This window comes from Pseudoalteromonas sp. SR45-6, assembly GCF_014163545.1.
Classification (GTDB): Bacteria; Pseudomonadota; Gammaproteobacteria; order Enterobacterales; family Alteromonadaceae; genus Pseudoalteromonas; species Pseudoalteromonas rhizosphaerae.
In genome coordinates this window covers 1-201,315 of sequence record NZ_JACJDM010000003.1, presented here as the reverse complement: position 1 = coordinate 201,315, position 201,315 = coordinate 1, and the positions used below count along the sequence as shown (strand labels likewise).

162 protein-coding genes, 5 tRNA genes and 1 pseudogene are annotated in these 201,315 nt (G+C 40.2%); 83 read left to right on the top strand and 85 right to left on the bottom strand.

Annotation, left to right across the window (positions count from 1 at the left end; all coding sequences use genetic code 11):
* Positions 1-436 precede the first annotated feature (436 nt).
* From H5158_RS02920 to H5158_RS02900, 5 genes are all read right to left on the bottom strand, one after another.
* Positions 437-1,474, bottom strand: coding sequence for an IS110 family transposase (locus H5158_RS02920; RefSeq protein WP_182739423.1), 1,038 nt, complete (start codon positions 1,472-1,474; stop codon positions 437-439).
* A gap of 449 nt (positions 1,475-1,923) precedes the next feature.
* Positions 1,924-2,304: a hypothetical protein gene (locus tag H5158_RS02915; protein WP_149980924.1), complete on the bottom strand. Its 381-nt coding sequence runs from the start codon at positions 2,302-2,304 to the stop codon at positions 1,924-1,926.
* Positions 2,301-2,669: a hypothetical protein gene (locus H5158_RS02910; RefSeq protein ID WP_179959150.1), complete on the bottom strand. Its 369-nt coding sequence runs from the start codon at positions 2,667-2,669 to the stop codon at positions 2,301-2,303. Before H5158_RS02910 ends, H5158_RS02915 begins: the two co-directional genes overlap by 4 nt.
* Before the next feature lie 132 nt (positions 2,670-2,801).
* Positions 2,802-3,692: a dienelactone hydrolase family protein gene (locus tag H5158_RS02905; RefSeq protein WP_182739422.1), complete on the bottom strand. Its 891-nt coding sequence runs from the start codon at positions 3,690-3,692 to the stop codon at positions 2,802-2,804.
* 84 nt (positions 3,693-3,776) lie between these two features.
* Positions 3,777-3,995, bottom strand: coding sequence for a hypothetical protein (locus H5158_RS02900; RefSeq protein WP_145237669.1), 219 nt, complete (start codon positions 3,993-3,995; stop codon positions 3,777-3,779).
* Between the two features lie 211 nt (positions 3,996-4,206).
* Here H5158_RS02900 and H5158_RS02895 point away from each other — a divergent pair, with 211 nt between their 5' ends.
* The 4 genes from H5158_RS02895 to H5158_RS02880 all read left to right on the top strand — a co-directional run bounded on the left by H5158_RS02895 (position 4,207) and on the right by H5158_RS02880 (position 7,360).
* On the top strand, positions 4,207-5,070 hold the full coding sequence (locus tag H5158_RS02895) for a PA4780 family RIO1-like protein kinase (RefSeq protein ID WP_182739421.1): 864 nt from the start codon (positions 4,207-4,209) through the stop codon (positions 5,068-5,070).
* A gap of 118 nt (positions 5,071-5,188) precedes the next feature.
* Positions 5,189-5,521 (top strand): PBPRA1643 family SWIM/SEC-C metal-binding motif protein, encoded by a 333-nt coding sequence (locus H5158_RS02890; protein WP_145237663.1) that lies wholly within the window; start codon positions 5,189-5,191, stop codon positions 5,519-5,521.
* Between the two features lie 161 nt (positions 5,522-5,682).
* Positions 5,683-6,576 (top strand): GGDEF domain-containing protein, encoded by an 894-nt coding sequence (locus tag H5158_RS23275; RefSeq protein WP_259398212.1) that lies wholly within the window; start codon positions 5,683-5,685, stop codon positions 6,574-6,576.
* Between the two features lie 199 nt (positions 6,577-6,775).
* Positions 6,776-7,360: a YqaA family protein gene (locus tag H5158_RS02880; protein ID WP_145237660.1), complete on the top strand. Its 585-nt coding sequence runs from the start codon at positions 6,776-6,778 to the stop codon at positions 7,358-7,360.
* A 29-nt stretch (positions 7,361-7,389) separates the two neighbouring features.
* On the opposite strand, the gene H5158_RS02875 is transcribed toward H5158_RS02880, so the two are convergent.
* The gene (locus H5158_RS02875) at positions 7,390-9,366 is read right to left on the bottom strand and encodes a phytase (protein WP_182739420.1); all 1,977 of its coding nucleotides are present in this window, start codon (positions 9,364-9,366) and stop codon (positions 7,390-7,392) included.
* Between the two features lie 240 nt (positions 9,367-9,606).
* Complete coding sequence (locus H5158_RS02870) at positions 9,607-10,773, bottom strand: hypothetical protein (RefSeq protein ID WP_182739419.1); 1,167 nt, start codon at positions 10,771-10,773, stop codon at positions 9,607-9,609.
* 131 nt (positions 10,774-10,904) lie between these two features.
* On the opposite strand from H5158_RS02870, the gene H5158_RS02865 reads away from it, so the two are divergent.
* Positions 10,905-11,369: a MarR family winged helix-turn-helix transcriptional regulator gene (locus H5158_RS02865; RefSeq protein WP_149980919.1), complete on the top strand. Its 465-nt coding sequence runs from the start codon at positions 10,905-10,907 to the stop codon at positions 11,367-11,369.
* An 87-nt stretch (positions 11,370-11,456) separates the two neighbouring features.
* Positions 11,457-12,194, top strand: a complete 738-nt coding sequence (locus tag H5158_RS02860) for an RIO1 family regulatory kinase/ATPase (RefSeq protein ID WP_182739418.1) — start codon at positions 11,457-11,459, stop codon at positions 12,192-12,194.
* A gap of 44 nt (positions 12,195-12,238) precedes the next feature.
* Here H5158_RS02860 and H5158_RS02855 read toward each other — a convergent pair whose 3' ends face one another.
* From H5158_RS02855 to H5158_RS02845, 3 genes are all read right to left on the bottom strand, one after another.
* Positions 12,239-13,651, bottom strand: a complete 1,413-nt coding sequence (locus tag H5158_RS02855) for a family 43 glycosylhydrolase (protein WP_182739417.1) — start codon at positions 13,649-13,651, stop codon at positions 12,239-12,241.
* Between the two features lie 201 nt (positions 13,652-13,852).
* Positions 13,853-14,320: a hypothetical protein gene (locus H5158_RS02850; RefSeq protein WP_149980916.1), complete on the bottom strand. Its 468-nt coding sequence runs from the start codon at positions 14,318-14,320 to the stop codon at positions 13,853-13,855.
* On the bottom strand, positions 14,320-15,462 hold the full coding sequence (locus tag H5158_RS02845) for a PepSY domain-containing protein (RefSeq protein WP_182716994.1): 1,143 nt from the start codon (positions 15,460-15,462) through the stop codon (positions 14,320-14,322). Before H5158_RS02845 ends, H5158_RS02850 begins: the two co-directional genes overlap by 1 nt.
* Before the next feature lie 101 nt (positions 15,463-15,563).
* Between H5158_RS02845 and H5158_RS02840 the strand changes: the two genes are divergently transcribed.
* Entirely contained in the window at positions 15,564-17,726 is a 2,163-nt protein-coding gene (locus H5158_RS02840) for a TonB-dependent siderophore receptor (RefSeq protein ID WP_182739416.1), read from the top strand.
* Between the two features lie 63 nt (positions 17,727-17,789).
* On the opposite strand, the gene H5158_RS02835 is transcribed toward H5158_RS02840, so the two are convergent.
* The 4 genes from H5158_RS02835 to H5158_RS02820 form a co-directional block, all read right to left on the bottom strand.
* Positions 17,790-18,626 carry a mechanosensitive ion channel family protein gene (locus H5158_RS02835; RefSeq protein ID WP_182739415.1) on the bottom strand — a complete coding sequence of 279 codons (837 nt, stop codon included), beginning with the start codon at positions 18,624-18,626 and terminating at the stop codon, positions 17,790-17,792.
* 35 nt (positions 18,627-18,661) lie between these two features.
* Positions 18,662-19,369 (bottom strand): LrgB family protein, encoded by a 708-nt coding sequence (locus H5158_RS02830; RefSeq protein ID WP_149980912.1) that lies wholly within the window; start codon positions 19,367-19,369, stop codon positions 18,662-18,664.
* Positions 19,362-19,748 carry a CidA/LrgA family protein gene (locus H5158_RS02825; RefSeq protein WP_182739414.1) on the bottom strand — a complete coding sequence of 129 codons (387 nt, stop codon included), beginning with the start codon at positions 19,746-19,748 and terminating at the stop codon, positions 19,362-19,364. Before H5158_RS02825 ends, H5158_RS02830 begins: the two co-directional genes overlap by 8 nt.
* A gap of 97 nt (positions 19,749-19,845) precedes the next feature.
* Positions 19,846-20,637: a crotonase/enoyl-CoA hydratase family protein gene (locus H5158_RS02820; RefSeq protein ID WP_182739413.1), complete on the bottom strand. Its 792-nt coding sequence runs from the start codon at positions 20,635-20,637 to the stop codon at positions 19,846-19,848.
* A gap of 303 nt (positions 20,638-20,940) precedes the next feature.
* Between H5158_RS02820 and H5158_RS02815 the strand changes: the two genes are divergently transcribed.
* The 5 genes from H5158_RS02815 (at position 20,941) to H5158_RS02795 (ending at position 27,009) form a co-directional block, all read left to right on the top strand.
* Entirely contained in the window at positions 20,941-22,107 is a 1,167-nt protein-coding gene (locus tag H5158_RS02815) for an efflux RND transporter periplasmic adaptor subunit (protein WP_149980909.1), read from the top strand.
* 11 nt (positions 22,108-22,118) lie between these two features.
* Entirely contained in the window at positions 22,119-25,235 is a 3,117-nt protein-coding gene (locus H5158_RS02810; protein WP_182716999.1) for an efflux RND transporter permease subunit, read from the top strand.
* 107 nt (positions 25,236-25,342) lie between these two features.
* Complete coding sequence (locus tag H5158_RS02805; RefSeq protein ID WP_145237630.1) at positions 25,343-25,663, top strand: HI1450 family dsDNA-mimic protein; 321 nt, start codon at positions 25,343-25,345, stop codon at positions 25,661-25,663.
* Positions 25,664-25,724: 61 nt separating this feature from the next.
* Positions 25,725-26,540: a DUF481 domain-containing protein gene (locus H5158_RS02800; protein ID WP_149980906.1), complete on the top strand. Its 816-nt coding sequence runs from the start codon at positions 25,725-25,727 to the stop codon at positions 26,538-26,540.
* 16 nt (positions 26,541-26,556) lie between these two features.
* Positions 26,557-27,009: a hypothetical protein gene (locus H5158_RS02795; RefSeq protein ID WP_182717000.1), complete on the top strand. Its 453-nt coding sequence runs from the start codon at positions 26,557-26,559 to the stop codon at positions 27,007-27,009.
* A gap of 69 nt (positions 27,010-27,078) precedes the next feature.
* Here the strand turns inward: H5158_RS02795 and H5158_RS02790 are convergent, their stop codons facing one another.
* Both H5158_RS02790 and ygfZ read right to left on the bottom strand, forming a co-directional pair.
* Positions 27,079-27,564 (bottom strand): peptidylprolyl isomerase, encoded by a 486-nt coding sequence (locus H5158_RS02790; protein WP_182717001.1) that lies wholly within the window; start codon positions 27,562-27,564, stop codon positions 27,079-27,081.
* A 12-nt stretch (positions 27,565-27,576) separates the two neighbouring features.
* Positions 27,577-28,488: a tRNA-modifying protein YgfZ gene (gene ygfZ, locus H5158_RS02785; protein ID WP_182739412.1), complete on the bottom strand. Its 912-nt coding sequence runs from the start codon at positions 28,486-28,488 to the stop codon at positions 27,577-27,579.
* Positions 28,489-28,618: 130 nt separating this feature from the next.
* Between ygfZ and H5158_RS02780 the strand changes: the two genes are divergently transcribed.
* Both H5158_RS02780 and H5158_RS02775 read left to right on the top strand, forming a co-directional pair.
* Complete coding sequence (locus H5158_RS02780) at positions 28,619-28,870, top strand: succinate dehydrogenase assembly factor 2 (protein WP_054205400.1); 252 nt, start codon at positions 28,619-28,621, stop codon at positions 28,868-28,870.
* Positions 28,871-28,910: 40 nt separating this feature from the next.
* Positions 28,911-29,282, top strand: a complete 372-nt coding sequence (locus H5158_RS02775) for a hypothetical protein (protein WP_310736225.1) — start codon at positions 28,911-28,913, stop codon at positions 29,280-29,282.
* Here H5158_RS02775 and nadB read toward each other — a convergent pair.
* Entirely contained in the window at positions 29,242-30,867 is a 1,626-nt protein-coding gene (gene nadB, locus H5158_RS02770) for an L-aspartate oxidase (RefSeq protein WP_182717003.1), read from the bottom strand. The two genes, H5158_RS02775 and nadB, sit on opposite strands and share 41 nt — an antisense overlap.
* Positions 30,868-31,130: 263 nt before the next feature.
* Here nadB and rpoE point away from each other — a divergent pair, with 263 nt between their 5' ends.
* The 10 genes from rpoE (at position 31,131) to pdxJ (ending at position 39,683) form a co-directional block, all read left to right on the top strand.
* Positions 31,131-31,712 (top strand): RNA polymerase sigma factor RpoE, encoded by a 582-nt coding sequence (rpoE, locus tag H5158_RS02765; protein WP_064666393.1) that lies wholly within the window; start codon positions 31,131-31,133, stop codon positions 31,710-31,712.
* A 1-nt stretch (position 31,713) separates the two neighbouring features.
* Positions 31,714-32,325, top strand: a complete 612-nt coding sequence (locus H5158_RS02760; protein WP_145237606.1) for a sigma-E factor negative regulatory protein — start codon at positions 31,714-31,716, stop codon at positions 32,323-32,325.
* A gap of 4 nt (positions 32,326-32,329) precedes the next feature.
* Positions 32,330-33,286: a MucB/RseB C-terminal domain-containing protein gene (locus tag H5158_RS02755; RefSeq protein WP_149980900.1), complete on the top strand. Its 957-nt coding sequence runs from the start codon at positions 32,330-32,332 to the stop codon at positions 33,284-33,286.
* A gap of 12 nt (positions 33,287-33,298) precedes the next feature.
* Positions 33,299-33,748 carry a SoxR reducing system RseC family protein gene (locus tag H5158_RS02750; RefSeq protein WP_182739411.1) on the top strand — a complete coding sequence of 150 codons (450 nt, stop codon included), beginning with the start codon at positions 33,299-33,301 and terminating at the stop codon, positions 33,746-33,748.
* 69 nt (positions 33,749-33,817) lie between these two features.
* The gene (gene lepA / locus H5158_RS02745; RefSeq protein ID WP_182717004.1) at positions 33,818-35,605 is read left to right on the top strand and encodes a translation elongation factor 4; all 1,788 of its coding nucleotides are present in this window, start codon (positions 33,818-33,820) and stop codon (positions 35,603-35,605) included.
* A 39-nt stretch (positions 35,606-35,644) separates the two neighbouring features.
* Complete coding sequence (lepB, locus tag H5158_RS02740) at positions 35,645-36,580, top strand: signal peptidase I (protein ID WP_149980897.1); 936 nt, start codon at positions 35,645-35,647, stop codon at positions 36,578-36,580.
* A 2-nt stretch (positions 36,581-36,582) separates the two neighbouring features.
* Positions 36,583-37,260, top strand: a complete 678-nt coding sequence (gene rnc / locus H5158_RS02735) for a ribonuclease III (RefSeq protein WP_145237595.1) — start codon at positions 36,583-36,585, stop codon at positions 37,258-37,260.
* Positions 37,250-38,182 carry a GTPase Era gene (gene era / locus H5158_RS02730; protein ID WP_145237593.1) on the top strand — a complete coding sequence of 311 codons (933 nt, stop codon included), beginning with the start codon at positions 37,250-37,252 and terminating at the stop codon, positions 38,180-38,182. Before rnc ends, era begins: the two co-directional genes overlap by 11 nt.
* Before the next feature lie 17 nt (positions 38,183-38,199).
* On the top strand, positions 38,200-38,889 hold the full coding sequence (recO, locus tag H5158_RS02725; RefSeq protein ID WP_182739410.1) for a DNA repair protein RecO: 690 nt from the start codon (positions 38,200-38,202) through the stop codon (positions 38,887-38,889).
* Positions 38,890-38,951: 62 nt separating this feature from the next.
* Positions 38,952-39,683, top strand: a complete 732-nt coding sequence (gene pdxJ, locus H5158_RS02720) for a pyridoxine 5'-phosphate synthase (RefSeq protein WP_182739409.1) — start codon at positions 38,952-38,954, stop codon at positions 39,681-39,683.
* Between the two features lie 70 nt (positions 39,684-39,753).
* On the opposite strand, the gene H5158_RS02715 is transcribed toward pdxJ, so the two are convergent.
* The 3 genes from H5158_RS02715 to H5158_RS02705 form a co-directional block, all read right to left on the bottom strand.
* Complete coding sequence (locus H5158_RS02715; RefSeq protein WP_182717006.1) at positions 39,754-42,717, bottom strand: TonB-dependent receptor domain-containing protein; 2,964 nt, start codon at positions 42,715-42,717, stop codon at positions 39,754-39,756.
* 257 nt (positions 42,718-42,974) lie between these two features.
* A complete protein-coding gene (locus tag H5158_RS02710) occupies positions 42,975-43,166 on the bottom strand; it encodes a hypothetical protein (protein WP_149980895.1) in 192 nt (63 codons plus the stop codon).
* A gap of 54 nt (positions 43,167-43,220) precedes the next feature.
* Positions 43,221-43,394 carry a DUF1328 family protein gene (locus H5158_RS02705; protein WP_145237585.1) on the bottom strand — a complete coding sequence of 58 codons (174 nt, stop codon included), beginning with the start codon at positions 43,392-43,394 and terminating at the stop codon, positions 43,221-43,223.
* Positions 43,395-43,911: 517 nt separating this feature from the next.
* On the opposite strand from H5158_RS02705, the gene H5158_RS02700 reads away from it, so the two are divergent.
* The 4 genes from H5158_RS02700 to H5158_RS02685 all read left to right on the top strand — a co-directional run bounded on the left by H5158_RS02700 (position 43,912) and on the right by H5158_RS02685 (position 47,686).
* The gene (locus H5158_RS02700; RefSeq protein WP_182731879.1) at positions 43,912-44,157 is read left to right on the top strand and encodes an OadG family protein; all 246 of its coding nucleotides are present in this window, start codon (positions 43,912-43,914) and stop codon (positions 44,155-44,157) included.
* Positions 44,158-44,167: 10 nt separating this feature from the next.
* Positions 44,168-45,967: a sodium-extruding oxaloacetate decarboxylase subunit alpha gene (gene oadA / locus H5158_RS02695; RefSeq protein WP_182739408.1), complete on the top strand. Its 1,800-nt coding sequence runs from the start codon at positions 44,168-44,170 to the stop codon at positions 45,965-45,967.
* 11 nt (positions 45,968-45,978) lie between these two features.
* A complete protein-coding gene (locus H5158_RS02690) occupies positions 45,979-47,109 on the top strand; it encodes a sodium ion-translocating decarboxylase subunit beta (RefSeq protein WP_145237582.1) in 1,131 nt (376 codons plus the stop codon).
* 400 nt (positions 47,110-47,509) lie between these two features.
* Positions 47,510-47,686 (top strand): hypothetical protein, encoded by a 177-nt coding sequence (locus H5158_RS02685; RefSeq protein ID WP_167542971.1) that lies wholly within the window; start codon positions 47,510-47,512, stop codon positions 47,684-47,686.
* 271 nt (positions 47,687-47,957) lie between these two features.
* On the opposite strand, the gene H5158_RS02680 is transcribed toward H5158_RS02685, so the two are convergent.
* Together H5158_RS02680 and H5158_RS02675 are read right to left on the bottom strand one after the other, a co-directional pair.
* Entirely contained in the window at positions 47,958-48,452 is a 495-nt protein-coding gene (locus H5158_RS02680) for a tetratricopeptide repeat protein (protein ID WP_182717009.1), read from the bottom strand.
* A gap of 208 nt (positions 48,453-48,660) precedes the next feature.
* Positions 48,661-49,974: a peptidoglycan DD-metalloendopeptidase family protein gene (locus tag H5158_RS02675; RefSeq protein WP_182739407.1), complete on the bottom strand. Its 1,314-nt coding sequence runs from the start codon at positions 49,972-49,974 to the stop codon at positions 48,661-48,663.
* A gap of 150 nt (positions 49,975-50,124) precedes the next feature.
* Between H5158_RS02675 and tyrS the strand changes: the two genes are divergently transcribed.
* Positions 50,125-51,324: a tyrosine--tRNA ligase gene (gene tyrS / locus H5158_RS02670; protein WP_145237578.1), complete on the top strand. Its 1,200-nt coding sequence runs from the start codon at positions 50,125-50,127 to the stop codon at positions 51,322-51,324.
* Between the two features lie 63 nt (positions 51,325-51,387).
* Here tyrS and H5158_RS02665 read toward each other — a convergent pair whose 3' ends face one another.
* From H5158_RS02665 to folE2, 4 genes are all read right to left on the bottom strand, one after another.
* Positions 51,388-52,335 (bottom strand): cobalamin biosynthesis protein, encoded by a 948-nt coding sequence (locus H5158_RS02665; protein ID WP_182717011.1) that lies wholly within the window; start codon positions 52,333-52,335, stop codon positions 51,388-51,390.
* A 1-nt stretch (position 52,336) separates the two neighbouring features.
* Positions 52,337-53,044, bottom strand: a complete 708-nt coding sequence (mtnN, locus tag H5158_RS02660) for a 5'-methylthioadenosine/S-adenosylhomocysteine nucleosidase (protein ID WP_182717012.1) — start codon at positions 53,042-53,044, stop codon at positions 52,337-52,339.
* A gap of 102 nt (positions 53,045-53,146) precedes the next feature.
* Positions 53,147-53,740: a DUF2726 domain-containing protein gene (locus H5158_RS02655; RefSeq protein WP_145237569.1), complete on the bottom strand. Its 594-nt coding sequence runs from the start codon at positions 53,738-53,740 to the stop codon at positions 53,147-53,149.
* Positions 53,741-53,831: 91 nt separating this feature from the next.
* The gene (gene folE2 / locus H5158_RS02650; protein WP_145237566.1) at positions 53,832-54,752 is read right to left on the bottom strand and encodes a GTP cyclohydrolase FolE2; all 921 of its coding nucleotides are present in this window, start codon (positions 54,750-54,752) and stop codon (positions 53,832-53,834) included.
* Positions 54,753-54,965: 213 nt separating this feature from the next.
* Between folE2 and arcB the strand changes: the two genes are divergently transcribed.
* The gene (gene arcB / locus H5158_RS02645; RefSeq protein ID WP_182739406.1) at positions 54,966-57,290 is read left to right on the top strand and encodes an aerobic respiration two-component sensor histidine kinase ArcB; all 2,325 of its coding nucleotides are present in this window, start codon (positions 54,966-54,968) and stop codon (positions 57,288-57,290) included.
* Positions 57,291-57,317: 27 nt separating this feature from the next.
* Here arcB and arcA read toward each other — a convergent pair whose 3' ends face one another.
* The 5 genes from arcA to trmB all read right to left on the bottom strand — a co-directional run bounded on the left by arcA (position 57,318) and on the right by trmB (position 62,222).
* Entirely contained in the window at positions 57,318-58,034 is a 717-nt protein-coding gene (gene arcA, locus H5158_RS02640) for a two-component system response regulator ArcA (RefSeq protein ID WP_016709833.1), read from the bottom strand.
* A gap of 108 nt (positions 58,035-58,142) precedes the next feature.
* Positions 58,143-58,667 (bottom strand): YfiR family protein, encoded by a 525-nt coding sequence (locus H5158_RS02635; protein WP_149980884.1) that lies wholly within the window; start codon positions 58,665-58,667, stop codon positions 58,143-58,145.
* On the bottom strand, positions 58,664-60,289 hold the full coding sequence (locus H5158_RS02630) for a sensor histidine kinase (protein ID WP_182739405.1): 1,626 nt from the start codon (positions 60,287-60,289) through the stop codon (positions 58,664-58,666). The genes H5158_RS02635 and H5158_RS02630 overlap by 4 nt, the downstream gene beginning before the upstream one ends.
* Positions 60,290-60,436: 147 nt before the next feature.
* Positions 60,437-61,462: a 16S rRNA (guanine(1207)-N(2))-methyltransferase RsmC gene (gene rsmC / locus H5158_RS02625; protein ID WP_149980882.1), complete on the bottom strand. Its 1,026-nt coding sequence runs from the start codon at positions 61,460-61,462 to the stop codon at positions 60,437-60,439.
* A gap of 34 nt (positions 61,463-61,496) precedes the next feature.
* Positions 61,497-62,222 (bottom strand): tRNA (guanosine(46)-N7)-methyltransferase TrmB, encoded by a 726-nt coding sequence (trmB, locus tag H5158_RS02620; RefSeq protein WP_145237549.1) that lies wholly within the window; start codon positions 62,220-62,222, stop codon positions 61,497-61,499.
* A gap of 166 nt (positions 62,223-62,388) precedes the next feature.
* Between trmB and mutY the strand changes: the two genes are divergently transcribed.
* Together mutY and H5158_RS02610 are read left to right on the top strand one after the other, a co-directional pair.
* Positions 62,389-63,456: an A/G-specific adenine glycosylase gene (gene mutY, locus H5158_RS02615; protein WP_220491211.1), complete on the top strand. Its 1,068-nt coding sequence runs from the start codon at positions 62,389-62,391 to the stop codon at positions 63,454-63,456.
* 30 nt (positions 63,457-63,486) lie between these two features.
* Complete coding sequence (locus H5158_RS02610) at positions 63,487-63,759, top strand: oxidative damage protection protein (RefSeq protein WP_145237543.1); 273 nt, start codon at positions 63,487-63,489, stop codon at positions 63,757-63,759.
* Positions 63,760-63,808: 49 nt separating this feature from the next.
* On the opposite strand, the gene H5158_RS02605 is transcribed toward H5158_RS02610, so the two are convergent.
* On the bottom strand, positions 63,809-66,580 hold the full coding sequence (locus tag H5158_RS02605) for a hybrid sensor histidine kinase/response regulator (protein ID WP_182739404.1): 2,772 nt from the start codon (positions 66,578-66,580) through the stop codon (positions 63,809-63,811).
* A gap of 589 nt (positions 66,581-67,169) precedes the next feature.
* On the opposite strand from H5158_RS02605, the gene H5158_RS02600 reads away from it, so the two are divergent.
* The 10 genes from H5158_RS02600 (at position 67,170) to H5158_RS02555 (ending at position 76,917) form a co-directional block, all read left to right on the top strand.
* A tRNA-Phe gene (locus H5158_RS02600) sits at positions 67,170-67,245 on the top strand.
* 72 nt (positions 67,246-67,317) lie between these two features.
* A tRNA-Thr gene (locus tag H5158_RS02595) sits at positions 67,318-67,393 on the top strand.
* A 49-nt stretch (positions 67,394-67,442) separates the two neighbouring features.
* A tRNA-Phe gene (locus H5158_RS02590) sits at positions 67,443-67,518 on the top strand.
* 58 nt (positions 67,519-67,576) lie between these two features.
* A tRNA-Thr gene (locus tag H5158_RS02585) sits at positions 67,577-67,652 on the top strand.
* Positions 67,653-67,701: 49 nt separating this feature from the next.
* Positions 67,702-67,777: transfer RNA gene (locus H5158_RS02580), tRNA-Phe, on the top strand.
* Positions 67,778-68,190: 413 nt separating this feature from the next.
* A complete protein-coding gene (locus tag H5158_RS02575) occupies positions 68,191-69,591 on the top strand; it encodes a TolC family protein (protein ID WP_182717019.1) in 1,401 nt (466 codons plus the stop codon).
* A 2-nt stretch (positions 69,592-69,593) separates the two neighbouring features.
* Positions 69,594-70,895 (top strand): efflux RND transporter periplasmic adaptor subunit, encoded by a 1,302-nt coding sequence (locus H5158_RS02570; protein WP_182717020.1) that lies wholly within the window; start codon positions 69,594-69,596, stop codon positions 70,893-70,895.
* Complete coding sequence (locus tag H5158_RS02565; RefSeq protein WP_182739403.1) at positions 70,892-73,975, top strand: efflux RND transporter permease subunit; 3,084 nt, start codon at positions 70,892-70,894, stop codon at positions 73,973-73,975. Before H5158_RS02570 ends, H5158_RS02565 begins: the two co-directional genes overlap by 4 nt.
* A 121-nt stretch (positions 73,976-74,096) precedes the next feature.
* A complete protein-coding gene (locus tag H5158_RS02560; RefSeq protein ID WP_149980876.1) occupies positions 74,097-75,449 on the top strand; it encodes a magnesium transporter in 1,353 nt (450 codons plus the stop codon).
* Positions 75,450-75,999: 550 nt separating this feature from the next.
* Positions 76,000-76,917: a lipopolysaccharide assembly protein LapB gene (locus tag H5158_RS02555; RefSeq protein WP_182739402.1), complete on the top strand. Its 918-nt coding sequence runs from the start codon at positions 76,000-76,002 to the stop codon at positions 76,915-76,917.
* Between the two features lie 65 nt (positions 76,918-76,982).
* Here the strand turns inward: H5158_RS02555 and H5158_RS02550 are convergent, their stop codons facing one another.
* The 4 genes from H5158_RS02550 to H5158_RS02535 form a co-directional block, all read right to left on the bottom strand.
* Positions 76,983-79,505, bottom strand: coding sequence for a TonB-dependent siderophore receptor (locus H5158_RS02550; RefSeq protein ID WP_182739401.1), 2,523 nt, complete (start codon positions 79,503-79,505; stop codon positions 76,983-76,985).
* Between the two features lie 225 nt (positions 79,506-79,730).
* Entirely contained in the window at positions 79,731-80,726 is a 996-nt protein-coding gene (locus tag H5158_RS02545; protein WP_182739400.1) for a GGDEF domain-containing protein, read from the bottom strand.
* A 177-nt stretch (positions 80,727-80,903) separates the two neighbouring features.
* Entirely contained in the window at positions 80,904-81,299 is a 396-nt protein-coding gene (locus tag H5158_RS02540; RefSeq protein WP_182739399.1) for a DP-EP family protein, read from the bottom strand.
* A gap of 19 nt (positions 81,300-81,318) precedes the next feature.
* Positions 81,319-84,567 (bottom strand): winged helix-turn-helix domain-containing protein, encoded by a 3,249-nt coding sequence (locus tag H5158_RS02535; RefSeq protein ID WP_182739398.1) that lies wholly within the window; start codon positions 84,565-84,567, stop codon positions 81,319-81,321.
* 232 nt (positions 84,568-84,799) lie between these two features.
* On the opposite strand from H5158_RS02535, the gene H5158_RS02530 reads away from it, so the two are divergent.
* Both H5158_RS02530 and H5158_RS02525 read left to right on the top strand, forming a co-directional pair.
* Complete coding sequence (locus H5158_RS02530; protein WP_182739397.1) at positions 84,800-85,234, top strand: hypothetical protein; 435 nt, start codon at positions 84,800-84,802, stop codon at positions 85,232-85,234.
* Positions 85,231-85,428, top strand: a complete 198-nt coding sequence (locus H5158_RS02525) for a helix-turn-helix transcriptional regulator (protein WP_145237509.1) — start codon at positions 85,231-85,233, stop codon at positions 85,426-85,428. The genes H5158_RS02530 and H5158_RS02525 overlap by 4 nt, the downstream gene beginning before the upstream one ends.
* Positions 85,429-85,472: 44 nt before the next feature.
* On the opposite strand, the gene H5158_RS02520 is transcribed toward H5158_RS02525, so the two are convergent.
* Entirely contained in the window at positions 85,473-86,675 is a 1,203-nt protein-coding gene (locus tag H5158_RS02520; protein WP_149980869.1) for an MFS transporter, read from the bottom strand.
* Positions 86,676-87,122: 447 nt separating this feature from the next.
* Here H5158_RS02520 and H5158_RS02515 point away from each other — a divergent pair, with 447 nt between their 5' ends.
* Positions 87,123-89,273 (top strand): TonB-dependent receptor, encoded by a 2,151-nt coding sequence (locus H5158_RS02515; protein ID WP_182739396.1) that lies wholly within the window; start codon positions 87,123-87,125, stop codon positions 89,271-89,273.
* Positions 89,274-89,315: 42 nt separating this feature from the next.
* On the opposite strand, the gene H5158_RS02510 is transcribed toward H5158_RS02515, so the two are convergent.
* Positions 89,316-90,194, bottom strand: coding sequence for a LysR family transcriptional regulator (locus H5158_RS02510; RefSeq protein WP_182717031.1), 879 nt, complete (start codon positions 90,192-90,194; stop codon positions 89,316-89,318).
* A gap of 111 nt (positions 90,195-90,305) precedes the next feature.
* Here H5158_RS02510 and H5158_RS02505 point away from each other — a divergent pair, with 111 nt between their 5' ends.
* Positions 90,306-91,286 carry a TDT family transporter gene (locus H5158_RS02505; RefSeq protein WP_182739395.1) on the top strand — a complete coding sequence of 327 codons (981 nt, stop codon included), beginning with the start codon at positions 90,306-90,308 and terminating at the stop codon, positions 91,284-91,286.
* 77 nt (positions 91,287-91,363) lie between these two features.
* Here H5158_RS02505 and H5158_RS02500 read toward each other — a convergent pair whose 3' ends face one another.
* Together H5158_RS02500 and H5158_RS02495 are read right to left on the bottom strand one after the other, a co-directional pair.
* The gene (locus H5158_RS02500) at positions 91,364-92,764 is read right to left on the bottom strand and encodes a pre-peptidase C-terminal domain-containing protein (RefSeq protein ID WP_182739394.1); all 1,401 of its coding nucleotides are present in this window, start codon (positions 92,762-92,764) and stop codon (positions 91,364-91,366) included.
* A gap of 296 nt (positions 92,765-93,060) precedes the next feature.
* On the bottom strand, positions 93,061-93,231 hold the full coding sequence (locus tag H5158_RS02495; RefSeq protein ID WP_169020566.1) for a DUF2986 domain-containing protein: 171 nt from the start codon (positions 93,229-93,231) through the stop codon (positions 93,061-93,063).
* Between the two features lie 471 nt (positions 93,232-93,702).
* Here H5158_RS02495 and H5158_RS23650 point away from each other — a divergent pair.
* From H5158_RS23650 to H5158_RS02465, 6 genes and pseudogenes are all read left to right on the top strand, one after another.
* Positions 93,703-94,932, top strand: a pseudogene (locus H5158_RS23650) (methyl-accepting chemotaxis protein); the annotation flags it as partial.
* Between the two features lie 144 nt (positions 94,933-95,076).
* Positions 95,077-96,567 (top strand): dipeptidase, encoded by a 1,491-nt coding sequence (locus tag H5158_RS02485; protein WP_182739393.1) that lies wholly within the window; start codon positions 95,077-95,079, stop codon positions 96,565-96,567.
* Between the two features lie 217 nt (positions 96,568-96,784).
* A complete protein-coding gene (locus H5158_RS02480; RefSeq protein WP_257325469.1) occupies positions 96,785-97,408 on the top strand; it encodes a YqiJ family protein in 624 nt (207 codons plus the stop codon).
* Between the two features lie 62 nt (positions 97,409-97,470).
* Positions 97,471-99,573, top strand: a complete 2,103-nt coding sequence (locus H5158_RS02475; protein ID WP_145237480.1) for a flotillin family protein — start codon at positions 97,471-97,473, stop codon at positions 99,571-99,573.
* Between the two features lie 81 nt (positions 99,574-99,654).
* On the top strand, positions 99,655-104,976 hold the full coding sequence (locus H5158_RS02470; protein WP_182739392.1) for a DNA repair ATPase: 5,322 nt from the start codon (positions 99,655-99,657) through the stop codon (positions 104,974-104,976).
* A gap of 28 nt (positions 104,977-105,004) precedes the next feature.
* Entirely contained in the window at positions 105,005-105,268 is a 264-nt protein-coding gene (locus H5158_RS02465; RefSeq protein WP_149980857.1) for a biotin/lipoyl-containing protein, read from the top strand.
* A gap of 62 nt (positions 105,269-105,330) precedes the next feature.
* Here the strand turns inward: H5158_RS02465 and H5158_RS02460 are convergent, their stop codons facing one another.
* The 6 genes from H5158_RS02460 to H5158_RS02435 all read right to left on the bottom strand — a co-directional run bounded on the left by H5158_RS02460 (position 105,331) and on the right by H5158_RS02435 (position 111,919).
* Positions 105,331-106,473 carry a N(5)-(carboxyethyl)ornithine synthase gene (locus tag H5158_RS02460; RefSeq protein WP_182739391.1) on the bottom strand — a complete coding sequence of 381 codons (1,143 nt, stop codon included), beginning with the start codon at positions 106,471-106,473 and terminating at the stop codon, positions 105,331-105,333.
* Between the two features lie 376 nt (positions 106,474-106,849).
* Positions 106,850-107,404: a zf-TFIIB domain-containing protein gene (locus H5158_RS02455; RefSeq protein WP_182717039.1), complete on the bottom strand. Its 555-nt coding sequence runs from the start codon at positions 107,402-107,404 to the stop codon at positions 106,850-106,852.
* A 103-nt stretch (positions 107,405-107,507) separates the two neighbouring features.
* Entirely contained in the window at positions 107,508-107,660 is a 153-nt protein-coding gene (locus H5158_RS02450) for a DUF2256 domain-containing protein (RefSeq protein WP_145237463.1), read from the bottom strand.
* Entirely contained in the window at positions 107,650-109,164 is a 1,515-nt protein-coding gene (locus H5158_RS02445; protein WP_182717040.1) for a cryptochrome/deoxyribodipyrimidine photo-lyase family protein, read from the bottom strand. The genes H5158_RS02450 and H5158_RS02445 overlap by 11 nt, the downstream gene beginning before the upstream one ends.
* A 169-nt stretch (positions 109,165-109,333) precedes the next feature.
* Positions 109,334-110,299, bottom strand: a complete 966-nt coding sequence (locus tag H5158_RS02440) for a carbohydrate kinase (protein WP_182717041.1) — start codon at positions 110,297-110,299, stop codon at positions 109,334-109,336.
* A gap of 462 nt (positions 110,300-110,761) precedes the next feature.
* Entirely contained in the window at positions 110,762-111,919 is a 1,158-nt protein-coding gene (locus H5158_RS02435; protein ID WP_220491209.1) for an ROK family transcriptional regulator, read from the bottom strand.
* Between the two features lie 288 nt (positions 111,920-112,207).
* Between H5158_RS02435 and fucP the strand changes: the two genes are divergently transcribed.
* Complete coding sequence (gene fucP, locus H5158_RS02430; RefSeq protein ID WP_145237450.1) at positions 112,208-113,515, top strand: L-fucose:H+ symporter permease; 1,308 nt, start codon at positions 112,208-112,210, stop codon at positions 113,513-113,515.
* An 80-nt stretch (positions 113,516-113,595) separates the two neighbouring features.
* On the opposite strand, the gene H5158_RS02425 is transcribed toward fucP, so the two are convergent.
* The gene (locus H5158_RS02425; protein ID WP_182739390.1) at positions 113,596-114,909 is read right to left on the bottom strand and encodes a DASH family cryptochrome; all 1,314 of its coding nucleotides are present in this window, start codon (positions 114,907-114,909) and stop codon (positions 113,596-113,598) included.
* A 94-nt stretch (positions 114,910-115,003) separates the two neighbouring features.
* Here H5158_RS02425 and H5158_RS02420 point away from each other — a divergent pair, with 94 nt between their 5' ends.
* Entirely contained in the window at positions 115,004-115,615 is a 612-nt protein-coding gene (locus H5158_RS02420) for a flavin reductase family protein (RefSeq protein WP_182739425.1), read from the top strand.
* Between the two features lie 107 nt (positions 115,616-115,722).
* Here H5158_RS02420 and H5158_RS02415 read toward each other — a convergent pair whose 3' ends face one another.
* The gene (locus H5158_RS02415) at positions 115,723-116,151 is read right to left on the bottom strand and encodes an OsmC family protein (protein ID WP_145237444.1); all 429 of its coding nucleotides are present in this window, start codon (positions 116,149-116,151) and stop codon (positions 115,723-115,725) included.
* A 219-nt stretch (positions 116,152-116,370) separates the two neighbouring features.
* The gene (locus H5158_RS02410) at positions 116,371-116,970 is read right to left on the bottom strand and encodes an FMN-dependent NADH-azoreductase (protein WP_182739389.1); all 600 of its coding nucleotides are present in this window, start codon (positions 116,968-116,970) and stop codon (positions 116,371-116,373) included.
* A gap of 361 nt (positions 116,971-117,331) precedes the next feature.
* On the opposite strand from H5158_RS02410, the gene H5158_RS02405 reads away from it, so the two are divergent.
* Entirely contained in the window at positions 117,332-117,835 is a 504-nt protein-coding gene (locus tag H5158_RS02405) for a DUF6622 family protein (RefSeq protein ID WP_182731071.1), read from the top strand.
* A gap of 44 nt (positions 117,836-117,879) precedes the next feature.
* Here H5158_RS02405 and yghU read toward each other — a convergent pair whose 3' ends face one another.
* From yghU to H5158_RS02385, 4 genes are all read right to left on the bottom strand, one after another.
* Entirely contained in the window at positions 117,880-118,719 is an 840-nt protein-coding gene (gene yghU / locus H5158_RS02400; RefSeq protein WP_182739388.1) for a glutathione-dependent disulfide-bond oxidoreductase, read from the bottom strand.
* A gap of 512 nt (positions 118,720-119,231) precedes the next feature.
* Positions 119,232-122,558, bottom strand: a complete 3,327-nt coding sequence (locus tag H5158_RS02395) for a two-component regulator propeller domain-containing protein (protein WP_182739387.1) — start codon at positions 122,556-122,558, stop codon at positions 119,232-119,234.
* A gap of 761 nt (positions 122,559-123,319) precedes the next feature.
* Complete coding sequence (locus tag H5158_RS02390) at positions 123,320-123,916, bottom strand: rhomboid family intramembrane serine protease (RefSeq protein WP_145237407.1); 597 nt, start codon at positions 123,914-123,916, stop codon at positions 123,320-123,322.
* Between the two features lie 104 nt (positions 123,917-124,020).
* Positions 124,021-124,704 (bottom strand): type 1 glutamine amidotransferase domain-containing protein, encoded by a 684-nt coding sequence (locus tag H5158_RS02385; protein WP_149980845.1) that lies wholly within the window; start codon positions 124,702-124,704, stop codon positions 124,021-124,023.
* Between the two features lie 144 nt (positions 124,705-124,848).
* Here H5158_RS02385 and H5158_RS02380 point away from each other — a divergent pair, with 144 nt between their 5' ends.
* Positions 124,849-125,772 (top strand): LysR family transcriptional regulator, encoded by a 924-nt coding sequence (locus H5158_RS02380; RefSeq protein WP_182739386.1) that lies wholly within the window; start codon positions 124,849-124,851, stop codon positions 125,770-125,772.
* A gap of 8 nt (positions 125,773-125,780) precedes the next feature.
* Here H5158_RS02380 and H5158_RS02375 read toward each other — a convergent pair whose 3' ends face one another.
* From H5158_RS02375 to H5158_RS02350, 6 genes are all read right to left on the bottom strand, one after another.
* Complete coding sequence (locus H5158_RS02375; protein ID WP_149980843.1) at positions 125,781-126,515, bottom strand: dienelactone hydrolase family protein; 735 nt, start codon at positions 126,513-126,515, stop codon at positions 125,781-125,783.
* Between the two features lie 69 nt (positions 126,516-126,584).
* On the bottom strand, positions 126,585-127,910 hold the full coding sequence (locus H5158_RS02370; protein WP_182739385.1) for a glycerophosphodiester phosphodiesterase family protein: 1,326 nt from the start codon (positions 127,908-127,910) through the stop codon (positions 126,585-126,587).
* Positions 127,911-127,979: 69 nt separating this feature from the next.
* A complete protein-coding gene (locus H5158_RS02365; protein WP_182739384.1) occupies positions 127,980-128,825 on the bottom strand; it encodes a DMT family transporter in 846 nt (281 codons plus the stop codon).
* Between the two features lie 91 nt (positions 128,826-128,916).
* Positions 128,917-130,344 (bottom strand): amidohydrolase family protein, encoded by a 1,428-nt coding sequence (locus H5158_RS02360; protein ID WP_182739383.1) that lies wholly within the window; start codon positions 130,342-130,344, stop codon positions 128,917-128,919.
* 143 nt (positions 130,345-130,487) lie between these two features.
* The gene (locus H5158_RS02355) at positions 130,488-132,620 is read right to left on the bottom strand and encodes a M3 family metallopeptidase (protein WP_182739382.1); all 2,133 of its coding nucleotides are present in this window, start codon (positions 132,618-132,620) and stop codon (positions 130,488-130,490) included.
* A 252-nt stretch (positions 132,621-132,872) separates the two neighbouring features.
* Positions 132,873-133,082, bottom strand: coding sequence for a hypothetical protein (locus H5158_RS02350; protein WP_145237750.1), 210 nt, complete (start codon positions 133,080-133,082; stop codon positions 132,873-132,875).
* Between the two features lie 180 nt (positions 133,083-133,262).
* Between H5158_RS02350 and H5158_RS02345 the strand changes: the two genes are divergently transcribed.
* Complete coding sequence (locus H5158_RS02345; RefSeq protein WP_182739381.1) at positions 133,263-134,135, top strand: mechanosensitive ion channel family protein; 873 nt, start codon at positions 133,263-133,265, stop codon at positions 134,133-134,135.
* 77 nt (positions 134,136-134,212) lie between these two features.
* On the opposite strand, the gene H5158_RS02340 is transcribed toward H5158_RS02345, so the two are convergent.
* The gene (locus tag H5158_RS02340) at positions 134,213-134,761 is read right to left on the bottom strand and encodes an HdeD family acid-resistance protein (protein WP_182717055.1); all 549 of its coding nucleotides are present in this window, start codon (positions 134,759-134,761) and stop codon (positions 134,213-134,215) included.
* Between the two features lie 497 nt (positions 134,762-135,258).
* On the opposite strand from H5158_RS02340, the gene H5158_RS02335 reads away from it, so the two are divergent.
* The 5 genes from H5158_RS02335 to yegD all read left to right on the top strand — a co-directional run bounded on the left by H5158_RS02335 (position 135,259) and on the right by yegD (position 140,989).
* Positions 135,259-137,541, top strand: coding sequence for a TonB-dependent receptor (locus H5158_RS02335; RefSeq protein ID WP_145237377.1), 2,283 nt, complete (start codon positions 135,259-135,261; stop codon positions 137,539-137,541).
* Between the two features lie 115 nt (positions 137,542-137,656).
* Positions 137,657-137,956, top strand: coding sequence for a hypothetical protein (locus tag H5158_RS02330; protein ID WP_145237374.1), 300 nt, complete (start codon positions 137,657-137,659; stop codon positions 137,954-137,956).
* 61 nt (positions 137,957-138,017) lie between these two features.
* Positions 138,018-138,674, top strand: a complete 657-nt coding sequence (locus H5158_RS02325; RefSeq protein WP_149980836.1) for an HAD family phosphatase — start codon at positions 138,018-138,020, stop codon at positions 138,672-138,674.
* A gap of 34 nt (positions 138,675-138,708) precedes the next feature.
* Positions 138,709-139,557 carry a DNA ligase gene (locus H5158_RS02320; RefSeq protein ID WP_182739380.1) on the top strand — a complete coding sequence of 283 codons (849 nt, stop codon included), beginning with the start codon at positions 138,709-138,711 and terminating at the stop codon, positions 139,555-139,557.
* A gap of 64 nt (positions 139,558-139,621) precedes the next feature.
* Positions 139,622-140,989 carry a molecular chaperone gene (gene yegD, locus H5158_RS02315; RefSeq protein WP_182739379.1) on the top strand — a complete coding sequence of 456 codons (1,368 nt, stop codon included), beginning with the start codon at positions 139,622-139,624 and terminating at the stop codon, positions 140,987-140,989.
* 7 nt (positions 140,990-140,996) lie between these two features.
* On the opposite strand, the gene H5158_RS02310 is transcribed toward yegD, so the two are convergent.
* From H5158_RS02310 to H5158_RS02300, 3 genes are read right to left on the bottom strand one after another with little or no spacing between them, the layout of a single operon-like run.
* A complete protein-coding gene (locus tag H5158_RS02310) occupies positions 140,997-141,461 on the bottom strand; it encodes a methylglyoxal synthase (RefSeq protein WP_145237363.1) in 465 nt (154 codons plus the stop codon).
* Positions 141,462-141,475: 14 nt separating this feature from the next.
* Entirely contained in the window at positions 141,476-142,111 is a 636-nt protein-coding gene (locus H5158_RS02305) for a LysE family translocator (RefSeq protein WP_149980833.1), read from the bottom strand.
* Positions 142,112-142,116: 5 nt separating this feature from the next.
* The gene (locus tag H5158_RS02300; RefSeq protein ID WP_182739378.1) at positions 142,117-143,310 is read right to left on the bottom strand and encodes a multidrug effflux MFS transporter; all 1,194 of its coding nucleotides are present in this window, start codon (positions 143,308-143,310) and stop codon (positions 142,117-142,119) included.
* A gap of 164 nt (positions 143,311-143,474) precedes the next feature.
* On the opposite strand from H5158_RS02300, the gene H5158_RS02295 reads away from it, so the two are divergent.
* Positions 143,475-143,948: a hotdog fold domain-containing protein gene (locus H5158_RS02295; protein ID WP_145237355.1), complete on the top strand. Its 474-nt coding sequence runs from the start codon at positions 143,475-143,477 to the stop codon at positions 143,946-143,948.
* A 10-nt stretch (positions 143,949-143,958) separates the two neighbouring features.
* On the opposite strand, the gene H5158_RS02290 is transcribed toward H5158_RS02295, so the two are convergent.
* The 13 genes from H5158_RS02290 to H5158_RS02230 all read right to left on the bottom strand — a co-directional run bounded on the left by H5158_RS02290 (position 143,959) and on the right by H5158_RS02230 (position 171,058).
* Positions 143,959-144,450, bottom strand: coding sequence for a polymer-forming cytoskeletal protein (locus H5158_RS02290; protein ID WP_145237352.1), 492 nt, complete (start codon positions 144,448-144,450; stop codon positions 143,959-143,961).
* Positions 144,440-145,597 carry a M23 family metallopeptidase gene (locus tag H5158_RS02285; protein WP_182717061.1) on the bottom strand — a complete coding sequence of 386 codons (1,158 nt, stop codon included), beginning with the start codon at positions 145,595-145,597 and terminating at the stop codon, positions 144,440-144,442. Before H5158_RS02285 ends, H5158_RS02290 begins: the two co-directional genes overlap by 11 nt.
* A 142-nt stretch (positions 145,598-145,739) precedes the next feature.
* Entirely contained in the window at positions 145,740-147,053 is a 1,314-nt protein-coding gene (gene fahA, locus H5158_RS02280; protein WP_182717062.1) for a fumarylacetoacetase, read from the bottom strand.
* A gap of 153 nt (positions 147,054-147,206) precedes the next feature.
* A complete protein-coding gene (gene hppD / locus H5158_RS02275) occupies positions 147,207-148,253 on the bottom strand; it encodes a 4-hydroxyphenylpyruvate dioxygenase (RefSeq protein ID WP_182739377.1) in 1,047 nt (348 codons plus the stop codon).
* Between the two features lie 624 nt (positions 148,254-148,877).
* Complete coding sequence (locus H5158_RS02270; protein WP_149980828.1) at positions 148,878-150,308, bottom strand: peptide MFS transporter; 1,431 nt, start codon at positions 150,306-150,308, stop codon at positions 148,878-148,880.
* Positions 150,309-150,725: 417 nt separating this feature from the next.
* Positions 150,726-151,940, bottom strand: coding sequence for a hemolysin-type calcium-binding protein (locus tag H5158_RS02265; RefSeq protein WP_182717063.1), 1,215 nt, complete (start codon positions 151,938-151,940; stop codon positions 150,726-150,728).
* A gap of 313 nt (positions 151,941-152,253) precedes the next feature.
* Positions 152,254-156,366, bottom strand: coding sequence for a poly-gamma-glutamate synthase PgsB (locus H5158_RS02260; protein ID WP_182739376.1), 4,113 nt, complete (start codon positions 156,364-156,366; stop codon positions 152,254-152,256).
* A gap of 1 nt (position 156,367) precedes the next feature.
* The gene (locus H5158_RS02255) at positions 156,368-160,615 is read right to left on the bottom strand and encodes an autotransporter outer membrane beta-barrel domain-containing protein (protein ID WP_220491208.1); all 4,248 of its coding nucleotides are present in this window, start codon (positions 160,613-160,615) and stop codon (positions 156,368-156,370) included.
* Between the two features lie 77 nt (positions 160,616-160,692).
* The gene (locus H5158_RS02250) at positions 160,693-161,463 is read right to left on the bottom strand and encodes a hypothetical protein (protein ID WP_182717066.1); all 771 of its coding nucleotides are present in this window, start codon (positions 161,461-161,463) and stop codon (positions 160,693-160,695) included.
* A complete protein-coding gene (locus tag H5158_RS02245; protein WP_182739374.1) occupies positions 161,447-163,720 on the bottom strand; it encodes a hypothetical protein in 2,274 nt (757 codons plus the stop codon). Before H5158_RS02245 ends, H5158_RS02250 begins: the two co-directional genes overlap by 17 nt.
* Complete coding sequence (locus H5158_RS02240; RefSeq protein WP_182739373.1) at positions 163,707-166,823, bottom strand: poly-gamma-glutamate biosynthesis protein PgsC/CapC; 3,117 nt, start codon at positions 166,821-166,823, stop codon at positions 163,707-163,709. Before H5158_RS02240 ends, H5158_RS02245 begins: the two co-directional genes overlap by 14 nt.
* Positions 166,816-168,807: a hypothetical protein gene (locus H5158_RS02235; RefSeq protein ID WP_145237321.1), complete on the bottom strand. Its 1,992-nt coding sequence runs from the start codon at positions 168,805-168,807 to the stop codon at positions 166,816-166,818. Before H5158_RS02235 ends, H5158_RS02240 begins: the two co-directional genes overlap by 8 nt.
* A 25-nt stretch (positions 168,808-168,832) precedes the next feature.
* On the bottom strand, positions 168,833-171,058 hold the full coding sequence (locus tag H5158_RS02230; protein WP_220491207.1) for a CapA family protein: 2,226 nt from the start codon (positions 171,056-171,058) through the stop codon (positions 168,833-168,835).
* Positions 171,059-171,310: 252 nt separating this feature from the next.
* On the opposite strand from H5158_RS02230, the gene tyrR reads away from it, so the two are divergent.
* Positions 171,311-172,867 carry a transcriptional regulator TyrR gene (gene tyrR / locus H5158_RS02225; RefSeq protein ID WP_145237318.1) on the top strand — a complete coding sequence of 519 codons (1,557 nt, stop codon included), beginning with the start codon at positions 171,311-171,313 and terminating at the stop codon, positions 172,865-172,867.
* Positions 172,868-172,894: 27 nt separating this feature from the next.
* Here tyrR and H5158_RS02220 read toward each other — a convergent pair whose 3' ends face one another.
* The gene (locus tag H5158_RS02220) at positions 172,895-173,386 is read right to left on the bottom strand and encodes a hypothetical protein (RefSeq protein ID WP_404674458.1); all 492 of its coding nucleotides are present in this window, start codon (positions 173,384-173,386) and stop codon (positions 172,895-172,897) included.
* Between the two features lie 108 nt (positions 173,387-173,494).
* Between H5158_RS02220 and H5158_RS02215 the strand changes: the two genes are divergently transcribed.
* Positions 173,495-174,031, top strand: coding sequence for a thioesterase family protein (locus tag H5158_RS02215; protein WP_182717070.1), 537 nt, complete (start codon positions 173,495-173,497; stop codon positions 174,029-174,031).
* A 47-nt stretch (positions 174,032-174,078) separates the two neighbouring features.
* On the opposite strand, the gene H5158_RS02210 is transcribed toward H5158_RS02215, so the two are convergent.
* Positions 174,079-174,732: an OmpW family protein gene (locus H5158_RS02210; RefSeq protein ID WP_149980817.1), complete on the bottom strand. Its 654-nt coding sequence runs from the start codon at positions 174,730-174,732 to the stop codon at positions 174,079-174,081.
* Positions 174,733-174,970: 238 nt separating this feature from the next.
* Here H5158_RS02210 and H5158_RS02205 point away from each other — a divergent pair, with 238 nt between their 5' ends.
* From H5158_RS02205 to H5158_RS02195, 3 genes are all read left to right on the top strand, one after another.
* Positions 174,971-176,389: an MATE family efflux transporter gene (locus H5158_RS02205; protein WP_182717071.1), complete on the top strand. Its 1,419-nt coding sequence runs from the start codon at positions 174,971-174,973 to the stop codon at positions 176,387-176,389.
* Between the two features lie 281 nt (positions 176,390-176,670).
* Positions 176,671-177,858, top strand: coding sequence for a succinyl-diaminopimelate desuccinylase (gene dapE, locus H5158_RS02200; RefSeq protein WP_182717072.1), 1,188 nt, complete (start codon positions 176,671-176,673; stop codon positions 177,856-177,858).
* A 227-nt stretch (positions 177,859-178,085) separates the two neighbouring features.
* A complete protein-coding gene (locus tag H5158_RS02195) occupies positions 178,086-178,757 on the top strand; it encodes a hypothetical protein (protein ID WP_182739372.1) in 672 nt (223 codons plus the stop codon).
* 123 nt (positions 178,758-178,880) lie between these two features.
* On the opposite strand, the gene H5158_RS02190 is transcribed toward H5158_RS02195, so the two are convergent.
* The 3 genes from H5158_RS02190 to H5158_RS02180 all read right to left on the bottom strand — a co-directional run bounded on the left by H5158_RS02190 (position 178,881) and on the right by H5158_RS02180 (position 183,097).
* Positions 178,881-179,588, bottom strand: a complete 708-nt coding sequence (locus H5158_RS02190) for a response regulator transcription factor (RefSeq protein ID WP_182739371.1) — start codon at positions 179,586-179,588, stop codon at positions 178,881-178,883.
* A gap of 19 nt (positions 179,589-179,607) precedes the next feature.
* Positions 179,608-181,221, bottom strand: a complete 1,614-nt coding sequence (locus H5158_RS02185; RefSeq protein ID WP_182739370.1) for an ATP-binding protein — start codon at positions 181,219-181,221, stop codon at positions 179,608-179,610.
* A gap of 163 nt (positions 181,222-181,384) precedes the next feature.
* Positions 181,385-183,097 carry a lysophospholipid acyltransferase family protein gene (locus H5158_RS02180; RefSeq protein ID WP_182717076.1) on the bottom strand — a complete coding sequence of 571 codons (1,713 nt, stop codon included), beginning with the start codon at positions 183,095-183,097 and terminating at the stop codon, positions 181,385-181,387.
* Positions 183,098-183,266: 169 nt separating this feature from the next.
* Between H5158_RS02180 and H5158_RS02175 the strand changes: the two genes are divergently transcribed.
* Positions 183,267-184,187, top strand: a complete 921-nt coding sequence (locus H5158_RS02175; RefSeq protein ID WP_182739369.1) for a glyoxylate/hydroxypyruvate reductase A — start codon at positions 183,267-183,269, stop codon at positions 184,185-184,187.
* A gap of 98 nt (positions 184,188-184,285) precedes the next feature.
* On the top strand, positions 184,286-184,417 hold the full coding sequence (locus H5158_RS23260; RefSeq protein WP_259399407.1) for a hypothetical protein: 132 nt from the start codon (positions 184,286-184,288) through the stop codon (positions 184,415-184,417).
* Between the two features lie 30 nt (positions 184,418-184,447).
* Here the strand turns inward: H5158_RS23260 and smrA are convergent, their stop codons facing one another.
* The 3 genes from smrA to H5158_RS02160 form a co-directional block, all read right to left on the bottom strand.
* The gene (smrA, locus tag H5158_RS02170) at positions 184,448-185,026 is read right to left on the bottom strand and encodes a DNA endonuclease SmrA (protein ID WP_145237288.1); all 579 of its coding nucleotides are present in this window, start codon (positions 185,024-185,026) and stop codon (positions 184,448-184,450) included.
* A 134-nt stretch (positions 185,027-185,160) separates the two neighbouring features.
* Entirely contained in the window at positions 185,161-185,406 is a 246-nt protein-coding gene (locus H5158_RS02165) for a hypothetical protein (RefSeq protein ID WP_145237284.1), read from the bottom strand.
* A 99-nt stretch (positions 185,407-185,505) separates the two neighbouring features.
* The gene (locus tag H5158_RS02160; RefSeq protein WP_149980809.1) at positions 185,506-185,955 is read right to left on the bottom strand and encodes a hypothetical protein; all 450 of its coding nucleotides are present in this window, start codon (positions 185,953-185,955) and stop codon (positions 185,506-185,508) included.
* Between the two features lie 109 nt (positions 185,956-186,064).
* On the opposite strand from H5158_RS02160, the gene H5158_RS02155 reads away from it, so the two are divergent.
* Positions 186,065-186,448, top strand: coding sequence for a response regulator (locus H5158_RS02155; RefSeq protein WP_145237278.1), 384 nt, complete (start codon positions 186,065-186,067; stop codon positions 186,446-186,448).
* 92 nt (positions 186,449-186,540) lie between these two features.
* Here H5158_RS02155 and rpsT read toward each other — a convergent pair whose 3' ends face one another.
* Positions 186,541-186,801 carry a 30S ribosomal protein S20 gene (gene rpsT / locus H5158_RS02150; protein ID WP_145237275.1) on the bottom strand — a complete coding sequence of 87 codons (261 nt, stop codon included), beginning with the start codon at positions 186,799-186,801 and terminating at the stop codon, positions 186,541-186,543.
* A gap of 297 nt (positions 186,802-187,098) precedes the next feature.
* Here rpsT and murJ point away from each other — a divergent pair, with 297 nt between their 5' ends.
* The 12 genes from murJ to H5158_RS02090 all read left to right on the top strand — a co-directional run.
* Positions 187,099-188,637: a murein biosynthesis integral membrane protein MurJ gene (gene murJ / locus H5158_RS02145; protein WP_404687435.1), complete on the top strand. Its 1,539-nt coding sequence runs from the start codon at positions 187,099-187,101 to the stop codon at positions 188,635-188,637.
* A gap of 109 nt (positions 188,638-188,746) precedes the next feature.
* The gene (gene ribF / locus H5158_RS02140; RefSeq protein WP_182717080.1) at positions 188,747-189,673 is read left to right on the top strand and encodes a bifunctional riboflavin kinase/FAD synthetase; all 927 of its coding nucleotides are present in this window, start codon (positions 188,747-188,749) and stop codon (positions 189,671-189,673) included.
* A 25-nt stretch (positions 189,674-189,698) separates the two neighbouring features.
* The gene (ileS, locus tag H5158_RS02135) at positions 189,699-192,527 is read left to right on the top strand and encodes an isoleucine--tRNA ligase (protein WP_182739368.1); all 2,829 of its coding nucleotides are present in this window, start codon (positions 189,699-189,701) and stop codon (positions 192,525-192,527) included.
* 9 nt (positions 192,528-192,536) lie between these two features.
* A complete protein-coding gene (gene lspA, locus H5158_RS02130; RefSeq protein WP_145237265.1) occupies positions 192,537-193,037 on the top strand; it encodes a signal peptidase II in 501 nt (166 codons plus the stop codon).
* Positions 193,034-193,492: an FKBP-type peptidyl-prolyl cis-trans isomerase gene (fkpB, locus tag H5158_RS02125; protein WP_182739367.1), complete on the top strand. Its 459-nt coding sequence runs from the start codon at positions 193,034-193,036 to the stop codon at positions 193,490-193,492. Before lspA ends, fkpB begins: the two co-directional genes overlap by 4 nt.
* Positions 193,492-194,421 carry a 4-hydroxy-3-methylbut-2-enyl diphosphate reductase gene (ispH, locus tag H5158_RS02120; protein WP_182717083.1) on the top strand — a complete coding sequence of 310 codons (930 nt, stop codon included), beginning with the start codon at positions 193,492-193,494 and terminating at the stop codon, positions 194,419-194,421. The genes fkpB and ispH overlap by 1 nt, the downstream gene beginning before the upstream one ends.
* A gap of 38 nt (positions 194,422-194,459) precedes the next feature.
* The gene (locus H5158_RS02115; protein WP_182739366.1) at positions 194,460-195,500 is read left to right on the top strand and encodes a sensor histidine kinase; all 1,041 of its coding nucleotides are present in this window, start codon (positions 194,460-194,462) and stop codon (positions 195,498-195,500) included.
* Positions 195,497-196,198: a LytTR family DNA-binding domain-containing protein gene (locus tag H5158_RS02110; protein WP_182717085.1), complete on the top strand. Its 702-nt coding sequence runs from the start codon at positions 195,497-195,499 to the stop codon at positions 196,196-196,198. The genes H5158_RS02115 and H5158_RS02110 overlap by 4 nt, the downstream gene beginning before the upstream one ends.
* 108 nt (positions 196,199-196,306) lie before the next feature.
* Complete coding sequence (pilV, locus tag H5158_RS02105) at positions 196,307-196,870, top strand: type IV pilus modification protein PilV (RefSeq protein ID WP_182717086.1); 564 nt, start codon at positions 196,307-196,309, stop codon at positions 196,868-196,870.
* A 1-nt stretch (position 196,871) separates the two neighbouring features.
* Positions 196,872-197,867, top strand: coding sequence for a PilW family protein (locus H5158_RS02100; RefSeq protein ID WP_182717087.1), 996 nt, complete (start codon positions 196,872-196,874; stop codon positions 197,865-197,867).
* Positions 197,855-198,337 carry a pilus assembly protein PilX gene (locus H5158_RS02095; protein WP_182717088.1) on the top strand — a complete coding sequence of 161 codons (483 nt, stop codon included), beginning with the start codon at positions 197,855-197,857 and terminating at the stop codon, positions 198,335-198,337. The genes H5158_RS02100 and H5158_RS02095 overlap by 13 nt, the downstream gene beginning before the upstream one ends.
* 12 nt (positions 198,338-198,349) lie before the next feature.
* A partial coding sequence (locus tag H5158_RS02090) for a pilus assembly protein (protein ID WP_182739365.1) occupies positions 198,350-201,315 on the top strand: 2,966 nt, incomplete at its 3' end.

Here is a 201,315-nt window from a genome sequence, read left to right as displayed (position 1 = left end):
CGGTCAAGCAGGCAGCTGTGTTTTCTTGATCTTTTTATTCAAAAAACCAAGTGTTGTTACTTTTTAAACTCACTTTAAATTTGGCTATACACCTAGTCATGACGTCGATTGGTGTGAATATGCACTGTGGCTTGAATAAAGAACGCCATATAAATTTAGGCGGTTTAATTAAGCATCATGGATGATTAATTAGGCCCTTGGCTTTCGCCTCAGTCATCGTTTAGTGCCAATGTCAGTCCAGTTTTGGCAGCATTCTCACGCTGCTCAATAACAAATCTGTGGTTTATGTTTTTTACATAACCAACCCTGTGTGGCTCAGACAGTGGGCATACCCAACATTTAAATATGAGCGGTTAACGTGCAGGCTCAATCAAATCTAATGGTTTTACCAACCCTATTATTAACTCAACACGTTAACCTAATTTGTTTATGGTCGTTAAGAAAAAGCCTTGTGTTCATCAAATGGGACGTTGTCTTTCAGCACGTGGTAACACGCTTTTGCCAGTTTATGCGCAACTGTTTTAATCGCGATAACTTGGTTTGTTTTAGCTAACTTGCGTTGATAATACTTTTTAATTGTTGGGTTATACCGAATGGCAAAGTTAGCGGCCTCAGTAAATGCCCACGCTAAGTAACGATTACCATTCTTTTGATTTGTAGTGCCTTTCTTCTTCCCATTGCTGTATTTTGCACCTTTAACGCAGCGGCAATAGGAGGAGAAATTACCTGGACTATCAAAACGTTTAATTGTGCCTGTCTCTAACATAATGGTCAGTGCTAACGTATTACCAATCCCATCTATACTGGTTAGGTTTATAAATTCAGGAGTGAGTGATGTTTGCTGTAAAATAGCGCTCTCTATTGCATTTATCTGCTGTTGAGCACAGCGTATCAATGTGAGGTTAGAAATGACCGACAGTGCTGTATTCATTGAGTTGAAATCGGTGTGTACTTGCTCAACATTGACGCCTTTTCGGATAGCGGCCATTTGTTTGATTTTGTTGCTGCTGAGCTTATATCCAAGATGACGCATGTAACAACTTTGCACTGATAATAAGTTTTTAGTGGACTGTTGAACAATGTCCATTCGTTTACGCATTAAGTCGCGAACAGCCCTGAGCTCTCGAGGATAAATATAGCCCTCAGGTAGAATGTTTAAACGTAGCATTTCAGCTAACCAACACGCATCACTGTGATCGTCTGCATATTTTAAGCCTGAGTATTGTTGAATTGCCGCAGGGTTCGCTAAGTGAAGTGTAAACCCTTCATCCATTAAAGCATCGACTAACCAATACCAATTAAATGTTGATTCGACAACAAGCCTTATCAACTTATCTTTATAAGGACTTAGAAAAGATAAAATGACAGACATGTCATTATTTAAACGCTTAACGGTAAGTGTTTCACCATGTTCATTAATGATAGCAATAACACAATTATTTGAATGCAAGTCAATTCCACTACATAGTTTCATACCAAGCTCCTCGAAATACAGTTTATGTTTTGGTCAACACAACTGTACCGAAAAACTCGAGGAGCTTTCTATATGATTATCAAATCTTGACTTCAGACATCAAAGGTCGAGATTTATAGTTTACTACTCATTGAGTGAATTACTATGTCTAGGCCGCTGCGAATAGAGTATGAAAATGCGTTTTATCATGTAATGAATCGAGGGAGAGGACGCGAAAATACCTTTTTGAGTGATGACGACTTTAAGTATTTTTTACATTGCATTGAGCAAGCAAGTTTTCGCTTTAATATTGAAGTGCATTCATATTGTTTATTCAATAGTGGTAATAAGGATTTTTCGCGTCTTAAGTCCTTTAACTCACGTTCTAATTGGCGTTGCTGTGTACTTAACTCTTTACGCTGCGTTTGGGTGGTGTTATTGCTGTTTAATTGCTACAAAGCGCATCTCAACTAGTGGCGTTTTTTACTGCGAGGAGCGCCTAGTACAATCGCTATTTGGCAGACACATATCGACAAAAATCCACTTATGCCCAAAGCTCCGCCAAAATTACTAAGGTAAGGCACTAAATTATCAAACAAAATCGAAAAAATAACACTGGCAGAAAACAGCGTGTAAATACCAAAGCGTTTTGGTGCGCTCATGCCTATAAATGTTCCACCAAAAAAAATGCTGCTATATAGCTCTGCGTTGAACTCGGTGGTAAGTAAAATAAGGTAAGCGATAATAGCTAAAATTGCTGATGCTCTAATCGCATCTAGACGGTTATGCTTAGCTAAATAAAAGGTCAAAAACGCGCCAAGTAAAGCAAGTGTTACCGATGATAAACTCATGCCGCGAGCCCTTTAGCTAATACAAACAAAGCAACACTAATAAAGGCAATACTTCCTAATTTACCACCAAAGCCAGTAAACACTTTAGTCGTCAGTACGTATAAAATAGCCCCAATCAATGAAATAATTGCTAATTCCCAATAGGTATTAATCAACCCCTGAGAGCACATTCCAGCAAAACTACCAGCATAAACAGCTGCGTAAGGATGATTTGCATACTGTTTTGGAAAAGGAATAAAGCTGCCAATAAGTCCGGTTAGGCAAGATGCAATAACCGCAGGCACTGCAAATTGCGTATGAAGGGTAAAACAAGCGACACATCCACTAAAAAAAGCGATGTATTTTAGGAGAAAAAATTTAGTCATAGAGTCGGTGATTTTTCTTAACTGAAGTACTTAATTCTGAATGAAGTTAGTGCTAGCTTACTATGCTTGGCACTAACCATTATGCAATTAATCAAGGTGCAATTAAACTAGATGCAATTAAACAAGATATAATTAAACAAGGTGTTGCTCAAAAAATGCTAAAGTTCGTTGCCATGCAAGTTCTGCATTCGGTTTATCGTAACGGCCCGTTGAGTCATTATGAAAACCGTGATTGGCATCTTTATACATATACATTTTGTAATCTACATTGAGACTTTTTAAATCGCGCTCATAGTCAGGCCATGTTGCATTTACGCGCTCATCAAGCTCGGCTAATTGGATCATTAACGGGGCTTTAATATTTTTGCGCAGAGCTTCGCTGGCGGGCGTGCCGTAAAATGGTACTCCAGCGCTTAATAATGATGAATCAACCGCAGCTAGGTAATTGACAATATAACCGCCAAAACAAAATCCAACGGCACCAAGTTTACCATTACTGAGTGGGTGTGATTTTAAATAGTGGGCTGCTGCAACAAAATCATTTTGAATTTTCTCTTTATCCATTGAGCTTTGTATGGCTCGCCCTTCGTCATCATTACCCGGATAACCACCTAGCGGAAATAGCGCATCGGGTGCAAAAGCGACAAAACCCGCTTTGGCTAAACGACGGGCCACATCTTTTACATAAGGGTTTAAGCCTCGGTTTTCATGCACCACTAAGACTACCGGGCGCTTGCCCTTTAATTGTGTTGGCACTACTAAATAACCTTGTCCTTTGCTATGACCATTGGGAGAAACAAAACTTTGGTAAGTTGCTTTAATTGATTCATCATTAAACGAAACTTGTTCGGCTAAGGCATAATTTGGTAATAACGCTGACGTGAGCACTGTCATTGAATAACCAAGGGCGACTAAGCCACCAAGTTTTTTCATAAACGTGCGTCTATCCATTTTGCCATGAGCGTATTCATCGTACCAATCAAAGGCTTCTTGAGGAATGTGATCTGAATGTGGGTTATTCATTGCAGTGCCTATATGTTATTGATTTAAGATTTAATAACATAGCTGAGAGAACTCAAAATGTATATTGCTGTATGCTTAATATACTTAGCTAACTTCTTCACCGGCATGTTTTGCGGCTAATTCATCAAGTTCTGCGCAAGTGTAATCAAACCCCGCGCCATCGAATTGATAATTTACTTTAACGTCAAAACCACCATTAAGAAGTTTTGTTTTTACTCGGGCGACAGGCCAATGCTTTAATTCGTTTAAAAAACGATTAGCGATTTGACCAGATTGGAAGCGATAGCGTATTTCTGAATTCATATAAAGTAAGTATAATTTGGGCTGTTAACTTCGCAGTTTGTGGATTTAGCCGATTTAGTCAAGTTTTTTGTTCTTTAACATGCTTGATAAGGTCAATTGTGCGCTTATTAGCATTGGTTTTCGTCTGCTTTTGCTTTAACGTAAGGGTCTGTCAGATAAAATAGTTTGCGAGAAGATTACAAGGTATGCCTAAGTACGGTATAAGAGTGTCATGAAAACGCCAAAACAGATTTTACCGTTAATAGAAGACGGTATCGTTGATGAAGTCATCAGCCAATTAATGAGTGGAAAAGAAGCCTCGGTTTATGTGGTTCGCTGTGGCGAGCATATTCGCTGTGCGAAAGTGTACAAAGATGTACAACACCGAAGTTTTAAACAAGCAGTAAAATACCAAGAAGGACGTAAAGTAAGGAATAGCCGCCGCGGTCGTGCGATGGAAAAAGGCTCTAAGTTTGGTCGTAAAGAACAAGAAAACGTGTGGCAAAATGCGGAAGTAGATGCGCTTTTCACGCTTTCTCGGGTTGGCGTAAAAGTACCACAACCTCATGGTTGTTACGATGGTGTACTGATCATGGATTTAGTCACCGATAATGATGGTGATGTTGCGCCGCGTTTAAATGATGTGAGTTTAACTGCTGAGCAGGCAATTGAAGATCACGCTACTATGGTTCATTACATTCGCTTAATGCTATGTGCGGGTATTGTGCATGGTGATTTGTCTGAATTTAATGTGTTAGTAGATAGCTACGGTCCGGTGGTGATTGATTTACCGCAGGCAGTAAATGCGGCGGCGAATAACAATGCGCAAGAAATGTTTTTACGTGATGTACGCAATATGCGCTTGTATTACGGGCAGTACGCACCAGAAATACTCGATACGCGTTTTGGTGAAGAAATGTGGGCTTTGTATCAAGCGGGTGAATTAACAGCAGAAACTGTTCTTTACGGTGAGGTTGCAGATAACCATGCTGAGGCTGATGTTGATTCAGTGCTTGATGAAATCAAAGCTGCATTTGAGCAAATGCAAGAAAACCAAGAGCGAATAAAAGCAGGACAAGCACCTGAAGACGACTAAAGTTTATTAGCTTCATTATCGATTTTAAAGATGCGCGCTAACAGCATTAAATTCTGTTAGACTGCGCAGCCTTTAGCTACTCGCGGTGAGTTGCTTTAAATGACAGTTAGGAACGCAGGTGTCAAAATTTTTCTATCGTGGTAAGCCCGATATTATGGGTAAAAATAATCAAGGTACTTATCAGCCTAAACCGAAAGTAAAACCTGGTAGCGAAGAAAATCCGCTCGTTTTACAGGTGCAAAGCGCTGCACGTGAGCTTGAAATAAACGCTATTTTGATAGCTAATGATTTATTTGCAGATATTCGTGTTGATAGTACGCTTGCTGAAGATATTACTCCTTTAGATATTGTACTTAATAAACCTGTTACTCAAGTTTTTGAAAAAACACCACAACGTAATGATCCATGTTCGTGTGGCAGTAATAAAAAATACAAAAAATGCTGTGGTTAAAATACCTTGTTTAGGTGTGTAAACTCAGGTTGGTGCTGGTGTTAGGAACTTAAAAAATCAGCTCCAGTGATATAAAACGGCAGTTGTATTTAAAAGCTATATATTCATTAGCTTGTGATAGCGTTATTTAATATAGCGCTCACTTAATCAGCGAAACGTGTATGAAATACAGTGATAATAAACTTCAACAACAAACTGCAAAAAACACCTTACAACCCGTGTTTTCAGCTGTATTTGTAGTTACTCTGTTTTTAATAGTTACCTCGTATATTTATTTCTATCCTGAATTAGATAACAGTATTTTTTTTAATGGTGTACTTACCGACGCAATTAACCTATTAATTGTGGTGGCTATTTTTATCATTGTCCAAAGGGCCAACTTATCAGTTTTTGCTTATGTTAATTTAAGCATCGGTTTATTATTGTGGTCAGCGGGTTTAACCTTTGATCTACTTGATGAAGTGCTGATCCAGCCTTTGTTTATTGGTATTTATGTTGAGGATGTTTTACGTACTGCAGGCATGTTGTTTACTTGTTATGGTTTAAAGTTAACTATAGGCGATTTAACAAGTGTGCAGCAGCAGTTATCAAAAGAGCTGATCACTGATTACTTAACCCAAATAGCGAACCGCCAATTTTTTTATCAATATATGCAAAAAAATCAATCAGCCCCGTATACAATTTTGCTTATTGATATCGATTTTTTTAAAGTGATTAATGATCAGTTTGGTCACGATAGGGGGGATCAAGTACTGATCGAATTATCATCTTTATATGCCAAAGCTTTACCTAATAATAGTGTCTTTGCACGTTTAGGTGGTGAAGAGTTTGCAATATACCTGCCCGGCGATGACCGACCAAAAGCCTGCGATTTAAGTGAGCAATTACTATCACTTGCACATACCATTGAACTTGCTGCTAATCGAACGGTAAGTGTAAGTATTGGTGTGTCATTTAAGGCCCCAGAAGAAGCGTTTAATGAGGTAGTTAAACGTGCTGATCAAGCCTTGTACAAAGCGAAAAATAGTGGCCGTAGCCAATATTACATTGCTTAATCCCTAAGCGATTGATTACAGTAAAATTTACAATTTTAATTGGGGGTTTTTACACTATCAGTTAAATTTATTTGCCTGTTCCTGTTAAATTGTATTAAAAAATGCTTATAAAACAATGTACTTATTAATTATGCAAGGCTGGTATTGAGCTTGCAATATGCTTATAAATATAACTTATAAGCACTACCAAGGTGATACTATGGCTGTTATGCAGCGCTTAAAGCAAAAAACACGACAATTTATTGATTCAAAGCATATGTTAACCAGCATAACGGCGGCTTCATTTTTAGAGTCAACGATAGTTCCTATCCCTCTTGAAGCAGTATTGGTGCCGTTGATGCAAGCGCGGCGTGAAAAGCTTTGGCTGATAGCCTTAATGGCGACTTTAGGCTGTATTATTGGGGCTTTGTTTGGTTACGCGCTTGGCTATTACTTGTTTGATGCGGTTGGCGATTGGGTGATCAATACCTTTTCAAATCCAGAGCAGTTTGAACACGTAGAACAACAAATGCAGCAGCAAGGTTTTTGGTTTGTAATAATGTTGGGGATAGTGCCAATCCCTTTTCAAATAGCTATGCTCGCAGCGGGTGCGACCAAATATTCATTAATAATGTTTTTAATTGCGACGACTATTGCCCGTTCAATTCGGTATTTTGGTCTGGCGCTGGTGGTGTATTATGCTGGCAATCAAGCGGAGCGAATTATTACAAAACATAAAACCAAAGCAATGCTTGGTTTGACTGTGTTGGTGTTAGTTATTTGGTGGTTAACAACGGTAATATAGCCGCCAAGTGACGGCTATATTTGTTTAGTTTACTTAACATCGCCATGGATAAGTGAATGTACTTGGCGCCAATCCACCAGTTTAAAATTTTGTGGTTGCTGTGGCATACGATTGTAGCCATCTTGCACTATTAATACGCCAAGAGGGTAGCCAGGCAGCGGTTTGGCTGTAACGGTTAAGCCATCGGTTTCTGACACGCCATCAATACCGTTATTTAAGTTTGCAAGAATATTAAACTTACTGACAAACTCAAGGGTAGGGTGTTTTTCACCTTTATTTATGCGATACACGACATAACTATTGTCACCTTGGCTAGATACCACTAATAAGCGCTCGTCTTTACCATGATAAATCTCCATACCTTCTACATCATCAACTAGCATTTCATTCACGGATTGCAATAAAATAGGCGCTTGCTGTGAATCAGGCTCTGCTTGGATAAACCAAATACCAGCGTCTTCCTCACCGGCAAAAAGTTCCCCATTTTTATCGTCACTACTACAGCCTTCTGGTTGGCTAGGTAGATTAAATTCGCGCACCAGTTTGCCCGAGACTTGTTGCTGTTGGCTGGTTATTTTATATTGCTGATATAACCCTGATTTATCATTCACAAATACATAGTCACCTGATTTCGATGAATACATGCATAAGCCATAAATCTCACTCAAATTGGTAGCCACGCTACCTAAGTGGTGTACGCTGTTTTGTATGTCGACAGTGAACAAACTAATGCTATTTTCACTACGGTTACTGGCTGCAATTAGCGTGTGAGTTGGGTTGTTGATATTACTACTTTGACGAACGTCAACATTGTTAACTCTACCTACGTCAAGGCTTTGAATTTGCTCTCCAGCTAAGTTATAGATCATCAGTCCGCGACGTTTATCGGTGCCAATGATCAAGCTTTTAGCGGCGTCGGTTGGATGCACCCAGATGGCTGGATCGTCTGCGGCATCACCAAATGCTGCAACTGGTGTCGTTTGCACGTTTGCATACACATGTGCTGTTTTTGCAGTGGTGGTGTTGGTTTTTGTCGTACTGGTGATTGGGTCTAAAATTAACTGGCTGCTGCGGTACGCGCCACTTTCATCGTCATACATAATGGCTTGAGCAGTAGTGGCGTTATTATCAATTACCACAGAACCAATACTGAGATCTCCAGAGACACGCCACTTTTGTTGTATACCTTGCTCTGGATTATATCGGTATAGGGTGTTATTGCTGCTGCTAGTAAACCAGAGGCTGCCATCAGTGCTGGTGGTTAATGCGCCAATACCGCTGGCCAGTTCACCAAAGGGAGCAACCATGGTAAGGGGTTGTTTACTCGCTGAAGATTCTGCATTGGCGTTCATTTGCCAAATGCCAAGTTCTTCTTCACTGATAAATAATTGTTGGCTTACATCATTAACCGCACAACCCGCAGCTTCATTTACACCGGCAAATTCTCGGACCGCAATGTTAGTGGTTTGCTCTGTGGCAAAGTTATAAATTAAGGTTTCGCGCATTAAGCCGCGAACATCAGCAACAAAAGCAGAAATACTCCCCGTATTGTGATTGTTAAATAGGCAGACCGCTTCAGGTTTTGCTTGCGGTGCAACAATCGGTGTGTGCTCCGTTAGCTGCCAGTTGCCGTTACTTTTAGTTAGGGTGAAAACGGCAACCAGATCACGTTCGTTATCAATACTGGTCACTAAAAAGCGATTATCGCCAATAGTACGCACTGACAGAGTTTCAAAGTTACCCGCGTTAAGTACTTCGCTATGTTGTTTATTTTGCTCTACTACAATTAAGCCTTGGCTTTCACTGGCTAGTAACCATGCATCATCAAAAAGCCAAGCAGCTTGCGAACCTTGAACATTATTTTGTTGCCAAAATGGTGCGCTGTTAAGCTTTAGTGTAGTTTGGCTTGGTTGAGTGGAATTAACATCTTGGCTGCTGCAAGCGCCTAATGTTGCTGTGAGTGTTAATATGCTCAGTGCATAAGCAAGTGGTTTAAGTGTTGGCACGAGTAAAGTCCTAAGTTAGCCATGTATGCGATGCAAGCTAAATAACTTTTATGACAAAACCGTGACAAAAGAAAGACTTCTGCAGTGAGAGTAAAGCTATTTAGGTTTCCTTTCATTCAATGCTTTTTATTTTATCTATCTGTTTTTATTGGTTTTAATTTTTAATTGTTAGTTTTAAAATGACCCATTAGGGCATCGCTTTCATGCTGAGCTGATGTGACCCTAAGCATAATATAGCGGTTATTTTTCTGTGATGGTGGTGTGTATTTCTGTTTTCATTTGCGCTAATGCTTGCAGCACGGAACGTTGCCAAATAGCTTTAAATGCCTTACTAAATAAATATAAGAAGAGCAAAGGCATGATAAATAATTTGATGATTAGTAACGACACTAAGTTTAAAAATTCAATAAATAAGCCCTCTAAAGAATTAGCCATATCTGTAATGCCAGTGGTAACGGTATCAACGACTTTGCTAATTAAATTGCCAGAATTACCTGCTAGTTGGTCGTTATAATCATGCAGCTGTTGTTGCAGCTGAGCTTTCTGTTGATATAACGCGGCGAACTGATTGTTGATAGATGCTTGTTGTTGCTTTAACTCGCGCTGTTTTTGCAGTAATGGTTTAGCCTCGGGAAGCTCTGTTAAGGTGAGTTTTTCGGCTAAACTGCGGGTCGTTTGAATGGCATCAATTTGCTTATTTAATTGCTCAAGCTGCTGTTGGTTATCTGTAATAATTGCTTTTAATTGCTGTTGCTGAACGGCAATAAGTTCGAGTTCATCGAGGGTTGTTTGCTTGTCACTATTAATTTTTGCGCTCAGTTGTGCTGATAATGTGGAGGTCGCATTAGCCTGTACGCTAAGTGTGTCAACGGTCTTTTCAACATATTGATTTTGATAATTAATTTCTTCATCTAGAAAGGCTTGGCTGGCAAGCCCAGTTGCAAGTACTACAAATGGAATTAAAAACCGCACTAAAATCAGGCTGGCTAGTAACTTTCCTTTAAGCTGTTTTAAATACCCAAAATAATCACAGACTAAATAACTAATGACGCCGGCGGTAAACAAGGCGCTAAAAAATCCCCCTGATGAAATAGTAAATAAAATCCGCTGGATAAACAGTGAGCCTAATGATATGCGCATCGCATCGGCAATGTATTCGGCTAAATCGTTCACCGGATCAAGCAATTGCGCAGGCGCTATGCTTGCTATACCAATACCGACTTCAGCCGACTGTAATAAAGAAATAATGCCGTTAACACTGCGTGCAGAAGCATAAACTAATGATGACTGCACTAAGGTTTGGTCAAGAAAATCCATGATGTAGCTGTTAAATTGCTTTGACCAGCAAAGTAGTAGCAGTATAAGTATGGCAATATACTTGATAACATCTCGTTGTTTACTTTGCATGTATTCCTCAATAACATTAGTTAGCTTGTTCGACGCTACACTAATTAGGTGTCACTACGCAATTATGTTTGATTGAATTATTATAGCTATTAACGGTCAATGAGTGACCTTCACGCAGTTTTTGAGAATTTATGAAAGAATCCGCTTCACTTGTACAATGTTGTATTGATGATCTTGATCCCGTTCAAGATCTGGGTCGGTTAGTTGCTTATTTACGGTCAAATTTAGTAACTCATCTAGATGCTGGCCTTACGCCAATGGATTTAACTTCGGCGCAATATATTGTTGTGGTGCTATTAGCTCGAGGCAAAGTGCATACTTTGGCAGAGCTATGTGAGCATATGGTTTATGATCGTGGCGCGATGAGCCGTTTGTTGTCTCGTTTAGAAGAAAAAGGCTTAGTTGCAAAACAACAATCCGCAGAAGATCGCCGCTCTACGCTATTATGCCTTACTGAAAAAGGCCAACAGCTTTACCCTGAAATACTCCCTATTGTGAATAATATTTACCGCACAGCACTAATCGACTTTTCTGATGATGAAAAAAAACTGTTGGCAAAGTTGTTATTTAGAGCAATTCATAATTTGAAATCGTAAATCTAGCTAAGGGTTATATTGCTGTGAGTGCAGAGATTTGATAATATAGTTGCCTAGGCATTTATATTTAACAAATCGCAGGGTGTTATGATCGAAGCTACTTTATTAATGCAGTTACAGCAGCAATTTCCAGAACATCAGTTTGCAGCCGAAAATTTAAATGTTGTTCATACTGGACGTTTTGCAAATGCTATTGTCTATCGTTATACCGATCAGCAACTCGATTTAGTAATTAAAGATTTTCAACATAGCCCTTGGTGGATCAGAAAAACCTTTGCGCCTTTGTCGGTGAATCAAGAGTATAAAGGGCTGGCTCGTTTAGCTGGCATAACTGGAGTGAGTGGGCGATTTTTACGATTATCGCCGATTGCTGTTGCCTATGACTATATTACAGGCACACCACTTAAACAGTTAGTACAACAAAAAGAAGTGCTACCCGTTAGTTTTTTTAAAGATTTTGAACGACTGGTTGCATTAATGCATCGCCGAGGGGTTGTACATTTAGATTTGCGCAATTTGGGTAATGTGCTTTGTAGTGATGATGGTAAACCGTATATCATCGATTTTCAGTCGACGATACGATACGCTCGATTTCCTCGTTGGTTACAGCAATTTATGCGTGGTGCAGATATGTCGGGTGTTTATAAAGCATGGGCAAAGCTTGCTGATCAACCTCTGCCAGATGCCAAAGCTGATTATTTAAGTAATTTTAATCATGTTAGAAAGCGTTGGATTTTTAGAGGTTACCCGATCCAACGTGCATATATGTGGGGATGTGGAATAGCTACGCAAATTGCCGCTGCCATCATGGAGCGTTTTTTATAAAGCGCGTTATTACACGCTTTATAAATGTTGTTAAGTTGGCTGGTTTAAAATCTTGGCCAACCATTTGAGTCCCAATTTAGTGTGCTGATCAATAGTTTTGGCACACCGTTGTCACCTTTATCATAAGCATGGCGAACCATTACATCGGTATTAAGAATATCTTGGCCGCCAGGTCCGGCCCACTGGCTGTTACCAGCATCTAAAATACTGCCACCACCAGAGAGCATATTGTTGCCATTCTTGTCTAAGTAAGGACCACGAATATCCGTTGCACGCCCATATGCGATACGATAGGTGCTATCGGTTCCTGCGCAACATTTACCAACAGATACAAATAGGTAGTAGTATCCTTGGCGATAGATGATCGTTGGTGCTTCAATGCCACCTGAGCGGCTAGCAAGGGAATAGAGCTCACCAAATGGTTTCATCGTTATTGGGTTGATCCGCATTAACTTGATACCTGAATTCCACGAACCGAATGTTAACCATGGCGCACCATCTTTGGCGACGACTAAATCTGGGTCAATCGCATTGTAGCTATTGCTGTTGGTGGTGTTTATCACTAAACCATCATCACGCCAATTACCGGCAGAGACACTACTTGCTGAGGTTAAACCAATTGCCGAAACACGCGAGCCAAAGGTTGATATTGCATAATAAAGCCAGCTGCGGCCATTGTAACTTTTAAGTTCAGGCGCCCAAACATCAATGCCATCGTGTTCAGGCACATAGTTAGACCACCAATTTAAGCCATTGGGAAAAATCGCTGCGGCATCATTCCAAGCAACGCCATTATTTGACCACTTTCCAGCGATACCAGGCCCAGTTTGAAATATCCACCACGTGCCATTTTCGTAACTGATGGTTGGATCGTGAGTGACTAAACTACCGGTTAATGGCCAATGATCCGTTGCGCCATTGGTAGTTGAAGGATCAAAGGGAGCGGATTCTACGTTGGCCAGTTTATTGAGCTGCCAAAGCTGTGCATCACTGCCATTGTATGCCCATTGGCTGATATTAGCCCCGTCATTGCCGTCAAAGTCATACAGAGCGAGCGCTTTTGGGCTATTGGCATTGATAAAGCTCACATAGCCGTTGCCTTCGCTATTAATTTGCCAATGCTGCGTTGCACCAGCGCTATAGTCATATTGGACTACGTTTGCGCCATCACTAGTTGACCACTCAAAGACCTCCATTGCTTTACCGCTGTTAAGGTTTATTACAGAGTAGTTATTATTTTCAACCTGAGTAATGAGCCAACGTTGGGTATCGTGATTAGTATTAGCCCATTGGCTAATATTCGCGCCATCCGCAGTTGATGCATTGGCGACTTCGACAAATTTGGCGCTATATTTTGATTTTATGGTATAGACACCATTATCGATAGCGAATGCATTATTAAAAAATGGGCTGGCGGCTAAACTAAGCCAGCAAAGTAATTGTGTGGAAAATTTCATTTTATCTCCAAAGTACTGTGTGTGTATGATCCGATAGCTCAAGCAAATTTAGCATTCGATGAGCAGCTCAACGATTAATCTTTAAAAGGTTAATTATAATACTTTATTATATTATTACTTTTGTAAAGATAAATGGTGATTTAAGTTAAATAAAAGTTGGGTTTGGGTGGGCGTGGGAGCATGTTTTGCTCCCCATTGTTGTTAGTTAATAAACTGGCTTGGAATTTCCCAGCTTTGAACTAGCAATTCACCTTGCCACGTTTGGAGTGTGATCCATGCCTTATCTTTGCTGGTTATTAATTTTGGTGCAATAGCGTGCACATGTTGACCATGACGCGTGCCATGTAAAATACCTTCATCGGCTTTTGATAACTGACTAAGTGGTAATGGGGTGGGGCCAATATTCATGTAACCTTGGCGTACATCTGCTATTTTTCCTTTATTAAACATTACCATAAAATCTTTAACGTATTCACCATGGTGGCTATAGGGGGGTGCCATATTAAGTGGCATGGGTGCAAGGGTAAACTCTCCCATTGTTTGCTCGCCCCATGAGTCAGGAAATATGAGAATCATTGATTGATATAAAAACCAAAATGGTAAAATTAAAATACTAGCATGTAGTAGATACTTATAGCGTTGCCACCAAGTACTTTTAAGTCGCGCCATTATTGTGCCTCCTGAATATAGTCAGTTGTTAGCAGCTGCGCCTTTGTTGTCTTAGCTAACTTACTACGCCACATCATAAAGCCTGTAATAGACATACCGCTTAAGATCACGCCAAAAATAAACCAAACTAGCTTGGTCCAGATCCCGCCAATTGTGCCGTAATGCAAAGGGTCTGCAATATGAGAAATAGTTTGTAGAGCGTTCATTGATTCGGGGCTTTTAGTCTGTGCTAATTCGCCTGTCCAAGGATTTATCGTCGTTGAGAACGCATAGTCATCATAGAAAATAGTGTTGTTCGAGCCGCTGATACTGTACATGCCTCGGCTATGTTCTGGGAACATGATGTAATGAGGTTCAAAGTCAGTAAACTGCTGCTTAGTGAGCTGTAGAGCCTGACTTAGACTGATGGCCGGTACCGTTTTAGAAGTGGGCAAATCAGCTACGCTAACCAGCGGCGGATGCTCTTCAATATCAATCTCGTTATGCCACATAATTGCTTGAGTTAAATACCAAAACCCCGTTAAGCTCATAATGAGTAAAAACCACATAGACCAGACGCCAGCTAAGCTATGTAAATCTTTTAATAAGGTTTTTTTACCTTGATTGAAGCGCAATTTAGGCTGAGTAAAAGCACGCCAGAAATTTTTATAAATAATCAGCCCGGTGGCTAATGCGCCAAACATGACTATTGCCATTGCAGATACAAGATAATAACCGACGCTATAACCAGATTGCCATGGAAACAACAGCCAACCATGTAACGCGCGCATAAAACCAATAAAGGTGATGCCTTGATTAACTGCTTGTATTTGCCCTGTGTATTGATTTACGTAGGCAATTGCTTGGGGTTTATTGTGATCTGTAAATATAATAGCGTTTACTAAATACGGTTCATACACCAATACTGATGTGATATCAGCAGTTGGATGTTGTTGTTCTACTGCTGCTATTAATTCATCGATTGGTTTTGCAGGCAAATTGTTAGGATTACTTGCTCGAGCTGCAGGGTTGGTTAACCAGGTAAGCTCATGACTCACTACAGAGAGAGTGCCTGTAATACAAATAAAACAGAATAAAACCCATACAGGCAATGAGAACCAGCCATGTAATTGAAACCAAAATCGCTTGCTTACTTTAGCCATAGTGAAACCTATTGTTAATGATATTTGTTATCATTCATATTGCATTTCAATAATTGTACTATTAAACTGCCTGCAATTTCAATTTGTCCTAAGGAATACTAATGCAGTTAAGTGGAATAAATACACCGTTAAGTATTTTATCTTTGACTCTTCTTTCACTGTTAAATCCCTCAAATGCTGTTGCCGAACAGCAAGCTGTGAGTGAAGATCACGATTTAGAAGTTATTACGGTAAAAAGTCAACGAGGTTTGATTTCATACATGAGTGCATCTGGTGCAAAATCAGACGTGCCAATCATTGAAACTCCGTTATCTGTTTCTGTTTTAACGCAAGAGCGAATTGAAGACCTAGGCGCATTAACTATTCAAGATGCAATTGGTTATGTGTCTGGTTTATATAACGGTCCATACGGTGTTGATACCCGTGGCGATTGGTCGGTTATTCGTGGTGTGTCGCCCGTACAATACTTAGATGGCTTAAAATCGTTGTATGGTAGTTATAATAATGTTCGTACTAACCCTTATGGATTGTCGCAAATTGAAATACTAAAAGGGCCGAGCTCAGTGCTATATGGGCAAGGTTCAATTGGTGGAATTGTTAACTTAGTCAGTAAAAAACCAGAAGCTGAAACATCAGGGCAGCTTTGGGGGCAAGTTGGTAACTATTCGCGTAAACAAGTTGCGGGAGATATTACTGGTGCTTTAAATGATGATGCGTCATTACAAGGGCGAGTAATTGGTTTATGGCGAGAGAGTGATACGCAAACCGATTATGTGCCAGATAACAGTATTGTGTTTTCTCCATCATTAACCTGGTATGCCACTGATGATACAAAAATAACGCTATTAACTAATTGGCAAAAGAATGAATCAGGCACGAGTACCTCGTTCTTACCTCACTCAGGCACTATTTTAGAAAACGAAAACGGCAAAATTCCATCAAACCGTTTTGTTTCTGAGCCGGGTTTTGATCGTTATGATACTGAGCAAGCGTCAATCACTGCGATTTTAGAGCAAAATATTAATGCTGATTGGCAGTTTAAACTTGCTGCGCGTTACACCGATAGTCATGCTGATTATCATACGATTTATGGTTGGCCACCTAAATTTTTAGAAGATGGGCGCAGCGTCAAGCGAGTGTCTTATCTTAGCTCCGCTGATTCGCGGGCTATTGCCAGTGATGCCCAGTTTCATGGCAATATAATAACCGGTAATATTGAGCACACAATAGTGATGGGGCTTGATTATCAAAATGCTTATACCGATAACGACTCTGTTTCTGGACTCGCTGGCACGCTAGACTTATTTAACCCGAAATATGGCCAAGTCGCTAATTTACCAACGGTAGATGATATCGTTGATTATGACTCGTCAAAGGTTTATCAAACTGGCTTATATATTCAAGACAGTATGAAAATTGCTGATAAGTGGATAGTCTCAACAGCATTACGTCGCGATAAAGCAACAACAAACCCTGAAAACGGCAAAAGTGAGTCACAGTATGCGACCACCGGTCGTTTAGGCTTGATGTATTTATTTGACTCAGGGGTTTCACCGTATGCAAGTTATAGTGAATCATTTGAACCATTAATAGGTCAAGATGCTTACGGTAAAGCATTCGAACCAAAAACGGGTGAGCAAGTTGAAGCGGGTTTAAAATATCAACCAGCAGGTACAGAGCATCTACTTACGGCCGCCGTATATCATATTGTAGAGCAAAATCGCACCACCAGCTTACCAGCTGAACAGGTGGGTAATACAAATCTTATTGACCCTAATGGACAAGTTCAGCAAGGTGAGGTAACTGTTAAAGGTATTGAATTAGAAGCACAGCTAGCGTGGGATACAGTCGATGTTTACGCATCTTATGCATACACTGACGGCTATGTTAGTCAAAGTAATACTCTTGGTGAAGATGGTGCAAAGTTAAGTGCCTTGCCAGATCAGCAAGCATCTATTTGGAGTACTTGGCGACCTGAGTCATTGAACGGCTTTAAAATGGGTTTTGGAGCACGATACGTTGGTGAAACATCAGATGGAAGTGCCTATGTTGAAATGAATAATATAGTTTTAAATGATCCTATTAAAACGGATAACTATACTTTATTTGACGCTATGATTGGTTATGATTTTGATGACTATAGTTTTAGTTTACAAGCGCAAAATTTAACGGATAAAACAGTGATTACATCATGTTTAGCGCGTGGAGATTGCTTCTATGGTCAACGCAGAACTGTAACTGCGAATGTGCGCTATAAGTTTTAATGAAGTTAAGATGTAGTATAAATAAAGGGAGCAATTAGCTCCCTTGTTTGCAGTATTGCTAGCTTAGCTATCAATACTTTGTTGGTTAATTGTGACAATTCGTTGTGGGAATGGAATTTCAATATCCGCACCTTGAATCGCACTATATACGCCACCGTTTACGGCCAGCTTGGTTTCAATTATTTTCGTCGTCGGCACCCAGTAGCGGTAACTAATTGTTACTCCACTTTCAGCAAACCGTTCAATGCCAACTTGTGATAGCGGTTCACTTGCGACTAACTCATGGTCTTTCAATACGTTTTCTATAAGCTCTATAGCATGCTCAGCACTGGCATTATAGGCAATATCAATTTCACCTTTTACTAATGAATAATTAAACGAGTTATGCAGTATTTCGCCAACGATGTGTTTGTTAGGAATAGTAATTTCGACTTTTTCTTCGTTGATCAAAATGGTGTAACCTAGCTCAATGGTTTTTACTTGACCGCTGACATTTTTAACTTCAATCGTGTCACCAACAATAAAGGGGCGGGTGGCAATAATAGCCAAGCCTGCGCCATAATTTGATAACATCCCTTGCAATGCTAAACCAGCACCAAGAGAAGCGGCACCAATTGCAGCAACAAAAGGTGTGACACTTATGCCAATTTTACCCAGCGCAATAATAATGAACATAACGATAAACAATACTTTCACTACATTACTGACAAAATTAGTGAGAGTAATATCAATATTATTACGCGCCATTAAAGCGGCAATCATCTTAGATATTTTTTGTGCCACCCACAAACCAAAAATCAAGATCAACAATGCGCCAACTAATTGCATGCTGTACTTAACGAGGTACTCAGTGATCATGGTGTAGTATTTTTCAACTTGTTGGATTTCTGTACTGATCATCTATTATCCATAAATAAAGTGGTTAAACTATTTCATCATAGCAGAGCTTGACTCAAAAAAGGATAAAGTAATGGTACGATTAAAGCGGTAAGTAATGCGCTCAATGCCATTGCCACTGAAGCAAATGCACCAATACGCGGATGCTCAACAAGTGCGGCGGCGGTGCCTATTGCATGAAATGCAGTACCAATCGCAACGCCTTGTGCCTGATGGTTATAAATGCCCACCTGACGAAGAATAAGTAGCGCGAACAAAGCACCTAATAAGCCGATAAAAATCACCATCGCAGCTGCCAGCGAAGCGATGCCTCCGAGTGAATCAGTGACTAGCAGAGTAATGGGAGTAGTGACCGATAAAGCGGCAACAGATGCTGCTAATTGTGTAGGCACATTAAATGCAGCACTGAGTAAGGTTGCAACCACAGTGGCATTGATTATGCCCAGACTACAGCAGCCAACAATCAGCAAGAGATTTCTTCGTATATGCACAAATTGTTGATATAGCGGTAATGCAAGCGCAACAATGGCAGGCTCCAGTAAATAGCTTAATAGCTGGCTATGGCTAGCAAATTGCGAATAAGGCAGTGAAAAACTCACTAGTAATATGGCTATAAGCGTAATAGTGATAAAAACGGGATTAGTCAGCGCTTTTAATAAAGGATTGTTAATGGTTGTATTGAGCTTCCTTAACCCTAAAAACAGCGTGATAATTACAGGAATACTTAACCACCATAGATCAATCATGTTCAATCCTGCCTTTAAATATACTGATCACCGTTGCGATAAGCAGTAAGCTGGTCAATGGCACCAAAATGAAAACTGCACTGAGAAATTGCCATTGCAGGGCGATGATTTCAAGGTGTTCGATAAAACCAACCCCTGCAGGGATGAAAAAAAGCGGCATGACATTTAATAATGGCTTAGCACAGGGAGTTAAGTGATGCTCTTTAACTACGTTTGTTAAAAGTAACGTAAGTAGCATTAGCATCGCTAATAGGGGGGCTGGAAAGCTACCTTGCAGCCAGTGCATGATTATTTTTGCTATCGCCAAGCAACCCAAAATCAAACAGCTGCTGAGTAAATAAGGAAAGATTTTTTTAAGCACTGGTGTTTGGTGATCCATTGATTATTTACTCACTACAGGTCGTATTATACTTCATCACATTTGCTTGTTGAAAACTATGCGACTTATTGCTTAGCGTTGATATTAAGTGAATTTGTTACCAACGTTTACTATTTTGATACTCAATGTTGTCGACGCCTTTGGCTTTTGCAATGGCCTTTTTTGTATTGCTGTTAATAAGCAGACGAATTTGGCTAATGGTTTCTTTTGCTAAAATTTGTCTTCTTGGAGTATTAAAACTTTGTTGGGTAACGCGTTTGATTGCCGCTAAAGTATCCGGTGAGCGAGCTAATAAGGTATTGATCATTGCTAAACAGCGTTGCTTTGGATCCGCATTTACTTCGGTTATTAACCCTAATTGCAGCGCTTTATCAGCACTAATAGGATCTGCATGACTGGCAAGCCACATGGCATCGTCACGTTTTAGTAAGCTAGGTAGTACAACATTTGCACCCATATCAGGGCATAGTCCCCAGCGCGCTTCCATAATGGCTAATTTAGCATCTGGGTGCACAATCCGATAATCAGCCCCAAGAGCTATTTGCAGGCCACCACCAAAGCAATTACCTTGGACGACTGCGAATACCGGCACACTTAGTGATTGCCAACCCAGCACAACTTGCTGCGCTAAATTACAGTTACCCGGTAACCATTTAAATAGCAACTTGGCAATATTTATGGGACTTTTCATAACGGCAGCAACATCCAGTCCAGCACAAAAATGCTCACCATCACCTTGAATAACGACAGCGCGGATAGTCGGGTCTTTTTTAATTTTTTTAATGATACTTGTCAGCTGTTTGAACATGACAAAATTCAACGCATTTTGTTTATCTTTTCGGGATAATGTAACGAAGGCGATTGCCTGTTGTGTTTCAAAATTAATCATGTCAACTCCTCTGACCTGTTTAAGTTTAGCTTACGAGCTAATTGAATTGATGTAAAGCGTGGCTTTCTTGTTTGAAAAGCAAGCTATTTTATAGCCTGTTATTGTGAACCTCAGATACAAATGATTACAAAGTGGTCTATATTTTTAATCGGGTGGCTTGTTATATGATCGACCCATAATAGCCTCTGAACGTAACTTGGCGTTTAAACACAATTTAAAATAAACATATAAAGGTAGTGCGCGCAGCTACTAAGGAGATAAACCATGCTAAAAAGGTTCACGCCTAGCATTTTAGGAACTTACATGTCATTAGCGATCAAAGGGGTTGTTGGTACAACATTAATCGCTTTTTTAGCTGGTTGCTCAGATGATAATGCTACCAAACAAGTCGCTCCGCCTCCTGCGGTTTCAGTATTTAATGTTGTTACCCAAGAGGTGGGGAATTATCGAGAGTTTGTTGCTCGCACGGAAGCTCATCAGGAAGTGAAAATTCGCGCTCGTGTTGAGGGTGAATTAATAGAACGTCATTTTGATGAAGGCTCATTTGTTGAAAAAGGACAGCTACTACTGAGAATCGATCCAAGTGAATATCAATCTTCTGTTGCTGAAATTGAAGCGGACTTAAAAAGTAAGCTTGCTGGCGAAGATGGCGCATCTCGCGATTTAAAACGCGGTAAAGAAGTTGCTGCACAAGGGTTTATCTCACAATCTGATTTGGATAAATTAACCACTAAGTATGAGCAAGCTGCTGCGGCTGTTATCTCAGCAAGGGCAAGCCTTGAAAAAGCAAAATTAAATTTAAGTTACACCGAAATTAAAGCGCCGTTTGCAGGGCGTATTGGTAAGGTTAATTACGATGTAGGCAATATTGTGAGTCCTTCCTCAAATGAACTAGCGGAATTGACCGATGTGGATCCAATTTATGTTAACTTCCAGGTCGAAGAAGGTGATTACATTAGTTATCGTCAAAAACATCAAGACAGTGCTAATAACCCTCAAAATGTACCAATCGATTTATCCCTGCGTTTGCCAAATAACTCGGACTTGGGGGCTAAAGGGCAGTTAGATTTTGCCGATACGAAAATTGATCGCAGTACTGGCACAGTTGAATTAAGAGCGACATTTGCCAATCCACAAAACATTATAATGCCAGGCTTGTTTGTCACCTTAATTGTTGAAAGTAAAGATAAGCAATTACAAGCACTTATTCCTCAAGCAGCAGTACAAGAAAATCAACAAGGTAAATTTGTACTCGTGGTGGGTGAAGATAACAAAGTTGCTACGCGCATTGTGCAACTAGGACGGCGCATTAATGCGATGTGGGTCGTTCAATCGGGCCTTGAAGAAGGTGAGCAAGTGATTGTTGAAGGTTTACAAAAAGTACGTCAAGGGGTCGAAGTTAAACCAGTTGAAAAAAAGGTCGATCACACCACCGGTACAATTTCTAGTCAATCAGACGCTGCAAACTAAAGGAAACGCACATGATAAGTAAAACGTTTATCGCGCGGCCTAAATTTGCCCTAGTCATTTCGATAGTGATTACGCTAGCGGGTTTGATTTCCATGGGTTTGCTGCCAGTTAATATGTATCCCGAGATTACTCCACCGCAAATACAGATCACCGCAGTTTACCCAGGTGCCAGTGCGCAAATAGTGGAAGAGTCTGTGGTCAGACCCATTGAAGAGCAAGTTAATGGTGTAAAAGATATGATGTATATCGAGTCCAGCTCCAGCAATAACGGCACTGCTACGATAACTGCATACTTTAAGGTGGGCACGGATACTGATATTGCTCAAGTCAATGTACAAAACCGTGTCGCGTTAGCTGAGCCGGGGTTACCCAGCGAAGTAACACGCCAAGGTGTATCGGTTAAGAAAAAATCCAGTTCAATGTTATTGGGTATTAACTTGTATTCTAGCCAAGCAAACATTGATGCTATTTTTTTAAGTAACTATGCAACAAATTACTTAACGGAACCGCTGGGACGAATTAAAGGCGTGGCATCGGCTGAGGTTATGGGTGAGAAAACCTATTCAATGCGATTGTGGTTACGTCCAGATAAAATGGCGGCGTTAGGGCTGACAGTAGGCGAAGTTAGAGCAGCATTACAAGAGCAGAATACCATAGTGGCAGCTGGTAAATTAGGTGCTGCACCGAGTTTACCAAGTCAGCAGTTTGAATATTCAATTCAAGCTAAAGGGCGTTTAAAAACTCCAGAAGAGTTTGGCCAAACAATTATTCGTGCTAATCAAGATGGTAACTTTGTACGTTTAACTGATATTGCCCGCATCGAACTTGGCTCAGCTGATTACAGTATTAACGCTAAGTTAAATCAGCAAGATACCGCTTTTATAGTTATTTACCAATTAACCGATGCCAATGCAACGCAAGTGGCAAGTGATGTTAAAGCCACCATGGCAGAGCTTGCTAAGCAATTACCAGATGGTGTTGAATACTCAATACCATACGATACGACAGAGTTTATCAATCGCTCAATCGAAGAAGTGATTGTTACATTATTTCAAGCTGTTGGCCTGGTTGTTTTAGTGGTGTTTTTGTTTTTACAAAATTGGCGCGCGACACTTATTCCAACTATTGCCATTCCAGTATCGTTGGTGGGCACGTTTGCTTTTATGATGGCTATGGGTTACTCAATTAACTTAATTACCTTATTTGGTTTAGTGCTGGCGATTGGTATTGTGGTAGATGATGCAATTATTGTAATTGAGAATGTTGAGCGGATCCTCAAAGAAGAAAAGTTGCCGATTAAGGAGGCGGTCACTAAAGCGATGGAGCAAGTAACCGGGCCTATTATTGCGACCACGTTGGTGTTATTAGCCGTATTTGTGCCTGTAGGCTTTATGCCTGGTATTACCGGGGAGCTTTATAAGCAGTTTTCTGTAACGATTTCGTTTGCGGTATTAATTTCATCGGTTAACGCATTAACCCTAAGTCCAGCTTTATGTGCGCTATTGTTAACAGAAAAGTCAATGAAACCGATAAAATGGCTGGCGCCAGTCGAGCAAGGCATTGTTAAATCAACTTCCATCTATTCTAAAATCATCCACTTTGTTTTAAAACGCTCGGCACGAGTGGGTATTTTTGCCTTAGTTATTTTTGTGGTGGCAGGCTGGCTGGCTAAAAGCGTTCCAACAGGATTTGTGCCAGCCGAAGATCAAGGTTTTGTGTTTGTAGATGTGCAATTACCAGATGCGGCGGCTTCTGGTCGCACTGCTGATGTGATGCATAAAATAGGTGACATTATTAAACAAGAACCTGCAGCAACTGATTTTATTGCGGTATCCGGTTTTTCTTTGATTGGCGGGGCGGGCTCAAATAATGCTTTAGGTATTGTTATTTTAAAAGACTGGGAAGAACGCACTAGTGCTGAACTAGGCTTAAAGTCAGTGATTGGTCGTTTGATGGGAAAAATGTGGGCCATGCCAGATGCGCAGATAATGGTATTTAACCCGCCGCCAATTCCTGGTTTAGGTAATAGCGCTGGTTTTGAGTTTCGCCTACAAGACAGTGAAGGTCGGGATCCGACTGAATTGGCGCAAGTACTTAATGGTCTGGTATATGAAGCGAACCAACATCCAAGCTTGAGTAATGTGTACAGTACTTTTAGAGCAAATGTACCGCAGTACTTTTTAGAGATAGATCGCAATAAAGCAAAGGCTCAAGGGGTTGCATTAAGTGACATATTCTTAACGCTCCAAGCCCAGCTCGGCTCATTATATATTAACGATTTCAATCAGTTTAGTCGTACTTATAAAGTAATCATGCAAGCTGAGAGTGAGTTCCGTAAAAATCCTTCCGACTTACAGCATTATTTTGTGCGTAATAATGAAGGCGACATGGTGCCATTAACGACACTTGCTAAACTTGAACCAATTCTTGGGCCAACAACCCTTAAGCACTTTAATTTATATCGTAGTGCGAGTATCAGTGGTCAAGCAGCTGCGGGGTTCTCAAGTGGTGATGCAATAGCTGCCATGGAAGAGCTAGCTAAGCAGTTACCTAATGGCTATGTATTTGAATGGGCAGGGCAATCTAAACAAGAAATTGAAGCTGGCAATATGGCACCGTTGCTATTTGCTTTGGCCGTTATCTTTGTTTACTTGTTCTTGGTTGCACAATATGAAAGTTGGACGATCCCTTTTTCAGTTATAGCCGCAATTCCACTGGCGATGTTTGGCGCAATGTTAGCGTTATACGTACTGGGTATGGAAAATAATATTTATGCACAAGTGGGGTTAGTACTGCTTATAGGTATGTCGACCAAAACTGCAATCTTGATTGTAGAGTTTGCGATGGAAGAACGGCTTGCCGGCAAGAGTATTTTTGATGCGGCTCTTAGTGCAGCCAAAATGAGGTTTCGTGCGGTATTAATGACTGCTCTTTCATTTGTATTAGGTGTATTACCGTTAGTATTTGCAACTGGCGCGGGTGCTGGAAGCCGCGTATCGCTTGGTGTCACTGTGCTAGCCGGCATGTTAGCCGCGACTATATTGGGTACTTTGCTGGTGCCATTATTTTATAGTTTGGTGCAGTCAATGCGCGAAAAAGTAAAGGGCACAGCGACAACGCAAACGTAAAATAAGCCCTGTATAAAAAAAGTCAGGGAAACCTGGCTTTTTTTTGTCAAAAATTTGCTGAGGTTTGATACTATATCTGGCATTAGCATCATGAAAGGTTTATGGCAATGACAGGACCCCGTTTATACAGTGAAGAAGAAGTAACGCATCAAGCTTACGATATCTTTTTAGAGTTAGCCCCAGATAACCTTAGTGAGCAAGATGTTGATGATTTTAACCAGCATCGTGAAGAGCTTGGCTTTATTGAAGAAGGTGAGCCTGATGACCAATGGCAAGATTTTGTCGCATTAGAAATAGAGCCAGAATTATTTATTCAGGTGTTAGTGGGACTTGAATTCGATAATCAAGATATTTTATTTGCTAAAATTTTGATTAGCCGTGATAAAGACGCGCCGTTTTGTCATATATTATGGAAAGATAGCGAATAATCTCGATGCAGTATCTTAGTGAAAACAGCCTTGTTTTAAATATCAACACAGTGAGCGAACAGTGATTAGGTTACTGCTGTTGTTGGGCTGTCTGCTTAGCTTTAGAGTCTGGGCGGTTGATCCTTTTGAAGACTTTCATGAGTATGGTCAACTCTCAGATGAAGAGATCCATAAAATCCATCAAGGCGAACTATTATACGGCGATACTGAATTTGGATTTATTGTTAGTCGCGGTAATACTAATTCGACCAGTTTTAAGTTCAAAGGTAACTTATATCAAGATCTTGAGAATTGGCGTAATCAATTCAAAATAGATAGTTTATATAAACGTGATCGTAACGACACCACTGGCAATGATGAAGTCTCGGCAAACCGTATATTTTTCTCTGCGCAGGGCAACTATAAAGTTGGGGTAAAAAATGCCTCATTCTTTATGTATGGTGATTATGAAGAAGATGAATTCAGTGGTCTTGAGTTTAAAAGCACACTTGCGGCAGGTTATGGTAATCGTTTATATCAAGGGGTAAAAAACCAAGTTGATTTTGATATAGGGCCTGGTTTATACCGCTCGGTAGCACAAGATGATGCTGAGCTTGAAGATGAGCAAGACAAAACCAAAACCGGTTATTTATTACGTTTAGCACTGCAGTGGGAGCGTACGGTCTCGACTCGAACACGTTTCAATCAAGATTTAAGTATTGAACAGTCATTGTCAGGATTGAACTCACGATTAAAGTCAGAAACATCACTGATCAGCCAACTAATGGGCGCTGTATCATTAAAGTTTACTTATTTATATCGTTATAATTCTAAGCCGGAAGACGATAAGTTAAAGTTTGATTCAGAACTAAGTGCGACATTAGTTTATAGTTTTTAATATTTTAGAGAGTGTTATGTATCAGCATAAGCAATTTGCACTGTTCATTTTTGTTATTCTAAGTTGGATTGCCAGCTTTGTTGGTTTAGCTTGGTATTTAATTGGTGCTGATATGCCGTTAATGGTATTTGCAGCGATTTTAGTGCTGGTGGGTTTTTTGTTCCATGGTTTAACCATTAAAGTTGACGACAGCCAAATTAGCTGGGGTTTTGGTCCTGGTGTGTTTGGTGATAAGTTACAGTTAGTGGATATTATTGAAGCTAAAGCGGTAGAAAACTCTTTTCGTCATGGTATTGGCTTACGTATTACCCATGATGGTTGGGTATACACAGTGTCAGGATTTAGCGCGGTACAGCTAACTTTAAAAGATGGCAGCCAATATCGCTTGGGAACTAACGACCAAGATGGTTTACTGGCAGCGTTGGCGGGTAAGATAAGTGAGCCAATAGCAGAGCCTACACCCGTTTGATTAAATTATAGATATAAAAAAAGCGCAGTAGCGCTTTTTTTATTGTCGGTTTAGTCCACTAAGTCGATATTAGTGGTCGTGACCACAGCCACCATCACCATGGACATGGCCATGCTCTAGCTCGTCTGCTGTTGCATCACGCACTTCAAGTATTTCTACATCAAAGTTTAAAGTGATGCCAGCGAGTGGATTATTACCATCAACAATTACATCGTCTTCTTGAATATCAATGATCATTACAGATTGATCGCCGTCATCTGTTGAGGCACGAAATTGCATACCAACTTCAATTTCCATGCCTTCAAACATCGACTTAGGTACTGCTTGCATCAGATCATCATGGCGTTCGCCATAACCTTGCTCTGGTGGCACAGTAACGCTGAGTGTGTCGCCCGCTTTTTTACCTTGCAGGGCATCTTCTAGGCCTTGAATTAAGTAACCGGTACCAACGATAAAGATCAGTGGCTCACCATCAAATGAGTTATCGATAGAGTTTTTGTCATTATCCATGACTGAATAATGCATTTTTACCACTTTATTTGTTGCAACGATCATAGTCACTCCTATTTATTCGTCTTCGAGAGAGTAGGGTAGAGGAAGGATTGATAGCTCTACCGTTGGGGCATGTTTTGCACGCAGTAACTGACTAGGTTCACTGTCGTTTGGCAACACAACAAGGCCAAATAAGGTTTTACTTTGTTGATTGTAGGCTTGGCTTATTAATTTGCCAGCACGACGCCAGTTTTCACCCATTTGGGTTTCAAGCTCTGGTTCAGCTAATTCTCCATCGCTGTGCCCTGATACGATATACATAGCGCGTTTATTTTTACCAAGGTATTTCATGCGGGCAACGGTTTCTTGGCCTGTGTAACAGCCTTTACGAAAGCTTACTCCACCGATAGCTTGCAGGTTAACCATTTGTGGTACGTATTCACCGAGTGCCGCTTCATTGAGCTCAGGCTCACCCGCTAAAATACTATGTTGCTGCCACAGCGCGTCGTTTTCAAGGGCGATAACCTCATCAGGCAGTGAAAATTCGTCATTAACCATCAGTAAAATGCGGTTTTTTGCTAATTTTAGTGCTTTACCATGACTAAAATCGCAAGCGCTATCTTGCTCATTAAAATGAATGTTCAACGCATTTAAGGTTGCAGCTAGATCATCACCGATTAAACCAATTAACTTGCTGGTAGCAGCGTGTATTTCAACTTTTGAAAACACCGCATACTTTTTTAATTCAGTTAAAGATTGAGCGGTTTCAACCGCTGATGCTGCTAAATAGTAACTATCTTGATAAGCAAAGAGCTTGGCTACACTCCATAATTTACCTTTGGCATTACAGTGCCCAGCCCATAAGAAGTTGGTTTGGTTGAGCTTATTAATATCTTGGGTAATTTGGCCATGAAGGTAGGCGAGTTTATCAACACCGCTAATGCGGATCAGCTGATGTGATAAAGGGCATGCGTGTACTGTTGACATAAAAACCTGCGTTACAAGAAATGTAGGCGCGTATAATACCGTAGTTAGCGCTGCTGGTATAGATGCATAAATAGCTGTTTATTCAGGTGCAATTTGTTAAACTGCTAAGCAACTTAGTACGAGGTAAAAAATGACTGAAATTCACAATAAAGCGCGTATCCGCTGGGCTTGTCGCCGCGGCATGTTAGAACTAGATGTGTTATTTATGCCATTTGTAGATGAGGCATTTGATTCGTTATCTGTACAGCAGCAAGCTGTTCTTCAACGTTTGCTTGAAGCGGATGATCCCGATCTATTTGCGTGGTTTATGGGCCATCAAGAATGTAAAGATCCTGAGCTTAAACAGATGGTACAACTGATTTTAGACCGAGTTCGTGTATAGGTTTAGGGTTACTAATAATGTTCCAGACCACAGACCTTTTGTGGTCTACTTTAGCTTGTTCGCAGTGTGTTATAGCTTATTTTTAACTAGCGTATTAGCGCAATTTATTTGTGTCGCCAGTAGTACTATTTTTGGCTATGTAAGTTGGCACTGGTATAAAAAATCCCATCCTCAGCAAGGCGTTTTTATATTAGATTCTACGCAATGTCGTTTTGAAAATAATACGCTAAAAATAAATGGCCATATCAGCAACAAAAGCCGTGTTTATCAAAGCAGTGTTTGGTTATATATTAATGGCTTTGCAAGCTCCCACTGGCTGATTATTAATGCCAGCGGGGTTGATGAACTGAGTTTTGTGCGCTTGAAACGTCTTACTTTGGCTGCTCGTCATGAGCAAGCGGAGTTAAAATAGTGGGCGTTGGATTATCATTTAACTGCGGGTAGTCAATGGTATAATGCAAGCCTCTGCTTTCTTTTCGCTCCATTGCACTGCGAATTATAAGCTCTGCTACTTGCACTAAATTACGCAGTTCAAGCAAGTTATTCGAAACGCGGAAGTTTGCATAATAATCACGAATTTCTTGCTGTAGTAATTCAACTCGGTGTAACGCACGTTCTAGGCGTTTAGTTGAACGCACAATGCCAACATAGTCCCACATAAATAGTCGTAGTTCATGCCAATTATGGGTGATCACCACTTCTTCATCTGAGTTAGTTACGCGGCTTTCATCCCACATCGGCAGCACTTTTAATGCTGGACTATGCTGTATTTTTGCTAAAATATCTTTTGCTGCGGCGTGCGCGAACACAATGCACTCTAGTAATGAATTACTGGCCATGCGATTAGCGCCATGTAGCCCCGTATAAGCGACTTCGCCTACCGCATATAAGTTATCTAGATCGGTCTTGCCGTTAAAGTCAGTCATTACTCCACCACAGGTATAATGTGCCGCAGGAACCACTGGAATTGGATCTTTAGTGATATCGAGCCCGACACTTAAGCATTTTGCATAAATGGTCGGGAAATGCTCAATAATAAAGTCTTTATCTTTATGACTGATATCTAAATACACACAGTTAGCACCTAAGCGCTTCATCTCAAAATCGATAGCGCGGGCAACAATATCGCGTGGTGCAAGCTCTTCACGCTCGTCAAAGTCTTTCATGAATCGTGTGCCGTCAGGGCGCTTTAAATAAGCACCTTCACCGCGCATCGCTTCGGTGATCAGAAAGTTTTGTAGCTCTGGGTGATATAAACTGGTCGGGTGGAATTGGTTAAATTCCATATTGGCTACTCTACAACCTGCCCGCCAAGCCATGGCGATACCATCACCACTGGATACATCAGGGTTGGATGTGTAAAGGTATACTTTACTGGCACCACCGGTTGCTAAGGCTACAAACTTAGCTGAAATTGTTTCAACTTTCTTCGCCGCTCGGTTCCACATATATACGCCATGAATATGTTTACCGTTTTGGCCTAATTTTTTATCACCAATTAAATCTATCGCGTTGTATTGTTCTAATAAGGTAATTTCTGGGTGCGCTTGTACTTGGCTTATTAGCGTTGTTTGCACTGCTCGGCCGGTGGCATCTGCAGCGTGTAAAATTCGGCGATGGCTATGGCCGCCTTCACGGGTTAAATGAAAGCGCTCTTTGCCTTTGCTATCAAACTCCATATCAAAAGGCACGCCTTGCTCGATTAGCCATTGCAAGCAGTCATGGGCATTACTTGCGGTGTATTGCACGGCGGTTTTATCACATAAACCACCACCGGCATCTAAGGTGTCTTGTACGTGAGATTCAATGCTGTCATTCTTTTTATCAAACACGGCAGCAATGCCGCCTTGTGCATAAAGTGTGGAACCTTCCGTCAATTCACCTTTGCTGATCACGGTAACTTTACAGTGATTAGCTAAAGATAATGCTAATGAGAGGCCAGCTGCGCCGCTGCCAATAATTGCGACATCCGTGATATGGTGTTTATTTTGGTTCATGTCCGTGGTCTTTGCGGTTACAATGCTCAGATACTAATGTATAAACAGTAATGAGCAAATAATAATATTATGATAGGCGTATATGTATCATATTTGGCGCGACACTATTAGTGATTTTCAACTTTCGCCAACATATTTATATGCTATTTTATAAAAAAATAATATTAAACAGAACTTTTCATTCATGCAGCAGTCAGAGTATTTGTAAACAATGGCAGGATATGAATGACAAGCAATAATCAGACAGAGGAGTACCGGCTCGAATGAGCGAGCAGGATTTGGATTTAGCGCTAGTAAAAAGGGTCCAGCAGGGCGATAAAAATGCCTTCAATCTTTTAGTAAAGAAGTATCAGAACAAAATAGCCGGTTTGATTTCACGTTATGTATCAAATCAAGGCGATATTGCTGATGTTGCTCAAGAAGCTTTTATTAAAGCATACCGCGCACTTCCAAACTTTAGAGGGGACAGTGCCTTTTATACTTGGTTATACCGTATCGCCGTTAATTGTGCTAAAAATTACTTAGTGGCTCAGGGCCGCAAACCGCCAGCAAATGATATAGATGCTGACGATGCAGAGTTTTATGATGGTGCTGATGCAATGCGTTCAAATGCATCCCCTGAGAACTTGTTATTAAGCGAAGAAGTTCGCGCAGTGATTTTTAACACCATTGATAGTTTGCCTGAAGATCTTAAAACCGCGATCACTCTACGAGAAATCGAAGGGATGAGCTATGAAGAAATAGCCGTGGTGATGGATTGCCCAGTCGGGACGGTGCGTTCGCGTATTTTCCGTGCCCGTGAAGCAATAGATAACAAATTAAACCCATTAATAGGCGAGTCTTAATATGACAAAAGCACACGTTAACAAGTTGGATAATCAGCATTTATCCGCATTACTTGACGGCGAACAATCATTAACTGATGAGGTTATTGCCCAGCAAGATGCGGCAACCTTAGGACGTTATGCGCTAATAGGTGACGTAATGCGTGCTGAGTCAGAAGATGCGTTCGTCTTTGATATAAGCGATAGTGTTGCGCAAGCGCTGGAAAGTGAGCCAGTTTATGCTGATTTCACACAATCAGCGTCACAACCTGCACCATTGGCTGCCACGGGCACCGATAACGTAGTGGCGTTTAACTGGCGCAAACCAGTTGCACAACTTGCAATTGCAGCAAGTGTTGCCATGTTTGCAATTGTTGGTGTACAAACATTGCCACAAGGTGAAAACTCACCAAGCAATGAAATTCCGATGCTACAAACAACACCTGTAACAGGAATGGCATCACCAGTTAGCTATTCGTCAGAACCCGCTTTACAAAATGCAGAGCAAGGTTTACGTGAGTTACAGCAACAGCGTATTGGCGCGTTAGTATTAGAACATCAACGCCAAGCACGAGTTGCATATTCATTAGAAAAAGCTCACACTGAGGCGCAAGCCGAAGAGGAAAAAAACTAATTAAATGAAAGTAATTACTTTTATTTTGTCGTTGGTATTAATGGCTCCAGCCTTTGCTGACGACGAAAACCCCGCAAAAGAGCTACTGCTCAAAATGGCTGACGCCGTTCATAATCGTAACTTTGACGCATCATTTGTGGTCGTTAAAGGAAAGTCAATGGAACCATATCGTTGGTTGCATGCAAAACAAGGTAATACAGAACTCGAACATTTGAGCTTACTCAATGGCGCAGGCCTTGAGATGGTTCGTATCGATGACCAAGTTACTTATTTTGAGCCACAGTCTGAGCCTTATTCAATAGATACTGATTCTATAGCAGGCCCAATCCCAGAAGTGTTATTCAAAGATGTTGAGCGCTTAAGTCAGCATTACGATTTTGTACTCGGTGGTAAAGGCCGTATTGCAGGGCGTGCTGCGCAGCTTGTGCGCATCGAATCAAAAGACGAGTATAAGTTTAATTATTGGCTGTGGCTTGATGCAGAGTCATCACTATTACTAAAATCTGCTTATGTTAATCATGCCGGTGAGATGTTAGAACAACTACAGTTAACCCATATTAGTGTAACCGAAGAGCCCGCTGCGTTATTACTTGAAATGCTTAATCGTAAATTTCCAACGCCACTACCGGCAGCGGCAATTACCAAAAATGAAGCAAATACAGGAAGTAATAATTGGCAAATAGGTTGGTTACCGGAGGGGTTTAGTTTACTAAAATCAGACCGTCATAAGCTTGATTTGAACAATGAACTGACGGATTATTATTTATACTCAGATGGTTTTGTCGAAATTTCAGTGTTCGTACAAAGACCATTACCAGGTCGCAGACCAAGCGGTGCATTGTCATCCGGTGCCACGACAGTATATGTGCATAATAGCGGTAGTTTTGATGTGTCAGTGGTGGGGAATATTCCAGCAATGACTGCAAAAGCAATTGCTGAATCGGTTGCAAGACCCTTGTAATATAAGCTGATAATGATAGAACAAACTCTTACAGTGGTGTCGATTCAAGGCGCCACTGCGCATTTAGAAGCCCAGCAAAAGCAAGCCTGTGAAGGGTGTAATGGCCGTTGTGGTTCACAAATTTTTAGTAAGCTATTTGGCACTGTTAAAAAAACCTTCCCCTATCGATTTGAAATCCCTGTTGTGGTTGGGCAAAAAGTAACCCTAGCACTGGATGATAGCCACATGGTAAAGCATGCTTTTGCAGTGTATATGTTGCCTTTGGTGTTAAGTCTGGTATTTGCGTTAGTGGCTGCTGAGGTTTTTTCTGTGCCTGAATGGTTGCAAATCATTGCCGCTATAGCTGGTGGTTTTACTGGCTTTGGCATCGCTAAAAGCCGAGTGAAAAGCCTAAAGCATGATGTTAAAGTAATAAAAATTCACCCTATTAGCCTTCCTTTAACTCAAATAGATGGTGATTGAAGCCAATTAAATGTAAAATTGCGGCTTTATACACTCAGTCCATTAAAATAGAAGTTTAGAATCCAGTTTATGAAGCATATCCGTAATTTTTCGATCATCGCCCATATTGACCACGGTAAATCGACCCTTTCAGATCGTTTGATCCAAGTTTGTGGTGGTTTAACAGACCGCGAAATGCAAAAGCAAGTATTGGATTCAATGGATATTGAGCGCGAGCGTGGTATCACCATTAAAGCGCAAAGTGTAACTCTAAATTATAAAGCCAACGATGGTGAGACTTACCAACTTAACTTTATCGACACACCTGGACACGTTGACTTTACTTATGAAGTATCGCGTTCACTAGCAGCGTGTGAAGGTGCATTATTAGTTGTTGATGCCGGTCAAGGTGTTGAAGCGCAAACTCTAGCGAATTGTTACACCGCCATCGAAATGAATTTAGAAGTAATTCCGGTATTAAATAAAATCGATTTACCACAAGCTGATCCACTACGGGTAGCCGAAGAAATTGAAGATATTATTGGTATCGATGCCCTAGATGCCGTGCAATGTAGCGCTAAAACAGGTGTGGGTATTGCCGAAGTTCTTGAAATGATTGTTAAGGACGTACCGCCACCAGAGGGTGATAAAGACAAGCCGCTACAGGCGCTTATCATCGACTCATGGTTTGACCCGTATCAAGGTGTAGTATCGCTGGTGCGTATTAAGCACGGTGAATTAAGAACGGGCGACAAGATAAAAATTATGTCGAACGAGCATATACACACTGCAGATCAGGTTGGTGTTTTTACACCAAAGCAAACCAACACCGGTATTTTAAGAACTGGTGAAGTAGGTTTTGTTATTGCGGGTATTAAAGAAATACATGGTGCGCCAGTAGGTGACACTATTACCCATCAAAAAAATGCAGCACCTGAGCGCTTACCGGGCTTTCAAAAAATTAAACCACAAGTTTATGCCGGTATGTTTCCAATTGCCTCGGATGAGTATGAATCATTCCGTGATGCGCTTAATAAACTAAGCTTAAATGATGCGTCGTTATTCTTCGAACCAGAAAATTCAACAGCACTTGGCTTTGGCTTTCGCTGTGGCTTCTTGGGCATGTTGCACATGGAAATCATTCAAGAGCGTTTAGAGCGTGAATACGATATTGACTTAATTACCACCGCACCAACGGTAATTTACGAAGTTGTAACTAAGGAAGGTACGATTCAGATTGATAACCCATCTGATTTACCTGCTGTAAATGATATTTTAGAAATTCGTGAGCCCGTTGTTGAAGCTAATATTCTTGTACCACAAGAGTATTTAGGCAGTGTTATTACGCTTTGTATTGAAAAGCGTGGTATGCAAACCAAGATGAACTATCACGGTAAACAAGTCGCAGTTACTTATGAACTGCCAATGGCTGAAGTGGTGATGGACTTTTTCGATAAGTTAAAGTCAACCAGTCGTGGCTTTGCCTCGCTTGATTATAACTTTAAGCACTTTCAAACATCAGACATGGTACGTGTTGATATTTTGATCAATGGTGAGCGTGTTGATGCACTTGCGATTATTGTTCACAGAGACAGTGCGCAATCGCGTGGTCGTCAACTAGCTGATGCATTGAAAGAGCTTATTCCTCGTCAAATGTTTGATATTGCGATTCAAGCGGCAATAGGTGCACACGTTATTGCCCGTACCACTGTTAAACAGTTACGTAAAAACGTAATCGCGAAGTGTTATGGTGGCGACGTGAGTCGTAAGAAAAAGCTACTTCAAAAGCAAAAAGATGGTAAAAAACGTATGAAGCAACTAGGTAATGTTGAAGTGCCTCAAGAAGCATTTTTAGCTATTCTTAAAGTTGGTAAGTAAGTTTTTTAACCAAATTACGTAAGATAAAGGATTTAATGCATGGCAGGTTATTTTTCAATATTTTTAGTGTTGTTAACTTTAGGCTCAGGCTTAATTTGGTTAATTGACCATTTTATGTTTGCACCAAAAAGGCAGCAACGCTTAGCTCTTGCGCAAAGTTCTGCTGGCGGCGAGCTAGATGAAGAAACTGCAGCACTAATTGCGCCAGAACCGACGATTACTGAAACGGCAAAATCAATTTTTCCGATGATTGCGGCTATTACGATTTTTAGGTCGTTTATATTCGAGCCGTTTCAAATACCATCAGGTTCAATGATGCCGACACTATTAGTTGGCGATTTTATCTTAGTACAGAAATATTCGTATGGCGTGAAAGACCCTGTTTGGCGTACTCAATTAGTTGATGTGGCAGAGCCAGAACGTGGTGATATTGTGGTATTTAAATACCCATTAGATGAAAGTATCGATTATATTAAACGTGCGATTGGTTTACCGGGTGATAAAATCGTTTACCGTGATAAGCGTTTATACATTCAGCCAAATTGCGAACAAGGACAAACACAACAAGGTGACTTATTGTGTAATGAATTTAATAAAATTGACATGGAGATCATTAATCGCGATGAATTTAAGCAAGGCTCTATGGATTTAGTTCGGTTAGATGAAAATTTGACTACGCTAAAACATAATATTTTAATTAACCCTGAAGCGCTGGAAATGAAAGGGCGTTACTATCAACAACCGGGTACACGTTCTGATGAATGGGTAGTGCCGGCTGATCATTATTTTATGATGGGTGATAACCGCGATAACAGCCAAGATAGTCGCGTATGGGGCTTTGTGCCAAAAGAAAACTTGGTGGGTAAAGCTGTCTTTATATGGATGAGTTTTGAATTTGAGAATGGCCCAGATGACATTTTACCAGGCTGGGTTCCAACTGGTGTTCGTTTTGAACGCCTAGGTAATATTCAGTAACAATGAAAAAAAATGTAACAGAGTTATATAGCAAAATAGGGTATACCTTTATTGATCAAGTATTACTTGAGCAGGCGATGACCCATCGCAGCCATAAAGGACAACACAATGAACGCTTAGAGTTTTTGGGCGATTCCATTTTAAGCTTTGTCATTGCCAATGCTTTATATAGTAAGTTCCCCAAAGCGCGTGAAGGCGATCTTAGCCGCATGCGTTCAACGCTTGTGCGTGGACAAACCTTAGCTGAATTTGGTTTAGAGTTTGGCCTAGGTGATTACTTACGCTTAGGGCCGGGTGAACTTAAAAGTGGTGGTTTTAGACGTGAATCAACTTTAGCTGATGCGGTTGAAGCAATTATTGGTGCGGTATTTTTAGATGCTGGCATTGATGTTTGTGGAGACTTGATTTTGGCGTGGTACGAATCTCGCCTTGATGCCATTTCGCCAGGTTTAAACCAAAAAGATCCTAAAACATTACTACAAGAATACTTACAAGCCCGCAAATTACCTTTGCCAGGCTATACTGTAGTAGATACTAAAGGTCAGGCACACAATCAAACGTTCACGGTTGAATGTATTGTTGAAGGTATGGATAGCATCATCTCAGTTGGCAGTTCTCGTCGTAAAGCTGAACAAAAAGCCGCTGAAAAAGCGTTGAAGATACTTAAAAATGAATCTTGATACATTGATCCAACCGCACACGCGTGATTTAGATACTTTTTGTGGCATGGTCGCTATTGTTGGCCGCCCAAACGTTGGTAAATCTACCTTGCTTAATGAAATTATTGAGCAGAAAGTAAGTATTACCTCGCGTAAACCGCAAACCACACGCCACCGTATTATGGGTATTCATACTGTAGGTAAGCACCAAGCCGTTTATGTTGATACACCAGGCCTGCATGTTGAAGAAAAGCGTGCCATTAACCGTTTAATGAACCGTGCTGCTTCAAGTTCATTAGGTGATGTTGAGCTAGTTATTTTTGTTGTTGAAGGTACTCACTGGAATGCTGACGATGAAATGGTGCTTAACAAAGTAAAGCAAAATGGCAAACCAGTATTACTTGTGATGAACAAAATTGATCAAGTAAAAGACCGTGACCTTGTGCTACCGCATATGAAGTGGTTAGGCGAAAAGTTTGATTTTGTTGGCATTATGCCAGTATCTGCGACTCAAGGTAAAAATATCAACCTGATCAAAGATGAAGTAACTAAGCGTTTACCACCGTGTGAATTTTACTTCCCTGAAGATTACGTAACAGATCGTTCAATGCGCTTTATGGCAGCCGAAGTGATCCGTGAAAAGTTGATGCGCTTTATGGGTGAGGAGCTTCCTTACTCAGTTACCGTTGAAATTGAGCAGTTTAAATGGCAAGAAAATGGCATTTGGCATATCAATGGCTTGATTTTAGTTGAGCGTGAAACGCAAAAACGTATGGTTATTGGTAATAAAGGCGAAAAGCTTAAAGTGATTGGCCGCGAAGCCCGTAAAGATCTCGAAGAAATGCTTGATAATAAAGTGTTTTTAGAACTTTGGGTGAAGGTTAAATCAGGTTGGGCTGACGACGAGAGAGCACTTCGCAGTTTAGGCTATGGTGAAGATTAATAGCCTAAGCGATATTTATGGATAGCGACTTCTACACGGCATATTTATTACACCGACGTCCTTTTAGTGACTCACAAGTAATGCTTGATATGTTAGTAGAAGGCGTTGGCCAGTTGCGCATGCTGGCGCGAATTAGCGGTCGCCAAGCAACAAAATACAAAGCTCAGTTACAACCCTTCCAAGCCTTACTGGTAAATTATACCGGTAAACACGACCTGAAATATATCCAACGATTTGAACTACATGGCACGCAATCCACACTAGTTGGGGATCAGCTTTATTGTGGGTTTTACCTCAATGAACTAACCAATCGCATTGTACCAATTAATGAACCAATTGATCATGCCTATCAATTGTATAAAACTCACCTACAACAGCTTAACCAGCCCCCTAACTTACAAGCTGTATTACGTTCTTATGAATTTCAACTATTAGAATTATTAGGCTATGGCGTTGACTTTAGTTTTGATGCCGCAGGCGATCCAATTTCGGCAGAGCAAACGTATAGTTACTTTGCTGAATACGGCTTTGTTGCCCAAGAAAATCAAGGCAGTGGCTTTTCTGGCGCGCAGTTAAATGCAATTGCAGCTCATGACTTTAGTGCGCCGGATGTGTTATATATGGCAAAACAATTAAGTCGTCATTTAATGAAGCCTTTATTAGGCAAAAAACCATTAAAAAGTCGCGAGCTGTTTATATCCAAATAGTTTGGGTATTCACCAACAATCTTAATACGGTATTTTTAACCGTTATTTTTACAGGTAAAAAAATGAAAGATATTCTTTTGGGTATAAACGTTGATCATATTGCTACCTTACGCCAAGCTCGGGGTACAAATTACCCAGATCCAGCACATGCTGCGAGTGTTGCTGAGCATGCTGGCGCTGATGGGATCACTATTCATTTACGTGAAGACCGTCGTCACATTCAAGATCGTGACGTGTATGTGATGGCTAAAACAATCCAAACACGAATGAACCTTGAAATAGCGGTTACAGATGAAATGATTGATATTGCTTTAGATGTTAAGCCAGCTTATGTTTGCTTAGTACCAGAAAAACGCGAAGAGTTGACCACCGAAGGCGGTTTAGACGTTGTTGGTAATCTAGATAAGATTAAAGCCGCGACAGCAAAATTAACTGACGCCGGTATTAAAGTATCGTTATTTATTGATGCAGACAAAGCACAACTAGATGCAGCTAAAGCCTGTAATGCCCCTTATGTTGAAATTCATACTGGCGCTTATGCGGATGCGCAAACTGATGCTGAGATACAAAAACAACTTGAGCATATTCATCAAGGCGTAAAGTATGCAGCAAGTTTGGGTTTGATAGTAAACGCCGGCCACGGTCTTCATTATCATAACGTGAAACCGATTGCTGCTATGAAAGAAATTTACGAATTAAACATTGGTCACGCAATTATAGCGCGCGCAGCCATTGATGGATTAGATAAAGCAGTACGTGACATGAAGCGACTAATGCTAGAAGCGAGAGCATAGCCATTGTAATAAATTATAAACATGCACCGCATAAAGTGCGGTGCATGTTAATGCAACTGAAAGGATTTATTTAAAATTGGACTTTAATGCCCATTTTAAATTTTCGGCCAAGTACATCATAGTTACTTGGGAATGTATTACCTGAGTTAGAGCTGGTATCGCCAGCTTCACCACCAACGACAGGTGGTTCTTTTTCAAAAATATTATCTATACCGAAATTAACTACAATGTTTTCTGTTGCGTAATAACTAGCAAATAAATCAAAGTAGTCGTAGCTGTCAATGCTTCTAAAATCTTCAAAAACATTCGGGGCTTCAATCGGCTCTACTTCAACGCCATCTATATGACGCCATTGTAATGACATTGTTAAATCTTCCCATACCCAGCTAGTACGTTGCACCCAACGAAGCTCTGATACAGGGTCACAACTGGTACTGAAGTAACCTTTACAATCGATTATTCTAGCTGTGTCTGAGCTTTGTGACTCCTGTGTTAGATATTTATTGATATTACCTGAAAATTGCAATTCGCCCATTTCGTCCATTAGTACAGCAAAGTTAAAACCAAGTTCGATACCTTCAGCACGTTGGCTTTTCAAGTTAGTGGTGAACTGTTCTATACCAGCTCCAGCAATTGTTAAATCACCACCAATTCTATTTATTTTTGCACACTCATTGGTATCGCCAAGTACATAACAAGCATCAAGAATTTCTTGAGCAGAAAAGTTGCCAATAATATTACTAATATCAATATCATAGTAATCTAATGTGATTGTAAAGTTTTCAAGCGCATCAAACTCAGGCGTCCACACAATACCTGCTGTAAATGTGTCTGCTTCTTCGGCCCCCGGAGGATTCAGAGGATCACTACCGCTAATAACTTGTACTTGCCCTGAAATAACATTTTGCACATTACCAACTTGCGCTTCAGTCATTCCAGTTGATATACAAAGCTGTTTTAATGTTTCATCAATATTACCTGCATTAGCTACTGAACACGGGTCACTTTGAGCATTATCTAATCCTGTGACTACAGGGGATGCAATCTCACCAACATTAGGTGCACGAGTAGCTTGTTGTTGCATGACGCGGACTAAAATATCGCTGACTGGACGCCAATTAAAGCCTAACTTCCAGGTTTCATTGCTACCAACTGTATCATAATCAGCCCAACGAAAACCAAACTCAACATCAAGCGTTTCAGCACCTGGTAACCCATCTAATACCGGCAAGTAGCCTTCCATAAATAACTCATCAACGGAGAAACCGCCAGAGATTGGAAGTTGATTACCGCCAGCACCACCTTGGCAGCTTGCTGGAGCAAGCTTTAAACATTCGTCAGGCTCAAATAAGCCTTTTTCTTTACGCTTTTCATAGCCAAAACTCATTGCCAGTGGTGCGCCAGCGCCCGGAATTTCAATAAAGTCGAATGAGCCATTTACACTAGCAGTGAAAACTTCTTGGCTGTATTTTTGTTGTTGCAATGCAATTGCTTGTGCATAACCTGCCATTTCTTCGGTGATTGAACCAAAACCACCAAATAAGTTTATAGGAACACAACTAGAATCACCATTTTTACAAGTAACGCCATCTGTAGTATCAAGCGCGTTTTGAATGTTAGTTAAGTTGGTGTAACCACCACGAACAGTTGTTCGGTTAGATTCACCATATTGATAGCTTGCATCATATTGCCAATCATCTAAAAAGTAACCTGTAACCCCAGTCACCATTTGAAATTGAGTGCTGTCAAATCGTTCTGTTCGAGCGCCAAGCTCTAATGTACGTCTTCTAAGTTGAACTGACAGGTAGTCAGCTTCATCAACAATACCATTGCCATTTATGTCTTGCCAATTAGATGTATCTAAACTTCCTTCACCTAAAGCAGCCGTAGCGCCATCGATCATAAATTGCCTTGCTTGATCGCCTATTAATGGATTGGCTAATGGTAAATTGAACACAGATCCAAAAGTACCAGAAGGAGCTACTTGGGTATCAACACTGGTATTAGTAAAGTTCACAGATGAATAAACTTGGTGATCATCTGTCAGGTAGTAATTACCAATAGCTGTTGCTGAATAGCGTTCAGATGGTGTTTGATAGAAGTTGTATGGGTTGAAGTTGAATACACTACACTCAGTAGCGGCTAATGTGCCATCATTTCTGAATTGGCCACTACCATTACCGCCAGCACCAACAATTGTAAATCGAGTAGGAAAAGCGGTGGTAGATCCACCACTTTCGACGGAGTTTGGACCACTACATGCATCAGGAGCTGGGATTGGCGGCTCGCCATTTAAGAATTGTTCATAGTTAGCACCCGTTTTAGTTTCAATTCCTAGCAGGCCTAATGGTCTATCACCTAATAAAATTTGATCTCGTTGTGTCCAACCTAGCGATAACACTACATTACCTTTGTCATCTTCAAGATTAGAACCCAGAGTAATACTGAAGCTGTCTTTATCACCGTCACCATCGCCAGTTTCTGAATGTTTGGCGTCAAAAACCACCCCTTGGAAATCATCTTTTAGCACTATGTTGACAGCGCCCGCTATTGCATCAGAACCATAAACGGCAGATGCTCCACCGGTAACAATATCAATTCGTTCAATTAATGCACTGGGGATGGTTGAACTATCTACGGCACCATTATAGTTATATGGGATCATACGACGGCCATTCATTAATACTAATGAGCGTTGAGCACCAAGACCGCGTAAGTTTATTGTAGCTGCACCGCCAGAACCATTATTAACGTTACTACCATCACCAGGTACTGTTGCTGGTAAGTTTCTTAATATTTGTTCAACTTCAGGTTCTTGTTGAAAACCAAGTTCTTTTTCTCCAATGGAAATGATAGGACTAGCGGAAACAGCTCCTGGTTGGCGAATACGGCTACCTGTAACAGAAATAACTTCGACGTCTTTGTCGACTTCAGTTTCTTGTGCTGTGGAAAGTGGTGAATAGATGAGTGCGGTTGAGACAACCCCTGCACTAAGTGCATATTTCACTGCAGATGAAATTCTACTTTTTAACATTGTAATCTCCCAAATATTTATAATAATTAGGCTAAATACAACAGGAAGCACATTGCAGATGCTTCCTCTTAGCTTTTTAAAGATAGTCATTAAGTTGGGACATACAAATAATTTAAAGCGTCAAAATATAAAATTTTGAAAAGTTTGAAATGTAAAACGAATGAAATACGGCAGGGTAGATAAAAAGATTGTTTTTAAACAGTAGCTTAAATAAAAAAGCGGCTTCAGAAGCCGCTTTTTAATCTTGAATATATTTATTAACAGTTAGTCTCTTTAGCGTTAACGCCTTCTTTTACTTCTTCACAGGCGTCTTCTACTTTGTTTTGTACGTCGGTAACAGCTTCATCGATGCGCTCACCGGCCTCTTCTGCATGATTGTCTTCACAACCCATGATAAAAAAACTAGCGAATAAAGCGATCACAGCGGTTTTAATAGTTGTCGATTTCATAATGTAATTCCTTGTAAAAATAATAAATGTGTTGTTATTTAAAATAAATTGTTATCACTTAGGGACATTGCCGCGCAATGCACCTGAAACGAGTGAAATAACTAACAATACAATAAAGATAAAAAAGATAATCTTAGCAATTCCTGCTGCGGCACCTGCGATACCACCAAAACCTAACACTGCAGCAATAAGTGCAATAACTAGAAATGTAATTGTCCAGCGTAACATTGTCGTCTCCTTGGTTTGTAAATTTGTTCAGAGTAAATAATGCTAGTTACATGCCATGTATTTAAATCCTTTTTTATCAATGATATAGGGGGTTATTTCATTTCTCTTCATAAATTAGGTGGGAATTATTTACAGCTTTATCTGTAACTTATACTCGACGCTCTAAAAATCAATATTTAAGTCGTTTTTTGGTAAGACCAATTTCATTTTTGAGCCATTTGTATTTAATCAAGCGGTTGTTCAGTCGTTCAGTCGGTAGGTTTTCCAGCTGCGGATAAGCTTTTACTTATAAGTTATAGCTATACTCAGTATTTTTATCATCTATATCCTATGAAATTATAGCAAAATGTAGAGTGTTAACTTTGCTGAGCATATGTTAGCTTTGTATTAATTGGTTTTACCAATTTACAAAGTGTTGGACTTGGTCTTTTTCTTTGTTATGATTGTTGCATAATTATTTAAATAAAGTGATTTTTTACCTAGCGTGGCTGGGTGGAAATAATCAGGGGGGGGCAGAATGGATATAGGTCAATTACTTGCTACTGCAGCAAACTTAATGCTCACTGGGATGGTGGGAGTTTTCGTTTTTCTTTCGTTGTTGATTGCAGCAATTACCGCTATGTCTAAATTAGCGAGCCGCTTTGAACAGCCGGTTGTAATGCCAACGCGCACACCATCGATCAAAGCACCCGGTGTACCAAGTGAACACATCGCTGCGATAAGTGCTGCCATAGCTCAGTACAAAAATAAACAAAAACTATAAGGGATGACTTGTGGCTAAATTAAAATTAACAGAATTAGTACTTAGAGACGCGCATCAATCATTATTAGCAACGCGTATGCGTTTGGATGACATGCTACCGATTGCACAAAAATTAGATGATGCAGGTTACTGGTCGATCGAATCATGGGGTGGGGCTACTTTTGATTCATGCATTCGTTATTTGGGTGAAGATCCTTGGGAGCGTATTCGTGCTCTTAAAAAAGCTATGCCAAATACTAAACAGCAAATGTTATTACGTGGTCAAAACCTTTTAGGCTATCGTCATTATGCAGATGATGTTGTTGAAAAATTTGTAGAGCGAGCGCACAAAAATGGTGTTGATGTGTTTCGTATTTTTGATGCGATGAACGATGTTCGTAATCTTGAAACGGCTATTAAAGCTGCGATTAAAGTTGGCGCACATGCACAAGGTACAATTTCGTACACAGTAAGCCCGGTTCATACACTTGATATGTGGTTAACGCTTGCCAAGCAGCTTGAAGAGTTAGGCTGTCATTCAATTTGTATTAAAGATATGGCTGGTTTGCTTAAACCATACGATGCAGAAGAGTTAATCAAAGCGTTAAAAGAAACAGTCTCTATCCCAATTGCAATGCAGTGTCATGCCACAACAGGTTTAAGTACTGCTACTTACCAAAAAGCGATTGATGCAGGTATTGATATGCTTGATACCGCAATTTCATCAATGAGTATGACTTACGGACACAGCGCAACTGAAACGATTGTATCGATTGTTGAAGGTACTGAACGTGATACTGAGCTGGATTTAAATCAACTCGAAGAGATTGCTGCTTATTTCCGCGATGTTCGTAAAAAATATGCCGCGTTTGAAGGCAGCTTAAAAGGTGTTGATGGCCGTATTTTATTAGCGCAAGTGCCTGGTGGCATGTTAACTAATATGGAAAACCAGCTTAAAGAGCAAGGTGCTGCGGATAAATTGAATGAAGTATTACTTGAGATCCCACGTGTACGTGAAGACTTAGGTTATTTACCGTTAGTTACACCAACATCACAAATTGTTGGTACACAAGCAGTATTAAATGTATTGACGGGCGAGCGTTATAAAACTATCACCAAAGAAACTGCCGGAGTGCTAAAAGGTGAGTATGGCGTAACTCCTGCGCCGATGAATAAAGAATTACAAGAGCGCGTACTTAATGGCGCAGAAGTCATTACTTGCCGCCCAGCTGATTTATTGCAACCAGAACTAGAAATACTCCAAGCTGAGTTATTAAAAGAAGCAAAAGAGCAAGGCTTAAGCTTAGCGGATGAGCAGATTGATGACGTGTTAACGTATGCATTATTCCCACAAATTGGGTTGAAATTCATTAAAAATCGTAATAACCCAGATGCTTTCGAAGCTGTACCAAGTGCTGAATCTGCTAATAAAGAACAACCAGTTAGCAATAAAAAAAGTAACAGCAACACAGTAAAAGCAGAGCAGTACAGCGTAAAAGTAGATGGTAAAGTTTATGATGTAGTGGTTGCACAAGGCGGTGAGCTTAAAGAAGTAACACTTAAAGAAGTAACACTTAAAGATAGTGAACATATTCCACAATCGGCGTCAGTTGCTTCCGGCGAAACACTTAACGCTCCACTTGCTGGTAACATCTTTAAAATCAAGGTGAAAGCGGGCCAAACGGTAAATGAAGGCGATGTAGTGATCATCATGGAAGCGATGAAAATGGAAACTGAAATTCGTGCAACCCACACCGGTACTATTGCTGAAATTCTTGTTGCTGAAGGTGATTCAGTGGCAACGGGTGACGCTATGATAGCACTAGCTTAGGAGCTCAGAGGATGGAAGCATTATTAAACCTCTGGCAAGCAACAGGTATTGCTAATTTTACATTTCCTGCGCTTATTATGATCGCAGTAGGGTGTTTATTGTTGTATCTGGCAATTGCGCGCAACTTTGAGCCGTTATTATTATTACCAATTGGCTTTGGGGCAATATTAACAAATATCCCCGTAGCGGGCTTATCAGACCCCGGTGGTTTGCTGTATTACGTTTATCATATTGGGATTGATACCGGTGTATTCCCATTATTAATATTTATGGGTGTTGGTGCACTCACTGATTTTAGTGCCTTGATAGCTAATCCTCGTATGTTATTGCTAGGTGCTGCAGCTCAGTTTGGTATTTTTGCAACCTTGTTTGGCGCAATTTTACTAAACTATGTACCAGGTTTTGAGTTTTCTTTACAAGACGCGTCAGCAATTGCGATTATAGGTGGTGCAGATGGCCCGACGGCAATCTTCTTAGCCTCAAAACTTGCTCCTGATTTATTGGGTGCTATCGCCGTAGCTGCATACTCATATATGGCGTTGGTGCCAATTATTCAGCCGCCAATTATGCGGGCTTTAACCACACCAGAAGAACGTAAAATTCAAATGCCACAGTTACGCACCGTATCAAAAAAGGAAAAAATTATTTTTCCGTTAATGGTATTGAGTTTAACGATTTTGTTTTTACCTGCAGCAACGCCACTGGTAGGCATGTTCTGTTTAGGAAACTTGATGCGAGAGTCTGGTGTGGTTGACCGTTTAAGTAATAGTGCACAAAACGAGATCATAAATATCACCACTATTTTCCTTGGTTTAGCTGTAGGCTCTAAGCTTGCTGCAGATAAGTTTTTAACCGTAGAAACAATTGGTATTTTGGTACTCGGCGCCTTGGCTTTTGCAATTGGTACAGCTTCAGGTGTATTTATGGCAAAAGGTATGAACAAGTTCTCTAAATCACCAATCAATCCACTCATCGGCGCGGCTGGTGTATCAGCTGTGCCAATGGCTGCACGCGTAGTTAATAAAGTGGGTCTGGAGAATAATCCGCATAATTTCTTATTAATGCATGCAATGGGACCAAATGTTGCGGGAGTACTGGGTAGTGCTGTGGCTGCAGGTATCTTGTTAGCACTGGTAGGTTAAATAAATCATTAAACTATACCCAGCGAGCTGAGTATGGTGAGGTAACTTTTACTTCCAACCGACTGCGCAGTATTTACTGCGCTTTTTTTTGCGCTTAGGGTCTGTTGACCTTTCAGGGTTAAAATTTGTTCAAACTAGGGGCGATTTAATCACGGCGCGAGATTTGTAACCTAGTGGGCTAAGTAAAAATCGAGCAACAAAGAGTTAATCGCCCCTCGGCAGAACCCTTCGGGCAGCGCGTGTTTGGCATTTATGCCGCGTTATCTCCTATTTATGGGGAATAACCACACTACATAGGCTCTGCCTTGCCTAAAAACCAAACGCGCAGCTGCAAATTTAACCTCGAAAGATAAACAGACCCTAGGTATACTCGATAGATATTTTATTAAATAGGAATGGTATGAATATCTTCGTGATTTTAATTTCACTGTTTGTTGCATTAATCATTCTTGTGCCACTACTTGAAAAGTATCAGTCTAAAATGGGCCTAGATGGTGCGACTAAATACGCCAAATACATTTGGCCATTAGTGATGATTTCATTGGTTGTGCAATTGATTTATGTGTTGGTGAGGTAGAGCGTAGCTGCCAGTTTTAAGGTCTAGGAGCGGTAAGCTTTAAGTTGTAAGTGATAAGCTCGTGTTTAAATGGACTGTGTAGGTTGGGTTGAGCACCGCGAAACACAACGAAAAAATTGTAACGGTAGATATCAATCTTTGAATATTTATCTATGCTCGTTACTCTGCGATCCCACAACAGTCACGCAGCTTTGGGTTTCCCGTGAAGGCCACATGGTCTGAACGATGTTTAAACGCTTTGTATGGATAATAAACCCATCTTGTTAAGTTATTAGTGCCCCATTGGATCAAAGTAAGCCTCCCAGGTTAGAGCACAAGCTTGTTTTGATTTTGCTTTTTTCATGTAGAACATTGCATTTTCGTCAGTTGAACAATTCATAAGCGCTACACCTAAATTGTAAAATGCATGTTTGTTATTACTGCCTTGATCTATTGCTTTTTTAAAATATTCAGCCGCTTCTTGATGTTTTCCCATATCACATAGAACAGTTCCATAGTTTATGAGAGTTAGCTCATCATCAGTATGGTTATGTAAGACTTGCTCAAGAATGCTTTTTGCCTCATCAAAGTTTTGATGCCACTTGGAGTTATCTTTCCAAGTTTCATCTATTAATGATTTGGCTTTTTTGTTTATATCTTCAATGCTCATTCTGAAACGTAACAATCTATTTGTCCCATTTTGGTGGTTTTTTAGCACACCAAAACGGCGGTCACTAATGTTATCGGAGAAAATTGCGATATTAATAATCGCATGGCTAAATTTCAATCAATAAAATATTCAATTTTCGCTCATAGCCGTTTATCAGGTGACGTTTGCTTAACTTTCAAAACTATAAAAGTAGATATGAGGCAGCACATGCAAGTTCTATTGCAACATTAATTTGCGAATACAACCGGAGCGCATCACATCAAACAGTTCAACAAAAAGCCGTTGCTATTTACATAACAACGGCTTATATTTTTCGCTGACCGCTTTACTTAAGCGCTAACTGTAGCTCTCGGTTGCGCTCTAGCTGCGCTAAGAAGTTATCTGCGATTGGTTTAAACCTAGCAAGCTCGTCGCGAGGCAGTGGCTCTGACTTCGGTAACTTAACCGTTTTAGGGTTACGGTGAACGCCGTTAACCAAAAACTCGTAGTGTAAGTGTGCGCCTGTTACACGACCGGTGGAGCCGACAGTACCAATTTGTTGGCCTTGCTTAACTTTTTGACCAGTTTTAACTAGTTTCTTGTTAAGGTGTAGGTATTTAGTGACGTACTGTGTGCCGTGACTAATAAATATATAGTTACCATTATACTTACTGTATCCGGCTTTAATTACTTTACCATTACCCGAGGCAACTACTGGCGTTCCAGTACGAGCTGCGTAGTCAATCCCACGGTGTGCTCTTACTTGTCCTGTTACAGGGTGTAAGCGACGCGGATTAAAGCTTGAGCTTATATATTTAAAGTTAACCGGTGCACGTAAAAATGCTTTTTTCATACTACGCCCTTCAGGCGTGTAAAAAGTACCATCGCTGTGACGAATAGCCGCGTAACGTTGACCTTGGTTAATAAACTCAGCAGCAATAATTTTACCTGTGCCAATAAACTCGCCATCAACATAATGCGATTCATAGATTAAACCAAATTGATCGCCTTTACGGATATCATTGGCAAAATCCACATCCCAACCGAATATGTCAGCAAAGTTCATTATTTGCCGTTCACTTAAACCAGCAGCAATACCTGAGGTCCAAAAGCTGTTGGTAATTTCTCCGCCTGTTGATTTAGTTAATGTTTCAATTTCTTTACTATCAATAGACGTATCGTAGTTACCTTCTTCATTTAATGTAACGAATAGGGTATCTGTTTTTGAAATCACATAACGTAACTGTGCCAAAGAACCATCTTCGGCGGTAGCAAAGCTTAATGTTTCACCAGGGTGAATTTTACTAAGTTTACGTGTTTCTGCATTGGTATTAAGCAGTTTATGAACGGTTTGCGCTGAAAAGCCGGCGCGTTTGAAAATAAGTGCTAAATTGTCACCGTTCTTTACTTCAAAATCGACTAGATTGTATTCTGGGAATTTTGCTGCATCTTCTTGCGAATTTAATTCAGTTAATTTTTCGTTATCATCAACTTTAATTTGTAATTCGTAGCGCTTGCCAATTTCTAGCGCATCAGCGCTATTGTCTTTAGAGGCGGTGGCTTTTTCTGAAGGAATGAGTGTTAAAGCAGCAATAGCAGAAACCAAGCCTAGAATAAGCAATTTGTGTTTTTTTGGGAGAGTGTGCACAACGCGAACCATAACGTGCCTTTTCCTGCTGTCAAGATAATTAATCACTAATATTGCAGGATATACTTAATAAAGCGTTAATACCAGTGTTTTGTAGATTTAAACTGGCGCGGATTTACGCTAGAATCACCAGATTGACTGAATTTTTTGGAGTAATACATAGTGGACTTACAAACCGCTCTAGCAGAGATAAAACGCGGTGCTGAAGAAATATTAATTGAAGACGAGTTAGTCGAAAAGCTAAAGTCTGGTAAAAAGCTAAAGATCAAAGCTGGTTTTGATCCAACAGCACCTGACTTACACTTAGGTCACACTGTGCTAATTAATAAAATGAAAACCTTCCAAGACTTAGGTCATGAAGTGATTTTCTTAATTGGTGATTTCACCGGTATGATTGGTGACCCAACGGGTAAAAATGTAACTCGTAAGCCACTAACCCGTGAAGATGTATTGGCAAATGCTGAAACATATAAAGAACAAGTATTTAAAATTCTGGATCCGGCTAAAACCACGGTTGCTTTTAATTCAACTTGGATGGAGAATTTAGGCGCTGCAGGGATGATCAAGCTAGCAGCACGTCAAACTGTTGCTCGTATGCTAGAACGTGATGATTTTAAAAAGCGTTATGCTGGCGGACAATCAATTGCGATTCATGAGTTTTTGTATCCATTAGTGCAAGGTTGGGATTCAGTGGCACTTGAAGCTGATGTTGAGCTCGGTGGTACTGATCAACGCTTTAATCTATTAATGGGTCGTGAGCTACAAAAAGACGAAGGGCAAAAACCACAAACCGTATTAATGATGCCTTTACTTGAGGGCACCGACGGTGTGCAAAAAATGTCTAAGTCATTAGGTAACTACATTGGTATTACTGATGCCCCTAACGATATGTTTGGTAAAATCATGTCTATTAGTGATGAGCTGATGTGGCGTTATTATGATTTGCTAAGTAGCTTATCAATTGACGAAATTGCTGCGCTCAAAGAAAAGGTTGCACAAGGTACTAATCCGCGTGATATTAAAATCGATTTAGCAAAAGAAATGATTGCTCGTTTTCACAGCGATGCAGCAGCTGTTGGTGCGCATGAAGATTTTATTAAACGTTTTCAAAAAAATGCGTTACCGGATGATATCCCAGATATGACAGTAACGATTGATGAAGATACCGTATTTATTACTAATTTGCTTAAAGAAGCAGGCTTAGTTGCGAGTACGTCAGAAGCTATGCGAATGATCAAACAAGGCGCAGTTAAAATCAATGGCGAAGAAAAGGTCACTGATACTAAGCTTGAAATTGCAAAAGGCAGCACAGCTATTTATCAAGTTGGCAAACGTAAGTTTGCAAATATTACCTGTGCTTAATAGGTAAAGAATGAAAATTCAGTTTTAAAAACCAGCTTCGGCTGGTTTTTTACTCTTTGTGATCTACAACATTGTTTTAATGATTTCGATGCCAAATATAACCAGTAACCAAAAGCCACGCGCTTGATTTAGCCGATTGATCAATACCGCAATATCATCAGCCTGTGGTAAACGCTCAGTACCAATACGCATTTTATCAAATCGAGTATCTTGGTATATGGCAGGGCCACCGAGTTGCACACCAACAGAGGCCGAACAACAACTTAATAACCAGCCACTATTTGTTTGATAAAAATGCCGTCCATAATGCTTAATATAATGAACGCTCAATTTACTGGCTTTACTTGCTGCAACAGTCAGCGCCAATATCCGCGTAGGTAACCACTCAAGAATATATAATAGCCAACTGAGTGATTTTAAAAATGGGCTATTAGGCAAAATATCTTTGCGCCAAGCTTGGTGGATCAAAGTCAGTAAGCGATAAGCCAGTGCAGCCATAGGGCCTAATAGTAAATAAAAGAAAATAACGCTAAAGTAATGACGAGCCACTCTTAAGATCAGCGTTTCCATAATGGCTTTGCAAAGACCAGGGCCTGATAATTTATCAACCTGGCGAGCAAGTAGTGGTTTTAATAACTCTCGGGCTGTAGACTTTTGATTTTGTTTAACGAGTCGTGCAATACGCAGCGCTTTACTTTCTACACTTCGCCACTCTAGGCTGAGGTATAAAATTAACCCAGCTAATAGTTCAGGGTAATATGCAAATTCAAGCAGTAAGATTACCAAGGTCATGATCACTAAAATGACTAAGGTGAAACATAACGAAGAGGACAAATATTGGTAACTTGCAGGTTCACTCTTTCGAAAAACGCGTTTCCCAAGTGCTCTAAATACCGCAATTAAAAATGTATTTGGGTGATACCAGCTTACCAAAGGTAAAAAGCGCTCAGCAAGGAGCGCTAATATAAATACAATAAAGTCCAAATGTTGCTGAACTAAATTGAGTAACACCTTATAGCGTTACCGTAGTCAGCTTTTCTAGTAATGCGACCACCATTTTTGATGAGTTTATTGAAGCGGTTTCTAGGTATTCTTCAAATGACTGTGGTGACTCTTTACCTGCAATATCAGACATTGAACGGATCACTACAAACGGTGTAGCTAAAGAAAAGCATACTTGTGCAATGGCAGCGCCTTCCATTTCTACAGCTAACATAGTAGGGAAGTCCGCGCGGGCTTTATCAATACGCACCGGATCACACATAAATGAATCGCCAGTACAAATTAAGCCGATCAGGGTCTTCACGTCACTGATGCTTTCAACACTTTGTTGTGCAGCCTCGATTAATTTAGGGTGAGCGGCAAAACCAGCAGGCATCTGTGGTACTTGGCCAATTTCATAACCAAAAGCGGTTACATCAACATCATGATGACGTACCTCAGATGAAATTACCACGTCGCCAACACTCAGAGATGGATCAAAACCACCGGCAGAGCCTGTGTTGATCACACAGTCTGGTTGAAAATTATCAATCAATAACGTTGTTGCAATACTAGAGGCGACTTTACCAATACCTGATTGCACTAAAGTCACAGTGTTACCAGCTAATTCACCTGTATAAAAAGTGAAACCTGCTTTAGTTAGAATTTGTGGATTTTGCATTGCTTCACGCAAAATTTTAACTTCTGGCTCCATCGCGCCAATAATACCGACATTCATAATTTTAAATTCCTCTAATTAGATGTTTAGATTATACGTGAAGTTAGCGATAAAAAACAAAAATGCGAGCTTAAAAGCTCGCATTTTATCGTTTAAGAAAACTTATATTTCAGCTAAAGCTGTGGAATGGGCTTTAGCTTGCGAAGGAGATAGTACCGCCGGCTTAGTAACACGGTTGCGTGTCGGGCGACTACTTTGTGCTGTCGGCTTGCCAAGCTTAAACATAATTGCTTCGCGTACTTCTGATGGCCGATAGCCAGATTTAACTTTCATACGGATATGTGGAATGCCAGCAGCTTCAAGTGCACCATTAACAAACCAGTCTCGTTGTGCTTTATGACCATCTTTATTGGCGTTGTTTACTAAGTCAACCGCTGCCACAATCGTCATCTTTTCTTTATCAATCAGCACATAATCCAGTTGTTTGTTTTTTGCTTTAGCGATTGCAGCACGTTTAGCTTTAGCAGATAAACCTTTTTTACAATCAATGATATCGATTAATTTTACACGGCTAACAATTTTATATTGATCGCCTACAGCACGTTCTAAAAGGTTTAAAAATGAGCTTTCAACTTGCGTAAATACACTGGTTTTACGCGTGAATGGGTAAGGGTTTCCGCCATCATCGGTAAACTTTGACGCAACAACAGATGCCCCTACGACTAATACTAAAATTGATAATAAAGCGAATTCCATACGGTAACTCCACAACAACAAATTGACACTATAAATTACTTAGCAATTTACGTGCCCAGTTGTAATGAAGTTACACTTTATAACAGCTAAGTTATGGCTGGTATCCGCCAGCAATTCCTTTTACTGCAATCGCTACAGCATCATGGGCATGCAGAGATTCATAATGGTTTATTTGTAACCAGTAATCGGCGTATTGTGCATCTTCTAACACGGCTTTGATTTTACGCGCAGCATCTTCACAAAACATCAGATTTTGACCATTTAAACGGGCGAATTCTTGCTCATCTTCACGCTTAACTGCCGCTTGTACAGGGGTTTTAAGCTCATCTTCAAGAGTATTGATCAAGCTCAAAATATCAAACTCACGGATGCTGCTATCTAGTTTGACTTTTACATTGGCAATAGAGCGTTGAGAATGCGGTGTGGCGATTATGCCATCGGTACTGCCAAGCCAGTTGACCACTTCTTCATGGCTAAGAGTATGCTGCTGAAACTTTTCAACAAAGGCTTGTTGAATAAGTTGGCGAGCTAATGCCGCTGAGCATGGGCAAGTTGATGAGTAAGTTACATCAAGGCTTAATTCAAAACTAAGTACACCGCGGTCAATTTTTGCCACTATGGTCAACGGGTAGCTTTTCCAACCCGCTTTGCCGCTAAGGAGTGATTTTCTGCGCAGCGGTAGTTCAAACTTAAATTCAATTTTAGCTTGGTCGCTTAATCCTGTGTGACTAGAGATAAAGCTATCGAGCGCTTGTGCAATAGTTTGCGGGTTAACGTGTTGCTCAGTTGACAGGGTATCGAGCGCTAAAAATAACCGCGACATATGAATACCTTTTGCGTCTTCTTTGTGAAGATTAACAAAAGCACGAGCTTTAGCGTTGACATTAATAGGCGCAAGTTCACGAGATTCAAATAAAAAAGGCAGTTCAATATCAGCCATACCAACCCAGTCTAATTTACCTGTTTGTAAGGCGGGAGCCGTATCTGCTATATCGGGCATGTTGCTTTGCATGGAAAATCTCGTTATTGGCAATTGTAAAACGCAATATTTTACACGAAATAAATAAAAAATACGTGGTAGATGAAAATTTTCTGTTTTCGTCGCGGAACATGAAAATAGTTAATGCAAAAATGCTAACATATTAGCACTAGTGGTTTTTTTGTAGCTGTGTAGTCAGCTGATTTTTTATATACTTATATGTATAGTTAAGAGACAGATTTATATATGATCGATTCCTCTTTGAGTCCATGGGCTCGAACACTTTCCAGTTTAATTACTCGATTCGGTGAATTCAAAACCGCAACTATCTGTTATGCATTACTATTAGTCTTGGCATTAATATTGTCGTGTATGTTTTATTATGTTGCAGTGGGCGAGGTGATGCTCGTTGATGTGCTTGCCGTAATGTTTTTTACTGCAGTAGTGTCGCCCATTATTATCAGTGTGTTGATCAATTCAATTCGCCAGTTAGATGCTTCCTATGCGTATTTAGATAGTGCCACCAAGCAAGAAAAATTATTAAATCAAACTTTAAAAGATAATATCAATCGCTTAAATGTAGAGATAGATGAACGTAAAATGGCATTTCATGCCAAACACCGTGCAATCGAAGAACTCAGGCGAGAAATAGTTGAACGTAAAAAAACCCAGCAAGAGCTTGCTCAACAAGGCATGTTACTGCGCTCTATTGTTGATTCATCGCCTGATTTATTTTATTACCGTGATAACAATGGTGTTTTTGCCGGTTGTAATAAAATGTTTGAAGAGGTGATGGGTAAATCAAGTGACGAGTTAATAGGTAAAACTGCAGAGGAAATTTACCCAACGCAATTCTTACCGGAAGTATTACTAACTGATAACAAAGTCGAAAAAACTCACGCCGCATTAACGCTTGATGTTGAATACCCTGTAGGCAATGAAAACCGTTGGTTTGAAATGCGCAAGCTCCCATTTATTAATGATGACGGTGACTACATTGGTTTATTAGCGTTTGGCCGCGACATCACCAGCCGCAAAGAAGCAGCTCAAGCACTTGAAACCGCTTATAAAGACAAAGGGAAATTTATTGCCACCCTAAGTCATGAATTACGAACTCCACTCAATGGTATTGTGGGTTTAACCCGTATGTTACTAGACACCGACTTGGATAAGCAGCAACGTAGTTGGTGTAACACCGTATTTTCTAGTGCTGAAACATTAGGAAATATTTTTAATGATATTATAGATTTAGATAAGATAGATCGCGAACAACTCGATATTGTTACCGACTCAATAAACGTCTCTGATTTTATTAATGATGTGGTTAACTTTGCAGGATTGATCGCTGAGCAAAAAGACTTAGAGTTTGAAATTAAGCGCAAAGGTATGCTGGATATTTATGCGCAGCTAGATCCGACCCGATTACGCCAAGTGGTATGGAACTTAATAAATAATGCGGTTAAATTTACCCAAAAAGGTAAAGTTCAATTAGCGTGTGCTCGGGAAAATCGTGCGGATGGCGCGTGGTTAGTCATGAAAGTAACAGATACCGGGCAAGGTATTCCACAAGAGCAATTACATCGTATTTTTGATATGTATTATAAAGCGCCGGATTTAAATGGTACTAATGCGATAGGATCAGGTATTGGTTTAGCGGTCACCAAGGCTTTGGTTACAGCAATGAAAGGACAATTACATGTAAGCAGTACCGAAGGAGAGGGCAGCTGTTTTGTGGTTGAAATACCGCTGGCGCTTTGTATCGCTCCGGCTGAACAAAGTTATGTTGGCCGTAGTTTGAATATCTTGCTAGTTGAAGATGTGCCGCTTAATGCTGAAATCGCCACTAACTTACTTGAGCAACGTGGTCATGAAGTTATCTGGGCTGAAACCGGTGAAGATGCATTGTCGTTTGTTGAAACTGAGGATGATCTGGATTTAGTACTGCTAGATATGCAACTGCCAGATATTAATGGCGATGAAGTAGCAAGACAGATCCGTGCCGATAGCCATTTTGATAAGTTACCTATTGTCGCGCTTACGGCTAATGTGCGTAGCGCCGAAGAAGAGTTACAAGGGATCTCAATTCAAGGCGCATTAGCTAAACCTATCAATACCACGAAGCTTGATAAAATGCTGGCTGAACTATTTGATATTAAACATCTACAACAGTCTGATGAAACACGCCTGACGGTTAGCAAAGAAGCCAGTGAAAATATCAATGTAGAGTTACTTGATGTTGAAACCATTGAAGATTTTGTTAATTCGATGGGCATAGTAACATTTAAGCGCAGCAGCAGTTTATTTGAAAAGCTAAATCCACAGTATCAGCAAGAGTTAGCAACGTCATTAGCAGCTGGTGACCGTGAAGAGTATAAGTCCGTCGCACATAAGCTTAAAGGTGCTGCAGGTTCAGTTGGTTTAAATGATGTACAGTTACACGCTAAGATCATGGAACATGGTGCGATTGAAGAAAGTGATGAAGTATTAAATACTTGGCTAACAATATTGGCAGATAAAATAAATGAAGGGCAACATGCCCTTCATTTATTCTTACAGCAATTAGAACGTTAATGCTGTCATTACTTGGTAGAACGGATATTAACTATCGATTTTACCAATGAAACGATAACCTTCACCATGGATGGTGCTGATAAGCTCAGATGTGCTGTTATCACTTTCAAAATGCTTTCTGATACGACGGATCGTTACATCAACAGTACGGTCATTTGCACGTAACTCACGACCAGTCATATGCTTGATTAGCTGCTCACGGCTAAAAATACGGCCTGGAGAGTCAAGCATTAAACGTAGTGCTCTGTATTCACCTTTAGGTAAACGTTTGGCATCACCATTTGGTGATGTTAAACAGCGGCTATTTTCGTCAAGTTCCCAGCCATTGAAAGTGATCACACCATTTGTTTCAAGGCTTGATTCTTCACCGCCAAGGGCAGTACGTGAAAGCAAGTTACGAGCACGAATAGTTAATTCACGAGGATTGAACGGCTTAGTAATATAGTCGTCCGCGCCAATTTCTAGGCCTAAAATACGGTCTACATCATTATCACGACCGGTTAGGAAAATAAGTCCAACGTTACGCTTTTGACGTAATTCACGCGCTAATATTAGCCCGTTTTTGCCTGGCAGGTTGATGTCCATAACTACAAGGTTCACATCATCATTATTTGTAAGCTTGTCATGCATGTCATCGCCATCAATGGCTTCAATAACTTTGTAACCTTCAGCTTCAAATAAACTAACGAGGTTTAGTCGAGTTACGTCTTCATCCTCTACAATCAGAATGACTGGCGTTTGCATTATTAATTAACCTTTTTCGGAATATTTTATTTACAATTAATTCGGTATTGTATTATAAAACCGAATACTAGTGATTATAGGAGTATATCCAATTGTTAACAAGTAAAATCAATTCGGATGAAATTTAGAAACAGCTAATAACCGAGATTGCACTTTAAAACTGCTGCGCAACAACTGCTGTTTATTGATATACAGTCGGATTTTATTCCCTTCTTGGACCAAAGAGACAACGCCCCCTTTTTCTAAAAAATTGATACTCTCACCAACTGTTAAGGTATTTAATGAAATGGTATCGATCCAAAGTGGAATTATATCATCTTCCATTGTTTCATCAATGTATGTGATATCACAAAAGCGAGAAAGTTCAGAAATTTGCTGTTTTTTATCAATTAACACTGTTTCAATCGGTATATCGTTAATTTTAAGATTCGAATTATCCTTTAATAACTCACCAATTCCATGTTCAACGTCATAAAAACAAAAAGTCACAGCCTGTTTATTGTTAACTTTGGGGAACTCGACGAATTTTGCAATCTGAAATAGAAATGCCGATTTGACTTGTTCAGGTGATTTAGCCTGTAAAAATGCTGGAAACAACAGCATCAGAGCCAGTAATAAACCCGTTAGTTTCATAATTTGCTTGCCTCAGTTAAGGGCAAGGTAATTATAAAGCGTGTGCCTTCTATATTTTGATCATCAAAATAAACATTGCCACCTAAGGCTTGTGTGACTAAGTTGTAAACTAGATGCATACCTAAACCACTGCCACCTTCGCCGCGTTTAGTGGTAACAAAGGGATCAAAAATGCGTTTTTTAACGCTTTTATCAACCCCGATACCATTATCATAATAGTTAATGCTCAGGCTACTTTCGTTGCGTTCCACTGTAATTTCGATTTCGTTATTTTGATTATCTTTAAAGCCGTGGATCACCGAGTTACTTAACAATTGCTGCAATATCTGCTGAAGCGGGCCTGCTTTACTTTCGATCATCAATTGTTCAGAACAATGAATAACGATTTTAGGAGCTTTGCTCTCTAATTCAGTACGCATTGAAAGCATCACGTTGGTGATAAGCTCATGCATATTGACCAGCGAATTAATCTCTCCATCTTGGTTCACCGCTACTTTTTTAAAGCTGGATACCAGTTCCGCAGCGCGATTTAAATTCCGATAGATAAGATCTAAGTTTTCTATACCATTGTCGATAAAACGTTTCAATTGACTTGAGGTTAAGGTTTTTTGCTCAAACCCTAGGCTTATTTCTGCCAGTTTATCGCGTAGCAGGGTAGAGCCAGTGATCCCTAAACCAATAGGTGTATTTACTTCATGTGCAACACCTGCAACCATTTGCCCTAAAGAGGCCATCTTTTCACTTTCAACAATCTGATTTTGGTATTGATGCATCCGTTCAAGGGTTGTTAGCAACTCTTGATTTGCTTCTCTGAGCGCGATTGTACGTTGGTTTACTTTTTCTTCTAAGCTTTGGTTTAATTGTTTAATTTCTTGCTTATCGTTTTTATGGCGCTCTATTTGATTTTGCGTGCGAGTCAGCATGATGTTTAAACTGTTCGAAAGCATGTTGATTTCGGTAATATTAGTTTTTGGGGCTCGGGCGTTGTAATTATGATTTTTCGAGACATCTTGCAGTAATCTGCTTAAGTGGTCTATAGGGTCGGCAATACGTTTTTGAATTCGTTTTGCTACAAAATAAACCAGTATTAAAACGAATAACGTTAAAAGAATATCAATAAGAATTTTTTGGTTGATATACTCGTTGAGGCGCTCTAGGCCGCCACGAATATACACATAACCCTTAATATCACCTTCGTACGTGATTGGCTTGATTAGTTCTACGTAGTCTTCAGTGATCCTAGGCTGTTGGAGTTGTTCAATACTATCAACCCGAAGCGGCACTGGTGGCGTTTTTCGTGCATTAAAGCTGGTAAAAAATACCGCTTTATTTGAAATTTCGTCAATTGCGTAAATATGTATATTTTTAACGAGTGGAATTTTTTCGAAAGATTTAAGACGTTGTTCTTCGGTTTTTCTATCATCAAATAGTACGGTTACTTGGGCATTAAAGGCGATAATTTCTGCAAGGATATTGAGCTTATTGATGATTAACTGTTTTTGCTCTTTGACATCAAGGTAGGTCGAAATAGAAATAGATAACGATAAACACAAAGCAGTAACAAGCATGACTGCACTGATCAGGGCTTTGCGAATACTTGTTGGCGATGTTGATAAAGGCATTATTGTAATGAAGGCCCAGTTATATAATTTTTATTGAGTTGCTGTAAGTCTAGCAAAGACCTATCAAAGTGACTAAAAAATATAATAACTTTGTTGAAAAGCTGCCATTTATATTATTTGGCAGCGTTTGTGAGGCAATAGTTGTAATTAACTGCTATACACTGAAAATTTATTGGTTTTGTGTACTACTTGATAAGTACCGAACTGAGTTTCTAGAATTGGCGGGTATTTTAAGAAGCAGTTTGCAACAATAGTTAACTTGCCTTGCTTAGTTAAGTGCTGTTTAGCACCACTTAAAAACTGTTCAGCAACAGTATAATCAGTGGCAATACCGGTATGAAATGGTGGATTTGAAATAATAAGCTCAAATTTTCCAGTTACATTTGCTAATCCATCACTTAGTAAAGCGCTACCGTTTACACCGTTAAGTGCCAATGTTTGCGTGGTTGCATAAGCTGCAAGAGCACTAACATCCGTACAGGTAAAACTCAAAGCTGGATTTTTCAAACCTAAGAAGGTCGCAATAAGACCCGCGCCACAGCCAAAATCCAGCACATTGCCAGATTTAATTTCAGGTGCATTCTCTAACAGTATTTTAGTACCGCCATCAAGTTCACCGTGATTAAATACGCCAGGTACGCTAATGGCATTAAAACTAACGCCAGCCACATCAACATTAAATTGTTTGTGGTAACGAGTAATAACAAACTCAGCTAAGGTTTTTATCTCGGTGAATAAATACAAAGCACAATGGCGGGCACTGTCGATTTTATTGCTGTATTCACAGTGGCTACTAAATTGCTTTTCGATCGATTTCACACCACTTTTATTTTCACCAACCACCAGTAACTCAGCGTCTGGGTTGATAACCGCGCGAATATTGTCCAACGTCATCAATGCTTCAGGTTTTGCTTTTGGGTAGTAATAAATAACGAGGTCAAAGTGTTGACCGGCTATCTCATGGCTAACACAAACATCAATAGTGTTGATATTTTTAGCAAATTCGCCATTAGCATGGTTGTAGCTAAAAGCGCTGATCTTGCTGTTTGGATTTAACTGGCGCAGTTGTGACAAAAAGCCATCTTGCACAAAATTAACTACTAAAATAGAGTCCGCCGTTAGGTTTGCACTATTGCGTAGTAAAAGTGAACTTGGATTAGTTAATGCGCTCATATATGGCTTTGCCTTTAAAGTTGTTTTGATTAATTTAGCTAATACGCTCGAACATTAAATCCCAAACGCCATGACCTAAACGATGGCCGCGTTGCTCAAATTTCGTCAAGGGACGTAAATCAGGACGTGGCACATAATCGTTAGTCTCTGATTGGTTTTTAAAATGCTCCGCTGCTTGCATTACTTCAAGCATATGTTCTGCGTAGTTTTCCCAATCAGTTGCCATATGGAAGACACCGCCAATTTTTAATTTGCTACGCAAGCTCTCTACAAATGCAGGTTGTACAATACGACGCTTATGGTGACGTTTTTTATGCCATGGATCAGGGAAGAATAGTTGCACCGTTGTAATGCTGCCCTCAGCAATACAATCAGCAAATACTTCAACAGCGTCATGCTCAAAAATACGTAAGTTTGTAATGCCTGCTTCATCAGCATCCATTAAACATGCGCCAACACCAGGGCGGTGTACTTCAATACCAATAAAGTTAAGGTGTGGTGCGCTCTTGGCCATTTCGACCAATGATTTACCCATACCAAAACCAATTTCTAAAACAACGTCGTTGTCATTGCCAAATACTTGGGCTAGATCAAGCATGCCTTGTTGATGTTCAAGCCCCATGGTTGGCCAGCATTTTTCAATTGCCGCAGCTTGTCCTTTGGTTAAACGACCTTCGCGCTTAACAAAACTGCGAATGGTACGAATATATTTACCTTCTTGCATCGCTTGCTCAAGGTTATCGTTACTTGAATCACTCATATATTTTGGCCTGATGAAAACAACATGTCTTAAAATGGTGGCGTATTATCCCTGACCACGGCGTTGATCACAAGGCCTTATCTTTTGTGTATGTTTATAACTTGATATTTTAACTCACTGCAATAGACTGAGCGCCATTAAGGGTCGGGTTTTAAAAGTAGTTATTTTGAAGTTAAACAACAGTGAAGCAAGCTGGTTTTCTCAGCAAGTAGTCGATTGGTATGAATTACATGGGCGTAAAACTTTACCTTGGCAATTAAATAAAACACCTTACAAGGTGTGGATATCTGAGGTGATGTTGCAACAAACTCAGGTAATCACAGTTATTCCTTACTTTGAAAAGTTTATGCAAAGTTTTCCAGATATTATCGCTTTAGCAAATGCAGATGAAGATCACGTGCTGCATCACTGGACAGGATTGGGCTATTACGCTCGAGCTCGCAATTTACATAAAACCGCAAAGATAATCCGAGATCAATACAAAGGCGAGTTTCCAACAACGTTAGACGAGGTTGTTGCTTTGCCTGGAATTGGGCGCTCGACTGCAGGAGCTGTTTTATCGCTTTCTCTTGGCCAACATCATCCTATATTAGATGGTAATGTAAAACGTGTGCTTGCCAGATTTTTTATGATTGAAGGTTGGTACGGAGTTAAAAAAGTTGAAAACCAATTATGGCAACTATCAGAGCAGTTAACTCCAGCAAAACAAGTGACTGAGTTTAACCAAGCAATGATGGATTTAGGAGCAAGCCTCTGCTCACGTAGCAAGTTTGATTGCCAACCTTGCCCGTTGCGCTCGCGTTGTGCAGCGTATAAGACTGAGCAGGTAAAACAGTTCCCTCATTCAAAACCTAAAAAAGCAGTGCCAAAGAAAGTGTGTCATCAATTAATTATTCAATGTAATGATCAAGTATTGATGGAAAAAAGGCCTAACTCAGGAATATGGGGCGGCTTATTTAGTTTTTTTGAGTTTGAGCAAAAATCTCAGTTAGATACTTTTTTAGCACAGCAAGGGCTTGCCGTTACAACTGTGCCAATTGAGCCTTTTACGCATATATTTTCGCACTTTGAATTAACTATTAATCCGCATGTACTCACTTTGCATAAAGTGTCTGATGTGGTGAATGAGCGACAACTAGTTTGGTACCCATTGGACCAGTCCATAGAGGTTGGTTTAGCCGCTCCAACTAAAAAGCTAGTTAAACAAATTGCTACAATAGTTTACACTAACTGATATCGTTTCTAAGAGCACAAGAGAGCAATCATGGCACGCACTGTATTTTGTCAAAAGTTACAAAAAGAAGCCGAAGGGCTTGGTTTCCAACTTTACCCTGGTGAGTTGGGTGAAAGGATTTTTAATAATATTTCTAAAGAAGCATTTGCACAGTGGCAGCACAAGCAAACAATGCTGATCAATGAAAAGCATTTAAATATGATGGATCCAGAGCATCGTACTTTTTTAGAAGAGCAAATGGTTGGCTTTTTGTTTGAAGATAAAGATGTAGAAATCGAAGGCTACCGTCCGCCAGAAAAATGATTTTCACATGCGAATAAAAAGGGCAATAAGCCCTTTTTTAACGCTTGAATTAAATCAGATCATCTTGCTCTTGAGCATTACTAACTTGCTCTTTTAAAAACTGCGCAACACGGGAGTACTCAATCTCTAAATTGTCACGCAGTTCAATTAGTTGATCACTGGTTAAGTCTTGTTCTTTACAGTTATCTTCAAAGTCAGCTGCCAGTTCAGCTACTTTTTCTGCGCCAATTGTTTTCGATATAGATCTAAGTTGATGGCAAGCTGCAATTATTATTTCTTTATCACCGGTCATTACCCCCGTATTAATGTCTTTAGCTAACGTATGGCTTTGCTCTAAGTACATTTTAAAGAACCGTAACTGCTTTGCGTCATCATTGTTTATGTATTTAGCGAGCATTTCAAAGTTAATTGGTGCTGACGGCTTATTAGGAGAAGCTGTAATCGACTCTTGTTTGCTTTCACTCCAACTATTAAGTGTTGCCTCTAGTGTATTTAATTCCACAGGTTTAGTAATGAAATCGTTAATACCGGCATTTAAACAGCGTTCTTTTTCACCCTTTAAGGCATTTGCCGTTACTGCAATAACATAAGGCTGAGCGTTGATGTCTTCAAGTTGCGCGGCTTCGTCGCGAATTTTTTCAACCATGTCATAACCTGACATTTTAGGCATATGTAAGTCAGTTAAAATTAATGGGTAACGACCGCTTTGCCACATTTTTAAACCTTGTTCGCCGTTTTCAGCAACCTCAACGCCAAACCCAAGTAAATGTAGTTGATCGGTAAGCACTTGTTGATTCAAAATATTGTCTTCAACAAGTAGCACGAGTTTGTTTTCTTCGCGTGCTTGTTCAATATTTAAATAATTATTAAGGGTTTTAACTGGTTTAACTTGTCTTGGTGTATGCAGCCCCGCAGCAACCAATAGCGACATCATAAAGTTTGACTTACATAATGGCGACGCATTAAGGTAAAAGATGTTTTTGTGATTTATTGCGGCTTCATCCAATTTACTAAGTACGATCACCTGTTGGTTATTATCTTCAAGGGTGTACAGTAAACGGCGTAGTAAGTAATTAATGCTATCCATTGAATCGATACCATCAAGCACCCAAATAACACCGGGGTTGTCTTGATACTGTTCAATTTCTTGCACCGCTTGCACTGTAATTGTTTTTGCTCCCATAAATGATAAATAACGAGAAAGCGTTTGTTGTCTGCTTTGATGCTCAGTGACGAGTATCACCGAATGATCTTTCAAGGCGCCTTTATGGGCATACTTTATGGTGTTTTCAGTACTGAATGGCAATTCCACCACAAAGTCACTACCAATACCTATATCGCTGGTAACACTAATCGACCCTAACATTAACTCGGTTAAACTTTTACAAATAGATAAACCTAGGCCAGTGCCACCGTACTCACGGGTAATTGATCCTTCGGCTTGAATAAATGGATTGAATATTTCACGCAGCTGAGCTTGGCTCATACCTTTACCATTGTCGCTGACGCTAAAACGCAGAGTAAAATGGTCAGCAGTATTTTGTGCCACTTCTACAGCAATGCGTACCTGACCTAGGCGATTTTCATCGGTGCTTGTAAATTTAATCGCATTACTACATAAGTTATAAAGTACTTGGCGAACGCGAACAGTATCACCAATTAAATTAATTGGTACATCAGGGGCTATGGCAAGCTCTAAATCAAGCTGGCGTTTTTTTGCAACCGATGACAATACTCTGGCAACTTCTTCAATAGTATCCGAGACCGAAAAAGGAGTTGGATCGATATTTAGTTTGCCCGCTTCAATCTTTGAGAAATCTAAAATATCATCCAGAATACCCAGTAGTGAAAAGGCTGATTCACGAATAATTGTGCTTAGACGATGCTGAGCGCCATTAAGATCTGTTTGCCTTAGTAAATCAATGGTGCCAATAACGCCATTCATTGGAGTGCGTATCTCATGGCTCATAGTTGCTAAAAACGTGGTTTTGGCTTCGCTTGCTTGTTCAGCTCTATGGCTCGCTTTTTCAAGCGCTAAAGTGCGGTTTTGCACTTCAGTTTCCAGACTGCTTTGCAGCTTATGCAAATCTTTTTGGGCTATGTCATTACTATTGATGGCATCTTGTACTTGCTGTAATAATTGATTGATATTTTTAGCTACAACGCCAAGGCCAATATCTAATTGTTCGTCGATATGTGTATTGTAACTACCAGATTTAGTGATGCTCTCTAATTTATGCGCAAGAGTGTCACTACTTTTGCGGATCCGCGTATTAAGATAAACGTTAAAAAACAGCGCCAGTAAAAATAAACTTACTCCAGCAATTCCTGCAATAGCCAATGCAAGTCCGATGGAATAATTTGGCAGTAGAGGGGTTACAGCTATTTTTTGTTTAATGATCAATTCACCAACGGGTTGATCATTTAAATTTAATTGATAGTGAATAATACCTTGCTCAACTGAATATTGATCAAGTTTTAGCGGTGCAATTGCCGGTTTATTACTAGCAAAAACCAATTGTGTTTGTGCAGTAGGTGTATATCTATATAAGTAGTAATCAAATTGATTATTAAGCGCAGCACTTAAATTTAGTAGTTGTGTGGCATTATCTTGTCCTGTTCGAGTTAATGCATTTACTAAAGGAGTGTCTAATTGCTCAGCTAATGTCATTAAACTTAGTGAGCTTGGTGGTGCTTTTGAGTCTTCAGTGTGGCTAGGGTAAAAAGAATAAGCAACCACAGCGAGTGCTGTTACGGCTAAGTTTATTAGTATAAAAAGAGGTAATAGTCCTTTTACAGGAGAAGAAAATTTACTCAGCATTTATTATCCAACTTATCTATTATCAACCGCAATCTAAACAGTCGCTTGTGTACTGGAAATCAATCCTATCATTTACCAGAAATAATTCACTACGTTTTTAGGACTGTTGTACACAAAGCAGTTAAAATACCTATCCAATACATAAATTAAAGAGTTATTGCTGTAAAAAACAGCGTACTTTACATTTATTAGTCGCTTTGTTGAAAAACTGTGCAAACAGTTATGAAGAATAAAAAAAAAGTTGACTTGAAAGGGCAAAACCAGTTTAATACGCCGCACACGCAGATAGCTCAGTCAGTAGAGCTAAGCTGAAGTTATATTAAAAATCCTTTGTGATTTTTTATTAATACTGAAATTGCCCAGATAGCTCAGTCAGTAGAGCTAAGTGGGAATTGAATTGAAAATCCTTTGTGATTTTTATTAATACTGAAATTGCCCAGATAGCTCAGTCAGTAGAGCTAAGTGGGAATTATATTTAAAATCCTTTGTGATTTTTATTAATACTGAAATTGCCCAGATAGCTCAGTCAGTAGAGCTAAGTGGGAATTATATTTAAAATCCTTTGTGATTTTTTATTAATACTGAAATTGCCCAGATAGCTCAGTCGGTAGAGCAGAGGATTGAAAATCCTCGTGTCGGTGGTTCGATTCCGCCTCTGGGCACCATTATTTAAATAATGGTGTTTAAATCAAATGATTAAAACATTATTATGCGTGCCTTAGCACACAGTTTAGTGTGCCGACTTAGCTCAGCTGGTAGAGCAACTGACTTGTAATCAGTAGGTCAACCGTTCGACTCGGTTAGTCGGCACCATTTATTTAAATTAAATGTTTTAAAAACATTTAATTAGCACTGTTTAAGTGCCTCGATAGCTCAGTCGGTAGAGCAGAGGATTGAAAATCCTCGTGTCCGTGGTTCGATTCCGCGTCGAGGCACCATTTATTAAAAGTTATCAATCTTTAAAATTGAAACGTGCCTTAGCACACAGTTTAGTGTGCCGACTTAGCTCAGCTGGTAGAGCAACTGACTTGTAATCAGTAGGTCAACCGTTCGACTCGGTTAGTCGGCACCATTTATTTAGATTTATTGTTAGGTTAACAATAAATCAGCACAGTTGATGTGCCTCGATAGCTCAGTCGGTAGAGCAGAGGATTGAAAATCCTCGTGTCCGTGGTTCGATTCCGCGTCGAGGCACCATTTATACTAAAGCACTGCATGAAAATGCGGGGCTTTTTTGTTTTTATTTAAGTTAAAACATAAGCGGCCTCGAACTACGTTCGATTACAAAATGCTTCCCTGTATTTTGCCCTACGGGCCATCCTTCGGACGTTAAAAATTGTTCCAGACAATTTTTTGCCGCCTCAGTGCACCATTTATATTAAAGCCCTGCATGAAAATGCGGGGCTTTTTTTTTAGAGAAAATTAGCACAAGTAAAGTTTGCCAAGTACTCGGTTGAGTTTTCTAATTCACCTTTCACCTTTAATCCCACAAAACCTGCGCTTCACCGCTGTTTCCTTTAAGCATGTGTAATGTTATGTAAAGTCAGTTGAGCTATTGCTGCACTGGTGCTTGAATTACACTCATAAATAGCAGTAATTCAGGTTTTTATATGATTTGGCAACTTAAGCCGAGTTTAGTGGCGGTGAGTGTGTTGCTGCTCAGTGCATGCAGCAATCAGCTCAATCCTACTGAACGTGCGCAAGATATCGCAAATACCCCAGAGCTTTGGCAACAAGCGACTACGTCTGCATTAAAGGTTGAAGATAATTGGCTGCAGCAGCTAGAAAACCCACAAGTTTTTTTTCTAGTTGAACAGGCATTAGCAAATAACCAGCAAATTTTGCAGTCCGGTTATGATGTTGCTATTAAACAGCAGCAGCTAATTGCCACAGGCGCCGCGTTGTGGCCGAGCTTGGATTTATCTTCGCGGACGAATCGCAGCAAAGATAATCGCCCTGTTAGCTACAATAATGCCAGTTCGGCAAATTTAACCCTCAGCTACGAAATTGATCTATGGGGCAAGCTATCTGATGCGCAGCGTCAAGCTAACCTTGAATTTTTAGCAGAGCAAGCCAATTTTGAGCAAAGTAAGCAGCGCTTAGTAGGCGATGTAGTCAGCGGCTGGTTTAATGTCATCAGTGCGCAAAAGCTATTGGCACTGTATCAACAGCGTGAAAAAAACGCTGAGCAAAATTTGGCAATTATTGAATCGGGTTATCGCCAAGGTTTAAATGATGCGTTAGATGTGTATTTAACGCGTAATGAACTAAATACTGAACGCTCGCGAATTGCCGGGCAAAAAGCGACATTAAATCAAGCTATTCGAACACTTGAACGGCTAACTGGAGATTATCCAAAAGGCGCCTTAACTGTCGAGGCCGAGCTACCATTATTAGATAAACCTATTCCATTAGGTTTACCGTCAGAATTGATCACCCGTAAACCAAGTTTAATGGCCAGTTGGTATCAACTGTTAAGTACCGATGCTAATTTGGCCTATGCCCATAAACAACGTTTTCCCAGCTTAGATTTATCAGCAACGTTAGGTGATAGCACAGACCGAGTAAGCGACTTGTTTTCTCCGTCGAGCCTGGCATGGTCGTTGGTTGGTAGCATTTCTATGCCGCTGTTTGATGCAGGTAGACTAAAAGCAAACGAGGAAGCTGCGCGGTTAGCAGTGCTAAGCCAAGAGCAAAATTATTTAGCGAGTTTGTATGATGCATTTAATGATGTTGAACAAGCTATTTCGCAAGAGCAGTCATTACAACAGCGCTACCAGGCTACGCTTAAAGCGCAAGAAAATGCTATTGCAGCAGAGCAATTATCATTTGAGCAATATCAAAGTGGTTTAGTCACTTACACCACCGTATTAGATGCACAAGACCGCTCTTTTGATGCACAAAGCTCAGTCATCGAAATTAAAAACCAACTTATTATTAACCGTATAAATCTTCATATTGCCCTTGGTGGCGATTTTTCACAGCCAACCAACGCATCAACAGAGCAATAACTATGAACTTAAAAACCAGAAAAATATTGATCCCAGCCGTAGTGATTGCAGCAACCGCAGCAATCGTTATGTTCATTCAAGGTAACCCGCCGCAAGCTAATCGTTTTGCAGCGCCACCTAAAGCACAAATTAGTGTGGCAGTGCAGTTACTAACACCGCAATCATACCAAGTGATGATTGATAGTTTTGGCACCGTAAAACCACGTACGCAAAGTGGCTTAGTTGCTCAAGCATCGGGGCAAATCATTGCGGTTAGTGAGCAGTTTCGCGAAGGGGGCTTTTTTGAAAAAGGGGATGTGTTACTGCAACTTGATGATAGGGATCACCGCGCTGAAGTAAAAGCCGCACAAGCAAACTTATTAACTGCGCAACAGGGCTTACAAGAAGAGCAAGCGCGTGGACGTCAAGCTTTGGTTGACTGGCAGCGTTTAGGTAATGGTGCACAAGCGAGTAACTTAGTGTTGCGCGAACCACAATTAGCCGCAGCGCAAGCACAAGTGTTGTCAGCTCAAGCGCAACTTGAAAAAGCTGAACTTGATTTAGAGCGTACTAAAATTACAGCTCCTTATGCCGGTCGTGTACTCAGTCGCAGTGTTGATCTAGGCCAAGTGGTGTCTAATAATACTCAGCTTGCAACGATTTATGCCATTGATAGTGTGGAAATTCGTCTGCCAATCAAAAATAAAGATTTGCCATTTATAAACTTACCAGAGCAATATCGTGATGGGCAAAAAAATGCACTTGGATCAGCGGTGCATTTCACTTCAGACTTAGTCGGCAAGCAAAGTTGGCTTGGGCAAATTTCGCGTACCGAAGGAGCTATTGATGAAAGCGCCCAACAACTGTACGTGGTGGCACAAATTAATGATCCATACAAAGCAACAGCGCAAAACCAATACCCAATTAAGATAGGGCAATATATTAAAGCGCAGATCAGCGGTAAACAGGTAAACGATGTATTGGTTATTCCTAACAGCACCATTTATCAAGGCAGCTATGTGTATGTTGTTGAGCAAGGCGTACTTAAGCGTAAAGAGATTAGCTTAGCATGGCAAAACGCCACGCAAGGAATTATTGCCAGTGGTTTAACGGCTGGTGAACAGTTGGTACTCACACCGCTTGGTCAGGTGAGCTCGGGTACGCGAGTTAAAGTAATGGGTGAACCCGCAACCTCGACAGAACCTGTGAAAAAACAGCGCCCAAGTCGTGAGCAGCTAGAAGAGATGGCTAAGAAACAGGGTATTACTGTTGAGCAGTTAGTTGAAAAACGCCGCGCAGCAAGATCGCAAGGAGATAAACCATGATAGCTTGGTTTACCAAAAATCATGTTGCAGCTAATTTATTGCTGATCAGCATTGTATTTGCGGGTCTATTTAGTTTAACTACGCAAATACCGCTTGAAGTATTTCCTTCATTTGAAACCGATCGCATTAGCGTTAGCGTATCATTACGTGGCTCAACGCCAGAAGATGTAGAGCAAGGGGTGACGATTCGAATTGAAGAGTCAGTGCAAGATTTAGAAGGGATCAAGCAGATCTCAAGTCGCTCCTCAGAAGGCTCTGCCTCGGTTAGCATCGAAGTTGAAAGCGGTTATGATCCGCGGGAGTTATTAGCCGATATAAAAAGCCGGGTTGATGCGATCAATACCTTTCCTGTTGATGCCGAAAAGCCCGTTGTAGCTCTTGCAGAGCGCAAGCGCGAAGTCATTGCAGTCACCGTTGCCAGCGATTACGGCGAAAAAGAAACCCGCGAATACGCCGAGCAAGTACGAGATCAATTACTACGTTTACCGAGCGTGACGCAGGTTGAACTAAGTGGCGTGCGCGATTACGAGTTAGCCATTGAAGTCAGTCAAGATACATTACGCCAATATAGTTTAAGTTTAAGTGATATTTCACGGGCCATTAGCAATTCGAGCTCAGACATTTCTGCGGGGAATTTAAAAACCGAAGGCGGCGACGTACTCATTCGCTCTAAAGGCCAAGCTTACCGTAAAGACGAATTTGCCCAAGTTGTAGTAAAACACCAAAGCGATGGCACCATAATTCGCCTTGGAGATATTGCTAAAATTAGCGATGACTTTGAAGAAACCCCAGTGCGCACCCGCTTTAATGGTAAACAAGCCGCGTTTATTGATGTGTACCGAATCGGCCCGCAAAGTGCTATTACCGTGGCGGATGAGGTTAAAGAATTCATTGAAAACCAGCAAACAAATCTGCCGATGGGGTTTGAGCTGAGTTACTGGGATGATGATTCAGAACTGGTTAAAAGTCGTATTGCCACGCTTACCACTAATGCCTTACAAGGCGGCATTTTAGTGTTGGCTTTACTGACGTTATTTTTACGACCGGCCATCGCATTCTGGGTGTTCATTGGTATTCCAGTATCGTTTATGGGGGCTTTTTTAGCGATGCCATTGTTTGGTGTAACACTGAACATTATGAGCTTATTTGGTTTTATTTTAGTACTGGGAATTGTTGTTGATGATGCCATTGTTACTGGTGAAAATGTTTATACTCATTTAAAAACGGCTGAATCAGGTGAACAAGCGGCTATTCGTGGTACCCAAGAAGTGGCAACGCCGGTAACGTTTGGGGTTTTAACCACAGTCGCGGCCTTTTTACCTTTGGCGTTTATTGAAGGTGGCCGTGGCGCGTTATTTGCGCAAATTCCAGTGGTGGTGATCCCCGTGCTATTATTCTCGTTAATTGAGTCTAAGTTCGTGTTACCAGCGCATTTAAAGTACATCAAATTACGTCATCAAAAAGGCGAGCCCTCAAAATTTGATAAGTTCCAACAACGTTTTGCTGATGGTTTTGAGCATGCAATCTTAAAATACTATCAGCCCATTTTAAACCTCGCTTTACGGCATAAACTAGCAACGGTGAGCTTGTTTGTTGGTATTTTCTTGATCATTTTAACCATGATCACCAGTGGTTGGACTAAGTTTATTTTCTTCCCACGTATTCCAAGTGAAACGGTTCGAGTTAACTTAACCTTGCCAACGGGCACACCGTTTGAAGTGACTAATAAATATGTCATTGATATGTCGGATAAAGCACGCCAATTACAAGATAAGTACCGCGATGAAGATACAGGTGAAAGTGTTATTTTAAATATACTCGCCACCACAGGCGGGCGCGGTGGTGCGTCTAATTCCGGCAGTGTTCGTTTTGAAATAACACCCGCTGAAAGCCGCGACTCTGATATTGGCTCGCGCGAGCTTGCCAGTGAATGGCGCGATTTAATTGGTATAATACCGGGTGCAGAGAGCTTAACCTTTAGAGCCGAAATTGGCCGCAGTTCAGATCCGATTGACGTACAACTGAGTGCAACCTCACTCACCACATTGCAAGAAGTGGCTGATCATGTCAAAGCGCGGTTAGCGACATACCCAACGGTATTTGATATTGCTGATAGTATGTCCGATGGCAAAGAAGAGCTACAAATAGAGCTAACAGAGCAAGGCCTAGCACTGGGGTTGAATCGTGTTGATGTATCGCAACAAGTGCGTAATTCATTTTTTGGTGCACAAGCACAGCGCATTCAACGTGGTCGCGATGATGTGCGAGTAATGGTGCGTTTACCAATTGAAGAACGCCGCTCAGTGGCGGATCTAAAAGATATTTTAATTAATCTACCCGATGGCGGCACAGTGCCTTTATCGCATGTAGCTAAGCTGGTGCCGGGACAAAGCCCTTCGTCGATTAATCGCATTGATCGCTACCGTACTTTAAATGTGACTGCTGATATTGAAAAACAAAACACCAATATGACGGTGCTACAAGCTGATTTAAAAGAGTATTTAGATGAACTTGTACAGCAATACCCAGGAGTAAGCCACTCACTTGAGGGTGAAGCTAAAGAGCAGCGGGAATCATTTGGTTCACTCGCGTGGGCATTGGTCTTTGTGTTTTTCATTATTTATGGCTTATTAGCAATTCCATTTAAATCTTACTTGCAGCCATTAATCGTTATGAGTGTGATCCCATTTGGCATGATAGGCGCAGTTATTGGACATTGGATCATGGGCATGGAACTGACCATTATGAGCTTACTCGGCATGCTAGCGCTGATTGGCGTAGTGGTGAATGATTCACTGGTATTGGTTGATTTTATAAATAAAAAACGCAGTGAAGGTGGTGATTTACTGGAGGCGGTAAAAATGGCGGGCGCATCACGTTTTCGCCCTGTAATGCTAACCAGCTTAACCACCTTTATAGGCTTAATGCCGCTGCTGTTTGAGAAGGCGACACAAGCGCAATTTTTGATCCCGATGGCGGTGAGCCTTGGCTTTGGGATTATTTTTGCAACCTTTATCACCTTGTTGTTGGTGCCAGTGAATTACTTGTTGATGGAACGCTTGCAAGGCTGGTTTAAATAAACAACTTTCCCCACAGCTAATTAGGCTGTGGGGAATACGAAATACGATGCAAAATTTCTCAAACTATTTTTTCAAGCTGAGGTAAACTAAACACAAAGTAGTTAAATTCAAAGGCTTCAACATGATTGAATACCCGATTGATCAACTCCCACAGCTTATTGATGAGCTTTTACAATGTGATACTACAGAGCGTAAAAATAAGCTGTTAGCTGACGCCAAAGAAATACTCTCGACAGAACATTTATCGTTATTATTTGAAGCCTTACCAAAAGATCAGCGTATTGATATTTGGCAATTATTAGATGAAGACACCCAGCACGAAATATTCATTAATTTAGGCGCCGATAGCTGTCGTTGGCTATTACAAACACTCGATGAAGATGACGGTTTTAAATTACTTGATGAAGTAAGCGTTGCTGAGTTACTTGAACTTGAAGAAGTGATCCCTGAGCGCTTTGTTGAATACGCTCGCCGTCAACTTGATGAAGTACAAACCAAGCAATATGAATTAGCGCAGCAATATAACCCTGAGCAATTGGGTCATTGGCTTGATTTTGATTCACTTAAGGTTTCAGACAAACTAACGGTCGGTGGCGCACGAAAAATCCTGCAAAAAGGCTTACCGCAATATACCGAGGTTATTTATTTAGTAAGCCGCAAAGGTACGCTAATTGGTGAGGTATCGGTTAACACGTTATTTAAAGCTAAGGATTCAGATACCTTATTAAGTTTTGCTGATCACGATATCACCTCACTGCATGCTGACGATGATTTATACGAAGCCGCGGAAGTGGTGATCCACAGTGAAAAAATGGCAATGCCCGTTGTCAATGTCGATAACAAGTTACTGGGGCGATTAAAAGTTACCTCAGCTTATGAATTACGCCAAGAGGTCACCGATGAAGCGGCGGCAAAAGCGGGTGGTTTACGTGAAGATGAAGATCTATTTGCCAGCGTACGAAAAAGTGCGAAAAACCGTGGTATTTGGTTAGGCATTAATTTAGCAACCGCATTTTTAGCATCCTGGTTTATTGGATTATTTGGCGCAACCATTGAGCAAGTAGTTGCATTGGCAGTATTAATGCCGGTAGTTGCATCAATGGGCGGTATTGCCGGTAGTCAAACACTTACCGTAATCGTGCGCGGTTTAGCGCTTGGTCAGGTAACCGACTCAAACCGTAAGGCGTTACTTAAAAAAGAGCTTAGGGTAGGGGCTGTAAATGGCTGTGTGTGGGCTATGGTAATTGGTGTGCTTACCTATTTCTGGTTTAGTGATGTGATGCTCAGTATCACTATTACAGTGGCTATTTTGCTTAATTTAATTGCAGCCTCTTTGTCTGGCGTGGTGATCCCTTCGATTTTAGATAAAATGAAAATCGACCCAGCACTGTCAGGTTCAGTAATCTTGACAACAGTGACCGATATCGTTGGCTTTGTCACTTTCTTAGGGTTAGGTAGTTTATTACTACTTTAGTATTTTAGTGTACGCAGTATGATAACTTTTACAGGTATTTGATTAATTTCAGTTTTATTTCTGTTGTGTGAACCTTTAGTGAAGAACTGGTTGGCGCGTATCATCTGGTTCTTTTTTATCATAAAGTACAACTCTCGCAGTTGCGAGCTACATAATTAAAAAGGAAATACTCAATTTCAAAGAAACCAGCTAAAGCAATCAGTAAAGAAGTAAAATCGATTAAAAAAGAAATCAGCGCTCGTAAAGATAAAGTCGCAAAACAAAAAGCCAAAATAGGTAAGCTTAAAAAAGCGCTGAAAAAAGCAGCTTAATTTAGCATACAAAAACACTGCTGTGCGGCTAGTTATTTAGTGCCATCAGTAAAGGTATATAAATATACTTTTCAAATACTTAGGCAATTATAAAATATTTTTGTAATTGCCAAGCCAGTTTTTTATCCCACTTTTTGTTCATCATGCTCTGCTAGTGCGTAATATTTGTTAATAATTTTATGCAAATATGTTTTAATCTATGTATATCCTTTACAGCATTAAGCGTTTGCTTAAATTTTATGATAAAAAATCACTTAATAATCGCTATTTTTATCTTTATTTTCTCTACGCTAGCTAATGCGTCTGAACACTTTAGTGATCACGAACAATTCTGCTTACAGCAGACAGAGAAAGACTGCTTAGTTTATATCAATGAACGTATAGAGCAATCAGAGCTACATTCAACTCGGTGGTATAAAGCCAAGTCTTACTTATTTGATTATTATTACGATAAAAGTGATTATGAAACCTTAAAAACCATTGTAGAGCCATTCGCAGAACGAGATGATCTACCTGAAGTATTTAAAGTCCAAGCTTACTTTTATTACGCCAAAGCCTTACGTTATTATGGGGATATTGAGCGTGCAAAAATATATGCTAATAAGGCTCTTACAGATATACAGTTGATGTACGACGCATTTGCAGATCCAATGCGAATGCTTGAGTTAGCTAATTTGCAGTATGTTTTTGGTAATAAAGAATCCGCTTTTCAAATGCTGCTCAAAACCGAACGAAAGTTTGGCAAGAGTAAAGACCCAATTTTTAATTTTGAATTACATTCCAATAAAGCAAATATTTATCATGCTTTTGGCGATTTAGAAAATGCTAGAGATAGTAGAAAAAAAGCACTCGATTGGATACTTCCAACTCAGCATCAAGGCAAAATTATTGTTGCACAAGGGAATTTAGCGCGTACATATCAATTGCTCGGACAGTATGACCTTGCCATTAAGTATTATGTTGACTCGTTAAGTTATATGGTCGATGGCAGCGATGATATTACCAAAGCTTCGCATACATTAAGGCTGGCAGAAATATGCTGGCAAGCAAAAGATAATCAGCAGGCCATTAAGTGGTTTAAAGCGGTTAAAGTGAGTGACTTAAATCGTAACCATAAAATAGTCTATGAACAATTAGCTAAAGCCTTAACTTTGTAGCGATTGTAACTATGCACCCTCGATAAGACGGCCCATATTTATATGGGCCGTAGTTATTTGTTTAATTAAAAGCTAAACGCTACATTCGCATAAACAAAGCGGCCATCTAAACTATATGGCGTGAACCCGCTGTAAGTGAAAATTTGGTTAAAATCACTATAACCAATATTACTTACCGTATCTTGCGGGTACTGATCAAATAGATTATTAGCACCTAAAGCAAGTTTCCATTGCTCAGTTGGACGATACGCTACTTCAATATCGGTGAGCCACTTTGCTTTGAGAAGTTCATCACCCTCAGCACTACTTGAGGTATCAACTACTTCACCATAGCGTGTTGCACGAAGCGTGGTTTGAATATTTTCATAATCCCATGTTGCAGACAGGTTCCATTTATCTGCTGGTGTGCCTTTTTCGAATCGAGAAATTTCACGTCGTGCAAAGTATTGATATTCATCACCTAACGCTTCCAGTTCCGGTGGATTGTCTTTCACATGAGTAACTTCTGTATCGTTAAAGTTTACAGCGGCACTTAAGCGTAAGTCACCATAGTCAGCTAAACCAAGTAAATAGGTGGCAACAATATCTACCCCTTGAGTACGCGAATCGATAGCATTGGTAAAGTAGCGCACACTTTGGGTATTAAGCTCAGCGGCTTGTTGTAAAATAGCTTCAACAGCAGGGCCTTCTAAGTTTTCAGAAAGCACAATGCGATCATCAATATCGATACGATAAGCATCAAGCGTGAAGCTAAAATTACCTTCTGTGAAGATAAAACCAGCGGTCATATTGACAGACTCTTCAGCGTCTAAATCTTTTGCGCCAAGCGCTTTGGCAGCAGGCTCACTACTTGGAAATAATCCGACTTCTCTAGGTACGCCATTTTCAAATACAGTGCTGACTGATTTATAAGACGTTTGTGCAAGAGACGGTGCTCTAAAACCACTACTGATAGCTCCACGTAACGATAATGAAGGAGTAATGCTATAGCGGCTGGCAAGTTTCGCTGTAAAAGTACTGCCAAAGTCACTATAGTCTTCAAATCGACCTGCTAGCACAGCATTCCAATTTTCAGTGAGGTAGGTATCAAATTCAGCAAATAGAGCAATGTTATGGCGGCTTTTATCAGTTGCACTATCCGGTGAAAAACCTGATAAAACTTGTGCACCACCGGCGGCAACAGGTACGCCTTGTGCATCAAGTACCGTTAAATAAGAAGCTTGTTCACCGGCTTTGATTTGGTAGTTTTCATGGCGATATTCAGTACCAATGGTAACAAACACGTCATCAGGTAAGCCTAAGTCAAAGCTATTGCTGGCATCCATGTTAACAAGGAATTGTTCATACACTAATGCGCCATTATCAAACTCTGTCGGACTGTTAGCACCCATAGAGGTATTGATGCTATTGCTAACACCTAAGGCAAAATCATTGCGACCATAATTAGTGCTGATATCCCATGTCCAATCATTACTAACCCCATTTAAACCGATAGCAAACGAATAGTCGTCAACATCAGTGTCAATGTTTGGTAAAAACCCATCTGGATAAACGCTTGGCAAATTACGGTTGTCTTTGGCACGACGATAGAAACCGCCTGAGTTACCTTTACGATTTGAATAACTGGCAAAAGAGTAAAGTGATAAGTCATCACTAAAGTCGTAGCCAAGATTATAAAATAGCGCGATATCTTCAACATCGGCTTTACCAAAGCGGTGATTATAACGGTCAAACGTCAGCTCTTTTGGATCAAGCGCGCCGTTTTCATCACGATTATATTGTTCTCGCTCATCAATACCTGAGCGGTTAGTTGGCTCGTTGTTACGGGTTTCAATTGAGATATTGATAAAGCCATTCTCGCTAAGCGAAAAGCCCGCATTGGCACTTGCAGTTCGGGTAATACCATCGTTAACGCGGCGGTCATCACCTTTAACAAAACCAAGCTTACCTTGCGAGTCGATGATTGTTTCTTTTAACTGTGCAGAGCCTGCCATTTGCGAATCATATTGACCGTAAGTGTAGCTTACACTACCGCCTTCATCGGCATCTTTGAGTACAATATTGATCACACCAGCAATGGCATCTGAGCCATATTGAGCCGCTGCACCATCACGCAGTACTTCGACGCGCTTAATCGCAGAGGTTGGAATATTATTTAAATCAACAGCCGAAGAGCCGCGGCCAACTGTGCCACCTAAATTCAATAAAGCACCTGAGTGACGGCGTTTACCATTGACAAGTACTAAGGTGTGATCGGGAGCTAGGCCTCTTAATACTGCAGGTTTTGCATGGTCAGTACCATCAGCGAGGGTTGCACTTGGGTAGTTAAAGCTAGGTAATTGGGCTGCAAGCACTTGGCTTATTTCTAGTTGGCCTGTGGTTGCCAGATCACGACTGGTTAGCAAGTCTACAGGAACTGTACTTTCCGACAGGCTGCGTAAACTACGACGTGTGCCGGTGACCGAAATAACTTCAATATCTTTTACTTCGTTTTCGCTAGTTGGTTGCTCTGCTGCAATGGCACTTACTTGAAAAGCAAATGTACTGCATATTGCTAAATGTAGGGGCAGTTTTTTTAAGTTAGCCATATAGTAATCCCTTGAGTATGTTGATTTTAACCAACAACATTTTACTAATAAAATGTTTACTCAACAAAGAATAGATCAGAATACCATAGTAGCAATGCACCTTAATTGTTAATATTTTGCGTCTTATGTAACTGTTAGTGTGTTTTATTTACAAGTTGCAGTTCTGTCTGCAAAAAGTAATAGCGAGCTGTAACTGATAGACAAATGATTTACCGTTATAGCGTATTAAGCACTAATACTAATTTTATTTCTGCCGTCAGATTTTGCTCTATATAAAGCCGTATCAGCGGCACATATTAGCGCTTCGCAGGTGCGGTATTGGTTATCAAATTCGCAGGCAATACCTTGGCTCACACTTACTTTAACTTCTGGCGGTAGGCCAATATCAGTAAATGACATCGCATTAATCTGTTGTTGTATATGTCTGGCAACAACAGTGGCACTATCACGGTTACAACGTGGCAGAATAACCGCAAATTCTTCACCACCATAGCGAGCGGCTAAACAATCTCTTGATGGTATACATTGCAAAATCACTTTTGCAATTTTTTGCAAACATTTATCACCTTTTATATGGCCATAGTTGTCATTAAACTTTTTAAAATAATCAACATCAATCAGTATTGTGCTCAAAGGCTGGTGGCTTTGAATACTCTCTGCCCAAAATTTATTTAATGACTCATCAAGCATAAAACGGTTAGCAAGGCCGGTTAAGTGATCAGTCGATGCTTGTATTTTTAATTGATTAAATACTGCTTTGTGTGCACTTAAATCATGTAATACACAAACGTATAGCTTTTGTGCACAGGCAATGCTTTGTGGCATGTTAGAAATAGATAAATCGGCTTCAATTATACTGCCATCTAATTTATTTATTTTAACTTCATTTGGGCCAAAGTTAAGGCGGGTGTCTTTTATATCAAGCCAGTTTAATAACGTGTACATGTATTTGTCACGATCTGTTTCGTGCAAAAACGGCAGTAAGCTTTGGCCAATTAACGATTGTTGTGAGTCACCTAAAAGTTGCGCCGCCATCGGATTAACAAACTCAAACGTGCCTTGTTCATCGATAACAAAAATACCTTCGGCAGTGCCATTAAATAGTTCTATTAATGCGCCAAACTGTATGTGTGACAGGCAGGTCGACAATGTTTTACCCGCAGCTTTTGATTGCTGTGTTGTATTAAGTGCTTGGTTATTATTATTTGTTTGCTTAGACACGTTTGATCCTTACGCTTTGCTATACGTTTTTGGTGTCTATAAATTTACTTAAAAAAGTGCAAATAAACCTTCTGGTAATCTTCTGGTTTTAAGGTGTTGATTTTTATTGTCTTATTTTTTAATTTGCACAGGTTTTTAACTAACCTATGCAAAGTATTCAGGCGTTATTAGCCTGTTTTAGTTAGGTTCTTTCTTATTTTCAATTTGTGGATCCGGGCTTTTGTAAGTTTTACCGCCGCGTTCTACTACAAAACGCATGCAAGTACGGCCGGTATTTTCATTTGAATCATAAACACAAATGGCTCTACCCCCTTTTATTAATGCGCCTGCAAAGTCTTCTTTAGGGCAAGGCTCTACAGAGCCTTCTACCTCAGAGAACTCAACATCAACGAATGTGATGCCGTCATTGGTCGTGTTATCTCTAATGATATAAAGGCCAATTGAATTGGCATCTACAACGCTGCCACCACCGCTAACTACTTTGTCATTTTCATAGTAAGTTATGATCGCTTCGTCATTGTCGTTTATAGTAATGTCCACGTTAAATATAAATGGAGTTAAGGTTGGAAGCATGTTTTTTCCTTTTTGATTGTTATAGTTCAAAGTTACTGATGCCCAATTTAATTAGGCTGTTTTTTAAGCCTGTAATCTCGGCTTCTCTATTTAAGCAAGTATGCGCTTTAATGAGTGGGAAGGTATAGTATATACTTTTGCTTTTTTTATTATCTAAAGTGATAAGTATATTTTGGCAATATTGTTTTCTTTTTTCTTCGTTTGGAGTGAGTTTTGCATTAATTAAATATAATTTTACTAAAATAGAGGTAAAGCTAGTTTCGTCAAATCGAGTTAGTTGTTCTTTATAATCATCACTTTGTTCAAGTGCTGTTAAAAGTGCTCTAGCTTTAGGCTCAAAACCTCGTTGTAAAAAATATTCAATCAAGCTTATTTGGGTATTAATTACTTCTGTACTCCTAAAACCCTCTTGCGCTATAAAGCTTAGTATGTCATCCACCTTGCTATTAACCTTTTTATCATCAGATAACATTAATTGCAAAGCTAAAAATCTATAATAATAGCGCTGAATTTGATTATTATCAGGGTCTTGTATACGAGCTTGGTTGATGGAGTCAGTCGCAAGCTTAGCTTTTTCATACGCTGCGCTTTTATCAGTAAAGTAACTTAATAAATAGCTTTGCTGTATATATTGATAAGCAAGAGCACTGTGCAAACTGGCATCGTTTGGGTATTGTAACAATAGAGTCCCTAGCTCGTTAGCAGCGCTATTAAGCATGCCCAATGCTTCATTAAAGTTACCTAATTTCTCATCAGTACTGGCAAGCCAACTAATGGTATCGGCTCTATCGCGCAGTAAATCTTTATTATTAGGTTTTAGCTCAAGTGCTTTGTTTTTAAGGATTAGCGACTGTGTAAAGTTTTGCTTTGCGGCTTGGTAGGTAAATTGGTTCAAATACAAAGAACCCAATGAATTATGTGAATACGACAACTCCATAATGGAGTTAAAGTCATTGGGTGCTAGGGAGTACATTGTTTCACTATAGGCTTGGTATTTTTTAAACATTGGCTCTGTGGCAGCGTAATCACTTTTATCATAATGAAGCTGCCCTAACCAAAAGGCATTGGCACCCGCAAGCGTAAGTAACTCTAAGTTGCTAGGTTGGGTTTTTAATAATGCCTCAAGTCGGGTGCGGGCGCTCTCAAACGCGGTAAATGCTTCGTCGGTTTTACCGCGGGAATAGGCCACTTCTCCCATTGCCTCAAGGGTTTGTGCATATTGAAAGCGGTTGTTAAATTCGGTTTTTTGGTCTGTAAAGCTAAAGAGAGAGTTGTCCTCATCAGCTTGATTAGTAAAATACTCCAGCGCTTTATTGCTAATACCATCGAGCAAATCCATACGTTTAACGCTACGCAGTTTATCGGCAAATTCACCCACCATAAAGCCAAGTAGGCTTTCGGCTTCTAAGCGTTTTTGCTGCGCGACTTGCTCGGCGTGGTAACTGCGTACGCTCATAAAGGTGGCTATAAAACTGAGTAAAATAAGTGCAACCGCGGTGGCTTGTAACACTGTTTTTTTGCGTTTTGCTCTGCGGTTTGATGCTTTAATTAAACTCAGTTCAGCAGCGCTGAGGGTAAACATAGCGTTATTTATAAGGCTTTGTGCTTCTTGTAACGGCTTGCCCTGCGCTAATAAAAAGTCGGCATGTTTATGCTCGTTTAACCAACGCTCGGTGGAAATTTGTAAGCGACTTTTAATGGCTAAGCTTTGTTGGTGGTGGTTTATCCAGTCTATGGCACGTTGCCACTGACGTAGTAGTGCTTCATGCGCCAAACTAAAACAGGCTTGCTCGTTTTTAAGGTGCGATACAAATAAGCGGCTATCGACCATCGCTTGTGCAAGTTGTGTTTGTGCCGGGGTGGTGAGTTCATCCCAACGGGCTGCGCGGCTGGTGAGGGTTTCGCCATCAGCGTGCAGGGTAATTAGTTTTGATAATACCAAGCTCAGCTGGGATTGTTGTTGCTTGGGCAGTTGTGTAAAAACGTGCTCAGCTTTTTGGCCAATCGCGCCTTCAATACCGCCCAATGCTTGGTATTGTGAGACTAATAGCTCATCGTTTTCGCTGCGCTGTAAGTACAGTTGTTGCAAAGTGTATTGCAGCATTGGCAGGGCGTCGGGGTTATTGGCGGTTTCGTTACAGAGTATTTCATCCAGTGGGGTTTGGTGCTCAGGGTCAAGCTGCCAACTAAGCCCTGCGGCTAAAGCTGGGAGGCGGATCATCTGTTTTAATTCAGTGCGAGTGGGCGGCAGTAAGTCAAAATGGGCGCCATTGGCTTTGCCCGCCATTAAGCTAGGTTGATTAACCACTTGCGGATAAAAGTCATTTCGACAGGCGCTAAATATAATCATGCAGTTACTGGTGGCCAGTAACTCTATAATTGTTAAAAACTGGCTGCGCTCTTGCTCGCTAAATACTGGCGACGACAGTAATACTTCAAGGCGGTCAATAAATAAAAATAAATACGGTTTTATATGGGCTGTTTGGCTTTGCTTTACAGCCATTTGGCAACCCTCAATAACTTGCTCGGGCGCGTTTTGTAATAACTCGCTCAAAGTGTCGGCACTCATATCACTAAGCACCGGGGCGTCGTTGATTTCTAAATCAAGTAGGGTAGAGGCTAAATCGAGAAATAACCGATCTTTAGTTATATCAGCAAAATCAAGTTGGCAGTATGACTCAACCCGAAAGCCATCAAAGCCTGATTCACTCATTAATGCCGGTAATATACCTGCATTGACTAAAGATGATTTACCTGAGCCACTAGAGCCGAGCAATAAGCTAAAAGCACGGCCAAAACTTATTTGTGCCGATACCCGTTGTAATAGTGTATTTATTTGTTTGCTGCGGCCAAAAAAAACATCGGCTTCATTGGGAGTAAACGCGCTTAAGCCAACAAAGGGTGAGCTGCCTTGCCATTTACTATGGCTGGCTTTTTGTTCTTCATCGAGAGGGAGCTCTATTTTGGCGATAACGCGGTAGCCGCGCTTGCGGATTGTCTCTATGTATTGCGGATCACTGGCTTTGTCGTCAAATGCTTTACGTAATTGCGTGATAACTTTGTGCAATGGATTATCGCCCACCGCAACAGTGCGCCAACAATGGTTAATGATCTCGTCACTGCTAACTAATTCTCCTTGTTTTTCGCATAATAACAATAAAACATCCATCGCTTTGGGCTCAAGTTGTTTGACTTGCGCACCTCGTCGTAAGCTATTGGTGGCAGGTGTTACTTGCCATTCACCGACAAAGAAAACAGATTTACGCATGCAGGGCTCATCATTGTTATTGTTAAAATTGAGGTTGCTTTAAACAGCTTTGTTTTATCCTACTGCAAGCAATAAGTTAATACAATATTCTGAGTTAAACGTTAAAAAGCTTTATTAAACAGTCACGGTACAAGCTATGTCTGCTATACATTACTTTATGTAAATCTTGCTTGACTTTTCTGTGAGCCTCAACAATACTTAGTCAAGTTTACTTGACTAAAAAGGCGAGAGCATGAAACAACAAACAGGATTAACATTCAAACAACGCAACAAACTAAACGCTGTTTATTTAGCAAAGTGGACTCTGGCGTGGGTTTTAACTTTGGCGCTTGCGTCATTCGGGCCATTGTTGCTGTGGGGCGAGCAGAACACGCTACTTAGTATAGTGGCAATTATGGTTAATGTTTTCGCAGGTATTATGATGATTATGGCAAATAAACGCCATTTAGCTGGCTTAGATGAATTGCAGCAACGGTTACATTTAAATGCGATGGCGATTACCTTAGGAGGGAGTTTAGTATTTGGTTTAGCATACTCGGTATTACAAACGAGCGGGGTAATTTCGTTTCGACAAGGGATTTCCCATTTAGTGATGTTTATGGGGATAACTTATTTAGTGTCTCTCGTAGTGATGAATAAACAACTTGGCGCTGAGGACGAAGAATGAAAAACCGCCTTAAAGTATTGCGCGCAGAGCATGACCTTACTCAGGCAAAATTAGCAGAGCTACTTGATGTATCAAGGCAAACGGTGAATGCTATCGAAAAAGGCAAGTTCGATCCTAGTTTACCATTAGCGTTTAAAGCAGCTCGTTTATTTAAATTAAAAATTGAAGATATCTTTCAAGACGAAGAGGTATAAATTCTACACTCTGCGTGCTTAAAGTACGCAGAGTGTAGTGCTGTTTATGGGGCAACTAATTGCGGTTTTTGTTTACCCATTTGCAATGCACTCAGTAACCACATGATAAATCCACCAGCAAATAACACTGCGGCGACATAGCCGGTTTGATTAGGTTGCGCGCCTTGTGCAATTGCTAAGCCGCCAACCCAAGGACCAATTGCATTTGCAGTATTGAATGCGCATTGTACAAGTGCGCCAATCATTGCGTGCCCATGCGGAGATACATCCATCAACATAGTTTGGATAACTGTGCCAAGTCCGACACTAAAACCAATAAAAAATATAACTGCATAAAGTAACCAAATGTTATGGCTTGCCATTACATAAGTTGTAGCAAAAACGATTGCGCCAACAAGTGCTATACCAGTGGTTTTAAGGGGCGAATGATCCGCCGCTTTACCTAAAATATAGTTTCCCAGCGTACAACCAATACCGAACATAACCATTGCAATTGATATAGTGTAGGCTGGTGTGTGGGTGACCACTAAAATTGTATCGGCAATATAAGTATAAATGCAAAACACCCCGCCAAAGCCAACAATAATGATCCCTAAAATTGACCAAACCAGCTTATTTTTCAGTACGCTCAACTCGCTTAATAACGACGAAGGGGCTGAATTTTTTGTGTTTGGTATGAACTTTACAATTAGAATTAACGCAACAAGTGCCAGCACTGCGGTGCCCGCTAAACAATAACGCCAACTAAAATTTTGACCGACTAAAGTAACCATAGGTACGCCAACAATCGTTGCTATGGTAAGGCCCATAAATACTTTAGACATAAAGCTGGCGCGTTTATTGGCAGGTGCTATATCTGCGGCTAATAAAATGGCAACAGCAAAATAAGCTCCGTGGGGTAAACCACTTAAAAAGCGAAATAATATAAGCTGCTCTAACGAATTAGCAAATGCGCTTAAGCCGTTAAATATAAACATCATCGACACAAATAATAGCAAAGCATTACGCTTGCGCATGTTTGCTGTGGTGATCATAAAAAACGGTGCGCCGATCACTACGCCAATCGCATAGGCGCTAATGGTATAACCGCTTTGTGCTGGTGTTGAGGCAAATGTTTCGCTGAACAATGGCAGCATCGGCATCATCGAAAATTCCGATAATCCTAAAATAAAAGTACCCAGTGCAAGTACTAACAAAATAGCGGTAGTGCTTAGCGTATTGTTCACGACGCTAGGTTCAGGTGACATAGATAACCCTTGTAAAAAGACTGACGACAAAATATGAATGATTTATTTAATAAAAAGCAGGAAACTGCAATTTTGAAGAACCAATTAAACCGCGATTGTATGATAAAAATAAGTCAGCGTCTTGCACTAAAAACAGTGTATTTAGAGCAGAAAATACGATTTTAGATTGCAGCGTTTTTGGCTGAATAGGAACGTTCTAATTTTCAATGACTTGATATATTAACCTTGGTTATTAAGCGGTATGCTGATGAAAAATAAATTTTCAGTGGTCGTGGCTATTTTATGCTTTTAGTGTTTAAACAGCCTTTTAAAAGTTATAAGCGTGTTTAAAATAAGAACAATAAACATCGAGTCAGAGCTTGGGGTGCGACAATTTGTCGCGTGTTCAGTGTTGTCGTCAAGTTATATACTTTGCTTATCTTAAACCTGCTGTAATTAAAGAATAAAATGAGCAACCACAATCCACCTATCAATTCACGTTATGCACTTTCTCCGTTAGCACTTTGCATTGCGAGTTTAGTCTCTCCTTATGTACTGGCTGATGATTCAATTGAAGTGATTGAAGTACAGGGCCAAAACGTTAACAGCCATGCAAATTTAGGTTCTGCTGAACAGCTTTTAACTGAGTTGGGGGTGGATTTCTCTGCGGCAGGTGGCATTTCTAGTTTACCTATATTAAATGGCATGATGGGCGATAGAGTTAAAGTACTGGTCGATGGCGCAGATATTACTGCGGCCTGTGGCAATCAGATGAACCCACCATTATCTTATATTTCGGCTAATCAGCTATCGTCTTATCAAGTGATTGCAGGTATTTCGCCAGTAAGCGCTGGTGGCGATAACATTGCCGGCGTTATTGTAGTAAACACCATTGCTCCGCAATATGGTGAGAGTGATATGTTAGTGTGGCATTCAGGTTATGTGTCGGCGCAGTATCGCAGTGTAAATAATGCGCAAGCGGTTGGTGTTGGCGCACGACTTGCCAGTGACAGCTTTAGTTTAAATTATCAAGGTGCCTTTGAAGACGCTGATAGTTATGACGATGGTAATGGTGATTTAGTATTAGATACTCTATATCGCGTGCAAAATCATGCATTAACCGCAGCGCTGCGAGATGAAAAACAACAGCTAGTGGTTAAATTAACGCATCAAAAAATACCCTTTCAGGGCTTTGCTAATCAATATATGGATATGACGGATAACACCAGTTATGGCATAGTCACTCAGTATAAACGCCAGCTTGAAAGTGGTGAGTTTCGAGCGCAAATAAACTTTAATGATGTAAAGCACGAAATGGGTTTTTTCAGCGCTGAAAAAACCGGCATGATGCCGATGAATACCGACGCGCAAGATATCAGTTATCAACTTAATTGGCGTTTAGACTTTGATGCTGACACTGTATTACTGCTCGGCCAAGAATACTATGGTTACCGCATTGATGATTGGTGGCCTGCGATTGAAGGCTCAATGATGATGGGGCCTAACGACTATGTAAATATTAATGACGGTGAACGTGACCGCTACACCGGTTTTGCTGAGCTGCAAAAGCAGCTAAATAACAAGTGGTGGGTCTCTGCTGGTACGCGTATTGAATATGTGCAAACGGATACCGGTGAAGTGCAGCCATATTCAGACATGGGTGATGGCATGAATGGAATGTCAGGTATGGGAAGTATGCCAGCAATGAATATGGCAGATCCAAATAAAGATGCTGCAAAAGAGTTTAATGCCATGGATCGCGCGCGCAGTGACACGCTTGTGGATGCCAGCCTATTGTTACGCTACCAAATTACGAATGAAGATGAACTACAATTTGGCTTAGCACGTAAAAATCGTGCGCCTAATTTATATGAACGTTATAGCTGGGGTGTCAGCACAATGTCGACCAGTATGATTGGTTGGTTTGGTGATGGTAATGGTTATATTGGTAACCCAGACTTAGCAGCCGAAACCGCGCATACCATCAGCACCAGTTACACTAAATCGGCAAAAGGTGGTCAGTGGCAAATAACAGCTAACGCTTGGTATACCCAAGTAAATGATTATATTGATGTTACTGTTGTTGGCAGTACTAACCGCACAGATAAGGCATTAACTGTGCGTAATACCCTGCAATTTACCAATTTAGACGCCACACTTTATGGCACTAAGCTTGAAGGTATTATTCGTGTTGTTGATAGTAAAAATGCAGGCACATGGGATTTAACCGCCGCGCTTACTAGCACCCATGGCGAGCGTGATGACAGTGATGAGCCGTTATATCAAATAATGCCACTGCACAGCAAAATAGCCCTTGAGCAACAACTCGGTAAATGGCAAAACTCATTAAGCTGGGAGTGGGTAGATAGTAAAACGCGTGTAGATCCGCGTCGTATTGAAAATCTATCAGCCAACTATAGCTTAGTGAATTTAGCAACCAAGGCGACATGGGATAAGCTAACAGTTAAGTTGGCAATTACTAATTTACTTGACGAATACTACCAGCAGCCTTTAGGCGGAGTCAGTATTGCCCAGTTTAATGTGGATCAAGGCCAAGGCTTTAGCCAATTAGCAGGACAAGGTCGCTCGGTTAATGCCGGTATCAGCTACGCATTTTAAGTAAACTACCTAAATGTAGCCATGATGTTTAGCATGGCTACATTATAGCTGATCACAAAAATCTATAAACTGCGTTAGCAACGGGTTTTTATATTTGTCTTTATGCATTACTAACCAAAATTGCCTTTGCATAGGGTGGTTTAAATTAAGTTTTGTAACGCGGCCATCTTGTAAAGCGTATTGTGCCGCGAGTGACGATAAACATCCCAGCCCTAACCCTTCAGCAACGCTGTTGATCAATGCCTCTGTGGTATTGAGCTCAAAACTTTGGCTCCAATTATCGATATGTGTAGCGAGGTTTTGTAAAAAGAATGAGCGTGAACCAGAGCCGGCTTCCCTTAATACCCATTCGCTGTTTGCTAAGTCATTAAAACTAAGCTGTGGTTTTTTAGCTAAAGGGTGGGACAGCGGCGCAATAATACACATAGTGTCTTTACTAAACACGGTTGAGACTAAGTCGCTTTGCTGGGCTTGGCCCTCTATTAGTGCAATGTCGAGTTCAAAATCGCGCAGTTTTTGACAAATAAGCTCAGAATTTGAAATAAAAACTTGCTGTGAATAATGCAGCTGTTGTTGGCGAAATCCACTAAGTATAGAGGGTAACACATGATTACCAATGGTATCGCTGGCACCTATTTTTAAGGTGCCGCTGGCTTTTGCGTGGGACGAAAAAAGCGTATTAATATCATTTGCTCTGTGCAGTAATTCATCGGCTAAGGGCAGTAATTTTTGCCCTTCTTGATTTAAAATTAAGCGATGATTTACTCGGTCAAACAGTGGGTGACCTAACTGCTTTTCAAGCTCGCTAAGCGCCATGCTCACCGCCGCTTTAGACAAGTAAAGCCGCTCAGAGGCTGCGGTAAGTGTTGCATGCTGAGTAATACCTACAAACACTTTAAGTTGTTTAAGAGAAATATTCATGAGCTTGGTGTTTAATTTTTATGAACGTGTGTTCTATATAATTAGATTTAACTAAACAAAATGCAAGGTTAAACTTCTTTATAAGATAAACAGTGAGTGTGGAGTATAAACATGTTTAATTATATAAAAGCCAAAGTAATAACCGCACCCACCCCAATGGGCGGATTAGCATTAGGCATAGCCAGCCTTGGTTGGGTTTGGGAAAATATGTTCAATGTAAATGGCGCAGCGCAATACACTGGGGCGGCAATTGCAAGCGTATTATTATTAATACTTGGCTTAAAATTTTTACTGCACCCGCAATTACTAAAAGCCGACTTAGCGCACCCTGTTGTAGGCAGTGTGGTGCCTACTTTTGCTATGGCAACGTTGGTGGTATCTAATTCGTTAGGGCACGTTAATCCATTAGCAGGGGATGTGCTTTGGGTAGGCGCATTTTTATTGCATTTGGGATTTTTACTGAGCTTTATTATTCATCGTGTTCGTGAATTTAAAATTGAACACATGGTGCCAAGTTGGTTTGTACCACCGGTGGGGATTATTGTTGCCGATGTCGCGTTCTCGGGTAACCCAGCACTGCTATTTTTAGCACAAGGGGCACTTTATTTTGGCATGTTAATGTACGCAGTTATGTTGCCGATAATGATTTACCGGATAATATTTGCTGGGCAAATTCCTGATGCTGCACAGCCTACACTGGCTATTTTAGCGGCGCCAGCAAGTTTATCGTTAGCGGGGTATTTCACTGTGGTGACCCAACCGTCACCAGTGATCATTGGGGGGTTATTTGGTATTGCCATACTAATGACACTCATTATTTATACGGCATTTTTTAAATTACTACGCCGCAGGTTTTGCCCAGGGTTTGCTGCATTTACCTTTCCCATGGTCATTGGTGCTACAGCGTTATTTAAACTCGCGGATTGGATGCTAACGATGAACGTGGATATGCAGTTTATAAATCAAATACATTACTTAGCGATATTTGAGCTGCTAGTAGCAAGCGCTGTGGTTGGCTATGTAGCGATCCGTTATACGCATTATTTTAACCCTTTGGCTTCAAAGTGGCTTGAATATAAAACGAATAGGTAATTATCAGGTTTTTGTTTATTTAATTATTATTTTTGCGACAGTTAAAAAAGAGCCCAAAGGGCTCTTAACTGGGGGAATTAATAAGGATTGATAGGGGAGTAGAAGTTATTGTTATTACCATTAATGCTCACGTCTAGTTGCATACCATTATGAGCGTGGCTAACCACATTGTAATTATCACCAGGTAGTAGCTTTACTCTATTAATATTTTGATAGTTTACTGGGCTCCCACATTGCAATGTCACTCTTTGCGTATTAGCCGTTTCTTTAAAGATGTAAACTTCATTGCTGCCGTCAACAACACCTGTACCAGAGGCATCGATGAACAGTGAGGTTGCCTCACTGGCTGCAATAGAAAAATACTGATTGCTGTGATGGCCTAAAGACACGATGGCACGCCCCATTCTGTCACGTTCTTGGAAGTGCGTATCGGTTAAGCTGTTGTTTAATACAGGCACATCAATAAATCGACTGCTGAAGTTAAGTGTTTCGTGGCAAAAGTCAGTGACTACTTCATCTGATACTGCGCCAGCAACGCCATCTGGGTCGTACACGCTGTTTGCCATTAACGCCATGCCTGCAGACGTTCCGCCAACGACACCGCCTTTATCAAAAACGTGTTGCACAGCGGTTTGTACTTTTGTACCTTGCCATTGATTAAGATAATCTGATTGGTCACCGCCTGCAATCCATACAAATTCGGCGCTGCGGATAGCCCAGTCAACATAGTCATCATTCGCTTTGTTGCGAGTATCAATGATCAGTGTTTCTACTGAGTTGGTATTCATTAAGTTCAGTAAATAATCGTTGTAGGCGTCAGTACCTGAGGTTCTAAGCACAACAACATCGGCACCGCTGCCAACATGGTTAGCAACGCGATTACTAAATGCTTGATCAACATCGCTGCCACCACCCATCAGTAATACAGCACCTTGATCAGCTGTTAATGTGCTGCATGAATCAGCACTGCCACCTTGTAAATATGCTTGTAATGAACTTGGCTTTGCAGGGCGAGAGCTATAGCCACAATCACCGCTGCCACTTCCGCCACCGGTGTTACTACCTTCACCAAAATTGACCGTTAAATCGTACCAACCTGTACCGGAGTAACGCGTTACTTTTACATAATAAGTACCCGTTGATTGTGCGTTATAACTGCCTGTTTCTGGAACATTACTGGTCGCCCCTTCGGCAACAGCAGATCCTATTTCTTGGTATAATGCCCAGTCAAAATCATCGTTAGTGTTGTGCTCAAGGCTGACCTCAATAGGCCCGACTTGAGTTACTTCAAAGCTAAACCAATCAGTATCATTGCGGCTCAACGAGCCTGCAACGGTGGTATTACTACAAAGTGGGGAATTTGCATTGCTTTCAGTGTCGTTTGATTCAACTTCGTTTGTTAAACAAGCATTACTTGCAAACGAAAAAAACATGCACGCGGCTAGTGATCCATTAAGAATTGAGAGTTTTCTTTTCATTATTGTTACCTGAATTTTAATTACATAGAAGCCTTCCTACTGCGAGGCATTATTGCTTTTAAATTATTCAGGTTTTTTTATTCGTCGAACCATTCACTTAAATGATAGTTGACAGAACATTCTTGAGGAGCACTAGGAGCGATAATAAATAGTTTGTTCATTTATGCCTCCTAAGTGATTATTGGTGTGTTTCAGCATTGTTGCTGAATATTCAATATTACAGTTGGATGTGCAGTTTGTAACTATTTATTAACCTTTATTTCACTTCGTCTCAAGTTTTTGTTTTTATTGATTTATCAACACGCTTCATCGTTTAAAGTGTCTATTTGCTGTTCTTGAGCGAGTAGTGCCAATCTTTCACGTTCAGCTTTAGACACATAAGCAGGCTTATTACTTTTATGTAATTTTGCATTTGCGCGCTTATCTTTGTTATTAAACTTTGTAACGATTTTCTTTCTGCGATTCATGATTGACCCCATAATTTTAAGATGCGCATTATACTTCGTTGTATGCAAATATGACTAATAAATTTATAAAATGTTTGTTATGTGGGCATTTTAAATGCTCTAACACATTAAAAATTTAGTTGCTCAAAAGTAACAAGATTTACTGATAGCTCATTTATTTTAGAAACTCAACTATCCCTATAATATTATCGTTTATATCTCCTGCGTTTTCTGTAATACCCCTTACTAATTTGATGACTAATCTTGCTCTTTTTAAAATTCTCAACTATTAGATATTATTGAGTTTTGTTACTAAATGGTAGTGAATAGTAGTCACAATTAAAGTGTGGCTGTTAAAGAGTAGTGTTGTTAATTCTATGATTTAAATAGCTAATAAGAATGATACAGTCAAAGGATAAAATGATGTTTTTTAAGTCAAAGAATGCTGTTTTAGATAAACATAAACAAACTGACCCAATGACCTCTCAGGCTCAAAAAGAGCTAAATGCAATTAAATCTAATATAGCTTTTATTAGTTTTACAGTGGATGGCATCATTGTTGATGCTAATAAACATTTTTTAGATGTAATGGGGTTTAAGCTTAGTGAGATTGTTGGCCAACATCATAAAATATTTTGTGATTCAGACTATGTAAATTCTGAGGACTATCGCCATTTCTGGCAAGATTTAAGTGCGGGTAAATCATTTGGTGGTACTTTTTTACGTTTTACAAAAACTAAGGTTCCTATTTATTTAGAAGCAAATTATTTTCCAGTTGTAGAAGATGATGGCAGCGTAAGTAAAGTTATTAAAATTGCCAATGACATCACGACTATAAATAATGTGTTGAAGAACAAAGATGCAATTCTTAATGCGCTAGATCTATCGTTAGCAGTCATTGAGTTTGATACACAAGGAAATATTTTAGATGCTAATGAAAACTTTTTATCAACCGTTCATTATTCACTTGAAGAAGTAAAAGGAAAACATCATAAAATATTTTGTGATAAAGAGTTTTATCTTAAAAATCCAGAGTTTTGGCAGAGCCTTAGTAAGGGACGATTTAATTCAGGTCGTTTTAAGAGATTTAGCAAAGATGGTCGCATTTTGTGGCTTGAGGCAACTTACAATCCAATCTTTGATGAAAACGGTAAGGTATATAAAGTTATTAAGTTTGCATCAGACATAACAGAGCGCGTTAACTTAGCATTTAACACGATTGATCAAGCTGCGACTATTTCAGAGGAAACCAGTCAAGTAACTTCCAATGCAGTAAATATTTTAGGCTTAGCTGTTGAAACATCAAAAAACATTGCTGAACGAGTTAATAATGCAACGGCAACAGGGAAAGAGCTTAAAATACAGTCTAAAAGTATAGTTGATATTGTGGTTACTATTCGATCTATTGCAGATCAAACAAACTTACTTGCACTTAATGCTGCAATTGAAGCTGCTCGAGCTGGTGAAGCTGGACGTGGCTTTGCTGTCGTTGCTGATGAGGTGCGCACACTTGCAAGTAATACCGCAGAATCGACCGCAGAGATAGGCCGTGTCGTTGAGCAAACTCAAGCGTTGATAAGTCAAATGGATGAACTATTAGGATCTGTCGCTGGTATTGCAAACGAAGGGCAAGAAAGTATTTTAGAAGTATCTCAAGGGTTAAGTGAAATTACGCAAGGGGTTAAACGTTTTGTTGAAATGGTTGATCAGATGAAACCTTAAGTTTCTTACAGCCTATTATTTACCTAGCTGCTTTGCTCTATGTTTTATTAATAATAAGTTGTCGGTCTATCGCAAAGCATTGTTCGTTATTAAGCCAGAGCGTTATAATTGTGATTCTTAGTTGTTAATTGAATGGGACTTGTTTTGAAAAAATTAGCTTTAGCTAGTATCGCTTTATTGGCCTTTAACGCACATGCAAAATTAAATAAGATTAATGACAGCGTTGCTGATTATGCTGTAAATACCTACCAAAGTGCGCAAATTCATACCTTAGCTAATTTAGTATCATTCCCGACGGTTAATAAAGACGGCATCAATACTCCTGATAATCCCGACTTTATTGGCTTTAAAGCTTTGTTAAAAATGAAAGCTGCTGAACTTGGTTTTGATTACCAAGATTTAGGTTACACCGTACTTATTGGTATGGGGCAACAAACTGAAAAGGTAACCATAGTAACCCATGGCGATGTGCAACCTGCCAACGCAAGTAAGTGGAAAAAAAGCCCGTTTGAAATAGATAGTACCTCAGAGCCAGGTAAATTAATTGCGCGTGGAACAGAAGATGATAAAGGTGCTATCGCGACCGCTTTATATGCAATGAAAGCTATAAAAGATCAACAGATCACACTTAATAATCGTATTGAGTTGATGATTTACTTAGCTGAAGAATCTGATTGGGGTCCGCTTGAAGAGTTTATGAAAAGCTATCAGCAGCCTAAATATGCGGTTACTATTGATGCGTCATACCCGGTGGTTGTCGCGGAAAAAGGTTGGAGCTTAATTGCACCAACGTTTAATGCTACCTCAGCACAAACAGGAGTGTATGTAAGTGAACTTACTGGCGGCGCTTTTAAAAGCCAAATACCAGAAGATGCGAGTGTGGTGTTACATAACGCCGATACTGCGTTAGTCAGCAAACTTAAACATGCAGCGAGTGCGCTTAACGCTGTGGAATTTAACTTTAGCGAGCAAGCTGATAGTGTTGTTATCAGCGTAAAAGGGTTGTCTGCTCATTCATCAGAGCCAGAATCTGGGGTTAACGCCATTGCTTACTTAGCAGAAGTTTTTAAAGGTGTTGAGCTTGAGAATAACAGTGATGGCCAAGTAATTGCGTTTATTAATCAGCTAATTGGTCTTGATATACATGGCAAACAGTTTGGTGATATTGCTTATAAACATGACTTTATGGGACCTATGACAGTAGCACCAACGCTTATTGAACGTAATGGTAATGAACTCACACTCGCTGTGAATTTACGTCGCCCAATGGGTAAAGATGAAGCGGTATTGCGTACGCAAATTGATACCGCACTGAGTAATTGGCAAGTGAGAAATAACGTAAAGTTATCTGGTGTTGATGTGGTGATTGGCACGCCAATGTTGCTCGACAGCGCACCTCATGCACAAGCATTATTAGATATTTTTAAACACTTTACCGGTGATCAAGAGGCTGGATTTGTATCTATTGGTGGCGGTACCAATGCAAAGTTATTTGATAATGCAGTATCGTTTGGGCCATCAATGCCAGGCAAGCGCTACACCGGTCACTCAGAGCATGAGTTTATTACAGTTGAACAACTTAAGCTCAATCTTAAAATGTATACAGCAATGATGATAAAGCTGGGTAATATGTAACTTAGGTCGTCATACACACAAAGTAAAACGCCGCTAAATTGCGGCGTTTTTTTACTTCTAAGTCGTTAATTAAGCTAAGTTAACGTTTCAAAGTAGTCGTTCATTTACAATTTTTTATATTAACAACGTTGATTTTCCATAAAACACTTAACATTTACGCGACTAAATGATAAAAAGTTTTATCGCCTACTGCGTTTAAAATAAATGGATAGTTGTAATGATGGAATTTTTAAACTTAGCGCTTACTTTCCCCACCGTTATTTTTTCAGCCCTGTTGTTAGTTGTGATGTTGTTTTGGCTAATAACCCTTATTGGCTTTGCTGATATTGACATGTTTGAATCAGATCTAGAAATTGAAGCCGATGCGTCGCAAAGCTCAGGCTTGAGTTCATGGTTTAGCATGGGGTTTGGTGGCATACCAATTACTGTATCTATTAGTCTCGTAGTGATGAGTAGCTGGTTGATCAGCATCTATGCCCATAAGTTTTTTGCCTACCTGTTAGGCGATGGTATGTGGTTTTATATTTTTGGCGTGCTAATGCTGGGCGTTTGTTTGCTGATTGCTATGCCAATTGCGGCCATTATTTCTCGGCCATTACAGCGCTTTTTTAGCAGCGCACAAACCTCGCAAAGTTCAGATTTACTGGGTTTAGAATGTGTTGTTGTTACTGGCAAAGTAACAAATACATTTGGCCAAGCACGGGTTAAATTTCAAGGTACTGAGCAGTTACTTGAAGTTAGAGCTGAAAATGACGAGCAATTTACATCAGGTGACACAGCGGTGTTGCTTGAACACCTCAAAGAGCAACACTGTTACATTATTACCGCCAAACCTTGGTAATACCCTAGTTTATTTAGGGGTAAGTAACACATAATAAATCGATAATCACGTTAGGACATAACATGGAATTTTTAGATAATCTCATACCTATATTGACATTTGTAGGTATAGCAATCGCTGTTATTTTTGCTATTTTGCTAATTATCGGCAAGTTTTATCGCAAGGTAGAGCAAGGCCAAGCACTGATCATTAATAAAATGAAGAACGAGCCCGATGTCACCACTACGGGCGGAATTGTTTATCCTGTGATCCATAAAATGGAAGTGATGGACATTTCAACCAAGCGCATGGTGCTTGAGCGTAAAGATAAAGGCGGTTTGATCTGTAAAGATAATATTCGCGCCGATATCGCCATTACTTTTTATATTCGTGTTAACGAAAACAAAGAAGATATTTTACGCGTTGCTAAGCAAGTCGGTTGCGCCCGTGCATCAGAGCACGCCACATTGCAAGAATTGTTTGAAGCGAAATTCTCAGAAGCACTTAAAACTGTTGGTAAGCGAATGGATTTTGTTGAGTTATTTACTCACCGAAATGAATTTCGCGATAATATTAAAGAAGTGATTGGCCAAGATTTATCGGGTTATTCACTTGAAGATGTTGCTATTGATTACCTTGAACAAACGTCAATTGATAAGCTCGATCCGCAAAATATTCTCGATGCCGAAGGTATTCGCCGCATCACTGAAATGACAGCAGTACAAAATGTATCTACCAATCAATTGAAGTGTGATGAACGCGCTAAAATTGAGATCCAAAATCAAGAAGCCACCGAAAAGTCACTGGAAATTGAGCGTCAAAAGCAAGATGCAATGTCACGTCAAGTGCGCGAAATTGAAACCGTGAAAGCCCGCGAATATGCCGAAGCTGAAAAAGTACGCCAAGAAGAGCGCTTAAAATCAGAGCAAGCCCGCATTCAAACAGAAGAAGCGATTGGCATTAGCGAGCAAAATAAGCAACGTGAGCTTGATATTGCCGAACAAAACCGATTACGCGTTTTGGGTATTGAAGAAGAGAAAGTTGCTCGTTCACGTGAAATTGAAGTGATCGAACGTGAAAGAGAAACCGAAATCCTGCGCATCAATAAAGAAAAAGCACTGGAAGTAGAACGTAAAGAAATTGCCGATGTAGTGCGTGATCGCGTGATTGTTGAAAAATCAGTGGCTGAAGAAGAAGAGCGCATTAAAGATGTGAAAGTACTCGCAGGTGCAGAGCGCGAGAAGAGTGCGATGATCATTCGTGCCAAAGCCGAAGCCGAACAGTCATTAGTAAAAGATATCGAAGCTGCAAAAGCGCAAGAGCAAGCCGCAGAATATAAAGCTCGTGAGCTTGAAACAATGGCCAATGCAGAGCTTAGAATTGCTAATCAACAAGCTGAGTCGAAAAAGATTTTGGCGCATGCGCAACAAGTTGAAACAGCTGCTAAAGGGCTTGCTGAAGCGGATGTTATTAAAGCGAAGGCCGAAGCAAATGCAATTCAAGGTGAAACTGATGCTAAAGTAATGCGTCAAAAACTTGAAGCTGAAGCACAAGGTAACCGTGAAATTGGTTTATCTCAGGCGCAAGTACAAACAGCCATGGCTGATGCGAATGAGAAACAAGGTGAAGTGGAAGCGATTAACCTAGAGCGTAAGATGCGCGCCGAAGCAAAAGGCCTTGAAGAGAAGCTACAAGCCTTGAACGCAATGGATCAAGATGCTCGCGATTACGAAAGCTTTACGCTGCAGCTTAACCAGCAAAAAGAGCTCGTATTGGCAAAAATTTCGGCCAGCAAAGACATTGCTGAGCACCAAGCACATATTATGGCGAAAGCCTTAGGTAATGCTGATATTAATATTATGGGCGGCGATGGTCAGTTCTTTAATCAATTTATGAGTGCAATTAGTTTAGGTAAATCAATTGATGGCTTAGTTGATGAAAGTAAAACCGTACAAACCGTATTTAAAGATCACTTAAATGGTGATCGTAATTTAATTGAAGACCTAAAAGGGGTGTTAGCTGGGGCGAATGGCTCAGCCGAAACACTTAAAAACTTCAACATGAGTAAGTTATTAAAGCAGTTAAGTAATACCTCTGCGGCTGAAAAAAGCCAATTACTAAGCATGTTAGGCGGTAACTTAGGTGGTGGGTTAGATGAGAAAATTAAACTAGATCCAAAAGACTAGCTTAATTTCTAAGTTCTCTCGTTGTAGCCGCAATAGTTTAACTATTGCGGCTAACTTCTATTAAATTTCAGGATAGGTTTCATGACGGACGCAACTCAACAAGCGCTAGAACAAGGCTCGTACGATTTAATTAAACGCCGCTTAAATAATTTTGGTGCTAGTTTAAAAACGCAAATAGATGATGTAAATACACAGCGTATTAACGAGTTTGGTAGCACTGATCTACAAGTAAAAGGGCGTGTTCGCGTTCGTACGGAGCAAAATTGTACCCCGCGCGATATCGTGATTATTGGCGATAAAGTTATCTTTGCTTACAACGTATTTTTGGGATTAAAAAAAGAAACCGCAATCAGTGATGTATTTAGTGTACAAAAGTTGGTGGAGCAAGACGACCATTACGAAATTGAGCCTTACCCAGAGACAACGCGTTTTTTAACCGATAGTCGTTTTATTCGTGATTTTGAAGAACTGTATACCTACTACAAACAAACCAGCCTACAGCATTTATATCAACAAAATGGCAAGCTATTTGCTCTATTCCAAATCGGTGACAAGTTATCGGATGTGCGGGTTTTTCGCTGGGAAATTCACCCAGACAACACCATTAATTATATCGATAACCGAGGTGAGCGTGATATTCAACACGCACATGACTATGATTTTGAATGGCTCAAAACTGACCGAAGTAACCACATAGAAGGGCGCCACGCTCATATCAACATCGCGGACCAAGTGTTTGTTGAAACCATTGGCGGTTCACTGACCATTAAAATAGAAAACAGCACTGACACCGGTGAAGGGATTTATCAAGAAGCTGTTGATGATAAAAACCAATCCCTTGCTGACAGCGAAGTTGAGTACGCGCTGGTAGGCGACTTAGTGCTGCTAAAAATTCTCCCATACCGTGAAAAAACATGGCGTTACTTTATTTATAACACCCGCACTCAGCAGGTCATGCGCCAAGATGCAATCGGCAGTGCATGTGTAACTTTACCTGAAGATCACGGCATTATTTTTCCTGGTGGTTACTACTTACAATCAGGGCAAGCACGCTCGTTTGAAGAGCAAATAGAAGATTTAGAATTTCACCGACATATAAAGTCACCGAACGGCGAAGATGTTTTATACGTGTTTTACGAGCCAAGTGAAGGCCGTTACGCGCTATTTGCCTATAATATTATTGATAAAAACCTGCAAAATCCAATTTATTGTCACGGTTATGCTATTTACAACGATGGTATAACGCTGACTTTTAAAGCCGATAAAGACCAAGCGGAGCGAGTACACCCGATTCAAATTTGGCAAAGCCCGTTTGTATCGGCTGAATTTGCAGCCAATGCACCGCCACTTACTAGCTTTTTTGGTAAAATAGGTAACCCCGATTTAGTTCGCGGTATTTCTGATTTATACAGTGTCTGTAAAGCCATTAGCGAGCAAAGCCCGACTTTATTTCATTACGAAGATTTAATTGCCCTTAGCCGGAATATCTTTGACCGTTACCATTGGCTTAACGAAAGCGAATTTGCGAAAATCGCACAAAACCTACACAGCATCAATGAAACCGCTGAGCAAGTGCTTGATGAGTTTGAAAAAGTCACCGAGATTCAAAACAAAGCCAAGCAAGCCTTGGTGGATATTAATAAGCAATACACTGATGTAACCCGAGAAGTACGTCCTGATAGCTTTAAAGTAGCACCGCAATTTGTGCAAGGTATTGATGCATTAAAAATGCTCAAAGGGCAAGTAATAAGCCTTGAAGATATTAAATATATAGATATTGCTGCACTGAATAACTTACAAAGTGAAATTGATACACGGCTGGTTGAAGTAAGCCAAGCAACTGCCGCGTTTTTACAACAAGACAGCGCGCTGGCGCCGTACCACGAAAAACTTAAAGAGCTTGAAGAGCTAAGCAGTAAAAGCGAAAGCGTTAGCGAGCTGAAGACCTATATCGCACAGTTAGATGCGCAAAGTGTAGAGCTGGATTTACTTAACCACACTATGCTTGATTTAGACATCGACGACAGCCGTGTGCGCACGCAAATCCTCGAAGATATCAGTGCTGTTTATGCGTTGGTTAATCGTGCTAAAGCGAGCATTGAAATCCGTCAAAAGAGCCTTGGCAGTGTTGAAGCTAAAGCTGAATTTGCCGCACGCTTTAAGCTTTTTTCGCAAAGTATTACCAACGCACTAAATAATGCTAAAACCCCAGAGGCGTGTGACGAGCAACTTTCACGTTTGCTTATTCAGCTTGAGGAGCTGGAATCGCAATTTAGTGATTTTGACGAATATCTGACAGAGATCATTGCCAAACGTGATGACGTATACGAAAGCTTTGAAGCGCATAAACAAAGCTTAATTGATACCCGTCAGCGCCGCGCATTGAATTTAGCCAATGCCGCCGAGCGTATATTGCAAGGCGTTAACCGCCGTGCGCAAAGCTTTACTGAGCTTGATGCATTAAATACTTATTTTGCCGCCGATCCTATGATCAGCAAGCTTCGTGCATTGACTAGTGAGCTTAAAGAGTTAGGCGATGAAATTCGTGCCGATGATATCCAATCAAAGCTAAAAGCCAGTAAAGATCAGGGCATACGTTCGTTACGTGATAAACAAGATATTTTCACTGATGGCGGCAATACAGTCAGTATTGGTAAGCACGCTTTTAGTGTTAATAAGCAATTACTCGATTTAACCTTATTGCCGCGTGACGAGCAGCTGATGCTGCACTTAACGGGTACTGATTATTTTGAGCCAATAACAGATGAGAAAAGCTTACAAACGTTACAGCAAAGTCGTCATTTGTGGCAACAAACATTAGTTTCGGAAAGTGAGGTGGTTTATCGTGGTGAGTATTTAGCTGCACAAATATTACTCGCTTGTGAAAACAGTGAGCATTCGCTGACTTTTGCACAATTAGAGCAGGCACAACGAGATAAACAATTATTGCAGCTGGTGCAAAAATTTGCTGAACCGCGCTATCAAGAAGGCTATGAAAAAGGCATTCATGACCACGATGCATGGGCAATTATTGACACCTTATTGACGCAAAAAAATAGTCTGGATTTACTTATTTATCCGGCTAGTTGTCGTATTATTGCGCAGTTATTTAGTGCGCAATTGTCATCTGCACAACTGAACGAATATTTCCATCAAGCGAGTAATGCTATTTTGATGGATAAACACTTTGCTGCAACCAGTTTTATCAGCACGTTAACCGAGCAGTTAAGTGAACAGATCAATGTCTTTTTAACTCAAGTTAGCAAATTATCTGCACGTTTTGCTGATTTATCCAGTGACTTGGCCGCTGCTTATTTAGTGCAACAATTAGCGCAACAAAAAACCGCCGATCAACAGCTGTTTATCGTATCTCAGCAAGCTAAAAATTTAGCTGAACAGTTTAGTAGTGACGCTAAAGCCAAAGGTTATAGCAACGAGCTTGCTCAGGCCTGTGAAAACGTAAAGCAAACTGATGAGCGGGCATTATTATTTTTAAGTTGGCTTAATGCGTACTGCATGCAAAATCCTAAAGTATCGGCAATGGTGCAGGCGGAAGCGGCTAACTACTTGCATCTCAGTGCCACCACAACATTAAAATACACTGTGTTGGATGTCACCCCAAACACCCAAGTTGAGCGTTTAATGGGACAGCATAAACGCGTGCAAGAGCAAACTTTACATGTTGATTATGCAGAGTTTTATGCCAGAACTCGTAAATACATCACTGAGCAAGTACCGGCTTTTGAGCAGTATCATGCACTGCGCAGTGATATTTTAGCGGCGCAAAAAGAGCGTCTGCAACTTGATGAATTTAAAGCCAGGCCACTTAGCTCGTTTGTACGTAATCAGCTGATCAATAAAGTGTACTTCCCAATTATTGGTGATAACTTAGCAAAACAAATTGGCTCAGCAGGTAAAAACAAACGCACTGATTTAATGGGTATGCTATTACTTATCTCGCCGCCAGGTTACGGTAAAACTACCTTAGTTGAATACGTTGCTAACCGTTTAGGGCTGACTTTTGTAAAAGTAAATTGCCCGTCGATAGGGCACGATCAGGTGTCACTCGATCCTGCTCAAGCCATTAATGCTACGGCTGAAAAAGAGATTGCAAAAATCAATCAGAGCTTTGAAATGGGCAATAACGTGATGCTGTATTTAGATGATATTCAGCATACTAACCCTGAGTTTTTACAAAAATTTATTTCTTTGTGTGATGGCTCAAGACGTATTGACGGGGTGTGGAACGGTAAAAGTAAAACCTATGATTTACGCGGTAAAAAGTTTGCCGTAGTGATGGCAGGTAACCCGTATACAGAATCAGGTGAGAGCTTTAAAATTCCTGATATGTTGGCAAACCGCGCCGATATTTATAATCTTGGCGATACCTTAGCCGGGTGTGAGCAAGAGTTTGCCATGAGCTTTATAGAAAATGCGCTAACATCTAATGCAGTATTAGCGCCATTGGCTAACCGTAACATGGAAGATTTATATAAGTTAGTGCGGATGTGTCAAGGCGAAGATATTTCATTAAATGAGCTTGAACACGGCTATTCACAAGCGGAAGTTAACGAAATTAAAGCGGTACTCAGCCGATTAATCACTATTCGTAATACCGTACTAAAAGTGAACGCCCAGTATATTGCCTCAGCCGCGCAAGATAATAATTATCGCACAGAGCCGCCATTTAAATTGCAAGGCAGCTACCGTAATATGAATAAAATGGCAGAAAAAGTCGTTGCTGCCATGAATGACGAAGAGCTAGAAAACTTAATTTGTGACCATTATCGTGGTGAAGCGCAAACACTCAGTAAAGGCTCTGAAGAGAACTTACTTAAACTCGGTGAACTGCGTGGCACCTTAAGCGCAGAGCAGCAGCAGCGCTTTAGTCAAATTAAAGGTGACTTTGTACGTTTAAATAAACTTGATGGCGCAGGCAGCCCGGTGATGATGGCGGTGGAGCAAATGGGCTATTTGCATCAATCACTGGAAGAGATTGCCGGTAAACTCAGTAAAAACAACCTAAGCCACGATTACAGCCAGTTATTACAAAGTGTTGGTGTGAATATTCAAGGTTTAGATAATAAACAAGCAATTAGTAGCATAGCGCAATCGCTTGATAATGGTTTTGTGCAAACGCCTTATATGGCAAGTTTAGAGCAATTAAGCCGTGCTATAGCTGGTAATAACTGTCAGCCACACTTGCAGGCGTTAATTGAGCAACTTGCAGCCCTTGATAATAAAGAGGCTGTGAATGCGCTAACTGCAGCGGTTACCAGTAACAATAACCAAACGTCATTTACTGAGCTTGTTAATGCAATTAACCAACAAACTCAAGGTATCAATAATAACAATGTGCAGGCTCAGTTTGAAAAATTGATTGCTGCATGGGGCGCGAAATAGCATTTAAATTAACCACAAAGGAAGCAATATGGATATCAAAGTACCTGAACTACAAGGAATGATGGGTAAGGCTACGATTTCGGCAATTTACGTTAATGAGGGGGATGCCGTAGTACGAGACCAAACTTTATTTGATGTTGATTTTGATAAAGTGGTGTTGGAAGTGGTTGCTACCACTGCCGGGGTTGTTCATAGCTTTAGTGCCAAGCAAGGAGATTTAGCTATATCAGATCAAGTGGTGATGCAACTGAGAGAAAAAGTTGCTGGTGAGCAAACAACATCAGAACAATGACTCTTACAGATGAACTCGTCGAGCAGGATTAGCTGCTCGGCGTGTTTATTGATGTTTAATAACTAAAGTGCATTATAAGGCGGGTTTAATTGGCGCTTTTGAAACGCTAGAATCGCAGTATTTTTGATTATACCGTCTTCAATATTAATCGCACGACGGATGGTTTCATCTTTTTGCCATTGTGCCTTGCCTGCTAATACTGTAGGTAAGTATACAATCATGGCGGCTGAGATTGAACGTGTTGCGCTTTCCCATAAATAACTAGGTGTATGATCAACCGCGTAATAATCAACGGTTTCATAGCGAAACATCGGATTTGCAAATGTGGTGGGTTTAGCAAAAAAGAACCCCATACCTTCGTCACAGCTTACATCTATAATTAAACTATTTGCTTTTAGGCAGTCCGCTTCAGATTCAATAACAAAATTAACCGGGTTTGCAGTTTCTTGAAAAGTGCCATTGACGATAATATCGGCTTCGCTAATGAGCTCCGTTAGTGGCCGTTGCGTACCATCGTGTTCAACCACCATCATCCGTGCTTCATCGTGTTGGCCTTGGCGAACTTTAACGTAATGGCAGTCGAGGATCTCTTCGCGTACTTCGTGATCGGGGCGCTGGATGCAAATCGTAATATCTCTAAAACCATGGGCTTTGAGTGCATAAATTGCACCGCGACTAACAGCACCAAAACTAAAGATGATGGTTTTACGCTGATCACCATAATGTCCATCAATACCTTTGAGCTGCAGTGCGTGTAACACCGCACAGTAGCCGGCCATTTCGTTATTTTTATAAAAAGTATGACGACCAACATTGCCTTGCGGCGACCATACAAACATATCTTCAAACGCAATGAGAGTGAGCTTTCTATCAAGTGCAGCTTGGGTTATTTCGCGTTGTTGTACGCAATGTACGTAGCCCCAAAGGGTTCCACCTTCACTTAGCTCCTGTAAATCAGCAAGCACCGGTTTGGCGATGATCACGGTGCCTATTTTGGTTAAAATATCACTGCGACTTGCAACACCACCGGTTAATGCGGCTATTTGCGCATCGCTCACATTAAAAGCTTCGCCGTAGCCTTGTTCAAAGATCAGTTGTTTTCTAAGTTGTTCTGGAATGCGCTTAAGGTGGTCTGGGTGGATAGGGTAACGTCGTTCATCTGTCTTGCGTGACGTACCAATTACGCCAATAGTTAATTCACTCATGCTATCGCCTTGTTTAAAGTATGCTGAGTTCATAAACGAATGATGCTACTTCGCCAACAAACTGTGGGCTGTTTTACAGGCAAGCGAAACACTTGACTGTAAACAATGGTCTCAGTAAAGGGTTTTGTTATTTACTAAATTAGTATTTTTAATATAAAGCGGTTTTAAATCAGGTGGTTAACTTGCATAGAATGACAAGTCGGAAGTAAATATGACATAGCCGCGATTGGCTTCTGCGTATTAGCATTTGAGTATAACAGTAAAACAGTGGCGCATGCGGTTAACACAGCAATAAGAAAATTAAACAAGTACAATGACTGTGGTGTATTTTGTGATGAAAGGACTCGATACAGCGAGTCCTACTTTTTCTAGCAGCTTACTTTTCTGCAGAATATGGGTCTTCAGCCATTAGGTAGGCTCTCAAATCTGCTTTTTGCGGTTGTGCATTAAGCCATGTTCTGAGTTCTTTCACTTTTGTATAAGTGTCTGCGCCGAATTTATCAGCATATATGTCACTAAAGTTTTGCTTGGTACTTTGCTCTCTAATTTGGTTTTGCCATTGCTGTGTTACTACTGCATTCAATGTACCAGCTAAGCCTTCTTCTTTTAGTAATTCCCATTCACCTGCATCTAACCAGATCCCACCTACTGGTGCGCTGTAATCAATACGGTGGTCAGTTGCTGATGAAATACGAAACTTACGCATAATGACTCCCGATACTGGGCAAATTAACGCTTTTTTAGTGTCTTTAGCGTCGGCTTCGAATGAGATATTGTCAGCAAATGCAAAGTTTGGGTTACGCTCTTTCCAAGCTGCAAAGTCTTCGATTAGTATCCAGTGGCCATTACAGTGCGTGCATGTGTGCGAACGAAATTGACCTTCAATAAAACTCGGTTTAAGTAACCCTTTACCACAACTTGTACAATTCATAGTATCCCTTAATTATTGCTATTTATTATTAATAATAACAATGATGTTACCGTATTTTTAGAATCAATAACAAAGCTTTGTTCTGTTTAACTGCAAATTTTAGCTAGCGCGTTGACTCTTCGTTTTTATTGCGTTTGCAACGCTGCGAGCAGTAAATAACGTTATCCCAGTCGCGCTGCCATTTTTTACGCCAAGCAAAATCACGTTTGCAAGTGGGGCAGGTTTTTTGCGGTAAAGTTAGTTTTTTATGAGCCATTGTGATGGTTTGTCTTGGTACTTTTTGTTCTAGGGACGATGCTTACATGCTTTTTTAAAATCGCAGGAATAGCGCGCTTAACCTCAATACGTTCGCGATATTGCCAAAGCCGTTCTCTCGCTTCTTTAGACGCTTTGGTTAAATCAATCATCGGTGCAGGGTAATCGTCACCTAGTTTAAAGTCGTTAAATAATGCTTCCATGGGTGTTTGCTCCCAAGGTTCATGCAAGTATTCTACAGGCAGCTTTTCAAGCTCTGGGCACCATTTTTTTATAAATTCACCGCTCGGGTCTTGATCCTCAGATTGTTTAATCGGGTTGTAATGTCTAATAGTATTAATGCCCGTAACCGATGCTTGCATTTGTATTTGCGGGTAGTGGATCCCCGGTTCAAAGTCTAAAAAATAGTTAGCCAACGGCAGGCTTGCATGTTGCCAGCTGATGTTTAAATGATGCGTAACAAAACTAACTAACATAGCGCGCATTCTAAAATTAATATAACCGGTGGCTTTTAAACAGCGCATACAGGCATCAATAATAGGAATACCGGTTTGCCCCTGTGCCCAGCGTTCAATATCGCTAGTAACTTGTGCGTCATCACGATATGGAAATGCATGGTACCCCGGATTTAATGCTTTAAATTCCATGCTGCATTCGCTTTCAAACTTTTGCATAAAATGGCAATGCCAGTGCAGGCGAGATACAAATGCAGCAAGCGGGCGCTGCCAACCTTTTTTATCAGCATGAGTGCTATGGTATGCGTCAATCGCCATTTGATACACTTGCCTCAGGCTGATATTTCCCCACGCTAAATAGGGCGATAGCCTAGAGCAATGAGTACGGCTTAAACTAGGGCTAGATATTCCTTTTTGATAACCCTTACCGCGTTCAGCAAAAAAACTTTGCATTACTTCACGGGCAAGTCGTGGGCCCCCATGCTGAAAATATTCATTATCTTGCGTATAGGCACTAGGCAGCTTGGGTGTTTTATAGTCAGTAAGGGTGAGTGGCTTTATTTGCTTCCAATTAGGTATAGCAATAGGTGCTTGCATGGTTTGTTGCCAGCGTTCGTTCCAATTGTGGCGATTTTTTTTGCCACGTATCACAGCCCCGGTTGGCGACTCTAACCAGTTAATATGGTGGTGTTGGCACCATGTTTTAATGGTTTTATCACGTTCAAAAGTGTTGTTTAGCCCTATTTCTTGATGGCTAAACATGTTTGTGATTGCAAACTGCGAGTGAAGCGATTCAAGCAGGGTTTGCATGTCTTCATTAAATATATACACGCGGCTATTAAAGCGAGCTAGTTGGGTATTTAAATCAACAATTGATTGATAGACAAAGCGCCAATGCCGCTCGTTGTAATGCCCATCGTCAAGCAGTAAAGGTTCAAAGTTATAAATTAATAGTGTGGGCAGGCCATTACTAAACGCATTTTTTAAAGGCTGATGATCGCTTAGGCGTAAGTCACGTTTAAACCAGACTATGTTTATTTTTTCTTTCATACTGGTGATATCAAAACCGTATCGTTTATAAATAATTAGGCATAAATGGTTTTATACGTATTAAATGTAAAAGTAGTTTAAAAGCGATTTTGTTAGACGACTAAAACTAAAAATATGAGTTTTAGTCGTTAGTATAGAGGTTACAAATAGGCTGGTTGATTGTAAGTGCTCAGGCAGACAGGTCTTGCTGCGTTGGTAAAGCGTCGAATGCACCAAACTTTGCGACAGTTGAGGCGCCACACTTAGTTGCAAAGTTGATTGCTTTTAATACGTTTTCAAAATTATTGGCCCAATCAGTAAATTCGTTTTTATCACTTACTAGCGAAGCTACTTGGTATAAAAAACCGCCTACAAAAGCATCACCGGCAGCTGTGGTATCTACGACATTCGCTAGTGGACAAGGATATGTACCACTAAATGAGCATGAGGAAAATGTAATTGGCTCGCCACCATCAGTCATTAAAACCAATGACACGCCATTGTCTACCCAGCTTTTTATTGTGGTTTCAATATGCTCAATGCCATACAGGGCTATCAGCTCATCTTTACTTGCTTTAATAACATCAACCGTTTTAGCTATATCATTAATAATGGATGGGGCTGTAAGTGGTTCATCCCAAAAGGCAGGTCGAAAATTAATATCAAAGCATGTAACCGAGTCTGCTTCTTTAAAGTGTTTTAGTGCATTTAACGTAGTATTTAATATGTGAGCCTTAGCTAAAGAGCCTGAGCAAAAGCTCACTATTTTAGGGGCTGCAAATAAAGAGGGGGTTAAATCGGAAATCTGCAAATCATAATGCGCGGCGTCTTTATCGTAAAAATCAAATGTACGTTCACCGCTTTCATCTAATGAGACAAAGGCTAGTGCAGTTTTACCCTTTTTAGAAAAGCTAACATGTGATGTTTTAACATTATGTGTATCGAGTGCCTTTATTAAAAAACGACCAAACGGATCATCGCCTACCTTACCAAGCAGTGAGCTCAAACCGCCTAACTTTGCTACGGCGACAGCTACATTTGCGGGCGCACCTCCTGCAAATTGAGTGAATCCTGGCTCGCTGTTTAATACTGTTTTATCTATACAATCATTTGAGAGTAAATCAATTAAGGCTTCACCAATTGCAACTACTTCCATTACGTTATTCCTATAAAAATTGTCAGGGTATCGTCTCGTTTTAAACGATACCTTTGGTTAAATCTAAGCCTTGACCACCAAGACAGTTATTGATTTTGGTGTCAAAAAATACGTCGCTTTATGTATCTTCTCGAATCAAGCCAGCTAACTTAGCTGGGTTAATGGCATTGATAGATTCACTCTTTTTTGACCAGATGCACCCGTTACGATTATGTGCCCAAATCCTAAACCATTTTTTGCTTTTGTTGCGTGTGATTAAAAACTTGCTGTTTTATCAACCCGCCTCACCAGTTTGGGCAAATTTGTAAATAGAATGTAGAGAACTAAAAGTAATAAATCAACTATTATTACTTATTTTTTTGTACAAGTTTATGGAGTTATTTAATTGAATTTATTTGCGGGTAATCCAGGATATTAAAGCGCCGGCGAATAGCGCCGGCTGCTTGATAAATTTATTGGAAGCTAGTTGTGGGAAAGGCTGACGTTATCTTGAGAAAAGTTTATAATTAACGGTAGGTTAGCGCAACCTATTGATTGAGCTTTAGCACCAATAGAGCCGCTTTGTACGGCACAGCGATAAATGCCACGATGATCGGCTTGGCTTAATTTTGACTTTGTTGCTAATACTATTTTCTCTCTTACATTGATAGGGATTGCACCATCAATCACAATGGCTTCAAAATCAAAAATAGCCAGTGAGCACAGTGCTGCATAGGCAAGGCCATCTGCAACTTGATCTATCCATTTATCTAAAACAGGGCCTAAATCTCCCCAATATTCTTTTGAACTCCACACTATGTCGGTATTGTAGCCATCATCTTTAAGCATTTTTTCAAGGATATACAGCGAAGACTGCATGATCAGCTGTTGCGATGTTAGTTGGCCTTCACTATTGAGTACAGGCCTTGGTAATGAGCCAATAGCTCCCGCATTGCCTTTTTTACCGGTAAATAAGGTTTCATTTATAACGACTCCACCACCAATAAAAGTGCCAATAAAAATGTATAAAAAATCGGTAAAGCGAGCTGGGTTGCCAAAGCTCAGCTCTGCTGAGCATGCTGCGGTATCATCATTACATACATAGACAGGAAGAGAGATGATCTGATTGATTCTTTGTTTAAAATCGAAAGACTTCCACTCATTCATTACTTTCTTTGGTGCGCCAGCTTCTTCAGTCCAATTCCAAATTTCAAAAGGAGTTGCAACACCAATACCTAGAATACGCTCGGCTAACTCGTCACTTAAGCTCATTTTAAGTACGCTGATACCTTTTTCTAGAAAAGTGAGCAGACTATTTACAGTAGGGTAGGCACAGTATTCATTTAAGGTTGCGCGAATATTTCCGACCAAGTCAATTAAGGTTAAATCATAACTTCGGCGACCAACTTTTAAGCCGATGCCAAAAGCACCATCAGGATTTAAGGCAAACGGAATCGTGGGTTGGCCAACACGGCCACGCTGTGGCTCTTTTCTTATTAATAACGACTCGGCTTCCAAGCTATTGATAATAACTGTAACGGCTTGTGCAGAAAGACCCGTTTTTTGTGCTATCTCGGCTTTTGGCGCACTCCCTTGTTGACGAATTAAAGACATAATTCGACGTTCATTGTGAGCACGCAAGCCAGATTGGCTTCGGCCTTCTTGTGAGACGAGTCGAGGGTTTTTAGCTTTGATAATGATTCCTGTCTAATCTGTTATTGTCTTGAATAACTTAACTAATTGTACACTGAGCGGACATACTTGGCGACAGCATTGGTTTTATTACTGTGCTGATCATTTAATATTAAATTAACGACAGAGTACAATTAAGTATTGTTAAATGTAATAAATAACTATAGTTGATTTATTGACGAGGTGATATTTACCTGTTTAAATGCTTTACTCAAAGTTAACAACTGAGACATGGCAATGACCACACACACACATACAAAAACACCTCTTGTCTCTAAGGAGATGGTGGTTCCCTTTATTTTGCTTGTACTTTGCTTTGCAGCATGGGGTGCTGCAGCAAATATGACTGATCCGTTAGTTAAAGTATTTAGTAAAATATTTACTATGTCTTCAGTGCAATCGGCACTTGTACAGTTTAGCTACTATGGCGCCTACTTTTGCTTAGCCATTCCTGCCGCTTATATAAATAAACGCTTTTCTTACAAAACGGGAGTATTGACAGGCTTAGGCATGGCTGCGATGGGGGCATTTATGTTTTATCCCGCAAGCCAAGCAATGACTTACGGCTTTTTTTTAGCCGCTTTATTTGTGTTAGCTGGTGGTCTATCTATTTTAGAAACTTCAGCAAACCCCTATGTGATGGGAATGGGAAATCAGCAAAGTGCAACCCGTAGATTAAATTTAGCGCAATCTTTCAATCCTGTTGGTACTAATATCGGTGTGTTTTTAGCCGCAACCCTTATTTTACCTAGCCTAAATATAGCTTCCTCAGATGAGCGTGCAGCTATGAGCGCTGAGCAACTAACTCAGGTAATAAAAGCAGAACTAGATGCGGTTATGGTGCCTTATGTGGGTATGGCTTGCGTACTTGTGCTTATTTGGCTGGCAATTGCATTTACTAAAACACCTAACTTTTGCAAGCAAAAAAAGGTATCTAAGCATGTCGATTTTCGTGCAACCTTTAAACGATTATTTAAAAATACACATTATCGCTTTGGCGTTATTGCGCAGTTTTTTAATGTTGCAGCGCAAACCTGTGTATGGACCTTTACCATTCAATACGTTATGGAAGCACTTGATACAAACGAAGTGACCGGTGGAACGTTTTTGCAATACAGTATGATCACTTTTCTGTTCTCTCGGTTTGTGATGACATGGCTTATGGGATTTATTAGACCAGCAAAACTATTAATGGCAACCTCTGTAATTGCGACGCTACTATGTTTATATATGGTGCAAATGCCAACTATAAGTGGCGTTTGGGCTTTAGTTTGTATATCGGCTTGTTTATCGTTAATGTTTCCCACTATTTACGCAATTTCATTACATGGTTTAGGCGATGATGCAAAGTTAGGTGCTGCCGGATTAGTAATGGCTATTTTAGGTGGAGCAATAGTACCCGTGGTACAGGCTGTATTTATTGATACCTTCAGTGTCGCTTTTTCTTATATTGTGCCAGCAGGCTGTTTTATTATTGTGGCTGGTTATGCAGCATTTGATTTAAAAACAAAAATTAGAACATTTAATAATGTTGCACCTTGCTAAAATGCACAAAACCGAGTCTTAAAGGCTCGGTTTTGTGTGCTACAACTTTTATTCTCACCACCGCTATTCTTTAAGCATTATTAACTGCTTAACGGCCAATCTGCGGCATCTAACGAGTCTATGGCGTGTACCTCATCACCTTGCCAGTGATTAATAAATTGATTATTAGCATCGTAGGTTTGGGTTTGCTTTACTAAATTGAAATGCCTACCCGAGCGAGGATCCGCGCCAACACCTGCAAGGTATTGCCAATTTCCCCAATTAGATGCCACGTCGTAATCAATCAGTTGTTGTTCAAAATAAGCAGCGCCAAAGCGCCAATCTAGCTTGAGCTCGTTTACCAAGCAGCTTGCAACTAATTGCCGGCCACGATTTGACATATAGCCGGTTTTATTCAGCTGTTTCATACATGCATTGACAATGGGATACGGTGTTGTGCCTGTGCACCATTGCTTAAATCGCTGTGGGTAAAAACTGGTTAGTGGCTTACGCTTTGTAATTCCGGCAAAAGAAAATAACTTATTGCCATAACGCAGGCTGTATAGTTGAAAGTATTCACGCCACAGTAATTCAAAATAAATCCAGTAAGTTGAGTCGTTTGCGCCATGAATGTGCTCATAATTACGCAAAGCGTTGACTATTTGCCGAGCACTAATGCAGCCATTAGCAAGCCAAGGAGAAAACTTGGTTGAGTTTTCAATACCAGCTAAAGCGTTGCGAGTTTCTTTGTAGGTAGATGGATTAGCACTTGAAAAGTAATCAGCTAGATGATCAGTCGCACTTTGTTCACCACCTGCGAATAACGCTCGTTCTTTACTGACATTAGGCAATGTAGTTGGCCAAGGCATTGGAGCAATTAAAGGTCTGGCTATGTACTCTGGAGGATCTAAAAGTGTATTTATAGTGGGCGTTGTTTGCTCAATTAGCTTTCTGAATTGACTAAATGTTGCTGGCAGTTCATTAACACTAAAAGGAAGTTGCTGGTTGCCATATAAGGTAAATGTATTAGCTTGTTTAATAACAAGATCAGCATGATTTTTCGCTACATTGAGTAGCGTTTGCTGCTCATTGTAACCAATTTGTTCACTGCAATATAGAGTACGCACGTTGTGATGGTGATAATAATGTTCAATCATCTCATGAGCAGCTTGATGGTAGATCACTAAATGTTGCCCATAGTCTTTCAGAGTATTGTTTAACTGTTGTAAAGATTGCGCTAAAAACTGCCAGCGATGTTGTCCCATTGATTGGCAATCATGGTGATTGCTTTTAAACAATTGAGGGTCAATACAATATACAAAGCTAAGTGCTGTATCTTGCTTTGCAGCAAGAGAGATTAATGCGTTATCGCTTAGTCGTAAATCGTTAGTAAACCAGTACAAAGAGTGTGTCATAGTAATAAAGCGTTTTTTTCATTTACTTTGTCTTTAATACGTAACAAAGTGAAAAGGCGTTTAGTTTAATGAGTTTAAATTTAATGAGGTGATGATGTACTTTGATTTAACTGATCCTGACGAGCAAAAAGGGGCATACAGTAAATTGGTTGGTGGGATCACGCCAAGGCCTATCGCATGGATAAGCACGTTAAGTAGTGATGGCGTGGCGAATATTGCGCCGTATTCATTTTTTACCGTGGCAAGTGTAAACCCGCCAGTGTTGAGTGTGACTCAGGTAAATCCAGCTGAGAATCAAAACAAGGATACCTTAAACAATTTACTGGCCACAAAAGAGTGCGTTATCAATGTGGTCAGTCATAATCTGGTGGATCAAATGAATCAAAGTTGCGGTAATTTTTCTTCGCAAACTAGTGAATTTACGGCTGTGGGGATCGCATCATGTGCAAGTCAATCAGTAACTCCATTGGGGGTGGCAGCAGCTAAGGTTCGTTATGAATGTAGCTTACGTGACGTGGTCACTATTTCTGAACAAGCAGGTGGCGGGCAAATGATGTTATTAAATGTAGTTGGTATTTATATTGATGAAAGTGTACTTGTTAACGGCTATATTGACCCAAGAGCTATAAATACCGTTGGTAAAATGGGCGGAGATTACTTTACGACAACGCATGATTTATTTAGCTTGGCTAGGCCAGAGATTTAGCTGAAATTTTACGTTATTTTATGTTTATACCTTTTACGTATAGTAAAAACCGTGCAGTAAAAAGCCAAGTAATAATTACTTGGCTTATATACGGTTAATTTTTTAGCTTAGTTGAGTGCCATAGTGAGAGATATCTCAGCATTCATTAATTTTGAGATAGGGCAGCCTTGTTTGGTTTGCTCGCACAGTTTTTTAAATTCTGATTCAGCAATACCGGCAATTTTTGCCTCTACACTTAAGGCTATATGACTAACCTCAAAGCCATCATCCACTTCATCTAAACTAACCACTGCACTGGTGGTGATATCATCAGCAACGTAATTTGCTTCAGTTAACGCAAGTGATAGCGCCATACTAAAGCAAGCACTGTGCGCCGCAGCTATTAGTTCTTCTGGGTTAGTGCCCGCTTTATCTTCAAAGCGCGTATTAAAACCATAGGGCTGATTATCTAAAGCGCCGCTTTCGGTGCTAATTTGACCTTTACCAGATTTAATATCGCCAGACCAATGTGATTGTGCAGATTTCTTAATCGTCATACTCATCTCCTTTGTAATAATTTCGCTAACTGTGAAAAGATTTCACCTTTGCATAGCGAAATGGGCGGTTTATAGAGAGTGTTGCAACATAAGCACCAAGTTTACAAAAGTATTGAATGTTGAGTTACACGGATCCACTGACGATAAGAATGTGTAATAAATGAAATCAGCATGGCTAACTAAAAAGCGGTCCTTACTGACCGCTTGTTTATCAAAAAATTAAAGTGCCGATACGTAATCTGAAATTTCTTTACTAGCGGCGTTTTTGCTGTCATCACCACCTGGCATATTTAGGCCTTCAGCATAAATAAAGTCCACATCTTTGATACCTAAAAATGCAAAAAAGTCTTTTAGATACTTAGTTTGCGTGTCCATATCAGTACCTAAGTACATACCGCCACGAGCAGCAAGAATAACTACTTTAGTATTTTCAACTAACCCAACAGGGCCTGTTTCAGTGTATTTAAACGTAATGCCTGCGCGAGCAACACGATCGATCCACGCTTTTAATGTAGATGGAATACCAAAGTTATACATAGGGACGCCCATCACGATGAGCTTATTATTTTGCAGCTCAGTGACCAACTCATCAGAAATAGCAGCCAGTTTGTTTTGCTCATCGCTGCGTTGTGAAGGCTCTGTCATCCATGCGCCCATTTCAGCTTGAGTTAGGTGTGGTAATGGGTTTTCGGCAACATCCCGACGAGTCACTGTAATGTCAGTTTTTTGTGTAAGCTCAGCAATGAACTGTTCACTAAGCTGATGTGAATTACCGTTTTCACCGTTGAGTGATGAGTTGATTAATAATACGTTCTTCATAGCCGTTCCTTTAATTGTAAATTACTAATAAGAGCATATCCTTTTATATTACAAATTAACAATGCAATTTAATGGCTTAACCATTCGATTTAAGAGAATGTTTTAGTTTGCTGCTGAGTGGTTTTTGGTTATCAAATTGCGCTGTTGTTTTGCTACTACTGAAATGATGGCGATTACACTCTGCGATATTTGTTTGTCGTCGCCTTTTACTATTCTCTAAGTTAGCATCGAGATGGCACATTAAGCTTGCTACGTATATAAAGGTTAAAAAAATGTAATTGTAACTTTATTAATTATTTAAATAAGATTAAGCTCAAGGCACTAATACAATAAGCAATAACAACAATAAAAAGGAAGTTTAGTGATTGATATAATTAAACATACACCGCTGTGGGTGTTCGCGTTATTTGCCGGCCTGATTGTGCTTGGTGTCAAACAAACCCGAGCAAGAGAGGTCACGTTACGCAGTGTTTGTGTGTTACCTGTCGCAATGGCTGGCCTGTCAGTTTTTGGGGTGTACTCCGCATTTTCTGGTGTAATTGCATTAGCAGTTTGGTTTGTGTGTTTAGTACTTGGTTGGGGAGTCGCTCGTCAATTCGGTTTGCCAAAGGGAGTGCGCTACATAAGTGAGCAGCATGTGTTTCATATACCTGGTAGCAAAGTACCATTTATACTAATAATGGCCATTTTCTTTACTAAATATTGTGTTGGAGTGATGCTGGCAATACAACTAGCAGTTACGCAAAGTACAGAATTTATGGTTATTGTCAGCGCGATTTACGGTATTTTAAGTGGCATATTCTTAGCACGCGGCTTACAGATCCTGCAGGCGCGAAATAACCAAATAGATTTACAGCCAGCATAAGTAACAGCGCGGTTAGTCATACTAATCGCGCTGTTAGGTTTTCGTTAAAAGTCGCTTTTACTGTGGCGCTCGGCTAGTTGCTCATCTTCTGGGCCCCAAGTCCGGTTAACTCTACGACCACGCTTTACTGCAGGGCGGCGTTCAATCTGTTTTGCCCAGCGCATCACGTGGGTATATGATTCAACATCTAAAAACTCGGCGGCGTCGTATAAATATCCCAATACCAGCGAGCCATACCATGGCCAAATAGCAATATCTGCGATTGAATAGTCACTACCAGCCATGTAATCGTGATCACTTAAATGGCGGTTTAATACATCTAGCTGGCGTTTAACTTCCATCGTAAATCGGTCAATAGGATATTGCATTTTGTGTGGTGCATAGGCATAGAAATGACCAAAACCACCGCCTAAATAAGGTGCTGATCCCATTTGCCAAAATAACCAGTTACGGCATTCGGTTTTACTGGTGTGGTCGCTTGGCACTAGCGCATCAAACTTCTCTGCTAAGTATTGTAAAATAGCACCTGATTCAAACACCCGCGTTATAGGGGTCGTACTGTGATCCATCAGCGCTGGAATTTTTGAATTAGGGTTAACACCCACAAAGCCTGAGCCAAATTGATCGCCATCGCCGATTTTAATTAAAAACGCATCATATTCGGCTTCAGTGATACCAAGCTCTAACAGTTCTTCAAGCATGATGGTGACTTTTTGGCCATTAGGGGTTGCCAGTGAGTAAAGCTGAAGAGGGTGCTCACCAACTGGTAAATCTTGCTGGCGAGTCGCGCCTGCAATTGGTCGATTTATTTTTGCCCAGTCACCGCCACTTTCCGCGTCCCACTGCCATACTTTAGGCGGGGTATAGTTTTCGCTGTTACTCATCAAAACTCCTTAAACGTTGGTTACTTTAATTAAGGTTACGAACAACCCATCCTAGTTGATCATTTAGAGCAAGGGAAGCAAAGATAACTTTCATGAGTAATATGAAGATCATTTAGATGATGCAATGTTTATGTTGTCTCCGTTACTCAGCTTTAAATTACGACATTTAATCTTTGAGCCACTGAATACTTTCTATGAATTTGAACGACAATTGCGTTACCACATATCAATGAGTAATGTTATTAAATATGAGCTAAGCAGAGCTGCAGAGCTCATTCGTACAACTACGACCATCCCTTGATTGAGCATGACCACCAAAGCACTGATCACGCCGTTGTATTAGTGACAATGACGCTGAGATCATAAGGTATAATATAAACTGCCACGCCACGTAATAAGCATATCGTGTGTTTATTGGTTTACATCGCGGCTATTTTTTAAGTGTTTTTTGTATAATTAGAAGATAAACCTGCAACTACTTAACTCTATTTAATGGAGTAAACAAAAGTGTATTAATGCCACTTTATTTTATCCGGTTTAAGAATTGAAGACTCTACTTTTATTTGCTCGAGGTTGATCAATTGCTGCGTTTTTTCAGTGATGGCTACAAATAAATTATCATCGTAACAATCAATGTCGCTTAGTCCTACCCAAGCATTTCTTGTTGATTCTTTCGCTGCATACAAACAGTGATCGGCAATATCTACAACTCGTTCCCAATTTAAACTTTCGGGATTATTTATTGAAAAAGGAAAACTAGCATAGCCAATTGAGCATGTTTTTTTGATAATAGTTCCGTCATCTATGACAAAATTATGCATTTCAAACGATGCTCTTAATCTTTCCGCAAGTAGCGGTGCATTTTTTCGGTCGGTAAAGCGGGCAACTACTAAAAACTCTTCACCTCCCCACCTCACAAGATAGTCGGTATTTCTAAAAACGTGTTTTAAAATAGGTTTAATTTGCATTAATACGCTATCACCTGCGGCATGACCATAAAGATCATTTATTTGTTTAAAGTGATCTAGGTCGATTATAAAAAAGATTAAGTCTGATTCACTATGATTTTCAATATCATTATTTTGATCATGAGTGCGATATTTTCGTAGTACTAAGTCAATGTCTGTTTGCAAATTATTAGCGACAAATCGTCTGTTATTTAACCCTGTGAGTTCGTCGGTTACAGTAATTTTAGCTAGTTCTTCATTCGCTTTTTGTAAACCTAGTGTCCGTTCAGCCACTTTAATTTCTAATTGCTCATTTAGCTTCTTTATAAATATGACTTTTTTGCGTTGCGCGCGCACAAATAGCCAAATAATGAACAGGAGTAACGTGCAATAAAATGAGTATGCCCACCATGATAGCCATGGCGGTGGTAATACAGTGACTTTAAGGGCTACTCCTTTTTCGTTCCAAATGCCATATGGATTGCTGGCTTTAACGCGTAAAATATAATTGCCGGTTGGTAAATTGGTATATGTTGCGCGGCGGTTTTTATAAGTAGTTGTGATCCACTTTTCATTAAAACCTTCCATTTTATAGGCATATTGATTCTTTTTGGGATTGGAAAAATGCAGTGTACTAAATTCAAATGTTACAAGGTTTTGTTGATGAGTTAAGGTGATTGCAGAAGTGGAGTGAATTGGTTTTTCTAAAGAATAGCTACTATTAGGCGTGTTTTTAATTATGTCTGATTTTTTATCTAATGGTACTACATTGCTGATAGGTACGGATTGGTTAGATAGTAACATATCGGTAATAACAACCTTTGGTTGTTGGGTATCACTGATTATTTTATCGGGGAAAAAACGATTAAAACCATTGATCCCGCCAAAAAATAATTCACCGCGTTTATTTTTAAATGATGCATCAGCATTAAACTCGTTACTTTGTAATCCATCATCCATATTGTAATTTTTAAATGTTTTTGTATTAAAATCAAAGTTAGATAAACCAAGATTTGTGCTCAGCCAAAGACTGCCTTTATTGTCTTCTTCAATCCTATAAATAACGTTATTAGGTAGGCCATCTTTTTTCAGAAAACGAGTGAATTTACCGGTAGTTTTGTTGAATAAGTTAAGGCCACTGGCGGTACCTATCCAAATATTTCCTTTTCGATCTTCGGTAATCGCGTAGACAGTGTCATTACTTAAGCTGCTAGGATCTGTTGGCTGATGTTTGTAATTAATAAATTTTTCGGTGTTTGGATTAAAAACATTAAGGCCCTTCCAAGTCCCTAGCAAAAGATCACCTTGTTGATCTTCAGTGATCACCCGAATACTGTCATTACTTATGCTATTAGGGTTATCTGCTTGATAGCGATAATGAGTAAATTGCTCCGTAATTGGATTAAAGCGATTAAGACCTTTCCACGTGGCAAACCAAAGATCGCCATGCTGGTCTTCAGTAATGGCACTAACCGCATTATCACTTAGGCTGTTAGCATTGCTAGGATCATGACGATAGTGAGTAAATTCCCCTGTCATTGGATTAAAACGATTAAGGGCATTACCATCAGTGCCTATCCAAAGATTATTTTGGCGATCTTCAGTGATGGCATAGACTTTATCGTCGCTCAAACTGTTGGGATCATCTTCATTATAACGGTAATGAGAGAACTGCTCGGTGACGGAATCAAAGCGATTCAAACCGCCTCCCCAAGTTCCTACCCACAGTATGCCTCGACTGTCTTCGGTAATAGCGCGTATTATATTATTACTTAAACTGTTGGGTTTATTAGCTTGATGATGGTAGTGAGCAAATTGTTTAGTAAGTGAGTTTAAGCGATTAAGTCCGCCGCCATCGGTTCCTATCCAAAGATTACCCTGTTGGTCATAAGTGATGGCTCGAATATTGTCATTACTTAAACTATTTAGGTTTGTTGTCTGATTGCGATAGTGGGTAAATTTTTGGGTTTTTAAGTTGAGATAATTGAGTCCACCACCTAAAGTTCCTAACCAAAGGTTACCTTCTTGATCTGCGGTAATGGCTGCTATTTCATTATGGCTCAGACTCTTGGGCACAGTTGCATTATGGATATAGCGAGTAAATTTATCGTAAGTGATATTAAAATAATTAAGGCCGCCACCCTTTGTTCCTACCCATAGATTACCTTGTTTATCTTCAAGAATGGCACTGACAGCATTATTACTTATACTATTAGGGTTTGTTGCTTGGTGTTTGTAATGAGTAAATTGTTCAGTGATAGGATTAAAACGATTTAAGCCGCCACTCCACGTGCCTACCCATAGGTTTCCTTGTTGATCTTCAGTAATAACACTAACAGCATCATCACTTAAGCTTGCAGAGTTTGCTTGCTGATGACGATAATGAGTAAATTGTTCGGTGACAGGATTAAAACGGTTAAGGCCTCCACCGTCTGTCCCCACCCAAATATTTCCCTGTTTATCTTGCGTAACAGCATGCACGGTATCATTACTTAAACTGTTTAGATTTGTTGCTTGATGGCGATAATGCGTAAATTGTTCAGTTGTAGAGCTAAAGCGATTTAGGCCACCACCTCTGGTGCCGATCCAAAGATCGCTCTGTTGATCTTCAAAAAGAACAGTTACATAATTATTTGAGAGTGAGTGGAGATTATCTAAACTATTTTTGAAAACTTTAAACTCATAACCATCATAACGGGCCAAACCCTCTTCAGTACCAACCCATAAAAACCCTTTACGATCTTGTAACACCGCTTTCGCGCTGCTTTGAGGTAAGCCATCTTTGATAGATAGACGTTCAAAATGAACTGATGGCGCGTTAGCAAAAGCAAATGACATTGCAAATATGAGTGCTAACAAAACTATGCTCAGGTGTTTAATTATCTTTGTCAAAAATAGGACTCCGATCTACTATGTTTTATGGCTAAATAATTCTTAAAAAGAGTAATAATCAGCTAATAGCTACTCTTGATTGTAGTTATTTACCTGTTGAGCCATCGTTTACGCTAGGAAAATAGCAGCTTCGATTCATAATCATACTTTGAGAGTTATACACGAAGAAATAGTTTCTTGTTAAGGTATTGCTTTAATTATAGGTTCTATAACCGAGTGTAGTTAGTTATTAAGTAAATTTAAGTAGCTTAATCATTAAAAAGGCTCAACATTATTGACAAAGTATAATAATTTAGCAGTATCGATATCTGATTAATAGCTAGCAAAATGCTGAAATCACTAATACAAGATTGCGGTTTCATTCAGACTCGGGATAAAACAAACCTGCAGCTAAAGTTGGTTCCATATCGATTGAGCGCCCCTAATTTACTCGAAGTTTGTTACCTGTTCAGCAATAATTATGGTTATTTTGCTGTACCGCCCACGATTATAGTTATTGCCAAGATGGTACATATGAGCAAAGGCATATTGTTGATAATGGACTTCGTGAATGTGTAGCTGAAGTAAGCGAGGTGTAAATAGCACAACTCATGCTCGCGGTGTGCGTGTTGGCGGTAGTCCATATTCTCCAACAACATTTAGATGGGGTTATGGTTGGCCTTATCCTTTTGGATATAAAGCGCTAACCGAAATTGAGAAAGCGCAAATTGAATTAATCCGAGATAATGACGGTTAATATTTTATCTTTAACCTTGCTAACTTTAAAGCTTGTAACTTGCGCTTTTCTTATCTTGTTTTGCTAAATAATAGCCAATAAGAATACCAGCGAGTGCGCCAAACAGGTGGCTTTCAAATGACACATGGGGACGCTGTGGCAAAACACCCCAAATTAAACCACTATATAAAAATACCACCGCGACACTAATAGCAATGGCCTTAAATGACCGATGCATAATGCCGTAGCAAATTAAAAAGCCCCACAAGCCATAAAGTACACCGCTCAGGCCAACGTGAATATTAGCGCGACCAAATAGCCAAACCAGTAATCCTCCAACCACAGCAGTAAAGATAAATACAGCCCAAAACCGTTTGACGCTATATTGGCAGACTAGCCAGCCAAGCACTGCAAATGGGATTAAGTTACTAAGCAAATGTGCCCAGCCGCCATGTAAAAAAGGCGCGAAAAAAATACCCGTTAAGCCACTTAGACTGCGAGGGTAAATACCTAATCCATTTAAGTTAACGCCTGGTAAGCTATTAATAATTTGCAGTAAAACACACAATAAAATAATACCAATAAGCGTAAAGCGTTTACTGACTAGAGGGGGAATGCTCAAAGAGCTTTTTGGGTTTGCCATACATCACTTAATTTTTAAATATGTTTGACTGAGTATACCTATCCTGATGCTTAATTGAAAAGCCTTGCTGGGTTAAGCAAGGCTTTAGTTACAATATTAAAGAATTAGCCTAATTGGGTCAGCAGTTTTTGCGCTGCAAGCTCAGAGCTGGCAGGATTTTGACCGGTGATCAATAAGCCATCGACTAATGCGAGCACACCCCAATCATCCGTTTTTTGGTAATCACCGCCTTTTTTGATCAGCTCATCTTCTACCAACAATGGAACAATGTCAGTAAGTTGCACTGCGGCTTCTTCACTGTTGCTAAAGCCAGTTACTTTCTTACCTGCAACCAATGCACTGCCATCTGAATTTTTAGCATTTAAAAACACGGCACTTGCGTGGCAAACAGCTGCAACAGGTTTTTCTGTTTTGATAAAGTCTTCAATCAATGAAATTGAGTCTGTATTGTCAACTAAGTCCCATAATGGGCCATGACCGCCTGGGTAAAATACGGCGTCAAAGTCGCTGGCATTCACATCACCAAGCGCTTTTGTATTGGCCATCAATGTTTGTGCTGCACTGTCGTTATCAAAACGTTTTGTAGCATCTGTTGCGGCATCAGGTGCGGCGCTATTTGGATCAATCGGTGGTTGCCCGCCTTTTACTGATGCGAGTGTAACCTCAGCACCGGCATCAATAAATGCATAATAAGGAGCCGCAAATTCTTCGACCCAAAAGCCCGTTTTATGACCGGTATTGCCAAGCTCTGCATGAGAGGTAAGAACCATAAGTATTTTTTTAGCCATAACCATATTCCTTCTGATGATTTAAATTTTTAATTTATCTTACTAACTACTATATGCACTAAGGTTACTTTAAACAACGATGATAAATTCAACTTTATTGGTTTAATAATTGATACAATAAAGTAAGTCAGTATAGGAGATCTTATGAAGGTATCGTTTGAGCAACTCAAAAGTATGGTGGTATTTGCACAAATTGTAGAGCAGGGCAGTTTAACGGCGGCCGCCAAACAATTGGGGTTTACTCGTGCAGTGGCAAGTTATCACTTAAAAAAATTAGAAACCCAACTGGAAGTGACGCTGCTTAATCGTTCAACGCGAACTATGGCACTGACCGAAGCGGGGATTGCGTATTATGAGCGCTGCAGAATTATTACTGAGCAAGCTAATGCGGCTAAACAGCAAATAGAAAATATAAAAAGCGAACCACAAGGCTTACTTAAAATTAGCTGCCCGGTGAATGTCGGTATGCAGTTGGTTGTGCCTGCAATCAATGATTTTAAACGTCAGTATCCCAAAATCGATATTGATTTACAGTTAAGTGATGAAGTGATTGATATTATTAAAAATGGCTTTGATTTTGCGATTCGCGGTGTGGCGCTTAGTGACTCCAATTTACAAGCGACTAAACTCACTACTATGAGTACCTGTATTTGTGGTTCGCCAGATTATTTTGCCCATTACGGTAAACCTAAAACTCCAGCGCAATTAAGCGAACATCAATGGGTGGTGTATCAGCTCGGCAGTAAAACATTAACGCTACAAAAAGATGGTAAAAAGCATAACTTAACTATGCAAGGTGGTTTAAGGACTAATAACGCTGCTGCGCGAACTGCTTTTGTTGAAGCAGGCCATGGTATCGGGCGTATTCCACTTTACGATGCATGGCCAAAAGTTCAAGTTGGGCTATTGGAAATTATACTCGATGACTATAAAAGTAAAGATATAGAACTTTACGGCGTATTTCCACCCGGCGGCGCCGATTCTAAGAAGTTGCGCTTATTTATCGATTATTTAAAGGATTATTTTATAAAAAGGCATACCGCATTGGGTATGCTTAAAAATGTCTAATTTATGGCTTACAAAGTACGGTTAAATAATGCAACGGCTTGCTGGTACATGGTGATTGCTAGTGCGCCGTCGTATCGCTCACCCTCATCACGCATAAAGGCATGTTGGGCGTTAACTTCTTGCCATTGGTAATTAATACCCGTACTAACAGCTTGTTGATAAATTTTGTCGCGACCTTGTTGTGGCACATGGGGGTCTTGCTTTCCCCAAATAAAGTGAATCTCACCTTGTATATCAGCCATGCGTTCAAACGAGTTATTACCGGCTTGTGCGGGGAGTGTATCGCTATGAATGTCGGTGGCATATAAGCAAAATGCGGCTTTTATGTGTGGGTTTAATGCGGCTCTATAAGCTAAGTGACCGCCAATACAGACACCCATAGTACCTACAGAGCCGGTGCAATAGTCTTGTGTTTGTACAAAGTCGATTAACGCTTGGGTATCGCTGTCGTGGGATTCAAGCGGTTTTGCCCATTTATCGTTATTGCCTTTATCTTTACCCGCATCATCATAGGCAAGCACTGTCCCGATAGGGTTTAGCTCATGAAACACTTCTGGCACAAGTACTACAAAACCATGGCTTGCTAAAAGTGCAGCGCTGCGAGCAATAGGCGCGGTTTGCTGAAATATTTCAGAATAAAAAATAATCGCGGGAAATTGCCCTGACATTTCGGGGCGGTAAACCGTGGTGCGCATTAAACCTGTTGGGGTAGGCAAGTCTGCATGGTGGTGTTGGATGATCATAAAAGCGCTCAGTTAAATAATATAAAATATATGGTAACTGAGCGCGATAAAATAAACACGCCTTAAAGTTTAAATACTTGCAGGCATTTTATTACAGCTAGCATAGTAACTTACGGTTGCTGGCCAATCGGAAAATATCCCCATGACCCCCACTTCTTGTGCTAAAACATCAACCACAGTTAACATGTCGCCATCGTTATCTATAACATCACTAATAGATTGATAATAATAACCGCCGCCTTCATTTAGAGGGCCAGAGCGTTCAAGGCTCCATGCAATAATATTAAGCCCTGCGGCCTTAGCATCTATAGCGTACTGTGAGGGTACAATATTACTGTCGTTATCTATGGTTAGCAGCATCCAAATAGGGGGCGCTATAATTTTAACGCCATCAGTAGCTAGCTCTGCCATGCTTGGCTGCCATGTTGCTGCGTTATTAGGATCAAACCCTGCATTGCTGTCGCGACCATCCAAATACACACTTTGCGCTGCAAATTCAGGATTAGTGCTAATCCAATATTCTACGTCGGCTAGGTTAAATGATTGCGGATAAACATGGTTTGCGGGTACGTCCATTTGCGTGTATTCATCCAGCATTTTTTGTGCATATTGCGCTTGAGTCATACCATTAAAAGGCATGCTCACTTGAGGCGATTTCAGCTCTGGGGTCATTTTTACACCCAGCTCTTTAAATAGCGCAATACTTTGTTTATGAGTCATGAGTGTACCTGAGGTGGCGTATAAATCAGTGCGCCAACTCGGTGTTCCATTCATATAATCGTTAACATTGGTGGCATTGGTGTTCGCGCCATCCATTTTACCCTCAAGGGTTAAAAATTCCGCCAGGCTAATATCGCTGGTGCAACATTTAGCTGTAGCGGGTGTGCCACTGTTAGGATCCGCTGGCGTAAATGGCACACTGCATTTAGCGGCAAGTTCTGGGATCGCTAAAATATTAGTGGTGGTATGTAAATCGCATTGTGAATGGCGGCATACCAGCTCTTTATCATTTGTAAACGTCACATCGCACTCGACAATGCCAGCGCCCATACGAGCTGCTGCAATGTAAGATTCTTTAGTGTGCTCTGGGTATTGCATAGGTGCACCGCGGTGACCAATTGAAAAATCAGTACGATAAAAAGGGCCGTCTTTGCACGATTCTAATTTTGTTTTTAGTGCGCTGGTGGCCATATCGTCAATTAAGTAGTCGGGGCGAGCACCGAGTTGAATATTCGTACCTTGCGCGACTTCAACAATAACCGGGGTAGGAACTTTAACAATTTCAACCTCAGTGTTGGTAACAACCACTTCTTTTTCGACTATTTCTACATCGTCATCGCAGCCAGCGAGTGTAATTAATAATAAACAACTAGTCAGTAAAGGTGTGTGCTTCATTATTTTTCCTTAAAAATCAAAGTGGACGCTACCTTACTAATTATTAGTGACAGTTTAACTACAGGGTAACTAATTTACTCTTTTAGCCATTATTTGGTTTATCACTAAGGCAAATAGCATAACCCCCGCGCCAATACTTAATCTGAGTATGTCCGCGTCTCTATTCCAAATAAGTACATTAACAACAATGCCTGCAGGAATAAGCAAGTTGTTCATCACCGCCAGTGCGCCCACATTGACAAGTGTGGCGCCTTTATTCCACATAAAATAGCCAACACCAGATGCCACAACTCCTAAATAAATCAATATGCCCCATTGTGTTGAGGTGCTTGGTAATTTGTTTGAGTTACCAAATAAGACATAACAGCTACTTGCAACAATCAGTGCACCAATAAAAAACCAGCCAAATACAGTTTTATCATCAAGCTGCTTACCCAGCATTAAGCGTTTGTAGGTTACTTGTCCTACAGCAAAACTAATATTAGCGCCTTGTACCAGTAATAATCCGACTAAGAAGTTACTGTCTAAGTTTTCATAGCGAATAGTAATTGCACCCAGCACGGCAATAAAAGCGACTATAAAAAACTGTGGGTTAAAATACTTGTTGCACGCATCGTTTAATAACGTGATGTAAAGCGGGGTCATTACGGTAAATAGCAGTACTTCAGGCACACTTAAGAATAAAAATGAGTGGTAATAAAAGCTATACATAATACCGAGTTGTACTGCGCCGATCAGCATGAGTTTGCAAGCAAGTGGGGGAGGTGTTCGTTTTAAAAACGGTAAAAATAGCAGTGTGGCTAGGGCTACGCGAATTAATACACTAAACCAAGCATCAACTTGACCTGCTAAATATACGCCAATTAAACTAAATGAAAACGCCCATAATAGAGTGACGGCAAATAAGTAGCCCATAGTGCTTACTCCAAACTAAAAGCGCGAGTGTATACTACAAAGAGTATTAAAGGGAGTGGCTCAGTGAAGTAACCTGAGCCCGGTGATTAATTTACTGTTGTGAACTAACGAATTGCTTGGCATCTACTTTTAGCTGTTCAAGTGCTGCTTGATTGTAATAACGACTATGAGAAATAACCCCAGTGAGCTTTTGCGTGTTACGTACATCAATTAATGGGTTATCAGTTAAGAAAATGATATCGGCGGTTTTGCCTTCTGTAAGTTCTCCAAACTGCGCCGTTTTACCTAAAAACTGTGGTCCAGCAAGTGTTGCTGATTGCAATGTTTGTAATGGCGTTAAGCCATAATCACTAAAAATAGCCAGCTCTTGATGAAGAGATAAACCTGGGTAAATATACGAATTTAAAAATCCAGCGTCGGTCCCAGCAATAATTGATACGCCAGCCTGTTGTGCTAAAGGTAGTAATTGAGCTGTTTTAACAAAGCGTTCTTTACGTTGTTTGATTTGATCTTGGGTATCTTTATTGGCTCTGTCTACACGCCATTGGTAAGTGGCTTTAAGACCTTTACCTAAATAATTTAAAAACTCATCATCTTGATGGTTATCTTCATCAATATAAGCGGTGATTTGACCACCAATTAAAGTAGGTACTACGGCCGTGTTATTTTGAGCTAACACGGCGTATTTATTTAAAGCTGTTTGGTTATCAATATTTGCTGTAATAATTGGCAAAGCACTGCGGTAACTCAGTTCACCTGAAGCCACTTTTGCTGATATTTCAGGTTCATTAATTGCTGCGGCTTTTAACAAGTAGGTCATATGCTCAATGGCATCTAACCCTGCATTTGATACATCTGTAACTGATAGCGAAAACGGAATATGACCAGATATTTGGTAGCCACGTTTTTTCACTTCTTTAACTGCTTTTAAATAAAGTTCAGGTGTTAATGCACTATCGGTGATTTTCACAAAATCCACATTCATAGCATCAAGCGTATCGATAGCAGCATTCATTTCCTCGACAGTTTCAACTTCTAAGTCGCCAGGCCAAATAGAGTCTTTACCTTCGAGTTTGGGCCCTGATGTATAAATGGTCGGGCCAACTAATTGGTTATTATTAATTTGCTCTCGCCAGCTTAAAACTGACTCACTTAAATCAGCAGCAGCATCACGTACTGTAGTAATGCCATACGCGAGGTAAAGTGGTAACAGGGCTTTGTTTTCGGCTATAAGCGCTTCACCGCCGCCAAAATGGACATGCATATCCCAAAGGCCTGGCATTAAAAATTGATCATTAGCATCAATGTAATTCTCAGTAATGTAGTTATTTTTTAGTGAGTTGTTAGCGCGCTTTATGATCACACCATCGCGAATAGCAAGGGATTGTTCAACGCTGAGTTGTCCGGTTGTTACGTCGATGATCGTCGCATTAGCGATCACTATATCGGCGTGCTCAGTTGGCTCTGTAGCACATGCACTTAGTAGTAAGCAAGTTGAAAATAAAAGTATATTTTGCATTGTGTAACCTAAATTTTTTATTTAGATTAGCATATATATCTTCTGTAAGGTGTTGATTTTAGTTAGAAGGTAACAAGATTAGGATGAATAATGGCGATAAAAAATGAGAGCCCATTACGGACTCCCATTATAATTAGTTTGGTTTACTTAACTAAACCACGGCGCTTAAGTAGGGCGTCGGTAGTTGGCTTTTGACCACGGAACTCAATATAGCTTTGCATTAAGTCGCGACTGTTACCTTTTGATAAAATCTCTTTGCGGAAGCTATCACCGTTGTCACGAGTTAAGCCGCCTTGCTTTGTCATATGCGCAAAGGCATCAGCTGCAAATACTTCAGTCCAAAGGTATGCATAGTAACCTGCTGAATAGCCACCAGCAAAGGTGTGGCTAAAGTAGCAAGACTTATAACGCGGTGGTACTGGGTAGTAAGCAATGCCGTGTTTCTCTAACGCGTCATGCTCAAATTTTTGTACATCAGTTATTTTCTTATCAACACCAAATGAATGCCATTCCATATCAAGTAATGCTGCAGCTAAATACTCAGTGGTACCAAAACCTTGGTTGAAGTTTTGTGACTCAAGTACTTTGTCGAGTAATTCTTTAGGAATTGGTTCACCCGTCTTGTAATGCTTCGCGTAGTTAGCAAGTACAGTTGGTTCGATGTTCCAATCTTCGTTCGCTTGTGACGGGAATTCAACAAAGTCACGAGCTGTTGCAGTGCCTGCAAGGCTTGGGTATTTTACGTCTGAGAACAAACCGTGTGCCGCATGACCAAATTCATGGAACATAGTCGTAACTTCGTCAAAAGTCATCAGTGTTGGCTGACCATCTGCAGGTTTAGGAATGTTTTGCGCGTTATAAATTACAGGTTTTGTGCCTTTTAAGCCACTTTGGCTAACATATGCACTCATCCAAGCACCGCCACGTTTACCCTCACGAGCATAAGGGTCCATGTAGAATAAACCAATAGAACTACCATCGGCGTTGAACACTTCAAACGCCATTACATCTTCGTGATAAAGTGGTAAATCTTTACGCTCTTTGAAAGTAATGCCGTATAGTTTTTCCATCGCAAAGAATAAACCGTTATGGATCACTGATTGCATTTCAAAGTATGGCTTAACTAAAGCAGGATCTAGGTCGTACTTAGCTTGGCGCACTTTTTCTGAATAGAATGCCCAGTCCCATGGTTGTACAGTAAACTTTTCGCCTGATGCATCAATTACTTTTTGAATTTCAGCAGCTTCAGCTTTTGCTTTATTTACGGCTTTAGGTGCTAAGTCATCTAATATGCCATAAACGTTTTCAGTGGTTTTAGCCATACGTGTGGTCATTACATATGAAGCCCAATTTTTGTAGCCAAGTAGTGCTGCTTTTTGAGCGCGCAAATTGGTTTCTTTGATAATGATAGGGCCATTGGTATTTTGCGCACGAGTCGTTGATGCTTTAAAAATACGTTCACGTAACTTACGGTTTTCTAGGCTGCTGAGAATCGGCTGTTGCGTGGTGTTCACCAACGTGATCATGTAGCCTTCTTTACCTGCTTTTTTAGCGGCAGCGGCAAGGCTTGCTATTTCAGCGTCAGAAAGGCCAGCAAGTTCGCTTTTATCGGTTACTAATACAACGTCCTCTTTAAACGATTTTAATACGTTTTGCGAGAAGGCTGTTGATAACTTAGCAAGCTCTGCGTTGATTTCACGCATTTTGGCTTTTTGTGCTTCATCTAATTTTGCACCAGCGTTAACAAACTTAGTGTAGTAAAACTCAACTAAACGCTGATCTTCGGCATTTAACTTCGCTTTATTGCCATTAATGGTTTCAACACGTGAAAATAATGCTTTGTTAAGATAAATGTCATCAGAATGCGCAGATAACACTGGGGCCATTTTTGCTGCAATACGTTGATACTCATCATTAGAGATCAAACCAGATAAGTTATAGAAAGCGGTTGAAACGCGATCAAGCAATTCGCCAGATAGTTCTAATTCAACTAAGGTGTTTTTAAATGTAGCTGGAGCTGGGTTGTTAGCGATAGCCGTGATTTGCGCTTTTTGCTGCGCAATACCTGCATCAAATGCCGGTTCATAATCACTGGTACCAAATTTATCAAATTCTGGTGCCATATATTGTAATGGACTTGGTTTCATTAATACGTTGTCTACATTGGCTGTTTGTACTTGAGTCGTTTGCTCTTTTGTATCTGCATCGTTTTGCGAACTACAAGCAGATAATAATAATGCACTAGCAATTGTAGTTGCTATAAGGGTCTTACGCATGAGAACTCCATAAAATAGGTGAGCCTTGAAAAACAGGCGAGACATAAAACACCCATAACTTAGCAAATTTTCATGTATATACAACTAAGTTTATCGGTTTAAGGTGGGGATTGAGCGCAAAAAACGTGTTTTTAGGTAAAAATAGTGCAAATCGAGAAATAGTAGCCTTAAACAGTAGGACGTATTAAAGCTACTACAGGTTGGTACTTAATTGAGAATTTTGGTTTATATTGCATGCGCGAAGTAGCAAAATTAGTTGTAACCTAAAACAAACTTTTTTTCGCTACCAAAACTTGCCGGTTGCTGGTGACCAAACTCTTTGTTAATGCAATTAAGAGTATGTTCTTGCTCTGCAAGCACAGACAAAATTTTATTGCGGTATTCAATACTTGATTCAAACAGTTGCAAATCAACTAAAGGTTGTAGCGTGGCTAATTTTTGATTTAAGGTCAGTTGTGACATCATTCGTTCCTCGTGCTTTATTTAAGCTTACAGTACTTATATAGCATTACCTGTAAGAAAATGTTAATGATTTGTTCATAAAAAACATATTGAACTTTAACTTCTCCGTAAATGCCATTATGGCGTGCTAAACTTACTTAACCCTGAATAGCTATTTGTTTTATTAATTTTGGAAAAAGTATGACGTTAGAGTCAATCTCTCATTATTTATCGTATGTAATTTTTAGCTATAACAATATCGAAATTACTGTAGCTAAAGTTATTCAAGTGCCTTTGATACTCTTTGCCATGTGGTTTGTGGTTACATGGATTGGTCGATTAATACGAAAAACTCTTCTCGCACGTAAAATGAACCCTGATGCGGTGCATTTATTTACCCGTATTTATTTAGTGTTAAGTATCGCAATTTTAATATTTACCTCCCTTGAAGTGTTAAATATTCCGTTAACAGCATTTGCCTTTGTTTCTGGCGCTATAGCTATTGGTGTAGGATTCGGGGCACAAAATATCATTAATAACTTTATTAGTGGCTGGATTTTAATGTGGGAGCGGCCAATTCGTATTGGAGATTTCTTAGAAGTGGGCAACGCCAAAGGGGTGGTTGAAACGATTAATACTCGCTCCACGCGCATTCGTCGCAACGATGGTGTGCACATGCTTATACCAAACAGTCAACTACTCGAAAACACAGTGACGAATTGGACCTTGATTGACCGCAATGCTCGTTCGTCTGTCAGTGTTGGTGTGGCATATGGATCAGATGTATTGTTAGTTGAAAAACTGATCAAAAAAGTGTTGAGCGAACATCCTGCAATACTCCCGACGCCGGCATCTTCAGTGTTATTTGATGATTTTGCTGAAAGCTCTTTAGTGTTCAATGCTATTTTTTGGGTTTGTGCTGAATCAGAAACCATGTTGCGCCAAGTCCGCAGTGATATTCGTTTTAGTGTATATAAAATATTTGCTGAGCATAATGTCGTTATTTCTTTCCCACAACGCGATATACATATTGATGGTGAAATTGCATTAAGGCGGGGACGAGCAACGAAATAAATCCAGCGGTACCGGTATCGTCTTGCAGAAGTAATTTGCTGCAACGAGTAGCAAATTACTTCGTTTTTATTGATGAGTTATTGCTGTTGTGCCATCTTTCTTAGCTTTAATGAAAATAATACAATTAAAGCACCAAATAGTACGGCGTAAGTGGCGACTAACCAAAGTAAAGTATGGATCCCTGCGCTAGGATTAAAGATTAAATATAAACCAAATAATACTGATATTGCCCCAGTAATAATTAATATCCACTCATTAGATATCTCCGCTCTTAATTTAAGCGCAATTAAAATTTCAACAGCGCCAATCGCTATGGCCCACGCAGCGACATAATAAAGTAATAGTATCGCGGTAACGTTTGGTGCAAATAGGGTAACTAGTCCTGCGATGATTGATAACACCCCACCGGCCAATAACCAGCGCCAATAGGGATTGTGTTGCTTAGAGTTCCAAGCAACCCATGTTCTTAGCATGCCATCAAATAAAAAATAGCCCGCAAAAAATAACAACATAATACTCAGAGATGCATTGGGTGCAAACCAAGTAATAACGCCAAAAATAATTGCAATGAGGCCGCGTACTAACAGTACTGACCAGTTTTTTGAAAGTGTGGTGGTTAGATCCATCTTAATCCTTAATGATTAGCTCTGTCGTGTTTATATACATTAGCATAAGGTATGATTTATCAATAAAATATATCGATTAACTTTGCAGAAGCATTGTATAGCAGAATTAAATTTGGCTATGCTATGTTTACTCAATGATCATTATAGTCACTTAGCGGCTCCCACTTGTGATACCTGCTACATTTACAACCACTTTATTGACAGGACAAATGTCCGTATAAAATAAATATAATTGCATAAAATCTCTCAAGTTCGCTTATTGTGCCGTTATTTGTTGTAAAAAGTTTATATTATTGTACATATTAATGCAGCAAAAGTGTCACACAATGCTATAATCTTCAGCGTTCGTTCAGCCTCTTTACTTCGTTTTGCACTCTCGACAAAGAGGTCCGCGCAGCTTAACTTAAGGCGCGAAAAATTGGCCGAGCCCGCCGAGTGAATTTGGCGCAACACATCAACCGTTGAATAAGAGTGCACTAAAAAGGTTAAACCCCGACATGAAAGCAATGAAAAGATCTACGTTAGCAACCCTAATCAATGCAACGTTGTTCTCTGCCGTAGCAGGTACTTCATTTACAACTCTTGCTGCTGATGAACAAGCTCCAACTGCGCAAAGCAAGCAATTAGAAGTTATTCAAATCACTGCGCGCAAGCGTGTAGAAAACGCACAGGAAGTACCTGTCGCTGCTTCTGCTTTACAAGGTGATAGCCTTGATGCTGCCAGTTCTGCCGGCATGGATATTCGTTTTTTAAATGCAAAAATTCCAAGCTTAACTGTAGAATCTTCATTTGGTCGCTCATTCCCACGTTTTTATGTTCGTGGTCTTGGTAATTCAGATTTCGATTTGAATTCATCACAACCAGTATCCCTAGTGGTTGATGAAATTGTTCAAGAAAGCCCTATTTTAAAAGGTTTTCCTATATTTGACACGGGCCGCGTAGAAGTTCTCCGTGGACCACAAGGCACCTTATTCGGTCGTAATACCCCAGCTGGTTTAGTTAAAATTGATTCAGCTCGCCCAAGTCAAGATTTTGAAGGTTATGCAGCCTTATCATATGGTTCGTTCAATTCAATTGACTTCGAAGGGGCTGTAAGTGGTGGCTTAACTGATAACTTATCAGCACGTGTTTCTCTATTACGTCAAGAGCGCGATGATTATATTGATAATCGCTTAGCAGGCAATGAGATTGATGACGTAACAGGAGGTTATCAAGAAACTGCCGCGCGTATCCAATTCTTATATGAGAAAGATGATTTCAGTGCATTATTGAATTACCACACTCGTGACTTAAATGGTAAGCCAATTGTATTTCATGCAAATGCAATTGAAACAGGCACAAATAACCCGCGCCCGGGCTTTGATCCTGAAGTGATATATCAAGATACTGTGCAATTTGCTACACAGAATGTAAATAGCCAAGGTGCTAGCTTAAAGCTAGAGTACAGTTTTGCTGATTACACGTTGACATCGATCAGTGGCTGGGAAAGTGCAGAAATTTTCTCTCGTGCTGATGTAGATGGTGGTTTTGGTTGTGGGAATACTTTTGTTCCTGGTTGCCCAACACCAGAAATGGGACCTGGTTTTATTTTCTTAGCGTCTGAAACCGCTGATGCCCTTCCAGATCACAATCAATATACACAAGAGCTACGTTTAGCAAGTGATTTTGCTGGTGACTTTAATTACCAAGTTGGTGCTTTTTATTATAATGAAGAGCAAGTGATTGAGACTTACGGTTACGATGGGTTAGGTGCAAACTTCTTAACTGGCTATGTTCGCCAAGATCAAGACACAACAGCATGGGCTGTATTTGCATCGAGTGAATATCAATTAACTGAGAAGTTAGAAATCACTGCTGGTTTACGTTACTCAGATGATAAACGTGACTTTACAGCGTCACGTTACGCATCTCCAGAGTCGGCAGTTGCTAATTTAACTAAGTCAGTTGCACCAGAAGATAGCCATGTATCATGGGATTTAGCTGCTGCGTATAAATATTCTGATGATATAAACTTATTCGTTCGTGCTGCAAATGGTTTTCGTGCACCGAGCGTTCAAGGTCGTATCTTATTTAGTGATGATGTAACGGTTGCTGATTCTGAAACAATTAACTCAATTGAAACGGGTATTAAATCAGACGTGCTTGACGGTCGTGGACGTGTCAATGCTACTGTTTTCTATTATCAAATGGATGATCAACAGTTAACAGCTGTTGGTGGTGACTCGGGAAATTCAGCTCGTTTGTTGAATGCTGATAAAACTGTTGGCTACGGTTTTGAAGTTGATACTCAATGGGTATTGACTGATGAATTTGATGCAACTTTTAACTTCAGTTATAACAATACTGAGCTGCAAGATGATGATTTATATTCGCAAGGCTGTTTTGCTTGTACGATTACTGATCCGCTAACAAACCAAGGTTATAGTTTAGACGGTAATAGCCTGCCACATGCGCCGGAGTGGATTGCTAACTTTACTCTACGCTATACTAAAGAGCTTGGCGATGGTGAGTTTTATGCGTTTACAGATTGGTCATACCGTAGTGAAATTGATTTCTTTTTATATGAATCAGTGGAGTTTACTGGTGAAGCATTATTAGAAGGTGGCTTACGCGCGGGTTATAAGTGGTTTGATAATAACTACGAATACGAAGTTGCGGCATTTGCACGTAATATAACCAATGAGCAAGTATTCATCGGTGGTGTAGATTTTAGCAATAACTCTGCAATTGTTAATGAGCCTCGCTTTATTGGCGCTGAATTTAAAGTTAACTTTTTCTAAGTAGACTTTATAATTGCTAATATTAAAAGCCCGCACATGTTGCGGGCTTTTGTATTGTAAAACCTGATTTATAACTGCTAAAGTAGCGACAATTAAATTTAACAAGAGAAGAACAATGGCTGGATTTTGGAACTACCGAGTGATTTTTTGTGAAGCAACTAAAGATGAAGCGGCGCAATATCAAATACATGAGGTTGAATATAACCTAAATGGTAAAGTAACGAATTGGTCAGAAACGGGCGCAGCGCCTTTTGGCAACACCTTAGATGCGTTACGAGATGACGCAGAGCGTTTAAAAACAGCATTTGAAAAACCTGTACTAAAAGTTGTTAGAAAAGAACGTGGCTACGAGTTGGTAGATGTTGAAACGGGTGAAGAAGCATTTGCAGAGCCGCCAGCAGGTTTAACAGCATAAGTATTAAACCAAAAAGGTGCTATGAGCGCCTTTTTTGTTGCTGAAAAATAAAGGAATGAGGATGACATTAAAAGCAGTATTATTTGATATGGATGGCACTTTAGTTGATTCAGAAAGTGTCCACTTTAACTGTTGGAATGATGTTTTAGCACCGTTTGGCGTGCGCTATGAAGAAGATGATTTTTGCCAACGTTTTTCAGGTCGACCGACCTTAGATGCGGCAATTGAAGTGGTTGAGCAATATAACTTATCGGTTTCACCGCAGTGGTTAGCGCAGGCTAAATATGATGCATTCGAGCAATTTGTTACCACTAATTTACCTCCTTTAATGCCTTTTGCCGAAGAGGTATTAGAGGCAGTGAAGCAAAGCGATCTTAAAATGGCATTAGTGACGGGTAGTTCACGCCATGAGGCGTTACCTATCTTAAAAGGCTATGGCTTTTATGAATGGTTTGACTGCGTAGTGACTAAAGACGACGTGCAAAATCCAAAACCTGCGGGAGACCCTTATTTACTTGCACTGACAACATTAGGGATTTCTGCAGAGCAAGCAATTGCTGTTGAAGATACACACACCGGCGTTACAGCAGCAACTAATGCAAACGTACCTGTGGTTGCAATACCGAATAAACACACTCTAGGCCACGATTTAAGTTTAGCTGTTTCTCGCATGGATAATTTACAGCAGCTATGGCAATGGGTACAAACTAAGCTATAGTTTAGTCTGCTTGGTGATAAACAAGGAGACCGATATGCTTAAAGGACTAACAGTATTATGGTTGCTGATCAGTACTTGTACTTGCTCAGCAACTGATACACAGATCACCGCAGATGCCCAACTTGCCAAGGTTTACCAACAAGATCAAGTGCTTGACATTGAAAACTATCTCGTTAGTGAGAAGTTTGATGGGGTCCGTGCGATTTGGACGGGAACACAGTTGATAACCCGTAATGGCAATGCCATTAATGCGCCAGGCTGGTTTATTGCTGATTTACCTAATTTGAGGTTAGACGGTGAGTTGTGGACCAAGCGCGGTGATTTTGCAGACCTCAGTGGTATTGTGCGCACTTTACAGCCGTTGGATAGTGACTGGCAAAAAGTCACCTATCAGATATTTGACATGCCAGATCAACATAATCCCTTTGCAGTACGCTATGAAAATTATCTACGTTTAGTAAAAACATTAAATAAGCCTCACATCCAAGCAGTACAGCAGTATCAATTTACTACAGAGCAGGCATTATCTGCGTACTTTGATAAAGTAACTCAGCAAGGTGGTGAAGGTGTAATGCTGCATTTAGCCTCGGCAATGCATAAAAGTGGCCGTTCTGATGCGCTGTTAAAGTTAAAACCTTATTTTGATAGTGAAGCGGTCGTCATTGCTCATCTTCCAGGAAAAGGCAAATTTACTGGCATGCTAGGGGCGTTAAAAGTAGTTACACCACAAGGAAAAGAGTTTTCAATTGGTACTGGCTTTAGTAACGCACAGCGCCAAAATCCACCCGCAATAGGAGCGACGGTGACATACCGATACCATGGTTTTACTAAAAACGGTTTACCACGGTTTGCCAGTTTTTTACGTCAACGCGATCCTGATTAACATTTAAAAAAAGCCGTAAGTATGCTAAATTGCGCGGCCTTTTGATGTTAGTTGTGGTGAAGTAATGGTAGTTGGTTTTGATTATGGTAGTTCTAATTGCGCAATGGGTGTAATGAATGCTCAAAATACTGTTGAGCTGGTGCCCCTAGAGCAAGGTAAGTTTTACCTCCCTTCAACCTTATACACACATCATAGTGCTTTAGTTGTCGATTTTGTTGCTCAGCATCTAACAGGTACAAATTATGAAACTGATTTTAAAACCCAGCGCCAAGCCCTGCTCAATAGTATGGTGCGGATCAAGTCTGACTTAGATCTAGCCCCCGGTGATGAAAGTCTTTTTATTGGCCGTGAAGCAATTAACGAATATGTGCAATTTCCTGAAGAAGGCTATTTTGTTAAATCCCCTAAATCGTTTTTTGGGGCAATAGGCTTAAAGCAAGGACAAATCAACTTCTTTGAAGATATTGCCACCGCGATGATTTTAAAAATCAAACAACGTGCTGAAACATCACTACAAAAAGAGTTAACACAAACGGTTATTGGCCGCCCGGTAAATTTCCAAGCCGTGGGTGGAGAGCAATCAAACCAACAAGCAATTGGTATTTTAGAGCGTGCAGCAAAACGAGCTGGCTTTAAAGATGTGGCTTTTTTATATGAACCACTCGCAGCGGGAATTGATTATGAAAGTGACTTAAATAACGATCAAAAAGTATTGGTTATTGATATTGGTGGTGGTACCAGTGACTGCTCATTTGTGCAAATGGGACCTAGCTTTCGTGATAGTAGTGACCGTGATCATGACTTTTTAGCACATACAGGTAAACGTGTTGGCGGTAATGATTTAGACATTGCTTTAAGCTATCACGCATTAATGCCATTGCTTGGTTTAGGCAGTCAGTTTAAATCAGGTTTACCATTGCCTAATCAAGCATTTTGGCAAGCATGTAAAATTAACGATGTGAACTTACAAAGCCAGTTTTATAGTCAAAGCCATCACCGAGAATTACTTACGCAGTTACGTGAAGTACAAGCACCTGAGTTATTTCAACGACTGATCGATTTGCAGCAAAATAAGCAAGGTCATCAGCTGGTACAGCAAGGGGAGGCGGCAAAAATTGCGCTTTCTTCAGTGACTGAGTATGACTGTGAATTAGGGTTTTTAGCACCGCAATTACATAAAGTGCTATCACGAGCTGATTTAGCTGTGGCGGTTGATGATTCAATTATGCAAATAGTAAGTTTAGCAAAACAAGCGATTAAAGATGCAGGGACCGTTCCTGATGTGATTTACCTTACCGGTGGCAGCGCGCAATCGCCACTAATAAAAGCTGCATTAGTTGAGCACTTAGGTGATATTAAAATGGTAAACGGCGATCACTTTGGTAGTGTAACCGCCGGACTCACTAAATGGGCAAGTATGCTTTATCGTTAAAGGGTGCTTATAGTATGACTTGTCGGGTTGCGAGGTATTTCTCGTAATCTGGCAATGACCGTTCAAGCTCGTTATGCATCAAAGGCGAGCTTAAAATCATATCTGCGCTGACTTCATTACACGCCACTGGAATATTCCATACCGCAGCTAAGCGTAATAACGCTTTAACATCCGGATCATGAGGTTGAGATGCAAGGGGGTCCCAAAAGAAAATCAACACATGAATTTCATGCTCCGCAATTTTAGCGCCTAACTGCTGATCGCCCCCCATAGGGCCACTAAGTAGTTTGATAACTTCAAGTCCAGTATTTCGCTCAATTAAATGACCTGTGGTGCCTGTGCCATATAAAGTGTGCTTACTGAGGTTATCGCGATGTTTATTACACCAGGCTAGCAAGGCTGCTTTTTTACCATCGTGTGCAACTAAAGCAATATTTTTTTGCGCTGGAAGGGTTTGCTGTTTTTGTTCCATGTTGACTCTTTTTTTTAGATGAGTAGATTAACCGCAAGAACTACAAATACTACACCTGTTATACGATCAATCCAAATTTGGCTTTGCGGGTGCTCTCGAAAGTAGCCTGCAATTTTATCGCCAAAGTAAATATACGTGCAGTCAATCGGAAACGCAAAAAGTGGATACAGTAAGCCAAAGAAAGCTAATTGAAATGTAGTTGATGATGACAGGGTTGGATCAACAAACTGCGGAATAAACGCAATAAAAAATAACGCTACTTTAGGGTTGAGCACTTCAGTCATCATAGCCTGAAACATAACATTAGTTTTTTTCTTGGTGCTTACATGGGGTTTATCTTCGCTACTGCACTCTGACTGGATAAATGTGCTTTTAAACATCATTACACCTAAATAACATAAGTAGGCAGCACCAGCGTATTGTACGCTGGTATAAGCCACTTCTGAGGCTTTAAGGATAGCCGTAAGACCGACAACGGCAAATAAAGTATGCGCCACTCCGCCTAAAGCAAAACCAAATGCGCTTTGTAAGCCTGCTACGCGGCCATTGGCAAAAGTTTGCGCCATTAAAAAAGCATTGGAAGGACCTGGTGCAACAGCGATTAAAAAACTCGCGGCTAAAAATGACAGTAAAAATTCAAAATTGATCATTGTTTTTATGTGTTTTTAGGGTGATAAGCATGTGCTTTATTACTGAGCAGTATAACCCACAGTGGCAGCAATAATAATAAGTGAAAAGCAATAAACTCGGGCGCATTGAAAGGGAGCACTTGGGTGAGCATAACCAATACTCCAGCGCCGCTCATTTGCATTAAACCGATTAACGCAGATGCAGTACCTGCTTGTTTAGCAAAATGTGACAATGCCATTCCAGCCGCTGAGCCTAAGCTAAGTGCAAAGCCTAGCGCAGCAATCAACACTGGTAGCATAAAAGCAAAGGCACTTTTAAACTGGCCGAGAATTAAAATCAGTACACCAGAGAAAATTAATAAACTCATACCTATGCGTAACGCTTTTTGACTATGGCGTTTGATATACAATGGTGCAATAAAGCTGGCTACAATGCTAACAATGGCATTGAGAGTAAACCAAAAAGTAAAATCGCTGACCGATCCACCTAACTCGGTCATGATCCATCCCGGTGCTAATGTTACAAAAGCTAAAATAGCCGACATTGCCACCATACAAATTAGGCTATTAAAAAGAAAAATAGGCGTGCTAATGATTGGTATAAAACGACGTAAATCGAGTATGTGGCCCTCATAGTGGCTATCCGCAGGGCGTGTTTCTTTAAAATATATGGCAGTGATCATTAGTCCAACACAAGCAAACCCCGCCAAAAATAAAAAGTTTATCCGCCAGCCAAATTGCACAGTCAGCCAAGCGCCTAAGATAGGTGCTAACGCGGGAATAAAACACACAATACCATTAAGGTAAGTGATCATTTGGCCGCTTTTAGCGCTGCCGTAGGTATCACGAACAATCGCAAATGCAACCACAAAAGTGGCACAAGCCCCAAAACCTTGTAGTGCACGCGCAAGCATCAGAATGCTAAAGCTAGGTGCTAAAAAAGCCAACATCCCAGCAAATCCATACAGTGTGATGCCAAATAGTGCGACTGGACGGCGGCCAAACTTGTCGGCTAAAGGACCTGCTATAAGCTGACCTAAGCCAACCGTCAGCATAAAAATAGCGACGGTAAGTTGCACTTGTTGCTCATCAATAGCCAATGCTTGCGCTATATCAGGAAATGCGGGTAAGTAAATATCAATCGCTAATGGGCAGAATATAACCAGAAGAGCGAGAATTAAAATAACACTAAGATGATTGCGGCGATCGGTTGTTGGCATGAGTGCTCCTTTTGCCGCGTATTTTAGGTCTGCAAAGATAAAAAAGAAAGGGCATATGACCCATCTATAAGAATATAGCTAGTAAGATTATAAGTATAAATGCACTTTTGCTAACTGGTCTGATGTGCTAATTTTGCAATAGCGACATTCAATGGAAAATAATAATGAGTAATAAATCTGCAGTTTTAACAGCATGGCATAGTTTTAAGCGTCTACCATTTGGCAATTGGTTATTTACTAAAGTAGTGTGTTTTAAAGCCCCTTATTTTGGCTCCATGAAACCCACTGTTTTAGATTTACGTGACGGACATTGCAGCGCAATGGTTAAAAACCGACGGAGTGTGCACAATCATATTGGGACTATCCATGCTATTGCGCAGTGTAATTTAGCTGAGTTATGTGCCGGTGTGATGGTTGATGCTACCGTGCCATATAAAACTCATCGCTGGATCCCTAAGGGAATGACGGTGCAGTACTTAGCGAAGGTTGATACTGATGTCACAGCTGTGGCAGAAATTGCAATGCCAAGACAATGGCTAGATAAAGAGGATTTAGTGGTGCCAGTGAAGCTTTACAATACTCGCAGTGAATTGGTCTTCACTGCTGATATTACGATGTACGTTACTAAGAAAAAGTAAAATAAAGCGATTATTTTTTCTCTGCGGCTTGTTTGTTGAAAAACGACAAGTCATTATCACCTTCACTGAGCGCAGATGTAAGCTCCGGCTTTGATTCTGCGTTATTGGTAATTAATTCAACCGTTTCAGCTTCATGGCGTTGTTTTAAGTTACCTTCAATAATTGCACCAGCATCAATACTTAAAGTATCTTGATAAACATCCCCGTGCACTTGCGCTGAACGTTCAATAACTACTTTGCTGGCGTTGAGCGAGCCGATTACTTTACCTTTTACAATCACGCTTTCAGCGACCACTGAGCCTTCAACACAACCGGTATTACCAATAACTAAATGGTTAACACGAACATCACCATCTATGCGACCATCAAGCTGTACTTCACCTTGACTCACTAAGCTGCCCGTTAAGCGAACATCTTCAGAAATGATCGAAGGAGTGTGGCTAGTTCTTTTTAGTTGAGAATTTGCAGAACTACTTACTGTTGATTTTTTTTTACCGAACACGAGAAAGCGCCTTTGTTATTTTGACTGGATTGACATGTTTGTCGTTAAGTAATACTTCATAGTGTAGGTGAGTGCCAGTACTTCTGCCAGTGCTGCCCATTAATCCGATAACATCATTTTTGGTTACCGTTTGGCCTTTTTTAACGTTGATTTTATTTAAGTGACCAAACCGAGTTACAAAGCCGTTTTTATGTTGCAGTTCGATAAAATTACCATAACCACCGTTGCGTCCTGCGCGTAATACAGTGCCATCAGCGGGGGCGAATATTTCGGTTTTATGCCAACCTGCTAAATCAACACCTTTATGATAAGCATGACGGTTATTCACTGGATCTTTACGCAGGCCAAAACTACTCGAAATATAGTAATTTGCTGCAGGCAGAGTTTGCGGTAACTCACTGAGTAAATTTTCAAGCTTATTCAACGCCAATAGTTTATCTGCGATGACTAAAAATTCAGCTGGGATCTTTGATTCATCAAATAAATCCAGCGGACCACCTTGCGCAGTTTCTGTCATATCACCATCTAGACGACGCGCCAAGGCGGTATCAAGTCCTGCACCTTTGAGCATCGCTAAAATATCGTGCTGGCGGCGTTCTATTTGTTGCTCTATTTGTAAAAAGCTGTGTTGGTATTGGCTATCGAGTAGTGCAAAACGTTGCTCGATATTAACAGAGTCAGAGAGTGAAAGAGTGTGTGCGCTGTTAGGGTTTTCATCAACTAATGGTTCGTGGAACTCTTCTTGTTGTTCGCCGAGTTCACCTTCTGGCGGCGCTGCTGGCAGTGTGGGATTACTCATCGACTCAGGTAAAGAATCGATCATGCTCTGCAATAAAGCATGCTTTTGCTCTAGCACCGCAAGCTGGGCTAACTGTTTATCGTATTGTGCTTGTTGTTCTTTACTTTGTTGCTGCCACTGTTGTTGTTTTGATAATTGGCTTTGTTCGATATCGGAAATCTTGTTGGTTTGAGAGTATATTCGCAGGGTCGAAACAGCCAACCAAATTAAAGCAATTAAAATAATAGCTACGGCTGATATTTGTAACCAAGGTGCTAATATCACATGTTTAACCTCACCATTTTGGCGGATCAACAGCTGTCTAGCTGGGAATAATTTGTGATAAAAAGACTTAATAAATGCTGACATGGCTTATAAACACTGGCTATTAACCGAATTAAGATAGCAATCTGAGCTGAAAAAGCCAGTAAAAAATTGTAATTAATCTTAAAAAAGGAGGCGTTGGTCGCCTCCTTATAATAAATACATTTAATAAATGTTTACAACTTAGTTACTTAGCAGGAAGAACCGTTCCTTCTACGCAGCCAAAACCGATACGAGCAAAACCGGCTTTTTCACACCAACCACGCATAATAACGTTGTCGCCATCTTCTAAAAAGCTGCGTTGTTCACCGTTATTAAGGGTGATTTTTTCTTTACCACCACGAGACAGTTCAAGTAATGAACCGGCTTCTTCATGAGTCGGACCTGATTGCGTACCTGAGCCCAGCATATCACCTGGCATAAAGTTACAACCATTTACTGTGTGATGAGTCACCATTTGTGCCACTGTCCAGTATGAATGTTTGAAACTTGATTTAGATACTAATGAAGGTGCAGCACCTTGTTCACGCATTTTAGCGGTCTCAATTTGTACGTCCATTTTTATATCAAAGGCGCCAAGCTCACGGTTTTGGCTTGATTCTAAATAATCTAATGGTTGTGGGTCATTTTCATCACGAGTCCATGATGTTCTATAAGGTGCTAATGCTTCGGTGGTTACAATCCACGGTGATACAGTTGAAGCAAAGTTTTTCGCAAGGAATGGACCTAATGGTTGGTATTCCCATGCCTGTAAGTCACGTGCTGACCAGTCATTGAATACACAAAAACCAAATACATGGTTTTCAGCGTTTTCGATAGCAATGGCATCACCTAATTCATTACCTTTACCTAAATAAATGCCTAGCTCTAACTCATAATCTAAACGTTTACACGGACCAAGCGATGGTACTTCAGCGTCTGGCGCCTTAGTTTGACCATTTGGGCGATGAAAGGTTTGACCTGACACATCAATTGATGAAGAACGGCCATGGTAACCAATGGGGACCCATTTATAGTTAGGCAGTAACGGGTTGTCAGGACGGAATAAGCTACCGACTGCTGTTGCATGATAGATAGATGTGTAAAAGTCAGTGTAATCGCCAATACGACATGGCAATGCAAACTCAATGTCTGCTTGGGCAATTAATGCGTCGCTTAACTTAGCTTGTTCAGCGGCGCCTTCGCGTAATGCTTTAGATAATGCTAAACGTAGCGCTGACCAATATTGCTGACCAAGACCCATAAATTCATTTAATGTTGCTTGGCTTGCTGCTGCTATGGCTGTTTGTGCATCGCCTGAGAAAATAGCTAACTCGTTTACTTTGGCAAGGTCGATAACTTGGTCGCCAATGGCAACGGCACCACGAAAAGCTTCGTCAGAGTTCTTACGACGTACTTCTGCAAATGGTAGGTTTTGAATTGGGAAGTCACAATTTGCAACGTTCGCTGAGGCAACCCAGCTAGTTAAATTTATATCATGGGTTTCGTTAATTAAACTCATTACATTTCCTTTGGTTTAGTCAGTCGCGCTTTACAGTGGATATGGTGATGAATAGCGCGATTTAAACAGTGAAATTCAGATTGTCATTTATAATATTGATGAAACGACAAAAAGCAGCGAAGTACGCTGCTTTTTAAATTTACAATACGGTGCTTATAAAACGCCGCGGCGCTCTTGGTCGCGCTCGATTGATTCAAACAGTGCTTGGAAGTTACCTTCACCAAAACCGCCGTCATCAACACGTTGGATCATCTCGATAAAGATTGGGCCAAATAAGTTTTTCGAGAAAATTTGCAACAAGTAGCAATTTTCACTTTGGCTATCGACTAAGATCTGATGTTCACGGATCTTTTCTTTATCTTCTGCAACCCAAGGTACACGATCGAAAATTGTATCGTAGTACTCAGGAATAATATCAAGCGTGGCAATGGTTGATTTATCAAGCTTATCTAGTGAGCTTACTAGGTCATCTGTTAAGAATGCTAAATGCTGCACGCCTGGGCCATTGTATTCACCAAGGTATTCATCGATTTGGTTGTTATCGTTGCCTTTACCTTCATTGATTGGAATCGAGAAGGTGCCGCACGGTGATTTAAGTGCATAAGAGATCAAGGCTGTTTTTTGGCCTTTGATATCAAAGTAACGAACTTCAGTAAAACCAAATACGTTTTTATAAAAGTTAGCCCATGTTTCCATAGTGCCTTTATAAACGTTATTAGTTAAATGGTCGATGCGGATAAAGCCTTTATCATCAACAATGTTTTGTTCGCTTAAGTCTTCAAAGTCTTGCTCATAGATTGAACCTTTATCACCAAATTGCTCAATAAAATAAATTAAGCTGTCACCAATACCGTAAATTGCCGGGTATGGTAGGTCTTTATGAGTTGAATCAGTCGCTGGTTTTGCACCACGTGCTACTGCGGTGTCAAATGCCTGTTGAGCATTCTCTACACGCCAACCCATAGAACAAATTGCAGGACCATGACTTTTTGCAAATTCTGCAGAGAAACCATCACGTTCATTATTTAGTAAAAAGTGAATATCGTTTTGGTTGTAATAAACAATGTCTTTACCTTTAAATGTTTTGAGCTTTGAAAAACCAAAATCGGTAAATACTTTATCCATATAATCTGCATCAGGTGTAGCGTATTCAGTAAACTCGATACCTACCAAACCTAAAGGGTTAGTTACTTCACTCATTATAATTCTCCCGCAATAAACACTGCGTCTTGTTGTGTCTGATGCGCAGATAATTAACCATAATTGGCAGCAGGGGAAGAGCCGATAGCTATTTAGGCAAACGGCTCTTTGTAAATTAAATGGGACGATCATTTTAAAATGCATAAGCATTAATGCTTGGTTTTGAGATTTGTATTGAAAGGTCTTGTATTAAGTAACTTAAACTTTCGTTAACTTATTGATAAATAGAATTAATTTATTCTTATTTAAGGGGGTAAATAATCAAATAAAGGAACTATTCACCCCTTATTAAATATACGTGGTGTAATAAATTGTTTACGCTAGAGCCGTATTTGTTAAAAAACTAACTCTTCTGCGCTAAGCTAAGGTCACTAGTAATGGCTGGGGCATTTTGCTAGCAGTGCTACAGCGTTTCGTTGAACGTGCGTGGTGGCCTATCAGATGTGTTTAATGAAGCTGTTGAAAAGTAATTTATAATCTTTTGTTACGCGCTTTGAAGTCAGCCTTATTAATATCGTAACTTAAATCGACGTTTGGTTGGCAGGAATTAATCATGGTGATATAAATAGAGCAACAAAAATCCCCACAAGCGTCATAGCTTGTGGGGAGATAATAAACACAGAGTTACGGTTTTTCAGCAACTACTTCAAGCTCTTCAGCTAAAATGTGTTCTTGTGTTTGTGGCTCGTGTTGACCTTCAGCACCGTGCATCCACTTAACAAGCTTATCGCTTAGTAAGTACATGATCACAGCAGAGAGAACAGCAGTGGCACCTAAACCAATAAAAATGCCTAATGCGTTATCAAGCGCTTCTTCGCCTTCACCTAAGAATGAACCAACGAAACCTGCAATCTTATTTGCAACCGCAGTACATAGGAACCAAATACCCATTAGCATTGATGCTAAACGCAGTGGTGCTAGTTTACTCACCATTGATAAGCCGATAGGTGATAAACATAATTCACCCAGAGTATGGAATAAGTAAAATAACACTAACCACATCATGCTGATCTGTAATGGCTCACCGTGACCTTGAGTCATAAGTGCTAAAATCATAGTGATGAAACCAAGCGCTAAAAATATCAACGCAATGGCAAACTTAACGGGTGAATTAGGTTCACGTTTATCAAGTTTTAGCCAAACGATGGCAACGATAGGAGCACAAATGATAATGAAAATAGAGTTTAATGATTGAAACCAAGAGGCTGGAATTTCAAAGTTGAACAACATACGGTCTGTGTAATCATTTGCGAATAAATTCATCAAGCCACCGGCTTGCTCAAAACCCATCCAAAATATAATACTAAATACACTCATAGTGAAAATAACTTTGATACGGTCAGTTTCTACTTTAGTTAGCGGCTCTTTGGTATCTGAAGTTGATTGTGATTGCGCTAATTTAGCTGCAGGAACAACACCAATATCACCTAAGTATTTATTACTTAAAACCACTTGCATCGCCACAGATACAAGCATACCAACACCTGCTACAATGAAGCCATATTGCCAACCCATAGATGCAGCTGCGAAACCCGCAACAAGTGGACCAAGCGCACCACCTAAGTTGATACCCATATAGAAGATTGTGAAGGCGCCATCACGACGTTGATCACCCTCTTTATACAAGTCGCCAACCATAGTTGAGATGTTAGGTTTAAATAAACCGTTACCCATACATAATAAAGCAAGACCGATATAAAATACGTTTTCTTGTTGGCCGGCTAACATATCGTGGGGGATACCCATAGTAAAATGGCCAGCAGCCATTAGTAGACCGCCGATGATAATAGCTTTTCGTTGACCAAGTACGTTATCAGCTAACCAACCACCAAATAATGGAGTGATATAAACCGCCATTGTGAACGTACCATAAAGGCTTAGTGCGTCTGCATTACTCCAACCAAAACCACCGTCTTGGACAATAGCAACAAGATAAAGTACTAAAATGGCACGCATGCCGTAATAACCAAATCGCTCCCACATTTCTGTGCCGAACAACAGAAATAATCCTTTAGGATGCCCTAAAAAATCACCTGCTTTAGGTAATGAACTCATATTTACTTCCTAACTCAACGTTAATTATTGCGGCCTTATATTTTTTGCTTTGGTCGTTCATGTGCTTTCAACACAAATAGAACGGGTGGCCATGAATATTATTTTTAATGCAGCTAAGGTAATGGTTTGCTCACTAAGATTGCTTAGTGGGTAAGAGTCACACCCTTATCCTAGCTACAATTGCGCCTAAGTATACATACACGGGCAGTGCAGGGGAAGTGCTTGCGATAGTTAGATTACTGATGGCTTTAAAGCGTCAGCGTAAGGCACTAAGGGGCTTTGCGGTAATAAGCGTAATGAAATGACACTTGCTCATTTTTTGTATAGCGGGTAAATAAGGTGGCATTGTGTAACAAATACTAAAGGCCGAGTAATAAATTACTCGGCCTTTAAATAAAGACTTATTAACAGTGTAAATTAGTTACAGTAGTTACTATCAACAAACGTTAAATCATTAACATGTGAAGGGCCATCCATAATGAATGTTGCCGCCGCAGTATTTTGATCTAATCGGTAAATTTTAGCGTTCTCACCTTTTACACGTCCTGAAACATAAATTGTGCCATCTGCAGCAATTGCGATACCAGATGCTTGATCAACACCATGCTCACCAATTAAAGACAACTCCATTGAACCTTGGTCAATAGTATAAAGTGCTTTACCGGTAAGAACGTAAAGAACATTATTATCAGCTGAATAAGCAATATCACCATCAGCGAACGAATCACCAGGGAAAGTTAATTTACCAAGTACTGTTTTATCACCTGTAGCTAGGTCAAAATCGTACATGTATGTTTTGCTTGTGGTACGTAATGTTGTGCCATCAGCGTTCATTGCAGAGCGGTAAATCGGGTACGAAGTTGCAGATGTAACCAATGCCTGCTCATTCGTAGCAAGGTCAAGTGATAAAATTTGCGAGATTTTAGTCGAGCTATCTAATTGCTCCATGAAATATAAAACACCATTATGTGATGCAATATTTGATGCCGTGTTACTTAAACCCGTTACTTTAGAGTATGTGTTTGTGTCAGTATTGAAAAAGTAAACAAATCCTTCTTCATTCGTACCGAAGTTATTAATACCGTATAAGCCAGATGCACATTGGCTAGTTACTTTAACATCATCAATAAACGCACCTAATGAATCAGATTTACCTGCGCCGATAAATTTAAGTTCGGTTGCTGCTGAACTTGCTTTTACAGTGTACGTAAACTTTTGCCAGTCTTTGGTGGTTGAATTTAACGTATCGAGTAACTCACCATCCCAATATACTTCTGCTTTATTAGTATTTGCATCACCACTTACACGTGCTGAATAATAAAAGCTTACTTCATAGTTATGATCAACATCAGTATTCAATGTTTGCGAAACGCTATAATTAGCTGTCGAATCTAACTCTAAATACTGGCTGCCATCTTGAGGTTTGATAAGGCCAAGCTTATTGGTTTGGATTTCAAACTTAGCATTGTTTGAACGTTGCCAACCTGAGACTTGATTTAATAATCCCCATGTTCCAGAAATTGTTGCAGTGTTTTCAAAAGAACCATTTGCTACTAGGTTCGTTGATGCTGCTGCAAAGCCTGAAGCGATCAATAAAGGTAATGTTGCAAGCTTAAACAATGAGTTTTTCATAGTACTTTTCCTACCAAGTAATTCATTTTGTTTTTGTTAACATTTTCATTAACAATTCATGGTACTATTTTGCTATAAATATTGGGTTCGGTCAAATGTTGAACATGAGCGTTTTCGCAATAATTCACTGCTTTATTTGTCTTTTTTAAATAATTCATTTGCAAACAGTGACTTGCTGAATGTAATTACTTTGAAAATATTTTACTTATTTTATAACTAAAATTTTAGCTGAAAATTAAGTTAATACATTTGTTTAGGTCGGTATGCCTTAATTAGTAATTAAGGCTTTGTAGGTTTTTACGGTATGATTAACTTAGCTATTATCTTTATTTGAAAATGTTAACCAGCCGGGCTTTTGATTGCGATTTAGCTTTCCTAAGACCGTAATAGCTTTTTCAAGAGTAATACGCTGGGTTGCGATATCTTTATAAACTTGGTTGGCAATTTTTTTGCGTTTAACAGCAGCCCCAGCATCTAAAAATGATTCAGCCACTTGTCTGGCAAATCTTTTTAATGGGCCTTGTTGCTGGCTGTCGGTTTTATTGTCTAGCTGTTGCTGATGTTTATTCAAACGTTCATTAATATGCACAAGCTCTGCTTGGCTGTATTCATTTTGCGCATGATGCATTTTTTTTATCTCTAATAACGCACTGCTTAAATAAGCATGCTCAAGCTGACTAAATGTACTGATCAGTGATAAGCGCGTTAAGGTTTTTTTAAACTGTTCAGCTGAGCAATTGTTATCTAAAAGCATACTTATGCTATCGTAAATCTTTTGCCATTGTTGCCAGCCATAAACATAGCCTAAGCCAGCTCCTTTAATGTTTTGCATACCAATGATGACTTGGTGACAGTGAGGCCTCGCAAGTGCCGTTAGCATGATCGTTAATTGATCGGGGGTGACCTTGGAGTTAGTAATTAATATGCATTTACTTTTGACTAATTCCAATAATATTGTTTGTAAATTATGTTGATTCTTTTTTAAATCACTCAACAAAGGCCGCATCTGTTGATAGCTTAAATAGTGATTAAAAACATCTTGCAAACTTATCCGCTGCTGTTCACTTAATGTTTGTGCCTGTCCATTGAGCCAATCAGTAAATTGCTCTGCATTATTCAAGGCGGTAAATTCTTTTGCCTGGTAGCTACCTTCAAGTGCTTTATTCATTATTTCGGCAACTGTATCTGCTTCTTTAATGCAGTGTAGCTGAGAGCACAACAATTCTAATTCCTGTAAATCATTATTACTAATTATTCGTTCAAAGCGCTCAGCAAAAGCGTGCAAGTAATAGCTATAAAAGCCATCAACATTGGTACCAATGACAACCATTTTATCAAACGGTAAATCTTCGACGAGCATCTGGGCAAACACTTTTGAACGTGCTACACGGTCATTTCGGTTGTTAATCAAGGCGATGGTTTGTTTACTTGGATCCTTGCTTAGGCCAAATAAATCTAAGCGTCGCCAGTTCTCTATGGTCGCTAAGCGTTCATTGGCTGACATACTATTAACGAATGACATGCTAAAATGTGTAAAAGGTACAGGGCTAAAGTGTTGTAAAACACCAATGTCAGGTACTATACGCTGTGCTGTTTCTTTAAATACAAAGTCTTTTTCCAGGCCAATGTAGGCTGCCATCTTACATACTAAAGCAATATTATCCGGGTGCTCTTCATATGGGTAAAGTGCTCTAATGTCGGGTGTGATTTGATAACCATCGCCCCAATGTGCCTGAATTAAGGTACTGCTTTTTTGTGTAGCGTCTTTATCTAAAATAGGGAACATGGTTTGTTCGCTAGTAAAAACCTGACTTTTGGGGGCGATAAAGTTTGCCATTTCTTTAGCCACATCAATACCTGTTGGTCCTAATATATCTTCATGATCAGGATAGGCATTGGTAATAGTTGAAAAGTTATCTTGCATCCACTGCCTGAGTATTTTGACGTAGCGAGGTGTTAAGCCCATGCACTCCCATAAAAAGACATCTGCTTTGACATTTTTAGCAAAATGTAAAACATCACTTTGTTCCCAAATACTGGCTTTATCAAATGGGCGGAATAAAGGCACTTCAAATTGTTCACCATTGGAGCGAGCATAAATAAGGGTTGCTTCGCAGCCCGTTGTTTTCGTTATTACTTTTAACGCAAGACTGCTGAACAGCGCGGCTTTTAAGCGTTCAGTGCCAGATTTACCTCGGGTGCCCCAACCACCAATACAGACTGGAATTGCTTGACGGTCGGTTTTTATACGTCGGCTTATGCGAATATGACGTCCCCAAAAATAAACCATAAAACCAACTACAAAAAAGATAAGCTGACCAATACTGTTTTGATAGATTGAGTAAAGATACTCTTTAAAATTCAGCCAAATATTTACCAGTAGTGGAGAAAAACTTAGCTTATTATAAAGCTTACTAATATTTGGCTCTACATCAAACGTACAACCGAGTTGTTCACCATAGGCTTTAAATTCAAAACTAAAACCATGCTTATTGAGTGCTGTCAGGTAATTGTTTTGCTCTATTTCGTTACCTTTACGTTGCGTATCTAAACTATCAATATTAATACTTAGCCAAATATAACTGCTAATTCGCTGAAATAATGACTTTGGCGGGGTAATTAATAAAATACCATCTGGCGTATAGGTCTTTGCTGGCTGTTTTAAATTGTCTTGGCTCAGTACCGAGAGTAAGAAATCAGGTAACGGTAAATGTGGCCGCGCTGAGTATTCATCAGTATCAAATAACGGTTCGCCAGGAACATTGGTAGTGCTTATCTCCGCTACAGAGCAACTAGGCACATGCATAAAGGCAGATGGTTTTCGGGCTTTGCTATGATTAAAGCTTTGGCGTTTGTCTGTGCTTGGGTTGCGCCATTCATGTATAAAACGCCACAACCTAAACGCATAACGATAACCACTGCGGATCTGCCATGTTAATTTATTTTTACTAACATTGTAGCCTTCGCTTTGCTGAGCTTTACGACTGAGTAAGCGACCAAGTAACTCTTCATCTAATTCTTTATCGAGCTGAGATAGGGTTGCAGAGTTTGGTAATACTTGCTCTAACTCAGCCATTAAATTTTGATGCTCAAATGCAACTAATTGCTCTCTGGTACGGCTGATAAAACGGCGAATAGCCAGCACCGGCTCGCTCTGCAATCGTTCATTTAAACAATTGATATAAGTTGTGAAAACGCTATTTGGTTGGTTTGTCTCTAATTGTTGATTGAGCATCATACGAGCAGTGAGCTCTAACGTTAAACGTTTAATGGCAAAGCTTTCATTACCACTTAATAGTTGCCACCAGAGTTTGAATGCAAAGTTGTCGGTATCTATACGAGGGCTACTTAGTTGTTTAACTAACGTAAAGCGCACGGCATCAACGGTTTCTATTTTTAATCGTTCGGTTAATAAATTTTGTAAAAAACTGACAGAAAAATTACCAGCTTGCTCTATAACACTTTGCCTTACTCGTGGATAACTGTGTTCGGCTAACTGCATTAACAGGTTTTCACATAAGTGGCTCAATGTGTTCTGGCTGGTTAAAATTTTTGGTAACGCAGCTAAAATAAATAACCGTTCTTCAGCATTAAGTTGGCACTGATCAGTTTGTTGGATCAGCTGCTGCATAAATGCACGAATGTAGGTTGGCCGTTGATGGATCAAAATTTCTAATATATCCAAACGGGCTAAATGCGGTGTATTCACCTCTTCTAATGCTAATACTAAGGTTTCAATTAAATTTGCACTTAGCTCTGGATCGCCATCATAGTTATGCATCAGTTGTACTTGATTCGCTAAGGCACGGTATAGCGCATTTCTTACATGTTCATTATCGGTCTTGGTTAATAATTGTAAAAAGAAGCTCTCTAAGTCCAGAGTTTGCCACGCTTTTGCTATATCGTTTGAAGATTTTTTTAAATAGCGATTACTTAAGTCGCCAAGCTTTCCAATTAAAAATTTAAGAGTTTGTTCAATATCAGCGACTATATCTTGGTAACGGTTGATCACAGCACCTTCGTCAAACCAACGATTAAAGGCAAGTTTATCTTGGCGTAATTGTTCAGACGTGGCGCCTAGTTGCTGAGCGTAATCTAAAATATGGAATTCACGTTCGGCGCTGATTTCTGCATGACTGAGTCTTTCAATAAAAAGCAGATAACCGGCATCCAACTTTTGTAAACTTTGCTGTTTATGTTCTACGCGATGACGTAGAAAAGCAATTGCTTGGCGCAATAGCCAAATATCCTGATCTTCGCCATCGGGCATATTTTGCAGCAATTCCCACTGCGCTAGTTCATCAACAAGTTGACGGTATTTTTGGCGATAAAGGTCCAGCCAAAAATTAGCAATATCAGCAAACAATAGATGTTCTAAGCGATCTTTTAATTCGCTAGAGGGAGTAACTTTCTTGGTGTTTGCCATATTAATTCTGCTCTAAAAAGTGATTGAGTTGCAGTGACTCAAAAATAATTTCGTCGTGAGAGAAAACACCAAAACCGGTGTCAGCTATATTGCCAGTCGAAAACTCGAGACTGATGTTATGGTCATTTCTAAACCAATCTTGGTCCCAACGTACTTTGATCCACCCTTGTGAAAAGTTACCTAATGGCAGCTGTTTTCGCCAACCTACACTGGTGATGTATTGCCATGTGCTATTAGGGCGATGTTTATCAGCAAACTTATAGTAACTGGTTAATCCGGCTTGGAAGATTTGCCCTTGATAATATTGATGCCAAGATGCGCCAAAACGCAAAATATCTAGGCTTGTCCAATCGGCATTGGACGTGCTGCCGGCGAGAAAATTAAAGTAACTATCAACCCACGGTTGATAGCGATATTGATATTCGCCTCGCCAACCATGCGGGTGATCTTCGCGATAAAAATTATAAATGTCTGAATTGAGTTTAGGATCAAATAAAAAGTCTTCAATATTAGCACTGCTGTAGCTGTAGAATGGACTTATTTGCCATTGATGACGATGACTTTCATCAATGCGCCAGATCTGACCAATCTGCACATAGGTATTAAATGCATATTGGCTGTCAGTGTCTGCTTGACTTGGTTGCCATGTGGTTTGCAAGGCGCTGTCGACGTACCAAGGACTGTCATGATCTTGCCAAGAATGATAGCCATCAATCGAAAATAGTTCGCTATCTTGTTCGCTCAAAGAGTAAGTAAGATCAAGACGATACCAATTCTCATCGTCACTTAATCGAAACCTAGCGCCAACATCCATACTATGACGAATAGGGACGTTTTCGCTAGATTCAAAAATACCTCGGCGGTCATAATTAATAAATGCTTGCCAGCTTAAGTCGTCTGGATGAAACTGTGCGACCTCAGTTTGCAGGGCACGCTGAGCAACGGGCAGTTGGTAAATTACGGTGTTTGCGAAGCTGTTTTGCTCGGCTTCAAAATTAGATATTTTATGATTGCTTTCACTCAATTGCCAAGTATATAAGCGAACGTGCTTGATGCTGTCGGTGCTGACTTCTATTTTACCTGCTGGGTGGAAAAAGCTGCGTTCAAGGCGTTGTTCAAATTCACCAACAATACTGCTTGGGAGCATTTGCTCGAGCTTAACTAAGCGATCGGCTGGTAATTGTGCGATTAAATGCCGCTCTGGCAGAACAGTGTAAAATAACAAGTTATTGCTAAGCGGTAAGTCATACCAGCGACCATTACGGTACTCTTGTGCGCTGATTGTCATCATTTGTGATAAATAAGGATTAAGCCATTGCAACGAGAGCACATTATCGGTTAGCTCAGTTTTATTAAAACCAAATGCAGTTGGTTTATCAGGTTGTATTGACCAAACTTTTTCCGATGTGGCTAATTTTATTGCAACGTTCGCGACATTCCCTTGGGATAAGTCAGCCGCTGCAGATAACTCTGCGACCGAAAAATGAAAGTTTAAACGAATTTGTTCTGAGCGGGTTTGGCTCAAGTCAATATGTAAATCATGATGTGGGCGTAAGACTAATCCTTGCGTAAAACCGCCTTGGCTACTGGTACGCAGTAATTGGTCGCTATAGCTACTCTCATCTTGAGAATCCACAGCAATGAGTTGCGTGCCAGCAAAGTCAGTATAGTCTTGTAGAGGAACCCACTGGCCATAACTTTGTATACGTGAAAATAACTGCGCGAGTTGTGGAGGTAAGCTCAGGGCATTTACTTTCGCTAAAACTTGCGTGTACTCATTGGTGGTTAGCGTTTTATCCGCTAACTTAAATAAGGTATTATTCAATAACGTCTGCATGTTGATATCGGTGTCATATAGCAACGCCATAAATGGTGTTTGCCAAAAATAGCGGGTTGCCATATTTTGATAATTATACGTCGTCGTCAATGGCTGCGAGAGTATTTTATAGGAAATAAATGTTTGTTGATCACTATATAAGCGAACTGACTCACCAGCTTGTAATGTGATCAACGCGTCACTGGAGATCGACAGCGGTTGAGCATCATTGCGTAATAGGGTTTGCGAGTTAATATCAGAAAAAATTGGCAGTACAGTGTGTTGCGCTGATTTTGATGATTGCGATGTCTGTTGTGCAAACAACCAGCTCATTTTATATTGACCATTTTGAACACTGGTACTGCGCGCTCTTAGGGCAATTGTGAGTGGTTGGCTTTGCGCTTTGAATGTTACCGCTTGGCTTTTATTAACCACCAGTGCTTGTATTAACCCCGTTGGGCTGGCAAGCGTTTGCGTGCCTGGGTAATCAAGTTCGTAGCTGGGCTGTTGAATATCTGCTTCGCTGTAATCGCGCCAATTTAATTTTGCAAAGCTTGTTTGCAATGCCGCTTGATTAGGTAAGTCATGACTTAACCACAATGCGAGTAAGTTTTTTTGTTGTTTGATTGCAAGCGCAATCAAAATGTTCCTACATGGCGCTAATAAATCTAAAGCATTGGCACATAAACCTTGCAGTTTATAGTCTTGCTCTAATGTTTGATATTGTTGTATCAACTGATTGCCAGCATAGGATTTGATAGCCACTTCTTGGCTGCTTTTGTAGAGCCCTTCAAGGTAGCTTTTGGCTAAAGCGTCGCGCCCTTGCGCCATCAAAATAGTGAGACGCAATTGCCACGCTTTAATTGCAATATCTGTATTGGGCACGTTGACTAATTTTTTAATTAATTGCAGTGCCTGAAGTGGATGCTCTGCCATTAAATACTCAGCTTCACCGAGTTGATGTTGCCAATGCATAGTATCAGTGGAAGTTATTGCCGCAGTTTTTGTTTTCAGTGGTTTATAAGGGAGCAGTGCGGCAGTAAACTCATCACCGATTTGGCTAATTTGCTGGGCCAATAAGTTATGAATAAGATTACTTTTTTCTTTTAGCGTACCTGCTTGTGCATAGAGCAATTCATTATTTGGTAAATCTAGTAATTGATCACTTTGCATTACGTATTCAATTGGTTGGCGCTGTTGCTGAAGATTCTGAATGCTTAATTGAGTTGTTGTTAAAGGCACGTTTAACTCAAAAGCGGCAAAATTTTCGCTTTTTAGCAAGGTTAAATGCCATTTTAAGTTACCACTGCGAACTAACAATTGGCTATCGACACTGCTGCGCGCATGCAGTGTTATCGTCGTTCTCACGCGCTGTTTATTGTTTAGAGAAAATTGATGCTGTTGCTGGCCTAATTGATGTATTTGCGCATAGTGCTCTGATAGTACAGGGTAGCCAGTATCATCAACCATCCGCAGTCCGCTAAAGCTATCAAACTGCTTAAATTGACTATTAAAGTACGCTTTATCCTGCGACTTCGGAACAAGAAAATCGCGAGATGAAATTGTGCTAAGTAAATCTTGATAACGACGTTGCGAAAGTAATTCACCACTTTGATAAGGTGAATTGTTTAGCTGTGATAAGTCGTGTTGAGAGTAGATAGCACGCAGCGTGTTGTCTAAATTATTAACCCAATATGGTTGAAACAAACGTTCTTGTTGCTTATCCATTGCTTGATCATCAAAAATTGCTCTGTGATTTTGCTCAAGTTTAATATAAGCGTCTGTTTCACTACGTATAGTTAGGTATTCACCTTTATCTATTGCTAAGTAATCGGTATTGGCCAAACCAATGTGTTGGTCACTATACTCGCTGGCGCGACTGGCAATAACACCGAGCACACTGATCGGTTGCTCATTTACATAGGTATAGACTTTGCCGTTAATATCTTTATTTAGTAAATCTTTGCGCACAGTTAGTTTTAATTTTTTAGCGTGTTGAAAGTACAGTTTTACTTTTTCGCCCGCTTTAAAGTGATAATAATGCTCAATATTTTGACCATATTGTAAACGAGTTACCGCTCGTGGTAGCTTTACGGCGCGTCGGAAGCTATCACGGTGACGGTTTGTTTCACCGACCATTGCCGTTAAGGTTACACCTTCATCAAGGTGATTGGTGATTTTTAAAATGCGGTTATATGATGCAATCGGTAACTGACACTTGGCTTGTTCACAGATAAAATCGCGACTCACATTGAGTCTCTGCTGGGCAAGGTGACTGGTCCCCGAGCTGTAAATAAACGAATTAAATGTTGTACTATCCAGCTCCAGCCATTGACCTTTTGCCAGCCAAAGATAACGACTTTGTTTAGCTTCAAAATACATCGCTTGCTGAGATTTATCTAAATGCACGTTAGGTGTCACATTTAGCCACATAGGCGAACTCAAAATATTGTCATTACTGGCTAAGCCGTGTGGGCTCAAAGTAAGCAATAGGCTGAAAATAATAGCAGTTATAGCGTAATGCATATTTTAAATTGACTCATCAAAGTAGGCTGTTGAACAAGTTTCGCGCGTAATATATCACTTAATTCAATATGGAAAAATTCGCCATTGCTTGGCAGAATTTTATTTAAAATATTTTTTGTGCCGCCAAGCTCTGTAACTTCTAACGGATATACATAACTGGCAAGTTGTAATTTGTCAGTTAAACACTGGCTTATTTGCTGTAATTTAGCTGTAGCTGGCTTGGCACCATGACTGATTATTACATCACTATTGCGTGCTTTTTTAGTGTGTCGTTTTTTTGGATCAAAGCCGTGTATCTGATAAATAACGAACTGATCGACTGTGTTGGCGTAGCTTTGAATAAACGCATTGGTAACACTGTAGTGGTATTTACCTAGATCACTTTTTTGTCCATCAGCTGCAAGTGTATTGCGATGTATGGTATTGGCTAAGAAAACCTGGCATTCAGTAAATAGAGCCATCGCAATAGGGTAGCTGTGTTTGTCAAAATAGCGGTGCGGAGCATAGGCAATACACTGACTGCCACTCGACTGGTATTTTATTTCTCCTGCTATAACGTGTTCATCTTTCGTTACTAAAGTTAACGCTGATGTTAGTTCGTTGCCTTGCGCCAAGTTTGTTTGCGTGCTCAGCCATTGCGCTAGTTGGGCTTTTGTAACCGCATAGGCACCATTTTGTGATGACGAACTAGCGTAACTTGCGCTAGTTAATAACAGTAATATTATCGCAAGTAAGCGTTTAGCTTGCATCATCATTCCACCACCTTATTTTTACTTCTTCGTTAGCGTACTCTTCTAATACTGCGATCCAGACGGTTTTATTGCTTGTAATGGTTAAACTGTTGAGCGCACGAACATCAGCATTGAGCTGTTGAGTAATTGCCGGGTAAGCAAATAGTTGACTGTCTTTTGGATGGATCAAAAAGGCATCACTTAAGCGGCTCGGCTGAAGTCCATAGCGCTTGTTTGCAATACTATAATCATGGGTTAAGCCACTTTGGTATTTAGCACGTTGAGCAATATCGATGATAATGCTCTGCTCAGCATAATGGCTGTACGCTTTTAATACCACACTGTACGGGCGTTGCGTTGGATATGCTAATTTTAGTGGCGTATTTGCCGTAAGTTTATACAACCGTTGTTTAAGCCACGGGCGTTGTCCTTGCCAGTTTTGATAAATTTGTTGGGCATTTTTTTCAATACTTGCCAGTTGTTCAAAGTCAGTGTCTACTAAATTTACTTCTCTGGCTGTTTTGTTGTTTAGTTGATAAACCACACTGCCTGGATCTGTACTTGGCGCATTAGTCGCCGCTTGCAGCAGATGCTTATTTTGCAATGGTGCAAAGTTATAAGGGCTGGGCTCAGTAACTGGGGTAAAATATTTTGTTGGGCTATTGACCAATGCGACATTAGAGATCGGTAATTGTTTAAACAGCTCTCTTGATTGATAGAAACTGTCTTTAATTAGGATCTCTGGTGGCTCTTGGAAAACTCGGATATTGACGTAACTATCTTGTTCAGTAAAGTCGTAATGGTTATCAGCTTGTTGCTCATACCAAGCGGCAATATCATGAAAGTTTGGATCTTCAATACATTTCGTATGGCATACCGTACGTTGATAGTTAAACTGGCTATTACGTGATTTGACACGTACAAGAGTCGGTTGCTCAGTTGTAATTACCAATGCCGCTGCACGTTCGTTAAGACGTAAATAAAAGCTATTTGCTTTAGGGATTTTTTCTCGTTGTGTGGAATCTAGAATAACTCGATCAAATTCAGATAATTCATCGTCATAAGAAATAGTAAAGGTATCAATTGGCTGATTATCTTGATCATAAACAATCACAGTAGCATGACCTCGACTAGATGATCTGAGATCGATGTTAATATCGCTACTTCCTTCAAGTGTGAAGCGAGCATTTAATAAGTTACTTATTTGATAGTAACCATCTTGTGCGGTCGTTAACGGTTGTAGTGAGCTAAAAGACCAATTACTTAACAGTGGCTCGGTGCTGCATATAGTTACTAAACCAATATCTAATGGCTCGGTAATAAAGCTCAGTGGCTGCGCTGTATTTGCGCGATAAAGCACAGTATGTGGTGCAATAAACTGACTTAAATCATACCAAGTTAAATTGATTTCAGCTGATTTGTCCAGACTGAAAATAAGCGAATCTGGCTGTTTTAGTTCAATGCTCGCACACAGTGTCGCATCGGTGTAATAGTCATTTAAATTAAGTTGTTGCTGCGCAAAGTCATAAGTAACAACATTGTAGGGCAGCGTTTCATATAAAATGTCGGCTTTAAAGTCGATCCCAGGAATACCTTGTGGAGCAAGTTTTAGCCATGAATAGGTAACTGCATTGTTTATTTCTGTGGTTGATAACGCATTAACCCCAATACTGTGATATGCGCTGCTTCGCTCTCTTCGCTCTAATGGTAACTTGAGCCACGCGCTGTATTTATCATCATTATCGTTATGTGTTTTAGCATGGACTCGCACTACAACTCCCATAACTTGGCTATCTTCGCTAATTAACTTTAATGATACGCTGGTAACGTTCTTTAATTGTTCTGGGCTGATATAAAAAGATTGCCCAGATGAGACCTGTAAAGCTTGCCGATTTTCAATAATTTGCTTTATTTGTTGCTCATTGTCGGGAGGTGTTAGTTTTGACGCATGGTGATAGACATGACTACTAATTACTTGTTTTTTTTCATTTAAGAATGCGTATTCAATGGCATAGTTTATCGGTTTATCTAAATCCTGTGGTTCAGAAAATATCGCATTTGATAATACTCGGATCGAGTGTGTTCTAGTGCTAGAAAACGAAAAAATCAATGGTTTTTCAGTGCTTAGCCATTGAACGTTAGAGCGTGTCTCTTCATCCGAACGGCTAGTTATAGGTTCAGCTGACTGTATCCACAGATAAAAACTAAACAGCGCAAAACTAAGCCCAGTAAGTATTAGGAGCAATATGAGTATTTTTAAGAGTCGTTTAATAAATTGCATACGATCCCTCAATCATCATAGTGTTAAAACGGTTTTGGTCAGTGAGACGGTTTGTTATCGGATTAAAAATTGCCAACAGCTTACCTTTTTGTCTGATCGCGAGGGCATACTCTTGGCGGCCTTCAAATTCAATTGTTTGTAATTCACAGTTAGCGAATGGTTTACATAGTTGTGCCAGTGCCGTCAAGCGTTGCGTGCTGGCATAACGCTCAATCGTTTTTAAAAAATGACTTTGCTGCTGTGAACTTACAGCTTGCCAATTGGCAGGCGATAATGTGGTTATATTCATTACTTTAATTGTTGGTTGCGCTGAAATCGCGAGCAAGCGTTGTAAAAGACTTTGCTGGTTAACAGAAAATTGCTGTTTAAAATCAGATGCAAGCCACAGGGTTGCTAGTTCGCTGTGGGGAGCAAATATTTGATAGCCAGATTGCGGCGACGTACCAAGCTCTAAACCTCTTGTCGCGGTTTGGCCTTGCACAACTTGGTAATCAACAGCCAAATCTTGCAAACTGTGATTAAGTGTTTGTAAAAGATGCTGGTGGGCGTTATTTGATTGCGTATATTCAAAAGCTAGGGCGGTGGGTCTGATCCATGATGGTGCACTGTGACTACGAATTTGTAAGTTTAAAATGGCATTATTTTGTGCAAACCGTAAATAGCTTTGATGAACCACATTAAATAATGAATCAACGTTATTGGGTAATAATACATTCGCTTGTGGATGCGCATAAGGATGGGCACCGGCGATCAGTAAATGCTCTGCCCGGCTATTTACAAATAGTTCAGTGGCAAACTTTAAGGTATTACTTTCAAATAATGGTCGCGGTACTTCAATATTAAGTTGGGTACTTGATGTCAGATTGATGACATAGAAACCTTGACCATAGGCTATTGCAGCCCCATCAACGAAAGGGGCGATAAGTAAAAAGCGACCTTGCGCGTTATTGAGTAATGTTAGCTGATAGCCCATTAGTCTGGCTGTGGCATTAATTTGATTTAGTTGATTGATTATATTCTCATCTACATCTTGATCCGTCAGCTTAGTTTTTAAACGGTATAGAGGGTGTAATATTTCAAATTCCCACAAGGCGGCTTGATTTGCCGTTAATGGTTTATAAGCGCCACTGCCTTTAGCGGTAATGTTGTCAGCAAATAGCTCAATCACTTCATTCAGGCTCTGCGTTGCATAGCTAATTGCGTTGTCCTCGTTATTACTTTCATCACGAGATATGTTAGCTAATAACGTAGTGTAGTTATCACTATTTAAAAACACTTCAAACAGCTGGCCATTAAAATTTGCTGCAGGTAAAGAGCTATTGGTTGCTTGACCAAAAAAAGTCTCTTGATGTCCTAATAGCTGTTGGATCAAACGTTGGCTGAGTGAGCTTGGTAACTGATTGTAAATCCAATACTGACTTGTTGCGCCGACAGGGGTTTTGATTAACAAACGATTTGTGCGATTGTTAACTTCCCGTACTTGAAATAGTTGCTCAAGCCCCAGCGCTTCAATAAATGCTAAATAATAAGGACTTTGTTTATTATTATGAGTTAATTCCGTCGTTGGTGTAGCACTGGTACCAAATACTAAGGCACGACTGTCAAAGTGTGAAAATATAAGCCCCGCAGAGTCGCTCGCTAAACTTTCTGAAGTGGGAAATGGTACCGTGACTATGAAATCTGCGCTTGGTTTTCGAGAAATAACAAATAACCCGCGTTGCGAGGTTTTTCTAGCATCGCGAATGTAAATATAACTATCATCAAATTGCAATTGAAAATCAAGTTTAGCTAAGCGCTGTTTATTCAGCAGTAAGTTTTCTATTGAATTAGGGGCTTTATTAATTTCATAAATCGCTTGTTTAAAGTTATTTTTGTCCTGACTAGCTTGATAACTGCTGATGTCTAGTTGTCCTTTATTGATCGTATAAAGGTAGCTTTTATATTCACTGATCTGTTGACCAAGAGCGCTGACTTTGTTTGTGCTTTGCAATTCTTTAATGTCAGTTGTAACAAATAAAGAAGGGATAAACATGATAATAAAGCCGATCACAATGGCTAACGCACCGCCTAGGATTGAAGTTTGAAAGGTGGCTCGGATCACTAAGCCTAGTGCGCTTTTTTGATATATTTTTAATGCTAAAAGCGTAGACAGCATATAACCAAAAGCAAAGGTATCGGTAACTTTTATTTCAGGGTAGTAGTGCACCACAAAATAATTTAAAAATAACTTATAGATAAAACCGATATTGAAGAAAAATAGCAATAATCTTGCACCTTCAATATTGGCATTACGTAACCGCGTAAAGTTTAATAGCGAAGCACCAATGATCAGTATAATGGCTGTTTCTGCAAAGGATGTGAGCAATTTAGTTGGCTGCATAAGCTGCAGCGCCAATAATGCGGGTAGCATAATGCCATTAAATTCCCAGCCATATTTAATATTGGCACGCGACGCAATAAACGCAGTGATCACCAAAATAATATAGGCTTTTGGTGCCGCTATAATTGATGCGGCAACCGCTTCATACATAATTGCTAAATTGGCGATGCTAAAGTTAGTCATTGGCATGAGTGCAAAACGAACTAATAAGAAAGTAATTAGTAGCTGAACAATGGTAACTTTCATGCCGTACTTAAAGCCACCATTCCACATCACGTTGGCAGTGAGGGCGATAATAACTAACCCCAGGGAATAAAGCTGTGATGAATAATCAAAGGTTATATCCCAACCGCTGAGCACGTTAGCAATCAATGGCCAAAACAAAGTATCCATGACTACACGCACTAAAATACTGATCAAGATAATGGCAAAAAAGCGGTCACGACCAAACATCTCGGCGTAGCCAAATTTTTGCATTACGTACTTAGCGCTAAAGAGCATTAGGCCATACACTACTACCGCTTCAATTAAGATAACGGCGGCTGAGGTTGGGCTAACAATAAGTAGTGGCACTAAATAACCAGGCACAACAAGCCCAGTAAGCGGAAAACCAAATCGTAAATTTAACAAACAAACAACAGTAATGCCTATCCATACAGTGGTGATCACCGATTGACCTAAGCCACCACCTGCTGGAAACAATTGTAAAATAAAATCACCCACTAGTTGATGGCTCCATCAAGTTTTGAGCGTAAAATTGCTGTTGTTTGCATAATGAATCACACAGTTGTTTGCTGTTGGGCATTTGCTCAATAAAAAACGCAATATCAATAAACTCAAATAAAATACCTGAAACCTGAAATGGCTCGCCAGATGCATTTTGTAGATGACTTGCATCCATTGCTCGAACATTGAGTATATAGGTATTTTCATCAAGCTTAGCTTGAAGATAAATATCGCCTTTTTGTAAGGTGATAAAGCGTAATTTACCTTTCGCGGTTTCAGTATCTAAATCAGTAACTAAGCAGAGCAAATCCAATGCTGTCATATCAAAAATAGAGAATTGATGCTGCGCAGCTAGTTTTTCTAACGATTTGTTTATTTGCACCACTTGACCAAATAAATTAAATAATACAGTCGCAGAGCGAACATTATTAAACACATGCTCTAAGGTCGTTAGCTTTTGTTCCATTTCCGCTATCGACGTTTTCACTTGCTGGCTGAGCGGTTCTTGTAATTTCAAAGTGAGTAGTTGAGATAGGGCGCTATCATTAGCATTATTTTGTGATTCAATAATTCGATAATGGAACAGTAATTCACCCACTTGTCCGGCAAAGGCATTTACATTGCGCTCAAATGCTTGTTTGTTAAATTGTGCATCAGGCATTACTGTCATTGCCCAAAAACCACGCACATCACCGGCATAGATCAATGGCACGATATATTGCAGCTCACCGTCACTTAGCTCATTAAAAAATGGGCGCAAAATTGGCACAACACCAAATTCTTTTAAAGCATCTGAATATGGCGCGCGCTTATAATCGCGGCGCATTTCTTTAATATCACTAAGGTGGCAATTGACGGCTCTTATTTCGGTTAGTCGGTGATCGCCTTCTTTACGCGCTAAAAATATCGATTTATTCAAAGCAAGTTGTTGAGTTACCAGGCGAATAATCGCATCCCAAGGCGAGCTTTGAGAAATAAATGACTTTGGTAAATAGCGCCCAGCCATTTTCTGTTGAATATTCCCAATTAGGCTAGTGAGCTCCCTGTCTTCGTTGAGTTTTCTAACCAATATTACCCACACTAGTGTAATAAAGGTAAAAATGGTCATCTGGCCAACGGGTAAAAATAAATGCTGAAACACTAAAATAAAATACCCTAAGCCAAACCAACATATACTTGTTAGCACTGCAATTACGATACTGTAACTAATTGATAATTTTTGAAAAGCGAACAGCAGTAGTAAAGAAATACTAAGCAGCAGTAGGGTGCTTTGCCATAGTGTCAGTAGCGATATGCTGCTTTGCTTATCAAGTGTATCGGCAATATAAGCAGTAAGTAATAAATAGTTTGATGTCTGGGTTAATTTAGGCGCATTAAGTTTTACCCCTAAACCAGCATTATGTTGACCGAGAATAATGATTTTGTTTTGTAACTGGCTGGCCATAATGTCCATTGTCATCAGCCGTTCAGCTGAAAACTTTGGCAGTGCAGAAGGGGCTAAAGCGAAGTTAAGCAATACACTTTTGCTACTATCAAGGTCGTTAAACAGTGCCGGCCAAATTGCCAGACATGAGCTGTCAGCCATAGCGGCTAATTCAACATTGTAGCCAGACCAATCGTTTATATGTGGTAGGCAGTAGTCATTTTTAGGGTGTGGGTAAAAAACAGTGTTTTGTGCCATGTCCGTCAAGGTTTTATTTACTGTTAGTTGTTCATTAGCAAAAACCAATACTGCTTTTGGTTGATAGCTTAATAGTTGTTGTACTAGTTCATTATGTTCGCGACTTAAATGCTCACTTTCAATGATCACAACATTGCTTTGCTGGCTTTGTGTAAGATTTGCTAAACGGCTATAGAAAAAGGCATTTGATGAATTAAACAGTGATAATGAATTTGAGATCACCACAATGATAAACAGGCAAATAGTAAGCCAAAAAGAACGCTGGCGTTTAAGTAAAAAAAACTGTTGTTTAAAAGCCACGATTAGCTCCAAAATAGAATAGAGATTAATTAAAGGTGCTATACGTTAGTTTAAACGTAACAGAAGACGTTGCATTTAAACGTAAAAAGTCAAATCCATGGATTTTATCCGTGCGCCACATCGTATCAGTGAAGTTTACTTTTTGTTGCCATGAAATCATTGCCATATCATCCAACGCCAAGCTTGCTTCGCCACTATTTGGCGCAAAGTGACGCAAGGTAACTTTAATACCGCGCGGTGGTAACTTTTCTGGGCCAAGTGTTAAGTCGTCAGAAGGCAGTGAAAAGTCATAGTTTAAGGCTTGCCAGTCATGGTTACCAGCCGGTTCAATATCGACCAATTGAGTAGAAAATTCAAGGCCATCCTCAGCGGTGGTATAAACTATTTTTGCGTCTAGTTTTCCGGCGTTTTCAGCTTTACTGTAACCAAACAAACTAAACTCCTTGAAGACGTCAATTGAGCCATCATCATTAGGTAATTCCATTGCACGAATGGTTTGTCTAAATGGGAGCAGCGATGGCGTGTTATCAAACTGGGTGCGAGCAGAGCATAAGCCTTGCGCACCTGAACGAGCACCACTTAAGCAAGGCGTTACGCTGTCGCCGGTGTGATCCCAACGAGCAACTTCTAGTTGTTCATCATCGTTATCCCAATCTTCAAAGTCACCGAAAATCATTAAATCGCGCCCTAAAGTGACATCACTTGGCGATCCGTCAATGATTTCAAGTTTAGATAAAAATGCTTTTGTTGATGGAGCAAAGTTGCGTAAATCTAGAATGCTTTGATTTGGGGTAACTGTAACTGTTTCCGTGTGCTGAGAAACAGTCGCTTGATCTGCGGTGAAAAATACATCGGCATAACCATCTCGTGGGATCAAGGTAATGTTATTATCAGAAAACTCAGCCAGACGTCGTAATAAATAATCACTCAAAAAACCATTGGTAAATTTAGGCTGATACCCTTCAACATAAACAGGGTAAGCAAAAGCGCGCTTCGTCATAGGAGATGCATCTTTGTCTACATTTACTAACACCGCAACGCCAAGCAGCGTTTCTAAGCGGTCTTGGTCAAACACAAAATTGCCTAAGCCTAAAATGGCAGGTACGCCATTAAAAACTGCAAAGCCTTGGGCAATATGCGGATGATGAGCAACTAATAAATTGGTTTGTTGTTTGGATAAAGAATTAAACCTGCCTTTAATGTAACCGCTGGGTTGATAAGTGTATTCATCACCACCATGCATTTGGGCAATTACATAATCACTATTTTGCACTGCATCATTAAGATAGTTGGAGACTAATTCTGTTTCTGTTAAATCTGCGGCACCGCCTTTTGTGGCATCGGTAACATAGGTAATTGCATGTTCTTTACCTGTAATGGAGGTCGCTGAAAAAAGTCCTAACGTGAGTGTTCCCACATCCATGAACTTTGCTTGGTAAGCACTGGCTATGTTTTTCCCTGCGCCACTGTGAGCAAGGCCAGCGCTATCTACTTCAAGCAAAGTATCATTGAGGCCATCTTCTAAAAAGTCATACACATGATTATTTCCTAGTGCGACGTAATCAATACCAATGGCTTTGATCCCATCTAGCGTCTCAGGTAATGAAAAAAAGCTAAACTCTTTTGTTGGATGTGCTGCTTCAGGACTACTTGTTATCGGTGTCTCTAAGTTTACTGATGAAAAATCAGCAGCTTGAAAAAATGGTGCGACAAAATGTGTTAATGCTTGAGCATTTTCACTGGCTGTTGCTGGACGAATAAGTGCCCCTGCGACATCAGGGATCGCAGCCGTCATAGTTGCCAAAGAGGGATCTAAAAAGCGTCGTGCAAACATAGTATCGCCAGCAAATAGCAGGCTAACCGAGTTACTACTCTTAGCTGTTAGGGTCAGCTGTTGCTGAGTGTTATCAGCAGTAATTTTGACTGTAGCGACAGCAGGGAAGTAACTTTCATCAGCGATCATTAACCGATGGTTACCTGTTGTAATACCTGAGTAATTAATTTGCCCACTGGCATTTGTTTGATACTGCTGTCCTGCAAACTCAACCATGATGCCAGCCACACTATTAGCTTGCTGATCGGTTATTGTGATTACACCATTAAACGTTTTTTTTAAATAATCATCGCGCAGTTGTGCATCGCTCTTTTGGGCTTGTGTTTCGCCTGTATCATAGGGGTCTTCAACCTTACAGCCAGCGATAATTAGGGCTAAGCAGAGAATAGAAAAGAGTTTATATTTTTTAATTTTCAAACAAGCCTCGTTATCACTGTAGTTACATTTTTTAATACGTTTTCATTATACGGATTTTTTGTGGAAATGATATTAGCCAAGTATTTGAATTTTTCTAATATCATTCATACTAAATTATAGTCAGTTGCCATAAAAAGTCTTTGCAATAATGGTTAGTATCATTTGTCCAAAAATCTTTACAATAGACTACCCAGCGATGGGTAGTTAGCGTATTATTTGCGACATAGTAGGTTTTCTCTTTTTGAGGGTGAAATGCGTTTAGATATCCATTGTGCAGACCGCATCGGTATTGCTCAAGAAATACTCAATATTTTAGTCAACTATCGCGTTGATTTAAAAGGTATTGAAGTTGATTCAATTAACTGTCGTATGTATGTGAGTTTTCCACCGATTGAATTTGAGCAGTTTCAAAAAATCATGCCCTCAATTCGATTAATTGATGGTGTACAGGATGTACGTACCACCGCTTTTTTACCTTCTGAGCGTGAGCATAATGAGCTCAACACATTGTTGCGTGCGCTACCAGATGGTGTGATCTCAATTGATGCCAAAGGTTGGGTAAGGCTTTGCAACGATGCTGCATGTAAAGACTTACAGTTAACTGAAAAAGAAGTTATTGGTTCAAATATTAATAATCTATTGAAAGGCTTTAACTTTACCCGTTGGTTAGAAGGCAAAGAAGTACTGGGACAAACAACCCGGGTTGAGGTGGCTGGTGAAGATTTTATCGCGGATATCTTGCCAATCGCAGTACCACAAGGCAATGAAGGTGATGTATTGGCCGGTGCGGTGATCAACATTAAATCACAAAGCCGTTTAGGTCAGCAGGTAAGTGCGTTTCGTCGTTATGGTCAAGAAAGCTTTGCAACTATTCACAACTTTAGCACTGCGATGCGTCGTGTGGTTCGTGAAGCGCGTAAAATGGCGCAACTTGAAGCTCCGATACTTATCACTGGTGAAACCGGTACCGGCAAAGAGTTACTGGCACGCGCTTGTCACTATGCATCTAATCGTTCTGTGAAACCTTTTATCGCTTTATCGTGCGCTTCACTGCCTGATGATGTTGCTGAGTCTGAATTATTTGGTTATGCCGGTTATGAAGAAAATGCAGCGCCAAAACGCGGCGTGTTAGAGCAAGCGGATGGTGGCACGGTATTTTTAGATGAAGTGGGTGAAATGTCTACCCAACTTCAAACTAAGTTACTGCGCTTTTTACAAGATGGCACATTTCGCAAAGTTGGCGATGAGAACGAAGTAAAAGTAAATGTACGCATTATCGCCGCCACGCAAAAAGATTTACCCGCGATGGTACAAGAGGGTACGTTTAGAGAAGATTTATACTATCGGATCAATGTACTGACTTTAGAAATTGCTCCACTACGTGATCGTAAAGCTGATGTAGGGCCACTTGCAGAACATTTTATTCAAAAATATGCGCAGCAAAATGGTCATGCAATTCCGGAACTATCTGCAGAGTGTTTGTCGTTTTTACAAGATTATCCTTGGCCGGGCAATGTCCGCCAATTAGAAAATGCGATATACCGTGCGGTCTCGTTATTAGATGATAACGAGCTGCGTGTTGAGCATTTACAATTACCTGCATTTACCCATGATTTAGGGTACTTGGAGTCTGATTTTGAGGGCTCGCTCGATCAAGCTGTAAAGCGTTTTGAGGCTACATTATTACGTAAGTTGTACCCTGCTTACCCAAGTTCGAGACAATTGGCTAAGCGTTTAGGGTTAAGTCATACCGCAGTTGCAAATAAGCTACGTGATTACGGCATTAATCGTAAAACGGTAAAAGTGTAAACTGACTCAAATCAACAGTATTGGGTACTATTGCTTAGTACCCATATCTTTGGTTACACCGTCAATAGCGACAGTATCGATACCCTCAGCGGTGAACTTAATTAAGATACTGATGTTATTACGGGCAAAAAAGTAATCTTTGTTATCTAAACTGATAACATAATCCCCTTTTACCGCGCCTTTATATTGACGTTTTTCAAGTTTGATTGTGTGTTCGCCAATTTCCCAGCTGAATCCTTCAATAAAGCCATTATTAAATTCTTGCACCCACACTTGTTGCTCGTCTTTTGCTAAAGTAATAGCAATGGAATAGGATTCAGGTAATTGCATATCATAGCTTTTTTTACCTATAGTAAACTTGCTATTTTGTTGCTGCCAAGCAAACCCAAATTGAAACGGCTTTTCAACCCCAGTTGGATAACGTACGTTTCCTTCGCCTGGATAGTTAAAGTCGGCCATCGCGCTGGTACTCATCAATGCTAATACCACACTTAAATAAGAAACTGATTTTTTCATCATTTTTCTACTATTATTTATAATCAGAGAATTTCAGAGTAGAGCAGAATATTCTCCAATGCAATACGCTATGCTACACTCACAAAATTGTTAACTGGTAAGACCTTTATTGTGAACTTATATTTTCGTCTTTTATTATTATTTTTTAAAATCAAACGTAACCGTGATTATCAATCATTGTTAGACACTGTGGATATAGATTACAAAGCGCTGCCAAGTGATTGTGATATTAATTTACATCTTACTAACTCTCGTTATTTAGCAATGATGGATTTAGCTCGCACTTGGATGACTGAGCGAGTTGGCTTGCTTGAAACGATTATGAAAAAACGTTGGTTTCCTATCGTTAACGCCACGGCCATTACTTATATTCGTGATATTAAGCCAATGCAACGCTATACCATTAGCACGCGCTTAGTGGGTTGGGATCATAAGTATTTTTATATTGAGCAAAAATTTCATTCCGAGCGTGGCTTGCATGCGATCGCCTATGTAAGAGGTGTGTTTAAGCGCAAGCGAGGTGTCGTCAGCGTAGAAGAAATGCTAGAGGCGGTAAACTTCGACGGTGTTGTGCCTATATTACCAGCGGAAATTATACACTGGAAAGAAATGTTAGAGCAGAAAAAAATAACAAATCTTCCCAGCTGATTTTACACACACAGATAAAAAGGCCATCAGGCCTTTTTAGAGCATGCTTAAAAAGCGTATTTAACCCCTAACATGGCAACTACAGGGTCAATTTTTACTGTTGAAGTGAGGGCTTGCTTGCCACCGGCATACACAGTTGCATCGGTTTCAATATCCATGATTGATACCATTGCGTGTACGCCCCAGTTTTGATCTAGCATGTAATTGAAGCCTGCTTGGGCTACAAAACCAAATGAATTATCAAGCTTGACTTCAACGTTATCGGTACCCAGTACTGTTTTTAGTGCGGCTGAAGGTTGCTCATCAAAAAACACTGTGTAGTTAATACCCACACCAACGAACGGACGAAATGCTGAAGTGCTTTCTAAAAAGTGATACTGAGCGATTAGTGACGGCGGTAATTGCTTAATATCTGCTATTTTATTGCCAGCTAAACCACCTGCGCCATTAACTTCATGAGAAAAGGGTGTTGCAGCAACCAATTCTAGAACCCACTGATCGTTAAATGCATAGTCAACTGTAATACCTAGTTGTGTATCCGAGCTACCTTTTAAGCCTAAACTTGGATCTTCATTGATCGCTGAGCTGCTATTGTCAGGGTTAACATTAATAGCACCGACATTAACGCTTAAGTTTGCACTGGCGAAAGGAGACGCGATTAAAAGTGAGGTGAGTAACGCTGCGCTAAGTTGTTTTTTCATGCTGTTCTCCGAGAACTACTTTTTTGAATTGACGCTATTATCAGCCAAAAAAAAAATATAAAACTGTTCTAGATCAAGCTTTATAACAGGGTATAAAACGGCGCAGCGTTTGTTTGATTTAGATTAAGGTTTACTTAATTGACGTTTAAAATCGATTGACAGTGCACTCTTTTTTATTGCTATTCATCAATAGGTCAGGAAAATAAGTTATAATTGCTGCTTAAAGCAAGGGTATACAATGAACGAAACCAACCATCTTTTTCTGTCTGGCTCTATTAGCAAAGCACTGTTAAAACTTGCAGTTCCTATTATTCTTATCAACATTTTACAATCTGCCTATCAATTAACCGATGCGTTTTGGGTTGGTCGCTTAGGGGCGGCACAAGTTGCAGCGGTGTCAGTAAGTATGCCGGTGACTTTTTTAGTGATTGCGATTGGCTCTGGACTTGCGATGGCGGGGGCAATTTTGTCAGCGCAATATATGGGGGCTGGCCAACAAGATAAAGTAAACCATGTGGCCGCGCAAACAGTGTTAATGGTGACTGTGACAGCCATTTTTTTAGGAGTTATCGGTTATTTGCTATCGCCTTACTTTTTACATTTACTGGGTGTTGAAGATGCCGTTTATAACGATGCTTTAAAATTTATGCATGTGTCATTTGTGGGGGTGGTATTTGTATTTATTTATGCCATGTTTCAAGCCTTAATGCGGGGTATTGGCCAAACCAAGGTGCCATTGATCATTGTTTCCGTAACCGTGTTGCTAAACTTTGTACTCGATCCATTATTTATTTTTGGTTATGGCAGCTTTACAGGTCTTGGGGTGATGGGGGCAGCGCTGGCTACATTGGTGACACAAAGTTTGGCAGCCATTGCTGGCATTGTTATTTTTATGCGTGGTCGCCATGGTATTAAGCTAAAATTATCAAGTTTCATTCCTGATTACAGTTATATCAAACAAGCGTTTTATTTAGGTGCACCAGGCTCTGTGGAGTTGTCAGCGCGTGCATTTGGTTTGATTATCATGTCTTTTTTAGTGGCTAGTTTTGGCACTCAAACCATTGCTTCTTATGGTGTTGGTTCAAATATATTACAGATGGTGATGATCCCGGCTATGGGACTCTCGATGGCTGTGTCGACCTTGGTCGGACAAAACATGGGCGCAGGTAACCCGCAACGAGCAGAGCAAATTACTAAGTTGGCGGTACTTTGGGGATTATGTGGTTTGTCTTTTATTGGGGCGATTGCATTTATATTTGCACCTTACTTAGTGGCATTTTTTATCCCCGATGATCAAGGTGTGATAGCCAAAGGCGCACAGTTTATTCGTGTTATGTGCTTAACTTGGGGCGGAATAGGCGTGCAATTATGTGTGGTGGCTGCATTTAGAGCATCAGGGAACATGCTTAATGCGATGTTGTTGGCGCTGTTTTCTCAATGCGTAGTACAGTTTCCGGTGGCGTATATTTTGTCAAAACACACACATCTGGGCGATCACGGCATTTGGTACTCGTTTGCTGTCACCAATGTGATCGTCGCATCGCTATCGTATTTGTGGTTTTGTCGTGGTCGTTGGCAACAAACAAAATTGACCAAAGATGATAAAGATATCGCTAAAGTTAGCCAAGAAGCATTCATCGAAGAAGGTGCACACTAATACCAATCGACTTAAATATTTAACCATTCTAGCGCGCTAAATAAAGCGCTAACTGCGTTAGTAATTTTTCATTTAAGACTGCATGGATGCAAGAGGTAGAGCAATGCAGGAGCAATTGCCGAGAACAACTACATGTCAAAATCTCTGCCTTGTTATCACTGTATTTTTCTGTCGCTATAAATGGTCAGTAACTTAAAACGATTAGTATAATCCGTGTTTCATAAAGCGGTCATAAATTCAGGTTGTAATGAATACACTCTCTCTTAATAAGGGTGTTAATTATGACTTTAGCTATCCAATCTCACACCACGAATGATGCAATCCACACTGATACGGTGGTCAGTTACCTTCAAAAGCTGATCCAATTTAAATCTGTTACACCACAGCAAGCCGGGGCAATAGACTGGTTAGCAAAGCAGTTAACAGACTTTGGCTTTAACTGTGAACAGTTTACCTTTAATAATGTTACTAACTTAATAGCTAAAGTAAGCTTTGGTGATGGGCCACGCTATGCTTTTTCGGGGCATATTGATGTGGTCCCCGCATCTGGAGGGGCGTGGCGAGCAGAACCATTTTCAGGTGATATTATTGATGGCGCGATTTATGGCCGAGGCGCTGCTGATATGAAAGGGGGCGTTGCCGCCATGTTATGTGCCAGTCGTGCATTACTAGCTAACGTAGCTGCAAAAAAAGGTACTTTTTACTGGTTGATCACCTCTGATGAAGAAGGGGAGGCGGAATATGGTTCACTACTGATTGCCGAGCGTTTAGCGCAACAGGGCATCCAACTTGACGGCTGCATTGTCGGCGAGCCAACCAGTCATTTGCATGTTGGTGATACAATCAAAAATGGCCGTCGAGGTGCACTCTCTGCGCGGTTAGTGATCAACGGCAAAGCAGGGCATGTTGCTTATCCAGAAAACACCATCAATGCAGCTCATCTTAGTGCAGAAGTAATCAAGCGCTTGACTAGCATAACTTGGCAGCGTGACGAGCCAAGTTCACATACGAGCTTGCAAATAACCGGGATTAATATTGCAAATGTGGTCGATAATATGGTGCCAGCACGATGTGAAATGACATTTAATATTCGTTATAGCCATGGTTATAAAAGCAGTGATATAAAAAATGAGATTCAATTCGCGTTAGACGATTTACAAGCTTTGCTGAGTGTGGAATGGGAGCGTCCGTGTGAGCCTTTTTATACGAGTCATCAAACGCGTCGCTGTTTATTGACTCAAGTTGAACAAGCTATTTTTAATGTGACAGGCAGTTATCCTTTATTAAGTACCAGTGGCGGAACTTCTGATGGGCGGTTTTTTGCCAATGACTACACCCAAGTGATTGAATGCGGGGTACGAAATAATACCATCCACCAAGTTAACGAGCATGTGCCTATTAATGACTTACTAAAAATTGAGAAAATATATACACAGCTTTTAGAGCAGGTATTTAGCCGTATCAGCTGACTATAACGCAAGGCCATCATTAAACTGTTCATTATAAACAGACAATTTCTGACAATGTCCGACAAGCGCTGAGAGATGTCTCGTAAAGGATATGCTAACATTTTTTCAGTAAATTTCGCTATTCGAAATAAAATACTTAGTAATTGATTAATAAAAAATTATTAAAGTAATAACAGCGTTTAGTGCGGTTTTTAGCGTTGATAAAATTAAACATTATGGAGATTGTTATGAGCACCAGTAATAAAGGATTTAGTATTGCACTGTTGTTTGGTGTGGCAGCTGCTTTAAGTGGATGTGGTGAAAGCACGGATGAATTAGATGATAAATTAACCCATCAAGCAAATATGTCTTTCATAAATTCATTGGATTATATGGCTGACTTTCATGTCAAAAAAAGGAGTATTAGCACCGGCTACAGTGGTTTATTCGATAGTGATAACATCGCTGCGGGCGATGTAGAGGCCAATGCTGTGGGTAGTCGCTATAACTACAGTTATAAAGTAATCAATAACATGATTAACTTGGGAGTTAAAGATAGTATCAATGCGAATAAAGAGGAACGCATAAATACAACTTTGAGTAATAACGACGATTTATGGGTAATTGCTTGGCAATCTTCAGGTAAGCGGACTTTGTCTGTCATTGATAAAAAACAAAACAATACTGCAGATGTATTTAATGTGCGTTTATTTGCCAACGGCGAGTATGATGTGTCAATTGATGATAAAAAAGTATTAACTACAAAAAAGGGCAGTGTCACAGCGTTCTTAGCGGTGAGTAATTGTGCTAATGGCCTAAAAGTTGCCAATCAGGCTATCGATTTATGTGCGGGTAATTTTGGCGCTTCATATTTATTAGTTGTCGATAGTAATGGTAAACGAGTAATGGCTGAAGAATAACTTTAGATTAAAACTCCTCTGGTTAGTGTGAAATAGTTGCTGAGATAGATGTATTATCCACAGTTCAAGTCTCTCAAAGGCGCTACTCCCATGTTGGAGATATAGCGCCATATCCACCTAGAACTACCAAGCACTAACTACAAATAAGTAGCCTTTGGAACGGATAGTCTTAATTTTTATTGGGTTACGCGCATTATCACCGAGCTTCTTGCGTAACTGGCTAATATGATTATCAACACCACGTTCAATTCCATCATAGTGATAACCTTTTATTTTTTCAACAATGTCACTACGTGACAGAATAACTCCTGCATTTTTAGCAAGCAGTAGCAGTAGGTCATATTCGCCGTCTGTGAGCTGGATATGTTGCGTTGCTAAAGAGACAGTTCGGTTGTGCGTATTAATGATTAATTGCCCAAACGTTATAGACTCTTTCGTTTGTGGCTTTATGGCGAGTGGATCTGTGGGATGTCCACGTCTTAAAAAAGCTTTAATTTTTGCCAGTAGTAAGCGAGGTTTCACCGGCTTTAATAAATAATCGTCGGCACCAATTTCAAGCCCTACAACCTGATCAATTTCTTCTTCTCGTGCAGTAAACATCAAAATATAGCCGCTGTATGACTGCCTTACTTCGCGGCATACCGTTAAGCCATCCTTGTTCGGTAACATAACGTCAAGCAGCACCAGAGCTGGCTGCCACTGAAGAATACGGGAGACCGCATGCTTGCCATTTGATTCTATTTCAACCTGATAGCCTTCAATCGTTAAATACTCTTGAATTGACTCAGCGAGCGGTAAATCATCTTCTACCACTAAAATCTTTGTTTTCATTTCTTGTTCTCTATGTGGATTATCGATGTGTGCGTTTGGCAGGCCAATTTAGTATGAAACATGCACCACCTAAGCTGGATGGCTCAACACTCGCGGTTCCTTCATGCCAGCCTAAAATTTGTTTAACGATTGCAAGGCCTAGTCCGGTTCCACCGACTTGCAAATTACGACTTTGATCTTCTCGATAGAATGGTTCAAATACCTTCTCAGCACAGGGTAAAGGAATACCATCACCGTTATCAGCAACACAAATCAGCCAGCCTTTTGCGGTTTGTTCATAGCTTACTTGAATATGGTTTCTTCCATACGCTATGGCATTGCGCATTAAATTACTTAATGCACGGCTCATATAAAACTTATCAATCATTGCATGGCAAACGCCTTGTTCAAGTAAAACAATCTCAGTATCAGGGTTGGCTTCTTGCCAACAGATTAACTCTTGTTTTATCCAATGATTAAGTTCAACGGTTGCAAATGTAAGAGTGGGTATTTCGCGCTCAAATCGAGCATGTGTAAGCATTTCTGACACTAATGAATTTAGTTCATTCAAAGATAATTCAATCCGCTCTAGTTGCCCTAGTTGATAGTCATTGGTTGTACTATTTCTAAGTAATTCAACATTGAATTCAATGCGTGCGATGGGAGTTCGCAATTCATGTGATACAGCATTGATCAGAGTTTTATGAGAAGAGATAAGGCGTTGTATTTTTTCGGCCATGGTATTAAACGTTTTGGACAAGTGGTTTAGATGGCTAAAACGAATTAGCTTAGCGCGAGCATCAAATTTACCTTGTCCAAGTAATATCGCCACTTTATTGAGCGATAACATAGAGCGCCAGCCAGGAATTAACCATATTATAATTGGTATAAGCAGAAAAAAGCCGAATATAAAATAAAAGATACTTAACATGTACACCACTTTGCCCTTTAGTTGAGGGCTAAAAGGGCCAAGTACAATTACTTTATCGCTATTTTTGATGCGCTGTACGGCAATGTCAGCGGGATAGCCAATAAAATCAGAATCCGCAGTTGATATGGTCACAATAGCTCCTGTTTTTAATTGGGCTATTTGTTGCTCTGTGTAAGTTAACTCACTCAATGTCATCAGTGCAACGGGATATGTAAAAGCATCACTGAGCGAATCAATTATCGACGGCCAGCTCTGCTGTGGGTGTTGCATCAGCATATTATTCAGTAGGTAAAAAGAGCCCATCATCCAACGTTGCGCTTCGTTGATCAGATGCTTAGGAACCGTATTGGGTTTTACAATTACTAATAGCTGTTCGTCATCTATTTTTCGATATGCTAAATCTGCTTGCGGATCACCCCAAATTTTATCCTCTGCGAGCCAAGATTGTTGCTCACTTGAAAAATCATTTTGTTGATAGTCTTGTAAAGTAAGTTCAAAGCCAAAATTAGCTTGTATGTTTTGTAAGTAGGCCATTCTCTGGTGTTTAGGTATGGATTGTAATTGTTGTGCAAGAAGATCCGTAGAGCCTGATGTTAAAAACTCTAAAGCCCATTTTTCAGTAGGGTATCTGACGTTACTTTCAAAATGAGGTATCACCAATAATTGAATGCTAACTACCGAAAAAATAATGATAAAAGCTAAAAATAGCAGGGACCTTTTCATAGCTGTTCTGTCAACAATTTGTGTACAACCACTTTATCATATCTGCACATAAAAACTACTTTTGATAGCATACTGCGAGCGCAAATTCACGTTACGGATCAAAAGTAGGTTTAGTAAATAAGCTAGATGGCTGGTCGCTGTTATTTTATACACCTTTGCGTTCTTAGTTCTTTCCTAAATATCTTTTTGCTTTGCCTGCTTTTACTTTTTCAAGATCAACAAGCACTAAGCCATCAATACAATTATTGAAATCAGGATCAACACTAAAACTTAAAAACTGTACGCCGCCAGGCTCACATAGTTCGGTGTATTGTTTAAATAAAGTGGGTACTTGGGCACCCATGTTTGCGAGCACATGTTTGAGCTCAACAAAGTCTTCTTTGACATCATTACCGCTAAATAGATTTGCGCACTGTATGAGTTGCTGCTCTGTGAGTTTGAACTCATTATTAGGTGTAGCAATAACCTGCTTAGCGCCGTAATAATGCTGATAATAATGAACTAACATGGCTTTGGCAGGTTCTGGCAACGCGTTCGAGACACTGACTGCGCCGTAGAGGTAGCGATACTGAGGATAATTTTTCACAAACGCGCCAATCCCATACCATAAATAATCAAGACTTTTACGACCCCAGTATTTAGGTTGTACAAAGCTGCGACCCAGTTCAATACCTGCAGCAAAGTAAGGAGTCATTGCATCACTGTAAGAAAATAAGCTATCAGTATATAAACCTTTGCGGCCGTGTTTATCAATAATAGCTTGAGCACAAGCAAGTCGGTATGCGCCAACCAATTCAAGTTGTGAGCCGTCCCATAAAACCAAGTGCTGATAATCCATATCGTACTTATCAATATCACGACGCTTACCACTGCCTTCACCAACAGTGCGAAACGAAATCTCTCGTAACCGGCCAAGCTCTCTGAAAATCGCTGAGCTGCCTTGATATTGATAAAGGTATATCTGCATGCCGTCTTGAGTTGTGCCTAATAGCTCACACTGTTCGATGGCTTTTTTTAGTTCCTTGCGGCATTCTGAGGAGGCGATGGGTGCTTGTGTTTTAAGCGGTAAGGTTTTCTTTGAGGTAAGTGCATAAAGCTGCTTACGGATCAGATTGACTACTTCTTTGTCTTTAAGGTTTTCAATTAAATAAGACTCTGGAGGTATCGATGCGCCTATTTCAAACTCTAATGATTTTTGTCGTTGTTTAAACATTTCTTTAACCAGTAATAAACTCGCTAAAGGCTTGTAAATCATCGATGTGCCATAAAAAAGTGGGCTATTTTTGGCTTTAATAAAAATCGGTAAAATTGGCGCATTGGCTTTTTTTGCGATCCGTAAAAAACCACTATTCCACTTGCAATCTTTAATTCCGGTAGGGCTTAAACGCGACACTTCACCTGCTGGGAAAATGAGAATGGCCCCAGCTTCTTTAAGGTGCTGGTGGATATTATTGAGTTCTTGCTTTTTACTGTCACCCGATAAATTATCGACCGGCAGTAATAATGAGTGCATTGGCGTAACTGACATTAACATGCGATTGGCAACGACCTTTAAATCCTTACGAACACTTGATAATACTTTAATTAATGCCAGTGCATCTAAAGAGCCAATAGGGTGGTTAGCAACAATAACTAACTTACCTTCGCTAGGAATATTCTCAATCTGCTTTGGCTTGTAGCGAGTATCAAAATCTAGTTCATCCAACACTTGCTCAACAAACTCAATGCCTTGTAAGTGCGGGTAGGCATCACCAAATGCAACAAATTCTTGTTCGTGAAGCAAATAACCTAACCCTTTTTTAACTAAACTTTTTACTTTAGGTGAGTTTTCTAATTGTGGTAGATTTGCTGCGATTACTTTATCAACACTGATCATAATTACCTCGTTTGCATATGGTGATCAATATATCGCCAGAGTAAAAGCTTGCCATGACAATTAGGTTGCAGTTGTGTGACTTTTTAAAGAGCCGAGCAGTAATTCGATTAGATTAAATGTTTTAACAAAGGTTATACTCTTTGCAAATCAACAACTCTATAGGCATAACATGAGCGTACTCGTTGCGATTAGTGGACGTGATTGCAGTAAAATTATTACTGCGTTAGCGACTAAATTACCCGATGTAAAAATTTCACAGTGGCCAGATTGTGATAACTTAGAGGATGTTGAATTTGTGCTTGCTTGGCTGGCACCTGCAGATATGTGGGCACAACTACCAAATTTAAAAGTAGTTTCTTCATTTGGCGCAGGGGTCGATAGCATTGATTTAAACTTACTCCCTGACAATGTCGTTGTGACACGCATCGTTGATGAAAATTTAGCTCATGATATGGCAGAGTATGTGCTTACCCATATTTTAGCGCATAAGTTAAGGCTTAAAGACTATGTGATTAAGCAACAACAACGACAATGGCTGCCAAAACGCGCTTATAGTCATAATCATGTTGTGATTTTAGGTTTTGGTGAGTTAGGACAAAGCTGCGCTAAACGTTTACTGGCTAATAATTTTACCGTAAGTGCATTTTCACAAAACCCTAAAAATATACCCGAAGTAAATTGTATTCATCAAGCAAGTGAGTTACCGAGTTTGTTAGCACAAGCTGATTATCTCGTGTGTTTATTTCCACTAACCACGCAAACGAAGGGCTTTATTAATCGCAACTTATTAATGCAGCTACCAAGTCATGCTGTGCTCATCAATGTAGCGCGAGGCCAGCACGTCGTTGCAGACGATTTACTTTGGGCATTAGATAATCAAATTATAAGAGGAGCCACATTGGATGTTTTTGCACAAGAGCCATTAGCTGCAGAGCATCCTTTTTGGCGTCATTCAGCGGTTACAATGACTCCCCATTGCGCGGCATTGTCTGATCTGGAAACTGTAACGCAGCAGATTGCTAATAATGTACAACGTATGAAAACAGGCCTTAAATTAAATAATCAGGTTGATAGAACAAAAGGTTATTAAAAGTTCAGCGACAATAGTGCAGTACATCTTGTTAACATCTGTAATTTTAGTTAGTCTAGTTAACTCAAAAAACACTAACAATAATAATAAGGTGTACAATGAAACAGCATCAAACAGGCGTTAAATTTAGTATTATCGTTATTTCAGTGGCTTTAATGGGTGTGTCTGCATGGTTTAATCAAGCTAATGCAAGTGAACAAGCCCCCGTTTTACAAAGCCAAACAGAATAAATAGAACCAACAATTGATATCGAAGCCGGGTTAGCGTTTACTATGACGCTCCCGGTTCTCACTCTTCTTCTCATCACTTTTTTTAATTAACACATAGCTTGCACCACTGCCACCATGATGCCTAAGCGCACTATGAAAGGCTAATACGCAGTCAATTTCTTGTAGCCATTTATTGGTATAACTTTTTAACACTCCAGGGGTCTTTTTGTTTTTGATACCAGTGCCGTGGCGGATCACTACCACACGAATATTACGTTTTTGGCAATCAGTTATAAATTCAAATAAGGCTTGGCGTGCGTTTTTTAGTGTTTGGCCATGTAAGTCAAGTGTCGCATCAAGCTGATACTTAGCTAATCGAAGATTTTTAAATACAGCATCTTGCACTCCCGCATTTTTATAACTCAATAGTGCATTAGGCTCTAATAGCTCGACTAATTCACTACGTAGATAATTTTCATCGATGTTTAAATTTAATTCTGCGGCTTTGCGTTTTTGTTGCTGTGCTAAAGAGGGGCCAGTTAAGTGTTGTGATGGTTCGATCGTATCGTGATCTAGGCGAGCAACGTCTTCCATAGACGTTAAAAATAAATCAGAGTCAGTTAAAGGCATAGTGATACCCAAAATAGCATAATACGCCGATGATTTTAACTTAGTTCATTTTGCTGCCCAAGTTCTATTCGCGCAAAAAAATACCCTACCGAGCAAAGCCCGGTAGGGTACATAAAATTATCTAGGGAGAGATATTAATTTTGCGGCACATTTAATTGCCCAAAGGTATAAACCTTGAACAAGTAAAACGTGTTTATCAACACTAAACTCATGTTTGAAATAACACTCGACGACATTAAATCCAAGCTAAATGACAAAAACAGTAAAGCACAGGCGCTGATCGCCGCTACACGCAGTATTGTTAATTGATTGATAAAAAACGCCCCTAATCCTAGGGCTAACAGGATAATATTTAAAAGCCAATCTAGCTCGTTTAGCATGGTTGTATCGTTGTTCAAGTGTTGAAAAAAGGAGCGCCATTATGTTGATATTTTGCGCACCTTTCAACCAAGTAATTTTATATTTTCAGATTAGTTTTTTTAATCTAAAATTAATTTTTGTAATGCAGAAAAAAAGCCGGCTTGTTCGGTTACTCGATATTTTTGACAAGTATCTGGTTGCTTATTGTTTTGACATAAATAAAGGCTATTACGCGCTAAATCGGCATTTGGCTGCAAATTTGAGTCAAATAACATGGCGCCATAACCAAACAGTCCCGGCCAATATACACTTTGCGTTACTAATCCTAATTTTTCATAGGTTAATAACTGTGGTTTGGGGATAACTAAAATAGTAAACACAATAACACCCGCTACAATAATGCCTGTGCGGCTTTTTTTTGTTTCAGCTAATTCACTACTAGCAGTTTGTGTTTGTGCTTGCGTGACGTTTGCCTGAGCAGGCGCTTTTCGCTTGTTAGTTGGTGCCGTTGGTTTTTTTCGTTGAGGCGTTTTTCCTAGCAAGGATTGTTTTTTTATATTATTTGACATAAAGCAAATCTGGCCTTTTAAGCAGAGCTCTCTATAATGAGATTATTAAATTAGAAAAGTTATTAAGCATAATAACTTAAACCTAGTTCATAACCTACGGGGATCAACAATGAATACGCAGCTTTCAATTTTAATAGTGGATGATGTGGGAACAGTGCGCAGCTTTCTCCATCAAACATTAATGCACTTAGGTATTGAAAATGTTAGAGAAGCGTCGACAGCTGCGCAATGTATAAGTGCTTGCCAAGCGGCCGATTATAATATTATTTTTTTAGATATTGAGTTGCCAGACGGTGATGGTAAAGAGATTATCGCGCAGATCAATGAAATAAACCCACAAACTAATGTCGTTATGGTATCGGCTCACTCAACGGTTGAGAATGTTAAAGATGCAATCGATAAAGGGGCTAAAGGATTTGTGGTAAAACCATTTACACCGAAGAAAATAGCGGCAATGTTGAAAAAGTTTTATCCAGAATTAGACGTTGTTTAACGCAACAACAGTGTTTAAATAATTTTAAGCGTTAAATGATAGATATAAAAAAACCGGTCAAGACCGGTTTTTTATATTCTAGCAAAAACAAATTATAGCGCTTTGATCTTAGCTGCTATGCGGCTCTTATGACGAGCTGCTTTGTTTTTGTGAATTAGACCTTTAGTTGCATAACGGTCTAAAATAGGTGTAGCAACTGCGAAAGCTTGCTGTGCAGCTTCCTTGTCGCCCGCTTCAATAGCAACAACTACTTTTTTGAAGTATGTACGCATCATTGAACGACGGCTTGCGTTATGCTGACGGTTTTTTTCGCTAGTGATAGCGCGTTTTTTTGCAGACTTGATGTTAGCCAAGGTTTGCTCCTAACAATCTTAAAATAAGCTTAATTTAAAGGCCGTGGAATATGCCTTTTTTAATCGTGAATGTCAATAAAAATTTGACATACCAAGAAAAACTGCTCCTATATAACGAACATCAATTTGCCGCTCTAGCACAGTTAATACCGCTATTGTAACAAAGGCGGTGAGTTCAGCCTAGTGCTTTAGAGCGATTTATAAAAAAGACTGTGGCATAATTGGTTTTATCGTTGGTTTTAAAGCAGGTTTAGTGTGGCAAAAGGATTATTTCGTTCCGGTATGATTGTAAGTGCAATGACAATGATATCGCGTGTTTTAGGATTAGTGCGAGATGCTGTTGTCGCAAATTTACTTGGCGCAGGTGCTGCCGCCGACGTTTTTTTATTTGCTAATCGCATTCCCAACTTTTTACGCCGCTTATTTGCTGAAGGGGCATTTGCGCAAGCATTTGTGCCCGTTTTGTCGGAAATCAAACAGCAACAAGGAGACGACAAAGTCAGGCTGTTTGTTGCTCAAGCCGCTGGCACACTTGGTACTATTTTATTGGTTGTAACTATAATCGGTGTAATTGCATCGCCAATTATTGCAGCACTATTTGGTACTGGGTGGTTTATTGAGTGGTGGCAAGGTGGCCCAGACGGTGAAAAATTTGTATTAGCCAGTAGTTTACTTAAGCTAACGTTCCCTTATTTATTTTTTGTAAGTCTTGTTGCACTCAGTGGCGCGGTGATGAATGTTTATAATCGTTTTGCTGTTGCGGCCTTTACGCCAGTACTGTTGAATATTTCGATTATTGCCTGTGCAATCTTATTACACGATAAATTCTCGGTTGGTGCTTATTCGCTAGCCATTGGTGTGTTTGTCGGTGGAGTGGTGCAGTTATTGTTTCAATTGCCGTTTCTGTACCGAGCGAAAATGCTCAGTAAACCATGTTGGGCCTGGCAGGACGAAAATGTAAAAAAAGTCCGTAAGTTAATGTTACCGGCGTTGTTTGGGGTATCTATTAGTCAAATTAATCTACTGCTTGATACCATGATTGCGTCATTGTTAATGACAGGGTCAATTGCTTGGTTATATTATTCTGACCGCCTAATCGAATTTCCACTGGGGTTATTTGGCATTGGTATCGCGACGGTTATTTTACCTGCGCTATCTAAATTACATAGCAGCGAAAAAAGCAGCGATTTTCAGCACACCTTAGACTGGGGAGTGCGGTTTGTGATCTTTTTAGGCTTACCTGCGATGATTGGTTTGATGATCATTAGCCCGTTAATCATCTCTGTGCTATTTGATCATGGCGCGTTTAGTCAAGGTGATGTCGATCATGTTCAGGCCGTGAGTTTAGGGGTGATGGCTTACTCTGTTGGGCTTGTCAGTTTTATGTTGATCAAAGTTTTAGCGCCGGGATTTTATGCACGTCAAGACACTAAAACTCCGGTGCGTATTGGCATTATTACGCTGGTGTTGAACATGGTTTTTAATATTATGTTAGCACCGTTTATAGGTTACTTAGGATTGGCGCTTGCGACTTCAATGTCGGCCAGTTGTAATGCGTATCTGCTTTATCGTCAATTAAGCAAAGAGCAGGTTTATCAGTTTTCGCGTTTTAGTTTATTGTTTACCTGCAAATGTTTGCTCGCCGCTTTATTGATGGGGGCTGTAGTTTGGTACGCTGCGACACAGTTTTTATGGCGTCAGTGGCATTTTAGTGAGCAAGTTGTTTTATTGATAGGTTTACTCGCTCTGGCAGGGGGGGTGTACTTTTTAGTGTTGTTTTTACTCGGGGTAAGACTAAATACCATAAAAAACGTTGTTAGTGCTCAATCAGACTAAAAAAATCAACTGAAACTCGCATCTTGAGGTGGTTTGGGTATAATCGGTGATTCTGTAACCCAAGTGAAATTTTACTCGGTACATAACGCTTACAAAGGCATTAGGTGGCATGGAGTTAATTAGAGGTATCCACAATATTCGCACACAGCATTATGGTTGTGTGTTGACCATTGGTAATTTTGATGGTGTGCACTTAGGTCATGGTGAAGTACTCAATGGATTACTCAATGACGCTAAAAAATATAACTTACCGAGTACGGTAATGTTATTTGAGCCTCAGCCACAAGAGTTTTTTGCCAAAGATAATGCGCCAGCTCGATTAACGCGGTTACGCGATAAGCTAGGTCTGTTAGCAAAGTTAGGCGTTGAACGGGTAATTTGTATTAGTTTTAATCAGCAATTTGCCAATATGGAAGCAGAGCAATTTGTAACAGAGATACTGATCAACAAGTTGGGTGTCAAAGCGCTAACCGTAGGTGATGATTTTCGCTTTGGTAAAAGACGTCAAGGTGACTTTAATTTACTAAAAAAAATGGGCCTCGCGGCTCATATGGATGTAAAAAGCACCGCGAGTTTTCGGCAATTAAATGCTAGAGTAAGCAGCACCTTGATCCGCCAAGCATTAGCTGAAGGTCAGTTAGCGCAAGCCAAAGCGATGCTAGGTCATGATTACGCAATATCAGGGCGAGTGATTCATGGCTGGAAACGCGGTCGTGAATTAGGGTTTAGGACTGCAAATATTGCGTTAAAGCGGCAAGTATGCCCTGTAAATGGGGTGTTTGCGGTACAAGTAACGTTAAACGATAAAACAGTGTATGGGGTTGCAAATATTGGCAACAAACCCACATTTAATGGAACACGCGCATTATTAGAAGTTCATCTGTTCGACTTTGCGCAAGATATTTATGGACAGTTTATGCACGTGGAGTTAATTAAAAAGCTTCGCGATGAGAAAAAATTCGAGACATTAACACAATTGACGGCACAAATAGCAACTGATGTTGCTGCCGCTAAACAGTGTTTTGGTTTAAATTAGGTAGCCGATACGGAAACTAGGATTAATGAGCGACTACAAGCATACTTTGAATTTACCGGAAACGACGTTTCCAATGCGCGGCAATTTGGCACAACGTGAGCCAAAAATGCTTAAGACATGGTATGAAGACGACCTGTACGGTCAAATTCGCAACGCTAAGAAAGGTAAAAAAACCTTTATTTTGCATGACGGCCCTCCGTATGCGAACGGCGATATCCATTTAGGTCATTCAGTAAATAAAATTCTAAAAGATATTATTGTTAAATCAAAAACCTTATCTGATTTTGATGCGCCTTACGTACCTGGTTGGGATTGCCATGGTCTACCGATTGAATTAATGGTAGAGAAAAAAGTGGGTAAGCCAGGCGTGAAAGTCACGGCTGCAGAATTCCGTGAGAAATGTCGTGAATACGCTAAAAAACAAGTTGAAGGCCAAAAAGTTGATTTTAAACGTTTAGGCGTATTTGCTGATTGGGATAAGCCTTACTTAACCATGAATTTTGACTTCGAAGCAAACGCAATTCGTGTGCTTGGACGTATCATCGAAAAAGGCCATTTACACAAAGGCGCAAAGCCTGTGCATTGGTGTACTGATTGTGGTTCTGCTTTGGCCGAGGCTGAGGTTGAATATCAAGATAAGCAATCACCAGCGATTGATGTGCGTTTTGAGTTTGTTGATCAAGCAGCCGTTGTTAGTGCCTTTGATTTAAAAGCCGATCATGAAGGTAAAGGTACTGTCAGTACAGTGATCTGGACAACTACACCATGGACACTGCCAGCTAACCGTGCGGTTGCCGTGCATGCTGAACTAGAATATGCCTTAGTGCAAGTTGATGATGACGGCGCGCAGCAGCGTTTGATTATAGGGTCAGAGCTAGTTAAAGATGCAATGGATCGCTACGGCTTTAAGCACTTTCACGTATTAGGTTATGTAACGGGTTCAGCACTTGAAAATTTACAAGTGGCACATCCATTTTACGATTTTAATGTACCAGTGATTGTGGCCGATCATGTTACTACTGACTCTGGTACGGGTATCGTGCATACAGCACCTGGCCACGGTCAAGAAGATTTCGTGGCAGGTCTACAATACGGCTTAGAAGTGGCTAACCCGGTTGGTGCAAATGGTGTTTATTTACCTGACACTGAGCTTTTTGCAGGTCAACATGTATTCAAAGCCAATGCGAGTGTAGTTGATGTGCTGACTGAGCGTAATGCGCTTATGCATCACCATGCCTTAACGCACAGTTACCCGCATTGCTGGCGTCATAAAACGCCAATTATTTTCCGTGCAACGCCGCAGTGGTTCATTAGTATGGATCAAGCTAATTTGCGCCAAGATTCATTAAAAGAGATTAAAAACACTCAGTGGTTGCCAGAATGGGGCGAAAGCCGCATAGCAAACATGGTTGAAGGTCGCCCAGATTGGTGTATTTCGCGTCAACGTACCTGGGGTGTTCCAATTGCACTGTTTGTTGATAAAGACACCGGTGCTCTTCATCCTGATACTCAAGCTTTGATTGAAAAAGCAGCCTTGCTGGTTGAAAAATCCGGTATTCAAGCATGGTATGACTTAGAGCCTGCAACTTTACTTGGTGAAGCTGATGCTCAGCAATACATGAAAGTGCAAGATACATTAGATGTATGGTTTGATTCTGGTGTAACGCACGCCTGTGTGGTTGATGCTCGCGAAGATTTAGTTGGTCCAGCTGATTTATACTTAGAAGGCTCAGATCAACACCGCGGTTGGTTTATGTCATCAATGATGACGTCAGTGGCAATTAATGGTCATGCACCATATCGTCAAGTGCTAACTCACGGTTTCACTGTTGATGAAAACGGCCGTAAGATGTCAAAATCGCTAGGTAACGTTATTTCACCACAGAATGTGATGAATAAACTCGGTGCAGATATTTTACGCTTGTGGGTTGCTTCAACTGATTACACTGCAGAAATGACCGTATCAGATGAAATCTTCAACCGTTCTGCGGATCGCTACCGTCGTATTCGTAACACTAGCCGTTACTTACTCGCTAACTTAAGTGGTTTTGATCCTAAAACTGACCAAGTAGCTATTGATGACATGGTTGAACTTGATCGTTGGATTGTTGGCCGTGCGGCGCAATTACAAGATGAAATTTTGGCGGCTTACGAAAGTTACCAAATGCTCCAAGTAACGCAAAAGCTAATGAACTTCTGTACTGGTGAGCTTGGTTCATTCTATTTAGATGTGATCAAAGACCGTCAATACACAGCGAAAAGCGATAGTCATGCCCGTCGTTCATGTCAAACAGCTCTATATCATATTGCCGAAGCTATGACTCGCTGGATGGCGCCAATCATGAGCTTTACCGCGCAAGAGATTTGGCAAGCACTGCCAGGTGAGCGTGACCAATATGTGTTTACCTCAGTTTGGTATGATGGCTTAAAAGCGGTTGGCGAAGGCCAGTTTAGTAATGACGATTGGTTAACGATTCTAAACGTGCGTGATGAAGTAAACCGTGTGTTAGAAGGTGCACGTAAAGAAGACGTGATCGGTGCGACACTACAAGCTAATGTGAATATTTTTGCCAATGCAGAGCTTGCAGCTAAATTAGCAGCTTTGGGTGATGAGCTTCGCTTTGTATTCTTAACATCTAACGTTACTGTTACAGCTGTTGATGCACAACCAGATGCAACTCAAACAACTGAAATTGATGGCTTATACATCAGCGTATCAGCTACCGATGCACAAAAGTGCGAACGTTGTTGGCATTACTGTGATGATGTAGGTGCAAATCCTGCGCATCCAGAAATTTGTGGTCGTTGTGTTAGCAACGTAGATGGCGAAGGCGAAACACGCCAATTCGCATAGGAGTAGGAAGTGAGCAAACTAGCCCAAAAAAGTGGTTTAGTGTGGCTTTGGTTAAGTTTGCTACTTTTAGTAGCAGACTTTGCCAGTAAAACACTGGTTGTTAAAACCATGAATTTACGCGAATCAATTGATATATTGCCATTTTTCAATCTAACCTATGTTCATAACTATGGCGCAGCTTTTAGTTTTTTAAGTGAAGCGGGTGGTTGGCAACGTTGGTTTTTAAGCGTTATTGCTATTTCAATCAGCGTATTATTGATCTGGTGGCTAAAGCGTTTACCTGCCACTAATAAAATTTTATGCAGTGCTTATTCGTTAGTATTAGCGGGCGCAATTGGCAACTTATATGACCGTATCAGCCATGGTTATGTGATTGACTTTCTACACTTTTATTATGAAAGCTGGAATTTCCCTGCGTTCAATATTGCCGACAGTGCGATTTGTATTGGTGCCGCATTATTATTATTTGATGCCTTTACTGGCGAAAGTCCTAAGGAGCAAAAAGCATGAGCCAAGCAGTTATAGGTGAAAAATCAGAGGTTATTTTTCATTTCTCAATTAAGCTATCGGATGGCTCTGCGGCAGATTCATCCAAAGTGCATAATAAGCCTGCAAAATTAACGATGGGTGATGGTAGTCTAACGGCTAACTTTGAAAAATGCTTATTTGGTTTAGCGTCTGGTGACAGCAAGTCATTTGAACTTGAGCCAGAAGATGCTTTTGGTCAACCAAACCCAGATAATATTTACTATGTAGACCGTAGTAAGTTTGGCCCAGAAACGCCGGCAAAAATTGGCTCTATTATTGCGTTTACTCAACCTGATGGTACCGAATTACCAGGAGTTGTTCGTGAAGTGCAGGGTGAGTCTGTGACCATCGATTTTAATCATCCGCTTGCAGGTCAACGTTTAACTTTTGAAGTTGATATTTTAGAGGTTACCGATATTGCTAAGGTAAGTAACTAATGGAAATTTTATTGGCAAATCCGCGCGGTTTTTGTGCGGGAGTCGACCGTGCGATTAGTATCGTTGAACGTGCGTTAGATATCTTTGAAAAACCGATCTATGTGCGCCATGAAGTTGTCCATAACCGCTACGTGGTAGATGGTTTGAAAAGACGTGGTGCGGTGTTTGTTGAAGAATTGGATCAAGTGCCAGACGACAGCATTGTTATTTTTAGTGCCCATGGCGTGTCACAAGCTGTACGCAGTGAAGCTAAGCGTCGAGATTTAAAAGTATTTGATGCAACATGTCCATTGGTCACTAAAGTGCATATGGAAGTGACCCGCGCTAGTCGTAAAGGTATCGAGTGTATTTTAATTGGTCATCATGGTCACCCTGAAGTTGAAGGCACCATGGGGCAATACGATAACGCTAAAGGTGGTATTTATTTAGTTGAAACGCCTGAAGATGTTGCCAAACTAAACGTGAAAAATCCAAATAACTTATTTTATTGTAGCCAAACTACATTATCGGTAGATGATACCGCAGATGTTATAGATGGCTTAAGAAGTAAGTTTCCAGCGATTGATGGCCCACGTAAAGACGATATTTGTTACGCCACACAAAATCGCCAAGATGCGGTACGTGACTTAGCTGATAAAGTAGATGTGTTATTAGTTGTTGGTGCTAAAAATAGCTCAAATTCAAATCGGTTACGTGAACTTGCTGATAAAATGGGTACTGTTGCTTACTTAATTGATGACGCCAGTAATGTTGAAGATCAATGGTTTACTAATGTCAATGCGGTTGGTGTTACCGCGGGTGCATCAGCCCCTGAAGTGCTTGTACAACAAGTGATTAACCGCCTTAAAGAATTAGGCGGTAAACAGGTTATTGAAAACCCAGGCGAAGTAGAAAATATCGTATTTGCTGTACCCGTTGAGCTACGCTAACCTTAGCGTACTGACAGGACATTTTTAAGGAGCGCGCAATGAGCAAGTCGGTGCAAACCAATACTTTGCTTTTTGCGGCGCTGTTTAAAGAACGCGGCGTACTTGCTACTTTAGTCGTTGCTCAAGTTATCGCCACTATACTAGCTTTCGCTCCTGCAACTGCGGATGATATTTGGATCCGCCTCGGCGGGATCAGCCTGTTTTTGCATCTCACATTTTTGTCTAGTCTAACTTGGCTTTACTTACTGCGAACACAACTCCAGCAGCTAAGACAAGCACTGCAATTGACTGCCTTAATGCTCTCATTACTACTTACAACAGCTGTTTTTAGTGGTTTGTTAATTGAGTTTGCTGGTGATTATTTTGTGCAACAAAATAGCTATGAGTTTATTTTAAGAAACCTACTAGTAGTGTTTTTAGTCACCGCATTATTCATTCAATTTTTAACAATTCATTTTGAAAAAGAACAACAAACCAACGCCTTAGCTCGAGCTGAATTAGATGCCTTACAGGCACGCATTCGGCCACACTTTTTATATAATAGCCTCAATACCGCCGCTGAACTGACCCATTATGCTCCACAAGCCGCAGAGCAAGCAATTTTAGCGCTTGCTGCATTATCACAAGCCGCTATGCGGGTTGGCAAAGAAACCGCATTAGCCGATGAAATCACACTCACTCAGCAATATATAAAGTTAGAAAGCTGGCGCTTTGCAGAGCGCTTGCAAGTTAATTGGCAACTACCTGAACAGTTACCAGCTATCACTATTCCATGTTTAACACTGCAACCATTACTAGAAAATGCAGTGTGTCATGGCGTTGAGCCTGCGCTGACTGGTGCGACAATTTACGTTGAGTTGCATATCACAAAACGCTCATTAGTTATTTTAGTGGAGAATCCAATTTCGACTGAGCAGCAAAAACGCCCGGGTAATGGTATGGCACTAGATAACATTCGCCAGCGGTTAGATCTTTATTATCAAGGTCATGCAAAGCTGACAATGACAACACGAGGTGATATTTTTCGGGTCAAGTTAGTGCTGCCCCTGGCTATTAATAATGCCAAGGAGCAAGCATGAAGGTACTCATAGTTGATGATGAGCCATTAGCACGTGCTCGCTTACAGCGATTACTTGCTCATTACCCAGACTATAACCATGCAGCACAAGCAAGTAATGGCAACGAGGCTTTGCAACAAGTGAAGCTGCAGGCTCCTGATATTGTATTTCTGGATGTTGATATGCCTGCTATGAGCGGTTTAGAAGTTGCAACACAATTGAATAAGTTGTCTGTCCCTCCAGCTATTATTTTCGTCACCGCTCATCCTGAGCATGCCTTAGAAGCATTGCAACTCAGTGCTGCGGGTTATTTAGTAAAACCTGTGACGGAGCAAAATTTAGCAAAAGCAATAGATCAACTAGGCCGTTTAACGCGCGCCCATCTACAAAAGCAACGTCCAGCGGCAATCAGTTATCAACTTGCAGGCGTGACCAGAAGTGTGGCGTTAGCAGAGGTATGTTATGTGATAGCGGAAGATAAATACACGCGTTTGATATTCACTCACGGCGAAGCACTGCTTGATCAAAGCTTAAAGCAACTTGAGCAAGAATATCCCACCCAGTTATTACGCATCCATCGTAAAATATTAATTAATAAATCGCGCTTAGTTGCGTTAAAAAAAGCGGGTGATGGCAGCCATGTGGTTGCACTAAGCGACTGTAGCTGCTTATTACCGGTAAGCCGACGAGCTTATAAAACCGTTAAAGATCATCTCTAAAGCTAGTTAACCATTCATCAACAAATATAACCGTTCATCCTTAGCATTGTTGTATATACACAGTGTTCGCATATGCTTATAGTCAGATTGTTTTATATTAGGTGTGTTATGAGAGTCACCAATTCGTCATCACAACGAGGCTTTACCTTAGTTGAGGTATTAATCGCGTTTGTGATCCTAAGCTTTGGCTTACTCGGTGCAGTAGCATTACAAGCAAAAGCAAAACAGGCCAGCTTTGATTCTATGCAGCGCGCTGCTGCTGTGGCCCTAGGTAATGATATGATCCAGCGAATGCGTGCCAATGACAGAGTAGGGGTGATCACTCAATACAATGGCACATTTAACAGTGATACGCCGCTGCAACAGTCTCGAACTTGCTATACCAACACTTGTAACTCAGGGCAAATTGCTGCACTCGATCGCCAGCAATGGATCCGTGCAATTCAGGCACGTGAAAATACGGGAGCTTTGGATGATGCAACTGTGTGTATCAATAATCAACGCGATGCCGCAAGTGGTAGTAACGCATACACCCTCCAAGTGGTGATCAGCTGGGAAGGACGTCAAGAGTTTACCGCTATTGGCGATACAGCAGCTATAAAGTGCGGTGCGGCAAATAATAAGCGCAGGGTAGTCGTATTAAATAGCTTTTTGTATCTAAGGACCTCGTGAAATGAAACAGCAAGGCTTTACTTTAGTTGAGATGATGGTGGCATTGTTTATCGGTGGACTTGTGCTAGGTGGGGTGATGTTCACTTACATTAGTATGAAAGTAACAACACGTGACACTATGACGATTGGTGAGCTACAAGAAACTGGCCGCTTAGCTTTGAGTATTATGCAGCGTGATATAGAACAAATAGGTTTTTGGGGTACGTTTTACGAAGATTCATTTTCAGTTGATAATACTGTGATTGCTAAAAGTGCGGGTAATCCAGCCGGAGATTGTACACAAGGGCTTAATAATAATAGCTTCCCAGATAATACAGTAAACAGTAACTTCCGTTTAGTGTATGCAATCGAATCAACGGGGGGATCGCAATTAAACTGCATCCCTAATTCAAACGAAAATTCAGATATTCTACAGATTAAATTTTTAGAAGGGTTGGAAATAGACCCAGCAGGTAATAACAATAATAATGATAATTATTATTTTATTGCAGAGCAAGAGTGGGGAGAATTTACACGAGGCCCTGCAAATCCAGATAATCCAAATGCGACTGTTTGGAGATATCGTCACCATGCCTATTACATCGACGAACAAACTTACCAGTTAAACGGCAGAGATTTAACAATTCCCGTTTTGAGACGCAAACGACTGACCCCAAATGGAGGAATGGTCACAGAGACTATAATGGAAGGAGTCGAGAATATGCGCTTTTTATTCGGTTTAGATACTAATGCCGACGCTCGAGTGGATACATATAGAGATGTAAATAGTATGACCGCGGCTAATTGGGAAGATCGCCGTGGTATCTTAACCGTACAAGTGTTTATTTTAGTGCGGGCACTGCAGCCTGATGCGAGTTTAAATCAACTGAATCAAACATATACATTAGGTGAAGATGCCAACCAACGTGTTTTAGAGTTTAATGATCAATTTCGTCGCGCATTATTTACCACCACGATCCGCTTAAATAACATAGGGGCTAGTCAATGGCGTATTTAAAATTAGCCTCAAAGCAACAAGGCGTAGTCTTAATTGTTGCATTAATTATGGTGGTGGCAGTTACAGGAATAGCAGTAACGTTAATGAGCAGTGCAAGTGTGGATATTAAAATTACCAATGCAGCGTTTGAACGTGAAGAAGCCGAAAATATCTTGATGGGCAATGTACAAAAGGTAATTGCGACAGAGGCTGCAGCAGATGGAGCAAGTAAATTACTTTACACCCAAGCTCAGTTACCTGACGGAACAATTGCCTTGACCACGATAGGTGATACAGAAAGTGAATTAAGTAATCTTAATGATGGCGCGCTCGATTTGCCCTGCCCACGAGACTACAAGTATACCGCAGGCGTTTCTTGCAATATGGTGCAAATCAATTCAACGATTACCTATGGCTCTAAAAGTAAGCATACATTAACAGTTACCACTGGGATTGCTCAGCAAATGGCAAGCCTTAACACTGGCGGCTAAGCGAGATGAATTATGAAAGTTAAATACCTAGTTATAAAATCGTTATTTGCCATTTTGGCATGCACGAGCAACTTTAGTCATGCTGAAGATATCGAGTTATATGTAAACCATAATGTTGAAATTGAAGAAAAACCTCGCGTTTTATTCGTTTTTGATACCTCTGGAAGCATGGCGTGGGATGTGACCGATGGTGGGCAGTGTTACCAGGCTGATAACAGAGGCTACGCTTACGAAGCTGACTGTTTTGAAAGTAAACCTAATTATAGTTTAACTAAACAATGCTACCGTTGGAGACCAGGTGTTGGATATGTTGCTAATTGCCAAGATAGCCGTTTAAATGTTGCTAGAAATGCGATTACTCAATTAGTTAGCGACAATGATGATATTGAATTTGGTTTAATGCGTTTTAATGGCAGTGATGGTGGGTATATTTTAGCCAAGGTTGGCTCAACCAAAAAAACTCTGCTTGATGAAATAGCGGCACTACCCGCCAGTGGTGCAACGCCTCTAACTGAAACGCTGTGGGAAGCGTATTTATATATTTCAGGAAAGAATGTTGATTACGCTAAAAATATTAACAGCCGTGATAAAACCGCTGATAGTAATGGAGTGTATAAATCACTTTTTGCACCTATAAGCGGAGAGCCATTACGTTGTGATAACAGTGTCAATATTATTTTGATGACTGATGGTGATCCAAGTAATGACACAAACCGCAATAATAGTATTAAAAATTTGCATAATGATTACTTTAAAGACGATCCCCCAGTGGTCAGCAACAGTTACTTAACTGTACTTGCAAAAGTGATTAGCGGTACAAAAGATATTGAAGTTGACTTATACACTAAAACGACCGAAATTCGTGAGTTTGGTCGGATCTTCCCAATTGGCTTTGGTACAGGAATGAGTGATTCAGGAAAGAATCTATTGGCTCAAGCAGCGACATATGGTGGTGGGCAATATCTGCATGCTGATACTGCTGAGCAACTCTCGGAAGCACTAAAAAATACCATCACACGTATTAGGGAAGTGAACGATACGTTTACTTCTCCATCAGTTGCCAGTAATAACGTTGATCAAACTCGAAGTCGCGACTCTATATATTACGCGATGTTTTACCCGGATGGTGGAGCGCGTTGGCGCGGAAATCTAAAAAAGCTTAAAGTTTCTGGCACACAAATTGTGGATTCAGCAGATAAGCAAGCGTTGAATTCAGATGGTCTAATAGATAAAGATGCTCGCACATTTTGGTTACCAACAACGGCTAGCCCAGATGGTAACTCGGTAGAAAATGGCGGCGTAAATTTAATGCTCTCAACCACTGCAAACAGTGGTCGAAAGCTACTTACTGATGCAGGAACCGGTGGTCTTGTTGAATTCACTAAGGCAAAGGTGTCAGCAGCTTACGGCAGTGATGCCAATGCGGCAAGTGCATTTGGGGTGAGTCAAAATGAGCTTCAAAGCACCATTGATTGGGCTCGTGGTATTGATGTTGATAATGAAGACAATGACTCTTCATCAAGTGATCAGCGGGTAGATATTTTTGGTGATCCATTGCACTCAAAGCCTGTCACAATCGATTACGGTAACGATGATGTGCGTATTTTAATAGGTACAAATGCTGGCTTCTTACACATGTTTAAAGATGCTGGCAGTACCGTAAGTGAAAGTTGGGCATTTATACCTAGTAGTGTTTATAAAATTATTGATCCAATTCGTAAAAATCAAGCCGATACTAAAAAGTATGGTATTGATGGTCCAATCACAATTTATTTTGATGACGCGAATCGTGATGGTGTTGTCAATGGCAGTGATCGCGTATGGGCATTCTTTGGGATGCGTCGAGGTGGTAATAACTATTATGGCTTAGACATTACTAACCCTAATGCACCGAGCTTAAAGTGGATAATTCAAGGTGGAAGTGGTGATTTTAAGGAATTAGCGCAAACATGGTCGGCACCAACAGTCTCTTTTGTGAAAGCTTTTGGTAATGATCCTGTGCTTATATTTGGTGCAGGCTATGACACTAATAAAGATACAGTCATACTTGGTGAAGATAGCAAGGGTCGTGGTATTTATATCGTTAACGCATCGAATGGTAATTTATTGTGGGAATTAACGCCAACAAAAGGTTTTAAAGGTAAAAATAGTATTGCAGCAACTGTCACTACCCTTGATTCTGATTATGATGGCTATGTTGATCGTATTTATGCGGCAGATACAGGTGGCAGTGTTTGGCGTGTCGATATGCCAAGCGATACAAAAAGTGATTGGACTCATTTTGAATTGGCTAAGTTAAGTGGTTTAACTAACGCGTTAGATAGACGCTTCTTCTATAAACCAATGGTTGCTCGTACTATGTATAGTAAAGTGACGAATACACGGGTTAATGGGACAACTATTGTTACACGAAAAGATACCCCTTTTGATGCAGTGTTACTTGGTAGCGGAAACCGTTCAAACCCAGTAGGCACAACAACACTTGATCAACTGTATATGGTGCGAGATACAAATACCTTAACTAAGTCATTTAAAGGCACTGATATACCTGCAACTATTACAGTGGATGATTTAATGAATGTAAATGAGGATCCTTTTGGTAATACGCTGGATGATATTGATGAGTTTACTAAAAAAGAAATTGAATTAAGCCGTGAGAGTGGTTGGTATTACGACTTACCAGCAAATGGTGAAAAATCGCTTGCAGCGGCCACTGTTGTTGGAGGCGTCGCTTATTTCACAAGCTATACACCAGCATCAGCTACTGAAACTGTAAATCAGTGTTCACTAACCGGTGGGTCAGGTTCTTTATATGCGTTTCATTTACACTATGGTACCAAAGTATATGATCAACTAAGTTTTGTGACCAGCAATGATGTACCAGATACGCCGCAACTTTATTTTGGTAGTGTCGAAGTTTGTGTCGATACAAGTAATTGTGATGATGATGACAACCCAGACAACCCAGACAACCCAGA

What these genes read in the sequence shown, in the direction of transcription:
- H5158_RS02920 (WP_182739423.1), bottom strand. Translation starts at nt 1,474, where the DNA reads ATGAAACTATGTAGTGGAATTGACTTGCATTCAAATAATTGTGTTATT.
- H5158_RS02915 (WP_149980924.1), bottom strand. Translation starts at nt 2,304, where the DNA reads ATGAGTTTATCATCGGTAACACTTGCTTTACTTGGCGCGTTTTTGACC.
- H5158_RS02910 (WP_179959150.1), bottom strand. Translation starts at nt 2,669, where the DNA reads ATGACTAAATTTTTTCTCCTAAAATACATCGCTTTTTTTAGTGGATGT.
- H5158_RS02905 (WP_182739422.1), bottom strand. Translation starts at nt 3,692, where the DNA reads ATGAATAACCCACATTCAGATCACATTCCTCAAGAAGCCTTTGATTGG.
- H5158_RS02900 (WP_145237669.1), bottom strand. Translation starts at nt 3,995, where the DNA reads ATGAATTCAGAAATACGCTATCGCTTCCAATCTGGTCAAATCGCTAAT.
- H5158_RS02895 (WP_182739421.1), top strand. Translation starts at nt 4,207, where the DNA reads ATGAAAACGCCAAAACAGATTTTACCGTTAATAGAAGACGGTATCGTT.
- H5158_RS23275 (WP_259398212.1), top strand. Translation starts at nt 5,683, where the DNA reads ATGAAATACAGTGATAATAAACTTCAACAACAAACTGCAAAAAACACC.
- H5158_RS02880 (WP_145237660.1), top strand. Translation starts at nt 6,776, where the DNA reads ATGGCTGTTATGCAGCGCTTAAAGCAAAAAACACGACAATTTATTGAT.
- H5158_RS02870 (WP_182739419.1), bottom strand. Translation starts at nt 10,773, where the DNA reads ATGCAAAGTAAACAACGAGATGTTATCAAGTATATTGCCATACTTATA.
- H5158_RS02865 (WP_149980919.1), top strand. Translation starts at nt 10,905, where the DNA reads ATGAAAGAATCCGCTTCACTTGTACAATGTTGTATTGATGATCTTGAT.
- H5158_RS02860 (WP_182739418.1), top strand. Translation starts at nt 11,457, where the DNA reads ATGATCGAAGCTACTTTATTAATGCAGTTACAGCAGCAATTTCCAGAA.
- H5158_RS02855 (WP_182739417.1), bottom strand. Translation starts at nt 13,651, where the DNA reads ATGAAATTTTCCACACAATTACTTTGCTGGCTTAGTTTAGCCGCCAGC.
- H5158_RS02850 (WP_149980916.1), bottom strand. Translation starts at nt 14,320, where the DNA reads ATGGCGCGACTTAAAAGTACTTGGTGGCAACGCTATAAGTATCTACTA.
- H5158_RS02845 (WP_182716994.1), bottom strand. Translation starts at nt 15,462, where the DNA reads ATGGCTAAAGTAAGCAAGCGATTTTGGTTTCAATTACATGGCTGGTTC.
- H5158_RS02840 (WP_182739416.1), top strand. Translation starts at nt 15,564, where the DNA reads ATGCAGTTAAGTGGAATAAATACACCGTTAAGTATTTTATCTTTGACT.
- H5158_RS02835 (WP_182739415.1), bottom strand. Translation starts at nt 18,626, where the DNA reads ATGATCAGTACAGAAATCCAACAAGTTGAAAAATACTACACCATGATC.
- H5158_RS02830 (WP_149980912.1), bottom strand. Translation starts at nt 19,369, where the DNA reads ATGATTGATCTATGGTGGTTAAGTATTCCTGTAATTATCACGCTGTTT.
- H5158_RS02825 (WP_182739414.1), bottom strand. Translation starts at nt 19,748, where the DNA reads ATGGATCACCAAACACCAGTGCTTAAAAAAATCTTTCCTTATTTACTC.
- H5158_RS02820 (WP_182739413.1), bottom strand. Translation starts at nt 20,637, where the DNA reads ATGATTAATTTTGAAACACAACAGGCAATCGCCTTCGTTACATTATCC.
- H5158_RS02815 (WP_149980909.1), top strand. Translation starts at nt 20,941, where the DNA reads ATGTCATTAGCGATCAAAGGGGTTGTTGGTACAACATTAATCGCTTTT.
- H5158_RS02810 (WP_182716999.1), top strand. Translation starts at nt 22,119, where the DNA reads ATGATAAGTAAAACGTTTATCGCGCGGCCTAAATTTGCCCTAGTCATT.
- H5158_RS02805 (WP_145237630.1), top strand. Translation starts at nt 25,343, where the DNA reads ATGACAGGACCCCGTTTATACAGTGAAGAAGAAGTAACGCATCAAGCT.
- H5158_RS02795 (WP_182717000.1), top strand. Translation starts at nt 26,557, where the DNA reads ATGTATCAGCATAAGCAATTTGCACTGTTCATTTTTGTTATTCTAAGT.
- H5158_RS02790 (WP_182717001.1), bottom strand. Translation starts at nt 27,564, where the DNA reads ATGATCGTTGCAACAAATAAAGTGGTAAAAATGCATTATTCAGTCATG.
- ygfZ (WP_182739412.1), bottom strand. Translation starts at nt 28,488, where the DNA reads ATGTCAACAGTACACGCATGCCCTTTATCACATCAGCTGATCCGCATT.
- H5158_RS02780 (WP_054205400.1), top strand. Translation starts at nt 28,619, where the DNA reads ATGACTGAAATTCACAATAAAGCGCGTATCCGCTGGGCTTGTCGCCGC.
- nadB (WP_182717003.1), bottom strand. Translation starts at nt 30,867, where the DNA reads ATGAACCAAAATAAACACCATATCACGGATGTCGCAATTATTGGCAGC.
- rpoE (WP_064666393.1), top strand. Translation starts at nt 31,131, where the DNA reads ATGAGCGAGCAGGATTTGGATTTAGCGCTAGTAAAAAGGGTCCAGCAG.
- H5158_RS02760 (WP_145237606.1), top strand. Translation starts at nt 31,714, where the DNA reads ATGACAAAAGCACACGTTAACAAGTTGGATAATCAGCATTTATCCGCA.
- H5158_RS02755 (WP_149980900.1), top strand. Translation starts at nt 32,330, where the DNA reads ATGAAAGTAATTACTTTTATTTTGTCGTTGGTATTAATGGCTCCAGCC.
- H5158_RS02750 (WP_182739411.1), top strand. Translation starts at nt 33,299, where the DNA reads ATGATAGAACAAACTCTTACAGTGGTGTCGATTCAAGGCGCCACTGCG.
- lepA (WP_182717004.1), top strand. Translation starts at nt 33,818, where the DNA reads ATGAAGCATATCCGTAATTTTTCGATCATCGCCCATATTGACCACGGT.
- lepB (WP_149980897.1), top strand. Translation starts at nt 35,645, where the DNA reads ATGGCAGGTTATTTTTCAATATTTTTAGTGTTGTTAACTTTAGGCTCA.
- rnc (WP_145237595.1), top strand. Translation starts at nt 36,583, where the DNA reads ATGAAAAAAAATGTAACAGAGTTATATAGCAAAATAGGGTATACCTTT.
- era (WP_145237593.1), top strand. Translation starts at nt 37,250, where the DNA reads ATGAATCTTGATACATTGATCCAACCGCACACGCGTGATTTAGATACT.
- recO (WP_182739410.1), top strand. Translation starts at nt 38,200, where the DNA reads ATGGATAGCGACTTCTACACGGCATATTTATTACACCGACGTCCTTTT.
- pdxJ (WP_182739409.1), top strand. Translation starts at nt 38,952, where the DNA reads ATGAAAGATATTCTTTTGGGTATAAACGTTGATCATATTGCTACCTTA.
- H5158_RS02715 (WP_182717006.1), bottom strand. Translation starts at nt 42,717, where the DNA reads ATGTTAAAAAGTAGAATTTCATCTGCAGTGAAATATGCACTTAGTGCA.
- H5158_RS02710 (WP_149980895.1), bottom strand. Translation starts at nt 43,166, where the DNA reads ATGAAATCGACAACTATTAAAACCGCTGTGATCGCTTTATTCGCTAGT.
- H5158_RS02705 (WP_145237585.1), bottom strand. Translation starts at nt 43,394, where the DNA reads ATGTTACGCTGGACAATTACATTTCTAGTTATTGCACTTATTGCTGCA.
- H5158_RS02700 (WP_182731879.1), top strand. Translation starts at nt 43,912, where the DNA reads ATGGATATAGGTCAATTACTTGCTACTGCAGCAAACTTAATGCTCACT.
- H5158_RS02690 (WP_145237582.1), top strand. Translation starts at nt 45,979, where the DNA reads ATGGAAGCATTATTAAACCTCTGGCAAGCAACAGGTATTGCTAATTTT.
- H5158_RS02685 (WP_167542971.1), top strand. Translation starts at nt 47,510, where the DNA reads ATGAATATCTTCGTGATTTTAATTTCACTGTTTGTTGCATTAATCATT.
- H5158_RS02675 (WP_182739407.1), bottom strand. Translation starts at nt 49,974, where the DNA reads ATGGTTCGCGTTGTGCACACTCTCCCAAAAAAACACAAATTGCTTATT.
- mtnN (WP_182717012.1), bottom strand. Translation starts at nt 53,044, where the DNA reads ATGAATGTCGGTATTATTGGCGCGATGGAGCCAGAAGTTAAAATTTTG.
- H5158_RS02655 (WP_145237569.1), bottom strand. Translation starts at nt 53,740, where the DNA reads ATGGAATTCGCTTTATTATCAATTTTAGTATTAGTCGTAGGGGCATCT.
- folE2 (WP_145237566.1), bottom strand. Translation starts at nt 54,752, where the DNA reads ATGCAAAGCAACATGCCCGATATAGCAGATACGGCTCCCGCCTTACAA.
- arcB (WP_182739406.1), top strand. Translation starts at nt 54,966, where the DNA reads ATGATCGATTCCTCTTTGAGTCCATGGGCTCGAACACTTTCCAGTTTA.
- arcA (WP_016709833.1), bottom strand. Translation starts at nt 58,034, where the DNA reads ATGCAAACGCCAGTCATTCTGATTGTAGAGGATGAAGACGTAACTCGA.
- H5158_RS02635 (WP_149980884.1), bottom strand. Translation starts at nt 58,667, where the DNA reads ATGAAACTAACGGGTTTATTACTGGCTCTGATGCTGTTGTTTCCAGCA.
- H5158_RS02630 (WP_182739405.1), bottom strand. Translation starts at nt 60,289, where the DNA reads ATGCCTTTATCAACATCGCCAACAAGTATTCGCAAAGCCCTGATCAGT.
- rsmC (WP_149980882.1), bottom strand. Translation starts at nt 61,462, where the DNA reads ATGAGCGCATTAACTAATCCAAGTTCACTTTTACTACGCAATAGTGCA.
- trmB (WP_145237549.1), bottom strand. Translation starts at nt 62,222, where the DNA reads ATGAGTGATTCAAGTAACGATAACCTTGAGCAAGCGATGCAAGAAGGT.
- H5158_RS02610 (WP_145237543.1), top strand. Translation starts at nt 63,487, where the DNA reads ATGGCACGCACTGTATTTTGTCAAAAGTTACAAAAAGAAGCCGAAGGG.
- H5158_RS02605 (WP_182739404.1), bottom strand. Translation starts at nt 66,580, where the DNA reads ATGCTGAGTAAATTTTCTTCTCCTGTAAAAGGACTATTACCTCTTTTT.
- H5158_RS02575 (WP_182717019.1), top strand. Translation starts at nt 68,191, where the DNA reads ATGATTTGGCAACTTAAGCCGAGTTTAGTGGCGGTGAGTGTGTTGCTG.
- H5158_RS02570 (WP_182717020.1), top strand. Translation starts at nt 69,594, where the DNA reads ATGAACTTAAAAACCAGAAAAATATTGATCCCAGCCGTAGTGATTGCA.
- H5158_RS02565 (WP_182739403.1), top strand. Translation starts at nt 70,892, where the DNA reads ATGATAGCTTGGTTTACCAAAAATCATGTTGCAGCTAATTTATTGCTG.
- H5158_RS02560 (WP_149980876.1), top strand. Translation starts at nt 74,097, where the DNA reads ATGATTGAATACCCGATTGATCAACTCCCACAGCTTATTGATGAGCTT.
- H5158_RS02555 (WP_182739402.1), top strand. Translation starts at nt 76,000, where the DNA reads ATGATAAAAAATCACTTAATAATCGCTATTTTTATCTTTATTTTCTCT.
- H5158_RS02550 (WP_182739401.1), bottom strand. Translation starts at nt 79,505, where the DNA reads ATGGCTAACTTAAAAAAACTGCCCCTACATTTAGCAATATGCAGTACA.
- H5158_RS02540 (WP_182739399.1), bottom strand. Translation starts at nt 81,299, where the DNA reads ATGCTTCCAACCTTAACTCCATTTATATTTAACGTGGACATTACTATA.
- H5158_RS02535 (WP_182739398.1), bottom strand. Translation starts at nt 84,567, where the DNA reads ATGCGTAAATCTGTTTTCTTTGTCGGTGAATGGCAAGTAACACCTGCC.
- H5158_RS02530 (WP_182739397.1), top strand. Translation starts at nt 84,800, where the DNA reads ATGAAACAACAAACAGGATTAACATTCAAACAACGCAACAAACTAAAC.
- H5158_RS02525 (WP_145237509.1), top strand. Translation starts at nt 85,231, where the DNA reads ATGAAAAACCGCCTTAAAGTATTGCGCGCAGAGCATGACCTTACTCAG.
- H5158_RS02520 (WP_149980869.1), bottom strand. Translation starts at nt 86,675, where the DNA reads ATGTCACCTGAACCTAGCGTCGTGAACAATACGCTAAGCACTACCGCT.
- H5158_RS02515 (WP_182739396.1), top strand. Translation starts at nt 87,123, where the DNA reads ATGAGCAACCACAATCCACCTATCAATTCACGTTATGCACTTTCTCCG.
- H5158_RS02510 (WP_182717031.1), bottom strand. Translation starts at nt 90,194, where the DNA reads ATGAATATTTCTCTTAAACAACTTAAAGTGTTTGTAGGTATTACTCAG.
- H5158_RS02505 (WP_182739395.1), top strand. Translation starts at nt 90,306, where the DNA reads ATGTTTAATTATATAAAAGCCAAAGTAATAACCGCACCCACCCCAATG.
- H5158_RS02500 (WP_182739394.1), bottom strand. Translation starts at nt 92,764, where the DNA reads ATGAAAAGAAAACTCTCAATTCTTAATGGATCACTAGCCGCGTGCATG.
- H5158_RS02495 (WP_169020566.1), bottom strand. Translation starts at nt 93,231, where the DNA reads ATGAATCGCAGAAAGAAAATCGTTACAAAGTTTAATAACAAAGATAAG.
- H5158_RS02480 (WP_257325469.1), top strand. Translation starts at nt 96,785, where the DNA reads ATGATGGAATTTTTAAACTTAGCGCTTACTTTCCCCACCGTTATTTTT.
- H5158_RS02475 (WP_145237480.1), top strand. Translation starts at nt 97,471, where the DNA reads ATGGAATTTTTAGATAATCTCATACCTATATTGACATTTGTAGGTATA.
- H5158_RS02470 (WP_182739392.1), top strand. Translation starts at nt 99,655, where the DNA reads ATGACGGACGCAACTCAACAAGCGCTAGAACAAGGCTCGTACGATTTA.
- H5158_RS02465 (WP_149980857.1), top strand. Translation starts at nt 105,005, where the DNA reads ATGGATATCAAAGTACCTGAACTACAAGGAATGATGGGTAAGGCTACG.
- H5158_RS02460 (WP_182739391.1), bottom strand. Translation starts at nt 106,473, where the DNA reads ATGAGTGAATTAACTATTGGCGTAATTGGTACGTCACGCAAGACAGAT.
- H5158_RS02455 (WP_182717039.1), bottom strand. Translation starts at nt 107,404, where the DNA reads ATGAATTGTACAAGTTGTGGTAAAGGGTTACTTAAACCGAGTTTTATT.
- H5158_RS02450 (WP_145237463.1), bottom strand. Translation starts at nt 107,660, where the DNA reads ATGGCTCATAAAAAACTAACTTTACCGCAAAAAACCTGCCCCACTTGC.
- H5158_RS02445 (WP_182717040.1), bottom strand. Translation starts at nt 109,164, where the DNA reads ATGAAAGAAAAAATAAACATAGTCTGGTTTAAACGTGACTTACGCCTA.
- H5158_RS02440 (WP_182717041.1), bottom strand. Translation starts at nt 110,299, where the DNA reads ATGGAAGTAGTTGCAATTGGTGAAGCCTTAATTGATTTACTCTCAAAT.
- fucP (WP_145237450.1), top strand. Translation starts at nt 112,208, where the DNA reads ATGACCACACACACACATACAAAAACACCTCTTGTCTCTAAGGAGATG.
- H5158_RS02425 (WP_182739390.1), bottom strand. Translation starts at nt 114,909, where the DNA reads ATGACACACTCTTTGTACTGGTTTACTAACGATTTACGACTAAGCGAT.
- H5158_RS02420 (WP_182739425.1), top strand. Translation starts at nt 115,004, where the DNA reads ATGTACTTTGATTTAACTGATCCTGACGAGCAAAAAGGGGCATACAGT.
- H5158_RS02415 (WP_145237444.1), bottom strand. Translation starts at nt 116,151, where the DNA reads ATGACGATTAAGAAATCTGCACAATCACATTGGTCTGGCGATATTAAA.
- H5158_RS02410 (WP_182739389.1), bottom strand. Translation starts at nt 116,970, where the DNA reads ATGAAGAACGTATTATTAATCAACTCATCACTCAACGGTGAAAACGGT.
- yghU (WP_182739388.1), bottom strand. Translation starts at nt 118,719, where the DNA reads ATGAGTAACAGCGAAAACTATACCCCGCCTAAAGTATGGCAGTGGGAC.
- H5158_RS02390 (WP_145237407.1), bottom strand. Translation starts at nt 123,916, where the DNA reads ATGGCAAACCCAAAAAGCTCTTTGAGCATTCCCCCTCTAGTCAGTAAA.
- H5158_RS02385 (WP_149980845.1), bottom strand. Translation starts at nt 124,704, where the DNA reads ATGGCTAAAAAAATACTTATGGTTCTTACCTCTCATGCAGAGCTTGGC.
- H5158_RS02380 (WP_182739386.1), top strand. Translation starts at nt 124,849, where the DNA reads ATGAAGGTATCGTTTGAGCAACTCAAAAGTATGGTGGTATTTGCACAA.
- H5158_RS02375 (WP_149980843.1), bottom strand. Translation starts at nt 126,515, where the DNA reads ATGATCATCCAACACCACCATGCAGACTTGCCTACCCCAACAGGTTTA.
- H5158_RS02370 (WP_182739385.1), bottom strand. Translation starts at nt 127,910, where the DNA reads ATGAAGCACACACCTTTACTGACTAGTTGTTTATTATTAATTACACTC.
- H5158_RS02365 (WP_182739384.1), bottom strand. Translation starts at nt 128,825, where the DNA reads ATGGGCTACTTATTTGCCGTCACTCTATTATGGGCGTTTTCATTTAGT.
- H5158_RS02360 (WP_182739383.1), bottom strand. Translation starts at nt 130,344, where the DNA reads ATGCAAAATATACTTTTATTTTCAACTTGCTTACTACTAAGTGCATGT.
- H5158_RS02355 (WP_182739382.1), bottom strand. Translation starts at nt 132,620, where the DNA reads ATGCGTAAGACCCTTATAGCAACTACAATTGCTAGTGCATTATTATTA.
- H5158_RS02350 (WP_145237750.1), bottom strand. Translation starts at nt 133,082, where the DNA reads ATGTCACAACTGACCTTAAATCAAAAATTAGCCACGCTACAACCTTTA.
- H5158_RS02345 (WP_182739381.1), top strand. Translation starts at nt 133,263, where the DNA reads ATGACGTTAGAGTCAATCTCTCATTATTTATCGTATGTAATTTTTAGC.
- H5158_RS02340 (WP_182717055.1), bottom strand. Translation starts at nt 134,761, where the DNA reads ATGGATCTAACCACCACACTTTCAAAAAACTGGTCAGTACTGTTAGTA.
- H5158_RS02335 (WP_145237377.1), top strand. Translation starts at nt 135,259, where the DNA reads ATGAAAGCAATGAAAAGATCTACGTTAGCAACCCTAATCAATGCAACG.
- H5158_RS02330 (WP_145237374.1), top strand. Translation starts at nt 137,657, where the DNA reads ATGGCTGGATTTTGGAACTACCGAGTGATTTTTTGTGAAGCAACTAAA.
- H5158_RS02325 (WP_149980836.1), top strand. Translation starts at nt 138,018, where the DNA reads ATGACATTAAAAGCAGTATTATTTGATATGGATGGCACTTTAGTTGAT.
- H5158_RS02320 (WP_182739380.1), top strand. Translation starts at nt 138,709, where the DNA reads ATGCTTAAAGGACTAACAGTATTATGGTTGCTGATCAGTACTTGTACT.
- yegD (WP_182739379.1), top strand. Translation starts at nt 139,622, where the DNA reads ATGGTAGTTGGTTTTGATTATGGTAGTTCTAATTGCGCAATGGGTGTA.
- H5158_RS02310 (WP_145237363.1), bottom strand. Translation starts at nt 141,461, where the DNA reads ATGGAACAAAAACAGCAAACCCTTCCAGCGCAAAAAAATATTGCTTTA.
- H5158_RS02305 (WP_149980833.1), bottom strand. Translation starts at nt 142,111, where the DNA reads ATGATCAATTTTGAATTTTTACTGTCATTTTTAGCCGCGAGTTTTTTA.
- H5158_RS02300 (WP_182739378.1), bottom strand. Translation starts at nt 143,310, where the DNA reads ATGCCAACAACCGATCGCCGCAATCATCTTAGTGTTATTTTAATTCTC.
- H5158_RS02295 (WP_145237355.1), top strand. Translation starts at nt 143,475, where the DNA reads ATGAGTAATAAATCTGCAGTTTTAACAGCATGGCATAGTTTTAAGCGT.
- H5158_RS02285 (WP_182717061.1), bottom strand. Translation starts at nt 145,597, where the DNA reads ATGTCAGCATTTATTAAGTCTTTTTATCACAAATTATTCCCAGCTAGA.
- fahA (WP_182717062.1), bottom strand. Translation starts at nt 147,053, where the DNA reads ATGAGTTTAATTAACGAAACCCATGATATAAATTTAACTAGCTGGGTT.
- hppD (WP_182739377.1), bottom strand. Translation starts at nt 148,253, where the DNA reads ATGAGTGAAGTAACTAACCCTTTAGGTTTGGTAGGTATCGAGTTTACT.
- H5158_RS02270 (WP_149980828.1), bottom strand. Translation starts at nt 150,308, where the DNA reads ATGAGTTCATTACCTAAAGCAGGTGATTTTTTAGGGCATCCTAAAGGA.
- H5158_RS02265 (WP_182717063.1), bottom strand. Translation starts at nt 151,940, where the DNA reads ATGAAAAACTCATTGTTTAAGCTTGCAACATTACCTTTATTGATCGCT.
- H5158_RS02260 (WP_182739376.1), bottom strand. Translation starts at nt 156,366, where the DNA reads ATGGCAAACACCAAGAAAGTTACTCCCTCTAGCGAATTAAAAGATCGC.
- H5158_RS02255 (WP_220491208.1), bottom strand. Translation starts at nt 160,615, where the DNA reads ATGTGGCTAAATGTGACACCTAACGTGCATTTAGATAAATCTCAGCAA.
- H5158_RS02250 (WP_182717066.1), bottom strand. Translation starts at nt 161,463, where the DNA reads ATGATGATGCAAGCTAAACGCTTACTTGCGATAATATTACTGTTATTA.
- H5158_RS02245 (WP_182739374.1), bottom strand. Translation starts at nt 163,720, where the DNA reads ATGCAATTTATTAAACGACTCTTAAAAATACTCATATTGCTCCTAATA.
- tyrR (WP_145237318.1), top strand. Translation starts at nt 171,311, where the DNA reads ATGCGTTTAGATATCCATTGTGCAGACCGCATCGGTATTGCTCAAGAA.
- H5158_RS02220 (WP_404674458.1), bottom strand. Translation starts at nt 173,386, where the DNA reads ATGATGAAAAAATCAGTTTCTTATTTAAGTGTGGTATTAGCATTGATG.
- H5158_RS02210 (WP_149980817.1), bottom strand. Translation starts at nt 174,732, where the DNA reads ATGAAAAAACAACTTAGCGCAGCGTTACTCACCTCACTTTTAATCGCG.
- H5158_RS02205 (WP_182717071.1), top strand. Translation starts at nt 174,971, where the DNA reads ATGAACGAAACCAACCATCTTTTTCTGTCTGGCTCTATTAGCAAAGCA.
- dapE (WP_182717072.1), top strand. Translation starts at nt 176,671, where the DNA reads ATGACTTTAGCTATCCAATCTCACACCACGAATGATGCAATCCACACT.
- H5158_RS02195 (WP_182739372.1), top strand. Translation starts at nt 178,086, where the DNA reads ATGAGCACCAGTAATAAAGGATTTAGTATTGCACTGTTGTTTGGTGTG.
- H5158_RS02190 (WP_182739371.1), bottom strand. Translation starts at nt 179,588, where the DNA reads ATGAAAACAAAGATTTTAGTGGTAGAAGATGATTTACCGCTCGCTGAG.
- H5158_RS02185 (WP_182739370.1), bottom strand. Translation starts at nt 181,221, where the DNA reads ATGAAAAGGTCCCTGCTATTTTTAGCTTTTATCATTATTTTTTCGGTA.
- H5158_RS02180 (WP_182717076.1), bottom strand. Translation starts at nt 183,097, where the DNA reads ATGATCAGTGTTGATAAAGTAATCGCAGCAAATCTACCACAATTAGAA.
- H5158_RS02175 (WP_182739369.1), top strand. Translation starts at nt 183,267, where the DNA reads ATGAGCGTACTCGTTGCGATTAGTGGACGTGATTGCAGTAAAATTATT.
- H5158_RS23260 (WP_259399407.1), top strand. Translation starts at nt 184,286, where the DNA reads ATGAAACAGCATCAAACAGGCGTTAAATTTAGTATTATCGTTATTTCA.
- smrA (WP_145237288.1), bottom strand. Translation starts at nt 185,026, where the DNA reads ATGCCTTTAACTGACTCTGATTTATTTTTAACGTCTATGGAAGACGTT.
- H5158_RS02165 (WP_145237284.1), bottom strand. Translation starts at nt 185,406, where the DNA reads ATGCTAAACGAGCTAGATTGGCTTTTAAATATTATCCTGTTAGCCCTA.
- H5158_RS02160 (WP_149980809.1), bottom strand. Translation starts at nt 185,955, where the DNA reads ATGTCAAATAATATAAAAAAACAATCCTTGCTAGGAAAAACGCCTCAA.
- H5158_RS02155 (WP_145237278.1), top strand. Translation starts at nt 186,065, where the DNA reads ATGAATACGCAGCTTTCAATTTTAATAGTGGATGATGTGGGAACAGTG.
- murJ (WP_404687435.1), top strand. Translation starts at nt 187,099, where the DNA reads ATGACAATGATATCGCGTGTTTTAGGATTAGTGCGAGATGCTGTTGTC.
- ribF (WP_182717080.1), top strand. Translation starts at nt 188,747, where the DNA reads ATGGAGTTAATTAGAGGTATCCACAATATTCGCACACAGCATTATGGT.
- ileS (WP_182739368.1), top strand. Translation starts at nt 189,699, where the DNA reads ATGAGCGACTACAAGCATACTTTGAATTTACCGGAAACGACGTTTCCA.
- fkpB (WP_182739367.1), top strand. Translation starts at nt 193,034, where the DNA reads ATGAGCCAAGCAGTTATAGGTGAAAAATCAGAGGTTATTTTTCATTTC.
- ispH (WP_182717083.1), top strand. Translation starts at nt 193,492, where the DNA reads ATGGAAATTTTATTGGCAAATCCGCGCGGTTTTTGTGCGGGAGTCGAC.
- H5158_RS02115 (WP_182739366.1), top strand. Translation starts at nt 194,460, where the DNA reads ATGAGCAAGTCGGTGCAAACCAATACTTTGCTTTTTGCGGCGCTGTTT.
- H5158_RS02110 (WP_182717085.1), top strand. Translation starts at nt 195,497, where the DNA reads ATGAAGGTACTCATAGTTGATGATGAGCCATTAGCACGTGCTCGCTTA.
- pilV (WP_182717086.1), top strand. Translation starts at nt 196,307, where the DNA reads ATGAGAGTCACCAATTCGTCATCACAACGAGGCTTTACCTTAGTTGAG.
- H5158_RS02100 (WP_182717087.1), top strand. Translation starts at nt 196,872, where the DNA reads ATGAAACAGCAAGGCTTTACTTTAGTTGAGATGATGGTGGCATTGTTT.
- H5158_RS02095 (WP_182717088.1), top strand. Translation starts at nt 197,855, where the DNA reads ATGGCGTATTTAAAATTAGCCTCAAAGCAACAAGGCGTAGTCTTAATT.